The sequence below is a fragment of the Acetobacterium sp. K1/6 genome (assembly GCF_034438075.1).
Classification (GTDB): domain Bacteria; phylum Bacillota; class Clostridia; order Eubacteriales; family Eubacteriaceae; genus Acetobacterium; species Acetobacterium carbinolicum.
Window position 1 is genome coordinate 1 of record NZ_JAXQGA010000006.1, and the last position, 224497, is coordinate 224497.

A 224497-nucleotide genomic window follows, 5' to 3' on the forward strand; every position below is an offset into this window, starting at 1 on the left:
AAACAAATGAAACCAATGAAACCAATAAGTCAGTCGGTTAATTCAAGAAAAACCGCCAACTATCTTGACAACTACCGCATCTTAAATACATATTATTACTTTGAGGGTTTTCGGTTGTGTCAGAAAATTTAAATAGCCAAAATCATTGCAAAATTATAACTTTTGAGTTATAATAAGAACGTAACAGAAAGGTTAATAAGCAAAATGTATAAGATAAACTTTTACACTGATCAAAGTGGGAATGTTCCTGTACGAGATTATTTGGATGAGCTTGCAAGTAAAAATGACAAGGACAGCCGAATAAAATTTAATAAAATACAAGACTATATTCAAATGCTGAGTGAAAATGGAACAAGGGCTGGTGAACCCTATGTTAAACATTTAGAAGGGGATCTTTGGGAATTAAGACCGTTAAGAGACCGTATTTTATTTATTGGTTGGGATGGAAATCGTTTTATTCTACTTCACCATTTCATGAAAAAGACACAAAAAACACCAAAACGTGAGATAGAACAAGCGAAACGGTGTATGAACGATTTTATTGAAAGGAGTAAATAGACATGAGCAACAAAAAAATAAGCCCAATGGGTGAAAGTTGGGAAGACTATCGAAAAAGAACATTCACCCCGGAAGAAATAATGGAATCTGATTTGAGAGTAGCATTAATAAGCGAATTAATTCGTGCCAGAAATGATCAGGGAATCACACAAAAGCAATTGGAAGAAGCAAGTGGCGTTAAACAACCAGTCATTGCCCGAATGGAAAAAGGAACTACTGATCCTCAGTTAATGACTATCTTGAAAATACTAAGACCACTTGGAAAAACCCTGGCCATTGTGCCAATTGAAGAAAAATCCCCCCGGAATATTCGTTTTAAAACATTTAAAAAAGGTAGTGCATTTAAACAAAAACCTTTAGTTTAACGGTGCCTGTCACTTTAGTAACGGTGCCAGATGTACGGTGCCTGTCACTTAACTTATTGAGTTGGTGGTTGAGAAACAGAGAAATAAACAGAGAGACGATTCGGGTTCTACGGGACTCGGGTCGTCTTTTCTTTTTTGTGTGGCACTTTGTATTTAAGCGCTAAATGTAACGGTGCCTGTGAAACCTCCGAAAAACGCAGGCACCTGTAAATCTATACAATAACACGAATAAATATGCTCGCTCTAATCTCACAACAAACTTTATTGATCAACTCCCCCAGAATAGCAACTAAAATGTGTAAGTGATTCAAAAGATGGCGTAGTGAAAAACCGATCCAATTAGTGTAAACTAACCTGAAAAGAGGTTCAGGAGGTTTAGATATAATGGACGAGTCAAAAAGACAGCTATGGGAAGAGCGTTTCGAAGAACAGTCAAACAGTAAAATGACCATTGTGAGTATTCCGCTGATTTACCGCCACCCCGTAATATCCACAGTCCTGGCAGGATTTAGGGGGGTTTGTCGGGACTGTCGCGACTGTCGGCATTTCAGAGAGAAAAAAGATGAGAATCTAGTTGGAATTTTTGTCCAATTCAAATTTAATAGCATTTTAAAGTGAGATCGATTATAATGAAGACAATAGCAAAGAAGGTGAACGAATGAAAGTGACTGAGAAAAAAGTACAGAATCCCCATGATAAGTTTTTTAAGGATACATTTTCAAATCCGTTAGTGGTCAGAGATTTTGTTGAGAATTATCTGCCGGAACCGATTTTAAAACTGGTTGATTTGAACGAACTGGAGATTCAGAATGGCAGCCACGTGGATGAAGAACTCAGTGAGGTCTTTTCAGATATGTTGTTCAGGACAAAAATCAATCAGCGGGATGGCTATCTCTATTTTCTGTTTGAACACAAGAGTTATCCGGATCGAATGGTTGCCTTACAGTTACTGACTTACATGGTTCGTATCTGGAATCAGAAGGTCAACAAGGAAAACCATACGCATATTCCGGTGATTGTCCCAATGGTGATTTGTCATGGGGAAAAGAAATGGAAAATAAGTCCCATGTTCAGTGATCTGATCCTGAATTTTGACTCGTTGCCGGAAGAAGTCAAACAAATGATACCGAATTACCGCTACCAGCTCTATGATTTATCACAGTTTTCGGATGAAGATATCAAGGGGAAGGCAGAACTGATGATTGCATTGTCCGTTGCCAGAGATATTTTCAAAAAAAGCGGTGAGGAATTTCTTGAAACGATTTTTAAGGCTGCCAGAGCTTTAGCAGAACTGGAAGAAAAGGAAACAGGTCTTCAGTATTTTGAAACTTGTATGCGCTACATTCTGACATCCGGCCCAAGGCTTTCAAGGGAGCAATTGAATACCGTGATTAAGCAATTGGAAGTAACCTATAAGAAAGGGAGTGAAGTAACCATGACATTGGCTGAAGTTTTAAGAGAAGAAGGTTTTGAAGAAGGTATTGAAAAAGGTATTGAAAAAGGAAAAAGTGAAATGGCTATTGGTTTTGCAATCAATCGACTGACCAAAAAATTTGGGATCATGTCTTCAGAGTATCGGGAGAAAATCAATACCCTTGATCTGAACTCTCTGGAAATGTTGAATTACCAGATTGATGATTTCACCAGTCTTGATGATGTGCGAAAATATCTGGCACTCTGATTGGATAAACGGATAAACGGTGCCAGAACAAACGGTGCCTGTCACTTAACTTATTCAACTTAACTTATTGAGTTGGCGGTTGAGAAACAGAGAAATAAAACAGAGAGACGATTCGGGTTCTACGGGACTCGGGTCGTCTTTTCTTTTTTGTGTGGTACCTTGTATTTAAGCGCTTACAATCAGATGGTGAGATTCTTTTGGATTAATTGGATTGATCTTGCAAAAAGATAATATCGGTGCTATACTGAAAGTAGGAAAAGTAGGGTTTAAGGAGGTAGCACAATGGATCTTGCAAAAGTAATGTCTAAAGGTCAAGTGACCATTCCCATCAATATTCGGAAGAAACTGAATCTGAAGGAAGGTGACAAAGTGGTCTTCATCGAGAAAGATGGCTACATGGTGATTGCCAACTCAGCAATGCTTGCTCTCGAACAAGTGCAAAATGCCTTTGAAAGTGAAGCGGAACGATTAGATTTGAAATCTAAAGAAGACGTTGTGAATCTGGTGAAGGAAGTCCGGAAAGAACGGTTTGAGGAAAAGAAGGAAAAGAAGCAATGAGAATCATGCTGGACACTAATGTTTTGATTTCTTCAATTATTTTCAAAAGTAAGAACATGAATGACTTGATTGCAGCGATTCTTAAAGATCATCGTCTCGTTCTATCTTCCTTCGTGATTGAAGAGCTAAAAGGTGTGGTTGAGAGAAAATGCGAAGGAAGATCCGCTGACCTGGATCATTTTCTAACCGTTCTTCCCTTTGAATATGTCTACACTCCTGACGAAATGGATGAAAATCTCTTTGAAATTCGGGATGAAATGGACTATCCAGTGCTCTATTGAGCCATAGTCGAAGATGTGAACATTCTCATCACCGGCGATAAAGACTTTGCAGACATTGACATTGAGAAACCGGAAATATTGACACCCAATGAATTTGTTGGGAAATATGTTCATGTGAACGTGCATTGATGATGAGGGGAATAGTCAAACTTCCCCTTTTTCAATTGATCAAATGAATAGTGAAACAGATGCAAGTTGGTTGTTCTTCTGATCTGAAATCATTTCCAAAATTTTTCTCCCATATTTGAGTCAAACGGTGCCAGTGAAACTTCCGAAAAAAGGCCATAAAAAAACACGAGTTCATAAATTGTGAATGAATATTCGCAGATTCAAAACCTAATATTCAATTAGTGAGTTCATTTTATAAATTGGCTCGGAAAATTCTGCGAAATAGGCATAAACAGACACTTTTGTTGCTGCCTATTTCGTCAGATTCTCACACTTTTTATTTGCGTAATAACAAAGAAACCATCCTTACAATATTGCAGGCTAGATTGGCCATGGTAATATGAATTTTTGCCCCACGAAGTCTGACATATCGGCACCGTTGCAAACCGTGATTTCTGACCATTGTAGCAAAACGTCTTTCGATTTTGTAACAATTATGACTGCAGTGCCAGTTGATCTGATGATGAGTGCCACCCAATCCGGATGATGGTGCCACTGGTTCCGGGCTAGGATTTAAAATCATTCCAGCTTTCCCCATAATCAACGGTCCCTGAATCAAACCATCACTTCAAATACCGTATTACTTTGTGGGTTTTGTCAGAAAATTAAAACAGTTAAATCATTGCAATAATATAACTTAAGAGTTATAATAGAAACATATTTGAAAGGTAATTAACGAGTATGTACAAAATAGAATTTTATTGTGACCAAAATGGTAAAGAGCCAGTGTTACAGTATTTAGAAAAATTAGCAAGCAAAAATGACAAGGATAGCCGGATTAAACTAAACAAAATTAGAGATTACATGAAGATACTCGGAGAACATGGCACAAGAGTTGGTGAGCCTTATGTCAAACACATAGAGGGTGAAATTTGGGAATTAAGACCGTTAAGAGATCGGATCTTATTTGTTGGATGGGATGGCAACCGTTTTATTCTTCTACATTATTTCATGAAGAAGACACAGAAAACACCTAAAAGAGAAATTGAACAAGCGAAACGGTATATGAAAGATTTTGTTGAAAGGAGCATTGAAAATGAGTAAGACAAAAGTAAGTCCCATTGGATCAAGCTGGGATGAGTTTGAGAAAAGAACATTCACCCCGGAAGAAATAATGGAATCTGATTTGAGAGTAGCATTAATAAGCGAACTAATCCGTGCTAGAAATGATCAGGGAATCACCCAAAAGCAGTTGGAAGAAGCAAGTGGTGTTAAGCAACCCGTCATTGCCCGAATGGAAAAAGGTACAACTGATCCCCAATTGATGACTATTTTAAAAATACTAAGACCACTTGGCAAGACCTTGGCCATTGTGCCAATTGAAGAAAAACAACCCCGAAACATTCATTTGAGAACATTTAAAAAAGGCAGCACATTCAGGCAAAAGCCCATGAGATAAATTGATCCATTAAAATAGGAGGTCGAATGATGTATTTAGCAGTTATCAATGTAGAACCTTTAAAGGACTATAAGTTACTATTAACTTTTGAAAATGGTGAAAAGAGACGTCGATGTCAGTCCATATTTGGATAAGGGCATTTTTCAAGAATTGAAGGATGAGGAGAAATTCAAGACTGTACGCGTTAGTTTTGACAGCATTGAATGGTGCAATCAAGCGGATCTTGACCCTGAGTTTTTTTTCGAAAAGAGTAAAGCTTGCTAAAAAAATCAGCAAGAATAGATATACGGTGTAGAAACAGAGTACCGAGACGATTCGGGTTCTTCGGGACCCGGATCGTCTTTTTTATTTTTTGAAGTGGCTGAAACCGACAATTTCAAAGATGATTCAGTCATAAGTCTTGTTGTAGATGAAATGACTTAATCGTTAAGATCTGTGTTATTTATTTCAACCTTTAATTGCAAACGCTTCCAGATTTTGGTAGAATATTACTAAAGTGAGGGGTGATTATTTGGGCAGAAAGCCAATGTTGGAGTATAGCGGCGGGGTCTATCATTTGATCCAGCGAGGAAATAACCGGGAATTTATTTTTAACCGCAATGAGGATAAGGAATATTTTCTGGAACTGATCCGCGAGGTTCAGATCATCATGGGGTTTGAGTGCTACGGTTTTGTCATCATGGGCAATCACTATCACTTGATTTTTAAACGACATGAGGTTTCAATCAGAGATATTATGCACCGGATCAACTCACATTTCAGCCGTTACTATAATCAGAAAAACAAACGCACTGGTCATGTTTTTGAAAATCGTTACAAAGGCTACCCTGTCAGTGATGATCGCTACCTGCTGTCACTACTTCGATACGTTCATCAAAATCCGGTGGCTGCAAAAATTTGCGGTCGGGTTTGTGACTATCGCTGGAGCAGCGATCAATACTATCGAAAAAACAATGATCTTAGTCTGGTGAACATCAATTTTGTACTGGGTATTTTTTGCGAAGAACGCAGCAAAGCGATTCCGGCCTATTGTGAGTTTATGGATGCTGACAAACTGGAAATCCCGGTTGATTTTGAAGTACTTCCCAGAAATGAACCAGATAAAAAAACGGCTGAAGCGAACCCTCTGATTAAATCAGTCAATGATCGGGAGGATCATAAAAGCCAGTTAAGTCTGGAGAGGCTCTTAAAGGATGTTGCCAGTGATGAAGAAATATATCAGGCCATCAAATCAGGTTCCCGAAAACGGGTTCTAAGTGTTTTTAAAAAGAATTTTATCAAGCTGGCGATTAAAGAAAACTACACCATGCGAGAAATCGGAGATTTCATTTCAGTGAGTGAAGTGGCAGTCTATAAAATGTCGATAAAAGACTAAAGGGCGGTCAGGAGGCGTTATGGCATCAATTGTAAACAGTTTTGCGATTTCAGGGGTAGAGGCGTATCTCGTCGATGTTGAGGTTAAAACAATTACCGGCCAGCCGCTGATTGCCATTGTTGGTTTGGGTGATACCGCGATCAAAGAAGCCCGAGAGAGAGTTGAAGCGGCCATTAATGACAGTAAATATAAGTTTCCCCAGAAGAAGGTGGTTATCAACCTGGCTCCAAGTGATCTTAAAAAAAGCGGATCACATTTTGATTTAGCGATCGCTATCGGCATTTTGATTGAAACCGGTCAGCTGGTGCGGGTAAAAAAAGAGAAGTTCGGGATCATCGGCGAACTGTCATTAAATTCCCGGCTGCGCGCCTGCTCAGGAATCTTACCAATGGTGATTGCCGCCCGGAATGCCGGTGTTAAAAACATCATTGTTCCCCTGGATAATATCCAAGAGGCATCTCTGGTTACGGGAATACAGGTTTTTGGTTTTGATGCACTAAAAGACGTGGTTGATTTTTTAGAAGATAAAAAAGTCTATCAGCCGAATAAAAAAAATAGCATCGCCGCCGCCCAGGATGACATCGATGGCATCGATTTTTGTGATGTCCAGGGACAGGATGGGTTGATTGAATATATTGTTGTGGCCGCTGCCGGTGGACATAATCTACTGATGATTGGATCGCCTGGCTGCGGGAAGTCGATGATTGCCAAGCGGATACCAACCATTTTACCGAGTATGACCGAAGCAGAAGCTTTGGAAGTGACAAAAATTTATAGCGTTGCGGGTATTTTAAAAGAAAAGAGCGGCTTGATAAAAAAACGACCGTTTCGATCGCCTCATCACAATGCGTCAACCAACTCACTGATTGGCGGTGGTAAGGATGCCACTCCGGGTGAAATTTCTTTGGCTCACAATGGCGTGTTGTTTTTGGATGAAATCGCCGAGTTTGGTAAAAATACCCTGGAATCGCTACGACAACCGATGGAGGATCAGCGGGTGACCATCTCGCGGGTCAAGTATACGAATACCTACCCGGCCAGCTTCATGTTGGTGGCTGCTATGAACCCTTGTTCCTGTGGTTATTATGGCACTGAACGCTGCAAGTGCACGGATTATGAAGTGATGAAATATCGTCAGAAAATTTCCGGGCCGATCATGGATCGGATGGATATTCAAAAATACGTGCGACCAGTTGATTTTATCGATTTGTCCAACGATTATCGGGGGGCTACCTCTGAAAGTCTGAGACAGCGGGTTGAAGCTGCTCGAAAAATACAACAGCAGCGATTTGCTAAAATGAAAGGGATCAACTGTAACGCCCAGATGGGAAATCAGCTGATTAAAGAATACTGTATTTTGGAAGATGACGGGAAGAAGCTGTTGATGATGGCTTATGAACGGTATCAGTACAGTGCCAGAGCTTATCACAAGTATCTCAAGGTGGCCAGAACCTTTGCCGACATGGATGGATCAGTAAAAATTCGCAAAAAGGATGTTGCATTGGCGATAATGGCCAGAGATTTAGAAAAGGATCGGGCCGGGTTGACGGTTCTGTAAGGTGAAAAATGGAATACTGGATCTGGCTAACCGAACTAAAGGGCATCGGCCCCATCACCCAGAAAAAATTACTGGACTATTTTAAAACGCCCGCTCGCATTTATGCGGCAGCTGAAGAAGAACTGCGATCCGTTCCGGGAATTGGTTCTTCTCTGGCGCAGTCAGTTTGTCAAGCCCATTCATTGGATGGGGCTTTTTCAGTTATGGATGAGTTAGCAAAGAAAAAAATGAAGGTGCTTGTATATGATGATCCCTTATATCCGGAACTGGCAAAAGCGTGGCCGGAAGCACCAATCGTTCTTTATTATAGGGGTACGATTCGAAATAATAGCATTGGAGTTGGGATTGTTGGTTCCAGACGCTGCTCGCTTTATGGCAAGCAGGTGGCAGTAGAAGCGGCTGACTACCTGGCGCATCAGGGCATCCCGGTAATCAGTGGCCTGGCTAAAGGCATTGATGGTTATGCCCACACCGCTTGCCTGAAGGCGGGCGGTTACACGATGGCATTTTTAGGAAATGGCCTGGATGTTTTTTACCCCAAAGAACATCGGGAGTTGCAGGCAGCCATTAGTGAAAATGGAGCGGTGATTTCTAAATATCTGCCTGGCACAACACCAAGGCCGGAAAATTTTCTCCAGAGAAATGGGTTGATCAGCAGCTGGAGTCAGAAACTGCTGGTGGTGGAAGCGGGGCGAAACAGCGGTGCCTTGAGCACCGCTTCGTTCGCTAAAGCACTGAATCGGGTTATCTTGGCACCGCCGCATGAAATTTATTGCGTGAGTGGCCAGGGAACGAATCAGTTACTTAAAAATGGTGCTTCGCTGTATCTAAAACCTGAGCAACTAAACTTGCAGGATCTAATGGAGAAGCCGGTTTTGACCCGAACCAATAAAACGAGTGGACAAATCGCAAATGCTACGGTCAATCATTCACAGAATCAGACGGAGAGAAAACTAACGCCCGATGAATCTAAGATCCATGCACTTTTGATCAACTCAGAAAAAACCATCCAACAGCTTGAAGCACTGACGGGAATCAATCAGGTGTTGCTGATTGAGCAGCTGGCGATTATGGAGCTGGAGGGATTAGTGGTATTATCCAGTAATGGGAGCTATTGTTTAATCAATTGATTTAAGGGGAACATTTCAATTAGAACATACGGTGCCGGTCACTTAAATTGATGAGCGGGATGGTTTAGAAACTAAAAATAGATTCTATTTGGCCTTGAAATAGTGTATAATACTAGCAATAGAGTAATTTTGAACGACGATTATTTTTAATAAAAGGCAGGTGAAATCATGACAAATGATGCATTTCAACAGATTGTCCTGGAAAAACTGGGTCAACTCGAAACCGGTTTAAATGGTATGAAGTCGGAACTCGGCGAAGTCAAAAACGATGTAACGGGTATCAAGACTGAGCTAGGCGAAGTCAAAAACGATGTAGCTGGTATCAAGACTGAGCTAAGTGAAGTCAAAAACGATGTAGCGGGTATCAAGACTGAGTTAGGCGAAGTCAAAAACGATGTAGCTGGTATCAAGACTGAGCTAAGTGAAGTCAAAAACGATGTAACGGGTATCAAGACTGAGCTAAGCGAAGTCAAAAACGATGTAACGGGTATCAAATCTGAGCTAAACGAAGTCAAAAACGATGTAACGGGTATCAAGACTGAGCTAAACGAAGTCAAAAATGATGTAGCGGGTATCAAGTTTGAGCTAGGCGAAGTCAAAACAAAACTCGATGCAGTCTGTGAGCAAACAGCGGTTTTAACAGAATTTAAGACCGATACAGCGCAGCACTTTGCCGATATCAAGGAAACCCTTGGGTTTGTGTTACATAAAGAAATCGAAAATGAACGGGAATTATATGTTTTGAAGATGAAGCAAGTAAAATAAAATTTTGTCAGTCCTTGCAAGTCGTCGTGATTCTTTTTTGCCTTGGGTGAAATGAAGGGAATTGTTATAAATATGAAAAAGAAATTATTGAGTTTGATTATTGGCTTATGTATCGTGTCTGCAGCGTTGTCAACCACTGTTTTTGCAGAGGAACCGGAGAAAACAGATGACGGATTTGGGGTTACTTATCGTACTCACATTGAGAACGAAGGCTGGGCTCAGGGGTGGATCAATGACGGCAATCTATCGGGATCAGAAGGCAAGGGACTGCGTCTGGAAGGAATCGAAATTGAATTAAACGGTAGCGTGCCCGATGATTTAGATATTCAATACCAGACCCATATTCAGAACAAGGGCTGGTCTCAGAGTTGGGTGTCAAATGGTGATCTGTCTGGATCAGTGGGCGAAGGTTTAAGATTGGAAGCCATTGAAATCAGATTGATGGGAACCGACGCAGCGGATTATTCCGTTAAATACCGTACCCACATTCAAAATGAAGGTTGGAAACAGGGCTGGGTAGCTGATGGTACCTTATCTGGATCGGAAGGAAAGGGTCTACGTCTGGAAGCCATTGAAATCATGATCGTGGAAACGCCGGTTAAGGTTGCCTATGACAAATATCTTACCGTTCTTGCTCAGGTAAAAGAAGCCGATTATACTACAGTTACTTGGGCGGCCTATAAAAAAGTCGTGGATGCTAATGTGGTAACAAAGTCAGATATTGCCAACAAGATAACTGAAGCAACAAACGCGATTGAAAAAGCCCAGGAAAGCCTGGTCAAAAAGGCTGATCTGGATGTGTATTATGATGTCCTGGACACGGTTAAAGAAGCAGACTATACGCCAGAGTCATGGGCTGATTATCAAGTCATTGTTGACGCCAATGTGGTGACTGTAGAGGATACCCAGGCCAAGGTCGATGCGGCGACGATTGCCATCATCAAAGCTCAGAAAAATCTGGTGAAGTATGCCGAGATGACCGCCTATAATGCCGCAATAGCCGCAATAAAGGAAGAACAGGTGAAGTCTGGCTGGTCAACCTATAAAGCAGTATTGGATGCCAATGTGGTAACACGGACAAACACCCAAACGGAGGTGGATGTGGCTACCGCAAATATTCTGGAAGCGCAGAAAATGCTGGTGCTTTATTCTGATTTAGCAGGTTTTAATGAAGCGATCTCAATTTACGTGCAGTATGGTGCTGATGCGGCGAACGCACCTTATACTTTGGCGACCTGGAATGCCTACACTGCAAAATGCGAAATCTATGGCAGTTTGACAAATGGGGTGTGGGTATATGATGTGATCTCAAAAGATACCCTACAGGCGACTATTGATACAGCCACCGCTGACATAAATGATGATGTTGCAAAGCTCGTAAAAACGGCTGATCTGACCGCGTTTAATGCCGCAAAAAATATTAAAATCTCAGATGGACCCTATACCACGGCCTCGTTTACCGCTTATACAAATGATAACCAGGTTAAGGCCATTACAAGTATACCAGCTGAGACTCTCAAAGGCTATTCACAGAGTGTGGTGGATGGCTACACCGAAACCTTGCTTGCGCTTCAAAATGGCATTCTGGTTTTAGGCGCTGATCTGACCGCCTATAATGCGGCCTTACTGGCGGTTGTGGAAGCCAATTATACGGCGCCTTCATGGTCGACTTATCAGGCTGTAGTGATGGCTAATGTGATGACCGCTGATAATACCCAATCGGCAGTGGACTCCGCAACAGCAAAAATAGTTGCGGCTCAGAAAAATCTGATTTACTCCGGAGCGTATGTTATCTCCAAGGCTAAAATAAACACCTTTAATTTTGGGGTACAAACTGTGGGGGACAATATCCTGACCCGAGCGGGAGAAATGATGACCGCGGCAGGAATTGATAACGCAGATTATACCATCAGTTTTACTCGGATTGATTCGGGAACGGCAGTGATTGATCCAATAACCGGTTTGATAACGGATGTGGGCGACACCGTAGCAACAGTGACCTTTACGATCACCCCGGTTGATGGCGGAGTCGCTGCGACAACAGCTGATACAAATATATTTATTAATCCATAAACAAATTGAATCTAAAAATTAAAGCAGTGAATTCTTAGTGCAATTGTTCGGAGTAGCCGGGCAATTGCACTTTAAATTTATACTAAAATTTACTAAACAAATAGACAAGTAATGTCGATATCCTTATTGCACGATATGCAATAGAATGGATTAATCGATGAAATTCGATAATTAATGTGGTGACTTTACATAAATTGAAATAACGAACCAGAATTTAAGCAAGAAAGTGAGAGGGAAAATGAAGAAAAGTCTCAAACAAAGCGTATGTCTGTTAATCAGTACGATGCTGATTATTGGTAGCTTGCCGATTGGCGTGCTGGCGGAGGAATTAAACCAACCGACCCAACCAACCCGGACAGAAAGCGTGGACAATCTGATTGAAAAGGCTTTTGAGCCAACTGAAACGGAGACGCCGGCGTCCCCCGAAGCAGAAGTGCCGGAGACGGAACCAATCGCTCCCGACACGGATCAGAACGTTCCCGAGGAAGAGCCTGTTCTGACACCCCCTGAAGTTAACCGGAGCATGAATAAATCAGAAAGCCTGGCGGCGTCTGAAACCATGGAAACGATGGCGACCTCTGGTGATTATGACTATGATGTAATTGATGGTGTTGCGACCATCACAAAATACAGTGGCAGTGATCCAACGGTAAGCATCCCCGCTAACTTGGCCACTTATAAAGTGGTGGCGATTGGCGCTGGTGCTTTTAATGGCAACACAGATGTCCAGAAGATCATCGTTCCGATGACCGTCACCACCATCGCGTCTGGCGATGTAACCGCATCCTACACCTTTGGCAGTTGCAGTAGTCTTACCGAGGTAGTGATTCCAACCAGTGTAAAAACCATTGATGCTTACGCCTTTAACGATACAAGTGGGGTTAAAATCTCAGGTTACAAAGATTCCCAGGCCGAAAAATATGCCTTTGAGCATGGAATAACCTTCAACACCTTAAGCTTCGGTGCCACATTAACAGCAAGTTTGCCATCGGGACAAAATATCAATACCGACATCACCCTGACTGCGGCAGCAACGGGTGGAACCGGCAGTCTGAGTTATCGATTCTCATACGATTTAGTCAAACTAGATGGAACACGCGTACCGGGTAATACCATACAAGATTGGTCCACGGTTAGCACAGCTCCGTTTACACTGTCTGAGGCTGGCGTCTATACCTTTTATGTTGAGGTGGAGGATGGCGCGAATGTCACATGCAACACGATTATTGACAGCTATAAGGTAATCAACCAGCCACTTGTTGATTTTAATTCAAGCGTTTCATCCCCCCAGTATATCAACATTCCCATAAAATTTACTGCGACGGTAACCGGCGGAACGGGACCATTTAGCTATGAGTTTTATCATACGATTGGTACCCAAACCATTGTTGATAAAACGGAAGCCAGTACATCTGCTACATCGATGAACTGGGAAACAACGGGCCTAACCGAATCTGGCATTTATACCTTTTATGTAAAGGTAAAAGATGATCAGGGGCTTGAAACCATCAAAAAGATTACCGATTATAAAATTTATGACTATCTCAAAGTTGATGATTTTAAAGTGGATAAGGCTTCACCCCAGGAATTGGGAACAGAACTTAAACTGACTGCCACGGCTTCCGGCGGAAAAACCGAGAGCGAGTATAAGTTTTCTTATACAGTAGATGGAACAACCGAAGTGATCCAGGACTATTCAGATCAGTCCAGTATTACCTTTACGCCACCAAAGACCGGAACCTATACCTTTACAGTGGCGGTCACCAATGCTTATGGGGTGGTAAAATCGCTAGAAGTTACCGGGTATATTATCCAGGATACCCCGGAAATCGGCAACTTTACTGCCGCCAAAGATGATGGATCATTCTTCTATCTCGGCGATTCAGATGGTGTAATTCTTAACGCGGAAGCAGCGTCAGGTGGAACAGGAGCTTACACCTATAAGTATTTTTATCAAATCGGTACAGATGCCAAAACTGAAATTACCGCTGCTGATAGCACCAAGAACAGTTATGCGTTTTTCCCCCTAACCGCAGGGACCTATACTTTTTTTGTGGAAGTGTCAGATGTCAATAATTTAACAGCTAAACGACAGGTCAGCAATTATGTGGTTTATCCTGAATTAGAGGGAACACTGACCTTTGATACCCCGCAAAACCGTGAAGCTACGGTAAAGTTCACCGCTAACGCAAGTGGTGGGAAATCAACCTACAAATACCAGTTTTTTTATAAATTAAAGACAGAAACCGACGATCAATACATTCCGATGTCATCAGAACCAACATCGACTAAAACGATGAGCAAATTTTTCGGTGAACATGGCGATTATGAGATAAAGGTGGAGATTACCGATAGCAACGGCGTGCAAACGACAATAGAAGAAGACTTAACAATCAATAATAACCCCTTGATTAGTGATTTTAAAACGACTGGCGATGTCTTTTATGTTGGCACACCCATAGATATAATAGCTGAAGTCGATCCCGTTATTGCCAGTTCAACTCTTATTTTAACCGGAAAGATCGGGAGTAGTTTAATCACCATTCCCAATTCTGAGATTACCACGGTAGCGACTACCAATACATTTACTTTTACACCAACGACAGCGGGCACCTATACTTTTACCGTCACCCTGAAAAACCCGGATGGGACAATAGCTGATACCAAAACCATGAGTTCCATCAAGGTTCTGGCAGCTCCATCAGCCAAAGCGGTAAAGGTCAGTAAAACCAGTGGCGTACTATTGGGTGATGTGGTTAAACTGACTGCCAGTGGAACCGGTGGGAAAGCCGCGTATCAATATAAGTTTTATGTCAAAAAACCCAGTGATATTAGTCCGATAGCTATCAATACAACTTTTGCGACAGCAAAGACAATCAATTATCCGATGACTGAAGTAGGTGAGCACATCTTCTATGTCGAAATCATGGACGCCAATAATCAACCGAGTGGCAATATCGATGAGTCAGCCAGTGTTCCGGTTAAGGTCACTAATCCGGCGGTGATTTCGGATTTCAACGCAGATAAGGTGAAAACAGACCCCGCCGACACAGCAGTTGTGTACCAAAAGGATTCGGTTCAGTTGAGTGCGAAACTGGAAAATGCCAAAGGCGATGGTGATCTGAGTTGTGTTTTTTCCTACAAACAGGGAAGAAGTTGGGTGAAGATTGGTGACACTGTCAATGTAGCAGGAACAGGAACCAATCGGGTCGCGCTGGCCAGCGCCAAATTTGTGCCACCAATGGCAGGAAGCTATACCCTGATGGTGGAAGTGACCGACCAACAAGGAACCAAGGTGACTAAAAAAATTACCAGTTACAAGGTTTTATCGCTGGGAACCGCCAAAGCGGTTAAGCTTAGTAAAACCACTGGTTTACTACTGGGGAGTACCATCAAACTGACCGTTTCAGCCAGCGGTGGAAAAACCCCTTATACCTATGACTATTATGTAACCGGACCGGATGGGGTTGAAACAGCGATTGTCAGCACTAAGGATAAAACGACATCATACCAATTAAATGAGGTCGGTAACTATACATTTTCCGTAAAAGTAACTGATTTAAACGGTATTGTACTGGCAGATACAGTAGATACAATTAGCCAGACGGCGGCCGTGACCAACCCGCCGGATCTTAAACCCTTAACCGTTGAAAAAGATCAGAGTGTTGGCTCACACACCGCGACACTAGTAGCCTATGAAAATGATACCTTAATTATTACGGCCGAGAAAAATGGATCAACAGGATTTCAGGATATTACCTATGTTTTTGAGGCCAAACAGGGACGCACTATTGTTGATAAACAGGAACAAACGAATAACGGTGTTTTTGAATTTGATAAAACTAAACCAGGAAGCTATACCTTCACGATCACCGCAACTGATAGTATCGGCTCTAAAGATGTAGTAAAAAAATCCAGTTACAAGGTTTTATCGGATGTCACCACCAAATCGATCAAGGCGAACAAAACAACCGATCTGATTGTCGGGGATATCATTAAACTGACAGCTGCTGGTAGTGGTGGGAAAACCCCTTATACCTATGAGTTTTATTATTATCTGGATGGCGGAACAGTCCCACAGGCAGTTCCCAGTAGTAATCCGAAGTCAAAAACCGTAACCTTTGCGATGCCAACCAAGGGCAATTACAAATTCCATGTCATTGTCACTGATGCCAATGGTGTGAAATGTACCAATTATGATAACCAGGATGTCAGTGCCATCGCAACGGTTGGCAATCCGCCGGTGATTGAAAGTTTGACCCCGTCAAAGGCCAAGGGTTCAGCAGTTTATCCGGGTGATGCCGTTATTCTTACAGCAAAAGTAAAGTCGGGAACAGGATTGATTGACCCGGAATTTGATTTTTATTACATGCAGGGGAGTAATCGGGTGACGATTCCAATCACCACCCCAAGTACAACAGCCGACCCTTATACCGCAGCAGCAACCTTTACACCAACGTTAACAGGTTCCTATAATATTTGTGTGGACGTCTTTGATGGAACGAATACGGCTACCTATAAAATCAGCGGCTATAAGGTGTTGCAGGGGCTGGCAGTAAAGAGTTTTAAGACCGATAAGCTTTCTGGTGTCAACATTGGAACAACAGTTAAGCTGACTGCTGCCGCTACTGGTGGCAAAAGCCCATATTCATACGAGTTTTATTATTACTATCAGGACGAAACAACTCCACAGACAATCAAAGCCTATTCAACCAGCAAAACGGTTAACTTCATTCCTCAGCAACCGGGCTTCTATAGCCTTCATGTCCGTGTGAAGGATGCGACTGGTAGAGTGTGTACAGAAGATTACGAAGGCAGTATTCTAGACTTTGAGGTCGTTGATCATCCGGTGGTTAAATCTTTTACAGCAAACCTACCATCCGGACAATATGTAGAAACCCCGATTGAGTTGACAGCAGCGGTTGTTGGCGGGAAAACACCGTACACCTATACCTTTTCTTATCAGTTAAACGGTGGAGCAGTTACCCCGATTGAGTCAACAGATAATAAGGCTGTCTTTACCCCGACACTAAGTGGTACCTATACCTTTATCGTGACCGTACAGGATGATAATGGCAGTCCACAGGCAAAGAGTAAAATTGAAAAATATATGGTTTATGCAGTGCCGAGTCTCAAGACTTTTACGGTTGCTAAGGATACCATCGTTCTAGGCAGTTCGGTATCGTTAAGAGCAACGGCTGAAGGCGGACTGAAGCCCTATAAATACAAGTTTACTTATTCTAAAGACGGCGGAGTCGAACAGACAATTCGGGATTATTCAACCACTAGCGCCATCTATTATGTTCCCAAAGAAACGGGTACTTATACGGTAAAGGTCTATTTACAGGATAAGAATGGCCGAGAAGCTGAACAAGAAGGGGATAAAACCATTACGGTTAGTTAAAACCCCGTAAACACCTGGGATATGTACAGTCGCTTGTGTTCTAAATTAAAACAAAAAAACAGTCCGTTTTAAGCTGATTTTGCAGTCGGGCTGTTTTTTGAGTGTTGTAGAGTTGAAAATGAGACTGAATAGTCATCGATAGTTATGTTGAAATAGAAGGGAGTTAATATGAAAAAAAGGAGTCTGCGAATATTAGAAATTGTGATGATGCTATTATTGGTATTTTCTGGCAATGTTATGGCTGAAAACGAAATGTCGTCTCAGACAGATTTAACCGCAAGCAAAGAGCTTCTTGGGATTACCACCAGCCAGGTAACAGGGATTACATATCGAACCCACATCCAGAATGTCGGCTGGGAAAGTAGCTGGCAGACCAACGGGCTGCGATCTGGAACCGAAGGACAGAGCTTGAGATTGGAGGGAATTGAAATCAAGCTTACCGGTGATGTACCGGATGGCGCAAAGATTGAGTACCTCACCCATGTCCAGAATCAAGGCTGGGAAAAATACTGGTCGAATAATGGCAATTCCGCCGGTAGCCAAGGAATGAGTCTGCGGCTGGAAGGCATTCGGATACGCCTGGTTAATATGCCCGATTATTCAATTGAATATCGCACTCATATTGAGAATGTCGGCTGGGAAACCATTTGGGCTAAAGATGGCGAAAGCTCAGGAACCGAAGGCAGGGGTTTGCGGCTAGAGGGAATCCAGATTCGGATTAGCAAAGAAGATGCCGATTTGACCGACTATAATAAGGTGCTGGCAGTGGCTAAAGAAGCAGCGCGTTCCGATTATACCACCTATTCGTGGTCGAACTTACAAACGGTTATCAATGTCAATGTTATGACGGTTAAAAATAACCAGACTGAAGTCGATGCTGCAACCAATGCCATCAAGACAGCGTACGACGCACTAGAATCATTGACGGCAGCCAGGGTTTATGACAGCGCCGGAACCTATGGTATAACGGGGAGTATGGAAACGGTTAATCAGGATGTGGTCATACAGGCGAGTGGGGTAACTTTGCAGAATATGCGCATCACAGGAAATCTGATCATCTCCGAAGAGGTTGGATTGGGAACCGTAACGCTAAATAATATTGTGGTTAGTGGAGAAACGTACGTTCGTGGTGGCGGGAAAAACAGCATTCATATCAATGGCGGAAGCTATAAACGGATCACCATTCAGGAAACAGCCAGTGGTCAGGTCCGAATTGTTGCAAAAAATGCGGCGGGATTGGATGTGATAATTTCTGAGGCGGCCAGCGGTGAAGAGCTGATCCTGGAGGGTGACTTTGATCAGATTACTGTAAATGCAGCTAAAATGAAGCTGTCAACCCGAAGTGGAACAACCATAGCGGAGATGACCGTGACGCGGGCTGGTGCAGGTAGCCAAATAAGTCTTGACAGTGATAGTCGAGTGGAAAGTATGATTTTTAACGGCAAGGCAGATGTCAAGGGACAAGGGGCAATTGGTGAGTCCCTGGTTAACGCCGATAGCGTAACCTATGAGAAAGCACCGGAAAAACAAACGGTGGGAAAAACAGTCAAGATTCCACCGGTATCACCGCCGATACTGGTTTCAGGCGTTACCTTATCGGCTTCTGACGGAGCCACCAGTCTTGTGAAAGGCAAAACCCTACAGTTAAGCGCAACGGTGAGCCCGACAAATGCAGCCAATAAAAGTGTGACTTGGTCAGTCATAAATGGAACTGGTAGCGCTACGGTTTCAAGTTCCGGTTTGGTGACAGGGGTTACAAATGGAACGGTGACAGTGAAAGCTACAGCAAAAGATGGTACCGGCAAAAATGGCACGTTGAGTCTGATTGTTCTGGATTCGGCTTCCGGCACGATTGAAACGGCGTCGTCGATCATTGCTGGTGCGGTTGATCCGAGTTTTGAGATCAACCTGATAAATGATACCTTTACAACAGCAGCAACCACAGTTAGTAACTGGACGATCGCGATGGGATCAAGCGGTTTATCAGTTGCTTCGATTACCCGAAATAGTGATACCCAGCTCACCATTAATACGACAGGGACAGCAGCGGTTGGATCGATTTCTTTCACGGCTAAAGCTGGGGCCTTATCAAAAAATATGGTAAGTAATGCAGTATCGATTGTGGTCAGTCCCATCAAAGTCGGCAGTATTGTTGTTATTGGGACGGGTTCAGCCACAACCGTCTCCAGTAACAGCAGTCTCCAAATGATGGCCACGGTACTGCCAAGCAATGCCGCAAATAAAAATGTGGCTTGGACGGTAACAGGCGGAACCGGAACAGCGACGATTTCGTCAACCGGGTTGTTGATTCCCGCTCAGGCCGGTACGGTAACAGTGCGGGCAACAGCAACAGATGGTTCGGCTGTCTACGGGACGGCTGTTATCACGATTCAGGCAATTAGTCCCGGAGAAATTACCAGCACCACCAGTATTTCAATTGGGGCAACAAACCCAGCGATCGTAGTGACACTGACCAATGACACTTACTCAACTAATGCTGCTTCAGTGGCATTGTGGGATATTAACGCCGGTACAACCGGGCTGACAATATCAGGGGTAACACGAAACAGTAATACTCAGGTCACCATTTCGACATCAGGTGTAGCCCAGGATGGGATCATATCAATTCAGGCCAAGGCTGCTGCGTTAACAAAAGCGGCAGCCAGTAATCCCATAACCATTACGACCGGGAAAATCACCTTAACCGGGACAACCATTTCCGGCAGCCCGGTTGTCGGAAATGTGCTAAGCTCAAACCTGACACCGACCGGGGCGGCGGCAACCTACCAGTGGCAACGGTCCGACAACGAAAGTGATGGCTATAGTGATATAAGCGGTGCAGATTTGGCAACCTATACGCTGGTCAATGCCGATGAAGGTAAGTACCTTCGGGTTACTGCAACCGGCACCGGAAATTACGCCGGTGTGGTAACAAGTGCGGCGGTTTTAGGTGTCAACCCGGCAACGGTGTCGCCAACGGTAGCAACCTTTAACAAAGCGGCACAGGCTGATATGGTGATTACCCTGACGCCCAACGGAAAAACGGTCACCAGTATCAGCGATGGCACCAATACCCTTGAAAAAGATACCGATTATACCGTCGTTGATAATACCTTTACCATAAAAAAAGAGTATCTTGAAGCCAAAATAAATGGAACTGTGACGTTGACCTTTATTATGAGCAATGGCACAAATCCCAGTGTCGCAATTACGATAACCGGGGTGTTACCGGGTGATGCAGCGGTTACACCAACGATCGCCAGCTTTGATAAGTCATCCCCGGTAGATCTGATATTTACCCTGACTCTTAGCGGACGAACCTTCACAAAGGTCAGCAATGAAGCGACCGATCTTGTTATTAATACAGATTATACGGTGAGTGGAAATGTAGTGACCATTAAAAAAGACTATTTAACTAGCAAAAATGCTGGTGACCTGACGCTAACCTTTGTAATGAGTGGCGGCATAAATCCGACCGCAACCATAACCATTAGTGAGGATTTGACAGCACCAGTCTTCGTTACTGATTATCCGAAAGCAGTGAACATTTTGACAACAAGCCTTGATTTGCAGGTTAAAATGAACGAACCTGGGACCGTCTATTACAAGGTGGTGGCAAATAATAGTACCGCACCATCGGTTGATGAGGTCATATTAGCAAATAATCCGATTACGGTTTCAGGAACCGATGAGGTTAGCCTTACGATAAATAGTGGGCTTATAGCCAACACCGATTATGATATCTACCTGGTTGCTCAGGATGATGAAACAACACCAAATAGACAGGCGAGTGTCACAAAGCTTGAAGTCACAACCGCATCATAACTAAACGGTGAAAGCAATACATTCTTCAAACAAAATGACAGAGCTAAAAACATCGTTTAGGTGGGGATATTTAGCAAAAAAAGTAAGCAATCAATTTATGGTTTTTGCGCAAATAAAAAAGGATATCTTTCGGTATCCTTTTTTGTTAAAGAAAAATAGAGTTTTGTCGATTACATAGGTAAGCGTTTATTCTTGGAGATTTAGAAAGTGCTTTTTGTAAGCAGGAAAAGTGATGCAATCATGTGATGATCTCGATCAGGGATTGCAAATGCGCTTAAAAACGTGTAGAATTGAAGTATAAAACGAGATGAGGAGTCCGCAGATGATAAAAAAAATAAAAGATAAGGATAGAGGAAAAAGCATGAAAAGAATGGGTGTCCCGATTTTATCGACGGCATTGCTGATTTCCATGGCATGTTCGTCAGGGGTTTATGCGGCTGATGCAACCCTTGACACCTCAGCGGCTTACGGCGTACAGTATAAAACGCATATTCAGGATATCGGTTGGGAAGGCTATTGGGTTACGAATGGTGATTTATCCGGGACAATCGGACAGGGCAAACGTTTGGAGAGCTTACGGGTTGAACTAGTCGGTGGCGTTCCGGTAACGGCGAATATACAGACCTATGTTCATGTTCAAAATAAGGGTAATTTAGGTCCCTTTGTCATGGGAAACATGGCCGGGACTGAAGGTCAGGGCCTGCGTCTGGAAAGCATCCGGTTGGTACTAAATAATCTTCCTGGCTATACTCTTCGTTATAATGTTCAGGTACAGAATGAAGGCTGGTTGAAGGATATTAATGACGATGCGACTTGGTTTATAAGCGGCGAAACAGCAGGCACAGCTGGAAAAGGATTGCGATTGGAAGGAATCCGGATCAAACTGGTAGCGGTTGATGAAAACATGCAGGCTTATTATTCGGCCTTGGCTGCTGTTAATGAATACGACTATACCAAGGCGTCCTGGGCGGATTATCAGGATATAGTCAATGAAAATATCGTTGATTCGGAAAATACGGTTGATGAGATTAAAACAGCCACTAGAAATATTAAGGCAGCTCAAGGTAATCTGGTCAAAGGTAAAATCATGTCCGGATATATTACTGCCCTTCAGGCTGTCAATGAAGCTGAATATACCCCTTCATCCTGGTCTGATTATATGATGGTGGTGGAAGACAATGTGGTCGATCAAGACAACACTCAAGCGGAAATCAATATGGCAACCCTTAATATTATGGATGCTCAAAAACAGCTTCAGTTTAAGGTAAACCTGACTGACTACGAAAAGGTACTGGCATCAGTCCGGGAAGAAGACTATACCGAACCATCCTGGTCAGTGTACCAGAATGTCTTGACCGCTAATGTTATGACCGAAGCAAATAGCCAGATTGAAGTGAATACTGCAGTGAATCGGATTAAACTGGCCCAGAATAAAATGGTGCGAAAGTTTGACTTTTCGGCATACAATGCACTTCTTAATGCGGTGAAGGAAGACGATTATATTGAATCATCTTGGTCGGTTTATCAGTTAATCGTTGATGATAATCAGGTTGATGAGGATGATACCCAGACCGATATCGAAACTGCGATTAAAAATATTGAAGCTGCTCAGGCGCGACTGGTAAAAAAGGCCGATCTTAAATATTATCAGGCAGCTCTTGATGCAGTCAATAAAAATGATTATACCACGGCCTCCTGGACGGAATATCAAAAAGCCATCAATACAATCATTGTAAATGTGACCAGTAATCAGGATGTGGTCAAAGCTGCGGTTGAAAATATCCTTGAAAACCAGAAAAAACTGGTACCTGCAGCGGATATGACCTATTATGAAATGGCTCTTGAAGCCGTTGGGCGTGATGACTATACCTCGGCCTCGTGGTTGGCCTATCAAAAAGTCGTCGATGCTAATGTCGTAATTCCGACGGATGGTCAGGAAGCGGTCAACCAGGCGATTCTAAATATCGAAGCAGCGCAGAAAAAGCTGGTGAAGGGTGCCAATCTTGATACTTACAAGGAAGTGCTGGCAGCGGTCAACAGTGATGGCTATACTTCGGCCTCCTGGGATAAATACCAGAAGGTAATTAGTAGAAATGTTATGACGGGAGATAAAACCCAGGCTCAGGTCGATGCGGCAACCGAAAAAATCCGGATCGCCCAGGCCGCACTAATTGAACGCGGTAGTCTGGATTTACCTGGCGGATATAACGAAACGATTGCCTCAAAAAGCGAGATTGATTATACCTCGACTTCCTGGGCAACCTATGACAAGGTGCTTAATTCCAATTATATGGATGCCGATAAATCTCAGGCTCAGATTGATACTGCAGTTCGAAATATTAAAAGAGGCCAGTTGGGTCTTAAAAAAGCGGGAGATCTAACGGAGTACCTGTACTTAGTCGAAAACAATAAGAACCTTGGAATCCCGATGGTACAAGGACAATATACATCGGCTACCTGGAATGTTTATCAGAAGATTCTTGACAAAAATGAAATGAATCGTGACAAAACCCAGACCCAGATTAATTCGGCGGTGGTAGCGATTGAACGGGCCCAGAAAAATTTGAAATTAAAGGGTGACATGACAGAATATAACGCTACCCTGGCTCTAGTGAAGGAAGCGGACTATACCGTTGCCAGCTGGTCGGCTTATCTAAAGGTGGTTATGTCGAAAGACAATTACATGAATGGCGATAATGATGAATCAGCGATAAAAGTAGCAATTGGTAATATTAAGCTGGCACAAACGACTGTGCTTAAGAAAAAAGGCAATGTCGATGATTATAATCGACTGATTGCCAAGTATGTGGGCCAACAGGATAAATTTACAACCAAGGGCTGGAATGCTTATATGGCAGTATTGGCCAAATATGTGATGACAACGGAAAATACCCAGGATCAGATTCAGTCAGCGATTACCTTTATCACTCTGGCGCAGGAAGAACTGCTTAATAACCCATCGGCCTACTTAGGCGAATACACGCGGGTGCTGGGATTGGTAGATGATGAAAGTTCCTATACGCCGGAATCATGGACGGCTTATATGGTAGTTGTCAATAAGTATCGAAGTATTACTAAGGATAGCCTTCAGAGTGATGTGGATAAGGCAACAGCGGCCATTTTAAAAGCGCAGTCAGATACCTTAGTCAGACAGAATGGCACCGAACTAAAAGCTTTCCAAAAGGTATTGGAACTGTATCAGAATAACTATCGTTCCGGTTCCGGTAATTTCTATGAGATCAATAAGAGTATCAGCAACTGGGAAATTTATGAACAGGCAGTGTTGCGCTATGCCAGCTTCTATGAAGATTACACCTGGAAGCCGTCGGCGATTACCACCCTGAGTAAGCCGGAAGAAATTACCGCGGCAACCAATGCGATTGATATAGCGATTCGGGCATTACGACCCAAGACAGAGCTAGGTTTGGATGGGGCGATTGCAAGCTACGAAGCAGTCAAAGCGGCAGCAATCCCCTGGAATAATGCGGCAATTGCAATGGAGTACACAGAAGATAGTTTTGAAGCTTATGCAACCATCTGCAGAGCTAATGATTTACAGAACCTGATCATTGATTCGACGGGAACCCTGATGACCCCAACCCTGATTAACAATGCCGCAGCAAATATTCAAGGGGCAATGGATTATAAAAAGCCGGTTCTACGGGCAAAAGATGGCGATGTTCAAAAGTTCCAGTTTGAAAAGAACTGGTACACTGAATTCAAGAAGGATTACTATACTAAGGCGCTTTGGACAGCTTATGAATCAAAAATTACAACCACGTATTATGATCTGGATCATCCGGAGAATATAGAGCAAACAAAGATTCAAGCCGATACCAACACCATTACGGCATTACGCGAAGCGTTAATCTACAATGCTTCGTACATCATGGAACAGGCGCGAATTACGGCAACCAATTTAGGTTCGTTTAGTAAAGATGGCACTCAGAATAATGTGATTGAAAGAACAAAAGCACTGATGAGCGGTATTAGTGGTTTGGAAAACTTTAATATTGCCAACTACAGCGTGACCTATATGCAAATAACCGGTGATGGAAAGGGAACAGCAACTATTTATCCTGATGGAAAAATCGATTCTATCGGAGATGGCAAGGCGACGGTTAAAATCAGTATTCAGGCCTTAAATGATACTGTTTCAACTGAAATTGTAACAACCGGAGAACTGACACTCACTATTATTCCCTAAGAATTTGATCTTCTTGCAAAATGATGATTCGATGATTAAACAAATTTTTGTAACAGATCTGAAGGTATACCTTCAGATCTGTTTTTTTTACTGGTAATAAGTTGGTGATGCGAAGAGTCATAAACATAAAAAGGGCTTAAAGTCATGACTTTAAGCCCTTTTTATGTTTAATTCATGTAATCACGAAACTCCGTTCACCACAACTTTCATCCCGGCCAGATCAAACCCGTCCTCACAGTAAACCGAATAGCCATAGGTTCCGGCAGTCCAGGTGGCCAGACCGGCTTTTCCGTCGTCATACTGGAATAGAACTGCCGCACTGGCAGTAGTGGTTTTGGTCTGACTGTTACTAAACTGAGTATAAACTCCAGCGATGTTTTCCATCCCGGAGTCAGCCTTTCGAGCCGTGTAGGCCACACCGTCCAGAGTAAAATCAGCCTGAGCAAGGTTGTCAGCAATGGTAAAGTATTTTACATCCGTAATCCCGGTGGGTAAGCTTTCAAAACTAAAGCCGATGGCTTCCTTAATTGCTTCCAGGGACGCCTGTTCCACCATCGGGTTGGGAATTTCAGTTTTGGAATCATCCTCTTTTTCGGCAGCAGGCGTGCAACCGGTAAAAAGAAGGGCAGTAAGGGAAATCAGAATCAAACTAACAAAGATTATTTTCTTTGATTTCATAGGGTACCTCTCTTTATTATATGACAGGGGTATCAAGATAAGGGGACGTTTGTTTGTCATGTGATTGATAATTATTGATGGCGATTGGGAATAACCAAGGGGTCAGACCCTCGCCCCTGTGACCCAGGATTAGCAGAGTAGTAAAAATTTTAACCAGCTTAACGCATTAGTTCGTAGGGGGGGGTAGTACCCGCCCGCACACCGTAACCAATCATATCGGGCAGTCCGTCTTCTGGGCCACATGAGTAAAATGACTTTTGCCACTGGCATAATCAGCCACGCATTGGCCATGGCCCAGTAGCTTAAACTTGTAACTCAGCAGTCCATCAAGCCCCACCGGGCCGCGGGCGTGAAGTTTGCCAGTGCTGATTCCGACCTCGGCGCCAAAGCCAAACCGGAAGCCGTCGCTGAAGCGGGTGGAACAGTTCCAGAATACTCCGGCAGAATCCACCAGCGTCATAAAGGTTTGGGCAGTCGCTTCGGTGGTGGTTAAAATCACATCGGTATGACCGGAGCCATAGGTGTTGATGTGATTAATGGCAGCAGCCAGATCAGGAACAATTTTGATTGAAAGGATATAATCGAGGTATTCGGTTTTCCAGTCCACTTCGGTAGCCGCTTCCACTGGGATAATCGCCTGGGTGGCGGGATCACCCTTGATATGAACACCCTTTGCTTCGAGTGCGGTTTTAAGTGTTGGCAGTAGCGCCGCCGCAATTTTTTCATTAACCAATAGCGTTTCCAAGGTATTGCAGGCGGCTACATATTGCGTTTTGGAATCAACGATAATTGCCACAGCTTGCGCCAGATTGGCGTCCTCATGTGCATAAACATGGCAGATCCCGTCAGCATGTCCCATTACGGGGATGTTGGAATTGTTCATAATATATTGAACAAAGTGATTAGAGCCCCGGGGAATAATCAGATCAATATACTGATCCAGAGCCAGCATGGCCGTGACGTCTTCGCGGGTTTCCAAATTTTGAATCCAATTAGTGGGCAGACCTACTGAGGCAGTGGCCTCATGAATGATTTTGGCGAGAATACGATTGGTTTCCAGAGCTTCGCGGCCACCTTTTAAGAGGACGGCATTGCCGCTTTTAAGACAAAGCGTGGAAATCTGCACAAAGGCATCGGGACGGGATTCAAAAATTACCCCAATAACGCCAATCGGACAGGTGACCTTGTAGAGATCAAGACCTTCATCCAGTTGTGTTGAGAGCTTGGTGGCCCCCAGAGGATCGGTGAGCTCGATCAGGCTGTGAATGCCCTCGATCACGTCATTGATTTTGTCAGCATCAAAGGTCAGGCGTTTAAGCAGTGGGGCGCCCAGCTTTTCCTCTTGAGAGCGTTTCATATCCGCCAGGTTGGCGGCGACAATGGCGTAGGTATTTTCTTCTAGTGCTTTGGCAATGGCAAGTAAACCAGCGTTTCGTGTTTTGGTATCGGTAGCGGCCAGTAAAATGCCGGCTTCCCGGGCAATTTTGCCCAATTGTTCCATTTGCATTGGCGTTTCCTCCTTATTTCGCTAATAAATTATCACGGATCTTTTTAAAATCTTTCTCCCGTAAATCGGTTTTTTCCATTAAATAGGTTTCAACATTTCCAAAATGAGTGTTGACATAATCCATCGAAGTCTTTAGCCAATCCGGCTTGACACCGTAAAATTCCCAGAGGTGATAATTCTCGATGCCTAATTCCTCGGACATGATATTGCCCAGGAGGTTATAGCTTTCGTCGAAGGTCAGGTTGGTAAGGGTGTAATCAGAAAGGATCACATCCTCTTTTACGCCTAAAATGCTTAAAATCAGATAAGTCATAAAACCGGTGCGGTCCTTGCCGTTGGTGCAATGGTAAAGAATGGGGGATTCAGAAGGTTCAGTTAAATACTTAAGCACCTCGGCGAAGCGTTGGGCCCGATCTTCGGTCTGGAGCTTATAGATACGACGCATAAAGGCATCCACCATGCCCGGCTGGGTAAAATCTTTGTGATCCAGTCCCATATCATCGCCGGAGAAAATTGGCAACAGGTGATACTCGGCTGTTTTGGGCAGGCGGTCAACCTGTCGTTCGGCTTTGGATTTGTTTCTAAAATCAAAGACATGTTTGAGTCGCAGCGCGGCAAAATAAGACACATCTTTATCGGACAGATGGGCCAGTTCTTCACTGCGGATAACCTTTCGCCATTTTATCTTTCGGCCGTCCATTCCGGTATAGCCGCCGATATCCCGAATATTAATCGAGTTTTCGAGTTGGATCAGACGTTTGCCGAGCTGGGTTTCGTCACAGAAGATGAGGTTATTTTCATCTTTGAAGTTATATAGGATTCGTCCGTTTGGCGCAATCAGACCCGGATAGGCGTTTTTTTCCTGATCGGCTTTTGGGGCAGGATGAACCTCTGCCGGGAGAATTGTTTTAAGTTGCTCTGGATCGATGCGTGCCGCGGTTTGCTGGTTTGCCGCTTTAGAACCTGCGGCCTTGATCGCTTTAGAGGCAGGCTGAGCGGTAGTGATGGTTTTTGACGACTTCTTTTTGTCAAGCAGTTTTCGTACCAGAAAATAGGCTGGAACGATTGCAGCTGCGCCGGCAATGATGGCAATGGTGGTTACTTTTTTCATTGATGATTTCCTTTCTGTGACTTCGTTTAGTTTCTAATTATAGGTAATGACTATGTTATAATTATAGCATAAATCAAAGAAAAAAAGTCTTTAAAATGCGAGGAGAATGAATGAATACCACAAAAACTAAGGCGTTAGGTAGTCAACCCAAAAATACACTAGGTATTTATTGCCATATCCCTTTTTGCAAAAAAAAATGTGCCTATTGTGATTTTACTTCTCTTTCCGCCCAGAGCGAGGAGCGGATTGGGGAGTATTTTGATGCACTGGAAAAGGAAATAAGACGTCACAAGGAAATCAATGGTGTTTTACCGGCTGTGGACACCATCTATTTGGGGGGCGGTACCCCATCGTCGATTGCACCCGGTTATATTGAAAAAACATTGTCTCTTATAAAGGAAGTCTTTGTAATTGAGGATACGGCGGAAATCACCATTGAAATTAATCCGGGAACCTTAACAGAAGAGAAGGCCAGCCGCTATAAGAAAGCGGGGATCAATCGGATCAGTATGGGTCTGCAGGCCTGGCAGGACTTTCTGCTTCAAATCCTCGGTCGGATTCACAGCCAGTCGGATTTTATTAAATCGATGGAAATTTTAAAAAACGTCGGTTTTTCAAACATCAGCGTCGATGTGATGGTCGGTTTACCGGGTCAGAAACGATCGGATGTGATGGCGACACTGATCGCGCTGATGTCTTTTGCGCCCACCCATCTGTCGTGCTACAGCTTAATTTTAGAGCCGGGTACCCCGATGGCCAATTGGGTCGCAGCGGGGCAGCTAAATTTGCCCGATGAAGATGAAGAGCGGGAAATGCACTGGGCAGTCGATGCGTTTCTAAAAGAGCAGGGTTATGACCATTATGAGATTTCCAGTTACTGTAAGCCCGGCTATCAAAGCCGCCACAACATTAAATATTGGGAACTGGTGCCCTATCTGGGCTTTGGTCTGGGTGCCCATGGTTATTTTAATAGTCGGCGCTATGGTAACACCAATGCACTAAGTCAGTATATCGATGTCATCAAGGCCGGAGAATCCCCAGCAACATTAGAAGCTGAGATGACGCCCCGGGAAATGATGAGTGAGTGGATGTTTTTAGGTTTGCGTAAGCTTTGCGGCATTCGGGATAGTGATTTTTTTGCCCGTTTTGGCCAAAGTTATTGGGATCGATATGGTGAGGTCATAAAGCCGCTGATTGCTGATGGTTTGCTTAATTGGGATGGGTCATTTTTAAAGCTGACACCAAAAGGACAGGATTTTGGAAACCAGGTATTTATGGCTTTTCTATAGATGAAATCAGATCAAAAAAATATCTTAAGAAAACTTTAAAAGGTGAGCAAGCTATTATAGAAACTAGTTGACAATGTAGGGGGTAGGATGTTATATTTAACTCAGATGTTAGCACTCGATTATTGTGAGTGCTAATAACGAGGTGAATCATGGAACTTAACGCACGTAAAAAGAAAATACTTGAAGTGATCATCCGTGATTATATTAATACGGCCGAGCCGGTTGGCTCCCGGACCCTTTCAAAAAGATGTAACCTGGGTATCAGCCCGGCCACCATCCGAAATGAAATGGCAGATCTTGAAGAGTTAGGTTTTTTAGTTCAACCCCATACCTCTTCGGGACGGATTCCGACCCAGCAGGCGTATCGTTATTATGTGGATGAAATCATGGAGATTCAGAAACTTGAGAAGATGATCCGAACGGATATTCATCGGGGTTTTCTGGATCATACCACTGAACTGGGGCTGACGATGTCCCATACGGCGCAGGTTCTGTCTCAGCTAACCAATTACACAGCAGTGGTTCTGGCACCTCGGGTTACAAATTTTAACTGTAAGCATGTTCAGATTGTTTCATTAATTAAAAACAGGGTACTTATGGTAGTAGTGACCCAGGAGGGGATGGCCAAAAATATTGAGGTAACCCTTTCTCAGGAGGTAGACGCGATTCTGGCGCTAAAGCTTTCCAATGTGATTAATGGCTTTCTGAAAAACACCATTCTCAGTGACATGAGTTCGGAGCTTATTGATCAGATCCAGGAATTGTCACCAGCCGAGAGTAAGCTGATTCACGAAATTATCCCCCAACTTAAAAAAGTCTTGATGGAGGATGACTCGGAAGTTCACTCCACGGGGTTAACGAACCTTTTCAATTATCCGGAATTCAGTGATGTGAATAAGATTAAACAACTGATCAATATTGTTCAGGAAAAACAGGTGTTGTCGGAAATGATGACATCGAAAGACGGCAACCAGATCATCCGCATTAAAATAGGCAGTGAAAATGACAATGAAAACCTTAAGGATTTTAGCATCATTACCTCCACCTATGAACTGGATGGCGAGATGATGGGGGCCTTTGGCGTGATTGGGCCGACTCGGATGAACTATGACAATGTCTCATCGGTTCTCAATTACATACGTAATGAGTTAAATTTACATATCTCAAATTTATTAATGAAATAGGTGATTAAATGATAAAAGAAGAGGAAATCCAAACCATCGAAGAAAATGAACAAACGCTAAAAGAAGCTGACGCGGTAACCGACGAGGAATTAACAGATGACATTGACGAAACAGCATCGCCGGAAGAGGTATTAGAGAGTGTAAAGGAGGATGAGGCTGTATTGAATCGCTTGGTTCGACTTCAGGCTGATTTTGAGAACTTCAAAAAGCGAAGTCAAAAAGAAAAAACAGAAATGTATCAGTTCGCATCAGAAAACTTTGCTACCAAGCTGTTGCCAGTAATGGACAATCTGGAGCGGGCGCAAGCCGCCCTAACCGATGCCAGTGAGGAAGCCAAGGGCTATATTGACGGATTGGAAATGGTTTTTAAACAACTTAAGGATGTGCTCAAAGAAGAAGGTCTGGAAGAAATTGTTTGTGAAGGTCCCTTTGATCCAAATCTCCACCACGGTGTGGCGGTCGGTACAGATGAGCAAAAGGAAGACCAGGATATTATTGATGTTTTCCAAAAAGGTTACAAATTCAAGGGTAAGGTGATCCGACCAGCGATGGTTAAGGTTTGTAGCAAATAATATTAATTAAGACATAACCCGTCTAAAGTTGAAAATCTGCTGGTGGAAAGCACCAGTACTGAATTTTCATTTTAATAGAATAAACTTAAAAGCAAAATTACAGGAGGAAATAGATATGAGTAAAGAAAAAATTATCGGGATTGACTTAGGGACCACAAATTCGTGTGTTGCCGTTTTAGAAGGCGGTGAAGCCGTCGTTATCCCTAACGCAGAAGGAAACAGAACGACCCCATCGGTTGTTGCTTTTGCCAAAGATGGCGAACGATTAGTTGGACAGGTTGCCAAACGACAAGCCGTTACGAATCCGGACCGCACTATTTCATCAATTAAACGCGATATGGGCACCGATAAAAAAGTAACAGTTGATGATAAAAGTTATACCCCTCAGGAAATTTCAGCGATGATTCTGCAAAAATTAAAAGCAGATGCTGAAGCTTATCTGGGAGAAACGGTTACAAAAGCAGTTATTACGGTACCAGCGTACTTCAGTGATGCCCAAAGACAAGCGACCAAAGATGCTGGTCGGATTGCCGGGCTGGAAGTTTTAAGAATTATCAATGAACCAACTGCAGCCGCTTTAGCCTATGGCTTAGACAAAGATGCCAATGATAAGATCATGGTTTATGACCTTGGGGGCGGAACCTTTGATGTATCAATTCTGGAACTTGGCGATGGCGTTTTCGAAGTTAAATCAACCAATGGGAATAATCATTTAGGTGGTGATGACTTTGACCAGAAAATCATCGATTGGATGGCAGCAGAGTTTAAGAAAACCCACGGACTGGATCTTAAAAATGATAAAATGGCCCTTCAGAGACTTAAAGAAGCGGCTGAAAAAGCTAAAATCGAATTATCAACGGTTATGAAATCAGACATTAATTTACCATTTATTACGGCAACGGCAGAAGGTCCACAGCATTTGGAATTATCGCTGACCCGCGCTAAATTTGATGAATTAACTTCTGACCTGGTGAAGAGTACCATCGGACCAGTTGAAAAAGCCATGAAGGATGCCGGTCTTTCCAAGAATGAGTTGGACAAGGTAATCCTGGTTGGTGGTTCCACAAGAACACCGGCAGTACAGGATGCAGTTAAAAATATTACCGGTGAAGATGCGTATAAAGGAATTAATCCGGATGAATGTGTTGCGATTGGAGCAGCGATCCAGGCTGGTGTATTAGCTGGTGAAGTCCATGATGTATTACTCCTTGATGTAACGCCATTATCACTGGGGATTGAAACCCTGGGCGGTGTATTTACCCGATTAATCGACCGTAATACCACCATCCCAACCAAGAGAAGTCAGACCTTCTCGACCGCAGCTGATAATCAGACCGCTGTTGATATCCATGTTTTACAAGGTGAACGCGAAATGTCCAAGGATAATAAAACCTTGGGTCGATTCCAATTAACAGGTATTCCATCCGCACGTCGTGGTATTCCACAAATCGAGGTAACCTTTGATATTGATGCCAATGGGATTGTTAATGTATCTGCTAAGGATATGGGAACCGGGAAGTCTCAGAACGTCGTGATTAAATCCACCACGAATATGAGTGATGATGAGATTGATAAAGCCGTTAAAGAGGCAGAACAACATGCTGAAGAAGATAAACGCGTTAAAGCTTTAATCGAAGCGAAAAACGTTGCTGATTCCACCCTTTACCAGACCGAACAGTCATTAAAAGAAATGGAAGGCAAGATTTCAGAAGAAGATAAGGCCAAGGTTGAAGCAGCCATGGCAGAACTAAAAACAGCCAGCGAAGGCGAAGATGTGGAAGCCATTACCAAGGCTACCGAAGCTTTAAATGAAGCCTTCTATCCACTGGCTCAGAAAATGTATGAAGAAGCAGCAGCCCAACAGGCCCCAGACGAGCAAGAATCGTCTGATCAAGGTGATGATGATGATGTTGTCGATGCTGAATATGAGGAAGTAAAAGAGTAAGATTTGCCTGTAACCGGCAATAACCAGTGGCAGCCAAGGCTGCCACTCTTTTTCGTGGAGGCAACGAGCCATGTGGGAGCTTGCTCACATTTGGCGACTGCCCGCGAACGGCTCAAAACGCGGGTGAGCGTTTTGAAAAGTTTCGTGGAGGCAACGAGCCATGTGGGTTTGGTGTGCCGTACCGACAATTGTTACATCATGTTGTACGCATCGGAGCGGACACGGCATCGCCTGTCCGATTCTGCGCGCAGGCAACGAGCCAATCACAAGCTTGCTTGTAGTTGGCGACTGCCCGCGACCAATGCGAAAGGAGCAAAGCGGATTTCGCATGGCGCGGCGAACAACAGATTAACAATTGGTCGGTACTAATATTAAGGTTTGTTTCCAACTTTTGGGAATACCACGCTCTACGAAAAAAGGCTTTGACACGTTGCTTCAAAAAGGTATAATTAGTAGTTGGTTAGTTGGTGTTTAGGATTCAAAAGAGGTGAGAGTATTTATGAGTGAAAAAAGAGATTACTATGAGGTGCTTGGGGTCGGTAAAGATTCCAGCCCGGATGAGATAAAAAAAGCCTATCGAAAAAAGGCCATGGAGTTCCATCCGGATAAGAATCCGGGGGATAGTGTTGCTGAAGAAAAATTCAAAGAAGCGAATGAAGCCTATGAAATTTTAAGCGACGAGGAAAAAAAATCTCGTTATGATCAATATGGTCATGCAGGGGTTGACCCCAGTGCCGGCGGTTACGGCGGCGGTGGTTATAGTGGCGGTGGCTTTGGCGGTTTTGAAGATATCTTTGGCGATATTTTCAGTGCCTTTGGCGGCGGCGGCGGATTTAGTGGCAGTCGGGGCGGTCGTCGTTCCAACCGTGGGTCGGACATGAAGATCAATATCAATCTGTCCTTCCATGAGGCTGTTTTTGGTGTTGAAAAGAAGATTAAAATCAAACGTAACGAAGAATGTGGAACCTGTGGTGGCACCGGGGCTGAAAAAGGTTCAACGTCAAAAACATGTGATCAATGTGGCGGCTCTGGTCAGGTTTATGTACGGCAGCAAACACCTTTTGGAACGGTTCAACAGGTTCACACCTGCGACAAGTGCCATGGTGAGGGAAAAATCATTGATAAACCCTGTCCGACCTGTCATGGATCTGGCCTTGAATCCAAGGAACGCACCATCAGCATCAAGATCCCAGCCGGTGTATACGACGGCTCGATTCTACCACTAAGAGGTCAGGGTAATGCCGGGCCAAACCATGGTAGCACGGGCGATTTGCTTGTTTATATCAGTGTTCGGGAAGATCCGTTGTTTAAACGGAGCGACGATGACATTTACTATGAACTACCAATTACCTATGCCCAGGCGGCTATGGGAGACAGCATTGTAGTGCCTACCATTGACAGCAAGATCAAGCTTAAAATACCAGAAGGCACTCAAAACGGCAAGGTTTTCCGATTAAAAGGAAAAGGGGTCCCCAACGTCAATGGTCGTGGTCGGGGCGATCAGTTTATTACCATCAAGGTGGAAGTGCCACGTAAACTTAGCCGTGAACAGCGCCATGCCTTAAATGAGTATGCCAAGGTTGCGGGAGAAGATGCTCACCCTGAAGGCAAGCGTTTCTGGTCTCGCGTAGAAGCTGAGGCGAAGGAAAGTCATCCTAAAAAAGATGCCTGATCGTTTTAGGTTAGTATAAAGTTTTAAATGCCGGAGAAATCCGGCATTTTTTAGTTGACAAAGAAAAGCATGAGGCATATAATGAACCTACCAAAACATATCGAAATGATATGAATTAAGCAAGCCGTGTTCGGAAATATTAATTGAATTATAATTTTAAGGATAATGTGAGGTAAGAAGATGTCTAAAATTGCAAAAAATCTAACCGATTTAATTGGAAATACACCCTTATTGGAATTGTCGAACTATGAAAAAAGCCTGGAGCTGGAAGCTAAGCTGATCGCCAAGCTGGAATATTTTAATCCGTTATCTTCAGTGAAAGACCGGATTGGGTTTGCGATGATTGAAGCCGGCGAAAAAGCCGGGCTAATTAAAGAAGGTACCGTGATTATTGAACCAACCAGTGGCAACACCGGGGTTGGGCTGGCTTTTGTGGCGGCCGCCAAAGGGTATCGTCTTATTTTGACGATGCCGGAAACCATGAGCGTAGAACGTCGTAATCTGCTTTCGGCACTTGGGGCAGAGTTGGTACTGACACCAGGGGCAACCGGAATGAAAGGCGCCATTGCTAAAGCTACTGAATTGGCAGAAACCATTCCCAACGCTTTTATTCCCCAGCAGTTTGATAATCCCGCCAATCCGGAAATTCACCGTCAAACCACGGCCATTGAAATTTGGAATGATACCGATGGCGAAGTTGATATTTTTGTGGCTGGCATTGGCACCGGCGGAACCATTACCGGAGTCGGAGAAGTATTAAAAGAAAAGAAACCCGGAGTTCAAATTGTTGCGGTTGAACCAGAGGCTTCGCCGGTACTTTCCGGTGGCAGTCCGGGACCTCATAAGATTCAGGGGATTGGGGCTGGTTTCGTGCCCGGGGTTTTAAATACGGCTGTTTATGATGAAATTATTGCGGTCAGCAACGACAATGCTTTTAAAACAGCGAGAAACGTTGCCCAAAATGAAGGGCTGCTGGTCGGAATTTCTTCTGGAGCGGCCTTGTATGCCGCCATAGAACTGGCAAAACGCCCTGAAAACAAGGGAAAAACCATCGTGGTGCTGTTGCCGGATACGGGCGAACGCTATCTGTCAACGGGTTTATACGCGTTATGAAAATATCAACAAAAGGACGATATGCCCTGCGCCTAATGCTGGACCTGGCGATTAACAATACCGGGGAATACATTCCCATCAAACGGATTGCTGAGCGTCAGGAGATTTCAGAGAAATATTTAGAGCAGATTATCACCCAGATTTCAAGAGCGGGCTTTGTGAGAAGTGTCCGGGGATCACAAGGGGGTTACCAACTGGCCAATCCGCCGGCAGAATACACCGTTGGGATGATTTTACGACTGATGGAAGGGGAGTTGTCCCCGGTGGCCTGCTTGGATGAGCCGGGTAGCTGTGATCGCGCGGATCGCTGTGTTACGGTTGATGTCTGGCGGCAAATCAAAGATGCGATTGAAAATGTGGTGGATAATATCACCCTGGCCGACTTGGTAAAGTCTTATCATGAAAAAGGCAATTGCGAGTATTTTATTTAGAAATAACGGGAATAATGTTAAGAGAAAGTGATGGGAGTAGGTGGCACCGGTGGGAAAGGTTACAGCGATTTATCAAAGTATCGAAAAGGGTGAGCAGATTCGCCTGGATCAGCCAGCGCTTTTTATTGCGGGGTTCGGACTCGAAGGCGATAGTCACGGCGGTCGCGATCGACGACAGGTCTGTTTGTTTGGGCTTAGCAGCATTGAACAATTAAAAGAGGCCGACGGGGCTGGTTTATGTACCAGGCGGTTTAAACAAAATATTACAACCGCAGACATCAAGCTGTTTAAATTGCCACTGGGTACTCAGGTTAAGATTGGGGAAACGCTTCAGGAAATAACTCAGATTGGCAAAAAATGTTTTGGCTGTGAAATAGCAGATCAAGACGGAAAATGTATATTGGCCAATGAAGTTGTTTTTACGGCCGTGATCGAAGGTGGCTATATTAAAGAAGGTGACTTTGTTACGGTCATAAAATAATACATGAACACGATTATGGCATTGTGAATTTATGGTCATGGTATATCCGCCTAAAATAGAAAATATATTTACACAAAATACCGCTGATTTCATATATAAAATCAGCGGTATTTCGTGTTGTTAAGCCAGGTTTTTTAGTAACAGGGTATATTCTTTTATGTGGGTATACTTTTTTTGGTTTTGCATCAGCTCTCTGGAAATGTCCAGGCCCAGAAGTGAGGGGACTAAACGGTTTGCTTCAGGAAGCCTGAGCAGGTCATAGCAGATGCCGCGGTTAGCCAGTCGGGATAGGACATTGACCCCCGTGTATGACAAGGCATTTTGCAGCTGATCAATGAGATAAGCATCCACATCCAGATTTTTTAAGCTGTAGCTTTCCTCCCGATGGGCTTCCACCAGCTGGCGGAATTCATTTTGAAAGGTGGTATACAGATCAGTGATGGTGGTCAACAGGTAGGCCTGGAAATCGTTTTTTTCAGCGGTTGTCCGGGACTCATCACCAAACCAGGAAACATAGTTCAGGGTTAAGCTGGCAGTGAGTCGGCCAAAATCCTGGGCCAGCGGACCAAAACCGGCAAATTCTCCATCGATGATGCGGACGTCGTCAAAGCTGATCATGATGTTGGAACTGTGAAGGTCGGTATGAATCAGACATTCCTTATCATTTAGGAATTTGTTTTCCAAACGTTTGAATTCGGCCTGAATTTGAGGATTATCCACCAGTAAGGCTCTTTTTTCATCCGTGCCGGGAATCATCTCCCGTTCCCAGGAAACACCGATGTTTTCCCGAAAAAGAAAGGGGGCCAGGGCTGTGTATTCCGGATTTATAAAAAACCGTTCAACTTCAGATTTTTTATAGTTGGTGAGATGTAAATTGGAGGAGAAAAAAAGATTGCGGGCAAAAAATGCGCCAATCTTAGCAGTAAAATGTCCGTGTTTAACCATCCGGCAGAGCTCAAAACGGAGCAAACTCAAATCCATTAAATCCTCCATAACAATGATCCGGTTGGGTTCGTCAAAGAGATAAATTTCAGGACTGATGCCGGGATAGACCGAGTTCCAAAAAATAAGGGTGGCTATTTCCGAGCGCATCCGACCCAGATCCAGGGTCCAGCCATCGCCATCAGCTTCTTCCACGGTATTATTTTTTTCGTCCTCAATCCGAAACCGGGGCATGGAGAGCATTTGTTTCATGATCACTGATTTTCCCGACTGGTCGTAGACATGATAGATTAAGTTAACAAATCCTTCAATGCTTTCTTTTACGGCGTGTAAATCGACCACGGTAAGGTTGGCATCGGTTGGAAAGATGTTTTTTTCTTTAAGGTAGTTGGCAACGCCTGCCACTGTTAAATTGCCATAGCTGTCATAGGTCATTTTTTCACTTCCTTACTTATTGCGGTGGGGTTCCATATAATGATGGATGGTAGCTTCTAATTCCGGGATTCCTTCGCCACTATAGGCACTGACCACATAGATGTGTTTAGGATTGATACCGGCATAAATAAGAAGATTGCGGCTCCGTTTAATATTGCATTCGGGGAGATCTGTTTTTGTGATCACGCCAATCGAGGGAATGTTATAGGTATGGATAAAATTGGGTGGAAAGGCATTCTGGGAATCCATACAGGAACAAACCAGGATCACCAGTCCGGCGTCCATGGTAATATTTATGGCCTGACGTGAAAAAAACGGGAGTTCGATAAACTCCCCAGGGGTATCAATGAAATCGTCATAGTAACTGACCATTTGGGTCTTGGAATATTTAAGTTCTTCTTCATTTAGCCGTTGCATCAAGGTGGTTTTGCCGCTGCCGATTTTTCCGATTAAGGCCACCCGTTTTCGATTATTGGCCATCTATCAGGAGTAGGTGATTTTAGGAATGTCGAATCCTAAAATATGGTTAAGAGTATTGAGGATTTCAGAAACGGCAGCTTTGACATCACTAACCCGACCGGTGATTACAAGTGAACCACTGAAACGGTCCAGAAAACCGATTTCGACTGGGGCGGCTTTCGTTGCGGCGTCAGCGGCGATAATGGCGGCTTCGCTGGGGGTAATGGTTAAGATACCGATGGCATCGGCGGCTTCATCGTCCAGACCCAGTTTAATATAGATATCTGTTTTAGGCTTGGCAATAATATGTGCCAGGGTTACCTGTTTACCAGGAACGTATTCTTGTATGGAACGATTCTTCTTTTCAGTTTCCATCGTGTCACCTTTTCTTCGTGTATTTTGGTTGTTTGGATTTAATTTTTTCTAATACTGCCGTACCGACCAATTGTTAATCTGTTGTTCGCCGCGCCATGCGAAATCCGCTTTGCTCCTTTCGCATTGGTCGCGGGCAGTCGCCAACTACAAGCAAGCTTGTGATTGGCTCGTTGCCTGCGCGCAGAATCGGACAGGCGATGCCTTGTCCGCTCCGATGCGTACAACATGATGTAACAATTGTCGGTACTGGTTCATTACTTGCTTTAAAGTTTGTATTTATTTAACTGTGATCATTATAGCACTAAACTGGAACCCGTTACATCCATTAACGATATTTTACAGAAAGCCGGCAAAAAATTTCAGTGGTACAAAAGTTAAATTTAGATATTTGTAATAGATCAGTTCGTAGGGGCGGGTAGTACCCGCCCGCAAGCGTGGATCTTATGTCAAACCTATTATAAAATCAACAGCGCTCGGGCGATTAAGAATCGCCCCTACGGATCATTAAATATAATCGCCCACACGAACTGAAAATTGCCAAAGAAGTGAAAAAAAACATATTTCTTTTATAAGCAAGATGGGTTATAATGATCAATTGTTAAGCATGCGGTAAAGTGGTATAATACCACAACGATTAAACCAGGAGGTAAGGGAATGCTTTGGAAAGAAGTTCAAATCACAACAACATTGGAAGCTGAGGAAGCGGTGGTCAATGCTTTTTATGATGCCGGGGCAGATGGTGTGGCGATTCAGACCCTGCAGGATGTGCTATTAATACAACAAGATCCCAAAGTCAATTTTGTGGATGAAGCGCTTCTGGAAATTGATCCCAATGTTTCTATTGTCCGGGGCTATTTCAGCGAGGTGGAAGACACTGAAGAAGCGGTGCATAAACTAATTGCGTCAGTGAAGATGCTGCCATCCTTCGGTCTGGACCCCGGTGCCTGTGAGATGATGATCACAGAAGTGGAAGAAGAAGACTGGGCTAATTCCTGGAAAAAGTTTTACAAACCCACTAAGATGGGCAAAAGCATTGTCGTCAAACCAACCTGGGAAGACTATGTCCCGGATAAGGATGAAATTGTCATTAACATCGATCCCGGCATGGCTTTTGGAACCGGTACTCATGAAACCACCCAGCTCTGTGCCATTAAATTGGAAGAGTACATCAAGCCCGGAGATGTGGTGCTGGATATTGGCTGTGGAACTGGGGTACTCTCGCTGATTGCAGGTAAACTGAAAGCGAAAAAAGTGGTGGCGGTGGATTTTGATACCCTGGCGGTTAAAATTGCCCGGGAAAATGCGGAGCTCAATGATTTAGGCAGTATGGTTGAAATTCGCGAAGGTAACCTGCTCGATGTGATTGACGAGAAGGCCGATGTGATTGTGGCCAATATTCTGGCAGCGGCGATTGTGGAGTTGTCGGGAATTATCAAACCCTACCTTAAAGAAAAGGGTATTTTTATTTCTTCGGGAATCATCATCGATCGGCTGGGGGATGTGCTAAGAGCTCTGGAAGCGGAAAACTTCAAGCTTGTTTTTGTTCAGCAGATGGGTGAATGGGTTGGAGTGGTCGCCCAGAAGAGGGACTAAGATGCACCGATTTTTTGTAAAACCCGAGCAGCGTTTCGAATCAACAATCACTATTTCGGGAGAGGATTTTAAACATATCGCCAAAGTCCTGCGGTTGGGGAAGGGTGACGTTATTGAAGTTTGTGATGGCCAGGGCACCGACTATCTGGTTACTTTAAACACGCCCGGCGAGCAGACTATTTCCGGCAGCATTGCCAGACACTACCCATCTCAGGGAGAAACGCCCGAGATGAGTGTCACCTTGTTTCAAGGACTACCCAAAGGCGCAAAAATGGAAGTGATCATTCAGAAAGCCGTGGAGCTGGGGGTTTATCAGATTATTCCCTTTTCTTCATGCCGGGCAGTTTCTCAAATTAAAGATAAGCAGGATAAAAAGCTCGAGCGCTGGCAGCGAATTGCCTATGAGGCCGCAAAGCAGTCCAAGCGGGGGATTATCCCCAGGATTTTGTGGCCGCTAACCTTTAAAGAAGTATTAAGCGAAGTTGCCCGGTATGACTTAATGATCTTAGCCTATGAAGACGAAAACCGGCAGACTTTGAAGGGCGCCCTGGAAGCGGTCCGAAAAATAAGCAAAACCGACAAACCGCTAAGCATCGGTGTGATCGTTGGTCCCGAAGGGGGCTTTGATCCTCAGGAGGCAGCAGCCTGTCAAGCCGCTGGAGTGATTAGCGTAACCCTGGGCAAGCGGATCTTAAGAACCGAAACTGCTGGTATGGTGGTGCTCAGCCAATTGAATTTCTGGAAGGAAGAATAAGTTAAGGATGAATAATAAAAAAAAAGTTGGGTTTATGACCCTGGGCTGCAAGGTCAATACCTACGACAGCGAAGCCTTGATGGAAATCTTTGAGGCAGACGGTTATACCATTGTCGATTTCGCTGAGCTTGCCGATGTTTATGTGATCAATACCTGCACCGTGACCCACCTGGGCGACCAAAAATCCCGAAAAATGATGCGAAAAGCTAAGCGGATTAATCCCAATGCGATTATCTGTGCGGTCGGCTGTTATGTTCAGGTGGCCCCGGATGAGGTCGCAAAAATCGCGGAAGTGGATCTGATGATCGGTACTAAAAATCGCGCCGATATCCTTACCTATATTGAGGCCCACCGCAAGGATGCCAACCGGCGGGATTTTGTCTCAAATATTATGGATGAAAAAATTTTTGAGCCGCTGATGATTTCGGAGGTCAAGGGTAAGACCCGGGCCTTTATTAAAATTCAGGAGGGCTGCAATCAATTTTGTACCTATTGCATTGTCCCCTTTGCCAGAGGGCCAGTCAGGAGCCGCGATTCGCAACAGATTATTGATGAAGTCAACCGGGTGGTTTTAATCGGCTATCAGGAGGTCATTCTTTCGGGTATTCATATTGCCTCCTATGGAGTGGATCAAGCTGGAAGTGGTGCAGGTAAAGGGGATCTCATTGACCTGATTGAAGCCCTTGATCAAATTCCCAGACTTAAGCGGGTTCGACTGGGATCGATGGAACCCAAATTTATCACCCCGGAGCGGCTTAGGCGGTTGGCGGCCCTTGAAAGCTTTTGCCCGCATTTTCATCTGTCACTGCAAAGCGGCAGTGATACGGTGCTAAAACGCATGGGGCGCCGTTATACCACCGCTGAGTATTTAGAGATTGTCAGTCAGATCCGGGAAGTTTTCCCGTTAGCTGCCATCACCACGGATGTGATGGTCGGTTTCCCCGGCGAAACCGAGGATGAATTCAAAGAGACCCTGGACTTTGCCCGGGCCGTGAGTTTTTATCAAATCCATGTATTTAAATATTCCCGGCGCTCAGGAACTAAAGCGGCTGCCTTTATCGATCAGATTGATGAAACCATAAAAAATTCCCGCAGCCACACCCTTAGTGACCTGTCGAAAAAACTGGAGCTGGAATTTTTAAAGAAAAACGATGGCGTTCTGACAGAGGTTTTGTTTGAAGCAACCCATGACGCGACTGGTTATGAAGGTCATACCAAAAATTATGTTCCGGTTCGGCTCCAGACAGATGAAAAAATTAATGGCAGAATTCTAAAAGTTAGGGTATCATATAATAGTCAGTTTGCTGACAAATTAATCGGAGATTCGATATAACAGGAGGAAGATATGTCAAAGGACTGTATTTTTTGTAAGATTGTTAATAAGGAAATTCCGGCCGATGTAGTTTTTGAAGATGATCAAGTCATCGCATTTAATGATATTGCACCCCAAGCTCCGGTGCATGTGATAATTATTCCCAAAGAACATTTTGAATCGATTCTATCGGTACCAGCTGGAAACGATATTATCAGCCACATGCATACGGTGGCCAATCGGATTGCCCTTAAAACAGGGATTGCCAAAACAGGTTTTCGTCTGGTAAATAATTGCGGCAAGGATGGCAATCAAACGGTGCCCCATCTGCATTATCATTTATTGGGCGGTCGACCATTATTATGGCCTCCCGGTTGAAAAATAATTGACAGCGTAAGAAATAATGCGTATAATATAGTTTGACTCATACCATGTTGATTAACCGTACCGGAAATTAGCAACGGATTAGAGGGGGGGGTTGAAAATGTCTGAAGTAAAAATTAAAGAAAATGAAACACTCGAAAGTGCATTGCGACGTTTCAAAAGAAAAACTGCAATGGCTGGGGTTATGTCTGAAATTCGCAAAAGAGAGCATTATGAAAAGCCAAGCGTAAAGCGAAAAAGAAAATCAGAAGCAGCAAGAAAAAGAAAGATGAAAAAAAGATAGGATGTGACTAATTGGCATTAAAGGATCAATTACAGGCTGACTTAAAAACAGCAATGAAGGAAAAGAATAAGGTTAAGAAATCCACCATTACAATGATTCGGGCGGCTATTTTACAAGTCGAAAAGGATCAGAAAGTGGAACTGGAAGACGATCAGATTCTTGAAATTATTGCAAAACAGCTCAAACAACGTCGGGATGGCCTGGCCGAATTTGAGAAAGCTCAAAGAGACGATTTAATCCAGCAGGCTCGAGAAGAGATAACAATCATCGAGAGCTACCTTCCTACACAATTAACGGTTGATGAAATCAAAGTAATTGTGGCCGAAACGATAAAAGAAACCGGTGCAGTTGACGCAAAAGATATGGGAAAAATAATGAGTGCCCTGATGCCGAAGGTTAAAGGTCGCGCGGATGGAAAGCTTGTCAATCAAGTGGTCAGAGAAAGTCTGGCGTAGCAAAAAAATATTAATACTACACATATAAAGAGGTTTGTCCTGCGGCAGGCTTCTTTTTTTGTCTGGAAAATTTGAAGGGCTGGTGTGTGCTACCGTACCGACCAATTGTTAATCTGTTGTTCGCTGCGCCATGCGAAATCCGCTCCGCTCCTTTCGCATTGGTCGCGGGCAGTCGCCAACTACAAGCAAGCTTGTGAATGGCTCGTTGCCTGCGCGCAGAATCGGACAGGTTTATCAACCTGTCCGCTCCGATGCGTACAACATGATGTAACAATTGTCGGTACTATGTTATTTGTCTGATCTTATCGCAGGTATTCTAAGACTGTTACAGATACAAGGTATTTTAAGATTATGATGTTATAATCCAAACAGTGAATAAATTACTGGGAGGATTCAATGGAGAATAATATCAACCTTGAAATTGGACTGACTCAAGCCCAGGTTGAAGAAAGGATCGCGGACGGAAAAGTTAATGTCCAACCCCAATCCAAAACAAAAACCATCGGCAGAATAATTAAAGACAATAGCTTAACCTTATTTAACATGCTTAACATCATCCTGGCATTGATGATTATTTTTGTGGAATCGTTTCAGAACCTGCTATTTATTAATATTGTTATCATTAATACGTTTATTGGCATCATACAAGAAATAAAGGCAAAAAAAACCATTGATAAGCTCTCACTGATTTCCCAGCCTCATGTTAGTGTGTTACGGGATGGCAAGCTTGAGGAAATCGTCTTTGAAAAAATTGTGATGGATGATATTCTAATCCTGAAAGCGGGCAAACAGATTCCTTCGGATTCCCAGGTGGTAAAAGGGGAAATAGAAGTCAATGAGTCTCTACTGACTGGCGAGTCCGATTCGATTATGAAGTATGAAGGGGATGCTCTGCTTTCCGGCAGCTTTGTGGTGTCCGGGCAAGCGACGGTGCAGGTGACTCAGGTAGGTCTGGAAAACTATGCATCTAAATTGGTTGAAGCCGTTAAGGTCGCAAAAAAACCAAACTCGGAAATTATGAAAGCACTGGGCTTTATTATGAAAAGCATTGGCATTGTGATTGTTCCCCTCGGCCTGTTACTGCTTTATAAACAACTACTTGTCCAGAATTTGCCGCTACAGGTGAGTGTAACCGGGACGGTGGCGGCCCTGATTGGGATGATCCCGGCGGGATTGGTGCTCCTAACCAGTGTGGCTCTGGCGGTTGGGGTCGTTAGACTGGGGCGTCACCAGACTTTGGTGCAGGAACTCTATTGTATTGAGACGCTGGCTCGGGTGGATGTCCTTTGCTTAGATAAAACCGGTACCATCACGGAAGGGAACATGGAAGTCCTGTCAATGGAAACCATTTGTCATGACAAAAATCCCGTTCAGGCGATCAGGGCTTTAATTGCTAATCTAAAAGATGACAATGCCACCTATCGGGCGCTTAGCGAAAGCTGTCAAGGGGAGGCCCCAAAATGGCTTTGCGAGCGGGTCATTCCATTTTCGTCGGAACGGAAGTGGAGCGGCGCTTTTTTTGCGGAACAGGGTACTTTTGTGATCGGCGCGCCGGAGTTTGTTTTAAAAGAGCGTTACGATGAAATTAAGGAAAAGGTTGAGCACTATGCCAGCGAAGGTAACCGGGTTTTAATGCTGGGGTATGCTAAAGAACCCTTTAAAGAAGATGGCAGCCTGCCAGAAAATATCAAAACCATCGCTCTGCTGCCGATGGGGGATAAAATTCGTCATGAAGCCAAGAAAACGTTGGAGTTTTTTAGAAACCAGGGCGTTGATATCAAGGTAATCTCTGGCGATAACCCGATCACCGTATCTCAGGTGGCACATCGGGCGGGACTGCTGGATTGGGATAATTTTGTCGATGCGTCGACGCTCACAGAAGATGAAGATGTTCACAAGGCTGCCCAGATCTATTCGGTTTTTGGCCGGGTAAGCCCAGGACAAAAACGACTTTTGATTGAAGCCCTTAAAAATCAGGGCCATACCGTAGCGATGACCGGGGATGGGGTCAATGATGTTTTGGCCTTACGAGAAGCGGATTGCAGCATTGCTATGGCCGAAGGGAGTGATGCGGTGCGCCAAGTATCCCAACTGGTCTTGTTGGATTCCAACTTTGCTAGCTTTACCCGGGTTTTGATGGAAGGGCGTCGGGTCATTAACAACATTACCCGTGCGGCATCGCTGTTTTTAGTGAAGACGATGTTTTCCCTGATGCTGGCCGTTATTGTGATCATTGCCAATGAGGCCTATCCCTTTGTGCCGATTCAACTGACCTTAATCAGTGCGTTGACTATTGGTGCGCCTTCTGTTTTTCTGGCTTTGGAGCCGAATAAAAACCGGATCACCGGAAATTTTTTAGAAAAGGTTTTAAAAAAATCGTTGCCGGGTGCTTTGACGGTGGTGTTTAATGTTGTCTTAATTATGATTGTTGGTTCCTATCTGGCATTGGATCACCAGCAGATTTCGACGCTGGCAGTGATTTCCACTGGTTTAATTGGACTGGTTATTCTTTTTCGGGTCAGTCAACCTCTGGATAATAAGCGGTGGGCGTTATTTTTTACGATGACCGTTTCATTCCTATGCTGTGTCTTGTTTTTGGAAGACTTCTTTTTCCTGGTGCCGATTCAGGATTTCCTGCCAGCGATGTTGATTGTTTTGGGAATTACGATCCTTGATATCTATCCCTTATTGCGGATTTTTAGCTGGATCGTTGATCAGATTGAAAGGCTTCTCAATCGCCACCAAAAAGAAAAAAGGATGGCTAAAGCGACCGTATTAGAAAAATAGTAAAGCTAAAGCTTTTTTCGCAAAAGGATCAGAAATCTGATTCTTTTGTGAAAAAAAGACTTGCATTCATGTATTTGATCGTGCTATAATAAGCAAGTCGTCAAAGATAAGCTTTATCTGAAAGAACAAAGATAAAATAAAGATTGACAACAGATTGATAAACATCTATAATAGTCAAGTATTGTATCGAGGTGTAGCGCAGTTTGGTAGCGCACATGGTTTGGGACCATGGGGCCGGAGGTTCGAATCCTCTCACCTCGACCATTTTTTTTAAAATTACTTGGGGGCCTTTAGCTCAGTTGGTTAGAGCAACCGGCTCATAACCGGTAGGTCCGGGGTTCGAGCCCCTGAAGGCCCACCATATTTTTTTGCCCAGATAGCTCAGTCGGTAGAGCAGGGGACTGAAAATCCCCGTGTCGGTGGTTCGATTCCGCCTCTGGGCACCACCACTTAAAGAATAACAGCGAAAGCTGTTTTTTTTTGGTTAGAAATAGGTAAACATAAATAAACCTTAATCGCTATTGAGAAAAACGAAGAAATATTATAAAGTATAGAAATGACATCAGTAATATAAAAATACTTTTGTATCCTGAAATAACCTCAGAAACAGTCGGATGTGAAACGTTTTTTAAATGGAGAGCGGCTATTATACGAGTATCGATCGTAGACTTAAGTATTGTTATTAAAATTCAGGAGGATAAAATGATCTTACAAAAAGAACGAGAAGATGTGGTGCGTTATTGTCAAAAGCTGATTGAAGCAGGGTTAACGAAGGGAACCGGTGGCAATATCAGCATTTATAATCGGGAACAAAGGCTGATGGCAATCAGTCCTAGTGGCATTGATTACTTTGAAACAGAGCCGGAGGATGTTGTGGTTATCGATATCGATGGAAAGCATGTGGACGGAAAAAGAAAACCATCAAGCGAGCATGAGCTGCACCGCATTTTCTATGTGAAACGTGATGACATCGATGCAGTTGTTCATACGCACTCCGTTTATTCAACAGTACTGGCCACGCTTGAAGAGGGCTTGCCTGCCTCAAGCTACCTGATTGCGTTAGCGGGGTTGGATGTACGCTGTGCCGACTATGCGACCTTTGGTACTATGGAATTGGCGCAACTTACCTTTAAGGCCATGGTCGATCGTTATGCAGTATTGATGGCTAATCATGGTCTACTGGCTGGTGGCAAAGATATTCTAAATGCCTTTAATATTGCCGAAGAGATTGAACACTGTGCGGAAGTTTATGTCAAGGCCCGATCAATCGGAACGCCGGTGATTCTCAGTGAAGAAGAAATGACAAAAATGATTAGCATCTTCAATAAATCTTACGGACAAAAAATGACAAAAGCTGACTTAGACAAATAAAAAAAAGCTGCGAGTAACTCTTACTCGCAGCTTTTTTTACTGTCCCTGGCGACTAGCGCCGGGAAATCAAAAGGAAGTCGGCGGTAAACTTGCAATCTGACAAACAACAATCGCTAACACAAATGAGTAGAAAGAGGGGAATGTTTGAGAAAAATCTAACCCGTGAGAAAGTTAATTTTCATTATCCGTTCACATAAAAAGCACATTGTAGATATATAATTGTTACAAATGGTGAAGAGGTGCGAAAAAATGAAAATAGTAATGAAAAGATCAAAGAAATCCATAAAGCGCAAACGGAGGCGGACGATGATTGGCCTGGTGCTGATGTCCCTCATGGCAATGGGCGTTGTTTGCGTGGGTGTCATGGCAAATTCATACTCGATCACCACCAGCACAGAAAGCATCTTTGAAGCGAAAAACAAGAGTAGTGATGCTAAAAAAGTAGGCGGCGATATAATAATTCGCGATAGCGATGAAACACTCGATGACGTTATGCTTGAGTCGATTCGCGACTATTTTAAAACTTATTTTAAGGCCCTGGCCAATCTGGAATCAGAAGATATCACCGCGATGTTTGTGGATTCGTTTAGCGAAAACGCCTGGATCAATCAAGCGTCTATGGATTATCTGATTCAATTAAGACAAAGCCAGAGTAATGATCTTAAGATGACGGATTATCAATGTGGGCTGACCGTCACCAGTATCAGTGAAGGATATGGTGAGATTGAAGTGGTTTTAGTAGAAGATCACCATATCAATTTCGCTTTTATTTCCAATGTTGATTCCTATAGTTCCGGGATTGCCCATACCTTTTATCTGAGCGAAACTAAAGATGGTTACGCGATCTCAGAGCATTACAAAGAAGAAGACAGTTTTTTGATGTTGGAAGAAGCCATCGCAGACAGCGATGAAAATCCTCAGGATGTGGCAGATCAACTTCTCGGTGAAGCCTTAGCTGTTATTGAAGAATTATCCCGGGAAAAAGACGACTTTAATATGGAAAACGGCGATAGTTGGACCAACTCCACCGATCACAGCTATGATGCTGAGGCAGCAGTGGATTATGCCATGACCTGGGTTGATCCCATTGAAGTCTTGCGTAACGAGGACTATGGCGTTTATGACAATTATGGTGGCAATTGCAATAACTACATCTCCCAAGCGCTTTTTGCCGGCGGCATCCCCATGGATAGTGACGGCTACAATAATACCCAATGGAAGTGGTATGGTGAAGAAGTGGATGATGAGGATGGCTCAGACTGGGGGCGAAGTCCGGCCTGGACGGGGGTAGCGGAGTTTTACACCTATGCCAGTGAAAATGAAGGGTATGGACTGGCAGCACTGGTGGATGAGAATGTTTTTTCCGGTTCGATGGGTGACGTCTTACAATATGGACATAACGGTGACTGGCTTCATTCGGTTATTATTAGCGATGTAATAAACGATGATGACGGCAACATGGCAGACTATCTCATTAATTCAAACACCACGGATCGCATAAACTATCCGGCCAGTGCCTATGGCTATTCGGAATTACGACTGATTAAAGTTTTGGGTTGGAATGACGGCGATTAGTTGAAACAGATTTTAGTATCTGTATTTTTCTTCCTAATTTATGAATTAAATACGATATGTAGATGCGAGTTGGATTAAAAACGCAAATGACTTGTAAATTATAAAACCATATGGTATCATATTTGTAAATAAATTGTAACATGGAGGAGCGGTATGGATAAAACTCAGAATATCTTTGAAAAAGTTCGCGAAAGATTAAAAAAATACCGATTCAATTGGTCAACCCAAGAAGTTGAACAGGATGAATTCATAGAGATTGAGCATGTCAATCATTGCCAAACATTAAACAGTGACACAAAAAGACGATTTAAACTGCGGGGTTCTGCAGTTGTTGTTTGTACTTTTTTAGTATTGGTTGGAGCCGGAGTAGTTGATGCTCAAACCCGTGCCTATGAGGTAATTTACAAAGGTACAAGTATCGGCTGTGTTGACAGTTTGGATGTCCTGCAATTGGCTGTTAGCGATACGAACGATAGCAAAAGCGGCAGAAGAAACCGAGAAGGCAGCGATTACGAAATACGGATGGCTCGCTCCACCGATTTTTTAACAACTGAAGAAGTTGCTCAGGTTATTAAATCAATACGAGCTCAGGAGAAGACGGTTCAAGTTGCCCGGGCTGAAAGCGTGGCACCAACCGTTGAGGTTGCCCCCCCGGAGACACATTCAGATGAAACAAAACAGCTAGAAACCGTTAGTACAGAGGTATTAGTTGAAGAAGAACCGGTAGTTGAACCCGTTATGAGTACGGCTAATACCCCGGAAATCCAAACGGCAGCGGAGTCGGATCGTTCGGAAACACCAGTTGTTGAAGAAGAACCCGCGGTAGAGCTACCAGAAGTGGAGACCCCTCAAATTGAAACCGTCGTTGAGGGTATTCAGACAGAACAAAATCCGGCGGCAGTACCAGTTGAGGAAAACAAGGTGGTAGAAATTCCGTCGGTTGAACCAAAAGTTCCAGAACTACCGGCAGAAGTGGTGGTTGACAATCCGGTGGTTGAACCCCAAGTTCCAGAAACACCAGTAGAACCGGTGACTGAAGTACCGCCAGTAGAAGCCCCGGCAGAAGGACCACCAGTGGAAAGCCCGGCTGAAGAACCGGAAACGCCTCAGGTACAGTTTATTCTTCCCGCTAGCGGTCGCGTTGGTGAAATCCTCAGAAATTATGATGGTGGTTATTACAGTAACCATTATCGGGCGGCCGCAATTGATATCCTAAACAGTGAAGGAACAGCTATTTATGCAGCAGCATCAGGAACGGTTACCTTATCGAGTTGGTATGGCGGCTATGGAAAATGTGTCATCATTGACCATGGCAATGGCTATTCAACGCTGTACGGACACTTTAGTTCGGTGGATGTATCAGAAGGTGAAACCGTAGCCCAAGGTCAGCGCATTGGCGGTATGGGATCAACAGGGTCTTCTACAGCCAATCATGTGCATTTTGAAGTGCGGGAAAATAATGAGGCCCAGCCGATCAGTCATTATTTCAATGTCAGTTCCGGCGACTACATATAAGTCTGGCGGTACTGCATTATAAATATTCTCTATGTATTATAGACACCTAAAAAGGTGTCTTTTTTTTAAAAGATCTTGCGGAACTTGTATAAATATGGTATCATTATGTAACGAAAAAGTAACAAATAACAACAAGAGGTAAATGTATGGATGAAACTATAAAGAGTGAAAGAGAAAAACGACGAATCCAACGAAAGAGAAAAAGACAGACGCGTAGTATTGTCACTTTTATGATTTTGTTTATTATGGCAACTGTGGGGGTCGTCAGTGCTCAGACCCAGGGTTATGAGGTTTTTTACCGTGGCGAAAGTCTTGGTTATGTGCAGACCTCTGGAGTCTTTCAATCGGCGGTTGATCGGATTGAAAAGAACGTGATGGAATGTTATAATTACGATAATATCCACTTGGGCGATGGATTTGAACTGATCCCGAGCAGGATTGAAAATCCGATGGATTTTGATACCTGCATCCAGGTACTAAACAGTAAGAATATTCCTCTTTATGTGAGTGGAGCAGATATTTTCATGGATGGGCAAAAAATAGGGACCGTAACATCATTAGATAAAGCACAGGCTGTCATTGCAGCGTATCAAAGTGTTAACAACAAAAACCAAAGCGAGCTTGAATGTGTGGAAGTGATGGTGCCCTTGTCCGAAACCAAGGATTTTGCGGCCATGTTATCGGCCTTAAAAGGACGTACAAAATAAAAAATCGATCACCGGCTTTTGGCCGGTGTTTTTTTAAAAGGAGGTATCAGATGGCGGAAATAACGCGGGAAAAAGCGATGGATATGGCGGTAAAATATTTGTCTTTTAAGTCACGAACCAGTAGTGAAATGGTTAAGTATCTGAAAAAAAAGGACACTGATGAGCAAATTATTACCGAGGTGATGCAAAAGCTTAGTGAATACCGCTATATTGATGACCAGGTTTATTTAAAAAATTATGTCGAGAATAATCGGCATTTAAATTACTATGGCTCCCGTCGGATGATTCAGGACTTAAAAAAAAGAGGGATCAGTGATACCTTACTGCTGACCCTGGCAGATCTTCTTCCAAGCGAAGAGGAATATCGATGCGGTGAAATGGTGGCAAAAAAACAGCTGCGCGCATTAACGGGACAAACTTCGGTACAGAAGAAAAAGAAACTATATGATAAACTGGGAAGAATGGGTTACCCCACGGAAATGGTGTTAGAAATTATTAGAACTCTGGTTTTAGAAGAAGAACCCCAGGAATTAACCGAAGATGAGCTGGCAATTAAAGATCAGCAACTAAACGAAAAGCTTGACCGGGACTATCAAAAATATGCCCGCGCCCACCGTAAAAAGGGGGCAGCAGGCAAAGAGCTTAAGTTTAAAATTAAGAAGAGCCTGATAGGCCGGGGTTATCCTTATGAGCTGATCGACCAGAAGATCGCATCAGAACAGGAAGCGATAGAAGAAGACTAGGAGGCGGATTAGGATAAGCCCAACCGCTTAATCAAATAGGGGATAGCCCGTTCAAAACAGACCCCATAGCGTTTTTCCTGCCCCAGTTCCACGGTTTTTAGAATACATTCTCTCGTATAATCCACCGCAATTTGGGTGGATTCTTTTAGATTAAAATCGTTTAGCAGGCCAGCAAGTAGGGTGCTTCCAAAGATATCGCCGGTGCCATGGAAATAATCCGTCACCCGTTCATTAAAAGCATAGTCAAAGGTCCCCGACGCGGTGTCATAGGTGGCGGCGCCCAACTGGTGCGGATCAAAAGAAATGCCGGTAACCACTACTTTTTTAGAACCCAGCTGGGACAGTCGGACCAGTAAGGCCTCCACATAATTTTGATCATAATCCTCTCCCACATAAGGTTCATCCAGCAGGAAGGCTGCTTCGGTGAGGTTGGGTACGATAATATCAGCCTTGGCACAGAGTTTGGTCATGCCTTTGGCCATTTCGGGGGTATAAATAGAATAAAGTTCACCATGGTCGGCCATTACCGGATCGACCAGAATCAAGTTTTTTTCAGACTGAAAGCGATCAAAGAGATTGGCAATCAGATCGATCTGATCAAATGAGCCTAAAAAGCCGCTATAGAGCGCGTCAAATTCCAGATTAAGGGATTGCCAGTGATCAGCGATGGGACGGATATCTTCAGTTAAATCACGGTAGGTGAAATTCTCAAACCCACCGGTATGGGTTGACAGCACGGCGGTGGGCAGAACGCTGGTGTCAATTCCGGCAGCAGAAATAATGGGTAGCGCCACGGTTAGCGAACATCGGCCGACGCAGGAAATATCATGAATAGCGGCAACCCGCTTTTGTTTAGTAATCATTTGAAACTCCTTATTTGAAATGAGCTTATTATATGTTAAAATTGAACCTATAAAAAGCGTCAGTTAATCAAAAAATGATGGGTTCAGGTAAGGAGATATGATGATTACAATACCATTTAAGAATAAGGGTGCCTTTCTTTATGTCGAAATATACGAATATCTCAAGCGGGAAATAACCGATGGTAATTTAAAATTTGGCGAGAAGCTGCCTTCAAAACGTAGCCTGGCCAGCCATTTGTCAGTGAGTGTGAATACGGTGGATGCAGCCTATGGGCAGCTGGTGGCTGAAGGTTACCTTGAGTCCAGTCCCAAAAGAGGATATTTTGTCTGCCAGATTGATACCTATTTACTGAAACAAAATAATCACGTGTCGGAAAAAAAGATAAAAAAACCAGAAACCAGGTCCGTCAAAATTGATTTTTCGCCCAATGCCATCGATCAACGTATTTTTCCTTATGAAGCCTTTCGTAAGATTTTTAAGGTTACCTTTAATGAATATGACAGTTACCTTTTAAATAAACCAGACCTTCAAGGTGAGTTGGAGCTTAGAAAAGCCCTGGTAGAGTTACTGTATCGCTCCCGGGGAGTACGCTGCAACGAAGATCAGATCATTATCGGTTCCGGAACCAGCCATCTGCTGCAAATCTTAGGTCTGCTCTGGGGAAAGAACAAATCGGTGGTGTTGGAGAATCCGGTTTATCTTAAAGCTTATCATATTTTTGAAAAAATGGGGAACCCGGTGATTTCCATCGATATTGATGAAAAGGGGATTCAAATCGAACCGATGAAGAAATTTTCGGATGTGGCCGTTTATGTGACCCCCTCCCACCAGTTTCCGTTGGGGATGAGTATGCCCATTGATCGACGCATCCGCTTACTTAATTTTGCCAATCAGGATCAGGGGAATTATATTATTGAAGATGATTATGACAGTGAATTTCGCTACAATGAAAAGCCGCTGCCCTCACTTCAGAGTATTGATAATAATGGTAAGGTGATTTACATTGGAACCTTTTCTAAATCGATTGCACCATCATTTCGAATTAGCTATATGGTATTGCCAGAAGCCTTGTTGAAGGCCTATCTTGAAATAGCGGATGCCATTAGCTCGCCAGTTTCCAGTTTGGAGCAAAAAATGATTGGTGCTTTTATTTCTGACGGTGTTTTTGAAAAGCATGTCAATAAAATGCGAAAAGTCTATAAGGGTAAAAGGATCGTTCTGATGAATGCATTAAAGCAATGGGGTGATCGGGTCAAAATAACCGGTGAAAACGCCGGGCATCATCTGCTTGTACAGCTTGACAATGGTCTCACCGAAGAAGCTATGTATACCCGGGCCTTGGCTCAGGGCGTGCGAGTCTATCCGGTTTCACCCTATTTTATCCATGGTGCGGAAAATTATAAAAGCATGGTTTTGCTGGGGTATGGTTCGTTAACCGACAAACAGATTTATAACGGGATTGGCATCTTAAAAGAAGCCTGGGATTTATAATCGGCTGACGATGCTGTTGATTAGATTTTAGATGAGGCAAAATATTTACTCTTTTTTTTAATATCCCAGCGTGGTAATATCAAATAAAAAGAGATAGGGGATTGAAAGTGGGAAATAAATGCAAACCCGTCAGAATGCACAGGATCATCCGACAAAATCGTTTTAGCGGCTTTACGTTGATGGAAATAATTGTTGTGATTGCTGTTTTAGGTGCCCTGGCAGCGATGGCGATTCCACAATTTACCGGCGTTCTCGAAAACTCTCAGAAAAAAACGGATGAGGCCAATATTCGGATTATTGAAAGTGCCGTTTTGCTTTATCAGGCGGAAATTGGGGATATTCCAGCAGGGGTAGATACCTTTAATGAACTGGTGACGGAGCTTAATCGTGTTGGCTATTTAAAAAATTCGGAAGTAAAGGCGGTCACGAAGGGTGTCGTTTTCACCTATGATAGCGCTTTAAAAGAAATCAGTTTGACTGCCAGCCCCGGTGTATAGCGCCACTTTAATGAAAACGAGTGCAAAAAAATGAAACGTGCAAATCGTCCATGTCTACGGAAAAAAGAGGGTTATACCTTGCTGGAATTACTGGTGTCACTCTCAATTTTGGCTCTACTCACGGTTACTCTGCTTGGCACAGGATTTAACAGTCGTGATGCGTTTAGCAATAGCGCCTACGATGCCGAGTGTGAAAAAATCCTGTATGCCTTGCTCCAGTATCAAAATGAAGCCATCATGGATGGCTATCGGCGCCAAGTTCGGTTTTTAGATGATGGGATGCGGGTCGTCTGGACAAAAAACGGGGTCAGTCAGACAGAGCAGATTGCAGTAAAAACGCTGCGGTTCACAGGCTCCTATACGGGTGCCACAGCCTTAAATTTGTATGGACATGGAACCGTGTCCCAGGGAGGAACAATAAATTTGACAAGTTTAAGCGGTGATGTCAAAAGAATTGTGGTGCAGGTTGGCAACGGGAGGATTTATTTAGATGAATCGTAGGTTCAAAATCGGACCAATTATAAAGGCGTCTAAAGGTTATACAATAATGGAAGCGATTATCGCCATTGCTGTTTGTGGGGCGGCCCTGGTGATGATTTTGGGTCTGTATGGGATGGCGATAAAAACAGAGATGGTATCAAAGGCGATTTTTTCACGATCGGTGGAAATAAATAGCATTGTCGACGAAATTAATATCAATTTAAAAGAGTCTTCGACAACAAGTCTGAATGATCGGGTTAATTCTATTTTAATGAGCAGGTACCCGAATTATGAGTTAAAAAATGTCGTGCCGGATCATCAACCTAATTTATATACGCTTGAAATCGCACATACGAGTAAAAACAGTCGGGATAAGGTATTCTACATTAAAGTGTTCTGGAGGCAAGATGAGACGCCAGTTATTTAGAAAAGAAATGGGTCCCTCTGGCTTCTCTCTGATTGAGCTGTTAACGTCTTTAATGGTGATGTCTTTGTTACTGGGGTTGCTACTATCGGGCTTGATTTATGCAAATACGATTAATAAAAAAGCCGAAACCAATCAAAAATTATTTTATACACAGCGATACATTGAGTTGTATTTTCAAAAACAGATTTTAAGATCAGAAAAAATAGTTTTTAAAAACAACCGCGTCTATCTTCAGGATCTGGAAAGCCCGGAAAGTTATTACAACTATTATCGTTACAGTAGCGGGTTTTTGAGACGCTATAAGGTTTATAAAAATGGCTTAACTTCGATCGGTTCTGGGGGTAATAGTCAATTTCTAGATGGTATTTCGTCTTTTACGATGACCCTTGGCGCGAATCAGGAAATTGTTATAAAATACAGTTTAGTGGTTGATGGATCAATTTACGATCGCGAAACGACGATTTCCCATGGAAGAATGGTGGAGTTTGTATGAATAAGCTAAGCGAAGATGGATTTGTGCTGCCCCTGGTTTTGGTCGTGATGGCATTATTAACAGCGGGTGCGGGTTATGCTTTAACCCGGGGAATGGCGGAACTGGAAGCCAATCGCTTGAATCAGGATTATCAGTTATGTATCATGACGGCAAAAAATGCCATGGCGATTCTTCAGGCCGAGCTGGAGGAGGATGTCAATTATTCGGGTACTGGCGGGAAGAGTGCGGATGAGAATGGCGGTTATTATGAAATCCAGGTTTTTAAAACAGCAGAAAAATTGCGGTATGTGGAAATAAGTAGTGAATATAAGGCGTATCATATGAATTTCAGTGGTGAAATTGAGCTGGTAACGGATGCGGTGCCGTCAGGTCAGATTGTGAGATTTAACTGGAAAATGGTGGGGGCGGTGTGAAAAAGAGAAAAAAGTTCTGGGCGATTGATCTGGGTGAAGCGTTAACAAAAATAGTCGTTGGTGAGATTGGTGCGTCTGGTTGGGTCCAGATTGAAGGGTTTCGCATTGAAAAAACACCAGAACAGATTAGAAATATCGGCAATTCAGAAGAACAGTCGATGGTTAGGGGGTTTTTGCGTCATCTTTTAAAAGGCGCACGCCGTCATGATGACGTGATGTTGGTCATAAACCATAAAGAGATGCTAGTGGCTTCATTTACCTTTCCGATGATGACAATCAACGAGGTGGAAGAAGCAATCTATTGGCAATTGCAACTGCTTACATCAGAAAATCTGGAATTTTGGCGAATCGATTTTCAAGCGCGGGAGCGGACCCGGTGGTTTGAACATCTTGGTATTGATGAGACAAACTTGGATGTGCTGGGGGTTGCGGTAAAAAAAGATCTTTTGAGTCGGTATACAAAACTATTTGGTAAAACCGGCTGTCGTTTAGCGTCGATTGTTCCACAGTTTTATACCTTTGACAGTCTGATTGATCCCAACGGGGATCAGCCAACACTTATTATTGATATGGGAAAAAGTGAGACCCGTTTCTTTTATTATTACCGCGCCGCATTGGTTGAAAACCATCGGTTGGAGTTGGAAACGGGATGGGATGGAAAAACCTATTTGCGGGAAATTATTAAGGTAACGGAGCAAATTTTTGAATTTCCATTAGGGTATGAAAAAACCGGTATGAACGATATAAATGAAAATATTTATCTGATGGGAGGAGAGAGTCTTCATCGCGGCGTACTGGAGACGCTGTCAAAATGGCTAGATAAAAAAATCCGGCCTGTCGATGAGCTTTTGGATGAGAAAGAGGAACTGATTCTTCCCGGGAAAATGACCAAAGCCCAACGCTGCTTAATGACGCCCTGCGTGTGTGGATTAATCAAACAGGCGCAGTTGCGTGGTGGTTTGTTATGAAGTTAGAGATGAACTTATTACCAGTTGTTTCAGAAAGGAAAAAACAAAAGAAGCATACGCTAACAAAAGTGCAGATGATTTTTATCGGATTATTTATAGCAGTATTTATTATTTACGGAGCGTTGACTTGTTTGGATCTCCATTATCAGAAAGAGATTAAAAAGGTAGAGACACTGATTGAAAATAAATCTGATTATCAGGTGATTTATGCCAATCTTTCCCAGCAAAAAGAGCTGTTAAAACATCGCAGTCTCGTTTTGGAAGCCATCAACAAGGGAAAAGGACTACCGCTGCAAACGGTGGAGGAAATTCACAGGGTCCTACCGGCTGGGATAAAACTCTCCAATTATGAATTTCGGGATGGCCAACTGTCTGTCTCAGGTGAAGCAAAAAAGAAAGAAGAAATCCTGGAATTCAAAGAAAAACTTACGGGTCTGGAAATCTTTTTAGAAATTAACATGGTTAATACCAACACGAAAGAGGCGGTATCCACAATTAAGCCGGACGGGGAAGCCGGGTGGGAATTTACATTAAGTCTTCTAGTGGCGGAGGTTTAAGTGATGAATCAAAAGATGGAAAAACAATTAAGCGATAGAACCCCGAAAGCCCCAGAAGCACACCAAAAAAATAGTAAAACAAAGCTTCAGGAAGGGATTGTCGTAATGGCCCTATTGGTCATCTTCGTTACTTTACTGGTGATTCCTAAATACCAGGCCTACGGCGCAAGCAAGGCTGAACTTGAAAAAAGAGTACGCTATTATCAGGAATTGCCGGACCAAATGACGGAGGAAACCTATCTAAAAAAACTGGGTGAAATGAGTGAAGCGTTAAAGATAACCAACGATAGCCTGCCGGAAAGTTTAGATACGGTCAGTCTTTACGAAGCGGTTGCAAAAACAGCAGACACTGCTGAGGTAGGCCTCACTTCGCTGGAGTTTGGACTGATCAAGCTTCAGATCGATGATCCTCTAGGCGCAAGAATTGCGCCGGAATTTACTGAAAATGAAGAAAAAACGATTCAAGGACCGGATGGAAAGTTTTTAGCGACTTGTGAATTTACGGTGGTTTGTACCGGTAATGATGAAACATTTATGGCATTTCTGGATCGATTAAATCAATCAATTCCAGTTATTCGTGTCATCAGCTATGAAATCAAGAAAGGCTCTGGGTCTGAAAAACAGATGCACCTGAGGCTCGAAAGCTATGGCGTGGTGCAAAATAACCAGGATAATCAGAGGACAGAAAAAACGTATCAGCCACAAGAAATGCTAGCGCCCTAAATACCGTGCGATTCGATAACAGAACCACAATTACCGTGCCGATCAATTGTTAATCTCTTTTTTGCCTTGATGCAAATAATAGGATGTAACAATTGTCGGTACGGTTTTATCAGTTGTTAAAACAAGTAGCTTGTATCAATTGGGGTGTTTAACAATCGTCTCAAGGCTTGCAGTAATGGTTAAGAAAATGCGGTGGAGAGCTTTGATTTCCTGGGGTGAGATGCCATTCAAAGCCGTATTAAGGGGCGCAAATAGTTTGGCATGGACAGTTTCCAGTTGATCAAAAATTGCTTGACCATCGGGGGTCAGGGTGAAGACCACTTCACGCACGTTGACCGCTGATTTTTCTTTTCTTATGAGTTCTTTTTCCAGTAGTTTGGAGCTGCACTTTGAAATAGCGCTTTTTGAAATTCCCAATTTATTAGCCAATTGGGTCAGATTGATGCCTGAAAATCGGCCGATCATTTCAAGGGCTTTCAGTTCAGAAGGATAGAGAGAATAGGAACCATCATTGACTGTAAAGGTTTGCGGTAAAACAAGAATATCCTGATAAAGAGCAGCAGAATCAATCATCAGTTTCTTGAGCGCATCAAGATCTACGGAAGAATCGGATTGTTCAGGTTTTTGAACCGTTGATTTTTCTTTTTTTTGAACCGAACCTTCTTTTTTTTCTTCCGCGGCACTTTTCTTTTTCGTCTCTTTTTTCGAATCTTTTGTTTCTTTGACGTCCAACTTCTTAGCTTTTTTCTCTTTTTTCAAAATGACACTCCTTTCAATACGAAATCTACCATTTAACAGGGTGAAGAATCCGATTCACCACGGTTACATATAATAATACCGAATTAACCAACGCATTGCAATAGAAACATGGCTTAGACGACCGATTTATTCAACTTTTTTAGATTGCATTTTAGATGTTTTTTAGTTAAAATACTAGTGTGGGTAGGACTGTTTATCCGATGGTTCTAAACCAGATTAGAAATAGGAGGAAGAGAATGAAAAAAAGATTGGGAGTATTGATGCTTACACTGGTTTTATTGGTTGTAAGTGTAGCCGGATGCAGTTCAGGAGCGACATCAGGTAAAGCTGAGGTTACAAAGGTTGGTTTTATCTATGTTGGACCAGCAGATGATGGCGGTTGGTCACAAGCTCATGACAATGGCCGGGCAAAAATGGTAGAAAACTTAGACGGTAAGGTTGAAACCATCGTTAAAGAAAATGTACCAGAAGAAAAAAGCGCTGTTATTTCAACCATTAGAGATATGGTTGATCAGGGATGTACCATTATTTTTGGAACCAGCTATGGTTTTATGGATGGAATGGTTGAAGCAGCCGAAGAATTCCCTGATGTTAAATTTGAACACTGTTCAGGTTATATGACGTCTGATAATATGGGGACTTACTTTGGAAAAATTGAAGAACCACGTTACCTTTCCGGAATTGTCGCCGGCTTAACAACTAAGACGAATAAAATTGCTTATGTAGCAGCGATGCCAATTCCCGAAGTAATTCGTGGTATCAATGCCTTTGCATTGGGTGTAAAATCGGTAAATCCGGCAGCCACTGTTAATGTTTCCTGGACCAACACCTGGTATGATCCAACTGTTGAAAAAGCAGCCGCCGAAGCGCTGATCCAACAAGGTTGTGATGTAACCGCTCAGCATCAGGATTCAACAGCAACTATGGAAGCGGCTAAAGAAGCGGGTAAATTATCGATTGGTTATGATTTAAGTGCGGCACAAAGTATGCCAGAAGTCTATATGACGGCTCCACTTTGGGATTTTAGCGGTTATTATACCGATTCGGTTTCATCAGTCATTGACGGAACCTGGAAATCGCAGCAATACTGGGGTGGTATGACTGATGGGATCGTCCTACTGGATGAACTGACAACCTTGGCGCCAGGAACGGCTCAAGGTCAGATTGACACCGCTGAAGCCGCCATTAAATCAGGTGAGCTGGTAATTTTTGCGGGCGAATTAAAAGATCAGAGCGGCACTGTAAAAGTACCGGTTGGAACTACTCTGACAGATGAAGCGCAGTTAAGCATGGACTGGTTTGTTGATAATGTTGTTGGTAGTTTAAAATAATACAAATGGGTTAACGGACAGAGTCTTCTGACTCTGTCCGCTATTTTTAGTAAAGGTGAAAGCATGAATAATGATTATGTGGTTAAAATGGAAAACATCACAAAGGTTTTTGGTAAGGTCAAAGCCCTGGATCATGTGGAATTTTCATTAAAAAAGGGAGAAGTGCATGCCATCTTAGGAGAGAACGGAGCGGGCAAAAGTTCACTGATGAATGTTCTAAATGGCATTTATATGCCGGATGAAGGGCAGATCGAAGTGAAGGGCCAACGTGTTAGTATCAGTTCCCCCAAGATTGCCCTGGACTTGGGAATTGGGATGTTGCCTCAGCACTACAAGTTGGTCGATGCTTTTTCAGCAATGGAAAATGTGGCCGCCGGCAGTCGTAAAACAACCCCTTTTTTAAATAAGAAAAAGATTTTAGATGAGATGGGGAAATTGATTGCCCAATTGGGAATGGACATTAATCCCAATAAAAAGGTCTATGAAATGTCGGTTGCCGAAAAGCAGAGTCTGGAAATCTTCAAAGTCCTGTATCGGGGGGCTGATATTCTAATATTGGATGAACCCACGGCAGTACTAACTCCCCAGGAAATTAAGAATCTCTTTGAAATTGTTAAGAAGATGGTGGCAACAGGCTGTTCAGTGATTATTATTACTCATAAACTAGAAGAGGTTATGGAAATCAGCGATCGGATTACCATTATGCGTAAGGGCACGACCATTCAAACAGTTAATAAAGCAGAAACCACGCCGCAGGAACTGGCCGGGATGATGGTTGGCGATATGATGGAGCTTAATGTTCCCTATGTTGCGGTAAAACGGGGAGAAAAGGCGCTAGAAGTGAAAGATATCACCGCCATCGATCGAAATAAGGTCAATATTCTTGATCACGTCAGTTTTGACCTCTATGCTGGGGAAATTCTCGGCGTCGCCGGCATTGCCGGTAGCGGCCAGAAAGAACTATGTGAGAGTATCGCTGGTCTTTATCATATCAAATCCGGTGAGATTATTTTTGAAGGCGAAAACATCGTCGGCAAGAATCCCGAAAAAATCAGTCAGATGGGAATTAGTCTGAGCTTCGTTCCTGAGGACCGTTTAGGAATGGGTCTGGTTTCTTCGATGGATATTATTGATAATGTTTTATTAAAAGATTACCGCAACAAAAAAGGGCTGGGAATTTCTCGGGTTGTTTCCCGGGACAAGGCCGAAGCCCTGGTTGAACGCCTTAACGTGTCCACCCCCGCGATTGAAAATCATGCCGTCAGTTTGCTCTCTGGCGGGAATATTCAAAAGGTCTTGTTGGGTCGGGAAATTGAACTGGAACCGAAACTGATGGTGACGGCTTACGCCACCAGAGGTCTGGATGTAGGTTCTTCTCAAATTATTTATGAGCTGCTCAATGAGCAAAAAGTTAAAATGAAACCGATCATTTATGTGGGCGAGGATTTGGACGTTCTGATGAGTCTTTGTGATCGCATTTTAGTTATTTGTGAAGGTCGGGTAACAGGGATTGTGGATCCGCGAAAAACCACCAAAGAAGCCATTGGATTAATGATGTCCGGGGTTATTAGTGAAGGAGAACAAGCATGCTCCATATCGTAAAGAAAGATCTTCCCAAAACCCGGGAAAAAATAGTTGTTCGGCTGTCGGCTGTATTAGCAGCGTTGGCCTTGGCCTCAATCCTTGTTCTGGTTGCCGGAGCCAATCCCTTTGAGTTATATCTTGGGATTATTCAGGGCTGTTTTGGCTCGGTGTATCGTTTTGCTGCCACGATCGAGAAAATGGTACCGCTGCTGGTGCTCTCTTTGGGGGTAATGGTTGCCTTTAAAATGCGCTTTTGGAATATCGGTGCTGAAGGTCAGTTTCTGATGGGGGCAGTCGGAACCACATTGGTAGTCCGGCTACTGCCGGATCTGCCGCTACCAATTATGCTGATGTTGATGAGTGTCGTTTCTTTTTTATTTGGCGCCGTTTGGCTGATGGTTCCAGCTTTTTTAAAAGCCCGTTTTGGAACCAATGAAACGCTGTTTACGCTGATGTTAAACTATATCGCGTTAACACTGGTAACTGCATTGCAATACGATTTCTGGAAGGATCCGGCAGCCAGTGGGATGCCTAAAATAGCTAATCTTCCTCCCAATGCTTTACTACCCGGTGTCAGTGGTTTTAATTTAAGTATCTTGATGGCAGTTATTATTGTTCTGGCGATGTATTATTTTATGAACCGATCAAAAATCGGATTTGAAATTGCTGTTTTGGGCGAAAGTGAAAATACCGCCCGATACATCGGTATTAATGTCACTAAAACCATTATGATCGCCGCTCTTGTTAGCGGCGGTTTATGCGGTGTGGTCGGGATGATGCAAACCACGGGTGTCAGCGGGGCGTTATCAACTCAAATCACTGGCGGTTTGGGTTTCACAGCCATTATCGTAGCCTGGCTTTCAGGACTCAAGGTGCCCTTTGTAGTCGTTAATTCCTTTGCCTTTGCGGTATTGTTGCAGGGTGCCTCGTATATTCAAACCGCCTTCCAGATTCCCGGTTCGGTGGCAGAAATGATTCAGGCGATCATTCTGTTTTTTATTTTGGGCAGCGAGTTTATCTTGCAGTACCGCTTTGTTTCCGATAAAAATAAACGTGAGGTGGCATAATGGAATTTGTTTTTTTCTTAACGGCTGCGGTTAAGGCCGGAACCTGTTTGCTTTATGCGACTCTGGGAGAAATTATTTCAGAAAAAGTCGGCCACCTTAATCTTGGGGTGGAAGGGATGATGCAAATGGGGGCGGTGGTTGGTTTTATTGCCGGGTTTACCTTTGGCAATCCCTACATCGCGGTGCTCTGCGCAGCCATTGCCGGGGCCTGCGGGGCTCTGATTTATGGCTTTCTGACGATTAGCTTAAAGGCTAATCAGGTAGTTACCGGGCTGACGCTTAGTATTTTTGGGGTTGGCTTTGCCGCCTTCTTTGGCAAGAACTTTGTCGGGAAAAAAGTGCCGGAAGCGATTACCACATTTTTTGCGCCGATCAAGCTGCCGATTTTTGGGGATATTCCATACGTTGGTCAGATCTTTTTTAACCAAAGTGTTTATGTTTATTTTTCTTATCTACTGGTGATTGCCATTTATGTTTACCTTTATAAAACCAAGTGGGGCTTAAATACCCGGATGGTTGGTGAAAATCCGGTCGCGGCTGACGCCAGCGGAATTCCCGTGGATAAGTATAAATATTTTAATATTGCCCTTTGTGGAGCACTGTGTGGCCTGGGTGGAGCCTTTTTATCCCTGGTTTACATCAGTATTTATCCGGTTAATGTCGTCAGCGGACGAGGGTGGATTGCGGTAGCACTGGTTATCTTTGCGATGTGGAATCCCGGCAAAGCTTTATTGGGGGCCTATTTCTTTGGCGCTTTGGATATTGCCAGTTTTTGGCTCCAGCAATATACCCTGCCAGTTTCAATTTACTTCTTCACGGCCCTGCCTTATTTGGCAACAGTATTTGTTTTGATCTTTACCTCGATGCGAAAGAGCAGCAACAAAAAAGAACCAGCCTGGCTGGGTAAAAACTATTTCAAGGAAGACCGATAAAAAGAAAAGACCGTCTTATATAAGACCGTTGAATAAATTGCCGTACCGATCAATTTTAATCTATTGTTCGCCGCGGGATCGAACAGGCTATGCCGTGTTCGCCCCGATGCGTACAATCAGATTAATAATTGTCGGTACTGCGTTGGTACGATGTTTATAGTTTAACCGTCTTATATAAGACGGTTCTTTTGTAAACAAATCTGTCTTTACAATGGAGACAGGTGTTAACACAACTAAACCATTTAAAAATCCCAGGACAATGCTTTATGGTTTTAAATTGAAAAAACTATGATATAATAGAGGTTAAGATTTTAAAGGAGCCGAGAAAATGAAGGAATTAATTTGCAAAACAGAGAATATGCACCAGTACCCCATTATCATCGAAAAAGGCATTAAAGGGCGGCTGGCCCAAATGAAGGCGCTCTTTTCCCAGTATCACAAGGTGGTGATTATCACCGATAAAAATGTAGCAAAAGAGTATTTAAGCGATGTGGAACGTCAGGTTCGTCAGGCTGGTCCCAAGGTTTACAGCATTGTCATTCCTCCAGGCGAGGCAAGCAAGTGCCTGTCGCAAACCGCCGAAATATATGACGAACTGGTTAAATGTAATATCACCCGCAGTGATGCTATTTTAACCCTGGGCGGTGGCGTCGTTGGGGATTTGGGCGGTTTTTGCGCGGCAACCTATCTCCGCGGCATTGATTTGATCCAGGTACCGACATCATTGTTGGCACAGGTTGACAGCAGTGTCGGCGGAAAAGTCGGGATTGATCTAGATTATGGCAAAAATCTGGTCGGTGCTTTTCATCAGCCTAAAGCCGTTATCATTGACCCCTTATTTTTAGAAACCCTTGAAGATCATTATATGATTGATGGTATGGCCGAGGTCATCAAGTACGGTTGTATCAGTAGTGCCCCGCTTTTTGTCAAACTGATGGGGTATGCCTATTATGAGGATTTGGTTGAAGATATGGAAGAGATCATTGCCAAATGCTGTCAGATTAAACGGGATGTGGTTCAGACTGATGAGCATGAACAGGGACTGCGGCGGATTCTAAATTTTGGCCATACCATCGGCCATGTAGTGGAATCTTATTTTAAATTTAAAAAATATTCCCACGGTGAAGCGGTTGCCATTGGGATGGCACAGATCACGAAGAAAACGGTAGCAGAAGGGATCAGTCAGAAGGACACCTACACGAATATTATCGAAATCCTGGAGAATTACGGGTTGCCCACTGAGCTTCCCAAAATGCCTCTGGACAAGGTTCAGGAAATCTTGTTTACGGACAAAAAGTTTGAGAATGACTCGCTTTACATTTGTGCCCTGGAAAAAATCGGCAAGGCTCAAATTGTCAAAATTCAAAAACCCCAGGCCATCGAACTGTTTCGATAATAACTGAAATAAATAGAGCGATAACCCCGTAGCGATACGGGTTAACCGGTTGTAAAAATAATCGCTACTGAGTTATTGATTGTCTATTTGCCAAGTGAAAAAAGTAAAAATAGAAAATTGTGAGGAAGAAAATGAGAAAGATTGAGATTACACCAAGACAATTAACGGGCAGTTTGGAAATACCGCCTTCGAAAAGTGTCAGCCACCGGGCGATTATTATGGCGGGGCTGGCTAAGGGAGAAAGCGTGATTTCTAATGTGCTGATGTCTCAGGATATGATTGTTACCTGTGAGGCGATGGAAGCATTAGGGACAAGCATTTCTTATCATGAAGAACAAAACGGGCGGTTTACACTAACAATTAAGGGCTGCGATCCGCTGGTACTTGGGAAGGAGACCATCGAGTGCAATGAGTCAGGATCAACGCTGCGATTTATTATCCCGATTTTGCTGCTCCAGCCTAAACGGGTGGTGATTACCGGAAAGGGTCGTCTGGTTACCCGGCCGATGAAGCCCTATTATGATCTATTTGAAGAAAAATCAATTCATTATGAGCATTTAAATAAACAACAGGATCTACCTCTGGCAGTAGAAGGAACTCTGACTCCCGGCAGCTATCAAATTGATGGCGGGGTAAGTTCACAGTTTATTACCGGCTTACTTTTTGCCCTGCCCTTGCTTTCTGGCGATTCGGTTATTGAAGTTACATCAAAACTGGAGTCAAAACCCTATCTTGATATTACCCTGGACATGCTGAAGCACTTTGGGATTGAGATTGTCAATGACAATGACCGGCGGTTTTTGATTAAGGGAAATCAGGCCTATCGACCTTGTAATTACCGGGTCGAAGGTGATTTTTCTCAGGGCGCGTTCTGGCTGGCAGCGGGTGCCATTGGTGAAAAGATGGACTGCAAGGATCTTGATCTTTCTTCTTTTCAGGGGGACAAGGTAATGGTTGATCTGATAAAACAAATGGGTGGTGAAATCAGTGCTAAAGCTGATGGCCTGGTGGTAAAAAAATCAACCACTCATGGAATTGTTATCGATGTCTCTCAGTGTCCGGATCTGGTTCCGATTCTGGCGGTGTTAGGCAGCTTGAGTGTGGGCACCACCACCATAATAAATGGTGAGCGACTGCGCTTTAAGGAGTCGGATCGGTTGATGGCGATTGCTTTAGAGCTTAATAACCTGGGCGGAAATATTGAAGAAACCGCCGATGGACTGATAATTCACGGGGTCGAAGGCTTCACTGGGGGCAAGGTTAAGAGTCATAATGACCATCGAATTGCGATGGCTTTAGCGATCGCTAGCATTCGGGCCTCAGGAAAGATCGTTCTGGACGGTGCCGAAGCAGTCAATAAATCCTACCCACATTTCTGGGAAGACTTTAAAGCGGTAGGAGGTGAGTGGATTGGGCTCGACGTGGGGAAATAAATTTAAGCTTTCGATTTTTGGTGAATCCCATGGTAATGGGATTGGTGCAGTCATTGATGGACTCCCCGCCGGAATTAAAATTGATCTGGAGCGGGTTCAGAGTGAGCTGAACCGCCGGGCCGCCCGGGGAAACCCGCTGGCGACACCCCGAAAAGAGGGGGATCAAATTGAAGTGCTGAGTGGCATTTTTAATGGCAAAACGACCGGCGCACCATTAGCGGGATTGATCCGCAACGAAAATACCCGTTCCGGAGATTATGCAAAAACCAAAGATCTGATGCGTCCAGGTCATGCCGATTATACCGCCGACGCCCGTTATGGTGGCTTCCAGGATTATCGCGGCGGCGGTCACTTTTCCGGCCGGCTGACGGCACCTCTGGTTTTTGCCGGGGCCATTGCCAAAGAGATGTTAAGCGTAATTTGTCCAGAGCTGGGAATCGGAAGCCGGATTGTATCAATTGGTGAGGTAAAAGATACCCCGATTGAGGATTGGAAGGTCTATCAAACCCTAATCAGGGGTTTTAAAAATCCCGCTTTCCCCCTTTATCATGCCAATCTGGAAGAAGCGATGAAACAGGCAATCATTGCAGCAATGGAAGATGAGGATTCGGTGGGTGGTTTGGTGGAAGGCTTTATCACTGGCCTGGAGCCGGGGATTGGCAATCCTTTTTTTGAATCCATTGAAAGTCGTCTATCGGCCTTACTCTTTTCTATTCCCGCCGTAAAAGGCGTAACCTTTGGGGCTGGTTTTGAAATGGTCAGCCTGCGAGGTTCCCAAACTAATGATGGCCTGCGCATCAATAACGGACAAATTGAGACCTTAACCAACCACAACGGGGGTATCAACGGTGGTATTTCCAATGGAATGCCAATTGTTTTTCAGGTCGCCTTTAAACCGACGCCTTCGATTGGCAAAGAACAGCAGACCATTAATCTGGCCAATCGAAACAACGCGACCTTAAAAATTCAGGGGCGTCACGATCCCTGCATTGTGATCAGGGCTTTTCCCGTGGTAGAAGCCGCCACCGCCATCTGTTTGGCAGATTTTTTACTTTAGGAGATAAGATTGAAAACATTAGATGAAATTAGAAATAAAATCGATCAGATCGATGCGCAGATGCGGGTCCTTTTTGAGCAGAGAATGGATTGCATCCAGGCTGTGGCTGAATATAAATACAATAATAATGGTAATATATTCGACCAGAGTCGGGAAGAAAAAATGCTGCAAAAAAATCTGGAGCAGCTGAAAAATAAGAACTACGATAAAGAATATGAACGTTTTTTAGAGGAAATTCTGATCTCCAGTAAGGATTATCAGAAGGATTATATACAAAAAAAAGAAACGCTGAAAAGAGGCGAGTAATCATGGATACCGGAATGCTTATTATTGTTCTGGTTATTGTCATTCCCGGATATGTTATCGTTAAACGTCTGGCTAACACCTTCTATTCAGATAATCCCAAGCTGGAAGAAGAAACAGAAAGGCGCTATGGATTTCAACGTCTGGAAAATGAAATAATCGAAAAGGCGAAAGAAAAAGAAATAAGTGAAACTCAGGTTAAACATAGCGACCATCAGCGAAAAAAAAGAAAACGTGTCCAAATCCCAAAAAAAGTGGATGCGGCAGTCGTAATAAAATATCGCCAAAGGGTTAAGAATGAAAAGTTAACTAAAGAAAACATTAAGCAGAAGTGAGTAAAACGCTTATTTTTAGCCCTATTTGAGTGTGATTGGGTGGTCGCTAAAAATAATTTGATAATCCTCAAAAAATAGCTTTAATAATGGCATACAATTTTATATAATAGTTACAATTATTTTTTTGGAGATGAGAATTGTTGATGCATAAAAATGCGTTCAGAAAGTAGAAGGAAAGATGAAAAAGTTTAATAAAGTATTAATCGCTAATCGAGGAGAAATTGCCATCCGGATCATTCGGGCCTGTCAGGAGCTTGGCATTCATACCGTGGCCATTTACGCGCAGGAAGATAAACTGTCTCTTTTTAGAACCAAGGCCGACGAGGCTTATCTGATTACTGGCACGAATGGTCCGGTGGAAGCTTATCTGGATATGGATAAAATCATCACCCTGGCCAAGAAAAAAGAGGTTGATGCGATTCATCCTGGTTACGGTTTTCTGGCTGAAAACCCGCTTTTTGCTAAACGCTGTGAAGAGGAAGGGATCGTCTTTATCGGACCAACGCACGAAATGATGGAAAAAATGGGTGACAAGATTCAATCGAAAATCGTCGCCAAAAGTGTGAAGGTCCCCACGATTCCCGGTGTTGAAAAACCAATCACCTCCGATTCGGAAGCCCTGGAGTTCGCACAGAAAGCCGGCTATCCGATCATTTTAAAAGCAGCTGCAGGCGGCGGTGGTCGGGGGATGCGAATCGTCCGGGACGAAAAAGATCTCTTAAAAGAGTTCCATTCAGCAACCAGTGAAGCAACCAAAGCCTTTGGTGATGGGACTATTTTTGTCGAAAAATATTTAGAAGAACCGAAACATATTGAAGTGCAGATTCTGGGTGACAACCATGGGAATGTGGTGCATCTTTTTGAACGGGATTGCTCGATTCAAAGACGACACCAGAAAATCGTTGAATTTACCCCCTCCTTAAGTATCAATGAAGAACAACGTCAGGCGATCTGTAAGGACGCCATTAAACTGGCTAAAGAAGTAAACTACCGTAATGCCGGGACCATTGAGTTTCTGGTCGATAAAAAAGGCGACCATTATTTTATCGAAATGAATCCTCGGATTCAGGTCGAACATACCGTTACTGAATTGGTCACCGGAATTGATCTGGTGCAGTCTCAAATTTTAATTGCCCAGGGCTTACCGCTCGACTCCGAAGAAATTGGTATTTCCAGTCAAGCGTCAATAGAGACGAGGGGAACAGCCATCCAATGTCGGATCACGACTGAAGATCCGAACAATCATTTTATGCCGGATACGGGCCGATTGGATGTTTATCGAACCGGTAGTGGTTTTGGGATTCGCCTCGACGGTGGCAATGGCTTTACTGGCGCAGTAATCACGCCCTATTATGACAGTTTGCTGGTCAAGAGTACCTCTTTTTCCAGAAACTTTGAAGATGCCCGTCGTAAAGCGCTGCGCGCGCTGAAAGAAATGACAATTGAAGGGGTTCAAACCAATAAGGATTTTCTCATCAACGTGCTTCAGCACCCCACCTTTATTGAAGGAAACTGTGACACCAAGTTCATTGATGATCACCCAGAACTGTTTGAGATTGAAGATCAGAAAAGTGAAGCGTCCAGTTTGCTCAAATACTTCGGGAATATTATTGTCAATGAAACCTTTGGAAATAAACCGGATTATGATGAGCCCTATATCCCGGCTATTCCGGTCGATACCGAATTTCGGGGTAGTAAACAGATCCTTGATGAGCAGGGGCCAGATGGTCTGGTAAAGTGGATCAAAGACCAGGAGAAACTGCTGCTGGTTGATACCACCTTCCGGGATGCCCATCAGTCTATCGCTGCCACCCGAGTACGAAGCCGGGATATGATCAAAATCGCCCGGGAAACCGCAGCCCTGGCACCGGATCTCTTTGCCCTGGAAATGTGGGGCGGCGCAACCTTTGATGTGGCCTACCGTTTCTTAAAAGAATCGCCCTGGCGACGGCTTGATGAACTGCGCAAGCGAGTTCCCAATATTTTGTTTCAGATGCTTTTGCGGGGTGCCAATGCTGTCGGTTACAAAAATTACCCAGATAACGTGATCCGCGCCTTTGTTCAGGAAGCGGCCAAAAGTGGGATTGACATTTTCCGTATTTTTGATTCACTCAACTGGATGGATGGGATGAAGATTTCCATTGAGGAGGTTTTAAAAACGGATAAGATTGCTGAAGTCAGCATCTGCTACACAGGGGATATTTTAGACACTTCGAGAACCAAATATAATCTCGATTACTATCTGAGAATGGCCCGGGAGATCGAAAAAACCGGAGCCCATATTCTGGCGATTAAAGATATGTCTGGTTTACTAAAACCGGGAGCCGCCTATAAGCTGGTAGAAGCCTTAAAACAGGAGGTTAGCCTACCCATCCATCTTCACACCCATGATACAACGGGTAATGGGGTGGCCACAGTGCTCTTTGGACAGATGGCCGGGGTCGATATTGCCGATGCAGCGCTAAACGGGCTCAGTGGTTTAACTTCTCAGCCGGCCCTGAACTCGATTGTGGCAGCCCTAAAAAATACCCCAAGAGATACGGGACTAAATGAAGATGAGCTCCAGATTTTATCGGATTATTGGGGCAGCACCCGTCAGGTTTATAGTAAGTTTGAATCTGAAATGAAATCCGGCTCCACTGAAATTTATAAGTTGGAAATACCGGGAGGTCAATACTCAAACCTTCGGGCCCAGGTGGAAAGTTTTGGTTTGGGCCATAAATTTCGGGAGGTTAAAGAGAAATACATGGAAGCGAACCTGATGCTGGGTGATATTGTCAAGGTGACACCCTCATCAAAAACGGTTGGTGATTTAGCCATCTTTATGGTTCAGAACAACTTAACCGCTGATAATATTAAAACAAAGGGAAAAGAACTATCTTATCCCGATTCGGTCGTTGATTTTTACAAGGGCATGATCGGACAGCCAGAAGGTGGATTTGATCCTGAGCTTCAAAAAATTGTCTTAAAGGGCATAGAACCGATCACAGTTCGTCCCGGGATTCTGCTTCCTGACGAAAATTTTGGTAAAATAAAAAAAGACTTCCATGAAGAGTTTGGTGTTGAACTGGACGATCGGGAAGTGTTAAGTGTTGCTCTATATCCCAAGGTAATGAAAGAATATATGGAATTCATTCAGGAATACGGTGATTACATGCGAATGGAAAGCCACGCCTTCTTCTACGGTTTAAAGGTCGGAGAAATCGTCGATGTGGAGGTATCCAAAGGAAAACGCTTTGTCATCAAATTAGTCAACATCGGCGTACCTAATGATGAGGGCATGTGCCCAGTACGATTTGAAGTGGATGGGTTCCGTCGTGAAATCTATGTTGAAGATAAGCGCAGCCTCTCGGCCAAGCAAAAGGTCACCATGCTAAAGGCTGATCCTAAAAACACTAAACAGATCGGCTCAGGTATTCCTGGAACTGTTCTAAAAGTATTGGTTAACGAAGGAGAAGACGTCAAAAAGAATCAGGCTCTGGTTATTGTTGAAGCCATGAAAATGGAAACCGAAATGGTCGCCAGCGAAGACGGCAAGGTCAAACGGATCTATGTATCGGATGGACAAAGCGTCGAGTCCGGCGAACTGATCGTCGAAATGGAATAAGAGACTCTATTATAATAGGAAGTTAATTAAAAAAGAAGTGATCACCATTATTTGGATGATCACTTCTTTTTTTAAATTTGCTATATCACGGTGAGTGAAACCGGGAGACTGACGGCGGTTACCGGCAGACAACCGGCTTTGGTATTAGTGATTTCGACATAGTAGTAGGTGGTTCCGGCCGGACTGGCGGTATCGGCCGCAAAGGTCTTATCAGTAGCACCATCAACTGCTTTGCCATCGGCATTGACGGCCACGGAGCTTTCAAACCACTGGTAGGTGAGGACACCGCCATCATTGACAGTGGCAGCTACTCTAAAAGAAGCTGTTGCTATCTCAGACTTAGGTGCGCCGAGGGCAGCCTGAGCAGTGCGGGTAGCCTGAGCCAAACTGGTTGCCACTGCGATGTCACTCAGTTGTGAAATACTGGTTGGTTGTTCCGTGATCGTTGGTATTTCAGCTAATGTTGTTACGATAACCGGTTCTGTTTCACCGGTTTCAGGATCGGCGGGATCAGGTGTTACTGGTAGGACAGCGGGATCGATACTGGTCACGACAGTACCCGCTAAGACGGTGACCGGATCAGCATTTTCAGAAGAGATCACACAGTTATAATAGACAGTACCCGGGGTTGCGGATGCCGGGGGATCATAAATTGGACCTGTAACCTCTGGTAGTGGGGTTTCGACATCACCGATGCGATAAGACCACTGGTAGGTTAAGGTCTTATCATCAGTAACATCAGCTTCCACAAAAACAGGAGCAGGATCTTCATTTAAATAAACACGTTGGGAGGATAGTTCCGAGCTGGCGGTAATTACCGGTTGGGCCAGGACCGTGAGGGTGATTAAGGCCTGGGTGTTATTCAGGTTGACATAGCCAGTAGGCATTACCAAAGTGCCGGTATAGATTGTTTCACCAATTTTTTTCGTGTCCACGGTATTGGGGGACCAGGTTACTGAACAGGGAAAAAGTTCACTGCCATAACCCTGGGCGATGACCACAACCGGCAGGGAGTAACTGCTGTCATAGGCAATGGTTTGTGCAATATTGTTATTGACGGTGTTGATGGTATTAATCATAGTCACAGCGGTGACATTGGTTTTGACTGTAATTTTACAGGTATCAGTTTTATTCCCATCCTGAGTTCGGGCAGTGATGGTGGTTTCGCCATTAGAAACTGGTGTGACCACCCCATTGGTGACGGTGGCAACCGCGTTATTAGACGTTTCCCAAATGATGGTTTGATTGGTCGCATTTTTGGGAAAAATAACGGTGTTCAGTTTTAAAGTATTACCCATAATCACATCTGCTTCAACCGGTGTTACCTGGATTGCTTCCACCGAAATATTTACAGGTGGGCTCGGTGGGGTTGGTGGGGTTGGGCTTGGCGGATTTGGTGGGGTTGGAGGGATAAACGGGGTATCGTGAATCGTATCAATGACCGACCCGGAATCGCTTGAACCGGAATACCAGGTGCCGCTGGACCCGCCAGAGGAACTACTATCGGCGACTCGGTTGGTATTGGTTGATACAGCTAATGAACCATTGGTATCACTGACAACCGGCTTGGTGGTAATATAAACGACCTCCGGGGTAACGGTCCCGGTAATGTACAGTACATCGTTGGTGGTGGCACTGGTAACACTGCCTTCACCGGTTATCTCAACCCGGGTTTCTGTGGCCAGAGAGGCAATTACGGCATTGTTGCCAAGTGTAATGCTGGTTCCTTCACCAGTAGTGGTTAACAACACGGTTCCCACATTGGCATTAAGGGTGAGAATAACCTTCGATTCAGCCACGATTTTATCAACCACCGCATTGGCTACAAGGGTTGATCCACCGGCATTGGTGCCGAATCCAATTAGTTTGGCTGGTGTGTTAAGAATAATGTCGCTGGCGCCCCGGGCCTGAATGTTTTCAATGGTACCATTTTCCTGGGTGGTGATGGATGTCCGGGCAGCGGCTTTCTCAACGTTTAGGGTCTTTACCTTACTTTGATTGTCAACAACGATGTTGGCCGCTGCTCTGGCGGTCAGCGTTTCAACGGTTGCTTCGCCAAGTAAAACAATTTTTACCCCGGGTTTCTCAAGAATGATGTTCTGGTAGGCGCCACCATCCAGGTAAATGGTGTCACCTCCTTTTACCAGTAATTCGCCTTGTACGGCTGCGTTGGTCAGCCGAATTTCGCCATCGGCAACCGCATCAGTAACGGTTAGATTACCGGTAAAGGTGGCATTTTCGATGTTGACATCAGAAACCTTAATCTCTCCGTTTTGATAGGTTGCTGTTTCGTTGTAGGTACCCGCCACGGTATAGTTTTTCATTTCGCTTCCTTCTTGGTTGCAGCTACGAACAAACAAAATGGCGGTCAGAAGAATTAGTAGGATGATAATAATGGAAATAATCGAGTTCTTTTTCATGACATTCCTTCCCTTTTCATTTATTTAATTTAAAATGTAATCATAAGTGCTCAGATTTGTTCTAAGTGTAATAATACTAGCACAAATTATGGTTGTTGTAAATAGCTTGTAACGAAGATGTAAAAGAAAATTGAATTTGTAAATAAAAACAGAACATCTTTCAACGATGCTTAGCAGATTCCCAAATACAGGGCTTTATTGGCTGAGATTATTTTTGAAAAGATCGCCTTTATGGATGCATTTTTTAAAGGATTAAACACGTGAATAACGATAAAGTATGCAATTGATTTGGATATAAATACAACTTTCGTATTTCGACTGGTTTTGTAATTGCGCATGGCAAATTATTGTGGTATGATCAATTAAAATTAAAAATTTGAAGGCATAAATGCCTTTAAAGCTAAACCGTCAAAGCGTTTTAACTGGGTTATGCCAAGAAAAGTCTCCTTTTATCAACAGGGCGACAATTTGGAACAATTCAGAATTATCGTTACAGATGAAAACAACAGATTGTTATAATTTTTAAAGAAGAAAGGGTATACGAATGAAAATTGAAGTAAAGCAAGAAAGTGATATTTTTCTAGTTGAACTAGAAGGCCGAATGGATACCAATACCTCCCCTGAGTTTCAAAAAGAAATGGAGCCGTATTATACTAAACAAGGATTTAAGATGATTCTGAATTTTGATAAGCTGGATTTTGTCAGCAGTGCCGGATTAAGAGTGTTACTGCTGATTCAAAAAAAATCCAAGGCACTTGATGGTAGTCTGGTGATTAAAAACGTCAAGCCGGAAATCCAGGAAGTATTTGATATGACCGGGTTTTCAGATATTTTGACCATCGAATAAGGGTGTGAAAATGGCGGGAAATAGTATGGCGGAAGAGCAGTTTAGGGCCATTTTTGGCGGCAACGATGATAAGAGTATTCCAGAACGTTTAAAGGAAATGCCCAATGAAAAATTAATTAAAAGTTTTTATTTTATCCAAAGTATTCCTGAGGCCACACAAATACGTGTGCTTCAGGATATTTTAAAATCTGCTCAGAATAGTGAGTTTGGCAGAAAAATGGGTTTTTCAGACATTAAAACCGTCGACGACTTTAGAAACAAGGTGCCAATATCGGATTATTCTCAGATTGAAGAAGAGCTGACACCGTTAAAAGCAGGTCAGGGAGACATTTTTTTTGACGGTCCAACAGCCAGTTTTGTTGCTACTAGCGGCTCCACTGGTGTACCTAAACTGATTCCTGAAAGTAAAAATGGGGAATGTGTCAAGGGTTTGGTTTCTCAGATTCGGGCCATCCTTTTATTAATGATGGCCCCGGAAGTAATGGCGCCGGGAAAAAAGGTATTGGCTATTGTTAACCCCTCGGAGTATGGCAAAACCGACGGAGGCATTCCGATTGGCTCCGCTTCTGGCCAGGCGGCCAAGGATATGCCAGTCGAGATGTTAAAAAAAATGGTGCTGCCACCGGCAATGATGATCGCGAAGGGACTGAGTAATGAGACAACCGATTACTTAACGATTCGCTATGCGTTGGCAGAAAAAAATCTGGTTGGTGTTGTTTGTAGCAATATTGCCCACTTTAATGTTTTACTAAAAAAAATGAATGCACAAGCCGACGATTTGCTAGAAGATATCAGAGAGGGTCAGATATCGTCAAAGATTTCCATTGATGCGGTACTGAGGGAAAAATTGGTTTCGGAATTATTGCCAAATCCGGAGCGGGCAGCAGAACTGGAAACAATTCTTAAAAACAAAAAGACCCTGGATGTGGCAATGATCTGGCCCGAGTTTGCGGTTGTGTCCTGCTGGATGTCAGCCAGTGCAGCAAAAATTGTGACCGATATCAAAAAGCACCTCCCTCAGTCGGTCAAATTCCTGGAATGGGGCTACGGCGCCAGTGAAGGAAAGTTTAATATACCAGATAAAGCCCAGGATCCAGCCGGATTACTTGCTCTTTTTGGTTATTTTTTTGAGTTTTTACCAGTCGGAGAAGTAACGAGTCAAACCCTTTTGGCCCACGAATTAAAAAAAGGTGGCTATTACGAACTGATCATTACCTCCTATTCGGGCTTGTACCGCTATAATATGAAAGATATCGTCCGAGTGACGGAGATGAATAATCAGATTCCCAGGCTTGTTTTTGTGTGCAAAGAATCGGAAAAGCTGGAGTTGGATCGCCTGAGTTTAAGGGTCTTTGAAATTGATGGGGCGATTGAGACAATTTCTAATTATTTAAATCAGGAGATCCGTTTTTATCAGATCTTATTGGATCGGGAGAATAAAAAGCTGATCTTTATTCTGGAACCCTATTCAGAGCGGTTTGATAGTGAGGTTTTTAGATTGAACTTGGAGAAACACCTGTTTAAGCTAAAGCCCAGCTATCAGCGATTAAGAGAATCATGCCACTTACGGGGAGTAGAAGTAATAATGGTGAGCGATGGTTACCGTGATTCGTTATTTTCCCGATCAATCATGCCCGGGAAGAATGTAAACCAAACAAAATTAAAAACCATTGTAACGGAATACCCTGATCGTAACAGCATTGCGGGTTGGGCAAAGGAAGGCGAAAAATGATAAAGATGATACCCAAACTGATTTATTCCCTTAATATTAAAAAAGGTTACAAAAAAATTGAGAATTTTGATCGTTTAACCGAAAATGCTCCGGAAATCAATAAACAATTGATGCTTGATATGATCGCTAAAAATGCCGACACCGAGTATGGAAGGCGCTATCACTTTGACCAGATTAAGACCATTGAAGACTATCAGAACACGGTGCCTTTTTCTATTTATGATGATTACGCCCCTTATATCGAACGAATGATAGCCGGAGAAAAGGATCTGTTGACTAAGGATAATATCATCCATTATGCCTTGACTTCCGGTAGTGTTGATAATCCCAAAAAGATCCCGGTTTCGGAACAAACGGTCGATCTTTACCGGGAATATGCCACCCAGTTCAGCTTTGCCATCATTGCCCGGGCATTGGGGAAAAAGTGGAAACGCGGTCGCGGACTAAACCTGATGGAAGTCAAATTTGAAACGCTGTCCAATGGTTTGTTTGCCGGGTCCATTTCAGGGCGGGGTGTTTACAGTATCAAAAACCTTTTGTTTTTGATGTTCACCTCACCTAAAGAAATTGTTTTTCCTACTGAAATAATGGACACCAAGTATGCGCACCTTCGTTTTGCACTGATGGAGCGAAATCTGTCCTATATTGTTTCTGCCTTTATGACTGGTATTTCTGACTTGATGAAATATATGGAAACAAATTGGGAAATGATCGTCGATGACATCGAAAAAGGCACCATCGATCCGGATATAAAAATTCCCGATGAGATCAAAGTTCAGTTATTGACCCAAATAAAGCCGAACCCCAAACGGGCGGCGGAACTGCGAGAAGAATTTAAAAAAGGTTTTGATACCCCCATTATTCCCAGAATCTGGCCCGAACTGGCTTTTGTCCACGCGATTGGTAGTGGAAGTTTTTCAGTCTATACGGATAAAATGCGTCACTATCTGGGGGATATTCCCATTTATTTCAGCGTTTATGCCGCATCAGAGTCAATTATGGCGATTTGTAACGAAATGGAAGCCCAGGAATTTGTCCTGATTCCCGACTCGGCCTTTTATGAATTTATCCCGGTGGATCAGGAAGAAGGGGAACAAACGCTGACTATGGAACAACTGGAAACCGGTAAGGATTATGAGATCGTGTTAACCAACACCTCTGGTTTTTACCGCTATCGGATCAAAGACGTGGTACGCGTGGTGGGCTGGTATAAAAAATGCCCCAAGATCAAATTTGTTTATCGACTCAATCAGATGGTCAGCATAGCTGGCGAAAAGACGACCGAAGAATGCGTTTCCTGGGCAGTTAAGGAATTTGCCAAGGCCACCGACTGCGAGCTGGTGGATTATTCGGTCTATGCCGATGTGGCGGTATCGCCGGGTCGCTATGTTATCTTTATTGAATTAGAAAAACCGCTGGCGAAGGGACAATATGAACAATATCGTCAAATCATGGAAGCGAAGTTAGGGACGGCCAACCCTTCGATTGGCTCCAAGGTCAAAAGTGGAATCTTGAGTCCTTCCGAAATTTCTTTTGTTCAGGAAGAAACCTATGCTCTTTATCGTGATCTGATGATTATGCGGGGGATTTCCGGGAATCAGTTAAAGCCGGTACGGGTGATTGACACGTTGGTCAAAGAGAACTTTTTCTTTGCCTTAGTGGATAAGGAGTAGCCGATGGTCAGTTTACTGTTACGGTATTTAAAAGATTACCGGCTCCAGATGATTCTGGTCTTTGTGTTTGTGCTCAGCCAGGCGGCGGCGCAACTTTATCTGCCTACAATGATGGGGGATATTATTGAAAATGGGGTGGCTCAGGGGGACACGCCTTATATTCTAAAAAGCGGCGCAATGATGCTGGCGGTTTCATTGGTGGCGGCGGTCTGTATGGTGGCATCAAGTTATTATTCAGCCTATGTCACCGCGTCCTTTACCAGTCGAATTCGGGCGGATGTGTTTGACAAGGTCAAGGATTTTTCCCAGACCGACTTCAATCAATTTGGCGCAGCTACTCTGCTGACCCGCTCCACCACCGATGCGACCCAGATGCAAATCGTTGTCATCAATGGGTTACGGTCATTACTACTGGTTCCAATTACCGGTGTTGGCGCTCTGGTGATGGCTTTTCGCGAAAATATTACTCTGACACTGTTGCTATTGGGATCGTTTCTGATCACGACGATTATTATTGGGCTAACTACGGCCCGAAGTATGCCCTTATTTAAGCTGATGCAGCAGAAAGTCGATCGGCTAAATCTTTTGATGAAAGAAAAACTCACCGGAGTCCGGACGATCCGAGCGTTTAACCGTCAGGATTATGAAACCGAGAAATTTGGTCAGGCCAACCAGGAAGGTATGCAAGCGGCTGTTAAAGCAAACTATGCAGTCGCTTTCTTTGCCCCGCTGATGCAACTGATGATGAACCTGACGATGGTGATCATTTTATGGCTAGGAGCCCAGGAGGTTCAGCAGCAAATTGTTACATTGGGTGGTTTGATGGTATTTATTCAATACGTTTTAATGTTTATGTCTGCTCTGGGTCTGGTTTCGGCTTTGCTTATGGCTTATCCCCAGGCGGCTGTTTCGGCGTCACGGGTTAAAGAGGTATTGGATTGCGACTTTTCCATTCAGGATAAAGAAAATCCGGTGATTCTTGAGAACATTGCGGGACGCATTGAATTTAGAGCGGTTTCTTTTGGCTATAGCGGTGCTGAAATAAATGTTCTGGAGCGACTCGATTTTGTTGCTGAACCAGGAAAAATAACCGCAATCGTCGGCGCTACCGGTTCGGGTAAAACCACGCTGGTCAATTTGATTATGCGGCTTTATGAGGTTAGTTCGGGTGCCATTGTAATTGATGGGGTCGATATTAGGGACTTAACCCAGCATGATCTGAGAAGCATTATTGCCTATGCGCCCCAGGAATCGGTGCTTTTTAGTGGAACCGTGTTGGAAAACATCCGGGTCGGCAAGGATCAGGCCACCGAGGCAGAGGTTATCGAAGCCTTATCGATTGCTCAGGCGCTTGACTTTATCAACGAACGGGAAGGCCAAGTGGCCAGCACGATTTCTCAGGGCGGCAAGGATCTCTCCGGAGGGCAGCGACAGCGCCTTAGTATCGCCCGAGCGGCAGTTAAGAAAGCCCCGATCACGATCTTTGATGATTGCTTTTCGGCGTTGGATTTTAAAACTGATTCTTTGGTTCGCAAAGCCATACGCGAAAAATTTGGTGATAAAACGGTGTTAATTGTCGCCCAACGGATCAGCACCATTAAACACGCCGATCAGATTCTGGTGCTGGATAATGGCGCCATTGTCGGTCAGGGTAAACATGAGGACCTGATCCGCGATTGCCGGGTTTATCAGGAAATTCTGAAATCCCAATCCTATAGCGATGGGAAGGAGGAATCACTGTGAAAACCAAAAAAAGAAAATACAGCTTTGGTGCTATTGGTAAGCGGCTGAGTCATTATTTAAAGGATAAAAAACATGTTATCTTTTTTGTGACGGTCGCACTGATTGCCAGTACCATCTTTGCAATTTTCGCACCGGTGGTGACCAAGGATATCACCGATAGCATCGCCGATAGTATTGCTAAAAATACCGATATTGATTTTTTATATATCGGGCAGCAGCTAATCATCCTGGCGGCGCTTTATATCTTAAGCGCCGGGTTTGCCTATTATGCCACCATGCGCACTACCTATTTGTCGCAATTGGCGATTAAGCGATTACGGGCCGATATTCAGGAAAAACTGAATAAACTGACGCTCAATGTCTTGGATCAGAGTGAACGGGGGGATTTGCTTTCCCGGGTCACCAATGATGCGACGACACTTTCGAGTGCACTGCAAAGCAATCTGACCCAGATACTGGTTCAGGCAACCAGTATTATCGGAATTATTGTGATGATGCTGGTGCTGAATGTGTCGTTGAGTCTGATCTTCTTTGTGGCGATTCCACTTTCTTATTTTGTCATGAAACTGATTACCAAAAAAACCCAGGTCCTTTTCAGACGACAGCAAAAAGAACTGGGTGCTTTGAATGGGCTGATTGAAGAGGTCTATGATGGTCATTTAATTGTCAAATCGTTTAATCATGAAGCAAAGTCAGCCGAAAAATTTGATGCGATCAATCAGCGGTTCTTTAAATCTTACCTGAGTTCCCGGTTTTATTCGGGATTGAGTTCACCCTTAATGAAGCTAATCAATAACCTGGCCTACATTGGTATCTGTGTGGTAGGCGGTATTTTTGTTATTACTGGAACGATGACCATTGGGACAATTCAGGCTTTTCTGATCTATGCCAATAATATTGCCAGCCCCACGGCTCTCATCTCTAATAATTTGAACTTTATTCAGGCCGGTGCAGCGGCTGCTGAGCGGATCTTTGAATTTCTGGATCGGGAAGAGGAACAGCTAGATCGAAGTACCGAAGTTCTTGATGTAGCCACTGCAAAAGGTCAAATTGAATTTAAAAATGTCGCGTTTGGCTATGTTCCCGAGCGGATTCTCTTTCATGATGTTTCGCTAACAGCAGAGCCTGGCGAAATTCTCGCAGTAGTGGGCCCCAGTGGTGCTGGTAAGACCACCCTGGTTAATTTGTTGATGCGTTTTTATGAGATTAATCAGGGCAGTATTTTGTTAGAAGGTCTCAATGTTAAGGCTCTTACTCGGCCGAACCTGCGCAGTGCTTTTGGCATGGTGCTCCAGGATACCTGGCTGTTTGATGGTACCATTGAAGAAAATATTGCTTATGGCAAAAGCGGGGCAACCCGGGACGATGTTATCGCGGCGGCAAAAAAAGCGCAGTGTGACGAATTTATTAGAAAACTGCCGCTGGGCTATGAGACCCGAATCGGCGGTGATTTTACCACCCTATCCGAGGGGGAATGCCAGCTTCTGGCCATTGCCCGAACGATTATTGCTGATCCCAAGGTATTAATTCTGGATGAGGCGACCTCGTCAGTGGATACCCGAACAGAAATTTTGATCACCCAGGCCATGGAAGCGATGATGAAGGGACGAACCACCTTTATCATCGCCCATCGGCTCTTTACGATCAAAAACGCCGATAAGATTATTTTTATGAAAGAAGGCGATATTAAAGAGGTCGGCAGTCATACCGAACTGATGAAGATGGGTGGTTTATACGCCAATTTATATTTAAGTGCATCAGATAATTAAAATTTCTGATAGATAAGTGGAATTACATATTTAACAAGGGGCGATCCGTGATGATCAAGGGGTCAGACCTTTGCCCGCACACTGCACAATTGCCAGTTCAATTTGCAAGAGACTTAAATTTAACGTAGATAGATAAAATTAGGAGGTTAGAATGAAAGGTTGGTTATTAAGAAATCCCGGAAAAATGGAAGATCCTTCAATTGTGAAAATTATGAAGGTGGTGGAAGAGTTACATGTTGACCTAACGGTGGTTGATCCGCTACAGATCCATGTGGTCTGTGACCATGACTTTGACGGAAAACTTTATGTCGGGGACGAAATCATGGCGGTACCGGATTATGTGGTGGCAGCCTTCTTTACTGAAAAAAACTACCATACCTCGGCAGCATTGCGAATGCTGGAATCATTGGGCGTACTCTGCATCAATTCGTATGATGCGATCAAAAATGTCGATGATAAGCTGCTGACCTTTCAGTTGGTGGCCGAGTCCATTGAAGCGGTTTGTTTTCCTAAAACCCTGCTGGTTACGGAATATACTGAAGCATCCTTTGTCAGTAAACTGTTTGATTATCCCGTGGTGATGAAGGTCATGCATGGCAGTAAGGGCAAAGGGGTGGTGCTGGTTAACAATGAAAAAGAACTGGATAACCTGATCAGTATGAGTACCGCCAGCGAAATCGGCGATGAAATTATTATTCAGGAGTGTATCAAAGCCTCCTCCGGTCGCGATCTACGGATGATTTTGGCCAACGGTAAGTTTGTCAAATCATTTATCCGTCAGAATGAACAGAGCTTTCGTTCCAATCTCGCCAAGGGCGGTCATATCGTCGAATATACTCCACCGGCTGCGGTGATTGAGGCCGCTGAAAGGGTTGCCCAGCTGCTTAAAATCAATATGGGCAGCGTCGATTTTCTCTTTGGCGAAAATGATACCTTCTATTTATGTGAAGCCAATGCCATGCCGGGAGTGGCCTTTGACATCAAAGTGATGTTTGCGGATTTAATGAAGCAGGTAAAAAACAGACCGGAACCGCTCTGGAAAAAACGCTTGCGAGAAGGTGAAAAAACATGCTAGGTTGGTTATTGGTTAATCATGAAACGCTGGCGGAACCGTCGATCCAGACGATTATTGCGCTGATTGAAAAGATGGGGGTCAATATCAGAACCGTGGATGTCAGTGAGGTTCAGGTGATGTGCGAACCGGGCGACAGTCTGCATTGTTTCATCGGCGGCGAAGCGGTAGAGGTGCCGGACTTTTCGCTGTCAGCCTTTTTCGGCGGCAATAACTATCATAGCAAGGCTGTTGTCAAAATGCTGGAATCCCTTAATGTACTTTGTGTCAATAGCTCTGAAAGTCTGAACAATACCGCTGACAAGCTGTTAACCTTTCAAAAACTGGGCGCCGCTGAGCAGGGCTTTTTATTCCCTAAAACGGTGCTGATGACCCCGAAAACAAAGCCGTCCTTTATTGCCAGTGAGCTGGGATTACCCTGTGTGGTTAAGGTGATGCACGGCAGCAAGGGCAAAGGCGTGGTTCTGATTAAGACCGAAAAAGAACTGGAAAACATTCTGGATCTTTATGCGGCCATGAATTTTGATGATCACATCCTGATTCAGGAGTGTATCGCCGCCTCAAAAGGGCGGGATATGCGGATTATGCTAAGCGGTGGAAAATTCTCAACCGCCTATATCCGCGACAATGGCGACAACTTTAAATCCAACCTTTCTCAGGGCGGTGATCTGCAATTTATTACCCCACCGGCTGAGGTGATTAACATCGCAGAACGAGCTGCCGCTGTGCTGGATATCTACTTTGGCAGTATCGATTTTCTCTTTGGTGAAAACGACACTTATTACATCTGTGAAGCCAACTCGATGACCGGGCTGACCTACTCTAAGGATGCCCTCAGTAATACCAAGAGCAATCCTTTATTGCTGACGCTTAAGAATATTATGGCAGAAGCGCAGAAGCGCAAGCAAAAATGATGTGGAAATAGCGATATAAGTTGCATTAGGTATTATAACAAGAGGTCGATCCGTGATGGTCAAGGGGTCTAGACTCTCGCCCGTACACTGAGCAATTGTCAGTTTAATTTATCTTTATAGAAGTAGTCGGTGGAGCCCTTGGGTTAGTTCTGACAATTTTTCAAAAGAATCATATGATTGATCAGTTTCGTCAAAATCAAATCCACAATAAATTTATAGAGGAGTTATGATTATGAAAACCACAAAGTATTTCAGCCTGGCGTGTTTAAAGATCGCCAATTCTATTTTGGGCGCCTACACAGCAATTTCGGATGGTGTAAAAGAGATGACCATCGAGTCCAATGTGTTAATGTCAGACGAGATAGATAACCCACCGGTAAATGACAAGATTCAAACCATTTTGCTTAAATTTAGCGATGAACTGGATCCATCTACCATCGCTGATGCGGTGAAGCTGTATCGCATCGATAGCACCGGAAATCCGGTGGAAGAAATCTGTGCGGTAAAAATCGATCTCAATGATCCCCAAACCATCCGAATTAATAATAAAGATATTACCCGTTTTGCCCAGGGGGAAGAGTATCAGCTGGTGATAAAAAGCACCCTGGGTTCTAAGACCAAAGCATCGCTGGGGTGCGATTATGTCGGCTATTTCGTCACCAATATTGATTTTGATTTATCCGGCAACCCGGAGTTAAACGAAGAACGAACCCAAATTATTATTGCCAGCGATTTTCATCTGGGTGTTGATTCAGCCTTTGCCGAGCTGGAAAAAAATAAACAGGCGCTGGTGGATTTCTTGGGCCAGGTCAAAAATTCGCCTAATGTCAAAGAACTGGTCATCGGCGGCGACTTACTGGACGAATGGTTTTTACCGATGGATTATCAGATGCCGGATTCCAAAGCAGCTTTCTTTGATCAGGTGGCGGCCAACAATCAGGCCATCGTTGACGGCTTTAATGCCATTATCAAAGCCGGCGAAATCAAGGTGACCTATGTTCCTGGGAACCATGATTTATTGCTGACTGAGGCCGATGTGGCTCGAATCTTTCCGGGCATCAGTCAGGCCCGAGCAGAACTCCAGGGTCTAGGTACCTACGTTACCGGTTCCAATTCAGAAATTGTTATTGAGCATGGCCACAAGTACAATTTTTTCTGTACCCCTGACCCGCTTTCAAACCGAGCGATCACAAACGATAATACCACTATTTTGCCGCCGGGTTATTTCTTTACCCGTATTGCCACCACCTGTGTAGTTGAGGGCCATCCCCAGTCAGACAATGTCTTCCCGGAAATGATTCCCAACAAAGAAGACCCCAGTCAATTTAATGCCTATTTGTACTATGAAACCTGGAAAGCGATTTTATCGGTGTTGCCAGTCAAAGAAAGCTTTGAGGACAAGGTGTTAAAAACTAATATTGATGGATTTACAGAAAATTATTCCATTAATGACTGTATTCCTCAACAAGATAAAGAAACAGGAGTGATTAGCGGCGTGCTTTATCACAACATTCAGGATACCTGGGAGGAGCGTCAGACCATCAATGGAATAAAGGCAAAAATCCCTGTCAGAGATGCGATTACCCAGGCAGCAGTCCCTGCCTTTACCGATTTTCAGGCTCAAACTCAGTTTTTTGATTTAGACTCGTCTAAACGGATTGTGGTGTTCGGCCATACCCATGTGGCCGATGTTATCCCCATGACCAACCGCGACCATCAAAAAAACATTTATGCCAACAGTGGCACCTGGATTGATAATGCTCAGGGTTACCCGACTCGGACCTTTGTGGTGATTACACCGCCCAAAGGCAGTTCAGCCATTGAAACCGTCAATCTGTATCAGTATTCGCCGGATCAGACCATTTCCCAATGGACCGAGGCGCAGGCAATCCGAATTTAAGCATAAAAACTCCCGTGAATCTGCAACAAATTCACGGGAGTTTTATGATGCGGTCTTGATGATGTTATAAGAGATGAAGAGGGATAAAAAATGCCAATAACCCATACTTTTGAACCAGTCTATGATAAAAAATCAAAAATCCTGATCCTTGGGACATTTCCGTCGGTAAAGTCCCGAGCAAGGGATTTTTACTACCAGCACCCCCAAAATAGATTCTGGAAAGTGATCAGTGCTCTGGTGGGCTGGTCAACCCCTGACACCATTGAAGATCAAAAGACCCTGCTGCTAGAAAACCAAATTGCTGTCTGGGATGTGATTTATTCCTGCGATATCATTGGCTCAAGTGACAGCTCCATTAAAAATGTGGTGCCCAATGATATGGGGTTACTATTAAATAAGACTGACATCAAAACTATTTTTGCCAACGGCGGCAAAGCTTATGAATTATACAACCGATACTGTTTTGAGGCGACTAAGAAGGCTATTGTCAAGCTACCATCCACCAGTCCCGCCAATGCCAGCTATTCTTTGGAAAAACTGGTGGATTGCTGGGGTGAAGCATTGAGCTTATAAATTTGCGTGTTAATTGCGCGATGTTTATTCGTTAAAGAAGAATATGGCCGATATTCTCCAAGTCAACCGTTACATCTGCATCGTGAAATTCGATTTCATACAATATGAGATGTTCACCGACTTGTTCAATCGTTATTGCATAGTCGGGTACTTTTTTAATGAATTCTGCACTCAAGTCGTAAAGAGTACGGCTACTTTTTTTGACCCGCCCATGTTTGACCCGCACATGGGCATTCCCCTCATGGGGGATTGTTGTAAATGCGATAGATGTATTCTTAGCAAATTCTTCTACCTTTTGATTATCACCAAAGGTAGAAAAATAGATAATCCCCTTCGAATCATCCTGGCAACAAAAATTTACAATTCTGACATTGGGTGATCCATCAATACAGGTTGCTAAAGCAATTTCCACCTGTTCTGCCATTATCCTGTCATATTCCTTTACAAAATCCATTTCAATACCTCCAATTTTTGATATACTAAGCCTACCACACTAACCTTGACAGCAGTATGTCATAGTTGTAAAATTAGAGCACTAATCTTTTGGGAGTAAATAAACATGAAGATCGATCGTCTTATTTCAATCATAATGGTGCTTTTAAATTGCGAAAAAATGAGTGCCACAAAACTCGCAAATCGATTTGAGGTTTCACCGCGGACGATCTATCGTGACATTGAGGTTATTGAAAAAGCAGGTATTCCTATTTTTACCACAACGGGATCAGAAGGTGGAATTGGTATTTTACCAGAGTTTAAGATTGACAAAAGCTTGTTTACCAGATCTGACATACAAACCATCTTAATGGGATTAAGTAGTGTTTCGACGGCACTACCTTTAAAAGAGTTGACTGGAACGCTTGAAAAAGTTAAAAATCTGCTGCCAGAAAAGCAAATCATAAAAGCGAATCAGATCGCAATTGACCTAACGGCATGGATGGGCAACAAATCGTTGCTCTTATTCATTGAACAAATAAAACAATCACTTAAAGAAAGCCGCCTGCTGCAGTTTTCATATTGCAATAATAACGGCATTATCAGCAATCGACAAGTTGAACCATACCAACTGGTGTTAAAGGAAACGCATTGGTATTTACAGGCTTACTGTCTGGAAAAACAGGATTTCCGTATATTTAAGTTATTTCGGATATCAAATTTGGTTATTGATACAACTTCGTTTATACCGAGAGCGTTTTCTCCCAAACCTTTGGATGGTGGAGACTGGATTAATCATAAGCTGATACCGATACAACTACTAGTTGATGCTTCTCTTTATGAAAAAATGATGGAACTCTGTGGAGAAGAACAGATTAAGCCATTGGGCAAAAATGCGTTTCTGGTTGACTTTATGTTTGTCCCTGACGATTACGGATATAATATTCTACTGGGATTTGGCCCTAAATGTGAATGCGTCGGTCCGATCGAAATCAGAGCCGAACTAGTCAATCGTATCGAAGCACTGGCTTCGCGTTATAAATAAAGTCCCTTTTTGTACACAAACAAAGTTTTTGTACTGGTATCGGTAATGGCGGTTCCCGCTCGAGATATAAACAACAGAAAATGAATTAGTGAGTTATATGATTGATTGTGATGTAAGAGAAAAAATATTAGAATGCTGAGCTATAACGAGTTTTAAGTAAAAAGATACAAGATATAGATTTAATATTGATGACATGTTATAATTACGAAAAGATAAATTGTGAGGTACTGTATTATGGCAATTAAAGGTGTTTCAAAATTACCGGTTTCAGTAAGTGAATCAGATGCTATTAAAATTTTTGAGATTTTAGCTGAGACAAACTTAAAAATGGGACAAATTAAAACAAAATTTGATTGTTCTATTGTTAGTAATCCTCTAGTTCAAGTTTTGACATTAAGTGAATCTGTACAATCTACACGAATTGAAGGTACGCAAGTTACTTTTTCAGATATGATTGAGGAAAAAAACAAGAAACACTCAAGATGGGAAATAATAGAGGTAACTAATTATCAGACAGCCTTAAATCAAGGTGCGGATAGAATTTCTCAGGGATATCCAATATCAACAAGGTTAATAAAAGAACTTCATAAAATTCTTATGGATCGTGGAAGCGGCACAGCTCAAGCTAGTGGAGAGTTCAGGAAGATCCAAAACTTTATTGGACCTACAAACCGCATTGAAGATGCTGTATATTTACCTGTAGAAGCGAATAAAATTGATTCATATATGGAAAATTTAGAATTTTTTATTAATGGAGAAAAGCATTCGAGTTTTGAAAATAAAACGAAAGATAATACTTTTGTTTTTGATTATAAAGCACAACCTTTGATAAAAACAGCAATTATGCATGCCCAATTTGAGTCAATACATCCATTTTTAGATGGCAATGGTCGATTAGGTCGTATATTAGTTGCTCTTAATCTAATAAAGGAAGACTTAATATCAGAACCGATTTTTTTAGTAAGTGAAGAACTTGAAAAAGAGAAAAGCCGTTACTATGATTTATTAAATGGGGTGAGAGGGGATAATCCAGACTGGGCTCCTTGGATAATCTTTTTTTTGAATGCTTGTAAAAGAATGTCTGAAAATTTGCTGAAAAAATTAGGGGAAGTGGATAAGTTGGCTCGGGAGGGACTGAGTAAATGTAATACGAAAACTGAAGAAGAAGTTTGGATTTTTTTATTTTCAGAGCCAGTGACAACTGCACCTGAGGTAGCGAAAAAAGTAGGGATATCTGCAAATACTGGGAGAAAAGCATTAGGTAGTTTATCAGAAGCTGGGTTGATTTATGCCGATAAATATGCGAAAAGAAATAAGCGGTATAGAAATTATGACTTAGTAAGAATACTAAGAGATTAAAAATAGAACTCCTTTACAGGCCAGTAAGAAGAGGATCAATCAAAGACCTCTTCTTTTTTATTTTCTGGATCATGTCGTAAATGTCGCAAATGTCGTAAATTAATTTGTAACCCCTGTTATATATGTTGTAAATGTTATAAACTCATGGAATAAATGGAGACAATGGAATTAATTCACAACCCGTGATTTTATGGGGTTTTCAGAGCCTCTTCTATTTTGTGGAATAATGGAATTAATGGAAAAAATTAAAACAATCAACTATAAAATCAATTGACGCACGTATTAACACGTGTTACAATAGATCATGATAAGGAAGTGGGGTTAAGCCAATGCCAATGACACCAAAACAGATGATAAAGCTCCTAAAAGAAAATGGATTTATTGAGGAACGCCAAAACGGCTCCCATAAATTCTTTGTGAATCCGGATACCGGCAAAAGAACCACCGTACCTTATCACTCAAAAGACCTTAAAAAAGGCACTGAACAGCAAATATTAAAAGATGCCGGGCTGAAATAGCCCGAACCATAAAGGAGGAAATACCCATGAAGAAATTGTTTTATCCAGCGGTTTTTATTCCTGAAGAGGATGGCGGTTTTTCCGTGTTCTTTCCAGACCTTCCCGGCTGCAATACCTGTGGAGATACCATAGATCAATCTTATGAAATGGCCTTTGAGGCGTTGGGCCTTGTTTTGTCCTATATGGAGGATAAGAAAGAACCGATTCCACAGGCTTCTAACCCACAAGCCATCAAGCTGGAAGAGGGACAGTTTTTAGTAGTGATTGAATTTGATATGGCTGCCTATAAAAAAAGAACTGAATCCAGAGCAGTTAAGAAAACACTTACCATTCCTTCCTGGTTAAATGATGCTGCACTTGAAAAGAATGTCAACTTCTCCCAGGTGCTCCAGGACGCACTCATGGAAAAGCTCCATATCGCATAACCCCAAACCCTTATAAGCCAAACAACAGAAGCCCGGGCCAGCGCTTTGCCCTTTTTTGGTGTTTGATTTGTCCGGATGTAATTCAAGCGGTGAGTTTTTCTTAGAAATATGAACCTTAACATTTTTTTCAAATTACTGGTTCCTATATAAATTTCAAGGTTAACATTACAATTTAAAATTTTACTGTGTTTCTCCACGGCATCATTCCACGACGGGGAATATATACGCACATGTTATTAATTCGGCCGATGCAAAGGCCAGTGATGCCCTGGATTATATTCTAGTTATAAAATCCCGTAAAGCTCAGTAACTTCTGTTATTGGGCTAAATTTTTATAAAAATAAACACCAAATAAACATCAGACTAGGGCTTTTCTGATCATATCTGATCTCCGGGCATAATCATCTGAACCACGTGTTATTATCCAAAATCAGTTCCTGGAGGCATAAATAAAGACCACCTGGAAGAGGAGCAAGACCCCCAATAGATCGGCTGAAAATCCAGCACATCTTTATAGGACTGTAAGAAGAGGTTCAATCAAAGACCTCTTCTTTTTTATTTTCTGAATCGTGTCGTAAATGTCGCAAATTAATTTGTAGCCCCTGTTATATATGTTGTAAATGTTATAAACTTATAGAATTAATGGAAATAATTCACATACATCCTATTTATGCGGTTCTTAGAACCTCTTCTATTTTGTGGGATAATGGAATTAATGAAAAAAATTAAAACAGATTGCCGTATTATAACAAATATGTTATAATACAATCAAATAAAGAGGTTGATATGTTTAAAGTAATATTTTATAAAGATTTAAAAGGCAATGAGCCTGTAAGGGAATATCTCACCAGTTTAAAGGCTAAATCCAGCACCAGTAAGCAAGATCGTATCAAATTTACAAAAATCACTACCTATATGCGATCATTACAAGAATATGGTACCCGGATTGGTAACCCAACCGGTTAAGCACATTGATGGTGACATCTGGGAGCTAAGACCTTTAGCAGACCGGATATTTTTCTTTTACTGGAAAGATAATACTTTTGTTTTGCTACACTATTTCCATAAGAAAACGTAGAAAACCCAACAGAAAGAAATTGACAAAGCAATAAAAAACATGAAAGATTTTAATGAAAGGATGTGCTAAAAATGAGTATTAAAATAGGCAATGAAGAATTTACAGAGTTCAGCGACCTTTATAATGACCCTGATTTTATGAGCGATTCAGAAAGGGCAGAGGTCGAATTTGAGGTAGCCCTTATTGGTAAACTAATTGAAGCACGTGAAGCGAGCGGTTTTTCTCAACAAAAACTTGCTGATCTAACAGGATTAAAACAACCGGCCATTGCACGCCTGGAGAATCTTAAATCAATCCCTAAAATTGACACCCTCTTCAAGCTCCTTGATCCGCTGGGTTATACTCTGGCCATTGTCCCAAAAGAAAAGAGACCAGCAAAAAAATGAGCAGATATATTGAAATTAATGGCGTTATTGAATTGCCTGATAACGTGTATCATGACCAGTTTTGGAATGAATTCATTGATTTCCTTGAAAGTAAAGGCTGCTATTTCGGCGGTGGCACTCAAGAAATTGATGAGGAGGGAAACCCTATATAGTGACCAATGGATATAGAAACCCGTAAAGCTCAGTAACTTTTATTATTGGGCTTTAAGGTATTTCAGGGATAGAAAATGAAAACTTGAATATTTACAGTTGGAAAAATCATACAAAGTTTTCTTTAATCAGATAGATTGTATAGAAGTCGAAACTGTGCGGGTGGTCGGGGATAAGGCTATGAGTGGTAAGCTTTTTACAGGTTATGATTTGAGTACTGAATTAATAGTATACGAGCTCAATGAAAATTAAAAGACCACCCGAAGAGGCCTCTCTTTTATTTTGTGGAATAATGGAATTAATGGAAAAAATTAAGCCTTACCTAGTTGATATTATTGACAAGTGTGTATTTAGTGTGTATAATATAAGCGTCAGGAGGATACTATGAAACGTAGAGTCTTGATAAAAAAGCTGAAAAAAATTGGTTTTGAGTTTGATCGTCATGGAGGAAAGCATGATGTTTACCGGAGAGGTAAAGATTTAGAAGAAATCCCACGACACAATGAAATCAATGAACGTCTGGCAAAAGCAATCTTGAGAAAATGGGGCTTATAAAAGCCCTGCTTCCACTTGTATAATAAAGAAACCCAGGAGGATAAACAAATGAAAGCCATCTATCCCGTGATTTTCACACAAACAGATGAAATTGTTCTGGTAGAGGTGCCAGATTTGGGAATTCTGACAGAGGGGGTCGATATGGCCGATGCCATTGATATGGCCCGTGATGCCATTGGATTAAAGGGGATCACGATTCAAGACGATGGTGAAGATGTTCCAGCACCTTCAAAATTCAATGAAATTGATCCTTTAAAGGGCACCTTTGCCACTGATAGAAGAGGCATTGTGTCATTGGTTGATGTGGACTTTACTGAGTACCGCCGCCGACTTGATAATAAAACAGTCAGACGGAATGTAACCTTGCCCAATTGGTTGAATCTTGAAGCAGATAAAGCAAACGTCAATGTTTCCAGGGTATTGCAAGATGCCCTTATGGAAAAACTACACGTTACCAACCGAATGTAAACCGATGAGCCGATACATTGAAGTAAGCGGTGTTGTTGAACTGCCTGATAATGTGGATTATGACTAATTTTTGGATGAATTCATTGATTTCCTTGAAAGTAAAGGACTGGCAAGATCGGCGTAAAATCGCGCCGGTGTTCCTTGCCACAATTGGAAAGCAAGATTGGTTCACGTTTTTTCGGGAGCCAATTACCCTGGTACTTTTGAATATTTTTGAGCAAAAGTCTTTTTTTGATTTTTCAGATAAAGTAATCGCCTAATTTAGTGGCAAAAAACTTTTCCACAATCCGCATAGTTGGAAGAGGTAACCCTATCCAATGACTGATAAATCCAGAACTATTATTTCAAGGGAGGGGGGTCACGCATGCGACCTGCGTGTTATAAGAAAGTTGACCGCCGGTACGTTGTTATAAAAAAATATAAAAAATTAAGATAGGGATTGGAACCCATAAAATATAAGCTGGCTCTTAATCTTCTAATATTCAGTGGTTTACGGCGTGGGGAGATCGGCGGCCTGAAATGGTCGGACATTGATTTCGATGATAAGATTATCACAGTGAAGAGGGCTTTAAAATACATTGCCGGTGTGGGGCTGTTTGAAGGGGAAACCAAAACATTTAAATCCAGAAGAAGTATTAAGCTGCCTGATTTCGTCTTTGATTTATTTAAGGCCTATAAGGTCTGGCAACTGGAAGAGCGCCTTAAGGTGGGGGATCGGTGGCAAGATCATGATTTTATTTTTACCCGGTGGAACGGGGAACCCATGAGCCTGGACACCATCGGGGGTTATTTAAAGAAATTCACAGACAAACATGGGTTAAAGCCGGTACATCTGCACTCACTCAGGCATACCAATGCATCCATTTTGATTGCTAGCGGTGTGGATCTCAAAACGGTATCCTCACGGCTGGGACATTCTAATTTATCCACAACGGGCAATAGCTATGCCCATGTGATTAATTCGGCTGATGCAAAGGCCAGCGATGCCCTGGATCATATTCTAGTTACAAAATCCCGTAAAGCTCAGTAACTTCTGTTATTGGGCTAAATTTTTATAAAAATAAACACCAAATAAACATCAGACTAGGGCTTTTCTGATCATATCTGATCTCCGGGCATAAAAAAAAGAGAACCTCAACGGCTCTCTTGTGCTATTCTTATTGGTGGAGATGAGGGGACTCGAACCCCTGGCCTTCTGACTGCCAGTCAGACGCGATCCCAACTTCGCCACACCCCCAGATGATACTGCTTTCAGGACACTTTTACAGTATAATTGAGGTGTCTTTTTTTTGCAAGTGTTTTTTTAAAAAGTTCAGACAAATTCTCGGTTTTTTAAAAAAATTGAAATAAAATGATTGGAAAAGTACTGATTATTTGGTCGAGAATACAAAAAATCGGATTTGTTACAGGTAACCGATAAAATTCGGAATTGTTCAAATTGTCGCAGTCAAGAAAATACCTGATTTATCTAAAACACCAATAAACTTAAAAATTCGCAGCAATATAATACTGATGCAAAGCAAAATAATATAAAGTGGTAAAAAAAATGCCAAAAAATTCCTGTATGTGTTATAATATTACTCAAATGGGAATCGAAACAAATGAGAATTATGGGATTATTGACTAAAGGGGTTGTTATATGAGAGTCTTACTAAAGATTACTGACATTATTGACGTAGAGGTACTGCAAAGAATCCAGGATTCTTTTTCAGATGCCACTGGGCTTGCTGCGGTTACTGTTGATTACAAAGGCAATCCGATTACGGAATACAGTAATTTTTCAGAATACTGTACCTGCGTCAGAAAAGAAAGTAGCAATCGGGATTGTTGCTTTCAGTCAGATGCCCACGGCGGGATTGAGTCAGCCCGATCTGGGAAACCATCGATTTACATTTGTCATGGGGGATTGGTCGACCTTGCCGTTCCGATCATGGTCAAAGGTAATTATCTTGGCGCCATTATGGCCGGCCAGGTAAAAATTGATGAAGAAGAAATGAAACGGTTGTCTTTTGGTACAAGTCATGAACTGACCGATTTTTCAAAGAATCCTGAAATAATGGATCTATATGACAAAACACTAAAAACAACATTAACACAGGTAAGATCGGCAGCAGATTTGCTTTATACCATTGCCAATTATCTGGTAGAAAAACAGATGATTCATATTATTCAGGAGGAATTGCATAATAAGAACCTGGAATTAATGGAAGAGGTTAAACTGCGAAGTGAAGTCGAGGCTTCGTTAAAAGAAGCTGATTTAAAAGCTTTACAGGCTCAAATTAATCCACACTTTCTGTTTAATGTTTTAAATACCATTGGCCGGTTGGCACTTTTGGAAGGGGCAGATAAAACTCAGGAAATGATTTATGCGTTTTCGGATATGATGCGTTACACCCTGAAAAAAGAAAAGAACAATGTGGTAACGCTAAAAGAAGAAATGGAACATGTGCAAAATTATTTATCGATCCAGAAGATGCGTCTGGGCAATCGATTAAATTATCTGGTGGAAGTGGATGAGATGGCTGAAGATATCTTATGTCCGTTTATGACCATCCAGCCTTTTGTCGAAAATGCCATTATTCATGCCATTGAACCGAATGCAAGAGGTGGCGAAGTCAGAATAACCGCTGATATTTTAAAAGAAATTGCCATTCTCAAAATTGTCGATGATGGCAAGGGTATTCCTGATGATCGCATCCATAAAATTTTGGATGGTACCTATGAAGCGGACGGACGGGAAAAGAATACTGGAATTGGAATTAATAACGCAAACAAGCGGCTTATGTATTACTACGGCGTTGATTATGGGGTTGAAATAAAAAGTGAGCTTGAAAAGGGCACTGAAATTACGATTAAAATACCCCGTAAATCTCTAGCTGGGAGGGGATTATAATCATGTATAAACTGTTTATTGTAGAAGACGAGCACTTAGAGATTGAAGCGATTAAGCTCATTCTCAGTCAGCATGGGGAAAATATTGAAGTTGTGGGCGAAGCATCTTCGGGACTGGTAGCCATTGAAGAAATCCGTCGATTAAATCCGGATATTATCCTGCTGGATATTAATATTCCAGAGATAAACGGAATTGATGTTTTAAAAATGATCAAAAAAGAAGATCATGAAAAAAAAGTCATTTTAATTACGGCATTCAATGAATTTGATTTTGCCCATCAAGCCATTAAAGCCCGGGTGGATGATTTTCTGTTAAAACCGATCCGTCCCCAGCAACTCATGGATTCGATCAATCAGAGTATTGCTTCTTTAAAGAATAATGCGAAAGAACGATTTGATGAAAAAATGAATGAAGTCATTTTTGCAATTATTCAGAAAAAATACAGCGATGCCAGAACAGCACTGATCAACTATCTGGATATGATTTATGATTATCATACCTATGATATTATGTCGGTCCAGTCAGAAATTAAACACTTTATGGAAGAACTTAATATTGTCACTCAGGATATGTGCGGCTATGAGCTGAATAGTCCGCTCTGTTCAAGCAACAACATGCAATTTGTCAGTGGCTATAAGAACCGCTACGATCTAAAAATTGAGATCATGAAAACCATCGACAAGGTTTTTGACCGGATGCTGGATAATAAAGAAACGCGAAAGAATAATATCGAAGATATTTTAAACTATATTGACCGAAACTGCTATAAAGACATTTCTCTCGATCAGGTTGGCGAGTATGCAAATATGAGTTCCTATTATTTAAGCAAGATCTTTAAGAAGGAAACAGGCGTTAATTTCGTAACCTACCTAACGGAACGAAAAATCGAAATTGCGAAAGATATGCTGGCAAATACCGATGTTCCGATTATCAATATTGCCCTGGATCTTTCTTACCATGAACCGAACTATTTCAGTAAGGTTTTTAAAAAGAGCACCGGGATGACACCGACAGAGTATCGGAAAGAGCGCCGTAGTATTGCTTTAGAGGAAGAAAATCATTCGGGAAATACGCATTCCAATGAAGAAAAATATTCAGAAAAGCATCGAGAAGTTTCTTGAATAAAAATTGAGTAAAACAGCAAAAACGAAGAACAGGAAAACCTGATGGTTGACCTGTTCTTTTTAGTGAAAGAATAAGTAAGGCTGGCTTTAAAGTGCAGGGATTCGACAAAATATTGCACTATGTTTTTGTGTACAGATACAAAAAACAGCGATAGTAAAAGGTTTTCAGAGTGATTTTGAGAAACTTAGAATAATTTTATAAGAATAGCACAAGTAATTATCATAGACTTTGAATTAAAATAGAGGTAGTTCAGTAACAAAATCTTGAAATTAAGGAGGATAGAGCTTATGACAAACGAAGCTTTAGGCATGATTGAAACTAAAGGACTGGTTGCAGTAATTGAAGCAGCTGATGCAATGGTAAAATCAGCAAATGTATCATTAGTAGGCTACGAAAAAATCGGTTCTGGATTAGTAACTGTTATGGTTCGTGGTGATGTTGGAGCTGTTAAGGCTGCAGTTGATGCAGGTGCTGCGGCTGCTGACAAAGTAGGACAGGTTGTTTCTGTACACGTAATCCCAAGACCACACGGTGATGTGGAGAAAATTTTACCAAGTCTATAATATTTAATAATTACGGAGGTGTAAATTAATGAAAGATGATTTAATGAACAAGTTGATGGAAGAAGTTATGAAAAAAATGAGTGAAGTTGAAGAAACTGGCTCAGTTGCCGCTGCCACAGGTGTATGCGGATTGACCGAATTTGTAGGAACCGCTGTTGGTAACACAATTGGTTTTGTTATTGCAAACGTGGACAGAACTTTACACGAAGCAATGAAAATTGATCCTAAATACAGATCTATCGGTATTCTTTCTGCTAGAACTGGTGCTGGTCCACAGGTATTTGCTGCTGATGAAGCTGTCAAAGCGACTAATTGCGAAGTTGTTTCTTGTGAATTCGCAAGAGATACTGAAGGTGGCGCAGGTCATGGTTCTTTAATTATCTTTGGTGCAGAAGATGTATCTGATGCAAAACGTGCTGTTGAAGTTGCCCTTAACGACCTAAACAGAACCTTCGGAGATGTATATGCAAACGCTGCAGGTCATTTGGAATTCCAATACACAGCTCGAGCAAGTTTTGCTTGTAATATGGTATTAGGCGCTCCAATTGGAAAAGCTTTCGCAATCATTGTTGGTGCTCCAGCTGGTATCGGCGTATTAATGTCTGATGCTGCTTTGAAAGCTGCTAACGTAGAACTTTGTGGTTATGCTTCACCTGATAATGGTGGTACTAAATTCTCGAATGAATCAATGATCTTCATTTCTGGAGACGCTGGCGCAGTTCGTCAAGCCGTATACGCAGCTAGAGAAGTTGGTAAACAAGCTTTAGAAGCTCTTGGCGGTCCTTGCCCACCTGTAACAACACCTTATATTTAAGCAGCTGTTGTTAGTTTTCTAAGAAAGAAGGAGGAATAATGACTATGAAGTCAAAAAGATTTGAAGCTTTAGCAGCTCGTCCAGTCAAAAAGGATGGTTTTGTTAAAGAATGGCCAGAAGTAGGTCTCATTGCAATGAACAGCCCTCAAGATCCAACACCGAGCCTGGTGGTTGAAAATGGTGTGGTTGTTGAATTAGATGGAAAAAAACGAGCTGAGTTTGATATGCTTGATACCTTCATCGCGAACTATGCTATTCGTTTAGAAAAAGCCCAAGAATATATGGCAATGGATTCTTTAAAAATTGCTAATATGCTTGTTGATATTAATGTGCCGAGAGACATTGTTGTTGATATTACAACATCAATCACGCCTGCTAAAATTACCGAAGTTCTTGGTCACATGACCGTGTTGGAAATGATGATGGCTCAAAGTAAAATGCGAGCTCGTCTAATGCCTTCTAACCAATGTCACGTTACCAACGTAAAAGATAACATGGTTCAAATCGCTGCTGATGCTGCAGAAGCTGCTATCCGTGGATTTGATGAAATGGAAACAACCGTCGGTATCGGTCGTTATGCACCATTTAATGCTCTTGCTATCATGGTCGGCGCAAATGTTGGTCGTCCCGGTATCTTAACACAATGTGCGGTTGAAGAAGCGACCGAACTTGATCTTGGTATGAAAGGTTACACCGCTTACGCTGAAACGATTTCGGTATATGGTACCGAACCCGTTTTCATGGATGGCGATGATACTCCATACTCTAAAGCTTTCTTAGCATCAAGCTACGCTTCCCGTGGTTTGAAAATGCGTTTTACATCTGGTTCTGGATCAGAAGTACAAATGGGTTATGCTGAAGGTAAATCAATGCTTTATCTTGAAGCGCGATGCTTATATATCACTAAGGGTGCCGGCGTACAAGGAAGCCAGAATGGTTCAGTTTCTTGTATCGGTGTTCCAGCTGGTGTACCGGGCGGTATCCGCGAAGTATTGGCTGAAAACTTATTAGCAGCATGCCTCGATTTAGAGTGTGCTTCTTCTAATGACCAGACCTTTACTCACTCTGACTTACGACGCGTTGCGCGTTCATTAATGCAAATGGTACCAGGAACTGATTACATCTGTTCTGGTTACTCTGCTACACCTAACTATGATAATATGTTTGCAGGCTCTAACTGGGATGCCGATGATTATGATGATTGGAATGTAATCCAACGTGACTTAAAAATCGATGCCGGTTTACAACCTGCTGATGAAGATACCGTTGTTGCTGCTCGTGCTAAAGGCGCTCGCGCAATGCAGATCTTATTCAGAGAATTAGGCTTGACCGAAATCACTGATGCTGAAGTTGAAGCTGCAACTTATGCTCGTGGATCACAAGACATGCCTGACCGTGATGTTGTCGCTGACTTAAAATCTGTTGAAGATTTAATGGGTCGTGGCGCAACAGCGGTTGACTTTATTAAAGCTTTAGACCGAGGCGGCATGAGAGATGTTGCTGAATCGATCTTTAACATTCAATTACAGAAATGTGCTGGTGACTACTTACACACTGCTTCTAAATTAAGCTCTACATGGGAATGTATTTCAGCAGTTAACTATCCAAATACCTATCATGGAGTAAAAACTGGTTATGTAATCAGTGACGAAAGATGGGCACAAATCCAAGATATTCCATGGGCTGTTGACCCAGCAAGCATATAGGAAGGGGTGTAATAAAATGGCTATAAACGAACAAATGTTAAAAAGCATTATTGAAGATGTCTTAAAAGAAATGACTGGCGCTGCGCCAGCTTCTGCACCAGCTTCTGCACCAGCAGCTACTGCTGCCGGCGCTGTTAAACTGTCTCCAGTCGGAGAAGCGAAACAAGGAATGGCAAGTGATGAAGTACTAATCGGTTTAGCTCCTGCTTTTGCGGAGGCTCAAACAGTTACCATCACTGGTATTCCACACGATAAGGTTCTTAAAGAAATTATCGCTGGGATTGAAGAAGAAGGCTTAAAAGCCCGAGTTATCAAAATTTACCGAAGTTCTGACGTTGCTGTGTGCGGTCATACCGCTGCTAAGCTTTCTGGATCAGGTATCGGCATTGGCTTACAGTCAAAAGGTACTTCCTTAATTCACCAAAAAGATTTACCACAGTTAAGTAACTTAGAATTATTTTCTCAAGCGCCATTGATCGACTTAGAAACATATCGAATGATTGGGAAAAATGCTGCTAAATATGCTAAAGGCGAAAGCCCAGCACCCGTTCCGGTAAGAAACGACCAGATGGCTCGTCCAGCTTACCAGGCGAAAGCAGCCCTATTACATATTAAAGAAACTGAACATGTTGAAGCCGGTAAAAAAGCCGTCGAACAACAAGTTTCGTTTGTATAAGTGGAGGTGACCAGAATGACACAAGAACAAATGTTGGAACAAATCGTTAAACAAGTTATGAGTTCTATGAGTACCGCTGCAGCTCCTGCTACAGAATCTTGCGGAACTGTTTCAAAAGCTGATTACCCTATCGGTGATAAAAGACCAGAGTTGATTAAATCCGCTACTGGTAAAGCTTACAAAGAATTAACCTTAGATAAATTATTAGCTGGGGAATTAACACCAGAAGATTTACGAATCAGACCAGAAACCCTTGAACTTCAAGCTCAGGTTGCTGAATCTGTAAAACGTGATGCATTTGCCAGAAATCTAAGAAGAGCGGCTGAACTAATTGCTGTTCCAGATGCTCGTTTATTAGAAATCTACAATGCCCTGCGTCCATACAAATCGACTAAAGACGAATTACTGGCGATTGCTGCTGAACTTAAAAACCAGTTCAATGCTCCAATTTCCGCTTCTTTAGTAGCTGAAGCTGCTGAAGTATACTATAACCGAAAACGATCAAAAGAATTCTTATAGAATTAGCATAAATAGGAAGTGTTGGGAGGACTAACATATGATTATTGCAGGAATAGATATTGGAAACGCAAGTACTGAAACAGCTCTTGCCCGATATGTCGATGGAAAGCCTGAATTTCTTTGTAGCGGTATTGTTGATACCACTGGGATGAAGGGAACCCGTCAAAATATTCATGGAGTTTTCGCCTCTCTCAAACAAGCCCTTGAAAAAGCTGGTTTAACCGTAGAAAATGTTGATTTAATCCGGATCAATGAAGCTGCTCCCGTTATTGGGGATGTAGCGATGGAAACAATTACAGAAACAATTATTACGGAATCAACCATGATCGGTCACAATCCCTCGACACCAGGGGGATTGGGGATCGGTGTGGGTGTGACCGTAGACATAAGAGAAGTTAATGATTGTGATAAAGGCGAGTCAGTTATCGTTGTTATCCCAAGAGAAGTGGATTTTGATGATTCCTCTCGAATTATTAACCATGCTGTTAATAACGGCATATTTATTAATGGTGCCATTGTCCAACGTGATGATGGCGTTTTAATTAATAACCGACTTGTCAAAAAAATTCCGATTGTTGATGAAGTTTCGCTGATTGATAAGGTGCCAAGAAACATGCGTGCTGCCATTGAGGTTGCCGCACCAGGTTCGGTAGTTGAACAGCTATCAAACCCATACGGTATTGCAACCGTATTTGATTTAACATCCGACGAGACAAAACAGGTTGTGCCTGTTTCACGAGCCCTCATCGGAAATCGTTCAGCAGTTGTTATCAAAACGCCGGCAGGGGATGTCAAAGAAAGAAAAATCCCGGCTGGCCAAATCATTATTCAGGGCACAAACAAAAAAGCTCAGGTTAATGTGGATGATGGTGCTGAAAAAATTATGGAAGCAATACGTTCTGTAGCTCCGGTAGAAGATATTAAAGGAGAAGCTGGCACCAATGCCGGTGGAATGCTTGAAAAGGTGAGACAGGTCATGTCAAACCTGACAGATCAACTGCCAAGTGCAATTAAAATTCAAGATTTATTAGCCGTCGATACTTTCGTTCCTCAAACAGTCAAAGGTGGGATTGCGGAAGAATTTTCCATGGAGAATGCCGTTGGTATTGCCGCCATGGTTAAGGCTGATAAATTGCAGATGAATATGATTGCCCATGAATTGGAAGCTGAACTGGGTGTAAAAGTTGAAGTGGGCGGAGTTGAAGCCGATATGGCGATCCGTGGTGCGTTAACAACACCTGGTAGTAATAAGCCTTTAGCGATTATCGATATGGGCGCAGGATCGACAGACGCAGCGATTATTAACAGGGCAGGTGAAATTAAGTCCATCCATTTAGCAGGTGCCGGAAACATGGTCACCCTGCTCATCGCATCTGAATTAGGATATGACAACATGGCTCTGGCGGAAGATATTAAAAAATATCCGTTAGCTAAGGTTGAAAGTTTATTCCATATTCGTCATGAAGATGGAACCGTTCAATTTTTTGACAAGCCACTTGATCCCAGAACTTTTGCACGGGTTGTCATTTTGACACCAAATGGAATGATACCCATGCCGGGTAATTATTCACTAGAACGTATTCGAGCAATACGTCGAGAAGCGAAAACAAAAGTATTTGTTGTAAATGCGATTCGTTCATTAGAACGTGTCAGCCCGACCGGAAACTGTCGGGATATTGAATTTGTTACCTTAGTTGGCGGATCAGCCCTCGATTTTGAGATTCCGCAATTAGTAACGGACGCCTTATCCAAGTACAGCATTGTTTCAGGACGGGCCAATATTAGAGGGGTTGAGGGTCCACGTAACGCAGTAGCCACTGGTCTCGTACTTGCTTACGAAGAGGGTGAATAAAGATGCGAATGGATTTTGATGCTCCAAAACCAGAAATAAAAGTTGTCCATGGCAAAAATATAACGTATCAAAAGGTTGTTGATGAAGTATTACACGGAATCGAAGAAGAAGGCATTCCGTTTTCTATCGAAGAACTGGAAGAAACCAATCCGGTGGAACTCGCTTTTCGAGGCGCGGAACTATCCCACCTTGGCGTGGGAATTGGAATTACGGAAAATGAAGTGGTACTCCATTATATAAAATTAAAAGAGGATCATCCAATTTTTAAAATTCCAGCTTACAGCGATGAGGCAACGCTACGAGCAATCGGAAGCAACGCTGCCAGGCTGGTGAAAAGAATGCCCTTTAAGAATCTTGATAATACGGAACTGTCGTAAGGAGGGGTTAATTTGAATAGAAGAGAGGCCGTTGGCCTAATAGAAGCTATTGGGTTGGCCACAGCGATTGAAGCGGCCGATGCGGCAGTCAAGTCAGCAAATGTAAGACTGATTGGTTACGAAGCGTGTAAGGGCGACGGGATGTCGACCATTAAAGTAGCGGGCGATATCGGTGCTGTTAAAGCGGCAGTTGATGCGGCTACGGCTGCTTGTGCTAAAGGTCGGGGCGTTTGGGCAACCAAAGTGATCGCCAGACCCAGTGAAGGAATTGAGAAATTAATTTACAATAACCAAACAGTCGGGTTTACACCACCAGTCGAACCAGAAGCTGAAGTTGTCACGAAAGCCGTCACTATAGAAGAAAATGTAGAAACAGCAGAAGAAAATGTAGAAACAGCAGAAGAAAATGAAGAAACAGCAGAAGAAAATACAGAAGAATAATCACTTAAATCTGTTGAATGATTCAGACAAAAATGATCTTTTGAAGAAAAGGTGTTAACTATGAATGCAGATGAAAAAAAAGTCATTGAACAAATCGTAATCAATACGGTTAAGAAATTGATGGAAGAAAAAGACACTCCGAATCGTGTTGTTTTAGGAATTTCTAACAAACACATTCATCTTTCCCAGGAAGATATTGAAACACTTTTTGGCAAAGGTTATGAACTGACCAATATGAAAGACTTAAAACAGCCCGGACAATATGCCGCAAAAGAGACCGTTAAGGTAATAGGGCCGAAGGGCAGCTTTGACACGGTTCGTATTTTAGGACCTGCCAGACCGGAAAGTCAAATTGAAGTATCTTTAACGGATGCCAGAACCTTAGGCATTAAAGCTCCAGTTTGTGAGTCAGGGAAACTTGAAGGGACACCGGGAATTACACTTGAAGGACCATGCGGTTCGGTTACCCTTAGTCACGGCGTGATTGTTGCACTAAGGCACATTCATATGCCGACTGAGGTCGCTAAAAAACTTGGCATTAAGGATAAAGACTGGGTTTGCGTTGAAACAAGCGGAATTCGGAAAACTGTTTTCTGTAATGTGTTGGCCCGAGTATCCGATAAATTTGATTACGAAATGCATTTAGATACCGATGAAGCAAACGCAGCAGGACTAAGTAACAATGATTATTTAAAAATAATCCCAAACAGGTGAAATAATGGATTGGAAATCTGGTAACGACGCAATATTGGAATTTGCAGAATTAATTCGGGGGAAAAAAGCCAATGCCTACACGGGCGAATTAAAAGTTGGTGTCGATCTCGGTACTGCAAATATTGTCATCGCAGTGGTTGATGAGAACAATCGTCCCATTGCCGGAGCGACTCAAGGCGCGTCAGTGGTTCGCGACGGTATTGTCGTTGACTATCTCGGAGCGAGTCAAATTGTACGAAAACTTAAAGGTGAGGTTGAAGCAATTTTAGGCATTGACTTAACATATGCCAAAGCAGCCACAGCCATTCCTCCTGGTATCTTGGCCGGGAATACTAAAATTATCTCCAACGTGGTCGATTCAGCCGATTTTGTGGTTACAAATGTCGTTGATGAACCAACCGCAGCAGCCACCGTTCTTGGTATCCAAAATGGAGCGGTAGTGGATGTTGGTGGCGGAACCACGGGAATCAGTATTCTCAAAGATGGTGAAGTTATTTTCACAGCCGATGAAGCGACCGGAGGAACACATATGAGTCTGGTACTGGCAGGTTTTCATCACATCAGCTTTGAAGAGGCAGAGGAACTAAAAAAGAACGAATCACAAAACAAAATATTTCCAATTATTAAACCCGTTGTTCAAAAGATGGCGTCGATCGTCAATCGATTTGTGGTCGGGTATGATGTAGATGTTATTTATGTGGTTGGTGGGGCTTGTGTTTTTGATAATTTTGAAAAAATATTTGAAGATGAAACAGGTATCAAAACCATTAAACCAGTAGAACCATTATTGGTAACACCCTTAGGGATCGCCTTTAATTGTCAAAGGTAAGAAATGTGGTGATAGAATTTGGACATGGAGAAAATGCTCGAAAGCGGTTTGTTGGATATACTTATTCAAAAAATTGTTGACGAGGTTGTCAGGCGAATAAAAAATCAACCCAAAAAAGCAGTTGTTTTCTTTACGGGAGCTACGATTGGTTTTGACGAGTCGATGGATTCACTGTTGAAATTACAAAAAGATGGTTGGCAATTAAAAGTTGTTCTTTCTGATGATGGTATGAAGGTGTTAGACCCTTTAGCTATTCAAAAAGAATTAAGTCTTGATGTGATTTATCACAGTGGGAACATCAAAAGCCAAAAAGAGCTTTACGGATCGGCAGATCTATTTGTAATGGCTACCATGAGCGTGAATACAGCAGCCAAACTGGCTGTGGGAATAACCGATACGGTGCTTTTATCCCTTGTAAATCACGGATTTATGGCTGGAACACCGGTCGTTGCAGCGATCAATGCGTGCGATCCGGATGATCCCCAGAGAGCAACTCTCGGAATGGGAAAATCGTCTCCAAAATACCGCGAAATGTTGAATAATAACATCAAAACACTGCGGGATTTTGGAATGAAATTAGTAAGTGGTAAAGACTTGTATGCGACTTGTGTTGGTGGAACCCCCACAGAAGCAAATGATTTAATCGTTGAAAAGACAGCGCGGCCTGTTAGCAAAGAAACGGTGGTTAATCAGATCTTGCTGGGCAAGAGTAGCGAATGCGTGATTGATAAAAATGTCATTTCACGGGTCGATATTTTAAAAGCCAGGGAATCGGATGTGATTAAAATACCATCGGGGTCAATTATAACGGGGTATGCTGCGGATGCCGCAAAGGAATTTGGGCTCCAGATTATCAGGATTTAAGTAAGGGTGGTGAATATATGCAGTTAGCAAAAGTAGTCGGAAACGTAGTATCAACCCAAAAAGATCCAAATCTTGTGGGGTGTAAACTATTGATAATAAAAAAAATTGACGAATATGGTGAATTTGAAAAATATTCAAGTTCTTCTACAGCAATTGCCGTTGATTCAGTGGGTGCAGGTATTGGCGAAACAGTGATCGTGACATCGGGAAGTAATGCCCGTTATGTATATGGTGACAAGATGGCTCCGCTTGATATGACCATTGTTGGCATTGTTGATGAAATTCAGATTGTTTAGCGGGGTGAAGAGATGCCAAATGTGTATACCCGAGGCGGGGACAAAGGTGAGACCGGTCTTTTTGGATCCAGTCGAACACCGAAGGATAATATCCGTGTCGATGCATATGGAACCATGGACGAAGCAAATTCGACTATTGGTTTAGCCTATTCACTTTGTGAAGATAATGATATCAAAGAAATATTACACTATTTGCAAAAACGAATCTTTGTTTTAGGCGCAGAACTTGCCAGCGATGAAAAAGGCAAGGCGATGCTTGCAGACAGAATTTCTCAGGCCGATGTGGATTACATGGAATGTACAATGGAACAATATCTCGCGATTATTGGTCCCCAAAAAGCATTCATTATCCCTGGCGCCAGTCCCGCATCAGCAGCACTTCACGTTGCTCGAACGGTTGTCCGACGAGGTGAACGATTGATTGTAAAATATAATCGTGAAAATGAAGAAAGTCGTCCGGAATTGGTGAAATTTGTTAATCGGCTTTCAGATACCTTGTTTGTTTTAGCCCGTACCGTCGAGTTTAATGGTTTTGTCAAAGAAATTGTCGATCGGGTAAAAGAAAAACTAAACGCGTTAGAACAGACTGATTTGGATAGCGTGAACAGTGGAGCAAGTAATAAAGATTATTCATTACTCACGTTAGCAAAAAAAATGGCGGCAGCAGCCCGAGTTAAGGCAGAAGAAATCAATGTGCCGATTGTTTTTTCAGTTGTGGACAGCGGTGGTAATCTGGCCTACTTTGAACGCATGGAAGATGCGTTAATGGTTAGCATTGATATTTCAGTGAACAAGGCATATACGGCCAATGCACTGAAAATGTCCACCGATAAGGTTGCCGATGTAGTAAAAGAGAATGGCTCCCTATATGGTCTGCAATGGACAAATAATGGTCGCATGGTTGTTTTTGGCGGGGGTTATCCATTAAAACACAATGGTGAAGTGATTGGCGGAATTGGTGTCAGTGGCGGAAGCGTTGACGAAGATATGATTATTGCCAAGAGTGCTTTGGCTATTTTGTAGAATACTAATTAATCAGGAGGAAGAAAAAATGACGACGACTGGAAAATTATTAGATATGGCAAAAAAAATGGCAGAAGCGGCGGCTGCAAAAGCAATCGAAATTGATGTGCCAATGGTGATTGTAGTTTGTGATGCCAGTGGCAACACGGTTTTATTTAACCGCATGGAAGACTCTTTACTCGCTAGTATGGATATTGCAACGAACAAAGCTTATACAGCCGTTGCGCTTAAAATGGGTACTGATCAAGCAGCCGATCTTGCCAAAGAATCAGGACAACTTTTCGGAATCGCGTCCTGTGATAAAGGTAGAATGGTTGTATTTGGCGGTGGTTTCCCTATTTTTGAAGGGGATAAGATCATCGGAGGTATTGGAGTGAGCGGTGGCAGTGTTGCAGAAGACATGACTGTTGCTCAAGCTGGACTAGACGCATTAAAATAAGACAAAAAATAACACGATCCAGGAGGTACCTTGTATGAATATTGATACAACAGGTATAGAATATATTGTAAAAAAAGTAATGGCTGAAATTGATTGTGCAGTTGATGGTGGTAAGCCTTTAAAAGATGGCGAACTTGGTGTTTTTAATAATATGGAAAATGCCATTGACGCTGCTTTTGAAGCGCAAAAGTCATTTATGAGACAATCGATGGCGTTTCGAAGTAAGTTGATTGCGGCGATGCGAGCTGAAATGCTAAAAAAAGAGAATATGGAAATGATTTGTCAAATGGCGGTTGAGGAAACCGGTATGGGCAACTACGAACATAAGCTTTTAAAACATGAACTGGCCGCAGTTAAAACACCTGGGGTAGAAGATCTTGTTGCAGATGCATTTACCGGAGATGATGGTTTAACCCTGATTGAACAATCACCTTTTGGTGTGATCGGTGCGGTTTCGCCATCAACCAATCCCAGTGAAACGGTTATCTGTAACTCAATTGGCATGCTGGCGGCTGGAAATACGGTTGTATTTGCTCCGCATCCCAGTGCTAAAAAAACCAGCGCTTTAACAGTTAAACTGCTTAACAAAGCAATTTTAGAAGCTGGTGGACCAGAAAATCTGATTGTCACAACAGCTGAACCAACCATTGATAGTGCGAACTTAATGTTTGGCAGTCCCCAAATCACCATGCTTTGTGCAACTGGTGGTCCGGGAGTTGTAAAAACGGTTTTGCAAAGTGGTAAAAAAGCAATTGGTGCCGGAGCGGGAAATCCGCCAGCATTAGTTGATGAAACGGCTGATATTGAAAAAGCTGGAAAAGATATTATTGATGGCTGTTGTTTTGACAACAACTTACCTTGTATCGCTGAGAAGGAAGTGGTTGTTGTTGAACAGGTGGCGGATTATCTGATTTTTAACATGAAAAAAAATGGTGCTTACGAACTGAAAGATGCCAAAAAAATTGCCGAATTAGAAGAACTGGTTATTCCCGGTGGTCGTTTAAGTCGCGATTATGTGGGCAGAAGTGCCAAAGTGATTCTAAAAGGAATTGGGATTGAAGTCGATGATTCGGTTCGGGTAATCATTATGGAAACGGCTAAAGATCATATCTTTGCAGTTGAAGAATTGATGATGCCAATCCTACCAATTGTTCGCGTTAAAAATATTGCCGAAGGAATTGATTTGGCAGTAACCCTTGAGCATGGCAACCGACATACCGCGATTATGCATTCAACAAATATCAATAACTTAACTGAAATGGCAAAAAGAGTGCAAACCACTATTTTTGTTAAAAATGGTCCTTCATACGCTGGTATCGGCGTTGGCGGAGAAGGTTATACAACCTTTACCATTGCCGGCCCTACTGGTGAAGGCCTGACATCTGCTAAGACATTTACTCGTAAAAGAAGATGTGTATTAGTAGGAGGATTTACGATTAAATAATAGAGGTGTTGTTCATGAGCGCAAATTTAGTAGAATTGGTACAAAACGCCGGCATCGTTGGTGCTGGCGGGGCAGGGTTTCCAACCCAGGTCAAATTAAATTGCACCGTTGACACAGTCGTTGTTAACGGCGCAGAATGCGAACCATTATTGCGCGTTGATCAACAACTGATGGCACTGGAGGCTGTTAAAATGTTAACAGCTCTTCAGGCTGTTATGGATCAAACACAAGCAAAGGAAGGCATTATTGGCCTCAAAAAGAAATATACACCTGCTATTGAAGCGATAAACAAAGAATTAATTGCATTTCCGAAGATTAGAATGCACTTGTTGAAAAATTTTTACCCGGCTGGGGATGAACAGGTTCTTGTTTATGAAACAACCGGACGAATTGTTCCTGAAGCCGGAATTCCGTTAAATGTCGGTACATTAGTGATAAATGTGGAGACACTTATAAACATTTATGATATAATGGTAGACAATAAACCGGTTATGGATACATATTTGACATTAACAGGTGAGGTTAAGAACAAACTAACAACAAAGGTACCTTTGGGTATCACCGTTCGTGAAGCTTTGGAATTAGCTGGCGGAACGACCATCGCGGATTTTGTCGTAATTAACGGCGGACCAATGATGGGAAAAATTGTCGATTTAGAGTCAACGATTACAAAAACAACCAAAGGACTGATTGTCTTAGCAAAAGATCATTCGCTGATTATTTCTAAAACAAAGTCCATCAAGGAAACCATGAAAATGGCAGGAATGGCTTGTATGCAATGTAACTATTGTACGGAGCTATGTCCAAGATACGCGTTGGGTCATAACCTGGAACCCCATAAACTGATGCGAATCGCTGCTTATGGTTCAACCTGCGACACGTCCACTCAAGCTACAAACGCTTTTCTATGCTGTGAATGTGGCTTATGTCAATATGCATGCGTAATGGACCTACAACCTTGGAAGTTCAATGCCATGCTCAAGCGAGAATTTGGAAGCAAAGGGATCAAAAATCCTCATCACAATGAACCAACAGCAGCTGTGCCCTTCAGAGAAGGCAAACAGTTTAACGTTTACCGTTTAGTATCACGATTGGGACTGACGAAGTATGATCTTCCGGCCCCGATGGTAAAAACGGAGAAGACGTTTTCGAAAGTCAACCTATTATTGTCACAACATATAGGTGCTCCTGCAGTGGCCGTTGTAAACGTTGGAGATCATGTGGAACGAGGACAACTCATCGGGGATATCCCTGAGGGAAAACTGAGCTCAAAAATTTTTGCTAGTATTAGCGGTAGGATTTCAGCCGCGGATAGTGAGAAAATCACTATCGAGTCCTAAATCATATTTTAAGGGGGATAATTATGGACTTTACAATGTTAATCGCCGCATTTGGCGGTGGCGTATTAGCCACATTTATGGGCGGGATCACAGCCTTTGTTTTCACCGGTTTAACCGTTTTAGCGGCAATCATGGGTGGAGAATTTGGGGCTCCTGCAATTGGTATTATTAGTTTCGGTTCCTGGTTTGGTCCTCATGTTGCCTTCGGTGGTGCTGTAGCAGGTGCTGCGTTTGCAATGACCAGAAATCACATTGAAAATGGTCAAGATATCGTAACACCACTTGTAAAATTTGGTGATCCGATGGTATTGATCGTAGGTGGTATCTTCGGTATGGTTGGTTTCCTGATCCAATACATTGTTGGACCAGTGATTGGACCAGTCGTCTTTGGTGGACTTCTTGGTGAAGGCGCTGCTGGCTGGACTGACACCGTTGCTTTCACTGTTATGCTTTCTGGTATTATTGTTCGTTTAGTATTTGGTAAAACTGGTCTAACGGGAAAAACACCAGCCGGAGAAAAACGCGAATGGATTGCGACCGGAAGCCGTTTAGGTTTTGTACTTACTTATGGCGCTGGTATCGGTATCTTAATTGGTGGTGTTGCTGCTGCCTTAGGAACACTAGGATTAGTTGATGGCGTTGCTGAAGCAGCTTATCTGTTCTCAATGACACCCGTTATTGGTTTTGCAATTGCGGCATTCTCACTGATCTTAATCATGTGTGGTGTTTACTTTGAAGGATGGCATCATATTGTTTTACCTTCAGGTACAACCGCAGTATTAGTGTTCACAGCTACCTTAAATCCTTTTGCTGCAATTATCGGCGGCGCGATTACAGGTATGTTTACAGCTTTCGTAGGCGAATGGGCAGCAAAAACGCTTAACAGTCATTGCGACACCCACATCGACCCTCCAGCCGTAACAATCTTTATAACACAGCTTATCAATACCGTAATTATTGGTGGATTAATCTTAGTTTAATCTTTAGTTGAAGTATTTGGTAAAAATTAAAAAAAATTAAACATTCACAGTATAGAAAGAAGTGGTATTTTGAAAAAAGCAGTTGGTTTTATGGAATTTAAGAGCATTCCAGTTGGTATAGAATCCACTGATGAAATGCTGAAATCCGCAAATGTTGAGCTGCTGATGGCGTCACCTTTATGTCCTGGAAAATACGTCAGTATTATTGCTGGAGATGTGGGAGCCGTCGAAGCATCAATAAAGAATGGGGCACATGTGGGTGGTATCCACATGTTAGAATCTCACGTTATACCGAATATTCACCCCGATGTTCTACCGGCCATGTTAGGCGCCGGTGAAATCGGTGATGTGAAATCGCTAGGTATTGTTGAAACGATTAATGCAATTTCTTCAATTTTGATCGGAGATATTTGTGCGAAAGCATCAAACGTAGAACTCCTTGAAATTCGAATTGCTAGAGGCTTGGGTGGAAAAGGCTTTGTATTAATCACTGGTGAAATTTCTTCTGTTAAGATGGCTATTCAAACAGCACAGACAGAGATGGCTGAATCAAACCTCATTACGAGTTATTCAGTTATCGCTTCACCACATAAGGATATTGCGAAAATCCTGTTTTAGCACAAGAATAAAAACTGAAATGTATAAAAGACAAATGGCTTCGGTCATTTGTCTTTTTATACACTAGATTTCTATTTTTTATAAATGCTCCAAGGCCATTTATAAAAAATAGAACCACACTATGTCATTAAAAAGGAGAGTGTCATGGCTCGAAAAAGTAAACCTAAATCACAATTAATAAAAGAGACTGCGATTCAAAATAATTTGAATACATCGAATTCAAGTGAAGCGGGGAATGAAGAAGTGGGAAAATTGGATGATTTTATAAAAAAAGTTGGCAGAGTGATCACTGGTAAAGAGGAAAGCGCCGAAGATTTGAGTGACAATAATCCCCCGGAAATGAATGAAATAAAAATTGCAGCAGAAGCCAAAGCCAAGGCGGAGGCAGACGCCAAAGCCAAGAAGGAAGCAGAAGCTAAAGCCAAGGCGGAGGCAGAAGCCAAAGCTAAGGCGGAGGCAGAAGCCAAAGCCAAGGCGGCGGCAGACGCCAAAGCTAAGGCGGAGGCAGAAGCCAAAGCCAAGGCGGAGGCAGAAGCCAAAGCTAAGGCAGAGGCAGACGCCGTAGCCAAGAAGGAAGCAGAAGCTAAAGCCAAGGCGGAGGCAGAAGCCAAAGCTAAGAAGGAGGCAGAAGCTAAAGCCAGGGCAGAAGCTAAGGCGGAAGCCGAAGCAAAAGCCAAAAAGGAAGCCGAAGCCAAAGCCAAAAAGGAAGCAGAAGCCAAAGCCAAGGCGGTAGCGGAAGAAAAAGAAAAACAGGAAGCCGAAGAAAAAATTAAGGCAGAATTGGAAGCGGCCGAGGCAAAAGCAAGGGAGCTGGCTAAAAAAGCAGCAGCAGCTAAAGTTGCTGCTGAGGTAAAAGCAAAAGCAGCAGCTGCAAAATCAAAGGATTTACTTGAAAAAGTCCATCAAAAAGCTCAGGATGAAGCAGCGGCACTTAAAAAAGTAGCTGAAGATAAGCGCGTAGCAGAAATAGCTAGAAAAGAACAGGAAGCAAAAAAACGAGCTGAAATTAAAGCGAAAAAAGCGGCCGAAGAAGCAGCGAAATTAAAAGCTGAACAAGACGAGGCAAAAAGAATTGAACGGGCCCGTCAAAAAGCGGTTGAAGATGAAGCTAAAAATAAAATTGAGCAAGAAGAGCGGCTTCGTAAAGAAATTATAAAAAAAGCCAAAGAACTTCAAGAATTGACGGCAAAGGCAGCAGAACGTGCAATTTCAAAAGAACGTAAAGTTCGCGCGGAAATTGCGAAAAAGAAACAGAAAGCTCAAGCACAAAAAGAACAGGCAAAAAAGGCGAAGCGAGAAAAAGATCTGCCATTCCACCTTTTGTAGAAATTAGGGAGTTCCTTTTAAAGGGAACTTCTTTTTTTGTACACTCTGAATGGTTGTATGCTTTGGACTATACAATTAATTCAGATTGTAATATAATAAAATAAAAGTTCAGAATAAAGAGGGAACAATGTCATATTTAGCACTCTATCGGAAATATCGGCCGCAAACCTTTGATGAGATGGTGGGCCAGGATAGTATCACCCGAATACTAAAAAATCAAATTAAATTTAGTCGAATTGGGCACGCCTACCTTTTTTCAGGGATTCGAGGAACGGGAAAAACATCATTGGCAAAGATATTCACTAAAGCCATCAATTGTCCCAATGGGATTGACGGAAATCCATGTAATCAATGTGATGTTTGTCTAAAAATTGATCGACCGGGCGTTATGGATATCATCGAAATTGATGGTGCATCAAACCGCGGAGTCGATGAAATACGTGAAATTCGGGAACGAATAAAGTACCCTCCAACCGTTGGTCGGTATAAAGTTTATATTATTGATGAAGTTCATATGCTCACTAAGGAAGCGTTTAATGCGCTCCTAAAAACGCTCGAAGAGCCTCCGGAACATGCTGTTTTCATACTGGCCACAACAGAACCGAATAAATGTCCGGTGACAATTTTGTCCCGATGTCAGCGTTATGAAATTCGGCCAATTCCCAAAGCGCTGATTATAAAACAGATGAAAAAGATCTGTCAGGATATTCAGGTGACGATGTCGGAAGAAAGCTATGATTTTATTGCAACTCGGGGTGAAAACTCAATGCGCGATTCGCTTAGTTTATTAGATCAGGTCATCGATTTAAAAGACGATGCCGGAGAAGTAGCATTTTCTGATCTGCTGGCATTTACGGGCATGGCTGATAAACAAAGTATTGGTAATTTAGTAAAGCAAATTATTAATCATGACAGCACTGGAGTTTTAATCGGATTAAGAGGGCTAATCAGCAATGGAAAAGATAATATTTTACTAATGGATCAGCTAATTGAATTTTTGCGGGGGATTTTGATAACGAAAACCGCAAAAGAGACGGCTAAGGAAATTCTACTCTGTACAACTGAGGATTTTGCAGCCTATCAAGAATTTAGTGAACAGCTGAGCTTTAATCAATTATATCAAATGATCAGCCAACTGATTGACGAGAAAAATAAACTAAAATACAGCAGCCTTCAGGGAATTATTGTGGAGATGGCTCTGTTAAAACTATGTTTGGAAGAACAAAAATTGACCCCAAAAGCAGAAATGGTCGCGCAAAAAATAGAGCGCCAGCTATTGCCGCCAATTGCACCTCAAAGCAGACCGGTCACTAAAGCGTCGTTACCTGAAAAAAAGCCGGAAGCAGAACAGCTGCCATCAAAAAGCAGCCTACCTGAGACTGAGTATGATGATCAGGAAGAGGATCGATTTGCTCCCGGTGTAGCTAATTTTGAAGCGGTTCCTGAACATATTGATAAGGAAGGCTTGTCCGGACAAGAAGAAACAGTTTCTCAACCTAAGCCAGATAATAAGAACACGACTGGCGGGAATCGTCATGATGAGATGCGTTTTTTTAAAATTCTCTGTGAGGAAATAGGAAAAACGAACTCCGGGCAGGCGATGTTTTTAAAACGTGGCGAACCGGCTCTGAAAGATGAAGGACATCTAGTGATTATTTATTCGGTGGAGAATAAAAATTTTTATCAGTTTGTTAATAAACCGGAGCTGATTAAAGGTTTTGAAGCAGTGCTGCTTCAAAAAACAGGAAAATCCATTATGGTTTCAATCCAGTTGGAAGAAGAAAATTTTAATCAGCTCGATCTACTTGAAAAAACCCTGCGAATCGTTAACAATGAAGCTGTAAAAATAATCAAAACCGAGGATGAACAATAAAATTAGGTTAAAAAGATAGTGATATCCATGGACTATTAGTGTTATAATAATGAAGTTATTAAGAATAGAGAACTATAGGAGGATAGAATGGCAAAAAGAAAAATGCCGGCCGGAATGGGCGGCGGTAATATGAATAACATGATGAAACAAGTGCAGAAAATGCAACAAGATATGGCAAAATTACAAGAAGAACTGGAAGAACGCGAAGTTGAGGCGACAGCCGGTGGTGGTGCGGTTAAAGTTGTAGCGACTGGTAAAAAAAATATTTTATCGATTAAGATTGATCCTGAAGTAATTGACGAAGACGATATTGAAATGCTTGAAGACCTGGTGTTGGCAGCGGTTAATGAAGCCATTGTTAAAGCAGAGGAGATGGTAAATAGCGAAATGGGAAAAATTACCGGTGGCATGAATATTCCGGGTTTAATGTAGGCGATCGATGGGATACTACCCGAAAACCCTTGAGCGGTTAGTTCAGGAGTTGGGAAAACTACCCGGCATCGGAGAAAAATCGGCCCAACGGTTAGCGTTTCACATAATCAATCTCTCAGATGAAGAAATATCAAGCCTATCTGAGGCCTTAGTTTTGGCGAAAACAAAAATCGTATTATGTCAGAAATGTTTTACCATCACGGATAAAGAGATCTGTGATATTTGTGAGAACCCAAAGCGGGATCAGCAAACCATCTGTGTGGTTCAAAATAGTCGTGATATTTTTGCCATTGAGAAAACGCGGGAATACCATGGCCTGTACCATGTTTTGCACGGCGCCATTTCACCACTGGACGGCATTGGACCTGCGGACATCAAAGCCCGGGAACTCTTACTGCGCATTGGTGAAAGCGATATAAAAGAGGTTATCATGGCAACCAATGCGACGGTCGAAGGCGAGGCAACTGCTATGTATCTCGGAAACCTGATTAGTCCTCTCGGGGTGAAGGTTACCCGTTTGGCTAAGGGCATCCCCATTGGTGCTGACCTTGAATATACAGATGAAATAACATTAATTAAAGCCTTTGAAGGAAGAAATGAGATCTAAACCTTTAAGAAAAGGAGAATGAAGATGTTTGTTAAAGAAGGAATTATTGCATCGCCTGGTATTGTTATTGCCAAGGCACTCGTTTATGAAAAAATTCAGGTGGAAGTTAACAAAAGTAAAATTGAAGACGCCGAGGCTGAAATTGTCAAATTCCAGAATGCGCTAAAGAAAAGTCATGAGCAATTAGAAACCATTCGAGCAAAAGCCGTCAGTGAACTTGGTGCAGAAGAAGGTGCAATTTTTGAAGCCCATGCGATGGTTTTGGATGACCCGGAATTTGTAGAAGGGGTTGAATTAGAAATCAATGACAATCACCTGAGTGCGGATCATGCGGTTAAAATCGTCACGGACCGGTTCTATGAAATATTTGATCAGATGGATGACCCTTATTTCAGTGCCCGGGCTGCTGATATTAAAGATGTAGGGACCCGGGTTCTCCATAATATTCTGGGAATTGTCCAGGCAGATTTGTCCCAACTCGATGACGATGTCATTATCATTGCCGATGATCTGACACCTTCGGATACGGCACAAATGGATAAGAAACGGGTGATGGGTTTTGCGACTAACATCGGTAGCCGAACATCTCACACCGCTATTATGGCCCGTAGTCTCGAAATTCCCGCGGTACTTGGTTTAGGTGACATCACTGAGACCGTTAAAAGCGGGGATTTAATGGTGGTAGATGGTTTGACGGGTAAGGTATGCGTTAATCCAACTAAAGAACAACTAAAATCATATGAAAACGAGAAACTGAAATACCAGAATTATCTAAAAGAATTGGAAGAACTAAAAGACCTGGACGCGGTCACCTTAGACGGTAGAAAAGTTGAACTGGTTGGGAATATTGGTGAACCCAATGACGTGGCTGGCGTTCTGAAGAATGGTGGAGTCGGGGTTGGACTCTATCGAACTGAGTTTTTATACATGAACAGCGAAGTAATGCCCAGTGAAGAAAAACAGTTTGCAGCTTACCGGTCCGTTTTAGAAGCGTTTCCTGATGGGCCGGTAATTATTCGGACGCTGGATATTGGTGGTGACAAAAAATTGCCGTATTTACCAATGGATGAAGAATTAAATCCCTTTTTAGGCTTGCGGGCAATCCGGCTATGTTTCAAAGAAATTGGATTATTCAAAATCCAGCTCCGGGCCATTTTGCGCGCCAGCGTTTATGGACATGCCCATATCATGTTTCCGATGATTTCATCCATTACCGAGGTAAGACAGGCAAAAACGATCCTTTTAGATTGTATGAAAGAGCTCGATGAGGAGCAGCTACCCTATGATAAGGCGGTCAAGGTAGGTGTAATGATTGAAATTCCATCGGCTGCCATTGCCGCCGATATTATTTCAAAAGAGGTCGATTTCTTCAGCATTGGCACCAATGATCTCTGCCAGTATACGCTGGCGGTAGACAGAATGAATCAGGACGTGTCCTATCTGTACGATCCGTTTAATCCGGCTATTCTGCGTCTGATTAAACAGGTTACGGCAACATCAAAAGATAACTTTTTCACCGGCATGTGTGGTGAAATGGCCGGCGATCCGTTAGCGGCGATCCTGCTTTTGGGACTGGGCCTTTATGAATTTAGTATGAGTGCACTGTCAATTCCTCAGATAAAAAAAATCATTCGCAGCGTTCGTTATGAAGATGCAAAAAAAATTGCACAAGCTGCACTTGATATGGAAACCGGTGAGGAAATAATGGATTTTGTTAAAGACTCAATGAAAAAATTGAACTTAAATATTTAAAAAAAGAATCATTAGGAGGAATTACAATGGTAAAAAAAGAAGTGACTGTATTAAATGCAACAGGTTTGCATGCCCGCCCAGCGTCGATGTTTGTTCAAACAGCGGGTAAATTTAAATCAAAGATATTCGTAATTAAAGAGGGAAACTCAATAAATGCCAAAAGTATCATGGGTATTATGGCAGGCGGGATTTCTCAGGGGACAACGGTCGAAATTCAGGCCGAAGGTGATGATGAAGCCGAAGCAGTGGATGCCTTGGTACAATTAATCAACGATAAGTTTGGCGAGTAAGTTTCTTTGAATTAAAAAATAAAATAAAAAACTGTTAATTAAGGGTGTTTTGAGGTAAAATGTAGTAAATATCACAATGAAAGTGGAGGAATTTAAAATGAGCAGTAACAAATTATATTTTGTTGGTGGGCTTTTTCTAGGAACCATCATCGGCGGAACCTTGGGTGTATTATTAGCACCAGCAGCAGGCGATGAAACGCGAAAAAAATTGGCTGATGGTACTGAAGAAGTCCTGGGAAATGCCTATGATCAAGCCGTGGAATATGGTGAAAATCTCAAAGAACAATTCCAGGACATGCAAGAACAATTTACAGAACGCGTTAATGAATACAAAAACCAGATCGAAAGCAAAATTCAGGAAATTCAGGACGAAGTTGAACAGGATATTGCTGATTTAAGCGACGAGCTGGAAGCCCTTGAAAAAGAAGAAGCTGAATTGTCAGAAGAAGTTGCTGATAAAGAAGAAGCGTAAGGGTTGGACATTATAAATGATAACGTTAAATTTTAGCTTGTGGGAATTAGCTCTGTTATTAGTCGGAGTTGCCTTTGTGGTCGGAACGGTATATTTAGTCAAACTTTTTAAAAGTCTGGCAGCAACCTTTGACACAACCACCAAGCTGATGGAAGATAATCGTCTGGCGCTTCGTAGTATTATGGAAAATGCCGATGAAATAAGTAAATCCACAGCGCACGTGGTAGAGAAGTCCAGTGTGATGGTGGATGAGGTTGAAGTTGCGCTAAATACCATTAAACATGATGTCATTGATCCGGTGGTAAAGGCCGCATCGGTATTAAAAAGAGGCTTGGGAATTTTTCAAACCAGAAATAGAAAAGATAAGGTATAGGCCGTGGATTACAACCCTAGGCCCAATGACGGTAAGTGCCTCATTGGGTCTAGTTTTGGATTCATCAGAAGGCCGGCAATTGGCGACCGCCTCTAATAAAGCGGCGGACAAAAAAAGAGCTTTCTTTTCGAACAGATTAATTGTGAAATGGAGTTTATATGAATAGCAATAACATAACACAAATGGGAAAAACAAGTATGGTCAGTATTAAAGGCGAAATCGACATTTATTCCATCGAGAAATTTAGAGAATCAATTGAAAGAGAAATTAAAACAAAGGCAACCGAAATTATTCTGGATTGTTCCGAGTTGTCCTATATGGACAGTACCGGCATGGGCGTTTTAATCGAACTGAGAAACAAGTCCAAAGAAATGGGACAACGGATTATTATGATGAACCCGCGACCCAATATTAAAAAGTTATTATCCCTTACAGGGGTTGATAAAATAATTGAAATTGTGGACAATCCTGCTAACTAAGCAAATTGAGAAGGGGAAAAAGAATGGATAGTATAAAACTGACACTGCCAACCAAACCCGAATATGTCAGCTTGGCACGTCTTACAATTGCATCAGTGGCAAACACGATGGGCTTTTCCATTGGCGATGTGGAAGATCTGAAAGTTGCAGTGTCTGAGGCCTGTACTAATGCACTAACCCACAGCAATAATCCAGACCCAAGCTATGACTTGACCTATGTTGTGGAGCATCAGAAGTTGGTCTTTACGGTAACCGATCGAGGTGTTGGATTTGAACCAGAAACTGTGGAAATGCCAGATCTTAATGGCAAACAATTGGGCGGCTTTGGTTTATTTATCATCAAATCACTAATGGATAGGGTGGAAATTATTAGTGAGCGAGGGTCAGGAACTTCAATTACCATGATTAAGAACCTATCGACGGCCCATGAAGTATGAGCGAAAAATCAGTAAAGAAGATGTCAAAAAGTTATTTATCGAGTACGAACAAACAAAAGACCGTGAATTAAGAGACTTGCTTATAGAAAATTATCTCTACATCCCTAAAATTCTTTCCCGCAAATATGGGCATCGAAATGGTGATAATGAAGATATTTTTCAGGTTGCCTGTCTCGGTTTAATGTACGCGGTGGAGCGGTTTGATGTCAGCAGAGGTTATGAATTTGATACCTTTGCCACGCCGACGATTATTGGTGAAATAAAGCGTTATTATCGGGATCGGGAATGGCTGATTCGAATTCCAAGGAAGGTTCAGGATCTTAATCGGGAGATTAATCAAACTCGGACAACCCTGGAGCATAAGTTGATGCGTTCACCAACCATTTCTGAAATTGCTGTTTATCTGGAGATCACTGAGGAAAGCATTATCAAAGCGATGGAAAGTAGTAATGCCTATTATCCTAAATCACTATCGATGGAATACGAAAGCAACCAGGATGGGCAGGAGGTCAGCTTGATGGATCTTTTGGGAAACAGGGATAGCAACATGGAAAATGTGGAAAATATTGATCTTCTAAAGCAGAAGATTGAAGCGCTTAATCCGGTTGAACGGATTATAGTAGAACAGCGTTTTTTCCGGGGCAAAACACAAAAAGAAGTGGCAGAATTCATTAATAAGTCTCAGATGACCGTATCGCGAATTGAAAAAAAAGTGATGAAAAAGATAAAAGAGGATCTATGAGCAAATTTTTGTAGATTATTTTTCTAAAATATTATAAAATAGCCCTATACCAAAAAAACAATTAAATCATTGGCAAAATAAGCGAGGGGGAAACAGCATGAAAACGTATCCAACAAAGAACATCCGTAACATTCTTATACTAGGTCACGGTGGGAGCGGAAAGACAACCTTGACTGAAGCATTGGCATTTAATGCAGGTGCCGTTGATCGTATGGGAAAAATTGACGAGGGAAACACCCTATCGGACTTTGATCCAGAAGAAAAGAGACGAAAGTTTTCAATTTCTTCATCGATTATTCCTTTAGAATTTGGTGGACATAAGATCAATCTTATTGATGTGCCAGGTTATTTTGATTTTATTGGGGACGCCTATGCAGCACTTCGGGTAGCTGATGCCGTAATTATCGTCGTGGATGCATTGTCAGGTGTTCAGGTAGGAACTGAAAAAGCCATTGAGCTATTAGAAAAAGCAAATGTACCAGCATTTATTGTTGTTAATAAAATGGATCGCGAAAATGCGACCTTTGCAAAGGTCATGGACGAATTAAAAGAAACCTTTGGCAATAAGATTGTGCCCTTTGAATTACCAATGGGTGAAGGCGAAGCCATGAATGGTGTTGTTAATATTGTTGACATGACCGGTAGCCAGAGAAAAGAGAATCGCTGTTTTGACGTGGTCATCACAGACGAAATGAAAGCAGAATTAGAACCTTATCGGGATATGATTATGGAATCAGTGGCTCAGACGAGCGAAGCACTGATGGATAAATATTTTGAAGGCGAAGAATTAACCCGGGATGAAATTCATAGTGGTATTCGCAAAGGGGTTATCGATGGTGAGTTGATGCCGGTGTTATGTACCTCAGCAACCCTGAATATCGGGGTTGAAACCCTGGAAAATATGCTCATCGAGTATCTTCCATCACCGGGCGAAGGAAAATTTGAAGTGGGCAAGGACCCCCGGAATAAAAAAGAAATTGAACGGAAATGCAGTAACAATGAACCCTTTTCAGCACTGGTATTCAAAACCATTGCGGACCCATACGTTGGCAAATTGTCAATTTTTAAGGTAATGTCAGGGATTCTCGACCATTCCGTAGAAATATATAATGCTACCCAGGAAATAAAAGAAAAAGCCAATCATATTTACGTACTCAGAGGAAACAAGCAGATTGAGGTTGAGAAACTCGAAGCTGGGGATATCGGCGCCTTTTCTAAATTAAGTGATACGGTTACTGGGGATACCTTAACCAGTGTCAAATCACCGATTGTTTATGATAAAATTGAATTGCCCAAACCAATTATCGCCATGGCCATTGAGCCCAAAACCAAGGCCGATATTGATAAACTGGCCACCGGACTCCATCGACTGGTGGAAGAAGATCCAACGATGACGGTGAGCCGTAATAAAGAAACCAAACAAACGCTGGTCTCTGGTTTGGGAGAAATGCATCTGGAAATTATTTCTCAAAAACTAAAACAGAAGTTTGGCGTTGATGTTAATCTGGTTGATATGAAGGTTCCCTACCGGGAAACCATTAAGAAAAAAGCAACCGCTGAAGGAAAACACAAAAAACAATCCGGTGGCAGCGGCCAGTTTGGTCATGTCTGGATTGATTTTGAGCCAGGAAGCGACCCCAATGCTCCATTCCAGTTTGTTGACAAGGTTGTTGGTGGAGCCGTTCCCAGAAACTTCATCCCAGCCGTTGAAAAGGGTCTGGAATTATGTATGATTGAAGGTGTACTGGCCGGCTATCCGGTCACCGGCGTTAAGGCAACACTCTATGATGGTTCCTACCACGCGGTTGACTCTGATGAGATGTCCTTTAAAATGGCAGCCACAGCAGCTTACCGAAAAGGTATGAAGGACGCGGCACCGGTTATTCTAGAACCCATTTATCATGTTGATATTACCGTACCGGAAGAGTACATGGGCGATATCATGGGTGATTTAAACAAAAAGCGCGGTCGAATTATGGGAATGGATTCAGCTTCAGGTGGAAAACAACGGATTATGGCTGAGGCCCCGCTGGCAGAAATGTTTAAGTATGCCACCGAGCTACGCTCTATGACCCAAGCCAGAGGCGAATTCTCGATGGAGTTTGTCCGCTATGAAGAAGCACCAATGATCATTTCCGAAAAAGTGATTGTCGCAGCTCAAAAAGAAAAAGAATAATCAAAGTGAATTAGTAGGTAACCTTGCAGGAAAAAAATCCTGAGAGGTTGCGAAAAAACGTCCGTAGACCAATTGTTAATCAGTTGTGTGTCGCAAATCGTATCGACTAGCACCGTGTTCGCTTTGATGCACACAATACGCGATAACAATTGTCGGTACTACTTTATCTATTTGCTTTAAAGAGAAACGCGCGGGAAGAAATTCCCGCGCGTTTTGCGTGTGTTCAAATTTATAAGAGTATGTTATAATAGTTCGATTAGGATACGAAGGAGCAGTCAATGGAATTATTAGAACAAAAAATTAGACAAGAAGGTCGTGTCAAAGGCCAGGGAATCCTTAAGGTGGATTCATTTTTAAATCACCAGTTGGATGTAGCGTTATTTGATGAAATGGGAAAGGCTTTTGCCAAACGCTTTGCCGGAGAGGGAGTCAACAAAATCCTGACCATCGAGACATCGGGGATTGCCATTGCAACTTGCACGGCCAGATATTTTGACTATTGTCCGGTGGTTTTTGGAAAAAAATATGTGTCACTCAATTTAGATCAGGAAATTTATTCCAGTGATGTATACTCCTATACCAAACAGCAGGCCTATAAAATTATGGTCTCAAAAAAGTATTTAAGGCCGACCGATCGTATTTTAATTATCGACGATTTTTTGGCCAATGGCAAGGCGGCAGAAGCCTTAATTGATTTGATCAATCAAGCCGGTGCTACCTTAGTTGGGGTGGGCATTGCTATCGAAAAAGGATTTCAGGATGGCGGGGCATTGATTCGTCAGCAGGGAATTGTTCTGGAGTCATTGGCAATCATTGATGGTATGAGTGAGGACGAAGGAATCGTATTTCGTGATCAATCGGGAAAGAAGTGAAAGAATGGACAACAATGGACCGATTGGGGTTGTTGATTCGGGCATTGGTGGTTTTACAGTATTAAAAGCACTTCAAGACCGACTGCCCAATGAAAATTATCTCTATTTTGGCGATTCAATGCGAATGCCTTATGGTGAGCGGGAAAATGATGAATTAATCATGCTGGCCAATACCATTATCAGTGAGTTGGAAAATAGAGGGGTTAAAGCTGTGGTTTTAGCCTGTAATACGCTTTCTTCTCTGATTGTCGAACTGAGCGCCCGAGTGCCTTTATTCAGTGTCATTGAGGCTGGCGTCCAGGAAACCCTGAACTGGCGGGACCGGGGTTTGGTAGGACTGATTGCCACCACGGCAACGGTTAAAAACCGGGGCTATGAAAAGGAACTGGAGTTGTGGACGCGCGATGTGGAGTACATTGCCCAGGGAACGCATACCTTAGCCAAGGTCATTAACGATGGCCAGGGAGATCTGAAAATATTAAAAAACAATATCCGGGAAGCCGTGGAACCAATTTTACTTAAGGGCATCAAACAAGGAATCGTCATTGAAGAACTGTTGCTGGGGTGCACCCATTTTCCGATTGTGGCGGTGACCATCCGGCAGATGTATCCGGAGCTGGAACTAATTAATCCAGCCAATGGTCTGGTTCGCCAGCTTACCAAGCACCTGACTGAGTTTAACTATTTCAACTCCCGGGACGACATTGGCAGCACCCAAATTCTCACCACTGCCGATTATGATATTTTTGTGCGGATGATTAAAGAGTTGGAGATCGATTGTGATTCTCTGGAAATGACAGAACTACACTTACCATCAACCAGCACATCAGTAAGTTTTTAAAACGCTAACCTGGCGGTTTTTTCTTTTATTAACGAAAGAACAGCCATTAAATAAGGAGTAAAACATGACAATAGAAGCACCCGTAAAAAAAATTGTATACAGTGGCATCCAACCATCGGGGACCTTTACCATCGGAAATTATTTTGGTGCCATGAAAAACTGGGTAACGATGCAGGAAGATTATCGTAGTCTTTTTTGTGTGGTGGATCTTCACGCCATCACCATGCCCCAAAACCCGGCCGATTTGCGCAGGCGGACCTACGAATCGATTGCGCTGCTGTTAGCCCTGGGTATTGATCCTGAAAAATCGATTCTTTATGTGCAGTCGATGGTGCCGGAGCATTCAGAATTGGCCTGGATTTTAAATTGTTCAACCTATATGGGCGAACTCAGCCGGATGACCCAGTTTAAAGATAAATCCCAAAAACAGGGGGAAAACATCCGGGTCGGTCTTTTTGACTATCCGGTGTTGATGGCTGCGGATATTCTTCTTTATCAAACCGATTTAGTCCCGGTCGGCAATGATCAGCGCCAACATGTCGAACTGGCCCGGGATATTGCCATACGTTTTAATCAGAATTTTGGCAATGTGTTTAAGGTGCCGGAAGCTTATTTTGGCGATTCTGGGGCGCGTATTATGAGTCTTCAGGAGCCGGGACGAAAGATGTCCAAATCAGATGAAAACAGCAATGCGTTTATCTCATTGCTGGATGACTCTAAAACGATTGTGAAAAAGTTTAAACGAGCAGTCACCGATTCGGATATGGCTGTTTATCATAATCGCGAAGAAAAACCCGGTGTTTCTAATTTAATGGAAATCTATTCTTGTGCCACCGGAAAAAACCTAGAAGAGATCACCCGTGAATTTGACGGCAAGGGTTATGGCGATTTCAAGCTGGCTGTCGGCGAAACCGTTGCCGATACCTTGCTGCCGGTTCAAAATGAGTATCATCGGCTACTGGGGGAAAAGGCGTATCTGGAGCAGATCATGCATGTTCACGCCGAAAAGGCGTCCCAGATTGCCTGGAGAACCCTGTCAAAGGTGCGTAAAAAAGTTGGCTTTGTGACCGTATAATAAGGGTTTGGCGTGATGTTGCCGTACCGACCAATTGTTAATCTGTTGTTTGCTGCACCATGCGAAATCCGCTACGCTCCTTTCGCATTGGTCGCGGGCAGTCGCCAACTACAAGCAAGCTTGTGATTGGCTCCTTGCCTTCGCGCAGAATCGGACAGGCTCTGCCGTGTCCGCTCTGATGCAAACAACATGATGTAACAATTGTCGGTACTACTTTATTCTCTATCGACAGTTTTGATCACCATCTTTAAATAAGGATGGTGATTTTTTAAAATAGTGGCGAATCAGTGATGTAAAAAGGCAGAAAGGAAAAACGGATGGGAATTACAATGATCGTTGGCCGGCAATCTCAGGTGTTGAGTGAGACGGTCTATCACCAGATTGGTGCGGCCCTGGATGCAGGCAAAGAAAAACTCTATTTAATGGTTCCGGAACAGTTTACCCTGGGGGCTGAAGAAGCGCTGATGAAGTCCAATCGCTTAGTAGGGCTACTTGATGTCGAGGTGTTGAGCCCTAAGCGGCTGGGAAATCGGGTGCTCCAGGAAACCGGCGGGCTTGCCAAGACCTATATGGACAGTCATGGGAAAAATATGCTGCTGCAAAAAACCATGGGGGATATTCAGGAACAATTGACCATTTATCGTTCCAGCATTAAAAAACCTGGTTTTCTTGCGAGTATTTCAGATTTGATTGGTGAACTCAAACAAAATGAGATTGCTCCAAAAAATTTGGAAGAAACCAGAAAGACGCTAGGTCACGGCATCATGCCCCAAAAATTAGGCGATGTAATAAAGATTTACACCCATTTTCAGGAATTACTGGGAACTGACCGTAAAGATGAAGAAGACTTTCGTAATTTCGTCAATGAAAAGATCGCTTCGGCAGAATTTCTCAAGAACAGTGAAATCTGGATGGATGGGTTTCAGAATTTTTCAGCCCAGGATTATCGCATGATTGCAAATCTGGTCGATACGGTTAAGGAAATCCATATTGCCCTACCGTGGGACCCGAACCCATCAGCACGGGACCAGGAAGTTTTTTTATTAACAGCCAATACCATGGCGTCCATCAAAGAAATTGGAGCCAGAGCGCAGGTGTCATTTAAACTGGAAAAAATCACCAATCAAAATCAGCAAAATCAAAAAAGTCCGGAGCTTGCTCATCTGGAGACCAATCTCTTTGCTTATCCCAAGGTGGAATATCAACACGCAGTCAATCAGATCAGCCTGACGCAATGTCAGAATACCTGGGAAGAGGTTGAAATGGGCGCGCGCAAGATTCTGACCCTGGTTCGAGAAGAAGGGTTGTCCTTTCGGGATATGGTGGTGCTAGCCGGAAATCTGGATGAATACGGGAGCATCATTAAGCGTATATTCTCCCAGTATAAAATCCCTTATTTTATGGATGATCTGCGTGCCATTGGGGATAACCATCTGGTTGAAGCAGTGGTAACCGCTTTGGAAGCGATCCAGAATCATTATCGGCTTGATGATGTTTTTGGTTTTGTTAAGACCGGCTTTTCACCGATTACCTTGTCTGAATGCGAAGATCTGGAAAACTATGCCCTGGAGTTTGGCATCCGGGGTAAACAATGGGAAAAGGAATTCACCAAGCTCAGCCAGAACCCGGCCCTGGAGCTGGGTCGTCTTAATGCCCTGCGCCTTAAACTGATCACGCCGCTGATTCAGCTAAAAGCTGTGATGAAGGCGGGTAGAACCTGTCAGGATTATACCAAAGCCCTCTATGAATTTCTGGTGGCCATCGAAACCCCGGAAAAAATTGAGGATCTGGTGGAACAGTTGTCAGAATCCGGCAATTATGAAGCGATGGAACTCTACCACCAGATCTGGAACATTTTAATGGAAGTTTTTGATCAGATTGTTGAAACGATGGGAAATGATGAAGCCACGACCGAAGAATATTTGCGGATTCTAAAAAGTGGTTTTCAGGGCTATCGGCTGGGAATCATCCCGCCTTATCGGGATTATGTCAGTATTACCGATTTACGCAGGAGCCGCAGCTCAGCCTTTGAGGTACTGATTGTTTTTGGCTTAAACGAAGGGAAAATCCCGGGAACCGGCACCGAGCCCAACCTTTTCTCAGATTTGGAACGGCAGATACTGGGCGCTCACCAGATCAGGCTGCAAAACAATCGCAGCTTTCAAATGGATCAGGAACGGTTTCTGGTTTATGATCTCTTATCGAAGCCCAAATCCCGGTTGGCCCTTTATTGGGCGTTAGCCGATATGGAAGGCAACAGTCAGCAGCCCAGCATTCTACTGAGCCAGATGCTTATGATCTTCCCGTCACTAAAGATTTTGTCAACTCTTAACGATGGGGTGGCAGCATTCTGGAATACCCTCAGTACGCCTGATGCGACCCTCTGGCATCTGATTAGCCACCTGCGTAACAGTCGATCTGAAGCCGATTCGGCGCAGCAGCAGGAAGAGGCGCTATGGGCCGAAGTGCAGCACTGGTATCAAAACAACCCGGACTACCAGCAAATCATCGGCAATCTGACGGAGGCCCTAAACTATGCCGGGGTTTCGCAGGCCATGACCGGTGCGGAGGCTACCGTTCTTTACGGCAAAAACTTGCGCACCAGTATTACCCGGTTGGAAACCCACCGCCAATGCCCTTTTTCCCACTATGTCAGATATGGCTTAAAACCTGAGAGTCGGCCCATTTATACTATTGCCGCGCCCGAAATCGGAACCTTGCTCCATGAACTGATCGACGGCTTTTTCCGGGAAGTTCATGACCAAAAACTGGACCTGCGGACCCTGCCTAAAGAGCGACGGGATACACTGCTAGAAGGGGTCATGGAAAGCTGTCTGCCGCAGATAAAAACCAATGTCTTTAACAGCACCGGACAAAACCAGTACCTGGGGAAAAAACTGGAACGGGTTGGCAAAAAGTCTGTTGATATCCTGGTTGCCCAACTGTGTGCCGGGGATTTTGAACCCCAGGCCACTGAGTTCTGCTTTGAACAGGAATTAAGTCTGCCGGATGCGAAACTGGGAGAAGTGAAGATCTATGGGAAAATTGACCGGCTGGACCTCTATGAAAAAGATGGTCAAACCTGGGTTAAGGTCATCGACTATAAAACCGGGAGTAAAAAGTTGGGTTATGATGATATTTATTATGGCCTTTCGCTCCAATTGCTGGTCTATCTGGATGGGGCCATGACAGTTATTGATGCCGAGGATATTCTGCCGGGTGGAACCTTCTACTTTTATGTTGATGATCCGATGCCGCGATTGGATTTTGGCGAGAATGTTCAGGCGGCGATCAATAAGTCCTTTAAACTCAATGGTCTGCTTCTCGATGACGAAATGGTCATCGCTGCCATGGATCATGATGCCGATTCCAAAACGTCGGACATTTTGCCGGTTTATCGATCGGAATTTAAGCTAAGTCGGGAGGAATTTGAAGGCATCATCGACTATGTCCGAAAAACCGTGGTTCGTCAGATCAAAAGCATTTACGAGGGTGATATTAAAGTCCGGCCTTATAAAAAAGGCCATGACTATGCCTGCCAGTATTGTGATTATAAGGGCATCTGTCAGTTTGATGACGCAATCACCCGGGGTGGTTATGAGGTACTGAAAGCAGCAATGAAGAAAGATCAGTTTTTTACGTTAATCGAGGAAGGAGAAACCGATGAAATGGACCAGTGATCAGTTAAAAGCGATAAAAAACCGTGAAACCAACATGCTCGTATCGGCCGCCGCCGGATCCGGTAAAACAGCCCTGCTGATTGAGCGAATTATTCGCATTATCCGGGAAGAAAAGGTGGGCGTCGATGAGCTGCTGATTCTGACCTTTACCCGGGGAGCAGCCGGAGAAATGAAGAATCGCCTCAGTCAGGCGCTGGCCAAAGAACTGGAAAACCCGGAAAATGATCGCAGCTTTTTAATGAAGCAATTAAATATTTTAGGGGGGGCCTCCATTTCCACCCTTCATTCTTTTTGCCTTGGTATTTTACGCCAGTATTTTCATAAGGGTGACATTGATCCTGGCTTTGCCATTGGCAACGATACTGAAATCGCGCTGATGCTTAAAGAAACGCTGGAAGAGGTTTTTGAAGACGAATACCAGCAGGCCATCACGAATGAAAATAGTGCGAATAAAAATATGGCGCAAAATAGTGAGGAAGAGTCCGAACAGAGTCGGAATAAAAACGAACAGTCCCTCGATTTTCTGGATCTAATTGAAAAATATAGTGGTAATAAAAATGATCAGGCCTTAAAAGACACCGTTGAAACCTTATATCGCTTTCTGGCCACCCAGCCAAACCCGGAAAATTGGAGCAATCAGGCCTTGTTGCTGTTTGATTGCGATGTCAAAAGCCTGGAAGATTCAGTGTGGGGATGTGCCTTAAAAAAAATAATTGAGACTGAGCTTCAGGGAGCCATCGATGCAGCCATCGAAGCCAGGAACTTAAGCACTGCTGTTGGTTTTGAGAAAACCCATGAGCAGAGCAAAAGCGAAGTGCAGATGCTTAAAGCGCTGGAAAAAACGATCAGCACCGATCTGGTGCAGGGATTGGAAGCCTTGAAATCGCTAAGTTACGAGCGCTTTAAAGGAGCGGCCAAGCAAGATAAAGAGCTGAATGAGCTGATCAAAAAATATCGTGATGAAGCCAAAACCAGTATGGTCAAACTACAAAAACGATTTGCCATCAATATCGATGAGATGGTCCAGGAGCTTAATAGCCTAAAAAAACCGATGGCCGATCTGGTTTTACTGACTCAGAAATTCTGGACTGCCTTTCAGGCGAAAAAAGCTCAGAAAAATCTGGTTGATTACAATGACCTGGAACAGCTGACACTAAAAATTTTAGGAGATCCGGAGGTGGCCGATGAGGTTCGCGCCCGGTATCGCTATATTTTTCTGGATGAGTATCAGGACACCAACGAAATGCAGGAAACCATCCTAAAGCGGATTGTTCGGGATAATAATTATTTTATGGTCGGGGATGTTAAGCAAAGCATTTACCGCTTTCGGCTGGCCGACCCGACCATCTTTATTAGTAAGTATGAAAGCTTTGGCAAAGATGAAAACCTCAATAACAGCCTGGTGACCCTCAATCAGAATTTCCGTTCCGCCCAGGGGGTGGTTAACAGTGTTAATGCTATCTTTGAGAAAATCATGAGTGTCGGGCTGGGGGAAATCAATTATGACGAACAGGCTCGGCTTAACAAGGGTCTGCCCCATGACGGACCCTATCAAAAAACTGAGATCCATATCATTGAAGAGCAAAAACAGGAAGCGGGAGAGCTTCAGGCGTTTGAGGAACAGGAAGATCTAACCGCAGTTGAAATTGAAGCCCGGTTTGTGGCTGAAAAAATTCAGTCTCTGGTGGGAACAACTTTTTTTGATACCCGAAACAATCAGGAGCGGGCGATCAACTATGGTGATTTTGGGGTGTTGATGCGCAGTGTGGCCGGACGCGGAGATGTTTATCTCAAGGTGTTTAGTGAAATGGGGATTCCTACCTATTTTGATGGTGGCACCAATTACTATGAGTCGCTAGAAATTACCATGATCCTAAACCTGCTTAACCTGATGGATAACCAGCATCAGGACCTGCCGCTGTTAAGTATTATGACCTCGCCGATTGGCAATTTTTCCACTACTGAATGCACCCGGTTGCGAATTGCTCACCCGCAGGGATTTTTTTATCAGGCGGTGGAAAGCTATTGCCAGCTCGAGTGTGATGAACTGTCTAAAAAACTGGGCCGTTTTTATCAAAAACTGACGGCTTGGCGAAATCAATCCAAGCTCATGCCAGTGGAAGATTTTCTCTGGAAAATCTATCTGGAATCCGGCTATTATGCCTTTGTGGGAGCTCTACCTGGCGGCGAACAGCGACAGTGCAATTTGCGAATCCTGCTTAAGCGGGCCGGGGACTATAAAAAATCCACCCTTAAAGGGCTGTATCAATTTATTCGCTTTGTCGAAAACATGAAAAAGCACAAGCAGGATATTTCGCCCCCGGCGATGGTCAGTAATCAAGAGACGGTGGTGCGACTGATGACTATCCATAAAAGCAAGGGGCTCGAATTTCCGATTGTCATTCTTTCTGGTACCGGTAAGGGTTTTAATAAGCGCAGCAATTACGCCCAGGTGTTATTCCATAAGGATCTGGGAATTTGTCCGGACTATGTCAATCTGGAAAAACGGTATAAGCATAATTCATTGGCTAAAGAGGTCTGCAAGGCCCAGAGCAATCAAGAAATGCTTTCCGAAGAAATGCGCCTGCTTTATGTCGGGATGACCCGGGCCGAAGAAAAGCTGGTGATTGTCGGGACCGTAAAAAATCATGACAAAGCCAGGCAAAAATGGCATAACGAACCGGACGAGTATCACCTCCTTAATGCCGCCAGCTTACTTGACTGGGTGATGATGGGGGTATTGGCTGGGCGGGACCCCAGTGAGACGAATCCGGAGTTAGCAGATTTTACGATTGCTTATCATCAGGGGACTCAATTCACGGAAAAACAGGCGCTGGAAAGAGAAGATCGGAAGGACCCGGCGAATGAGTTACAGGCAATTGATCCGGAGATGGAAACACCTGCCGCAGTACCGGAAAAGTTGACAACCAGTATTTCTCAGGCTGATCGGGAGGCGATTTTCCAGCGGCTTAATTTTCTATATCCAGTCAAAGCAGAGAATGAACTCCCCAGTAAGATGAGTGTGACCGAAATTAAAGATTATCAAAAAGCTGATTTGACGCGTCAGCAGGAAAAAATCAGAAAGCTTTCTAAGAAGCAGGAGAAGCCCAAGTTTTTAGAACAAAAACAGACCGACTTCACCGCCGCTCAACGGGGCTCGGCCCTTCATCTTTTAATGGAAGTGGTCAATTTAAAACCGATCCGGGAGGAACTGTTTAGTAGTGGACAAGCCGCTTTGCCGTTGTTTCTTAAAAAGTATCTGGTCAATCAGATTGAGACCCTGATTCACAAAGAATTTTTGCCGGCAGCCTTGGCCAGAACCATTAGCGTCGATAAACTGATCAGCTTTTATACCTCCGCTCTGGGGATTAGGTTATTATCGGCCGAAAAAATCAGGCGCGAGATTCCCTTTAACTATGCTTACGATCCGGCTGAAATCCGGTTAGAATGGACGGACATCCGCGAAAAGATCATCGTTCAAGGGATCATTGATTGTGCCTTTATGGAAGACCAAAAATGGGTCATTATCGACTATAAGACAGATTATTTTAAAGACCCCCTTCAGCGGGAGCAAGTACTTAGAGGTTACGAAATTCAGATCAATCTGTATGCAAAGGCCCTGACCGAATTAACTGGCGTCCCGGTTAAGGAAAAGATAATCGGATTGATTACCTTAAACGAAGCGATCAGCATAGTGTGAGAGATTTCGTGACAGACTGAATTATTTAACCGGGAATGGGTGTTTTATTAATAAAAGCATGATAAAATATAAAAAACCTTGTTTTAGGCATGGCCGGGAAAACAGCTCTCTGGTCATTACCGCGCGGTTATTGGCAATCAATGACCAGCAAACAATTTTATTTAAAAGGATACATTAATGAAAGCATTGCAAAAAGACACATTCAGAGAAATCAAAAAATCAAAAAACCGTTTTTTATCCATCGTTGCGATCATTGCTCTGGGCATCTGCTTTTTTGTAGGGGTTAAAACAACCGGCCCCAGCATGAAATATACAGTCAGTCAGTACTATCAAAACCAGCAACTGATGGACATGCGTCTGGTCTCGACCTATGGTTTTTTGCCGGCGGATGTGGACGCGATTAAAAATTCTCCAGGCGTGGCGACGGTGATGCCCGGCTATTCGGCGGATGTCATTATTGAGCGGGGCGATAAACGCCCTGTGATCAAATTGATGGCCTATAAGGAAGACCAGGCCCTGAATCAACCACTGCTGGTGGCAGGGCGCCTGCCGGAAAATGAAGACGAACTGTTGTTGGAACAGCCTCAGGAAGCTAAGGGCATGGGTGCTTCCAGTTATACTTACCAACTGGGTGAAACGATCAAGCTATCCTCGGAGGTTGGCGATAAAGCCCTATCTGATTCGATCAAACGGGATACCTTCACCATTGTCGGTTTTGTTAGATCGCCCCAGTATGTGTCGATTGAGCGCGGCAGCACCTCGGTTGGCCGGGGCGAAGTCGATTATTATAGCTTTATTCCCGCAGAAAACTTTGTCTTTGAACGGTATACTGAGGTTTATCTCTTATCACAGGCCACTGCCGACCATGTTGATCCCTTTTCAACTGAATACGAAGAAGCCATTGGGTTCCTGGAGAAACAATTGGAAGCCCTGGGTATTTTGCAGCTGGAAATCAATCACGATGATATTTTGGCTAAAGCTCAGGTAGAACTGGATAAGGGCCGGGCCAAGTACAACGATGGGGTGACCCAGTTTAATGACGGGATGGCTCAGGGAGAGGCCAGTTTGAATGATGCCAAAAACCAGTTAATTAACGGCGAGGCCGCCCTCAGGGCTGGCTGGAACGAGTATAACACCATGATTGCCCAGACTCAGGCCCAACTTGCCGACGCCAAGAATCAGATCATTCAAGGTGAGGCAGATCTGACTCGTGGGGCTGATACCTTAAAACAGGAACTGGCAAATGGTGAGGCAAAGCTGGAAACCCTGCGCCAGGGCATCACCGACTTAAGACACGGAATTGCTAAAATGGAAACTCAGGACCCCTCCGGTCAGTTACCGGAGCTGGAAGCCCAGTTGGCGGAGCTGGAAAACCAGATTGCCCAGGGTGAGTCAGCACGGGCAGATCTGGAGGTCCAAAGCGCGGCAGTCGAAGCCCAGATTCAGAGTCTGGATCCGACTGACCCGGATTATCCGGCCCAACTGGCGGAACTGGAAGCTCAGTTGAATGAAATCAACAGCCGGATTATTGAGGTTGAAGCAGGTTTAGCCCAGGTTTACGCCGCAAAAGAGCAGATCAACCAGGGGATTGAAGCGATTTATGATTTTTCTGCCCAACTGACCGGAATGAAAAATCAACTGGCTGAGTTGGAAACAACCCTGCCCCAGGCCGAAGCCGCTCTGGCCCAAGCTGCTATTGACGGCGAGAATCAGTTATCAGCAGGATGGGCTCGCCTGGCTGATAGTAAAAACCAATTAAGCGCTGGAGTTGCGGCCTTTGAAGCCGGCCGGGAAGAAGGACGCAGTACCCTGATTGCGTCCCAGAATCAATTGGATGAAGGATGGGTGAAACTCCGCGATGGGGAAGCCCAGTTGGCAATGAAACGGGCAGAGGGCGAAGCCGAACTGGCCAACGCCGCTAATGATTTAGCAAAGGCCGAAGCTAAAATTAATGATTTGGAGTTTGGAAAATGGTATCTGTATAACCGTGACGACAATCCCGGTTATACCAGTTACGGTGAAGACGCAAAGCGGATTGATAATATTTCCGGCGTGTTTCCACTGATTTTTCTACTGGTAGCTGCCCTGGTTTCCTTTACCACGATGACCCGGATGGTGGAAGAGCAGCGCACCCAGATTGGTACGCTTAAAGCATTGGGTTACCGCCATGATCAGATCGGTTCGAAGTTTTTTGTCTATGCCTTATTAGCTGGCAGTATCGGCTCGGTGATTGGACTGATTGTCGGCATCAATACATTGCCGTATTTAATCGCCGGAGCCTATGGTTTGCTTTATCAGGTGCCGGATTTAATTATTGCACCGCCATGGATACCGCTTTTAATTTCTTGCTTGATTGCGATTTCCGGTACTGTGGTGGCAGCTGTGATCGTTACCTATTACGAGCTCAAAGAACAGCCTTCAGAGCTGATGCGGCCCAAGGCACCAAAGATTGGAAAACGGATTTTCCTTGAGAGTATTCCCTTTATCTGGAAACGGCTGGGCTTTATTGAGAAGGTCACTGCCCGTAACCTACTGCGTTATAAGGGTCGGTTTTTTATGACCGTGATTGGGATCGCCGGATGTACCGCTCTGATTCTGGCTGGCTTCGGGCTTCAGGATGCGATTTTCGCGATGATTCCCCGACAGTTTGAGAACATTACGGTTTTTGATGGTTACATGGCGTTAAAAAATGAAGAAACCCTAGTTGAAAAGGCGGACTTCAAAAAAATATTAGAGAATGATCCCCGCTTTAGTGAAAATATGTTGGCCCATCAAGCCAAGATGACCGTTGAAAAAACCGGAACGGGTAACGGCAAAGCGGCCTATCTGTTTGTGCCGGAAACAGCGGAGCAGATTAATACGTTTATTCATTTGCAAAACAGAAAATCAGCAGAAGCGATAAATTTAGAAGAGGCGGGTGCCGTTTTATCAGAAAAAGTTGCCGGCAGTCTGGGACTGAAGGTGGGCGATACCATCCGGGTCTACAATGAGGACGAAAGCCATGAAGTGGTATTAGGAGCGATTACTGAAAACTATCTCGAAAATTATCTTTATTTATCGCCAGCAGTTTATGAAGAAGCCTTTGGAAAAGAGCTGATGGTTAATATGGCTTATGTTAATATTCCCGATGCCAACACCGATCTGGAAGATGCCATTGCCAGTGACTGGCTGGCCAGAGATGGGGTGGTAGCAGTAAACTTTACTGGAAATATTGTTAAATCATCTGCTGACAGCATCAGCAGCTTGAGCATTGTCGTCGTCGTGATGCTGCTTTCGGCCGGAGCCCTGGCAGCGGTGGTGCTTTATAACCTGACCAACATCAATATTTCCGAACGGGTTCGAGAAATTGCCACCATTCGGGTTCTGGGGTTTTATGATATGGAGGTGTATAAGTACATTTTCAGGGAGAATGTTGTTTTATCGGTGATCGGAATCATCGTGGGTCTGTTTTTAGGCGTTTTACTTAATGGCTTTATTATTAACACCGTCGAAACAGATATTGCCATGTTTGCCCGGGGCATTGAGCCCACCAGCTTTATTTACTCGGTGGTCTTTACGCTGGCCTTTACCTTTATCGTCAATATTCTGATGACGCCAATTATTAAACGGATCAGCATGGTGGAATCACTTAAATCAATCGAATAAAATCGAATCAAAAAAGCCGACTGGAAATAGACATTTCCTGTCGGCTTTAAATTTATTAACTCAATTAGAGATTAAGGGGGGGGGAGCGCTTAAAATCAGGTCGGGTTGACGATAAACGCGTCACCGGAGGTATTAAAGGTGCTCCCTTTGGGTAAGGTCATAATTTCAATGCTTTCGAGCCGGTAGCCGTAGCCGGAGCTACCGGATTGTTCGCCATTAGCCGCCCAACTCAACCAGCCCAAATTTTCAACATGGGTACGGTAATAAATATCAAATTGATCAGCATCGGGACCGGTTAGATTAATCTCTATCGCTTCCAGGCGAAGACCAGCTCCAGAAGTGCCACTGAGATCACCGTTATTGCGCCATTCCTGCCAGCCCACATCCTGGATATGGGTTCGATAGGTTACGCCGACGTCATAACCGGGATTATCCAAGGCAATCTGAATCGCCTCCAAACGGTAACCTAAACCCGAGGTGCCGCTGAGTTCACCGTTTCGTTTAAACACGTCTTCCCAACCAAGGTTTTGAATATGGGTTTTATATAAGGCGGTTAATGATTTATCAGCTATTACCGTTGCAAGAGCGCGATCCAATTGGATCAAGCCATAGCCAAAATAATCATCTTTCCCCGGAGCACCAAGATCGAGAGCAGTGGAAGTCAGTGCGGCTTCCACCTGGTCGGCATTTAAGCTCCCATTGGCGGCCAGTAAGACCCCACAGGCACCGGCAACGATGGGAGAAGCGAAAGAGGTGCCACTATCATTTATATAGTCGCCATCAATAGAAGTCGTGTAAACATCTTCTCCGGGAGCAGCCAGATCGACCATCGTGTTATACTGAGAAAAGGCGGCCCGGTCATTGAAACGGGTGGTTGCCGCCACCGAAATGACGCCGTCGTAAGAAGCGGGGTAAGATGACAATCCGGTTTTGGGATCATTTGCTTCGCCCTCATTTCCTGAGGAGGCCACCAGCACCTTACCTCTGTCTTTGGCATATTGAATAGCAGCCGCTTCGCTGTTGTTGTAATCATAACCACCATAGCTCATGTTAATGACTTTGATGTCGGAACGATCAGCAGCATCCATCAGGGCAGCGCAGATATTGGCAACCGAGAGGCCTTTGGCACCGACCCGATAGGGGGCAATTTTTACATTGGCCGTTCCGGCCACACCAGAGAGTCCAATGCCATTATTAGCAGTAGCGGCAATAAAACCGCTAACCAGGGTTCCGTGACCGTCCTGATCTAAAACAGTGCTACTTTTGGTGACATAGTCATAACCGGCAATAATGCGGCCAGTCAGATCGGGGTGATTGGTATTGAGTCCGGTGTCTAAAACCGCGACGCCAACGGTTTTGGCATTTGAGACTTGGTCCCAGGTTTTATCGGTGCCGATGCTTTGAAACTGCCACGCTTTGCAATCGGTAACATAAGGATCATTGGGGAGCGAATAGGTTTTTAGCGTATCATTGCGATCAACTGCTAAAACATTGGGGTTCTCACTGATCGTTTTAATCAATGCATCAACATCGACATCGCTTTTTACCTCCAGAATATCGACCCGATCAGATACGGTTTCTCCTTTAGCGACCGCATTAGTGGATAATGACAGGCTCTTAACATTAAGGGGACTTGAATCTCTGTAAATAATAACGATCTGCTGACTTGTATTGTCGTCACTTTCCAGATCAGGAAGTTCGGACAAGGTGTTAATGTTCATTTGATTGTTCACACTCATTTCACTGGAATTAGAAAGAGTATCAGTTTGAATGGATTCATTTGCCAGGGTAGGTACCGACAAAGAAAGCATCAACATCACGATACTAAAAATAATCAGGTAGGGTTTCATTTTTCGTTTCATGGAATCTCCTCGGATATTTAATAGGTCTAAAAACAGGTTCTCAGACGCGCAAGTTTCTAACCTGAATTATATCATAATTAGCCAGTGATTACCTTAGATGTAACTTGAAATAATCGTTTAAAAGAGGATGATTCGGGAATAAAAAAGCATGGCTTGCGAATAGGTTTATTAAGACGAGCAGTCGTTTCATCAAATGAAAAAGATGGCGATACTTCGCGAAGCGCTTAACGACAAAGTCGAATATTTCCACCTTGTTCTTCTTTCAAATAAACTATTTGCGTGTTAGAATGATTACGATTGAAACGAATACCGCTTACCAGACAGAAAAATTATTTCTGGCTGGAATCAAATGAAAAGGAAGAAAAGATGAAAAGAGAAAACAAGATGAAAAAATTAGTGATCCTGATGGGTTTAATCATGGTGATGATTTTTAGCTTTACCGCTTGCCAGGCAAAACCGGCAGAACCGCAAACCGTGAAAGTTGGCACCTTGGCTGGACCAACCGGTATGGGCATGGCAGAAATGATTGTTAATGGTGTGGATCTGGGCGAAAATGTCACCACCGAATTCACGGTGGCCAGTGCTCCGGATCAGTTGACAGCCAGTGTCATCAGTGGCGAATACCAAATTGCCGCACTGCCCAGTAATTTAGCCGCCGTGCTGTTTAATAAAACTGAAGGTCAGGTCGTTCTGGGATCAGTCAATACCCTGGGAGTGCTTTATATTGTGGCCGATGAAACCGCTGGCGTTACCAGCATCGCCGACTTAAAAGGAAAGACCATTGTGGCCAGTGGCCAGGGATCGACACCGGAATATGTGCTCAACTATTTACTGGAGAAAAATGGATTGACCCCAGGTGTAGACATCACGATTAATTATGTGGCTGAGCACAGTGAAGCAGTGGCTCAATTAGTTGCCGGACAGGCTACGATTGCCATGCTGCCGGAACCATTTGTGACCACCGTTACAGCAAAGAAACCGACAATCAAAATAGCAGTGGATCTATCAAAAGCCTGGGCAGAAGCCAGTAACGGTTCGCAATTGCAAATGACAGCCGTCGTTGTTAATAAGGAATGGGCAGAAACCAATCCCCAGGTGCTAAAGCAGTTTATGGAAGCCTATGAAGCATCCGTCAAGACAGTGAATGACGATCCCGCTGAGGGGGCAAAAAATATTGTGGCCGCAGGGATTATGGCCGACGCAGCATTGGCAGAAAAAGCGATTCCAAATTGTAATATCGTCTTCATTCCGGTTAAAGAGGCACAGCAATCTTTAAATGAGTACTATACCATATTAGCCGGATTTGAACCAAAGGCTGTGGGAGGAAAAGTTCCTGGTGAAGATTTCTACGTTCTTGGAAAATAACCAAAATAAAACGAAATGGATCAGCAAGATTGGAGTGGCCTTTTTCTGGGTGCTCCTCTGGGCCTTGGCAGCCCGGTGGGTAGACAGCCCACTGGTGCTGCCATCGCCGCTTAAAACCCTGAAAGGTGTGATAACCCTGGCTGGGGATTTTGAGTTTTTTGTGAGCATCGGGGTCACCTTGCTCCGAGTATTTGGCGGGGTTTTTATTTCAGTGGTACTGGGTCTGGTGCTGGGTTTGGCTGGGGGGCTCAACAAACCCTTTTATGGAATCATGAATCCCTTTGTCAGTACCATCAAGTCGCTACCGGTGGTTTCGGTGATTATTCTAATCAACTTATGGATCGCCTCTGGTTTGGTACCGCTGGTGGTTACCTTTCTGGTCTGCTTCCCGGTGACCTGGACAAATGTGGTGCAAGGGGTGAGAAGCACCGATCACAAGTTGCTGCAGATGGCAAAAATTTATAATGTGGAGCAATCTAAAATAATCCGCGATATTTATGTGCCATCGATAAAACCCTATGCAGTATCCGCGCTGATGAGCGCCATCGGTTTGGGGTGGAAGGTTACCGTCACCGCCGAGGTTTTGGCCAATGCCTTGCCGTCTATCGGGATGAATCTGTATTACGCAAAAATTTATCTGGAAACCGATTTGCTTTTTTCCTGGACCCTGGTGATTGTGATCTGCAGCCTTGCCATTGAAAAGATGACGCTCTATGTGATCGGAAATCGTCAAAAGGGAGGCAGTCAATGTCCATTATCATAAAAGACCTCGGTAAAAAATATGGGCAAGAGACTATTTTTAAAGACTTTAATCTGGTATTTGAAAAAAATAAAATCACGGGCATTCTGGGACCTTCCGGAGCCGGAAAAACGACCTTGCTTAATCTTTGCGGTGGCTTGGAGCAGCCCGATCGGGGAACCATTGAAGGCATTAATCCCCAGGCAATCTCCTATATTTTTCAGGAACCACGGCTGCTGCCCTGGCGAACGGTCCGGGAGAATCTGCGCTTTGTTTTTAAAGCAAGGGCGATTAAAAAACCTGGCTCCCATGAACGTGAGATTGATGCCATGCTGGAACGCGTTGGTTTGACTACCGTTGGGGACTATTATCCCCACGAGCTCAGCGGTGGCATGCGTCAGCGGGTATCCATTGCCCGGGCCTTTCTATATCCTTCCGAATTACTATTGATGGATGAACCATTTAGCAGTCTCGACAGTTCACTAAAAAACCGGCTGATGGATGACTTTTTAAAAATTTGGGAGCAGAACAAACGAACGGTGATCTTTGTCAGTCATCAAGAAGATGAGATCAGGCACTTAGCCGATATTATCCTGACCTTTTCGGATAAACCAGTTCAAGTTTTAAAAAAAGAAAGATTAACGTAATGGTGCAAAACAAACAATTTAAAAAACTGTAAAGGCTTACCTGATGAAAAACTGATGTTCTTATGTTAAACTATCCTTATGTTAAACGAATGAGTCACATCGAGTTAAAAAATATGAAGAATAAGAAATGGGGTAAACCATGGATATAAAACTAATCGCACTGGATATGGACGGGACTACGCTACAAAAGGATTATATGTCAATTTCAGAAAGAACCCGAATTGTTCTGGCTAAGGCCATTGCCAAAGGCATTCATGTGGTTCCATCGACAGGACGGATCTTGGGTCAATTGCCGGAATCGGTGGTGAGTATTCCGGGAATTAATTATGCCGTGACCTCGAATGGGGCGGCGGTAACCAATTTAAGTACCAAAGAAGTGATCAGCAGCAACTATCTGGGGTCTGGCAGCGTCAAAAAGATTATGAAGACACTGACCCGCCGAAACTTATTTTGTGAGGTTTATTATCAGGGCCAATCCTACGGTGAGCGCCGTTATTTTGATATGATTGGTGATCGGAATGAATTGTCAAAGGATCTGATTGCCTTTATTCGCAGCAATGCCAGAGCCGTTGATAATGTGTTGGATTTTACTACGGAACATGCTTCCGAAATCGAAAAAATTAATATTCCTTTGCTCAGTGACAATAACCTGCGGGTGCTCTGGCAGAAGTTTTCTCAAATTCATGGTGTGACGCTGACCAAAGCGATTTCAAACAACATTGAGGTCAATCATCGTTCGGCCAATAAGGGCGATGGGTTAAAACAGCTTTGTCGGATCTTAAAATTAGCACCGGGAAATGTAATGGCAATCGGAGACAGCGACAACGATCTGCGGATGTTGGAGTTTGCCGGCCTCAGTGTTGCCATGGGGAATGCGTCAGAGGAAATTAAAGCCTTGGCCAACCATGTTACGCTACCCTTCTATGAGGATGGGGTTGCCCATGCCATTGAGAAGTTTGTATTGGCTTAGTAAATAATTAAGGAGATCATTATGAATAAAAAAGCTATCATCGCCGACAAGGCACCGGCTGCAGTGGGACCTTATTCCCATGCGTACTTAGTTGGAGAGACCCTGTATACCTCAGGTCAGTTAGGACTGATCCCTGAAACTGGTGAGTTGGAGAATGGCGTCGCAAAGCAGGCCCAAAGAGGTTTGGACAATTTAAACGCTGTTTTAGAAGAAGCTGGGTTTAGTCGACAGGATATCGTTAAAACGACGATATTTTTGGCTGATATGGCAGACTTTGCCATGGTTAATGATATTTACGCCGCTTTTTTTGAAGGTCAGGCTGAGTATCCGGCTCGATCCTGTGTGCAGGTAGCTGCTTTACCCAAGGCTGCCCGCTTTGAAATTGAAGCGATTGCAGCTAAATAAAACGCCAGGACTTAAAAAAATAGTGATAATAAGGAACCCATGGCCATCTTGTTACGACAGATGACCATGGGTATCTTTCTGGCCAATCAAATAAAGAGAGGGATATTGTGAATAAAAAACTGGAGAACTATGTGACCCTGGTGGATTTTTTAGCAGAATTTATGGGAGAAAATACGGAAGTTGTTCTCCATGATATGACCGACTGGCATCATTCGGTGGTCGCCATACGCAATGGGCAGATCAGCGGACGAAAGGTTGGCGATCCGATTACGGAAACAAACTTAAGAATTCTTCGCAGTGAGGTGCATAAAAAAGTACCCTATATGAATAATGATCCCAAAAAATTCAAGAAAAAAGAATCGATCAAATCGGCGTCCTGGTTTATCAAGGACGAAAATGACGTTCTGATTGGCATGATCTGTATCAATTCGGATAGTCATGAACTCATTGCCGCCCGGGATCTTTTAGACAAGATGATCCGTCCGCCACTGGTTGAAAATGAACAAAAGGAAAAAGGACCCGAAAAAATAAATATTGATGTAAAAGAACTGGTGGATAATAATCTCAATCATATTTCCCAGGATTTGCTTAAAAAACTAAAACTCTTATCCAAGGATGAAAAAGTCGAGCTGGTGGGGAAACTGGATGAAATGGGAACATTTTCGGTTAAGGGAACCATCTGGTATCTGGCCAAGTGCATGGGCGTTTCGGTCCCCACCCTTTACCGCTATCTTTCACTTACTAAAAAATAATTTTAGGGACAGGATGCATGCTTAATTTAAGTAAGTAACAGACATTGGTCTACACGGAACGTTAAAATGATTAAAGCTAACCTTAACCAAAATAAAAATAAATTAATTTTTGTTTAATCGTTTACTTTTTGATAGAAAGATGTTATATTGATAACAATAATTCTCATTTTCACAATAATTTCCAGGGGGACCTCAGGCTATGCCTGAGGTTTTTCCTTTTTTGGCGTGTTTGGCTGGACACGATTTGCAGTTCGGATAAATTGAGTCTTAAATAAAGCTTGTTTCAAGGTATCCCCTGGTGATAGAATTTACAAATCTTAAAAAATAGCATATAATATTGAAAGAAGAAAAGAGTGAAAAAAATGCGCAAATACAATAGAGAGTGGGGTGCAATATGACAAGTCAGTTAGATAAAGATAATCTGCCTGAGCATATAGCCATAATCATGGATGGAAACGGCCGTTGGGCAAAAGCAAAAAATCGACCCCGTTTATTTGGCCATAATGCCGGCATGAAGACATTGAAAAAAATTGTCCGGGCATCCTCAGATGTCGGCATAAAGATAATTACGATGTATGCTTTTTCCACTGAAAATTGGAAACGGAGTCCCGAAGAAGTCACGGGGTTGATGAATATTGCGGTTGAGTATTTCCATAAAGAAGTTGGGGAATTACATGAAAACAATGTCAAAATCAACGTCATTGGAGACATGAACGGGTTAACAAAAAAAGTTCGGGAAGCCGCTGTGAAAGCCATGGACACCACCGCTAAAAACACTGGCCTGGTACTTAATATTGCCCTGAACTACGGGAGCAGAGACGAAATTGTCCAAGCCGTGAAGGGCCTTATGGCCCTGGGGATAAGCCCGGAAGCGGTGAGCGAAGCCCAGATCAGCGCGCATCTTTATACCAAAGGTCAGCCTGATCCGGATCTGCTGATTCGAACCGGTGGGGAAAGTCGGCTGAGCAATTTTATGCTATGGCAGATGGCCTACTGCGAATTTATGTTTACCGACATTTATTGGCCAGACTTTGAAGTCGCAAATTATTATGAAATGATCGCAAATTATCAGAGAAGGAATCGTCGTTATGGATCGGCCGAGTAGCAGTTTGGAGAGCCGCCGGGCGGAACGATTAAGAGGTGCGAGCAGACGGGCTGAAAAGAGTTCCATGAAAACCCGAATCTGGACCGGGGTTATTGGTCTGCCGCTGCTCATTATTATTTTGTATACAGGGGGATTTATCCTGGTCATTGGTGTGTCCTTTCTGGCTTTTGTCGGGACGATGGAGTATACCCGAGCTGTCAACAAAATGATTCACCCTAGAATTAATGTCTTTCTGATGATTATTTTGTCGATTATGCTAATGGTGACCATCAAATTGGATTATTATTTTCTGATGCCGGTTTTGCTGGTAGCCTTTATTATTATTTTCTGTTACGAAATTTTATCGGGAAATGTTGAGATTTCGCGCGGTAGTGCCACTTTGATGGGGCTCATATATGTACCGATTATGTTTGGTCATCTGTTTCTTTTTGAAACTGTCAACAAAGGCGCCTACTATATGTGGCTGATTTTTGTGATCGCGTTCACAACCGATACGGCAGCCTATTTTATTGGGAAATCCATCGGCAACAGAAAGATTGCGCCCCTGATCAGCCCCAAAAAAACCATCGCCGGATCGGTTGGCGGAGTCATTGTTGCGGCACTGAGTACCATCCTTTATGGAACCATTTTAAGTTCTTACTTTAGTTTTGTTTTGCCCTGGTATTTATACCTGATTGTTGGCGTTTTTGGAAGCATTGCCGGACAATGCGGGGATTTGACAGCATCGATGATCAAGCGCAAAGCCAAAATAAAAGATTTTGGCACCATTTTGCCCGGTCATGGTGGAATTTTGGATCGCTTTGACAGCATCCTCTTTATCATTCCTCTTATTTATATTTTTGCCAAATTAACCATTGGCATCGCGTAGGTGAAAATTTGAATTTATATACGATCCTTATTACATTGCTTATTTTGTGTGTCTTAGTGATTGTTCATGAGCTGGGACATTTTATGGTGGCAAAAAAAACTGGCATCTTCGTCGAAGAATTTGCTATCGGCATGGGACCAAAATTATTTAGTAAACAAGGTAAAGAAACACTATTTACCGTTCGAGCCTTTCCAGTCGGGGGATTTTGCAAAATGCGGGGCGAAGAGCCAGCATTTGATGAAGAAGGCAACCTGCTTCCTAAAGATCCCAATATCCCCATCGATCCCCGCAGCTTTGAAGCAAAAAGCCGGGGTGAAAAGCTGCTGGTGTTAGTGGCCGGTTCGGCCATGAACATTATCTTTGCCCTTGTCTGTCTGATTGTGGTGGCCTTATTTACCGGTCACACCAACATCTTTGACGCCATAGGTACCGCCTTTTTAAATACCTGGCGGTTTTCCGGTCTGATTTTTCAGAGCTTCGGGATGTTGTTTACGGGTCAGGTGGGCTTGGATCAGCTGGCTGGGCCGATTGGAATGGTATCGATGGTCGATACCTTTTTGCAAAGCGGGTTGGTTATTTTGCTGGCCTTTACCGCCATGTTAAGTGTCAATTTGGGGATTATCAACCTGTTTCCACTGCCAGCCCTGGATGGTGGTCGAATTTTTATCCTCCTGATTGAAATGGTGGTGCGTCGGAAACTCAGTCCGGAATGGGAATTAAAAATTAACTACTTTGGATTTATTGCCCTGATTGCCCTGGCGGTCCTGATTGCTGTGAATGATATTATGCGGCTGGCAGCATAGGAGAACGATGTGAAAAAACGAAAAGAAACCCGGGTGGTGAGGATTGGAGCAACTGCCATTGGCGGAGAAAATCCCATTGCCATCCAGTCAATGACCAATACCGATACCCGAAACAGTGTTGCAACAATTGCTCAGATTACGGCTCTGGAAGCCGCCGGGTGTGAGATTGTCCGGGTCGCAGTTCCTGATGAAGCGGCGGCCCAGGCTATTACTGAGATAAAAAAAGGAATTCATATTCCGCTGGTGGCTGATATTCACTTTGACTATCAACTAGCCCTGACCGCTATGGAAAATGGGGTTGATAAGTTGCGCATTAATCCGGGTAATATTGGTTCGGAAAAAGGCATTCGGGAAATTGTTGCGATGGCGACCGAACGCGGTATTCCGATTCGAATTGGGGTGAATGCCGGCTCCCTGGAAAAAGAAATTCTAGCCAAAAATAAGGGTCGAGCTACCCCGGCCGGGATGGTCGAATCAGCGGTACGGCACATCCGAATTTTAGAAGATGCCGGCTTTGATAACATCGTGGTTTCAATGAAGGCTTCAGATGTCCGGTTTACCATCGCGTCTTATGAACAATTTTCACAAAAGTATGATTACCCCTTGCATCTGGGGATCACCGAGGCTGGAATCCTGCGAAGCTCAGCCGTTAAATCGGCGATGGGCATCGGCTATCTGCTACTAGATGGGTTAGGGGATACGCTGCGCGTGTCGATAACTGGCGATCCGCTCGAAGAAATTGATGTGGCTCGCGATATTCTTAGCGGCATCGGTCTTTACAGTGGTCGACGACCCCGGGTGGAAGTTATCTCCTGTCCCACCTGTGGTCGTACCGAAATTGATTTAATCGGCATTGCTAAAGAAATCGACCGGCAGCTGAGAACGGTTGAAAAAGACCTCCGGGTGGCTGTGATGGGGTGTATTGTGAATGGTCCCGGCGAAGGCAAGGCGGCTGATATTGGCATTGCCGGGGGAAAAAATAAGGCGGTGCTATTTAAAAAGGGTGAAATTATAAAAAGCATTGCCGAGGATGAAATCATCTCGGTATTATTAGAAGAAATAGAAAAAATGTGAGGCGAGATCTTTGAGTATTTTAACCCGACGACAAGAACGATTTAAGAAAATAATAGCAGACTATCATCTGATCACCGATAGTATAAAAATCAATTCCGCTAAAGAGGAATTGATTTTTAAATTTTCAAGTCCTAAAAAACAAACCGATACCGAATTTATAAAAACCGCAATGCAGGAAATTTTTGATTATGCAAAAGCCTTGCAAGTTGAGGTTGCACCCCTTAAATATCAGGATGGTAAGCATCTGTTGGCCACCGATAGCAAAGGGGTCTGTCAGCTACTGGTGGGGATCAATCAAAAGATTACCAACATCCTACTTATTAATACCTTGATTGCCGAAGGCAATACCTTTTATGTCAGGGGACGATCCACTGGTGAACTGGATGGCGAAGCACTGGCGATTTTTTCCAGTCGTTTCAAGCGATTAATCGCCGAACACTATGGTCTGGAAGCCGAATTGGTGGTGCGTTTCACCGATGATGATTCAGTGGCCCAAAAAAGTCAGCAGGATCTGGAAAAACGATTGGCTGCCATTAAGCCGGTTAGTCCCAGTTCAAGTGGATCAGCGAATGGCTCCAACCAGGCCAAGCTTCCCAAGGCTGAAAAACCGGGGGATGTGGTCACCGGAAAAAAGATAACCCATACCTGGGAATGGCTTAAAAATGTCGATTTTAATATCAATGGCGAATCCGAAGGTAAAAGTCTGGTTATTAAGGGCTGGGTTTTTGGGGTCAATACGCGGCCGCTAAAAAACAATAAGACCCTGCTGACCTTTAATATTACCGACAATACCAACAGTATCACCTGTAAAATCTTTACCGACAAAGAAGAAGTCATTGCCGGCATTAAAGAAGGCGGTTGGTATCTGGTTGAAGGTAAGATTAATTATGACGAATATTCTCAGGAAATGATGTTTTATCCCCGCAATATCAACCTTTCCAAAGAAACCATTAAAACCGATGATGCCCCGGTCAAGCGGGTGGAGCTTCATCTACATAGTCAATTCAGTGCCATGGATGCGGTCAGTAAGGTCGAGCAGATTATGAAGCAGGCTTCTAATTTTGGACATGACATCATTGGCATTACTGATCACGGAGTGCTACAGGCTTATCCGGAAATGATGGAACTGGGACGAAAGAAAAAAATCAAGGTGCTCTATGGGGTCGAAGGTTATCTGGTTGAAGATCAGCTAAACATGGTTTATGGCGATCAGGATCAGGATTTCTGCGGCGAATTTACTTTTTTTGATTTAGAAACGACCGGTCTGGTGCCGGGAAACCACAAGATTATTGAAATTGCTGCGGTGCGGATTAAGAATAAACAAATTGTCAATAGCTTTTCGACGTTGGTGAATCCCCATTGTGAAATACCGGCATTCATTACTAATCTGACCAATATTACCAATCAAATGGTGGCTGATGGGATGGAAGAGCGGGAGGCGTTGGAGCAGTTTCTGGAGTTTGCTGGCGAGACCATTCTGGTGGCCCACAATGCTGCTTTTGATATGAGCTTTTTAAACAAAGCTTTAGCCGACCACGGCATCAACCGCGAAAATACGGCCGTTGATACCCTGGCGATGTCCCGGTGTCTGCTAACCCAGATTACCCGGCATAACTTAAAAAAACTTTGCTCTTATTTTAAAATTGCGATTCAAAATCATCACCGGGCCCTTGATGACGCCGCCGCCTCGGCCAAGGTGTTTGTCAAGCTTCTGGATCTGGCTGAGAAAAAAGGTTGTACCTCGATCCAGACCCTTAACACCCTGTCCAGTCGGGAACGAAGTATTCGCCTTAATGCCACAAATCATATTATTATTTATGCCAAAAATCAGGCAGGAATCAAGGATTTGTATCGCCTCGTTTCCGAATCACATCTGAATTATTTTTATAAAAAACCGCGTATTCCTAAGTCTTTACTGGCGGAAAACCGCGAAAACCTCTTGTTGGGCTCGGCCTGCGAAGCGGGAGAATTGTATTCAGCCCTGGTTCATAACAAGTCGCAGGATGAAATTCAGCAGATCGCCAGCTTTTATGACTATCTGGAAATCCAACCGCTGGGAAACAATCAGTACCTGATTGACAATAACAGTGTGCCGGATTCGGAGGCTTTAAAAAAAATTAATCTGCGGATTATTGAGCTTGGCAAAAGTTTGAATAAGCCGGTAGTGGCGACGGGCGACGTCCATTTTGTCAATCAGGAAGATTCCCTTTACCGGGAAATTTTGATGACCGGTCAAGGTTTCAAGGATGCCAGCAAACAGCCGCCGCTTTATTATCGGACCACCCAGGAAATGCTTAATGAATTTGACTACCTGGATGAGAAAACCGCCCGCGAAGTAGTGATTGATAATCCCCGCATAATTGGTACGATGATTGAAGAAGTACTGCCGATTCCTGATGGCACCTATCCGCCAGTCATTGAAGGGTCCGACGAAGAAATCCGTGAAATGGTGGAAGGTCGGGCCAGAGAGCTTTTTGGTCAACCGCTGCCTGAACTGGTCGAAAAACGGATTAAAAAAGAATTGGATTCGATCATCGGAAACGGCTACTCGGTTCTTTATCTGATTGCCCAGAAGCTGGTTTACCATTCCATGGAAGACGGCTATCTGGTGGGCTCCCGGGGTTCGGTGGGGTCTTCTTTTGTGGCCACCCTGTGCGGAATTACGGAGGTGAATCCGCTAGCCCCTCACTACCGTTGCCCCAGTTGTAAACATTCCGAGTTTTTCAACAGCACCGAGGTTGGGGTGGGACCGGATTTAAAAGACGCCAATTGTCCCCATTGTGGTGCCAAGCTTGATAAAGATGGCTTCGATATTCCCTTTGAAACCTTCTTGGGCTTTGAAGGTGATAAAGAACCCGATATCGACCTTAATTTTTCCGGCGAGAACCAGGCTGAAGCGCATCGCTATACTGAGGTACTCTTTGGCAAGGGCAAGGTTTTTCGGGCCGGAACGATTTCCACCATTGCTGAAAAGACCGCCTTTGGGTTTGTCAAAAACTACTATGACGAAAAAGAAATCAAAGCGACCCGAGCTGAACTGGAACGGGTGATTTCGTGCTGTGCGGGAGTCAAAAAAACCACGGGTCAACACCCCGGGGGGATTATGGTCGTGCCAACCTATAAGGATATCTATGATTTCTGCCCAGTACAGCGTCCGGCAGATGATACCGAAAGCGATACCGTCACCACCCATTTTGCCTACGAGTCGATCAGTGGCCGTTTGCTAAAGCTAGATATTCTGGGTCATGATGATCCCACCATGCTCAAAATGCTTAAGGATTTTACCGGCATCGATCCGGTTGGGATTCCTCTGGACGACGAAAGAACGATGAGCTTATTCACCTCCACCAAAGCTCTGGATTTAAAAGATAATGATTTTGAGTCACCATTGGGGGTTTGTGGGATTCCTGAATTTGGGACCAGTTTTGTTCGGGAAATGCTTTTAGACACCAAACCGACAGCCTTTTCTGATCTGATCCGGATTTCCGGATTATCCCATGGAACCGATGTGTGGTTAAATAACGCTCAGGACTTGATAAGGGATAAGAAGGCTACCATCAAAGAGGCCATTTGTACCCGCGATGATATTATGATTTATCTGATTTATGCCGGGTTAGAAGCCAAAACCGCCTTTACGATTATGGAAGCGGTGCGTAAAGGGAAGGGACTAAAGCCAGAATGGGAAGATGACATGAAAAAGAACAAGGTGCCGGGGTGGTATATTGATTCTTGTAAAAAAATCAAGTACATGTTTCCCAAGGCTCATGCAGCCGCTTATGTTACAATGGCTTTTCGGATTGCCTGGTACAAGGTTTATTACCCGCTGGCCTATTATGCCACCTACTTTTCAGTCCGGGCCAGTGAGTTTGATGCTCAGCTCACCAGTCAGGGAAAAGGTGTGATTGTGGATCGGATGAATCAGATTAAAGAACTGGGGACGAAGGCCTCCAACAAAGAAAAGTCACTCTTAACGGTGCTGGAGATTGCCCATGAAATGATGTGCCGCGGCTACAGCTTTAAAAATGTCGATGTCTACGAGTCCCATTTTAGCCAGTTTCGGATCATTGGCGATACGTTGCTGCCACCACTCAACGCCCTGGAAGGGATTGGCGACAAGGCCGCCCAGCGCATTTATGAAGAAGCTCAACTTCGCCCCTACATGTCCCGGGAAGACTTGCAGAACCGCACCAAGATCAGCAAATCGGTCATTGAAACGCTGGAAAAACAGGGGTGCTTAAATCAGTTGCCGGCGTCAAATCAGATTGCTTTTTTCTAGTAAAGCGATATTGTCGGGCTTAAGAAATAATAAAAAAATAAAGATAGCAGTTTTGCTGGAATCAGGGTTGGGCAAAATCTGTTTTTATGCTAAAATAAGTTAACAATTGGAGAGCGAGGAAAAAGATTTGGCTAACTACAAGACTGGGCTGGAAACTAAGCATAAAATTTATGTAACAGCAAAACAATTATTCTATGAGTATGGGTTTGTTAAAACAACTTTAGCAGATATTGCCAAAGCGTCGGGAACAAATAAGGCGATGGTGGCCTATTATTTTAATAACAAAAATAATCTGGCACTTGAGGTTTATAATGAATACATGGTGGCGAATAAAGTCAAAACGCAAAAAGCCATCGATGAAAAGTATCCCGGTTGTAATGCGGTGATAAAAACGGCAATCGAATATCGGGTTCAGAATCGTAACTGTCGCTTAAATCGCCATTTGAATCAATTTTATCATGAATTGTGCGATACTAATATATTGATGAAAACAGAAAGTGCCTCGGTTGGATTTGTCGAAAACATCAACCGGTCTTACAAACTGGGACTTGATCGGCTGGAAGTGAAGGCATTAGCCCTTGCAAACTTGGCCGTGGTTCATGGGCTCCACGTCTCCTGGGGGGGTGGGTATCTGGATTGCAGCAGCGAATATCTGGCCGAGTTGGAAATTCGTTTGCTGTTTCAGAGCCTGCGATTTGATAATGATTTCATTGACCAGTGTATAAAAGAGTCGCGGGGAATGATCGGTGCAATTAACCTTAGGGTTGAAAAAAACTTTACAGTGGTAGTTGCAGCATAATAGCTTCAATACCGTAATTAAATAGGGAATGATGGTAAAAAGATCAGTTTGATTGCTAAAAACGGCAATTGTATTGATCTTTTTTTAATGTCAAAATCAGAAATGCTCAGATCGCACTACGTGTGTCAGTTTCTTTGTCGGCGCGTATGAACGGACAACAATAAATATGATTAATAATAGTTTAAACAAGGATAATCTCTTTGTTATGCTAACGTTTAAAAAGATAATAGATAAAAAAATACGATAATAATGGATTACATCAAGCGAATAAAGTCTTAATTATAGTAAAACAAAATAAATAACAAAAATTGTGAATAAAATGAGTGACAAATAAATCAGATGATGGTAATATAATCTCAACAAACCAAACGCGATTAATATTTGAAAGGCGGTCCAAATCGTATTGTACAACCAGTCAAAAAACTATTTTTAAAGGAGTGAAAAAATGAGTGAACAAATGAGCGAACAAAAAAACAGTAGTGTGTGGGTTCAGATAGCGGCCTTGTCGGTTGCCTTGTTGATGTACACAACCAGCATGACGACTCCAGCCCTGGGTGAAATCGCAAAAGCGTTTCCAGATGCGGCCCCAGAGACCATTAAGTTATTATCCACAATTCCTTCTCTGATGATGGTGGTCTTCGCATTGGTCGCTGGTAAACTAACCCAGTACATCAGCATCAAAAAGATTATCTCTATTGCTATGATCCTGATGTTCGTCGGTGGGATTCCATCTGCCTTTGTTGGCGATCTACAATTTATGATCGTGATGCGATTTGTCTTCGGTGCTGGATATGGATTAGTCTTCCCGATGGCATCGGCAGTTGTCGCAGACCTCTTTACTGGACAGCAGCAGAACAAACTGATGGGCTTCAGAAGTGCCGTTGGGGCGGCGGCAGGTGTCGTGTTCCAGATGATGGGCGGAATCCTGGCAGCCTATAACTGGCGCTATTCTTTTCTGGGTTTTCTACTCATCATCCCGATTGCCCTACTAATCTGGTTTAAATTACCGGATACGGGTGTTAAGAAACCAGAAAAAACGCCTGAATCCGGCATAAAAGAAAAGAAAGTGACATCAATTTCGTTTATTTTGGCGCTCGTCTGTTTATTGGTAAATATTGTTCAATTCAGTTTTATGACCAATATTGCCATGGTTATCCAGGCTGATGGGCTTGGTAACGCAGCCCAAGCGGCCACCGTCTTAACGGTCTTTACGGGTGCTGCCTTTGTATTGGGACTTTTGTTTGGAAATACCGCAAAACTACTAAAACAATTCACGGTTCCATTTGCTGTCTTAACAGTGGGTCTGGCATTTGTCGTGTTAATATTTGCAAACAGTATGACAATGCTGATTGTTGGCGCAGTCATTTTTGGGATGGGTTTTGGTACCTTTAATCCGGCCATTACAATTGCGGTTGCAAAAAGCGCGGCAAAGCCGAAATACGCAGCGGTTGCGATCTCTATTTATGTCAGTGCAACCGGGATTGGACAATTTATCTCACCTTATGTACTGAAATTCACACGTGAAACCCTGAATTTAACGGCGACCCGGGCGGACTGGCAAATTGCCGCGGCAACCTTAATTGTTGGTAGTGTGGTTTCAATGGTACTGGTTGGGATGTATAGTAAAAAAAGCGATGAAGTCAAGCAGACGGTGTAACATCGCTATGTAAAAAAAGACAACCGTAAAACGCGGCGCGAGATACGGTTGTCTTTTTTTGATTATGAGAAGAATAAAAAACAGTAACGCATTAAAGCCTGACTTCGTTAGATTCGTTTTGCCACTGCTCGGGCCCAGGCATCCACAGCCAGCACATCATCAAGGTCTGGATTTGAAATGACCGAATGTTTTTCCATCACCAGTCGGTTAATCCGGGGAATATCTAAAAAAGCAATCTCCTGATTTAAAAATCGGGCCACCGATATCTCATTGGCTGCATTGAGGGCGCAAGCCATGGTTCCGCCAATATCAAGGGCGTCGTAGGCCAGTTGTAAACAGGGGAAAGTAATCAGATCCGGCGCTTCAAAACTAAGTTCCCTAACCTTTCCAAAATCCAGAGCCTGGCGGTTATTAGCGATCCGATCCGGATAGAAAAAGGCGATTTGAATCGGCAGCGCCATGTCCGGCATTCCCAATTGGGCGATGGTGGAATGGTCGATGAACTCCACCATCGAATGAATGATACTCTGGGGATGCACCACCACATCAATTTGATCATTTTTCAGATTAAATAGCCATTTGGCTTCAATGACTTCCAAACCCTTATTCATCAGGGTCGCTGAATCAATGGTAATTTTTTTGCCCATCGACCAGTTAGGGTGTTTCAGAGCCTGGGCTAAGGTAACGGATCGCAGTTGTTCCTGTGTTTGGCCCCGGAAAGGCCCACCGGAAGCCGTGATGATGACCCGGTTTATTTCTTCATGCTTGTTTCCCATCAGACATTGAAAGATGGCACTGTGTTCACTGTCTACCGGTAGTAGTGAAACCCCTGCTGCTGCCACTGCATCGATGACGATCTGACCACCAGCCACCAGGGTTTCCTTATTGGCCAGGGCAATATCAATGCCGGCACTGATAGCGGCCAGAGTCGGCTTAAGCCCAATCATTCCTGAAACCGCAGTGAGGAGCAGAGCGTTTTCTGATGCCGTTGAAACCGCGATGAGCCCCTCTAAACCGGTGACCACTTCCACCTCCGAGCCCTTTTGCTTCATCCGTTTTTCCAGCACCAGTGCGGCATCTCCATCCATCACACAAACCAGGCGGGGAGCATAGCTATCAATTTGTTTTTCCAGCAGATCAATGCGGGTGTTGGTGGTTAAACCGACAATATTTAAAGTGTCACTGTTTTGTGAAACGACTTCCAGAGCCTGGGTTCCAATTGAACCAGTCGACCCAAGGATACTGATATTTTTCATAATTACCTCTTTCACACGCTTAATTCTACAAATAATTACTAAAATCATATAATATAATTCTTAAAAATAAAAGACAAATTAAGCAGATTAATAATTGATCGGTACGGGCGCTTCAAATTGCTTGAAAGCCGTTTATTATTAGTTGTGTTTGGTTTATTCCATGTCACTTACCAGTCATTTCAATAATGTATCTCAAACAAGAGAAAATTTCCATTTATTCAGCCATTTCTATGGCATATAATCATGTAAACGAATAAAATTTGGAGGTATTCTTATGGCAAAAACCTATTATTTTCCACCAGTCGTCATTATGGGACCCGGTGCAATTGAACTGATTACACCTGAGATCAAACGGCTGAACGTGAAAAAAGCTTTAGTTGTAACCGATAAAGTACTTGTAGAAGCCGGTATTGTAAAAGACGTACTTGATGTATTAGATGGAGCAAAAGTTCCTTATACTGTTTTTTCAGAAGTTAGACCCAATCCAACGGTTGCCAATGTAAACGCCGGTCTTTTAGCACTACAAGACAACGAATGTGATTTTGTAGTGAGCGTTGGTGGCGGATCACCTCAGGATACCGCCAAGGGGATTGCTATTCTGGCAACCAACCCCGGGGACCTCAGAGATTACGAAGGCGTTGGCAAAACAGCTAATAAATCATTGCCGATTGTGGCGATTAACACCACCGCCGGCACCGCCAGTGAAGCGACGATTAACTATGTCATCACCGACGAAGCGCGTAAACTGAAAATGGTTATTGTTGATCCTAACTGTTTGGCTACTGTCGCGGTCAATGACCCGGTTTTAATGCTGAAAATGCCAAAATCATTAACTGCAGCAACTGGTATGGATGCCTTAACCCATGCGATCGAAGGCTACACCACTGCCGGCGCCTCCCGATTTACTGATCTCTTTAATTTAGAAGCCATCAAAGCCATTTCCGGCAGCTTAAGACAAGCGGTTGAAGACGGCGACGATCTGGATGCCCGTGATGTCATGGCCTATGGTCAGTTTGTCACCGGTTTGGGCTTTTCCAACGCGGGGTTGGGAATCGTTCACTCCATGGCGCACCAGTTAGGCGGCTTCTATGATCTGCCTCATGGTGTTTGCAATGCCATTTTGCTTCCTTATGTAACGGCGTTTAATGCCGATGCCGTCGGTGATCGGTTAAAAGACGTGGCTCAGGCGATGGGTGTCGACACCAGCCGTCGGGAGCCAAAAGAAATTAATATCATGGCCATTGATGCCATCAAAAAACTGTCCAAAGATATCGGTATACCGACGGGACTCAAAGAAATCGGTGTTAAAGAAGAGGACTTTGGCGAATTGGCAGATCTGGCCCTGGCCGATATCTGTACCGGTGGAAATCCCAAATGCCCAACCAAAGAAGATGTAATATCTATTTATAAAGCGGCTTTTTAAGGTCTCTATTTTTAGGGTAGTATAAGGCTTATACGCGTCAATGCGAATAATTCGTCTCAAACAGCCATAAAAAAGGCATTAAAAAAGACACTCCTAATTTTTGGAATGTCTTTTTTCTTTGGAATACTAAAATACGTCGCAGTTATCTTCCTTTTATACAAAATATTTTCAAGTTATTTTATTATTTTTGTTTTAATTGAAACATGAATATGGTATAATACAACCGTTACAAAAACAATAAAAATTTAAAGCAAACGTAACAACAAATAGACAGGGTCACAATTTTAGATTGTGGGAAAGGGGAAAAATGAAAAAACATCGAATTATAGCAGGAATCGTAACGGGTTCCATGGTTTTGGCATTTTTAACAGCACCCGTCAATGCGGCTTCATTAACCGAGCAGTTAGCAGAAAGCAATGCTCGACAGGCAGCGGCAAGATATCAGGTTGACATGACTCAAAACACCATTAATGGGATTGAAGAAGAAATTACTAAGGTTAATGAAGAGGTTGATCGAATCAGTGGGGTGATTAGCACAATCAATGCCGAAATCGCAGCCATTGAAGTCAATATTGCTAAAAAGCAGGAAGAGCTGAAAATAGCTGAGGCCAAAAAGCTGGAGCAGGAAGAATCGATGAGCGATCGGGTTCGGGCGATGTACATGTACGGTAACGGCAGCGTCATGGAATTTATTTTCTCAGCTTCAGATTTCTCGGATTTTGTTACGAAATTAGATATGTCCCGCTACATCATGAGTGCGGACAAGGGTTCCCTGAATGCTCTGGATGAAACGAAAAAAGTGATCGATGAGAAAAAACTCGGTATTGAGGCAGATCGATTAAAAACCGTTGAGAAGAAAACGGAACAGGAAGTGGTTTTGACACAGCAGGAAGAGATATTGGCTCAAAAAGATCAATTATTGGCCCAAAATCAAGCTGCCCTCAACGAGTATAAAGCCATTGAAGAGGCTGAAGCAGCAACCTCTGCTGATATTGAAGGTCAATTACAAGCCTATTATGAACAACAGCGGGCTGCTGCCGAACAAGCCGCGGCCCAGGCGGCCCAAGCCCAAAGCAGTGGAGACGCTGAAAGCTCCGAAGGTTCCACTGGCGGAGATAGCTCGGGTGGTGGTTCAACCGCACCCCCGGTTTATTCCAGCTCTTATGTCTGGCCGTGTTATGGAGAGATCACCAGTCCATTTGGCTGGAGAACCCATCCCATTTGGGGCGATACTCGTTTTCATGCCGGTATTGATATTGGTGCGTCTTCAGGTACTCCGGTAGCTGTTGCTGGTAACGGTACGGTGATCTCGGCTGGTTGGAACGGCGGTTACGGAAACTGTGTCATCGTGGATATCGGTAATGGCTTATCGGCGGTCTATGCCCATTTAAGTGCAATTTATGTCTCATCAGGTGAAACCGTCAGTGCCGGTCAGACCGTTGGTGCCGTTGGCAGTACCGGAGATTCAACCGGAGCGCATCTTCATTATGAAGTACGATTGTATGGGTCGCCAATCGACCCCCATATCTAAAGAAATCTTAATCAATTAAAATAAAAGGAGAAAAGATTTGTGAATTAACAGTCTTTTCTCTTTTATTTTGCAAAAAAAAATGAATGGTCGATTGGAAGACGGGATAACATCATAAAAAAGACGAAAACAGATAAATTTAGATACATTTGTTACAAAAAATTTATTTTTTTAATGAAATTATTTGAAAAGTATGCTAAAATAAATTCAGTGATACACGAAGACTCCTCAGAAGGTCAAAAAAGCTCAAAACTTGACTGATATCCAGACGTCTCGGACATTCTCTAGTTAATTAATTATCTTAACTTATCAATAAACACTTAAGAAGAAAATAGGACCATGCATGTTAAAATGGCCCGTCAAAGCGATTAAAATGATAAGTAATTTAGGAGTGGCTTAAAATATGATAGAATTTAAAAATGTAACCAAGGGTTATGATAAAAATAAGAGCGACGCCCTTAAAAATGTGAGTCTCTTTATTGATAAGGGTGAGTTCGTCTTTCTTGTGGGTAGAAGTGGTGCGGGGAAATCCACATTCATTAAACTTCTCTTAAGAGAGATTGAAGCGACCGAAGGATCGGTCTATATTAATAACTTTAATGTGTCAAAATTATCAAAAAAGGAAATTCCCTTTTTAAGACGAAAAATGGGAATTGTATTTCAGGACTTTCGTCTATTGGAAAACAAAAGTGTCTACGAAAATGTGGCCTATGCCATGGAAATCATTGGAAAATCTGAGAAGCAGATCCAAAAACGGGTGCCCCTGGCTCTGGATATGGTGGGCTTATCCCATCGAATGAACCATTATCCCCATGAGTTATCCGGGGGTGAGCAACAAAGAGTGGTCATCGCCCGGGCCATCATTAATAATCCATCTATTTTGATTTGCGATGAGCCCACCGGGAACCTTGACCCGGAAACATCGTATGAAATTATCAGTATTTTAGAAGAAATCAACCGCAGAGGGACGACCATTCTGGTTGTAACCCATGACCGGGAAATTGTGGATACCATGAAAAAACGGGTTTTGACATTGGAAGATGGTGTCCTTAAGGTAGATGATGCGACAGGCAGGTATGGATATGAAGTTTAGTAGCATCAAAACAATGCCTAAAAATGTTGTTCGAGACACGGTTAAAAGTATCGAGCGAAACAACCTGATGAGTGCCGCTTCGGTGCTTTCGGTGATCGCTGCTTTAATTATTCTGGGTATTTTTCTGATTTTAACCATCAATGTTCAGGAAGTGACCAAGGATGTGGAATCAAAACTGGAACTCAAGATATTTCTACAGTCAGACTTTACCGACACTCAGGGAAAAACGATTCAACAGGCCCTTGAAAAAAGTGATCTGATTGAAAGTGTTACCTATGAAAGCGCTGAGGAAGCGTTGGAAAAATTTACGGTTAGTTTGGAAGATTATGCGCCACTGCTCAGTGGCTATAATTCTGAAAACAACCCGATGCCGGCCTCCTTTGTTGTTCGGGTAACCGACCCGGAGGATATGGACGAGGTTCAAAAACTGGCGATGTCGTTTAGCGGCAACGGCGTTGAATATGTCCGCTATGGACAGGAATATGTAGAAGCACTAGTAAGTTTTAACAAATTTACCAACACCTTGAGTCTTGTCGTGCTGGTGGTACTGTCGATGATTTCTATTTTTATTATCTACAATACCATTAAATTAACGGTGTTTGCAAGACGTCGGGAAATTGGAATTATGAAATATGTGGGGGCTACCAATGCCTATATACGGGCACCCTTTATTCTGGAAGGAACCCTGCTTGGTTTAATGGGAGCCATTGTGGCATTCCTGATTATCCGAATTACCTACTATTATATATTAGGTTTAGTTGGCGGGAATCTTTTTCTACCGGTTGATGCCACCCTGGCGCCTCCGGACGCCGTGATGGGACAGCTGATGTTTTTCTTCCTGATTTATGGAGGATTTATTGGTGCAGTGGGCAGTATATTTGCGATTCGCAAATTCTTGGATGTATAAATGATTAGACTGGGTCAAAAACAGGAGGATTGTCGGATGACAAAAAAACAAATTATTTCAGGCATTGTGGGTGTAGTTGTCACACTGGGGATTCTAATATCACCGGTTAATGCAGCATCCCTGACCGAACAACTGGCGGAAAGCAATGAAAAACAGGCAGCAGCTCAATATCAAATCGATATGACACAAAATACCATTGCCGGAATTGAGACTGAAATTGGCAAAGCTAACGACGAAATGAGTCGAATTAACGGTGTCATTGATACAATCAATGCTGAAATTGCGACATTGGAAGCGAATATCGCCAAAACACAGCAGGAATTGGATATTGCCGAAGCCAAACGAAAAGAGCAGGAAGAGTCCATGAATGAGCGTGTGCGTACCATGTACATGTACGGAAATGGCAGTATGCTTGAATTTTTATTTACTTCCAATGACTTTGCCGATTTTGTTACCAAGGTTGACATGTCCCGTTACATTATTGAATCGGATAAGGGATCACTAAACGCTTTGGCAGAAACAAAAAAAGTTATCGATGAGAAAAAAGCAAAAATTGAAGCAGATCGTCTGTTGACAATTTCTAAAAAGGCCGAGCAGGAAGCGGCACTAGCGCAACAAGAAGAAATTAAGGCTCAAAAAGATAGTTTACTCGCTCAAAACCAGGCCATTGTAGCTGAATACCAGGCCATTGTAGCTGCCGAGGCTGCCAATGCAGCGAGTATCGAAGCTCAGGTACGGGAAATGATGGCCGCTCAGGCGGCCGCCTCCGGCGGTTCAACCACGGGAGGAAGCTCAAGCTTTGTGCCATCAAACGGAACCTATCAATGGCCCTGCCCGGGTTATTACCCGATCTATGATGATGATTACTTCGGTACCCGACTCCATCCAATCTGGGGCGATTATCGAACCCATTATGGGGTTGATATGGGTGCGCCATCGGGAACACCAATTATGGCCATGGGTAACGGATCGGTTATCTCAGCAGGCTGGAATGGCGGTTATGGAAACTGTGTGATTGTGGATTTAGGTAATGGCCTACAAGCCATGTATGCCCATATGAGTGACTTTGCTGTATCATCAGGGCAAACGGTCAATAAAGGGGATGTGGTTGGTTACGTCGGCTCAACCGGGGATTCTACCGGTGCCCATTTACACTTTGGCGTTCTTTCCGGAGGATCATTTGTCGATCCTTTAGGATATTTTTAAGCGAACCGTTGTAGAATAGAACAAAAGAACAGGAGAAAAGAATCATGATTCTTTTCTCCTGTTCTTTTTGCAGTCAAAAAAATTTAGAATACAGGTGAAGACAATGGAAAATAAACAAAATAAAACAAAGCTTGTCGTGATAATAGTGGTGCTGATCATCACAAACATGATCACCTTTGCAGTAGCAACAACCAGTAATGTACTCTTGGGGAATAAGATGATTATAACTGTCGACAGCAACGAAACAGCGGCCGGTATTAAAAAACTTCTGGTGCTTAAGGAACAGATCGCCTCAGAATATTATCAGGACGTGAATAACACCACCCTGATTGATGGCGCCATTAAAGGGATGTTCGAGAGTTTGGGTGATCCCTATAGCACTTATTATACCTCTGAGGAATTCAGTAAATACATGGAAATGGCCACTGGCTCCTATGAAGGCATTGGGGTGGTGGTAGCAGAGGACGAACAGGGCTATACCTATGTGATTGCACCTCAGAAAGGTACCCCGGCAGATGCCGCTGGGATTAAAACCGGTGACAAGATTATTAAGGTAGATGGTGAGGATGTCAGCACCATTGGAGCAGATGCGGTTGTCGCAAAGGTGAAGGGTCCGGCGGATAGTATGGTGAACATTACCATTGCCAGAGGTGAGGAAATCATTGAAATGGAATTGGTGCGAAAAACCATTGAAGCAGTAACCGTGAGATCCCGGGTGATCGGCGATAAAGGTTATATTCAAATCAGCGAGTTTACCGATAAAACAGCAGACGATTTCGAAACCCAGATTAATGAGCTGATGGCCCAAAACATTACCGGCCTGGTCATTGATTTACGTAGTAATCCCGGTGGCGGGGTAAAAGAAGCGGTGGAAATCGCTGACCGTATTCTGGGGCAAACCGTGGTTGTTTATACGGTTGACAAAAAAGGCAATAAGACAGATTACACCTCCGATGGGGAAGAACAGCTTAGTTTACCAATGGTGGCCCTGGTCGATGGAGGAACCGCCAGCTCGGCAGAAATATTAGCTGGTGCTCTGCAGGATACGGGAGCGGCGCAATTAGTGGGAACCAAGACATTCGGCAAAGGAATTGTGCAGGAAGTCATCAGTCTCACTGATGGTGGCGGGTTTAAGGTAACAAATTCTGAATACTTCACGCCTAACGGCAATAATATTCACGAAAAAGGACTGGAACCGAATATTGTCATTGAGGCGACTGATTTTATGATGAATAATATTTTCACGGACGAAGAAGATGTCCAACTTCAAAAAGCCCTGGAAGTACTAGGCGTAACCAATTAATTTTTCAAGCATGCCATGATGGTATGCTTTTTCAATGCGATAAAAAATTTAAGATTTTATTAAATCAGAAGGATTATTGATTGCCATTAAAAAAAAGCTATGGTAAAATAATAGAACGAATGTTCATCATAATGATTGGAGAGTGCTGATGAAAGAAATGAAGCATGCTTTTAAGGTTGTCTCGGAATACGAACCCAAGGGCGATCAGGGACCGGCTATAAAAAAAATAGTGCAGGGGATCCAGGATGGTTTGCGATATCAGACCTTATTGGGGGTAACCGGGTCAGGAAAAACCTATACCATGGCCAAGGTTATCGAGGCGGTCCAAAAACCAACGCTTGTGATTGCCCATAATAAGACCCTGGCGGCCCAACTGACCAATGAATTCCGGAGTTTTTTTCCGGATAATGCAGTGGAGTATTTTGTTAGTTATTATGATTATTATCAGCCCGAAGCCTATGTACCTCATTCGGATCTGTTTATTGAAAAAGATTCATCGATTAATGATGAAATAGATAAATTACGTCACTCCGCCACGGCCGCCCTGTTTGAACGAAGGGATGTGATTGTGGTTGCCAGTGTATCCTGTATTTATGGACTGGGAAGTCCCTTTGATTATGAAAACATGATGCTTTCTTTGCGTCCGGGGATGGAAAAAGATCGGGATACGATCATCCGAAAACTGGTGGAAATCCAGTTCACCCGCAACGATATCGCCTTTGAGCGGAACAATTTTCGGGTCAGAGGGGATATTCTGGAGATCTTTCCATCGGCCTCATCAAACAAAGCCATCCGCCTGGAATTCTTCGGTGACGAAATTGAGCGCATTACGGAGATTGATACCTTAACCGGTGAGATATATGGGGAGCTCAACCATGTCTCGATTTTCCCGGCCTCTCACCACACGACCACCCCAGAAAATCTGGAACGGGCGATTTCGGGGATACAGAAAGAACTGCGGCTGCGCTATGACGAATATACACGTAACAATCGTTTAGTAGAAGCCCAGCGAATTCTTCAGCGGACGAATTACGATATTGAAATGCTCCGGGAAATGGGGTATTGCAACGGCATTGAAAATTACACCCGTTACATTAACGGATTGCCCCCGGGATCACCGCCTTATACCCTGATTGACTATTTTCCCAAGGACTTTCTAATCGTTGCCGATGAATCGCACGTATCCATTCCCCAGATTGGCGGGATGTACGCCGGGGATAAGGCCCGAAAAAGCAATCTGGTCGACTATGGTTTTCGTCTGCCTTCGGCCTATGATAACCGGCCGCTGAATTTTTCTGAATTCGAGAGTAAGATTAATCAGATCGTTTTCACCACCGCCACGCCCAGCAAATATGAAAAAGAACACAGTCAGAATACGGTTGAACTAATCATTCGACCCACTGGTCTGATTGATCCCGAGATAACGGTTCGCCCGGTTGCCGGTCAGATTGACGACCTGTTGGGAGAAATAAAACTAACAACCGACAAGGGGAATCGGGTATTGGTCACCACCTTAACGAAGAAAATGGCCGAGGATCTTACTGATTACCTGAAAGAAAATGGGATTCTGGTGAATTATCTGCATTCAGATGTGGATACGATTGAGCGGATGAAAATTCTCAGGGATTTACGCTTAGGCACCTTTGACGTGCTGGTGGGGATCAATCTGCTCCGGGAAGGGCTTGATTTACCGGAAGTTGGTCTGGTCGCGATTTTGGATGCCGATAAAGAAGGCTTCCTCAGATCAGAGACCTCCCTGATTCAAACCGTTGGTCGGGCCGCCCGTAACTTAGAAGGTCATGTCATTATGTATGCCGATAAGATCACCCCCTCCATGGATCGGGCGATTAGCGAAACGAATCGTCGCCGGGCCATTCAAACGGCCCATAATGAAGCCCATCACATTACCCCCAGCTCCGTTAAAAAAGATATCCATTCAATCATTGAGGCAACCAAGGTGGCTGAAGCGTCGGATACCTATGTAATTGGTGATGAAGCAGTGGATATTGATGTTAAAATTAAAGAGTTGGAACTGGAGATGCTGACCGCTGCGGAAGCCCTAGAATTTGAACGGGCTGCCAAACTAAGAGACGAAATCCACCATCTTAAAAATTATCGAAGATAAGTGACAAAAATAAGGAGAAACATGAAGTACATCGAAATAAAAGGTGCTAAGGAGCACAATTTAAAAAACATAAACCTAAAAATCCCCCGGGATCAGCTCGTCGTCTTTACTGGGCTCAGCGGATCGGGGAAGTCGTCGCTGGCCTTTGATACGATTTACGCCGAAGGACAGCGCCGTTACATGGAGTCCCTCTCCTCCTATGCCCGGCAGTTTTTGGGCCAGTCTCAAAAACCCAATGTGGAGAGCATTGACGGTTTGTCTCCGGCGATATCGATTGACCAGAAAACGACCAATCGTAATCCCCGCTCCACCGTTGGCACAGTTACCGAGATTTATGATTATCTGCGGTTGCTCTACGCCCGGATTGGGATTCCCCATTGCCCCAAATGCGGAAAAGTGGTGGAATCCCAGTCCGTCGATCAGATTGTTGATCGGATCATGACCCTTCCGGAAAAAACAAAATTCCAGATCCTGGCACCAGTTGTTAGGCGGGAAAAGGGGCAGCACAAAAAAACCATTGATCACATCAAAAAAGAAGGGTTCGTTCGGATCATTGTCGATGGCGAGCCGATGGAAGTCACCGACGAAATCAATCTGGATAAAAATAAGAAGCATACCATCGAAGTGGTGGTGGATCGTCTGGTCGCCAAGGATAACCTCGGAAAACGGCTCTCCGATTCATTAGAAATTGCCCTGAAACTTTCCGGTGGACTGGTCATTTGTGATGTGATCGGCGGTGAACAGGAGCTTTTCAGTGAAAAACTGGCCTGTGCCGATTGTGGCATTGCCATGGATGCCTTGGAACCGCGCACCTTTTCCTTTAATAATCCTTTTGGCATGTGTCCGGATTGCCATGGCCTGGGCTTTCATCAGGAAGTCGATCCGGATTTACTGATCCCCGATAAAAGCTTGTCTATTTCGAGTGGGGCGATCAAATTTTTTGGATTAAAAAGTGATTCCAAATACTATTATAATTTAATCAAGGCACTGGCCGAAAAGCATCGGTTTTCGATTGAGACACCGCTGGAAGAGGCCAGTGAGGCATTTTTGCATGCCCTCTTATACGGCAGTGATGAGGTGTTAGAAATTGCCTATGAAGGCAAGTTTTCGGGAACCTATAGCTCAACCTTTGAGGGGCTCATTAAAAATATGGAACGGCGCTATCTGGAAACCACCTCCGAACGGATGCGGTCGCTAATTGAGCGCTATATGTCAGAAACACCTTGTCCTACCTGTCACGGGAAGCGGCTAAACCCTGGCAGTCTGGCCGTAACCATTCATGACCGCAACATTATTGAAATCACCGATATGTCGATTGGCCTGTTGATTGATTTTTTCAAAAATCTGAAAATGACCGAGCGGGAAATGCTAATTGGTGAGTCGATTTTTAGAGAAATAAATGCCCGGCTGAATTTTCTAAAAAATGTCGGGCTGGAATATTTAACCCTATCCCGGAACGCTGGCACCTTGTCTGGCGGTGAGTCCCAACGGATCCGCTTGGCCACCCAGATTGGCTCGGGTCTGGTGGGGGTTCTCTATGTCCTGGACGAACCCAGTATCGGACTGCATCAACGGGATAATCAGAGACTCTTAGAAACATTGCGGCGGTTAACCGATTTGGGAAATTCGCTGATTGTGGTCGAACATGACGAAGAAACCATGGAAGCCGCTGATTATATTGTCGATATTGGCCCCGGTCCCGGGGTTCACGGCGGCGAAATCGTTGCTCAGGGCAGTTTGGAAGAAATCATGGCAGTTCCCGAGTCTGTTACCGGTCAGTATTTCAGTGGTCGGCGGTTTATCCCAATCCCGGAAAAGCGACGGGAAGGCACTGGCGACACGATTAAAATTATTGGTGCCCGGGAAAATAATTTAAAAAATCTGGATGTTGATTTCCCACTGGGGAAATTTATCTGTGTGACCGGTGTTTCCGGATCGGGGAAAAGTACCCTGATCAATGAAATTTTATACAAAGGGATTTCTCAAAAGCTCTACCGCAGTTTGAGAAAACCGGGGAAATATACTCATATCCAGGGTGTCGAATTCATTGACAAGGTCATTGATATCGATCAGTCTCCAATTGGCCGAACCCCTCGCTCCAATCCGGCCACCTACACCGGCGTGTTTGATCTGGTGCGAGATCTTTTTGCCAAAACCCCGGAAGCCAAAGCCAGAGGTTATCAGAAGGGGCGGTTTAGTTTTAATGTCAAGGGTGGTCGCTGCGAAAAATGCAGCGGCGACGGGATCATCAAAATTGAAATGCACTTTCTGCCAGATGTCTATGTTCCCTGTGAGGTCTGTGGAGGCAAGCGCTATAATCGGGAAACACTGGAAGTCAAATACAAGGGCAAAAATATTGCCGATGTACTGGAGATGACCGTGGAAGAAGCCCTGGAATTTTTTAACAATATTCCCAAAATCAAAGATAAGCTCCAAACCTTATACGACGTGGGTCTCAGTTATGTGCGCCTGGGCCAGCCCTCAACTCAGCTATCGGGGGGAGAAGCCCAACGGGTTAAACTGGCGACGGAATTAAGCAAACGCAATACCGGGAAAACCCTCTATGTACTGGACGAGCCGACCACCGGTTTGCATATTGCCGATGTCCATCAACTGATTACCGTGATCCAGCGATTGGCTGACAGTGGCAGCACGGTAGTTGTTATCGAGCACCAGTTGGATATGATCAAGGTGGCCGACCACATTATCGATCTGGGTCCGGAAGGCGGCGACGGCGGCGGCACCATCATCGCCATTGGAACCCCGGAAGAAATCGCCCAGGTCCCTGAATCTTACACCGGCCAGTATCTCAAAAAAATACTACCGTGATCGAATAAAAGATACCCCGTACCGACCATTGTTACATCATGTTGTACGCATCAAGGCAGACCTGGCGATAGCCTGTCCGAGCTTGTGGCGAACAACAGATTAACAATTGGTCGGTACAGTATTTTCCGCCGATATTAAGTAGGGACGATCCGTGATCGCCCGCACACTGCACAATTATAGTCAATTTGAAAAATCCTTTAAGCCAAAACGTATATCTCAAGAAAGCAGATTTCAGCTTTCTTTTTTGATGTGTTTAAATAAAACTTAAAGCCATAAAAAGTTTTAGTCTCTAATTGACAATGAGTTTCAATTAGAGTATAATAAAACTAACAAAAAAGAAAGTCATCATTAACAATTGGTTGGCACGGGAGTTTTTCAACAACCGCAGTCATCATTAGCTAATTTTGGCAGATTCCATTTATGAATTTAAACCATATGAATAGAAGGTGTGCTTATGTTTACTTTGAAAGATTTAAGACCAGGCCAAAAAGCCTGCGTTGGCTCGATCGCCGTTGAAGGATTAATGCGACGTAAACTTATGGATATGGGTGTAACACCAGGTGTAGAGATAGAAGTTAACAAAACGGCGCCATTTGGGGATCCCATCGAAGTTCGTTTAAGGGGATATTCCCTCAGCCTCCGAAAAAAAGATGCTGAAAATATTTTAATGGTTCAGTAATAAACCAGAAACCACCTGTATAGGTGGTTTCGTTGTTTATAATATTCATCAGGACAGTCTGACATCTATGGAAATGAGGAGTAAAAATGAAATATAAGATCGCATTGGTGGGCAACCCTAACTCAGGGAAGACCACACTTTTTAATTGTCTCACGGGCAGTAATCTCTATGTCGGAAATTGGCCCGGTGTAACGGTTGAAAAAAAAGAAGGAGACTTAAGAGACACCGATAAGGAGATCACCTTAGTGGATTTGCCGGGTATTTATTCGCTGGCGCCTTATTCCATGGATGAGATTGTGTCCCGTAATTTTTTGTTGGAAGAACAGCCGGATCTGATCATCAATATAATTGACGCCTCCAATATCGAGCGAAATCTTTATTTAAGCACCCAACTGATGGAGCTGAATTGTCCCATGGTCGGCGCTTTAAACATGATGGATGTGGTTAAAAAGACCGGGGTGGAAATTGACGTCCGAGAGATGGAAAAGATCTTTGGCTATCCTTTTATTGAAATATCGGCCCAAAAAGAAACGGGCATTGACGAATTGATCAAACTGGTTGAAAAAACGGTTGGTATTAAAAAATTAAAAGACTTTCCCGAGATTTTTCCCGCGGAGATAAGGGACTTATTCAATGAATTTGATAATTTGATTGGAAGTAAGTATCCAGACGTTTTGTCAGATTATCCCCACCTTTTTCGGGCGATCAAACTCATTGAAAAAGATGAAGAAGTGTTGCTAAAGATCCATGAAAACATCGATTTGTTAAAAGATATTGATGATATCAGAAAGAAAATAGAGACCGTGTCTCATCATGATGTTGATAGTGCGATTGCTGATTATCGATATCGCTTTATTACCGAAGGGATCACCAGGGCCACTAAAAAGACGAAAGATAATGCCATTCAATTTCAGGAGAAACTGGATAAAGTCTTGATGAATCGGTATGCAGCGCTACCGATATTCTTTTTCTTTATGTTTGTTATCTATTATGTCTCAATCACTCTGGTAGGGGAGATTACCATCGGTGGCATCGAGTGGTTTATCAATGATGTGTTGATGGTTGCGGTTGAAAGAGGTTTGGGTAGTCTTGGTGCTGCGGGCTGGATCATCGCCCTTATTAATGATGGCATTATTACCGGAGTTGGTGCGGTACTGACCTTTATTCCCCAACTGGTGGTGCTCTTTGTTTTTATTTCGATTCTGGAAGACAGTGGCTATATGGCAAGGGTTGCCTTTATTATGGACCGGATTTTCAGACATTTTGGGTTATCGGGAAAATCATTTATCCCCATGGTAGTGGGGTTGGGATGTTCGGTTCCCGGAATTATGGCGACCCGGACCCTGGAAAATGAACGGGAACGCAAGCTAACGGCGGTATTGACGCCATTCATTTCCTGCGGTGCCAAAATGCCAATTTATGTCTTGATGGCTTCGGTGTTTTTCGCGCAGTATCAGACAGTGCTGGTTTTTTCACTCTATCTGGTCAGCTTAACCGTGGTTTTCACCTCAGGATTTGTGCTTTCAAAAACCTGGTTTAAGGGTGCTGATTCCGGTTACCTACTGGAAATTCCGCCATTACGATTGCCAAAGCTCAAAAATACAGCGACTCAGGTTTGGCAACGGACGAAAGAATTTATCGTTCGGGCCGGTACCATTATCTTTGCAGCATCGGTGGTACTGTGGTTTTTACAAAGCTTTGATCTAAGCTTTCAGATGACCCAAACGCCAGACGAAAGTATTTTAGCGATGTTTGGCAAAATCATCGCTCCGATTTTTGTGCCCTTGGGTTTTGGCAATTGGGTAGCTTCCGTGGCTTTACTGACGGGTGTTACAGCCAAAGAAATGATTATCAGCACCATGAGTGTTCTTTTATCGGGACAGGATGGCAGTTTCACTGTTGCCATCAGTCAGGTTTTTACCCCGGTATCTGCCTATAGTTTTGTCGTCTTTATTTTATTGGCATCACCTTGTATGGCAGCCATTGCCACGATGAAAAAGGAATTGGGAAACTGGCGGGATTTTATTTTCGCCCTGGTTTATCAAATTGGTTTGGCTTATGGGGTTGCCTTTGTGATTTATCAAGTTGGCAGTCGGATTGTGGGTTGAAATTAAACCGATTATATTCAATGCATTATAGATAGAAGAAAGAAGGAAAAAAGATGATTACCTGGATTCTGGCAGCATTAATTTTAGGTGCGGCAGGCTATGTTATATTTAAGAAAGTAAGAAAAATGAAATCAGGCGATTTTTCCTGTGAAGGCTGCAAAGGCGGCGACAACTGCCCGGGCTGCCATGTCAGCAATAAAGCGCCAGTGGAAGATCATAAAAAAAACAATTGATAGTAGATAATTGTCGGTACGGTAGTCAAAAACCAAAAAGCCCCACCAGCAAAGCTGGTGGGGCTTTAAAAAAGACTTAATTATGCAATAAAAACGTTTGTCGCCTGTAAGCCACGGTCCGTTTTTTCGGTATCAAAAGTTACGCGTTGTCCTTCAACAAGGTTTTTACGACCATCAGCAATAATTGCTGAGAAGTGTACAAATACATCTTCGCCGCCATCGACTGAAATAAAACCAAATCCTTTTTCCTCGTTAAACCATTTTACTGTACCATTATTCATTTTAGGTACCTCCTAGATATTATTATAAATCGTGATGCAAAAACAAAAAACACATATTTTTGCAAATCATCTAAACGTAAAAATGACTTGCAAAAATATGTGAAATCAATAAATACACTTTAATTCCATTTCATTATACACCCAGCAAGGGTAGATGTCAAATTATTTAAAAAACACTTTAAATAGTTAAAGAAAAGATCGGCATTATTACGACCGCTTAGGAATAACAGGCTAAACACAAAGCCAAAATAGATCCATCTCAGGGATCGGGGTTGAGATGGATCAAAAAAAGCTGAACTCAAGGTTTATGTGGTACAATAATTGTTGAAATCAATGGACTCATATTTTCGTTTTAATAGCTCTTTAGCTTCCTTTAAGACTTCCTTCTCCGAAAGCGGAAGTCTTATCTCACGTATTTCGATGATTTTAAAGGGGTTGTCTTTAATTGATTTTGTCAGAGTAAATCCACCATAAATTTTCGGAACAATCTTCACTTCAAAATTGCCGAAAGAAATCAGGGTGTTATGACCATCTGTAGTTATTTTTTCAAACATGGTAACACTTCCTTTCTGTATAATAATCTGATGTTTAAAAAAGTATTATTATTATACCAAAATTAGGTGGCGAATAAACAAAAAATTCCAAAAAAATATTTATTTAAGGTTGACCAGTATGTATGATAAAGAAAAATTAAAAGATCTGCCCCAAAACCCCGGGGTCTATATCATGAGAAACAAAAATAGCGAGATTATTTATGTGGGTAAAGCCATTAATCTGCGCAATCGGGTACGGCAGTATTTTCATAGTGCCAGTCAGTTAACCGCTAAAACGGTGGTTTTGGTATCTCATATCGAAACGATTGAGACGATTGTAACCGATTCGGAAATGGAAGCGCTGATTTTAGAATGTAATCTGATTAAGACGCATCATCCGCGCTATAATATTTTACTAAAAGATGATAAAAGCTATCCCTGGATACGGCTGACCGTCCAGGAAGAATATCCGCGGCTACTGATGACCCGGGAATACAAAAAAGACGGCGCCAAATACTTTGGTCCGTTTACCAGCTCCTATGCAGTAAAAAATACCATTGAAGCAATTTTAAAGATTTACCCGCTAAAAACCTGCAACCGTCAGGTTGCTTATGGAAAAAAGACCGGTCGGCCTTGTCTTAACTATCATATTGGTCAGTGTCAGGCACCCTGCCAGGGAAATGTGTCCAAAGAAAAGTATGCTAAAGATATTGCGTCAGTTTTGGATATTTTAAACGGCCGCCATCCCGATCTACTTAAAAATATCAATGATAAAATGACTGTTGCCGCCATGAATCAGAATTATGAAGAAGCGGCTAAATACCGCGATCAGATTTCCGGCATTGCGCATATCGTTGAAAAGCAGAAAATCAGCTCCAGTGCTAAACAGGATCAGGACTTTATCGGTTTTGCCAAAAGTGATGGATTGGGATGTGTCCAGGTTTTTCATGTACGAGAAGGCAAGCTGATGGGGCGGGATCATTTCTTTCTTGAAGAAGTTGAGGGTGTGAGTTCAAGAGAAGTACAAGAAAGTTTTGTTAAACAGTATTATGCCAGCTGCGGGTTTATTCCCCGGGAGATTATTTTAAAAGAGCCATTGGAAGATAAAAAAGTTATTGAAGAATGGCTGGGGGATCTGGCTGGTAAAAAAATTGAGGTTCACGCACCAAAGCGGGGACAAAAAATAAAAATGCTGGAAATGGTGACCGACAACGCTGACCTGGCACTTAAACAGAAATTACTGGAAAAGCGAGAAAAAGAGATCCGCTCCAAAAGCCGTTTGGATGGATTACAGGATTTATTGGGATTGGCGCAGCGTCCCGTTCGGATTGAGGCTTATGATATTTCTAATATCAGCGGCACCAATAACGTTGGCGGAATGGTGGTTTTTGACGAGGGTAAACTAAATCGGAAAGCCTGTCGTCGCTTTAAAATTAAATCGGTGGAAGGTCAGAACGATTATGCCAGCATGCAAGAAATGATCTTCAGACGGATGGAACGGGCCATGAAAGCCCCGGAAGGCAATAATTTCTTGCCATTACCGGAAGTGATGATGATCGATGGCGGTGTCGGTCACGTGAATGCGGCACAGAGTATTGTTTCTTTATATCCAACCGTTGCGATTGAGGTGTGTGGATTGGTCAAAGATGATCACCATCGGCTGCGGGGGATTTTTCATCAAGGTACCGAATATCCGATCAAAAAAGCGACCCCACTCGGGGTTTTTCTATCCGAAATTTCGGAAGAGGTCCATCGCTATACCCTGGGCTATCATCAGATTTTAAGAAAAAAAGAAATGCTGGTCTCCCAGCTTGAGGAAATCCCCGGCGTCGGAAAAAAACGTCGCGAAGCCTTAATGGCTTACTTTGGCCAAGTGGATAAAATCAAAAAAGCTACCATCGAAGAACTACAGTCAGTCCCCGGGATGCAGATTAAAACGGCCCAGGCCGTATTTGAACATTTTCGCAACAAGTCGTGAAAAAAACTTTTAACAACGGAAACTTTGAGGTAGAATAACTTGAGTAAACTAATTAGTAGTAAATCAATGAAAAGAGATAACAAAAGAATGAATGGGAAAGTAAATTTAGACGATTTTTGTAAAGATATCAAACTTGAAAAAATTTATTATCAGTCAGCGGATTTGAACCTGGTCAACAGTGGGATCAATCGTCCGGGATTACAGCTTCATGGGTACTATGAGCATTTTGATTCGAATCGGGTGCAGGTGATTGGTAAGGTGGAAGTTTCCTATCTGCTGGATCTGGATCCTGAGGTTCGCGAGAAAAAGATCGACGATTTTTTTTCCTATGAATTTCCCTGCTTTATTGTATGTTGGGATTTGGAGGAGACTCATCTGTTTGAAGATGCGGCCAGGAAATACGGACGGACCCTGTTAAAAAGTAAGGAAAATACGACCACATTGTTTTATGATCTGGTTAACTATATTGATCAGTTGTCAGCACCACGGATCAGTTTGCACGGGGTATTAGTCGAGGTTTTTGGAGTCGGTGTGTTGATTACCGGGCCCAGTGGCATTGGCAAAAGTGAAACGGCATTAGAAATTGTCAAGCGTGGTCATTGTCTCATCGCGGATGATGTGGTTGAGGTGAAACGGATCCGAGACGGTCATTTAATGGGAACAGCCCCGGTACTGCTCGAACATTTTATGGAAATTCGGGGAATTGGTATCATAGACGTTAAAACCCTTTATGGTGCCAGAGCCGTTAAAAGAGATGTTGAAATTGACATGGTCATCCGTCTGGAAAATTGGGATGAACGATCACCCTATGATCGCCTGGGTCTGGATGAACAAACGCTGGATATCTTGGGGGTCGAAATTCCGGAAGTGATGATCCCCGTTTCAGGCGGCAGAAATTTGGCCTGCATCATCGAAACGGCGGCGATCAACAATCGTACCAAACAGTATGGTTATCACTCAGCCCAGGTCTTTTGCGACCGTGTCGCTCACCAGAATGATCTCGACACACAAAAACGGGAGCTACAGAAAAAACAGGATTAATCAAATCGGCTAGATGTTTGAGCGTTGACGAACCGTCAATTGAGAAGGAGAAAATAACATGAGAAATTACGTTTTAGATGCCCACACCCATACCATTGCCTGCGGACATGCCTACAATACTATCCTGGAGTTAGTTGATGCCGCCGCAAAAAAGAATTTGGAGATGATCTGCATCACCGAACATGGTCCGGCTTTACCGGGAGCACCAACGCCTTTGTTCTTTGCCAATTATCGGGTGATTCCCGGAAAAATAAACAATGTCAGAGTCCTCAAAGGAATCGAGAGCAACATCATGGACGCCGACGGAAATACCGATATCCCGATGGATTTTATTAAATCTCTGGAAATCATTTCGGCATCGCTCCACACTCCGACCTTTAAACCGCAGACAAAATCTGTCAATACCAGCGCCGTCCTGGGGGCTATTGCCAATCCCGATATTGACTTTATCTGTCATTTGGGGAATCCCACCTATGAGCTGGATTATGAAGCCATCCTTCAGGAGGCCAAAAAAAACAACACCCTGATTGAAATAAATAACGGTTCTTTCTTTATCAGAAGAGGTTCAAAACCCAACTGCGAATGGATTGCCAATCGCTGTAAAGAACTGGAAATACCGATTATCATTGGCAGTGATACCCACTTTGCGACCGATATTGGAGATTTCCCCTACGTTGATCAGGTTTTGGATGCGATTGATTTCCCCGACGAATTGATTATCAACCTGGATTACAATCGGTTAATTAATTATCTCGAAAGCAAGGGAAAGGTGTTGTTTGCTGATCCTCGCGATTATGCCCAAGAATTGTTTTTGAAAAATGACTAAACTGTGATAAAATGAGTTTCTTAAAATCAAGTAGGAAAGGACAGAAAAATGACGATAAAGATCATAACCGATTCTGCCTGTGATATAGAAAAAACGGATCAGCAAGAATTTAATATTGAAATCATGCCAGTTTATGTAGTCGAAAATGAAAAAACCTATCGTGACGGTATTGATATATCATCTGAAGAAGTTTGTGAGAATATGCGACAGGGTACACGTTATAAAACGTCTCAGATTCCTTACGGGGATTTTTATAAACGGTTTGAAGACTTAATCTTAGAAAATAAACCTTTTATTTATCTGGCTTTTTCCAGTGGACTGTCGGGAACCTATCAGGCTGCCGCGCTGGCGAAACGGGATTTAAGAGAAAAATATCCCGATGCGGTCTTTGAAGTCGTTGATACCAAAGCTGTCTGCTATGGACTGGGGCACATTGTCTATGGTGCCGCCAGAGTCGCTGCAGCAGGCTGTGACATGGAGACGCTGATCAAACAAATCAGCTACTATATTGATCATATCAAACATGTTTTCACGGTGACTGACCTTCAATACCTGTATCGGGGTGGCCGATTAAATAAGGGGACCGCCATCATCGGAAATATGCTGCATATCAATCCGTTGCTTGACGTAAACAAAAGTGGTGAACTTCAACAGATTGATAAGGTCAGAGGCGAAAAAAAACTGGTTAAGAAAATGGTGGATTACCTGGAAACAAACGGTGATCAGCTTGAGAAGCAAGTGATTGGTATTAGCCATGCCGATAATCCGGAGCTGGTGGAGCTATTTGTAAAAATGGCGGGTAAGCGATTAAATATCAAGCGGTTTAAAATCGTGCCATTAGGGCCAACTGTTTTAACCCACTCCGGACCCGGAACGCTGGCTGTTTTTTTCTTTGACGAATGGAAAGAAGCGTATCAGTTTTAATCATCGCAAGGCTGATATAAACAAATTCGAATTACTAATTAAAAAAATTAAGGAGTATTATGTTAGATAAGTTAGATTTTTTAGCCCAAAAATATGCTGATTTAAACGAAAAGATCAGCGACCCCGAGATCATTGGGGATCAAAATCAGTGGCGAAAGCTGATGAAAGAACAGTCCCACATTGAACCGATCATTCAAAAATACAATCAGTTCTCAGAGACCTTATCAGCCATTGACGATACCAAAGAAATGCTGGCCGATAAAGAATTGGAAAAAGATTTTAAAGAAATGGCTGAGGCGGAACTGGAGGAATTAACAAAAAAGAAGATCGAACAGGAAGAAGAATTAAGAATTTTACTGTTGCCCAAAGATGTTAATGATGACAAAAATGTTATTGTCGAAATTCGGGCTGGTGCCGGCGGCAGTGAGGCGGCCTTATTCGCTGGCGATCTCTTTCGAATGTTGACCCGTTATGCCGAACGTCAGGGTTGGAAAAGTGAAATTATGAGTTCCAGTATACCCGATATCGGGGGGATTAAGGAAATCATTTTTTCGATTGAAGGCAACGGGGTTTACAGTCGTCTGAAATATGAAAGCGGCGTTCATCGGGTGCAGCGAATCCCCAGTACTGAATCAGGCGGACGGATCCATACCTCAACCGCCACGGTAGCGGTCTTGCCGGAAGCCGAGGATGTTGAAATTGAAATTGGTGCGAATGACCTGAGGGTTGACGTGTACCGATCATCCGGTAATGGTGGCCAAAGTGTTAACACCACCGATTCCGCGGTTCGAATTACCCATATCCCCACCGGGATGGTGGTGACCTGTCAGGATGAGAAGTCGCAGCTTAAAAATAAAGACAAGGCGTTAAAAATATTAAAGGCCAGGCTTTACGAAATCGAACAGCAAAAACAGCAAAGTGAAATTGCCGAAAACCGCAAAAGTCAGGTTGGCACCGGGGACCGCAGTGAGCGCATCCGGACCTACAATTTCCCTCAGGGGCGAATTTCTGATCACCGCATCAACATGACTGTTTATCAACTGGAAGCTTTCCTGGATGGTGACATCGATGAAATGATCAATGCCCTGGTCACCAGTGACCAGGCCGAAAAACTTAAACAACATTCTTAAACGCGAATGAGCTTTCCAATTCTGGAGAGCTTTTTTAATGTCAGGAAATAATGGATAAAAATTTAACCGTATTTAGAAAGAATGCCAGCAGAGTACTAAGAAATAGTATCAGGGTTGGCTTTATTGTGGGGGCTGGGTGAGAAGTAGCTGTAAAAATTCCGTATTATGTTGACAATCATCGGCTTTAAAAGTAGAATAAAAATCAGTTGTTAAAATTTAAACAAAAATTTGATCATCTGATCAAATTGTCCTTAAGGAGGAGTAACAATGAAAAAAGTAATCGTAGCAGATCAGGCCGCATGTGTTAACTGTTTGACATGTGAACTAGCATGTTCAACCGCATTTTACAAGGAACCTGTTTCAGAATTGTCATGTGTTAAAATTACCACAAAAGATGATGGCAGTTTAAAAACATTGGTATGTGTACAATGTGGTAAATGTGCAAAAGTATGTGAAGCCGGTGCAATCACAAAAAATGCCAAAGGCGTCTTTATGATTAGTAAAAAACTATGTGTAAACTGCGGTAAATGTGTCGAAGCATGTCCATTCGGAGTGCTGGTTAAATCAGAAGACCGGGATGTTCCATCAAAATGTATTTCATGTGGAATCTGTGTTGAAGCATGTCCACAAAACGTATTGGCGATCAAAGAAGCCTAAGTCGTCTTTAAAAATTTATCACTTAAAAACCGCCCCTGTTCGAACGGGGGCGGTTTTTTTGTTATGATAATGAATTTTGGATAGGCGTACTGGAAACTCCGTACCGATCAATTATTAATCTGTTGTTTGCTGCGGAATCGGACACTGATAAGAAATTAAAAATTTCTTATCAGTCGTGGGCAGTCGCCAACTACAAGCCTGCTTGTGATTGGCTCGTTGCCTCCACGCAGGCTATCGCCATGTCCGCTCCGATGCAAACAACATGATGTAATAATTGTCGGTACTACTTAATTAGCAAATTAAAAATCAATCCGCTTAGCAATATAATCAACCACCTCAGCAATAGGAACCCGAACCTGATCCATAGTATCGCGGTCTCTTAGGGTGACACATTCGTCTTCCAGGGTGTCAAAATCTACAGTGACGCAGAACGGTGTGCCGATTTCGTCCTGGCGGCGGTAACGCTTGCCAATGCTACCCGCTTCATCATATTCAATCATAAAGTGTTTAGACAACAGGGTGAAAAGTTCTCCAGCCTTGTCGCTTAACTTTTTAGACAGTGGTAAAACTGCGGCCTTGTATGCCGAAAGGAAGGGATGAATCCGCATCACATTTCGTTCTTCAACTTTGTCACCATTGGTAATGGTTTCTTTTTCCATGGCATTGCAAAGGAAGGCCAGAAAAACCCGGTCGGCACCCAGGGAGGGCTCGATGCAATACGGGATATATTTATCGTTGGTAACCGGGTCGGTATATTTCATGTCTTTCCCGGAGTGATTCTGGTGCTGGGTTAAGTCGAAATCGGTACGGTCAGCAATCCCCCAAAGCTCGCCCCAGCCAAAAGGAAAGCGGAATTCCACATCGGTGGTGGCATTACTGTAATGGGATAGTTCTTCCTGATCATGATCCCGGAAACGGATATTTTCGTCCTTCATACCCAGGTCGAACAGCCATTTTTTACAGAAAGCTTTCCAGTAGTCAAACCATTCCAAATCCGTGCCAGGGGCACAGAAAAATTCCAGTTCCATTTGTTCAAATTCCCGGATTCGGAAAATGAAGTTCCCCGGCGTAATCTCATTACGGAAGGATTTACCGACCTGGGCAATCCCAAATGGTATTTTTTTACGGGTGGTGCGCTGAACATTTTTAAAATTGACAAAAATACCCTGGGCAGTTTCTGGCCGCAGGAAGATTTCGCTGGCGGTATCTTCATTGACACCCTGAAAGGTCTTAAACATCAGATTGAACTGGCGGATATCGGTAAAATCCATTTTTCCACATTCGGGACAGGCAATCTGATGTTCCTCAATAAAAGCCTTCATCTCGTCATTGGACCAGGCATCGACAATCACATCTTCGCCTTTTTCAAAGTAGTAATCGGCAATCAGCTTATCGGCACGGAAGCGCGACTGACAGGCTTTGCAATCCATCAACGGATCGTTAAAGCCACCCACGTGTCCGGAGGCGACCCAGGTTTTAGGGTTCATCAGGATAGCGGCATCCAGACCCACATTAAAAGGTGATTCCTGAACGAATTTTTTCCACCAGGCCTTTTTAACATTATTTTTCATTTCAACGCCGAGTGGGCCGTAATCCCAACTGTTGGCAAGACCATCATAAATTTCTGAACCGGGGAAGACAATTCCCCTCATTTTTGCGAGACTGACAATTTCAGCCATTGTAAATTCTGACATTTTTTCCTCCTGCTTAATTAAATTTTTAGTATCTAAACTAAAAAAACCGCCCCTTGCATTAAAACAAGGGACGGTATAACCGCGGTTCCACCCAAGTTGCTTGCCACTGCTGGCAAACCACCTTACTCTTATAACGATTTTCACGTCAACCACTTAATCGAAAGCAGTGGTTGCAGCTCAAAAAGTGCCACTCATAGGGTTTGATTACAGATCTTACACCATCATCTGCTCGCTTTTAAACCATTGGCCCTCTGATTATTCTTTTCTCAATGCCTTTGCTATTAAGTTAAGTACTTCTTAATAAATCCTAAACTAAGATGAAGAATATCAAAAAGACAAGCTGCTGTCAAGTTTAATTTTTAGCGGTCAAGTTTTAATTTCGATTCGGACAACATTGAAATGGGTTACAACGATAAACCAGGGTAACGATAATGTGCGTTTTGCCTCGATTTAAATAAATAATTCATAAAAAAAATGAAAAAAAAGATTCTCATTATGTAAACTTAGTGTTAAAATGTCGTTAACAAATGATTAAGGAAAAAGAAAAGCAAGAAAAGATAGTTATCCTGGTGAATCAAGAAAACGAAAAGATTAGGCCCACTATGGTCTAATCTTTAATTATGAAGGGCGACAATTTGGTTAATCCCAATTTTTTGAGGGTCGTCTAGTTTCTTCCTTGGCTGGAGTACTATCTTAATTTTTGATGTTTTTTGGAGGAAAAAATGACGTTAGAAATGCTGATTGGTCTCTTTGGAGGCTTGGGGTTATTCGTTTTTGGAATGCACATGATGAGCGACGGATTAAAAACGGTTGCTGGCACAAAGATGAAAAAACTTCTGGAAGTATTAACCAACAATAAGATTAAAGCCATCCTGGTTGGGACGGTTGTAACGATGATTGTCCAAAGTTCCAGTACCACCACGGTGATGGTGGTCGGCTTTGTTAACGCCGCCCTGATGACCTTGACCCAGGCAGCAGGAGTTATTTTAGGAGCTAATATTGGAACCACCGTCACGGCCCAGTTGATCGCGTTTAATGTCACTGAGTTGGCACCGATTTTTATTGGTATTGGTGCAATGATGGCTCTGTTTAGCACCAAGAAAAAGAATAAAGATCTGGGGAGTATTATTCTTGGTTTTGGGATTCTTTTCTATGGGATTGCGGCCATGTCAACGGCCATGAAACCGCTTAGAGAAAGTGAAGAATTTATTTACCTGCTCTCAACCTATGGAACAAATCCACTGCTTGGTGTGCTGATTGGAACCCTGATTACCGCTGTGATTCAAAGCAGTAGTGCTTCTATCGGTTTGCTCCAGGCGCTGGCCCTTTCTGGGGTTTTTGTCAGTATCGGGGGAACTGGAGCAATCCAGATTTGTTTACCGATTCTTATTGGTACTAATATTGGTACCTGCGTCACAGCATTGCTTTCCTGTATCGGAACCTCCACAGCAGCAAAAAAAGCAGCTTTTATCCATCTTTTTGTCAATATTTTCGGTGCTGTTTGGGTGATGATCTTATTAACCATCATGAATAATTTAGTGGCTGTCAATCCGGTTTATGAATTCATCGTTACTATTTCAGGCTCATTGATTAACGGTGGCGGTGATATGGTACCCAATGTGGCCCGTCAAATCGCGATGGCGCACACCCTTTTTAATGTTGCAAATACGATTGTATTACTCCCGATCATCGGCTATTTTGTTAGCTTTCTGGACCGCGTCTACCCGGAGAAAGAGGAAGACAAGGGGTTGCAGTTGGATGACCGGTTGTTTAATAATCCTTCCATTGCTTTGGGACAGGTGGTCAGAGAAACGAATCGACTGGCAAAAATGAGTTTTAAAAATTTCAGAGTCGCCTGCGAATCGATCATGGATGGCAATGAAAAACTGGTTGAAAAAATTGTTAAGCGGGAAGAACGTATTGATGAATTTCAACAGGGAATTGTCGAATATTCCGTTAAATTGTCCAATGAAAACATGTCAGAAGAAGAGAATGAACGCCTGGCTTTCATCCTTAAAGGAAGTCATGATTTAGAAAGAATTGGTGATCATGCCATGAATATTGGTGAATTGGCAGAAATGCGGGCCACCAATAAAATCGTCTTTAGTGATATTGCCAATCAAGAAGTGTTAAATTTAATCAGTTTAACTACCAATACGCTTCGGGATATGGTAGAATTAATGGAAACAGAAGAGACAGACCTGTGTTATAAGATTCTTGATGAAGAAGAAGAAATAGATGAAATGACTGAAAAATTAAAAGATGATCATATTCGCCGTCTTAATGAAGGAATCTGTAATCCTTATGCTGGTGTTATATTTCTGGACTTGTTAACAAACATTGAACGGGTTGGCGATCATGCCTCAAATATAGCCCATGGGATACTGGGATTGAAGCTTCATCAGGGGCTCATTTCCCAGCGCGAGTTTGACAGTGAAACAAAGGTTGAACACGCTTAGAATTAAAACGGATAAAGGGTGGACTTGACACCTGTAAGCACAGCTAAACCGCGGTTATTACAAGTTTTAAAGCTTTAAGGAAAGGATAATTTTTATTGACAGTTGGTCGTAGATGGAGTAATGTTATAACAACATAATATTGGCATACTTATTGAAAAGTAAGGGCGCAAAACTATAGGGTCTAAATACAGTGTTATATGACAGCCAGTTGCAAAAAAGTAATCACAAAATGTGATGACATTTAAAAGCAACGGCAGAGTCGTTGCTTTTTTGTTTGAATGGTTTAGGCATATCGTTTTGTGAGTACTTTGTTTTGAGATCAGTAGTTGAGATTACCCGGAAATTAAAAACACTTAAATGAGTTGCGTCGCATTAAAGTAGTGATATATAATAAAAAATAAATACGGTTATACCAGTCCGTTGGATTGTGATATAATACTCGAACACTTTATTGTGCTCGAGTTAGCTCCAAGACAATTATGTTTTGGTGAAGAATTAATTTAACGAAGGGAGGTAGACAATGAATTTAGAGTTTCAATCGGCAACAAAGCCGACACTCAATGGGGTTCGGGGGATTAGTAAAAATGCTGAGAACGCGTCAACCCAACACACAAAAGGCCAGGAAAGAAGCGCCCAGTTTAGAGATCTGCTTAATCAGTCAAAACAGGAAATCAAGCAGGCGGATCGTCAATTGGAGAAAACACGGGAAAATCGCAAAGCATCAGAGTCAACGGCACAAAGTAATCAACAGGAAAAAGAACAGTCGTTGTCAGATGTTAGTGAAGTTCGATCTGACGAGAGCCCATCTGGAAAAGTAGAGGAACTCAAGGATGAGGGAAGTCAGGTAAACGATTTGATACCAACACTTGATCCGTCTTTACTGATTGGCGTACAAAATGTTCAAGGTGACAAAAAGACAGCCGTAACGGGTCTTGGCCTGAACTTAGGGCAAGAAGAAACGACGCCAGCAGATCTTATCAGTCAAGAACAAGTGATTCCGTTAATCGACAGCAGTAAGAAAGCGCAAGATGTATCCGTTTTAAAAGGTGTTGCTGAGTTTGAGCAAATGGAAAATGTTAAGGTTTTGTCACAAAACCCCGACAAAGTAGAAAATCAGGAAACCGAAGACCTTTTAGAGGTATTAAGCGGGACCAAACCGGAGGTGGAAGTAACAAAAGAAGTGAGTAGTAAAGTTGATTTTTCACAACAACTCGTAGGTAAAACAAACCTAAACGATGACACAAAACAGCAGACTGCTCAAGGTATTGAACCAATGGAAGAGAATCAAATTGCGACAGAAAAAGCAGCTACCGTTATCAACGGAAAGGCCGATTCTGAACAGCAGACTGCTCAAGGTATTGAACCTAAGGAAGAGAATCAAATTGCGACAGAAAAAGCAGCTACCGTTGTCAACGGAAAGGCCGATTCTGATTTAGCAAAAGAGACGGGTTTGGAACAAACAAAAACAGTGGATGTTCAGAAAAGCGCAATCAACCAGACCGAAAACCAGAATCCCGGTGAACGCGGCGTTCAGGATCTTAGTTCAATGGGCGTCAGCTCAAATAAAGGACCTGAAGTTGGGCATAGTGCCAAGGTAGAGGTCGCGCAACAGGTCGAGCAGAAGATTATCCAGAATTTCGAACCAGCTAAACCAATGACATTACAGATGACACTGTCTCCGGATAACTTGGGTGATATTGATATTAAGCTGAGTTATAATCAGGGAAAACTCATTATTGACATTATGGCAGCAAGCAGCGAAACCCAAAAACTGTTGGGAAATCAAATCAATCAATTGGTGCGTGGCTTAGCTCTGCAAAATGTCCAGGTGGAAACGGTCCACTTGAATACACCAGTGGAAGCGACAGAAAATGGTGAAAGCATGGGTTCTCTTTTAAATGATGGCTCACAGTTTTCACAGCAGCAAAACAATGCACCCTTAAAAGAACAATTTTTAAGCAAAGGAACCATTCAAAATAATGCTTTTAGTAATGGTGCTCAAGACAGCAATGATGAACTGATTAGTCTAGCCCAGAATCTTCAGTACAATGGACAGCGAAGGATTAATTACTTAGTATAAAATGAGTATAAGGAGGAAAAAATCATGGCAATCGATGGAATTAACAATTATTTAAGTACGTCAGCAACAGCAGCAACAACGACAGCTGCGCAAACTAAAAAAGCGGGCACATCTCTGGATATGGATGACTTTTTAAAACTGATGGTCGCTCAGCTTCAGAATCAGGATATGAACAACACCGCCGATACATCCCAATATACCGCCCAGATGGCACAGTTTTCGATGGTTCAGGCATTAACGGAGCTTAATGAGATGACCAAAACGACGTATTCGATGAGTTTGATTGACAAAGATGTTATACTGGCGGAAAATGCTGCGGACGGTTCACTTCATGTTGTTGCAGGGACGGTACAAGGCGTTAATTTATATGATGGTGAAGCACAAGTTATTGTCAATGGTGTTTCATATCCAGTCAGCAGCATCATGGAAGTTGCTCAGGCAAAATAGAAGATTTAACAGCTTGATTTAACGGCCTGTTAATAAAGAGGTGATAAAATGGCAGACACAATCACTGGCAATTATTATCGCTTAAATGACGCAATAATTCGCCAGGCAGAAAAAATAAAAGATACCAGTCAGCAACAAGTGGTCAATGATTCGCAAAAAAGCGAAACCAGTTTCAAGGATCTGCTCGATTTGCAGATTAAAAACACCGTCACATTTACCAAACATGCCAGTATCAGAAAAGAACAGCGCAACATTGCAGTGACACAAACTGATCTGGAAAAATTGGGTGATGCCTGTGACAAAGCCCAGGAAAAAGGGATTGAGAATGCGCTAATTATGATGGATAACTCAGCATTTATTGTAAATGCAGCAGACAAACGGGTGATCACCGTCATGGACAAAAACGAAATGAAAAATAAACTATTCAATGATATTGATGGTGCCGTATTTATATAGTTGGACCTCGATGAGGAAACGATGAAGCTTTGACCGACAGATAAGCTTCAAACGGCACAGAAAGGATTACAAATGATCAGATCTTTATACTCAGGAATTTCAGGGATGGCTGCCCATCAAACCAAGCTAAACGTTATTGGTAATAATATTGCCAATGTAAATACTTATGGTTTCAAAGCCAGCCGCGTCGTCTTTAGCGATGTATTATATCAAAATTTATCAACCGCTACCGAAGCAACTGCCACCACTGGGGGTACAAATGCCAGTCAGTTGGGTTATGGCGCGAAGGTTGGTAGTATTGACATGCTTAATAGCATTTCATCCGGGGCATCTACTGGCCGAGCATTGGATGTCTATATTGCCGGCGAAGGTTATTTGGTTGTGCAGCCGACGGTTGGCGCCAACCGTTATACTCGGGTTGGTAATTTAAAATTTGATGCCGAAGGTAATCTGACCGATGGCTCTGGAAGCAAAGTTATGGGAATCGGCCTGGATGCTGATGGTAACCCTGTTTTAAACCCCAATGGTACATTAGGGATTGAAGAACTGAAGGCAATTAATGTTGACCCGGCAGAACTGGAAAAATACACTGGTATTACCATTGGTAAGTCCGGTGAGATCACTGGGATTAAAGCCGGCGATCCGGAATTCACAAAAGCGGCAGGAATTAGCTGGTTAAACGGGATAGTGCTTCCGGCGGATTCTAATTATACTGGCAATGTTCAACTGGCAGTTGGTGAAATGGTGTTTATTGATCCAGATCCGGCAACGACGCCTGAAATTGCCGCACTTACACTAGCGCCAACGGCAAATATTTTAAGCACGTTGACATTGACAAAAACTGGAGATGTCTATTCATTGGCGGGTGGTCTTACTGACAAAGAAGGTGTTGAACTTGATAATCCAGCCGGATCTGGGAATTATGGAGCAGCAACAGTATCTTCATCAGGCATCCTGACATTTGAGAATCTACCGGGACTTAAGATCGACACAACGAAGTTAATTGGTGATCCGACCGATCCGGCAGGGCTGGAACTAGGCACGATCGATCTAGATGGGTATACGTCGGTGGTGGCTACCGTAAAGAATCAGGGTGGAGTAACAGAATACCTAAGAACGCCACAAGGTACTGATATTGATTTTGATCCTACCACAGATAGCAGTGTACTCCTTACAAGTACAACTGGTGGTACACTTACCCTTAACGTAGAGCCAACTGCTTTCGACGCAATTGTCCAGGATTTAGCTACAAATCCGATCGAAGATAGTATAATTGGTAAAGTGGAAACTGGCAGTGACAAACCCGTTACCTTAGGTTACCTGGCCCTTGCAAAATTTGCCAACACTGACGGATTACTTCAAGATGGCAACGGCTATTTCATGGAATCCGCCAACTCCGGCGAACCGATTGCTGCAAAAGCCGGCACCAACGGCACTGGCGGGACTGAGTCAGCGAACTTGGAAATGTCAAATGTCGATTTGTCTCAGGAATTTACCGACATGATTGTCGCCCAACGTGGTTTCCAGGCAAACTCCAGAATTATCACGGTTTCTGATTCTATTCTGGAAGAATTGATTAATTTAAAACGATAGTTTAAATACTAATTGTTCACCCGAAGGAGAAAACTCCTTCGGGTAGAACTTTTTATCCTGGTCAGTCACCAAATGGGTGTTCCACCCATTTGGTGACTGACTGCTGACTGACAGAATAAATTTAAAAAGTTCTGATCAGTTGAAAACCAATTAATAAAAACTATATTTTAAGGTGGAAATATGATAGAATTGACAAGATTGAACAAACAAAAGAATGAAAAATTTCTGCTGAATTGTGAGATCATTGAAATCATTGAAGAAAAACCGGATACAACCATTCGATTGATGAACGGTAAACACTACGTGGTTACAGAGAGTTCAGCGCAAGTCCTTTCAAAGATCATTGCCTATAAACGAAGTATTTTTAGTCGTTAACCACTAAATTCTGACAGGAAGTATATATTTATGGAAATTACAACAATCATTGCCTATGTCTTAGTCGTCTTCACCATGTTTTTTGGGATGACATTTGGAGCATCTGGGTTTAATATTGGTGCACTTGGCAACTTTATTAACGTTCAGAGTATTTTCATCACGGTTGGTGGAACATTCTTTGTTTTGCTGGCCGCATTTCCCATCAAATCTTTTACGCATATCCCAAAACATTTAAAGATGATTCTTTTTAAAAACAAACAAGACCCAGCCGAATACGTCGAAATTTTGACGGAGCTTTCTAAAGAGGCCAGGCGGAAAGGATTGTTGGCACTCGAAGCCAAAGCCGCTGATATTCAGGACGAGTTTTTAAAGGAAAGTGTCTTGCGGATTGTTGATGCCATTGAGCCGGACAAGTTACGGTCCTGGTTCGACCAGAAATTGGATTATATTTCGGCGAGAAACGATGAAGAACGAAAACTTTATGATATGGGCGCTGCCCTGGGACCGGCCTTTGGGATGATTGGTACGCTGATCGGTTTGATTAATATGTTAAAAAATATGAGTTTTGAAGGCGGCGCCAGTACCTTGGGCTCCGATATGTCGGTGGCACTGATTACCACCCTCTATGGCTCAATTCTTGCCAATACCTTGTTTATGCCGATATCGAATAAGCTTGAAATAGCCCAGGAACGTGACCTGCTTATTAAAGAACTGGTGATTGAAGGGGTGGTCGCGATAAAAGAAGGCGAGAATCCTAAATATATTCAGGATAAACTGATGAACTTCTTAACCGAGGCCGAGATCAAAAAAGCAAATGGAGAAGAACCAACAAAGGGCGGAAAAGCAAAAGGTGGAAAAGCAAAAGCTAAAAAAGGAAAAGATGTTGAAAGCTAAAAATAGGGGTATATAATATGGCAAAGCGTAGTAAAAATAAAAAACCGGTCAATAAAGACGCCTGGCTGAATACCTATGCAGATATGATCACCCTGATTTTAGTTTTTTTCATTCTGCTTTTTTCCATGTCAACAATCGATGTCGAAAAGTACAAAAAACTGGTTGAAATCTTCAATCCGGCGGCCGTTTTTGAAACAACCGGAAGTGCCGCCGAGTCAGATGCGGCGACGTCACCCAATGAAGATATTACCGTGGAAGAGATTGTTGATCTGGAAGATCTGTACCAATATTTGAGTCAATATACCAAAGAAAATGGCTTAGAAGATGCCGTCAGCATCGAAAAGCATGACAAAGCGGTTGCAATTAAGTTTATGTCATCGATCTTCTTTGAGCCGGATAGTGCCCGGATAAAAGCGGGCGGCCAGCAAATTTTAGCGGATATCGGTCTGGCTTTTAGGGCCGTGGAACCGACTGTTAGGTCGATTCGGATTGATGGTCACACAGCCCAGGCCGATTCGCCGGTGGATGATCGCGATTTATCCAGTGATCGTGCCAATGAGGTTCTTCGTTTTTTTCAAAATGGTTATATCAGTGATCCCTCAAAATTGTTGTCAGTAGGATTTGGCCAGTATCGGCCAGTCGCACCAAATGATACAGAAGAAAACAGAGCTAAGAATCGTCGGGTTGAAATTATTATTTCTGAAACTGATGATTTCTTCAGTGATATTGCGGAAGGAAACGATACCGCAGTAGTTGTACAATAAAAGAGTAATAAAAGACAATAACGAGGAGAACAAACATGGCAGAAATTCTTTCGCAAAGTCAAATTGATAGCCTTTTAAGCAGCCTAATCAGCGGTAAAGACGAACCGGAAGCGCCAAGCACCAGTTCGGGTAAAAAGGTTAAAGACTATGATTTTAGAAGACCCAAGCTTTTCACAAGAGAGCAGCTTAAACATCTTTTTGGTATCTATGAAAATTATGCCAGGCTGGTGTCTTCTCATATAACAGGAGTTCTGCAAACTTATAGTTTAGTAGAAATTATTGAAGTGGAAGAACAGCAGTACTATGAATTTAATAATGCGCTTCCTGATTCGGTATTGATGGGCCTCATCGATTTTGATATAAAAGACAGTGAAGATGAAGAAGATCTGGTCATTATGGACCTTTCCAAGGACGTCGGTTTTAGTTGTTTTGACCGACTATTGGGTGGCTTGGGAAAGCCGCTAAAGGAAGACCGCGAATTTACTGAAATAGAAATCGGCGTAATGGAATATTTTTATCGCGGGATGATTAACCTGATGAAAAATGTCTGGTTTGATTATCTGGAGATTGCTCCAAGACTGATGAAAATTGAAACCAATTCGCGGATTTTACAGGGCGTTGGGGCTGATGAGAATGTGGTTATCATTGTCATGAGCATCAAGGTAAATGAAACACAGGGGAAAATAAATATTTGTATTCCGGCAACGACCTTGGATATGCTCTTCAAAAAGAAGATGTCTCAGACCAAGAAAAATATAAAAAGAGGAGATCATCTGGCAGAGGAAAAAAGACGACTAAATATTATCAATGAAATTAGAAAAACTGAATTGGAAATTAAAGGTGTATTAGGTGATACCGAAGTTATCTCCCAGGATATTTACGAACTGGAAGTGGGCGATATAATTAAGCTAAACAAACCGGCAAATTCCCTGGTGGATGTTGTTGTCAATGACGAGGTCTGGTTTAGAGGCGAAATGGGCGATTACAAGAAAAAAAGAGCAATACAGATAAAAGAGCTTAATGAGAGAGGAAGTGAACTATTCATATGACAGACGTAGTAGAGAATCCAGAAGCACTGTCCAGCATGGAAATTGATGTCATCGGTGAAGTGATGAACATTAGTATGGGGACAGCGGCAACTGCGATGTCCACCATATTAAATACTAAAGTAAACATTACCACCCCAAGAATTGAAACAATCGGCGTAGACGCCTTTGAGTTCGCTTACCTTGAACCGGTAATTGGTGTATTAATCAATTATGTCGAAGGCATTGAGGGTGCCAATGTCCTGTTGCTCCAAGAGTCAGACATGAAAAAGATCTTGTCGCAGCTATTTGACATGGAAACCAGCGATGATATCGAGTTTGATGAGATCAGCAAGAGTGCGATTGGCGAAATCATGAACCAGATGATGGGGGCAGCGGCTGGGGCCCTGGCATCATTTTTGGGAAAGGTGGTCAACATTTCACCACCAATCCTTCTGGATACTACCAATAAGTCCAGTATTCGCGAGTTGTTTTCGCTCAAGGGTGAAAACCTGGTCAGCATAAAGTTTAACTTAAGCATTGAAGGACTGGTTGAGAGTGAATTTATTAGCGCCATGGAACCGAATCTTGCCCGGGAGATTGTATCCATGTCCATGGGTGCAAGCGGTATGGGTGATGAGGAAGAAGAAGCACCTCCACCTCCACCGGTTCAGCCCCCACCCGTTCAGCAGGCGCCGGTTCAACCGGAAGCGGCATATCAGCCACCGCCCCAAGCACCCCAAGCACCCCAAGCAGAACCAACCCGGGTGGTTAGAAATGACCCGCCACCGGCAGCCTATGCGCCGCCGCAGCAACCGGTACAGGTAAACCCTTACGAGTATCGTCAGTTAGGGGTCGATCATAACGTCAACATACCCGGAGATAATTTGGATTTGCTGATGTCTGTCCCCATCCAGATTACGGTTGAACTCGGTAAAACCAGAAAAAAAATAAAAGACATTGCCGAATTAACCCTGGGAAACATCGTTGAGCTGGATCGACAGGCCGGAGATCAGGTGGATGTTATCGCCAACGGACGATTAATCGCCCGAGGGGATGTGGTGGTTGTGGATGACAACTATAGTGTTAAAATAACCGAGATCATAAAAGTCAGAGAAAATCCAGACCCCCAAAATAGCTAAGAATTATAAAGACAAAAATAAATGAGAAGAATGGATAAAAGGAGAACAAAATGAGTAAAATTTTAATTGTAGACGATGCGGCCTTTATGCGGATGATGATCAAGGACAGTTTAAAAAAAGGTGGCTTTAGTGATTTTATTGAAGCAGAAAATGGCGAAATCGCACTGGCGGAGTATAAGGAAAACCGTCCCGATCTGGTGCTTTTAGATATCACCATGCCAGTGATGGATGGAATCCAGGCGCTCCAGGCCATTAAGGGTTATGAACCACAATCAAAAGTGATTATGTGTTCAGCCATGGGTCAGGAAGGAATGGTTGTTGAAGCGATTAAAAATGGCGCCCTTGATTTCATTGTTAAGCCATTTAAGGCAGACCGTCTGATCCAAACCGTTAAAAGCGCCCTTGGCGAGTAATAAAAAGCAGGTCCAAGGTGTTTACCAGTGATGCATTTTCGATTTTTCTGGCACTATTGGGGACCGTGGGTGTCATTGTTTTAACCTATTATGGCAGTCGATGGTATGTTGAGCGCTTTATCAAAAGACCGGGATCATTGTCCGGCGGCCACCATATTCAGGTAATTGAAAGACTGATTGTCGGGAAAAGCGGTTCAATTATCATCATTGACGTGCAGGGCGTCCAGTACCTGGTTGGGGTAACTGAACAACAGATCCAAATTTTATCACAACTGGATCAACCAATTTCATTTCAAAAAAAGCAGGAACTATCGAAAGAGAGCTTTTTGAGTATGGTCAAATCATTTTCTCAAAAGGAAAAACAGAATGAATAAAAAAGTTATGACACATAATAAAAACAGCAACAGCATTTTAAAAAAAGCATCGATCATCATGCCGATGCTGGTCATTTTGTTTTTTCTGACGGCGGCAACAGCCCATGGCGCAGAACTGACGGTAGAAGGTTTTTTAGCCGGAGAAAGTTCGGATACGGTAAAAATTATCGTCTTAATGACCTTGATTGCGATTGTACCGACCCTGCTACTAATGATGACATGCTTTGGCAGAATTATTATTGTCTTATCATTTTTGAGAAATGCCCTAGGTACCCAGCAAACACCACCCAATCAGATCCTGGTGGGATTAGCTTTGGCAATTACATTTTTTGTGATGTCACCGGTATTAACTGAAATTAACACGGTTGCATTGCAGCCCTATAATGCCGGAACCATCGACTCCCAGCAATTCCTCGATCAAGCAGTTGATCCCATTAAAGAATGGATGCTAAAGCAAACCACCGCAATGGATGTCGATTTGTTTAAAAGTTTATCGGTTCAGGCGGGTCAGCAGGGCATTGAAAATCTGGCACCCCAGGAACTACCGCTGACCATTGTCATTCCAGCCTTTATCATCAGTGAGCTGAAGCGGGCTTTTCTGATTGGTTTTTTAATCTTTATTCCATTCTTACTCATCGATATGATTGTTTCAAGTGTGCTGATGTCGATGGGGATGATGATGCTCCCGCCGGTTATGATTTCCCTGCCATTTAAGATCATGTTATTTGTAGTGGTGGATGGATGGGGTCTATTGGTAAAAACCTTGATCATGACCTATAATTAAGTAGAAGGGAACAGCATATGGGTATTGGCGATTTAATTGGAGTTTTTAGAGATGCAGTATTTACCGGGATGAAGGTCGCAGGGCCAATCCTTTTAATTAGTATGTTAGTGGGGCTGGTGATCTCAATTATTCAAGCCGCCACCTCAATCAACGAACAAACCATGACCTTTGTGCCCAAACTGATCATCACAGCCCTGCTGATGGTTATTACAGGGGGATGGATGTTGCAGCAGATGATGGATCTGTTCTTTCGGATATTTGAACTCATTGCGACAAAGATCTAATGCGTAGATCAAAATTCATGGATCAAATGGATGAATCTAAACGATGGTGCTAAAATATCCGGAGATAGTAGAAAAAATAAGCATGGGTGATAAAGATGACCTTTGACATGAATCAGTATCTGATTTTTCTTTTAGCCAGCTGCCGGACAGCGGGAGTTATTTTTTTTAATCCCATCTTTGGCAGACGAGGGGTTCCCACTATTCTGAAGGTGGGATTATCGCTGGCGCTTGCCCTATTTGCCGTTTTTGAGTTTAGTGCCGTCCAAGTGATCAACTATTCCGCGATCGAATTTATCGGGGCGATGCTTCAGGGATTTATCATTGGGATGGTCATAGGCTTTATCATGCAGATGTTTCTATCAGTATTCCAGATGGGTGGAGAGCACATCGATATGCAAATGGGTTTGAGTATGGCTTCGATGTATGATCCCTCCACCCAGGCAAACGTCACCGTCACCGGAAATTTATTGACAGCCATGTATGTCCTGATCTTTTTTGTCTCAAACGCTCACCTGGCATTATTTTCGGTGGTGATCCAATCATTTCAGGTGATTCCGCTAGGCTTAGGCAATATCAGTGACCGGGTCGGCGTCTATATCATTGAGCTGATGTATTATATTTTTATCTACGCCATCCAGGTAGCTATTCCGATTATTGTCACCGAGCTCATTTCTGAATTTGCTGTCGGCATTTTAATGCGACTGGTACCCAATATCAATGTCTTCGTTATCAATATTCAAATTAAGGTGATGATTGGTTTAATTGTAATTTTTACCTTGATACCGGCGTTAGCAAATTTTATGACCCGAATGAATTTGCTGATGATGGAAAAGATCACTCAGGTATTAACTTTTTTTATTTGATTTATAACTTTCTCATAACGTAATTATAGTGTTCTTAGATCGTCTTTTATACGATTTTTGGATAATCTACCGATGCATAATCAAAACCTAATCGGAGAAAAAAATGGCAGGATCAGAAAAAACAGAAAAGGCGACCCCAAAAAAAAGAAAAGACGAACGAAAAAAGGGTAATACCTTTCAAAGCATAGACGTTGTCAGTGTGGTGTTGCTGTTTATGGCATTTTTTATGCTTAACCTGATGGTGCCGTTCATTTACCAACAGCTGAAAAAGAACTATCACGGGCAAATGGATAAGGTAGCAAGCATGGATACCCTAACCGTAACCAGTGTCGGCCAGCTTTTTAGGGAGGCAGCCTTGGTATATTTTGTTTCGGTACTACCGGTAGCGGTTGTAATTATGATCATCGCCATTATTATGTCAGGAGTGCAGACTGGCTTTCTGGTAGCTGCTGATGGATTAAAACCTAAATTTAATCGGATCAATCCCTTATCCGGTATCAAAAGAATGGTATCAATACGATCAGTCGTTGAACTGCTTAAATCGATGGCCAAGGTGGCCTTAATCATTGGGGTTATTTACACCACGATTTTAAGCATTATTCCGATGACACCCGATATGTTGGCTACAAAATTGGACGCGAATCTGATATTTATGAACGATCAGATTATCTCGATGGTGCAAACCGTCTGTCTGATTTTTTCAGTGGTGGCAATTCTCGACTACGCCTACCAGCGCTATGATTATGAAAAAAAATTAAAAATGACCAAACAGGAAGTTAAGGACGAGTATAAGCAAACCGAAGGAAATCCTGAAATTAAAGGCAAGATCAGACAAAAACAACGTGAAATGAGTATGAGCCGGATGATGCAAATGGTGCCTCAGGCCGATGTGATCGTCAGAAACCCGACCCATTACGCAGTCGCTTTAAAATATGATATGGATCATGATGTCGCCCCGTTAGTACTCGCCAAGGGCAAAGACCATATCGCGATGAGAATTGTCAGCGTCGCAGCAGAAAACAAGATCCTGATTAAGGAGAACAAGGCACTAGCTAGAGGTCTGTATGAGTCTGTCGAGATCAATGACTATATACCCGCTGAACTGTATAAAGCCGTGGCCGAATTAATGGCCTGGGTTTACAGCAATAAAAAGAAGGAAACTGTCAAATGAAAATCATTCAAAACCTTGTCGTCGTCTTTGTCATTCTGACAATTGCCCTTATTATTATACCCTTACCACCTTTTATTTTGGACTTCATGTTTATTTTAAACATTGCCATATCACTCATTATTCTCTTAACAACAATGTATATCAAGGGGCCGCTGGATTTTTCAATCTTTCCATCAATGCTCTTAATTACCACCCTATTAAGGCTGGCCTTGAATATTTCTTCAACCCGTCTGATTCTTTCAAATGGTGGGAAAGCCGGGGCCGTCATTGAAACCTTTGGTTCCTTTGTTCTGGGTGGTAATGCTGTCGTTGGGTTTGTTGTCTTTATTATCATCGTTATTGTACAGTTTATTGTTATCACTAAGGGCGCCGAACGAATTTCAGAAGTTTCCGCCCGATTCACCCTGGATGCGATGCCGGGAAAGCAAATGTCCATTGATGCCGATCTGAGTTCCGGTGCAATTACCGATATTGAGGCCAAGGAAAGACGGCTAAAAATTCAAACCGAAGCTGAGTTCTATGGTTCCATGGATGGGGCCACCAAGTTGGTAAAAGGTGATGCGGTCGCATCAATGATCATTGCCGTTATTAATCTTGTCGGCGGAATGATAATTGGGATGCTGCAGGGCGGCATGGCCCTTGCAGAGGTCGTTTCAGTCTATACGATTGCTACCGTCGGGGATGGTCTGGTCAGTCAGGTACCGGGATTGATGATTTCTGTTGCCACCGCGATGATTGTTACACGGGCAGCGTCCGAAAACAACCTGAATGTGGATGTCAAAAACCAGTTTTTATCGCAACCCCAGGTTTTAGTCATTGCCGGTATTGTTATCGCTTCAATGGCACTTATTCCCGGAGCGCCGGCATTCCAGATTTTGTCTTTGGCAGTACTGCTCAGCGGGTTTGGCTTATTACTGATTCGTCGCTCCAACGTCAAAGTGGTAGTGGATGAAGCCGAACAAATGACCCAATTGGTCCAGGAAGAAAGCAGTGAAGTTGACTTCTACCGAAACATCGACAACGTTTACAATGTTATTGGCGTTGAGCCAATTGAAATGGAATTTGGTTATTCGCTATTGCCGATGGTCGATGAAGGCAGCTCTGGTAATTTTATCGACCGTATTGTTATTTTTAGAAAACAATTTGCTGTTGACATGGGGGTGGTAATTCCGACTGTTCGGTTAAGAGATAATGGACTTATCAACCCCAATCAGTATATAATAAAAATTAAAGGGGAAGAGATTGCCAAAGGTGAAGTACTGGTAGGCTATTATCTGGCCCTTGACCCGTCAAACACCAGTGAGCCCATTGACGGGATCGAAACCATTGAGCCGGCCTATGGCATCAAGGGGAAATGGATCACCGAGAATGAAAAGGAATTGGCTGAAGTTTATGGCTATACGGTTATTGATGCCCTGTCTGTTATTGTGACCCATATGTCAGAAGTGATTAAAAAGCACATGCATGAGCTGTTAAGTCGGCAGGATATCAACACCTTGCTGGAAAATGTATCAAAGTCAAATCCGGCCATTGTTGACGATGTTATCCCAAATATTATTTCGATTGCCGACTTCCAAAAGATACTCATAAATCTCTTAAATGAAGGGATTCCCATCAGAGACTTGGAAAGTATCTTAGAAACCCTGGGTGATCATGGCATGAATATTAAAGACACCGACATGCTCACTGAGTATGTCAGGCAGAAGCTCAAACGAACCATTACCAGAAAATACACCGATGGCAATAGCATCAAGGTCATTGCTCTGGATCAGGAAATAGAGAACATTATCCTTAATTCGGCTAAGAAAAATGAACACGGCACCTACCTTGCTATTGATCCCCAGGTGGTGCAGACCATTGTCGAGAAGGTAACCGAGCAAATCGAAAAGCTAAAAGAAATTATTGACCATTCGATTATTCTCACCTCCCCCATCGTGCGTATTTATTTTAAGCGATTAATAGAACAATTTCTGGCAGATTTAACCGTCCTTTCTTTTAATGAAATAGATACAAATATTCAGATTCAAGTGATCGGAATGATAAAGCTGGAAAATTAATCTACGCAAATCCTTTGAAGTATAAGGAGTGTCAAAATGAATGTTGCAGAAAAAAATAACGAAGATAAGAGCTTAGAAACGAAGCCAGACAAACAACCAAGAGAAAAAACGCTGGAGGAAAAGAAGACTGAAGAAAAGATCATGGTGCTCTGGCAATTATATAAAGAACAGCGGACAACCGAGGTTCGTAATGAAATTGTGCTGCAATATACTGGTCTGGTCAAGAAAATTGTGTTACGGTTTAAGGGAAGTTACAATAATTTTGGACAACTGGACGATATGGTCAATCAGGGGATGATTGTGTTAATTGACGCGGTAGAGAAGTTCAATCCGGATTTGGGCAATAAATTTGAAACCTTTGCGACGCTAAAGATAAGAGGTTCAGTTGTCGATTTTATGCGAAAACAGGACTGGGTGCCGCGGAGCCAACGGAGTCTTTCCAAGGTGCTAGAAGAAACCTACGGTGAATTATATGCTTCACTGGAAAGAGAGCCTTCAGAAGCAGAAATTGCCGCAAAAATGGGAATCTCCGAGGCAAACCTGCAAAAGATCTTACAGCAGCGGCACAACGCCATTGTCCTTTCCTATGAAGAGGCGATTAATGAAAAAATGATGGAGGTATCCCCGCTGATAACGGAAGAGAAATCCGACGATTCACCAGAATCACGAATGCTCTATAATGAACTAAAAGAAAAGCTGGGGGAAGCGGTCGATCAGTTAAAAGAAAAAGAGCGGCTGGTGGTATCGCTTTACTACTATGAAAACCTAAAATTAAAAGAAATTGCTGAGGTGCTGGGGGTGACCGAGTCAAGGGTGTCGCAGATCCATTCCCAGGCCATGATTAAAATGAGAAATCGCTTAAAAAACTATTAACAGGAGGTGTTACCATGGATAGAGGATCATACGCAGCAGCAGCTGGCATGTTCTCCGGACAAAAAGCAATCAATGTATTGGCTAACAATGTGGCAAATGTCACCACGGCAGGCTATAAAAGTCAATCCACAGTCCAGTCAACCTTTGCCGAATATATGATTTCACGAATGAGTACAAACCCAAGAATCGCTGAGGCCGAAATTGGAGCGGGCGCTTACATTACGGTTAATGATGGGCAATTCACCGATTTTACCCAGGGTATTTTTGAAACAACCAATCGCACCGTGGATATGGCCATTCAGGGACAGGGCTTCTATGTGATTCAAAACGCTAATTTTGGCCAGGTGCTCACCCGTAATGGCCAGTTTGAACTGGATGCGCAAGGCTTTTTAACCTTGCCGGGGGTGGGCCAGGTGCTCAACAATGGTGGGCAACCGATTCAACTGACGGGTAGCGAATTTACCGTCAATCCCAACGGTACTATCATTCAAAATGGCGCTCAGGTAGCCGTTCTGAATATTTCAACAGTCGCAAATGGGGATGAACTCACCCAGGTTGGTGAGGGTTACTTTCAAGCCGAAAACGGCTTTCAGCCAGCGCAAGCAGGAAGTTTCAGTCTACTGCAGGGAATTCTTGAAAAATCCAACGTTAATATGACCGATCAAATGAGTGACATGATTGCCAGGCAAAACAATTTTACCTCATGTACCCAGATGCTTAAGATCTTTGATAAAATCAGTGAAATTGCGTCGAATACCATCGGTAGAGTCGGATAATTAAAAAAGAAGGAGTACGATTATGATAAGAGGATTTTACGCTTCAAAACTTGGTATGATCGCGCAACAGAATAATCTTAATACCATTGCTAACAATGTGGCTAATATTAATACCGTTGGATTTAAACCTCAGAATACGGCATTCTCGGCATTATTATACGAAAATATTGATGGTGGCGGCGGCGTTGAAATCAGCACCGGTCATGGTGTTAAGGTTCAAAAAATCGGTATCGATTTTACCCAGGGGTTTCTTAAACCAACCGGACGAACCCTGGATTGTGCCATTGAAGGGCCGGGATTTTTTGCCATACAAAACAGAGAAACCAATACCACAACATACACCAGAGATGGGGTATTTCACATCAGTGTTGAAGGTGAACAAAATTTTTTAGTTGATGCCAGAGGAAACTACGTCCTGGGACAGGACGGAAACACCATCAATATTACCGATGGCTTTGATGCCACGACCCTGGGGGTTTTTGCTTTTGATAATCCCTATGGTCTGACCTTATTAGGAAACAATCAATTCGCAGTATCGGATTTATCGGGTCAGCCTGAGGCGGATGCGCAAAGTACCATAAGAACCGGCTATCTGGAATCATCAGCTACCGATTCGGCCACGGAAATGGTTAAAATGCTGGAATCAAACCGGGCTTTTTCGTTTAATTCCAGAATTGTTCAATCTACCGATGAAATGGAAAAGACAGTCAACCAGTTAAGATAGACATTGTTTAGAGTGGACGTGTGAGTTAAGAAAATGTTTATGGAAAAGGGGATGGATTATGAGTGAGGAGAATGCAAAAACAGAAAATGTAAACTTGATTGAGGTCAGTATCAGTGACGATAAAAGACAAGGCTTCATCAAGCTGGAAAAGCAGGAAGAAGGTAACACCGTTTTTACAAAAGAAGCGTTACTTACGGCCCTGGCGGAAAAACAAATTGAGCATGGCATCATCGACAGTGCGGTACAAAAACTGGCTCAACGGCCAATTTTTAATATTCGCATTAAAGTAGCAGAAGCGACGGCTCCTGTTGATGGCAAAGATGGCGTCGTTAAGCTGTTCGTGAAAAAAGATGCCGATTATAAACCGGAATACAGTGAAGACGAAACGGTTGATTATAAGAATCTTGACTATTTCCAGATGGCCCAAAAAGGTCAGGTTCTTTGCGAGATCGAAAAAGAAACAGCGGGAATAGCGGGGAAGGATCTTTATGGACAGCCAATTCCTGCCTACAAAGGCCGAAAGCCGCAGGTGCCAGCCGGAAAGAACACCAGTTTGAACGAAGATGAATCAAAGCTGATGGCCGACTGTGATGGCATTATAAAATTTGTTAGCACAATCAATATTGATGAAATGATGCATATCCGCAGCAATATCGATTTTTCAACCGGAAATATCAATTTTCCTGGCGACGTTACCATTGATGGCGATGTCAGCAGCGGGTTTAGCGTTAAAGCCGGGGGAAACCTGATTATAAAAGGTGTGGTAGAAGATGCGGTCATCGAATCAGCCGGAAATCTGGTAATCGCCAAAGGGATTTATGGTGGAACGGCTGGCGAAGTGACGGCCGGAAAAGACCTCCGTTGTAATTACATTGAAAATGCCAGTTTAAATGTAAAAGGTGATATCACCGTGGACTACATCATCGACGGAAAAATAACCTGCGATGGTAATATTCACCTGTCCGGATCAAAGGAACTCGTAATCGGGGGAGAAATAAAGCTTCGGGGAGAGCTTGTGGCCAGAAACATTGGAAACGAACGGGAATATCCCACGGTGATTCGTATCCTGGGGGAAAAAGCCGTTGATCAGGCTGAACTCGACCGATTAGAACTAAAAAAAGAAGAAGCAAAACTGCAACTTGAAGAAAATAAAGCAAAAGAAGCACAGATCAATGGATTGCTATTGACGCAGGAAAAGAACAGTATTTTAAACCGCAATCATAAAAGTTCTGGAATGGAGCAAGTCAAAACCCTGAAAAAACAAATTGACAGACAGTTTATGCTACTTAAAAAAGAACTCGAAGAAATTGATAACGCCATTGGCTATGTGAAGAATCAGGGGATTGTCAATTATTTTGGTTCCGTTTCAGTAAAACGAAAACTGTACCAGGGAACTCGGATCTACTTTGGTGATATGCTCTTTTCATTTGAAGTTGACAGTTTGGAACATTGCAAAATTTATTGGGATCAGGATGATATTGTCAACGGGATGATGTGATGATAAGAAACTAGATTAGTTAGAAAGAGGTAAAAATTTGTTCGAGAACTACGATGAACTAAATGAAATGCAAATTGATATGCTCCGGGAAATTGGGAATATCGGAGCTGGGAATGCAGCGACCGCCTTAGCCACCATCTTAGATGAAAAAGTAGATATGAGTGTTCCCAGTGTACGCATCACCGGTTTTGATGAAGCCGTTGAAAACTTGGGTGGGGCAGAAACCATGACGGTGGCGGTGCTGGTCAATTTTAGCGGTGATGCCCACGGCATGATCATGTTTTTACTGAATGTGGAAGACGCTAAGAGCATCATGGATATTCTGGTTGGTGAAGATGAAAGTGATGAAGAACTGAGTGAAATGAAAATTTCAGGGATCAAAGAAATCGGTAATATTTTGGCATCATCCTATGTCAATGCTATTTCAGCATTAACCGGACTAACCATTGAAGTCTCCGTTCCTTATGTCGCCATCGATATGGTTGGTGCTCTGATGAGTGTGCCAATTATTGAGTTTGGGGCAATTGGTGACAAACTAATGTTTATTGAAGAAAATTTCCTGGGTGAAACCAACGATTTAAAAAGTAATATGATCATGTTTGCCGAAATCAATACCTTAAAAACGATTATGCAAAAACTTGGACTCGAAATATGAGCAAGTCGATTGTAATTGGAATATCAGATTATAAATTAGCGAAGGGCCCGGAGGTACTCGTCACCTACGCTTTGGGTTCCTGTGTGGGAGTATGCTTATACGACAAGGTTTCAAAAGTTGGGGGATTGTCGCATATTATGCTGCCGGACAGCACTAATTTTTCAAATAAAGATATAAATCGCAAAAAATTTGCGGATACCGCTATTGTTGATCTGGTTGATGAAATGAAGCGAGCCGGATGCGGCAATAACCGCATTGTAGCAAAAATTGCTGGCGGCGCCCAGATGTTTGCGGTTCAGCCGGGCAGTAAGCTGGGTGCCATCGGTGAACGCAATATAATCTGCGTCAAGCAGGTGTTAAACCAGCTGCGGATTCCCATTCTGGCAGAAGATACCGGATTGAATTTTGGACGAACCCAATATTTTGATCTGGCAACCGGCATCATGAAAATCCAGTCACTCAATCGGAAAATTGAAGAGTTCTGATCTTTAAACCGTGTCCGTTGCTGAGCATTTCATGCCCAGCTTTTTTATTAAATTGAATTAAGGTTTAAAAGTCGTTTATTCGGGTAGAAAAAGAACAAGAATTTTACTAATGAGATGAATAAATTAGGGTGTACCTTTTTAAACGTTTCAAGTATAATGGTAACAACGAAAACTTTAAAAAAATATTTAAAGAGGAGATTTATAATGGCAGAGAATGTTGTAGATAATTACAATCTGGAAGAAGATACCCAGCACGGTAGATTTCTAACCTTTTCATTAGAGGAAGAAGTATTTGGCATTGAAATAAAATATGTTACTGAAATCATTGGGATGCAGTCGATTACAAAAGTCCCGGAAGTGCCAACCTATATCAAGGGGATTATCAATCTGCGTGGAAAGATTATTCCGGTTCTTGACGTAAGACTACAGTTTGGTAAAGAACCCGTGGATTATAACGACCGAACCTGTATTGTGGTCATTGACATTGAAGCAGTCTCTGTGGGACTGATTGTCGACAACGTAGAGGAAGTCTTAACCATCGACGATGAAGAAATTGCACCACCACCATCAAACAAAACTGGTTTTGAAAATCGTTTTATGAAAGGGATTGGTAAGGCCGGCGGTAAGGTTCAATTGCTTTTGGACTGCGAACGGTTGTTAAAAAATGAAGAAATAGAAGTGATTGAAGAATTACTTGAAGAAAAATAGTAAGGGGAGCCGTGATGAGACTTAAGCAGAGAATTAAGGTGCTGATCGTAGACGATTCCCTGGTCTTTCGTGAGTCTCTATCAAGGGAAATATCGAAAGATCCCGACATTGAAGTCGTTGGAACAGCAACTGACCCCTATATGGCCAGAGATTTGATTATCAAATTAAAGCCTGACGTATTGACCCTGGATGTTGAAATGCCGAAGATGAATGGCATCGAATTTTTAAAAAAACTGATGCCCCAATACCCTTTGCCGGTTATTGTAGTCAGTTCGGTTTCTAAGAATGTCCTGGACGCCCTTGATGCCGGTGCCGTAGAATTTGTTACCAAGCCCAATGTTTCAAGGCCGGGTGGCATGGCTTCGTTTGTCAATGAGTTAATCATTAAAATTAAAATTGCCTCCACGGCTAAGGTTGGCAACCGTAAAAGTGATTATACCCCCAGCCATCCCATTGCCAATCAGGGGATTGACACCCAAAGCAAGATCATAGCTATCGGTGCCTCAACCGGCGGAACCGACGCGATTCATACTGTTATCTCCGGCTTGCCCAGGGATATGCCCCCGATTATTATTGTTCAGCATATGCCGCCGGTGTTTACCAAGCTCTATGCCGAACGGTTAAATAATACCTGCGAGCTGGAAGTTAAAGAAGCAGCGGACGGAGATGATTTAAGACCAGGTCGGGTTTTAATTGCCCCCGGCAGCTACCAGATGCGGCTGGCCAAAAGAGGACCCGGTTATATTGTTAAGTGTACCCAGGAAGAAAAGGTTAGCGGCCATTGCCCATCGGTTGATGTTCTTTTCGATTCTGTGGCCGATGTGGCTGGAAAACAGTCGCTTGGCGTCATTCTTACCGGCATGGGCCGGGATGGTGCTAACGGTCTGCTTAAGATGCATAAAAAGGGTGCCTACACCATTGGCCAGGATGAAAAATCCTCGATTGTTTATGGCATGCCAATGGTTGCCTACAACATCGGCGCCGTGGACAAACAATTGTCCCTGGAGCGCATCGCCGACGAAATCATCCGGTTCTTATCAAAATAGTTTTATCACTAGACACGGGCGGGTACTACCCGCCTCTACGAATAGAAACAAACCAACGCAATAAACACCAACGTAACGCATTGTCCCGGGCGGGTACTACCCGCCCCTACGAACAAAAATAAACCAACGCAATAAAAACACTAACGTAATGCATTAACCCGTAGGGGCGATTATCAATCGCCCGCATGCGAAATGCAACAAAATAATTTATAGGAACCTAACGAATTAACCCGTAGGGACAAGGGTCTGACCCCTAGGTCATTATCAATCGCTTGGAAAATCGCCAGTCCCCCAATAATCCAGACATCACCACAGATGATGCCTGGATTATTTATATATCTTCCCCCCTCCCCCCCCAATTATTTTCTATCTTTTTCTAAAGTATTCTTTTATAATGACGATATGTATAACAAGAGATAAAATAAAGATTAATCAGCAAAAATAAATAAACGTATTGTATAATAAAGAAGGAGGTTTAGTCATGAAAATTTTATCAAGCAATAATCCCGTAGTTCAATCCAAAACAGGTCAGGATACAGCAGCAGAATCGAGCCGTCGTCTGGATTCGCAGAAAAAAGACATCGGCAAGAATAAACAAGACAGCAGCAGTATTTCAAACAGCCGTAGTGCGTCCTTTGAAGACAATCGCGTATCTACCGCCAAATCAGCGATCCTATACGATGTTACCGTCAAAGAATCAAGTCGTTTGGGTGAATTAAAAGAAGCCGTTAAAAACGGAACCTATCACGTACCAACCGATGCGTTGGTCGATGCGCTTCTAAAATAAGAAAATATAAAATTCTCGAGGAGGCTTAACTATGCCTGAAACAATAAAATATAAACAAACTTTAGATAGTTTTTATGACTATCTTTTCGGGGTTATTAAGCTTCATCGTGATACCATACCCAAGCTTAAAGATGAGCTGATGCTGATTCAGAGTAACAGCATCGATGAGCTAAGTGATAACCTCAATCACCAGCAGATCTTTCTGTATCAGATTAAGAACTTTGATCAGGATGTTGGCGATTATATGGAAAAATTGGGCGTTAGTGGTAAAAACATTAGTGAAGTAATCGGTCAGTTTCCCAAAGACGAGCAAGAACGATTTGCAAAACTGCTGACAGAATTTAAAGAAGTCGCTAAAGAAATAGAGTTTTATAAAGATAAATGTCAGACTCTTCTGCAAACAAAATTGTATATGGTCAACAAGAATATTGCGCAATTTGAAGCAAAACAGGAAAAAACGACCTATGGAGAAGATGGCAAAGAAGAGGGCGGTGTCAAACTTCCCAGTGCTTTTGAAAAGAGCGTTTAGTATACGTGCTCGGGGGTCAGATCCTCCTAAATCGTATAATGTAGGGGCGATTATCAATCACCCGGGGGTCAGACCCTCGCCCACAAACAGGGATCAGAGTAAAAGGAGAAAATAATGGCTGCAACATTTGTATCATATAATATCGCCAGCAGAGCCATGGAGGCCAGTCAGGCAAGTATCAATATCGTTGGGAATAATATTTCCAACATTAATACCGAAGGTTATACTAGACAACGGGTGGATGTTGTCTCCGTAACAAATAGCGGTATGGTTCAAAAATACGCTAATCCACAAATATCTTCCGGTCTCGGTGTAAAAGCCACTGGAACAACCCAACTCAGAGATCCGTACATCGATGCCCGGTACCGTAACCAGAATTCAGAAAATAGTCGCTACGAAACCATGGTCAAAGGGCTTACCAATTTAGAAGATGTCTTTGATGAAGCGTCAGCACAAGCTCTGATGGGAGAGTTTTCCAGCTTTGTTCTAGATCTTAATAGTTTGGCACAAACGCCAGGCACCTCGGATATTGCTCAGGTTGTGCGTTCGGCAGCAGAAAAAATAACTCAAATGATGAACATGTATGCCAATCAGCTTGACGAGATTCGAACCGAGCAGACTGAAAACCTTGAAGTAACGGTCGACAGCGAATTTAATACCTTTGTTAAAAATATCGCGGCGTTAAATGAACAGATTCAACGGGAAGAAATTTATGGCAACACCCCCAACGAGCTCTACGATCACCGTAACCTGCTTATTGATAAATTATCGGGAATTGCGAATATCAAAGTCAGCATGACGCCAGCCGATGTGATCTCGGAAAATCTTTCCATTCCCCATTATCGCATTACCATGGAAAATCCTGGTGGCGGCGAACCGATTACGATTGTGGACAATGGTAAATATGCAGAGATGAGTCTTGACGCAAAAACGGACCCCCTCAATGTTAAATTATCAGTGGTGGATACAACCGGAAACTTAAGGGATGATGCCAACGATCTGATTAGTGATGGTAAGCTGCATGGCTATTTAAGTATCATCAACGGCAAAGGAACCTTTGCAAGTGCGACTGAAAATAATGCCAAAGGCATTTATTATTATAACGAAAAAATAAACATTATGGCAAACAAATTTGCCGAAGAGTTTAATAAGATAAACAGTGATATTTTTGTCGAAGACACGACGGATCCTATAAATGGTTATAAACAAAATGACTTTGCGACCAATCCGTTAAATCTATTTACCGATGATTCAGGAACATCAACAGCGAATTTAACAGCCCGAAATATCCAGGTATCAACGGAATGGCTAAAAAACCCGTCCTACATTAACACGACCAAAAAACCATTTATTGAGGGTCTGCCTGCGACGACTGATTATAAGGCAACACCATCAGAACCGGATAATGTCCTGCGAATGATTGAGCGAATGAGTGATCAGATTGATTTTAAAGATAGTATGGGAAGTACTATCTTGTCAGGAACTTTTAACGAATATATGACCAGCGTGGTTAGCGAAGTGGGAACCGACGTAGAGCTGTATACCAACTTCTCTAAAACGGCCACGAATGTATTCCAGACCATCTCAGACTCCAGGGATTCGGTTTCAGGGGTGTCTTTAAATGAAGAGGGGATTAACCTCTCGGCTTTCCAGAAGGTCTATAATGCCGCCATGCGCTATTTTAACGTGCTGGATGAAAACCTTGATAACGTCATTAACAAGATGGGCGTATAAACGTCCGGTTGGATTTACCATATATACCGTATATAACGGAAGGGAAGTGAAGAAATGAGAATTACCTATCGCATGATGACCTCAAGATATTCAAATAATTTAAATAATTTATCGGTAGATTTGGACAAACTGAATACCCAGGTGGCCACTGGCAGAAAATATGCCAGAACATCTGAGGATGTATCCTCGGCCGTTCGGGGCTATCAAATAAGGCGGAACCTATCCAAGGTAGAAGGTTATCAGGATAACATAAAGCATGCTGATGCCTTTTTAACGAACTCGGAGAGTACTGTAGGTCAGATTGAGTCTTCGCTCGCTGAAGCGACAGATAAGATTTTGCAGGGGATGAACGGGACCCAAAGCGAAGATACGCGAAAGATTATTGCTACCGAACTTCGTTCCATTCAAAGTCAGTTATTGGAAACTCTTAATACTAATACATCGGGAGTGTATCTTTTCGGCGGAAGTAATAACGAAAAACCGTTTGTAGTTGTAAATGATAAACTTCAATATAATGGCACAAATTTGGATGATTTGAATGAAGGAACGCCTGCAGAGATTGAATTGTTAGAATCATTAAAGAAAGACTCTTTGTATGTGGATATTGGCTTAGGTGTATCATTCGACCAAACTTCGGGAGAAGTGGAACGAAATAGCGTGTTTAATTATTCTGTCCCTGGAGTTAATTTTGTTGGAAATGGAATAAATTCGACTACGGTTTCGGGAGAAGATGTTTCAAACAATCTTTATGATTTACTAGGCAGGATTGCCACAGAGTTTGAAAAAGCGGAAGGCGATTATTCACACGATACTGTAGATAGTCTTTATGGTTTATACCAGTCAAATAGTCAAAGAACCTATCAAACGACGACGGAAATTGGTGCAAAAACTCAGTATCTGGAGTTTATGACCAACCGTTATGAAACGCAGAATTTTAATCTGGAAAAACGACAGACTCAAGTTGAAGGGGTTGATGCAGCCTATACCTACATTGCTTTCCAAAGCCAGAAGGTAGCTTACCAGGCAGCCCTTCAAATGGGGCAAAGTGTGGTTCAACAGTCTGTATTTGACTATATGAGATAATATTATCAATGATGTAATAAATAAAATCAAAGCATTTTGGAATGTGTTAGTCATCAGAATAGCTTTAGTAAGGAGGAAAAATGGAACCGTTAATCACCATCGAAACAGTACCCATTAAACTGGAATTTGTTGAAAAAGAAACGCTGGCACTTTCATCGGTTCAGGCTGTTAATGCAAGTAATAATGTTAGTCAGCAGCAAGTCGTCAAACGTGAACCAATCAAAATTGCGGTGGGCGATTCATTTGTCCCAAGTTCAACCTATAACTGGGATAATCCAACCTATACAGCGACTGCAAAAATAGGCGATGATGGAAAGTTAAAACTAAACATCCAAATGGAGGATGGAGATTCAAGAGCGATCCGATTTACTCAGGCGAACCGAAGCATTGACTCCATGGCAAACAAGGTTAATAATAATGATAGTGCTGATTCAGGTAGTATGCAATTAAGCATTCCGATAAGTGCCCTTCCTGGTGGCATGCCGACGGCAGATAATTTAAAAACTGAGTTTTTACCGCCGGATCTTGAGATGGTTGTAACCCAACGCGCTGAGGTCATTATTAAATATGTTGGTGGCCCAATCTATGTTCCACCCAGTGCTGATCCAAGCTACAGCCCGCCGATTGGTTTTGAACAAAAGGCTGAGCCATCAACAGGCATACAGTTGAACCAAAAAGCATGAATATAAAATTAAGTTCTCTGAATTGTCTTGATATTAAATAAGATGATTGAGAGAACTTTTTATTTAGCAAAAAAGTTAAAATAATGCTAAAGAAAAGAAGATGAAGGACGATATTAATAACAAGAGATTAAAATGAGTATTAATCTTAATCTCTTGGTGATACGGCTATTGATATCAGATTATGTAGGGTTTAGAATAGGGAAAAATTAGTAGAAGAAATAAAAAAAATACTAAAAAAACCTAAAGTAAAATCAGGATAAGACGATATTAATAACAAGAGCGAACAAGCTTTAATAATTTGGCAGGCCTTGCGTACGAAGGAAAGCCTAACAAAATTCCCGGGTCGAGGGTTTCGATCAATAAAAAACGGAGGAAAATACAATGAGAATCAACCATAACATCGCAGCACTTAACACTTATAACAAGTTATCTGCAAACAATGCGGCCACTTCAAAGTCATTAGAAAAATTATCTTCAGGTTTAAAAATTAACCGAGCAGGCGATAATGCTGCTGGCTTGGCAATTTCAGAAAAAATGCGTGGTCAGATTTCTGGACTGAACACAGCTTCAACAAATGCAAGTGATGGTATTTCATTAATTCAGACCGCTGAAGGCGCGTTAAGTGAAACACACTCTATTCTTCAAAGAATGAGAGAACTGGCTGTACAATCATCCAATGATACCAACACATCAACAGATCGTGGAGAAATGCAGAAAGAAATTGATCAGTTAACAACTGAAATTGATCGAATTGCGAATACAACTGAATTTAACACTCAAAAATTATTAGATGGTTCAAAAGAAGGTCTTCGAGCGGCTGCAAATGGAGACGTTAAAATGTCAGCAAATACCAGTGCTACTACTGTTGCATTAGGAGCAGGGTTAGCTTCCATTGAGGGCGTAGCTGCTTCTTCAGGATCAGCAATAAAGGATTTTACAGTTACCATCACGAAAACGGCTGACACGGGAACAACAGCAGGATTCTCTGTAGACAGTCCAGTACATTCGGGAGCGTCATTAGCTAGTGTAACTGCAGGTGGTTCTGCGACTCTTGACCTCAGTACAAATTTAGTCTCAGCATCAGCTGGAACGCTTGTAATTACCGACCTTGATAAAATGAAGGTTGGCGATAGCATAACATTAACATTCAAAAAAGCAGATGCCGGTAATAATGATGTAAGTAAAGCAGTAAATATGCAAATCGGAGCCAATACCGGACAAAATATGTATGTGGGAATTGATGATATGCGTGCAGACGCTTTAGGCATAAGAGATGTTAACGGAGATGCTGTTAATATTGAAACTGCCGGAAAAGCATCGGCAGCTGTCACGACAATTGATAACGCTATCGAAAAGGTCTCTGCCCAACGTTCGCAGCTTGGGGCTTTCCAGAACAGATTAGAACATACCATCAATAATTTGGGTACGTCGTCTGAAAACCTAACTTCTTCTGAATCCCGAATCCGTGACGTTGATATGGCCAAAGAAATGATGGAATTTACCAAGAATAATATTCTTTCACAAGCTGCTCAGTCAATGCTTGCTCAGGCAAATCAGCAACCACAGAGTGTCCTTCAGTTATTACAATAATTAAAAAATATTAATATTGCAGCTTGAATCAAATTAGAGGGTCATGAGAATATTTTCTCTGACCCTTTTTAAAATGAGTATAGATTCTTATATTTAATAGTGTTTAAGCTGCTTTTATGGTAATGTCGATAAAATAGTTTTCATTAAATAAAAGAATATTCTTTTATTTAATGAAAACTATTTTAAGCAAGAAAGGGATATAAAGTGAAATTAAGTATCGGAATGATTGTTAAAAATGAATCAAAATACTTAAAAACGTGCCTGGAAGCATTGAAACCAATTCTTAAGAATGTGGATGCAGAATTAGTGATAGTCGATACGGGTTCAACAGATAATACGGTCGAAATTGCAAAACTATATACGGATAAAGTCTTTTTCCACCAATGGAACAATGATTTTGCTGAGGCGAGAAATATTACAATTGAAAAATCCCAAGGAGAATGGTATTTCTATATTGATGCAGATGAAATACTTGAGAAACCGGATAGTATCATTGATTTTTTTAATAAGAGCACCTATAGAAATTATAAAGGTTTAGCAATAAAAATAGATAATTTAATTAAGGAAGACCGAAGTCAAAGCGGTTCAACTTTTCATAGTCGGAGAATTGTAAAAAGAGAAAATAATCTAAAATTTACAAGTAAAATTCACGAATATCTTCCTAAGAAGGAACCTGTTTATCTCTCAGAGGCAGTGCTGGTTCACTACGGCTATATCCAAGCCGATCAAGATTTCGTTGATGAAAAATCCAAAAGAAACTTAGTGATCATAAAAGAAGAACTGAAGGCTGATCCGAATAATATTTTCTTGCTTTATCATTTGGGCCAAACGCAAGTCTTTAATGGTAATTTTATAGAAGCCCTGGATCCTTTGAGTAGCGCACTTAATATTGCTAGAGAATCTAAGATATATCCGATGCATATTTACAATCTAATGTTGGACGTTTATATAAAGAATCAACTTTTTTCAGAGGCTGAAACAACTGCAAAAGAAGTAATAAGTGCCAAACAAGAAGAAAACAGTGGATATATTAATATCTATTTCTATTTAGCGCAAGCTCAAGGTATACTAAAAAAAAATCAAGAAGCAATCATAAATTATAAAAAATGTTTAGAATTACTTAAACAATATGAAAAAAATAAATTAGCGATTGATTTAGTTGCCATAGTCTCTGATTTTGGTGGTGAAAAGTATGCTTATTCTCAAATAGCGGCACTATATGATGCCCTTTTAGATTATGAGAAATCGGTGGAATATTCAAAAAAAATATTGGCACTGACTAAAAATCGCACGAACAGTGTAGAACAGGATTATTATTATCTAGCAGTCAACCAAATTGTGAGATTAAGTATTAAATACAAGCGATACGATGAATTAGTTGCTTTTTATGAAGAAATTTTAGTAGATAAAGATGAGTTGAAATTTAATGTGACTGATCGCTTTGAGAATACTCTCGAAGATATGATTAGTAATAATAAGAAACATAAGATCGAAGTAATAAATCGCTTTGCGGAATTAGAAATTAACACTGATTATGTCTTTTTGAACAAAATCAGAAAGAATAAGGAAATGAATCGATCGCTGACAGAAGACGACGTGGATAAAATATATTCCTATGATTTCAATGATAAGAATGATATTTATGGTGAATTAGTATATTATCTAATGGCGGACGATTTGCAGATCGATTCGGTTTTTTCTAAACTGGAGGAAAAAGAGATTAACCGTTACAATGAGTATATGGCTCGCACCTTTAGTGATTTTTCCGAGGTGGTAGTAAAATATTTTAAGAAGTATGGCGACCAACAGGACATCTATTTTTCAATCTTTTCTAAAGCGCTCAAACGAGTCGTGTTGATAAAAGAAGAAATAGACAATGATGACTACCTGGATTTATTTAAAAGATATGTTGAAGAAGGTGTTTTTTATCTTGAAAACGTGTATAATGAAACTATCTTGGATACCGAGAATATCTATGTTCTGAAAAACCATGAAGAGATCTTTTTTATGTTTATGCGAAAAGCGCTAATGAATAGAGATCGTGACCAATCCAAATATTTGCAGTATATGAGAAAAGCACTAAGTGCATATGATTATATGAAAAAGGGTGTAGAGCTTCTTCTTGAAGAATTGAAAAATGAAGAAAAGAAACAAGTGGAAACAGATAATCTTACCAACAATGAATTCGAAGAGTACAAGATGCTAGTAAAAAACAACATTTCTGCGTTAGTAGAAGATAATAAAATAGCAGAAGCAAAGCATTTAATTGATGAGTATCTAAAAATTGTACCCGTAGACGTTGAAATGCTTGCTTTAAAATCAGAGGTACAATTAAAATTAATGTAAGAGTAAGAATTGCGGAGGTCATCAACTAAATGTCGCTGCTGTATTGCAATGTTGAATTAAGGGTGGAAAACAAGTGAATCAGGAAAATTTTGATCATAAACAAAAACTTAAAGAAAATATTGGCATTCTGATAGAAAATGAAAAACTGGACGAAGCGAAAGAACTGTTGGAATTGTATGAACAGGTTGAACATGATGATATAGAGATTTACTCCATGAAAGGTGTGATCGCCATGATGGAAGGCGATTTGGATGAAGCGGAGCAGATTCTTCAAGAAGGGTTAAAAAACGATGCATATAATTGTGACCTCATGTATAATCTTGCTTATATATATGAGACAACTAGATTAGAGTGCAAAACTTTGGCTATTTATTATTTTAATAGATGTATTGAAGTGACAAATGACAATAATTTAAGATTACAGCTAGAGAAAAGAATACAGAATCTAAAAGAAAACCTATATATTTACAATAAAGCATATGATAAAAAGCCTTTTGTGAGTATAGTTATATTAGCTTACAATAAACTAGAATATACAAAAATGTGTGTTGAAAGTTTGCTTAAATATACTAGGCATATAGATTACGAATTAATAACTGTGAATAATGGTTCGTCAGATGGTACAGAAGAATATTTTAATAGTATTCCAAGTCGAAAGAAAGTCAACATAAGGAATAATGTTGGTGGTGTTTTAGGCTTTAATGCAGGCCTACTTTGGGGCGAAGGAAAATATCTTGTGTTTGTAGGAAATGACTTGATATTAACTAAGAACTGGCTAGACAATCTATTAAACTGTATACAATCAGATGATAAAATAGGTTTTGTAGCGCCTGGATCTAATATTCTGAGTAATCACCAAGCTATACCAGTTAGTTATTCCAGCATTGAAGAAATGCATATTTTTGCAGCAAAGTATAATGTATCAGATCCGCGCAAGTGGGAAGAAAGACTAAGAAACATGCCACTAACTATGGTAATTAAAAAGGAACTTTTCGATCAAACGGGAGGCTTTGATCATAGATATTATTTAGGAGAATTCGCTGATGATGATTTCAGTTTTACTATCAGGCGCTTAGGTTATAAGTTAATCTATGCGGGTGATACATTTATACATCATTTTGGTTCTATTACAGGTAGTGAGGCGCAGCAAAATAATAACTCTCTTGGGAGTGGATCTGAGATTTTTAAAAAAAAGTTTAATATAGATCCATGGACAGAAGCGAGTTTTGATAGTACTATCGTTGAAAGTGTAAATGTTTTTAAAGGTGTAAAAAAAATAAAAATCTTAGGAATTAATTGCTTTTGCGGAGCAACCCCTTTGCAAATTAAGAATGTTTTACTAAGAAAAGGTATAAAAAATACAGAGATCATTAATTATACATCTAGTGGTAAATATGAAGAAGATTTGAAAACAGTGTCAAAATTAGCAGTTATGGATAGACTGACAAGAATAAGTGATTATAAGATGATTAGGGATGTAAACTACGTTATTATTGAGAGCAAATTCGATGAAGTTGAAGATATAGATGCATTTATTGAAGATATAAAAGTAGTAGTTTCATGCAAATACCAAATTATTATTAAGCTAGTTAACCCTAATTACTATGTTAATATATATAACACTTTTAATAACTTAAGTGAATTGAAACAAACCTACGTTAATCTACATAAATTGTTAGAGAAGTTTCAAGAACATCAATTAGGACAAATAGAAACAATGAGCATATGCGAAAAGGAAAATAATGAGAATCGGATTTTAAAAAGCATTAGAATTAATGGAAGCCTTCTCAGTAGTGAGCAAGAAGCACAACTGTTAACGAGATACTATATAATTAGTATTATTAAAAGTTAGAAGTACTTGGGAATACAATAAAAAAGTTGGATATTTCCTATCATGAATGGTGGTTGTGATAGTTGAAGTGCTTATAAATGCTAAACGAAATCCATCATGAAGAAGGTTAAATCTTTCAGTATACATTTTTGCTAGAATAATAAGTAATGATCAAAAAGAAGTCAAACGATAATTCAAAAACATAATAATTAAGAGGTAGGTTATTCAGATGGCACTATGTAGATTTTGTGGTAAACAGCTAAAAAATACTTTTGTAGACTTAGGAATGTCACCGCTTGCTAATAAATATCTTAAACTTGAGGATATTCAAAATGGGGAAGTATATTTTCCACTACACGCATATGTGTGCTCCGAATGCTTTTTGGTTCAACTAGAAGAATTTGAAACGCCGCAAAATATTTTTGATGACTACGCATATTTTAGTTCGTTTTCAAATACTTGGTTAAAACATATAGAGAGATACGTTAGCATGATGAAGAAACGATTTGATATTGATTATAATTCTATGGTTATTGAGATAGCAAGCAATGATGGTTATTTGCTTCAATATTTTAAAGAAGATGGAATACCAGTACTTGGAATTGAACCAGCTCAAAACGTTGCTTTTGAAGCAAGGAAAAGAGGAATACCGACTAAAACAGAGTACTTTGGAGAATCTCTAGCAAATAAATTAGTTAAGGAAAATATATATGCAGATTTATTAATTGGAAATAATGTGCTCGCACATGTACCTAATATAAATGATTTTATAATTGGAATGAAAAAGCTGTTAAAACCTGGCAGCGTAATAACAATGGAATTTCCACATCTACTTAGATTAATCGAGGGAAATCAATTTGATACCATATACCATGAGCATTTTTCCTATCTCTCGTTAATGACAGTTAAGCGAATTTTTGAACAAAATGGTCTTTCAATATTTGATGTTGAAGAAATTCCAACACATGGTGGTTCACTAAGAATATATGGAAAGCATACAGAAGATAGAATCCAATGTATTTCTAAAAATGTGAATGAAGTTATTTATAAAGAAACTAAAGCAAAATTGAACAGAATTGAAACGTATAAACAGTTTTCAGAACATGTTGAAAAAACTAAACGAAATATCTTAATTAAATTAATTGAGTTAAAAAATGAGGGCAAGCAAATTGTTGGTTATGGTGCACCAGCAAAAGGAAATACGCTATTAAATTACTGTGGAATAAGCAAAGACTTTCTTGATTATACTGTGGATATAAGTCCTTATAAACAAGGTTTGTTTTTGCCGGGAACACACATTCCTATATTTACACCGGATAAAATAAAAGAAACTAGACCGGATTATGTTGTTATATTCCCTTGGAATATCAAAGAAGAAATTATAGAAAAAATGAGTTTCATTTTCGATTGGGGAGGCAAGTTTATCACATTGATCCCTGTCATTGAGGAATATTATTTAGGGAGGTAACATTAAATGGTATTTAATGAAATGCCACTAAAAGGTGCATATGTGATTGAACTTGAAAAAATTGAGGACGAGAGAGGCTTCTTTGCTCGTTCATGGTGTATGGAAGAATTTAAAAAATATGGATTAAGTTCTCAGTTAGTTCAGCTTAGTATATCATATAATAAAAGAAAAGGTACTTTGAGGGGGATGCATTATCAGATAAGACCTTATGAAGAAGATAAATTGGTACGTTGCACTCAAGGAGCTATCTATGATGTTATTGCTGATTTAAGACCGAATTCGGTTACTTATAAACAATGGATTTCTATAGAGCTTACAAGTGAAAATAGAAAAACGATTTATATACCAAAAGGGTTTGCCCATGGATACCAAACTTTAGTCGATAACACAGAAGTTCTTTATCAGATGACTGAGTTTTTTCATCCAGAATGCGCGCGTGGGTTTAGATGGGACGATCCTATATATAATATAATATGGCCGATAGAAGAAAGAATAACTTCTGATAAAGATAGAAATTTTTAAAGAGGTGGTTAAAATGACAAATCTAAAAAAAATAAAATCATACTGGGAAGAGCAAGCAAAAATATACGGAAGTGATCCTAGTGCAACAACTCAAGATGTTTTTTTAAGAAAAATTGAAATAAATTATATTTGCGATTTTTTATCGGGATTTGATACACCTTTAAAAGTGTTGGACATTGGATGCGGGAATGGTTACAGTACACTTCAATATAAAAAGAGGGTAAACATACATAGCTACGTTGGTGCAGATTATTCAGAAAAAATGATTCAAAATGCGAAAAGAGAATTAAAAAAGGAAGAGTTATCAGGAGTGGTGTTTAAAGTCATGGATGTCATGAAATTGTCAGAGTACAAAGAAAAGTTTGACATCATTATATCAGACAGGTGCTTGATAAATCTTGGAGGAAGTGAAAATAGAAGAAAAGCTGTTTCAGAAATCTTTAAATGCTTATACAAATCAGGTAAATATTTGTTGATTGAAAATTTTATTGAAGGTCAAATAGAATTTAATAAATTAAGAGAACAACAGGGGCTTGATGAAATCCAAGTAAGGTGGCATAATTCGTTTTTTTCAAAAGATGAATTAGAGCGCGTAATAAAAAATTATTTTATTATGGATCGATTTGAAAATATAAGCAGTTTATATTATTTAGCCACTAGAGTAATATATTCAAAAATTTGCATGATTGAAGAAAGAGAGCCTGATTATGAAAATAAAATATATGAAGTTGCAAGTGAGCTACCTTTTATCGGTAATTTTGGCCCGGTTTGTGCTTGTGTATTAGAGAGGAAGTCGTAGATAGATGCAAAATGATAAATTTAGAAAAGAAGTTAGAACGAGTATAGCTAAATTAGGAAATAATAAAGAACTAAAAGATTTATCGAATAAGTGGGTTATAGAAACAGCAAAACATCGATATTCTTATAACTTCACATGGATGGGAAGGCCTATTATTCAATATCCTCAAGACATGATTGCAATGCAAGAGATTATATGGGAAGTAAAACCTGATTTGATAATAGAAACTGGAATTGCACACGGTGGTTCGTTGATTTTTTATGCTTCTCTGTTGGAACTTATAGGAAATGGTGAAGTTCTAGGGATTGATATTGACATTAGAAAGCACAACAGAAAAGAGATTGAAAATCACCTTATGTATAAAAGAATTTCTATGATCGAGGGTTCATCTATAGATAAAAATATAGTCAACAAAGTTAAAGAGTTTGTAAGAGATAAGAATAAGATTATTGTAGTCTTAGATTCGAACCATACACATGAACACGTTCAAAAGGAATTAGATGCTTATTCTGAATTTGTGACAAAAGGATCATATTTAGTTGTTTTTGATACATGTGTTGAAGACATGCCAGAGGAATTATTTGAAGACAGACCTTGGGGCTGTGGCAATAATCCCAAAACTGCTGTTTTAGAATTTCTAAAAAATTCGGATAGATTTCAAATTGATAAGACTATTGAAGATAAATTGCTAATTACAGTGGCACCAAGTGGTTATTTAAAATGTGTTAAAGATGTTAATGAACGATGGTAACAATTTGTAGTACTATCTTATTAGGTAAGCAAGCAAGCAATCAGTCACGCGGCTAATGTAAAACCGTAGCTTGAAGAGGTAATCGGTGAATTTCGTGCTTTAAAAAGCAATTGACACATTGTGCAATTGCTGTTGATCTGTAAGTAAGTAGCTCACTCAAACGTGTTTTATAGTTTGCCTTAATCCCGATGTCAATTAAATAATTCGAAAGCACTTAAAAGTAAGATGTTCCAAGAAGTTTTATGCTTTGAGTGAAACGAAAGGAATGAATATAACTATGAACAAATGCGGTGATAGAATATTTGTGTCAGGACCAAGTATAACTTCGAAAGAAGTGGAATATGTAACAGAAGCAGTAAAAAATGCGTGGTATGATAATTCGAATTATTATAATAAGAAATTTGAAGATGCGTTTAAAAAATACATTGGTGGAAACTATGCCATTTCACTACCTTCTTGTACCTCTGCAATACATCTAGCAATACTTGCATTAGGGATAGGACAAGGTGATGAAATAATCGTACCAGATATAACTTGGATTGCTACATCAGCACCTATTAGTTATGTAGGTGCTATTCCAAAATTTGCAGATATAGATAAGGAAACCTGGTGTATAACTGCAGAGAGTATAGAGAGATGTATAACGCCTAATACTAAAGCAGTCATACCAGTAGATCTATATGGAAACGTACCAGAGATGGATGAAATACAAAAGATATGTAAAAAATATAATATAGCGATCATTGAAGATGCAGCAGAAGCCGTAGGGAGCATTTATAATGGCAGAAAGGCGGGTTCATTAGGGGATATTGGTGTTTTTAGTTTTCATGGTTCAAAAATTATGACTACTGGAGAAGGTGGAATGCTCCTAACAGATAATGAAAAAATCTATAATAGGTGCTTAAAACTGAGAGATCACGGGCGAGCAGAGAGTGATAAAATGTTTTGGAACGATGAAGTAGGATACAAATATAAAATGTCAAGCATGCAAGCGGCACTTGGAATTGCCCAACTAGAAAGAATAGAAGAGTTGGTTGAGAATAAAAGAAACATTTTTAATTGGTATAAAAAAGAATTAAAGAATATTAAAGGTATAAAATTAAATATAGAACCAAAAAACACAAGAAGCAATTACTGGATGGTAACAATTGTTTATGATAACAGAACATATGATATATCAAAAGAGAAATTAATAAATGAACTAAATAAATATAATATTGATAGTCGACCATTTTTTTATCCTCTAAGTATGGAACCGGCTTATAAAGAAATACCTGGGATTGATCAATATAGTAAATTAAATAAGATAGCCTATGAGATTTCTCCTTATGCCATTAATTTACCTTGTGGTATGATGATGACCCAAGAAATTGTTGAGTACGTATGTAAAAAACTTGTTTATATTTTAAACAATAGCAGTAAAAAAAAGTAAGTTAGCAAAATTTAGGCGATAGCAAATATGAAGTGCTATTGTCGCTCCTTTTTAAAAGTTAAACTGTGCTTGGCGCTTCCACCACTTAATTAGGTATATAGATTTTGATTGCATTTAAAAGAATATTTTTCAAGGTTGAACATGTTCATTGCTTGAGAGACAAAGTTTGTAAATGAGTGTTGTTTTCAGGTGCATTAAAAAATAATTATGATTTGAAGGGTTGAGAAGCTAGAATTCAAGAAATTGGATTTCACAACATTTAATTTATACAGATTTAGTTACAAATTATTCTTCAAGTTTTGGAGGCTATCCAGAACTAAGTGCTGAAAGTTGATTTAGATGATTTAACGAAAAAACTTAAGTGGAATAAATTAATGAGGAAATTTGATATGAAAATAGTAATACTCTGTGGTGGTTATGGTACGCGAATTAGTGAAGAGTCCCACCTAAAACCAAAACCGATGATAGGAATTGGAGAGAGACCAATCTTGTGGCATATAATGAAAAGTTACTCATACTATGGCTTTAATGATTTTGTGCTTTGTTTGGGTTATAAAGGACATTTAATTAAAGAATATTTTTCCAACTATTTTTTATATGGTTCAGATGTAACATTTGATTTATCAAGTAATAACAGCATGCAAATTCATTCGTGCGAATCCGTTGAACCGTGGAAAGTTACGCTTGCCAATACGGGACTCGAAACCATGACAGGCGGACGAATTAAAAGGATAAAAAAATATATCGGAAACGAAACCTTTTTATTAACCTATGGAGACGGCTTATCGGATGTTAATATTGAAGAGCTCTATCACTTTCATAAAGCACATGGCAAACTTGCCACTGTTACAGCCGTACAGCCGAGTGGTAGATACGGAGTATTAGGTCTAAGCGAAGATTCCACCGTGCTTGAATTTGTTGAAAAGCCCCAAAATTTAGACGCCTGGATCAATGGGGGTTTTTTTGTTCTCGAACCAGAAGTGCTGGATTACATTGAAGGGGATATGACGAGTTTTGAGAGTGGGCCGCTAGATAAATTGGCAGAGGATGGTCAAATTGTGGCATACAAACACAACGGGTTCTGGCAGTGTATGGATACGCAGAGAGATAAACATACACTTGAAACGATTTGGGAAAGCGGTAAAGCGCCTTGGAAGGTGTGGTAATTTGTTTGTAAATTATTATAAAGGAAAAAATGTTTTTATAACAGGACACACAGGTTTTAAAGGCTCCTGGCTGTCGATCTGGTTAACGAAACTAGGCGCAAATGTCACGGGGTATGCCCTGAAACCGCCAACTAATCCTTCGATGTTTGAGCGCTGTAAAATCGATGACAGCGTTAATTCCATTATTGGCGATATCCGTAATCGGGATAACCTGAACAAGGCAATTGCTCAGTCCCAACCGGAAATAATCTTTCACTTGGCAGCGCAGCCGCTCGTACGTCTGTCTTATGAGAAACCGGTTGAAACGTTTGAAACGAACATGATGGGAACGGTTAATCTACTGGAATCGGTTCGAAGTTGTCCATCGGTTAGAGTACTAGTAAATGTAACGACGGATAAATGTTACCAAAACCAAGAGTCGTTTTGGGGATATAGAGAAACGGATCGACTTGGGGGGTATGAACCCTATTCCAGCAGTAAGGCGTGTTCAGAAATAATTACAGAAGCATATCGGAATTCCTATTTCCATCCAGATCAATACGAGGCGCACAAAGTGGCAATTGCTACCGCAAGAGCTGGAAATGTGATTGGTGGAGGAGACTTTGCACTTGATCGATTAATACCGGACTGCATAAGAGGGCTGATGGAAAATGAGGATGTACTGGTTCGTAATCCTCATGCAATTCGGCCCTGGCAGCACGTATTGGAGCCGTTAGCTGGTTACTTACAACTGGCAAAAAGTTTGGATTTAGAAGGCACTAAGTATAATGGTGCATGGAATTTTGGTCCTGAAAATGACAACGAAAAAAATGTTGAATATATCGTCAGTCAGATTTGCGATCTTTGGAATGGCAGTACCAGCTATAGAATTGATACGAGGCAGCAACCTCATGAGACATCCTATTTGAAGTTGGATTCCTATAAAGCCAGAAAGCTATTAGGATACGAATCCAAGCTGAGTATTGACAAAGCATTAGAAATGGTGGTTGCTTGGATGAAAGAGTATCTTGAAAACAAAGAAAATTTATATGACTTTACAGTTTCTCAGATTACTGAATATGAAAATTTGTCTAATAAACTTAAATAGTGGTGAATTTATGAAGAAATTACTTATTACCGGAGGAACGGGATTTGTCGGCTTAAATTTAGTAAGAAAGCTCAATAATCAGGGATATGAGATTCATGTAATTGTCAGAGAAAGCTCTAATCTCATGGAATTAAAGGCTTTAGAAGAAAACATCTACATTCATACGTACGATCAAAGTATTCAAGGCATGATTGAGATTTTCAAGATTGCTTCGCTGATATCGTTGTACGTTTAGCTTCTTTATTCGTATCCGAGCATAATGCGAGTGATGTTGATAAATTATTTATGAGCAATGTCGTGTTTGGTGCGCATTTATTAGAAGCTATGAAAACATTAGAAGTAAACTACTTAATAAATACTGGAACAAACTGGCAGAATTATTGTGGCAGTGAATATAATCCTGTGAATTTATATGCTGCAACTAAAGAAGCCTTTGAAGACATTGCCAAGTTCTATACTCAAACGACATCGCTTAGAATGATAACTTTAAGGCTATATGATACCTATGGTATTGATTTATACTTAAAACTGACCCACCATTAACGGTTAAAATTGACCCACCCTGAGGGGAAAGGAGCGAATAATT

At 42.5% G+C, this 224497-nt stretch carries 201 protein-coding genes, 4 tRNA genes, 1 riboswitch and 1 other annotated feature; of the genes, 188 read left to right on the forward strand and 17 right to left on the reverse strand.

All coding sequences use genetic code 11. From position 1 onward, the window contains the following. Positions 1-204: 204 nt before the first annotated feature. The 6 genes from U2P91_RS06665 to U2P91_RS06690 all read left to right on the forward strand — a co-directional run bounded on the left by U2P91_RS06665 (position 205) and on the right by U2P91_RS06690 (position 3443). Positions 205-558: a type II toxin-antitoxin system RelE/ParE family toxin gene (locus tag U2P91_RS06665; protein ID WP_322519274.1), complete on the forward strand. Its 354-nt coding sequence runs from the start codon at positions 205-207 to the stop codon at positions 556-558. 2 nt (positions 559-560) lie between these two features. Further along, positions 561-923: a helix-turn-helix domain-containing protein gene (locus tag U2P91_RS06670; RefSeq protein ID WP_414151287.1), complete on the forward strand. Its 363-nt coding sequence runs from the start codon at positions 561-563 to the stop codon at positions 921-923. 384 nt (positions 924-1307) lie between these two features. Continuing rightward, positions 1308-1541, forward strand: coding sequence for a hypothetical protein (locus U2P91_RS06675; RefSeq protein WP_322519275.1), 234 nt, complete (start codon positions 1308-1310; stop codon positions 1539-1541). Between the two features lie 40 nt (positions 1542-1581). Next, positions 1582-2604, forward strand: a complete 1023-nt coding sequence (locus U2P91_RS06680; RefSeq protein WP_322519276.1) for an Rpn family recombination-promoting nuclease/putative transposase — start codon at positions 1582-1584, stop codon at positions 2602-2604. A gap of 282 nt (positions 2605-2886) precedes the next feature. Beyond that, on the forward strand, positions 2887-3162 hold the full coding sequence (locus tag U2P91_RS06685) for an AbrB/MazE/SpoVT family DNA-binding domain-containing protein (protein WP_322519277.1): 276 nt from the start codon (positions 2887-2889) through the stop codon (positions 3160-3162). After that, positions 3159-3443 (forward strand): PIN domain-containing protein, encoded by a 285-nt coding sequence (locus U2P91_RS06690; protein ID WP_322519278.1) that lies wholly within the window; start codon positions 3159-3161, stop codon positions 3441-3443. Before U2P91_RS06685 ends, U2P91_RS06690 begins: the two co-directional genes overlap by 4 nt. A 445-nt stretch (positions 3444-3888) precedes the next feature. Here the strand turns inward: U2P91_RS06690 and U2P91_RS06695 are convergent, their stop codons facing one another. Then, a complete protein-coding gene (locus U2P91_RS06695) occupies positions 3889-4149 on the reverse strand; it encodes a transposase (protein WP_322519279.1) in 261 nt (86 codons plus the stop codon). Between the two features lie 143 nt (positions 4150-4292). On the opposite strand from U2P91_RS06695, the gene U2P91_RS06700 reads away from it, so the two are divergent. From U2P91_RS06700 to U2P91_RS06750, 10 genes are all read left to right on the forward strand, one after another. Then, positions 4293-4655 carry a type II toxin-antitoxin system RelE/ParE family toxin gene (locus tag U2P91_RS06700; protein WP_322519280.1) on the forward strand — a complete coding sequence of 121 codons (363 nt, stop codon included), beginning with the start codon at positions 4293-4295 and terminating at the stop codon, positions 4653-4655. Beyond that, the gene (locus tag U2P91_RS06705) at positions 4648-5010 is read left to right on the forward strand and encodes a helix-turn-helix domain-containing protein (protein ID WP_414733480.1); all 363 of its coding nucleotides are present in this window, start codon (positions 4648-4650) and stop codon (positions 5008-5010) included. Before U2P91_RS06700 ends, U2P91_RS06705 begins: the two co-directional genes overlap by 8 nt. Positions 5011-5536: 526 nt before the next feature. Next, complete coding sequence (locus U2P91_RS06715; protein WP_322519281.1) at positions 5537-6385, forward strand: transposase; 849 nt, start codon at positions 5537-5539, stop codon at positions 6383-6385. A gap of 19 nt (positions 6386-6404) precedes the next feature. Then, entirely contained in the window at positions 6405-7943 is a 1539-nt protein-coding gene (locus U2P91_RS06720) for a YifB family Mg chelatase-like AAA ATPase (protein ID WP_111887793.1), read from the forward strand. Between the two features lie 8 nt (positions 7944-7951). After that, positions 7952-9073, forward strand: a complete 1122-nt coding sequence (gene dprA, locus U2P91_RS06725) for a DNA-processing protein DprA (protein ID WP_111887792.1) — start codon at positions 7952-7954, stop codon at positions 9071-9073. Between the two features lie 168 nt (positions 9074-9241). Beyond that, positions 9242-9838, forward strand: a complete 597-nt coding sequence (locus tag U2P91_RS06730; RefSeq protein ID WP_111887791.1) for a polyhedral envelope protein — start codon at positions 9242-9244, stop codon at positions 9836-9838. A 72-nt stretch (positions 9839-9910) separates the two neighbouring features. Next, positions 9911-11911 carry a hypothetical protein gene (locus tag U2P91_RS06735; RefSeq protein ID WP_322519282.1) on the forward strand — a complete coding sequence of 667 codons (2001 nt, stop codon included), beginning with the start codon at positions 9911-9913 and terminating at the stop codon, positions 11909-11911. Positions 11912-12149: 238 nt separating this feature from the next. Then, positions 12150-17315 (forward strand): leucine-rich repeat protein, encoded by a 5166-nt coding sequence (locus U2P91_RS06740; RefSeq protein WP_322519283.1) that lies wholly within the window; start codon positions 12150-12152, stop codon positions 17313-17315. A 168-nt stretch (positions 17316-17483) separates the two neighbouring features. Then, on the forward strand, positions 17484-21140 hold the full coding sequence (locus U2P91_RS06745) for a X2-like carbohydrate binding domain-containing protein (protein WP_322519284.1): 3657 nt from the start codon (positions 17484-17486) through the stop codon (positions 21138-21140). 322 nt (positions 21141-21462) lie between these two features. Then, positions 21463-25347, forward strand: coding sequence for a hypothetical protein (locus U2P91_RS06750; RefSeq protein WP_322519285.1), 3885 nt, complete (start codon positions 21463-21465; stop codon positions 25345-25347). 180 nt (positions 25348-25527) lie between these two features. Here the strand turns inward: U2P91_RS06750 and U2P91_RS06755 are convergent, their stop codons facing one another. The 3 genes from U2P91_RS06755 to U2P91_RS06765 all read right to left on the reverse strand — a co-directional run bounded on the left by U2P91_RS06755 (position 25528) and on the right by U2P91_RS06765 (position 28643). Next, a complete protein-coding gene (locus tag U2P91_RS06755) occupies positions 25528-26025 on the reverse strand; it encodes a hypothetical protein (protein WP_322519286.1) in 498 nt (165 codons plus the stop codon). Between the two features lie 211 nt (positions 26026-26236). Then, positions 26237-27532 (reverse strand): glutamate-5-semialdehyde dehydrogenase, encoded by a 1296-nt coding sequence (locus tag U2P91_RS06760; protein ID WP_111887785.1) that lies wholly within the window; start codon positions 27530-27532, stop codon positions 26237-26239. Between the two features lie 13 nt (positions 27533-27545). Then, positions 27546-28643: a tyrosine-protein phosphatase gene (locus U2P91_RS06765; protein ID WP_111887784.1), complete on the reverse strand. Its 1098-nt coding sequence runs from the start codon at positions 28641-28643 to the stop codon at positions 27546-27548. Between the two features lie 110 nt (positions 28644-28753). On the opposite strand from U2P91_RS06765, the gene hemW reads away from it, so the two are divergent. The 8 genes from hemW (at position 28754) to U2P91_RS06805 (ending at position 37330) form a co-directional block, all read left to right on the forward strand. Then, positions 28754-29932, forward strand: coding sequence for a radical SAM family heme chaperone HemW (gene hemW / locus U2P91_RS06770; RefSeq protein WP_111887783.1), 1179 nt, complete (start codon positions 28754-28756; stop codon positions 29930-29932). A 149-nt stretch (positions 29933-30081) separates the two neighbouring features. Beyond that, positions 30082-31116, forward strand: coding sequence for a heat-inducible transcriptional repressor HrcA (gene hrcA, locus U2P91_RS06775; RefSeq protein WP_111887782.1), 1035 nt, complete (start codon positions 30082-30084; stop codon positions 31114-31116). Positions 31117-31124: 8 nt separating this feature from the next. Continuing rightward, the gene (grpE, locus tag U2P91_RS06780) at positions 31125-31688 is read left to right on the forward strand and encodes a nucleotide exchange factor GrpE (RefSeq protein WP_322519287.1); all 564 of its coding nucleotides are present in this window, start codon (positions 31125-31127) and stop codon (positions 31686-31688) included. Between the two features lie 115 nt (positions 31689-31803). Continuing rightward, the gene (gene dnaK, locus U2P91_RS06785) at positions 31804-33633 is read left to right on the forward strand and encodes a molecular chaperone DnaK (RefSeq protein ID WP_322519288.1); all 1830 of its coding nucleotides are present in this window, start codon (positions 31804-31806) and stop codon (positions 33631-33633) included. Positions 33634-34132: 499 nt separating this feature from the next. Further along, complete coding sequence (dnaJ, locus tag U2P91_RS06790) at positions 34133-35305, forward strand: molecular chaperone DnaJ (protein ID WP_111887779.1); 1173 nt, start codon at positions 34133-34135, stop codon at positions 35303-35305. Positions 35306-35485: 180 nt separating this feature from the next. After that, entirely contained in the window at positions 35486-36418 is a 933-nt protein-coding gene (gene cysK, locus U2P91_RS06795; protein ID WP_322519289.1) for a cysteine synthase A, read from the forward strand. Continuing rightward, positions 36415-36849 carry an RrF2 family transcriptional regulator gene (locus U2P91_RS06800; protein ID WP_111887777.1) on the forward strand — a complete coding sequence of 145 codons (435 nt, stop codon included), beginning with the start codon at positions 36415-36417 and terminating at the stop codon, positions 36847-36849. Before cysK ends, U2P91_RS06800 begins: the two co-directional genes overlap by 4 nt. 49 nt (positions 36850-36898) lie before the next feature. Beyond that, the gene (locus U2P91_RS06805; RefSeq protein ID WP_111887776.1) at positions 36899-37330 is read left to right on the forward strand and encodes an MOSC domain-containing protein; all 432 of its coding nucleotides are present in this window, start codon (positions 36899-36901) and stop codon (positions 37328-37330) included. A gap of 120 nt (positions 37331-37450) precedes the next feature. On the opposite strand, the gene U2P91_RS06810 is transcribed toward U2P91_RS06805, so the two are convergent. Genes U2P91_RS06810 through U2P91_RS06820 form a run of 3 tightly spaced genes read right to left on the reverse strand, consistent with a single transcriptional unit; the run spans position 37451 to position 39541 of the window. After that, positions 37451-38707: a phosphotransferase gene (locus tag U2P91_RS06810; protein WP_111887775.1), complete on the reverse strand. Its 1257-nt coding sequence runs from the start codon at positions 38705-38707 to the stop codon at positions 37451-37453. Positions 38708-38719: 12 nt separating this feature from the next. Continuing rightward, a complete protein-coding gene (locus U2P91_RS06815) occupies positions 38720-39187 on the reverse strand; it encodes a EutP/PduV family microcompartment system protein (protein WP_111887774.1) in 468 nt (155 codons plus the stop codon). Positions 39188-39190: 3 nt separating this feature from the next. Next, positions 39191-39541 (reverse strand): BMC domain-containing protein, encoded by a 351-nt coding sequence (locus U2P91_RS06820; protein ID WP_111887773.1) that lies wholly within the window; start codon positions 39539-39541, stop codon positions 39191-39193. A gap of 654 nt (positions 39542-40195) precedes the next feature. On the opposite strand from U2P91_RS06820, the gene prmA reads away from it, so the two are divergent. The 15 genes from prmA (at position 40196) to U2P91_RS06895 (ending at position 53020) form a co-directional block, all read left to right on the forward strand. Further along, entirely contained in the window at positions 40196-41134 is a 939-nt protein-coding gene (gene prmA / locus U2P91_RS06825) for a 50S ribosomal protein L11 methyltransferase (protein ID WP_111887772.1), read from the forward strand. A gap of 1 nt (position 41135) precedes the next feature. Next, positions 41136-41888, forward strand: a complete 753-nt coding sequence (locus U2P91_RS06830; RefSeq protein ID WP_111887771.1) for a 16S rRNA (uracil(1498)-N(3))-methyltransferase — start codon at positions 41136-41138, stop codon at positions 41886-41888. Positions 41889-41895: 7 nt separating this feature from the next. Further along, complete coding sequence (mtaB, locus tag U2P91_RS06835) at positions 41896-43221, forward strand: tRNA (N(6)-L-threonylcarbamoyladenosine(37)-C(2))-methylthiotransferase MtaB (protein WP_322519290.1); 1326 nt, start codon at positions 41896-41898, stop codon at positions 43219-43221. A gap of 12 nt (positions 43222-43233) precedes the next feature. After that, entirely contained in the window at positions 43234-43578 is a 345-nt protein-coding gene (locus U2P91_RS06840) for a histidine triad nucleotide-binding protein (RefSeq protein WP_111887769.1), read from the forward strand. 106 nt (positions 43579-43684) lie between these two features. Beyond that, entirely contained in the window at positions 43685-43867 is a 183-nt protein-coding gene (gene rpsU, locus U2P91_RS06845; RefSeq protein ID WP_013379247.1) for a 30S ribosomal protein S21, read from the forward strand. An 11-nt stretch (positions 43868-43878) separates the two neighbouring features. Continuing rightward, entirely contained in the window at positions 43879-44322 is a 444-nt protein-coding gene (locus tag U2P91_RS06850) for a GatB/YqeY domain-containing protein (RefSeq protein ID WP_111887768.1), read from the forward strand. A gap of 396 nt (positions 44323-44718) precedes the next feature. Beyond that, positions 44719-47109 carry a cation-translocating P-type ATPase gene (locus U2P91_RS06855; protein ID WP_322519291.1) on the forward strand — a complete coding sequence of 797 codons (2391 nt, stop codon included), beginning with the start codon at positions 44719-44721 and terminating at the stop codon, positions 47107-47109. A gap of 187 nt (positions 47110-47296) precedes the next feature. Beyond that, positions 47297-47373, forward strand: a tRNA-Pro gene (locus U2P91_RS06860). A gap of 20 nt (positions 47374-47393) precedes the next feature. Then, positions 47394-47470, forward strand: a tRNA-Ile gene (locus U2P91_RS06865). A 9-nt stretch (positions 47471-47479) separates the two neighbouring features. Further along, a tRNA-Phe gene (locus tag U2P91_RS06870) sits at positions 47480-47555 on the forward strand. 256 nt (positions 47556-47811) lie between these two features. Then, positions 47812-48480, forward strand: coding sequence for an L-fuculose-phosphate aldolase (locus tag U2P91_RS06875; RefSeq protein WP_322519292.1), 669 nt, complete (start codon positions 47812-47814; stop codon positions 48478-48480). Positions 48481-48729: 249 nt separating this feature from the next. Then, on the forward strand, positions 48730-50055 hold the full coding sequence (locus tag U2P91_RS06880) for an amidase domain-containing protein (RefSeq protein ID WP_322519293.1): 1326 nt from the start codon (positions 48730-48732) through the stop codon (positions 50053-50055). 153 nt (positions 50056-50208) lie between these two features. Then, positions 50209-51570: a M23 family metallopeptidase gene (locus tag U2P91_RS06885; RefSeq protein ID WP_242988634.1), complete on the forward strand. Its 1362-nt coding sequence runs from the start codon at positions 50209-50211 to the stop codon at positions 51568-51570. Between the two features lie 146 nt (positions 51571-51716). Continuing rightward, a complete protein-coding gene (locus U2P91_RS06890; protein ID WP_111887765.1) occupies positions 51717-52277 on the forward strand; it encodes a hypothetical protein in 561 nt (186 codons plus the stop codon). A 50-nt stretch (positions 52278-52327) separates the two neighbouring features. After that, positions 52328-53020 (forward strand): RecX family transcriptional regulator, encoded by a 693-nt coding sequence (locus U2P91_RS06895; protein WP_162624470.1) that lies wholly within the window; start codon positions 52328-52330, stop codon positions 53018-53020. 8 nt (positions 53021-53028) lie between these two features. On the opposite strand, the gene U2P91_RS06900 is transcribed toward U2P91_RS06895, so the two are convergent. Beyond that, complete coding sequence (locus tag U2P91_RS06900; RefSeq protein ID WP_111889707.1) at positions 53029-53880, reverse strand: pyridoxamine kinase; 852 nt, start codon at positions 53878-53880, stop codon at positions 53029-53031. Between the two features lie 103 nt (positions 53881-53983). Between U2P91_RS06900 and U2P91_RS06905 the strand changes: the two genes are divergently transcribed. The 9 genes from U2P91_RS06905 to U2P91_RS06945 all read left to right on the forward strand — a co-directional run bounded on the left by U2P91_RS06905 (position 53984) and on the right by U2P91_RS06945 (position 59933). After that, a complete protein-coding gene (locus U2P91_RS06905) occupies positions 53984-55375 on the forward strand; it encodes a PLP-dependent aminotransferase family protein (protein WP_322519294.1) in 1392 nt (463 codons plus the stop codon). A 107-nt stretch (positions 55376-55482) separates the two neighbouring features. After that, complete coding sequence (locus tag U2P91_RS06910; protein WP_322519295.1) at positions 55483-55872, forward strand: competence type IV pilus major pilin ComGC; 390 nt, start codon at positions 55483-55485, stop codon at positions 55870-55872. Positions 55873-55902: 30 nt separating this feature from the next. Next, a complete protein-coding gene (locus U2P91_RS06915) occupies positions 55903-56373 on the forward strand; it encodes a prepilin-type N-terminal cleavage/methylation domain-containing protein (protein ID WP_322519296.1) in 471 nt (156 codons plus the stop codon). Further along, entirely contained in the window at positions 56363-56779 is a 417-nt protein-coding gene (locus tag U2P91_RS06920; RefSeq protein ID WP_322519297.1) for a hypothetical protein, read from the forward strand. The genes U2P91_RS06915 and U2P91_RS06920 overlap by 11 nt, the downstream gene beginning before the upstream one ends. Next, complete coding sequence (locus U2P91_RS06925) at positions 56760-57272, forward strand: prepilin-type N-terminal cleavage/methylation domain-containing protein (protein ID WP_322519298.1); 513 nt, start codon at positions 56760-56762, stop codon at positions 57270-57272. Before U2P91_RS06920 ends, U2P91_RS06925 begins: the two co-directional genes overlap by 20 nt. After that, positions 57269-57685 (forward strand): hypothetical protein, encoded by a 417-nt coding sequence (locus U2P91_RS06930; protein WP_322519299.1) that lies wholly within the window; start codon positions 57269-57271, stop codon positions 57683-57685. Before U2P91_RS06925 ends, U2P91_RS06930 begins: the two co-directional genes overlap by 4 nt. Beyond that, entirely contained in the window at positions 57682-58653 is a 972-nt protein-coding gene (gene pilM / locus U2P91_RS06935; RefSeq protein ID WP_322519300.1) for a hypothetical protein, read from the forward strand. The genes U2P91_RS06930 and pilM overlap by 4 nt, the downstream gene beginning before the upstream one ends. Then, complete coding sequence (locus tag U2P91_RS06940; protein ID WP_111887758.1) at positions 58650-59210, forward strand: PilN domain-containing protein; 561 nt, start codon at positions 58650-58652, stop codon at positions 59208-59210. The genes pilM and U2P91_RS06940 overlap by 4 nt, the downstream gene beginning before the upstream one ends. Before the next feature lie 3 nt (positions 59211-59213). Next, positions 59214-59933: a hypothetical protein gene (locus U2P91_RS06945; protein ID WP_111887757.1), complete on the forward strand. Its 720-nt coding sequence runs from the start codon at positions 59214-59216 to the stop codon at positions 59931-59933. Positions 59934-60068: 135 nt separating this feature from the next. Here the strand turns inward: U2P91_RS06945 and U2P91_RS06950 are convergent, their stop codons facing one another. Next, a complete protein-coding gene (locus U2P91_RS06950; RefSeq protein ID WP_162624466.1) occupies positions 60069-60692 on the reverse strand; it encodes a MarR family winged helix-turn-helix transcriptional regulator in 624 nt (207 codons plus the stop codon). Positions 60693-60928: 236 nt separating this feature from the next. On the opposite strand from U2P91_RS06950, the gene U2P91_RS06955 reads away from it, so the two are divergent. From U2P91_RS06955 to U2P91_RS07000, 10 genes are all read left to right on the forward strand, one after another. Beyond that, positions 60929-62023, forward strand: coding sequence for a BMP family ABC transporter substrate-binding protein (locus U2P91_RS06955; RefSeq protein WP_111887755.1), 1095 nt, complete (start codon positions 60929-60931; stop codon positions 62021-62023). A gap of 63 nt (positions 62024-62086) precedes the next feature. Continuing rightward, entirely contained in the window at positions 62087-63625 is a 1539-nt protein-coding gene (locus tag U2P91_RS06960; RefSeq protein WP_111887754.1) for an ABC transporter ATP-binding protein, read from the forward strand. Beyond that, on the forward strand, positions 63610-64674 hold the full coding sequence (locus U2P91_RS06965) for an ABC transporter permease (RefSeq protein ID WP_322519301.1): 1065 nt from the start codon (positions 63610-63612) through the stop codon (positions 64672-64674). Before U2P91_RS06960 ends, U2P91_RS06965 begins: the two co-directional genes overlap by 16 nt. Continuing rightward, complete coding sequence (locus tag U2P91_RS06970; RefSeq protein WP_111887752.1) at positions 64674-65606, forward strand: ABC transporter permease; 933 nt, start codon at positions 64674-64676, stop codon at positions 65604-65606. The genes U2P91_RS06965 and U2P91_RS06970 overlap by 1 nt, the downstream gene beginning before the upstream one ends. Positions 65607-65934: 328 nt before the next feature. Continuing rightward, entirely contained in the window at positions 65935-67002 is a 1068-nt protein-coding gene (aroB, locus tag U2P91_RS06975; RefSeq protein WP_111887751.1) for a 3-dehydroquinate synthase, read from the forward strand. A gap of 131 nt (positions 67003-67133) precedes the next feature. Further along, entirely contained in the window at positions 67134-68435 is a 1302-nt protein-coding gene (aroA, locus tag U2P91_RS06980; RefSeq protein WP_322519302.1) for a 3-phosphoshikimate 1-carboxyvinyltransferase, read from the forward strand. Beyond that, entirely contained in the window at positions 68413-69492 is a 1080-nt protein-coding gene (gene aroC, locus U2P91_RS06985; protein WP_111887749.1) for a chorismate synthase, read from the forward strand. The genes aroA and aroC overlap by 23 nt, the downstream gene beginning before the upstream one ends. A 9-nt stretch (positions 69493-69501) precedes the next feature. Then, positions 69502-69798, forward strand: coding sequence for a chorismate mutase (locus tag U2P91_RS06990; RefSeq protein ID WP_111887748.1), 297 nt, complete (start codon positions 69502-69504; stop codon positions 69796-69798). Positions 69799-69800: 2 nt separating this feature from the next. Continuing rightward, complete coding sequence (locus tag U2P91_RS06995; RefSeq protein WP_111887747.1) at positions 69801-70130, forward strand: hypothetical protein; 330 nt, start codon at positions 69801-69803, stop codon at positions 70128-70130. A gap of 178 nt (positions 70131-70308) precedes the next feature. Continuing rightward, positions 70309-73737, forward strand: a complete 3429-nt coding sequence (locus U2P91_RS07000) for a pyruvate carboxylase (RefSeq protein WP_111887746.1) — start codon at positions 70309-70311, stop codon at positions 73735-73737. Between the two features lie 80 nt (positions 73738-73817). Here the strand turns inward: U2P91_RS07000 and U2P91_RS07005 are convergent, their stop codons facing one another. Continuing rightward, positions 73818-76157 (reverse strand): Ig-like domain-containing protein, encoded by a 2340-nt coding sequence (locus U2P91_RS07005; protein ID WP_322519303.1) that lies wholly within the window; start codon positions 76155-76157, stop codon positions 73818-73820. Positions 76158-76701: 544 nt separating this feature from the next. Here U2P91_RS07005 and U2P91_RS07010 point away from each other — a divergent pair. The 9 genes from U2P91_RS07010 (at position 76702) to U2P91_RS07050 (ending at position 88380) form a co-directional block, all read left to right on the forward strand. Beyond that, positions 76702-77004 (forward strand): STAS domain-containing protein, encoded by a 303-nt coding sequence (locus tag U2P91_RS07010; protein ID WP_111887744.1) that lies wholly within the window; start codon positions 76702-76704, stop codon positions 77002-77004. Between the two features lie 10 nt (positions 77005-77014). After that, on the forward strand, positions 77015-78736 hold the full coding sequence (locus U2P91_RS07015; RefSeq protein ID WP_111887743.1) for a GH3 auxin-responsive promoter family protein: 1722 nt from the start codon (positions 77015-77017) through the stop codon (positions 78734-78736). Beyond that, complete coding sequence (locus U2P91_RS07020) at positions 78733-80409, forward strand: GH3 auxin-responsive promoter family protein (protein ID WP_111887742.1); 1677 nt, start codon at positions 78733-78735, stop codon at positions 80407-80409. Before U2P91_RS07015 ends, U2P91_RS07020 begins: the two co-directional genes overlap by 4 nt. 3 nt (positions 80410-80412) lie before the next feature. After that, positions 80413-82152, forward strand: coding sequence for an ABC transporter ATP-binding protein (locus U2P91_RS07025; protein WP_111887741.1), 1740 nt, complete (start codon positions 80413-80415; stop codon positions 82150-82152). Continuing rightward, complete coding sequence (locus tag U2P91_RS07030) at positions 82149-83921, forward strand: ABC transporter ATP-binding protein (RefSeq protein WP_111887740.1); 1773 nt, start codon at positions 82149-82151, stop codon at positions 83919-83921. Before U2P91_RS07025 ends, U2P91_RS07030 begins: the two co-directional genes overlap by 4 nt. 151 nt (positions 83922-84072) lie before the next feature. Then, positions 84073-84996: an ATP-grasp domain-containing protein gene (locus U2P91_RS07035; RefSeq protein WP_111887739.1), complete on the forward strand. Its 924-nt coding sequence runs from the start codon at positions 84073-84075 to the stop codon at positions 84994-84996. Further along, positions 84990-85907 carry an ATP-grasp domain-containing protein gene (locus U2P91_RS07040; protein WP_111887738.1) on the forward strand — a complete coding sequence of 306 codons (918 nt, stop codon included), beginning with the start codon at positions 84990-84992 and terminating at the stop codon, positions 85905-85907. The genes U2P91_RS07035 and U2P91_RS07040 overlap by 7 nt, the downstream gene beginning before the upstream one ends. Positions 85908-86139: 232 nt before the next feature. Further along, complete coding sequence (locus U2P91_RS07045) at positions 86140-87807, forward strand: metallophosphoesterase (RefSeq protein WP_162624465.1); 1668 nt, start codon at positions 86140-86142, stop codon at positions 87805-87807. 90 nt (positions 87808-87897) lie between these two features. Next, positions 87898-88380, forward strand: a complete 483-nt coding sequence (locus tag U2P91_RS07050; RefSeq protein ID WP_322519304.1) for a DNA-deoxyinosine glycosylase — start codon at positions 87898-87900, stop codon at positions 88378-88380. 31 nt (positions 88381-88411) lie between these two features. On the opposite strand, the gene U2P91_RS07055 is transcribed toward U2P91_RS07050, so the two are convergent. Further along, on the reverse strand, positions 88412-88834 hold the full coding sequence (locus U2P91_RS07055) for a pyridoxamine 5'-phosphate oxidase family protein (protein WP_322519305.1): 423 nt from the start codon (positions 88832-88834) through the stop codon (positions 88412-88414). Between the two features lie 105 nt (positions 88835-88939). Here U2P91_RS07055 and U2P91_RS07060 point away from each other — a divergent pair, with 105 nt between their 5' ends. From U2P91_RS07060 to U2P91_RS07110, 11 genes are all read left to right on the forward strand, one after another. Next, positions 88940-89857 carry a YafY family protein gene (locus U2P91_RS07060; RefSeq protein ID WP_322519306.1) on the forward strand — a complete coding sequence of 306 codons (918 nt, stop codon included), beginning with the start codon at positions 88940-88942 and terminating at the stop codon, positions 89855-89857. Between the two features lie 234 nt (positions 89858-90091). Further along, the gene (locus U2P91_RS07065; protein WP_322519307.1) at positions 90092-91216 is read left to right on the forward strand and encodes a Fic family protein; all 1125 of its coding nucleotides are present in this window, start codon (positions 90092-90094) and stop codon (positions 91214-91216) included. A gap of 329 nt (positions 91217-91545) precedes the next feature. Then, a complete protein-coding gene (locus U2P91_RS07070; RefSeq protein WP_050740687.1) occupies positions 91546-91734 on the forward strand; it encodes a type II toxin-antitoxin system HicA family toxin in 189 nt (62 codons plus the stop codon). Between the two features lie 26 nt (positions 91735-91760). Further along, positions 91761-92159, forward strand: coding sequence for a type II toxin-antitoxin system HicB family antitoxin (locus U2P91_RS07075; RefSeq protein ID WP_322519308.1), 399 nt, complete (start codon positions 91761-91763; stop codon positions 92157-92159). Positions 92160-92945: 786 nt separating this feature from the next. After that, entirely contained in the window at positions 92946-93125 is a 180-nt protein-coding gene (locus U2P91_RS07080; protein WP_322519374.1) for a hypothetical protein, read from the forward strand. Beyond that, entirely contained in the window at positions 93094-93237 is a 144-nt protein-coding gene (locus tag U2P91_RS07085) for a type II toxin-antitoxin system RelE/ParE family toxin (RefSeq protein ID WP_322519309.1), read from the forward strand. The genes U2P91_RS07080 and U2P91_RS07085 overlap by 32 nt, the downstream gene beginning before the upstream one ends. A gap of 71 nt (positions 93238-93308) precedes the next feature. Beyond that, positions 93309-93623: a helix-turn-helix transcriptional regulator gene (locus U2P91_RS07090; protein ID WP_322519310.1), complete on the forward strand. Its 315-nt coding sequence runs from the start codon at positions 93309-93311 to the stop codon at positions 93621-93623. Then, a complete protein-coding gene (locus U2P91_RS07095) occupies positions 93620-93775 on the forward strand; it encodes a hypothetical protein (RefSeq protein WP_322519311.1) in 156 nt (51 codons plus the stop codon). Before U2P91_RS07090 ends, U2P91_RS07095 begins: the two co-directional genes overlap by 4 nt. 382 nt (positions 93776-94157) lie before the next feature. Beyond that, positions 94158-94328, forward strand: coding sequence for a type II toxin-antitoxin system HicA family toxin (locus U2P91_RS07100; protein WP_322519312.1), 171 nt, complete (start codon positions 94158-94160; stop codon positions 94326-94328). Positions 94329-94376: 48 nt separating this feature from the next. After that, positions 94377-94796: a type II toxin-antitoxin system HicB family antitoxin gene (locus U2P91_RS07105; RefSeq protein ID WP_322519313.1), complete on the forward strand. Its 420-nt coding sequence runs from the start codon at positions 94377-94379 to the stop codon at positions 94794-94796. A gap of 439 nt (positions 94797-95235) precedes the next feature. Then, positions 95236-95826: a site-specific integrase gene (locus U2P91_RS07110; RefSeq protein ID WP_322519314.1), complete on the forward strand. Its 591-nt coding sequence runs from the start codon at positions 95236-95238 to the stop codon at positions 95824-95826. A 131-nt stretch (positions 95827-95957) separates the two neighbouring features. On the opposite strand, the gene U2P91_RS07115 is transcribed toward U2P91_RS07110, so the two are convergent. Further along, a tRNA-Ala gene (locus tag U2P91_RS07115) sits at positions 95958-96033 on the reverse strand. Between the two features lie 402 nt (positions 96034-96435). Here U2P91_RS07115 and U2P91_RS07120 point away from each other — a divergent pair. The 38 genes from U2P91_RS07120 to U2P91_RS07305 all read left to right on the forward strand — a co-directional run bounded on the left by U2P91_RS07120 (position 96436) and on the right by U2P91_RS07305 (position 139081). Next, on the forward strand, positions 96436-97689 hold the full coding sequence (locus U2P91_RS07120; protein WP_322519315.1) for a PocR ligand-binding domain-containing protein: 1254 nt from the start codon (positions 96436-96438) through the stop codon (positions 97687-97689). A gap of 2 nt (positions 97690-97691) precedes the next feature. Further along, positions 97692-98810 (forward strand): response regulator transcription factor, encoded by a 1119-nt coding sequence (locus U2P91_RS07125; protein ID WP_111887726.1) that lies wholly within the window; start codon positions 97692-97694, stop codon positions 98808-98810. A 291-nt stretch (positions 98811-99101) separates the two neighbouring features. Continuing rightward, a complete protein-coding gene (eutM, locus tag U2P91_RS07130) occupies positions 99102-99377 on the forward strand; it encodes an ethanolamine utilization microcompartment protein EutM (protein ID WP_070371827.1) in 276 nt (91 codons plus the stop codon). A 28-nt stretch (positions 99378-99405) separates the two neighbouring features. Then, on the forward strand, positions 99406-100191 hold the full coding sequence (pduB, locus tag U2P91_RS07135) for a propanediol utilization microcompartment protein PduB (RefSeq protein ID WP_111887725.1): 786 nt from the start codon (positions 99406-99408) through the stop codon (positions 100189-100191). A gap of 44 nt (positions 100192-100235) precedes the next feature. Continuing rightward, positions 100236-101897 carry a propanediol/glycerol family dehydratase large subunit gene (locus U2P91_RS07140; RefSeq protein WP_026396057.1) on the forward strand — a complete coding sequence of 554 codons (1662 nt, stop codon included), beginning with the start codon at positions 100236-100238 and terminating at the stop codon, positions 101895-101897. Positions 101898-101913: 16 nt separating this feature from the next. Continuing rightward, positions 101914-102573 (forward strand): propanediol/glycerol family dehydratase medium subunit, encoded by a 660-nt coding sequence (locus U2P91_RS07145; protein WP_322519316.1) that lies wholly within the window; start codon positions 101914-101916, stop codon positions 102571-102573. A gap of 15 nt (positions 102574-102588) precedes the next feature. Beyond that, positions 102589-103092: a diol dehydratase small subunit gene (locus U2P91_RS07150; protein WP_322519317.1), complete on the forward strand. Its 504-nt coding sequence runs from the start codon at positions 102589-102591 to the stop codon at positions 103090-103092. Positions 103093-103129: 37 nt separating this feature from the next. Further along, positions 103130-104944 (forward strand): diol dehydratase reactivase subunit alpha, encoded by a 1815-nt coding sequence (locus U2P91_RS07155; RefSeq protein WP_111887722.1) that lies wholly within the window; start codon positions 103130-103132, stop codon positions 104942-104944. Positions 104945-104946: 2 nt separating this feature from the next. Beyond that, on the forward strand, positions 104947-105321 hold the full coding sequence (locus U2P91_RS07160; RefSeq protein ID WP_111887721.1) for a glycerol dehydratase reactivase beta/small subunit family protein: 375 nt from the start codon (positions 104947-104949) through the stop codon (positions 105319-105321). Between the two features lie 12 nt (positions 105322-105333). Then, positions 105334-105762, forward strand: a complete 429-nt coding sequence (locus U2P91_RS07165) for a BMC domain-containing protein (RefSeq protein ID WP_322519318.1) — start codon at positions 105334-105336, stop codon at positions 105760-105762. A gap of 60 nt (positions 105763-105822) precedes the next feature. After that, the gene (pduL, locus tag U2P91_RS07170; RefSeq protein WP_111887719.1) at positions 105823-106476 is read left to right on the forward strand and encodes a phosphate propanoyltransferase; all 654 of its coding nucleotides are present in this window, start codon (positions 105823-105825) and stop codon (positions 106474-106476) included. 4 nt (positions 106477-106480) lie between these two features. After that, complete coding sequence (gene eutJ, locus U2P91_RS07175; protein ID WP_111887718.1) at positions 106481-107305, forward strand: ethanolamine utilization protein EutJ; 825 nt, start codon at positions 106481-106483, stop codon at positions 107303-107305. A 24-nt stretch (positions 107306-107329) separates the two neighbouring features. Continuing rightward, entirely contained in the window at positions 107330-108169 is an 840-nt protein-coding gene (locus U2P91_RS07180) for a flavoprotein (RefSeq protein WP_242988669.1), read from the forward strand. A gap of 17 nt (positions 108170-108186) precedes the next feature. Further along, complete coding sequence (locus U2P91_RS07185) at positions 108187-108465, forward strand: EutN/CcmL family microcompartment protein (protein ID WP_014356937.1); 279 nt, start codon at positions 108187-108189, stop codon at positions 108463-108465. Positions 108466-108477: 12 nt separating this feature from the next. Continuing rightward, a complete protein-coding gene (locus U2P91_RS07190) occupies positions 108478-109488 on the forward strand; it encodes a cob(I)yrinic acid a,c-diamide adenosyltransferase (RefSeq protein ID WP_111887716.1) in 1011 nt (336 codons plus the stop codon). Between the two features lie 28 nt (positions 109489-109516). Continuing rightward, on the forward strand, positions 109517-109927 hold the full coding sequence (locus tag U2P91_RS07195) for a GlcG/HbpS family heme-binding protein (RefSeq protein WP_111887715.1): 411 nt from the start codon (positions 109517-109519) through the stop codon (positions 109925-109927). A 34-nt stretch (positions 109928-109961) separates the two neighbouring features. Next, positions 109962-111371, forward strand: a complete 1410-nt coding sequence (locus U2P91_RS07200; RefSeq protein WP_111887714.1) for an aldehyde dehydrogenase family protein — start codon at positions 109962-109964, stop codon at positions 111369-111371. 14 nt (positions 111372-111385) lie between these two features. After that, the gene (locus U2P91_RS07205; protein ID WP_322519319.1) at positions 111386-112711 is read left to right on the forward strand and encodes a 4Fe-4S dicluster domain-containing protein; all 1326 of its coding nucleotides are present in this window, start codon (positions 111386-111388) and stop codon (positions 112709-112711) included. A gap of 23 nt (positions 112712-112734) precedes the next feature. Continuing rightward, on the forward strand, positions 112735-113691 hold the full coding sequence (locus U2P91_RS07210; RefSeq protein ID WP_111887712.1) for a hypothetical protein: 957 nt from the start codon (positions 112735-112737) through the stop codon (positions 113689-113691). 69 nt (positions 113692-113760) lie between these two features. Beyond that, on the forward strand, positions 113761-114309 hold the full coding sequence (locus tag U2P91_RS07215) for a BMC domain-containing protein (protein ID WP_026396043.1): 549 nt from the start codon (positions 113761-113763) through the stop codon (positions 114307-114309). A gap of 144 nt (positions 114310-114453) precedes the next feature. Continuing rightward, entirely contained in the window at positions 114454-115635 is a 1182-nt protein-coding gene (locus U2P91_RS07220) for a hypothetical protein (protein ID WP_322519320.1), read from the forward strand. A 127-nt stretch (positions 115636-115762) separates the two neighbouring features. Further along, positions 115763-117508 (forward strand): DNA polymerase III subunit gamma/tau, encoded by a 1746-nt coding sequence (dnaX, locus tag U2P91_RS07225; protein ID WP_322519321.1) that lies wholly within the window; start codon positions 115763-115765, stop codon positions 117506-117508. A gap of 87 nt (positions 117509-117595) precedes the next feature. After that, on the forward strand, positions 117596-117940 hold the full coding sequence (locus U2P91_RS07230) for a YbaB/EbfC family nucleoid-associated protein (RefSeq protein ID WP_111887710.1): 345 nt from the start codon (positions 117596-117598) through the stop codon (positions 117938-117940). 7 nt (positions 117941-117947) lie between these two features. Next, positions 117948-118547, forward strand: a complete 600-nt coding sequence (recR, locus tag U2P91_RS07235) for a recombination mediator RecR (RefSeq protein ID WP_111887709.1) — start codon at positions 117948-117950, stop codon at positions 118545-118547. Between the two features lie 24 nt (positions 118548-118571). Further along, on the forward strand, positions 118572-120299 hold the full coding sequence (gene ptsP, locus U2P91_RS07240) for a phosphoenolpyruvate--protein phosphotransferase (protein ID WP_322519322.1): 1728 nt from the start codon (positions 118572-118574) through the stop codon (positions 120297-120299). Between the two features lie 26 nt (positions 120300-120325). Further along, the gene (locus U2P91_RS07245) at positions 120326-120589 is read left to right on the forward strand and encodes an HPr family phosphocarrier protein (RefSeq protein WP_111887707.1); all 264 of its coding nucleotides are present in this window, start codon (positions 120326-120328) and stop codon (positions 120587-120589) included. A gap of 97 nt (positions 120590-120686) precedes the next feature. Then, positions 120687-121061, forward strand: a complete 375-nt coding sequence (locus U2P91_RS07250; RefSeq protein WP_111887706.1) for a YtxH domain-containing protein — start codon at positions 120687-120689, stop codon at positions 121059-121061. Positions 121062-121077: 16 nt separating this feature from the next. Beyond that, the gene (locus U2P91_RS07255; RefSeq protein ID WP_322519323.1) at positions 121078-121434 is read left to right on the forward strand and encodes a DUF948 domain-containing protein; all 357 of its coding nucleotides are present in this window, start codon (positions 121078-121080) and stop codon (positions 121432-121434) included. Between the two features lie 158 nt (positions 121435-121592). After that, positions 121593-121913, forward strand: a complete 321-nt coding sequence (locus U2P91_RS07260; protein ID WP_322519324.1) for an STAS domain-containing protein — start codon at positions 121593-121595, stop codon at positions 121911-121913. A gap of 23 nt (positions 121914-121936) precedes the next feature. Next, complete coding sequence (locus tag U2P91_RS07265) at positions 121937-122350, forward strand: ATP-binding protein (RefSeq protein WP_111887703.1); 414 nt, start codon at positions 121937-121939, stop codon at positions 122348-122350. Continuing rightward, a complete protein-coding gene (locus tag U2P91_RS07270) occupies positions 122340-123092 on the forward strand; it encodes a SigB/SigF/SigG family RNA polymerase sigma factor (RefSeq protein ID WP_111887702.1) in 753 nt (250 codons plus the stop codon). The genes U2P91_RS07265 and U2P91_RS07270 overlap by 11 nt, the downstream gene beginning before the upstream one ends. A 97-nt stretch (positions 123093-123189) precedes the next feature. Beyond that, on the forward strand, positions 123190-125268 hold the full coding sequence (gene fusA / locus U2P91_RS07275) for an elongation factor G (protein ID WP_111887701.1): 2079 nt from the start codon (positions 123190-123192) through the stop codon (positions 125266-125268). Positions 125269-125546: 278 nt separating this feature from the next. Next, positions 125547-126140, forward strand: a complete 594-nt coding sequence (locus tag U2P91_RS07280; protein WP_111887700.1) for a xanthine phosphoribosyltransferase — start codon at positions 125547-125549, stop codon at positions 126138-126140. A gap of 4 nt (positions 126141-126144) precedes the next feature. Continuing rightward, entirely contained in the window at positions 126145-126981 is an 837-nt protein-coding gene (locus U2P91_RS07285; RefSeq protein WP_242988632.1) for a glutamate racemase, read from the forward strand. A 64-nt stretch (positions 126982-127045) separates the two neighbouring features. After that, positions 127046-128056 carry a tryptophan--tRNA ligase gene (trpS, locus tag U2P91_RS07290; RefSeq protein ID WP_111887698.1) on the forward strand — a complete coding sequence of 337 codons (1011 nt, stop codon included), beginning with the start codon at positions 127046-127048 and terminating at the stop codon, positions 128054-128056. 317 nt (positions 128057-128373) lie between these two features. Then, the gene (locus U2P91_RS07295) at positions 128374-131736 is read left to right on the forward strand and encodes a PD-(D/E)XK nuclease family protein (protein ID WP_322519325.1); all 3363 of its coding nucleotides are present in this window, start codon (positions 128374-128376) and stop codon (positions 131734-131736) included. Continuing rightward, positions 131720-135436 (forward strand): helicase-exonuclease AddAB subunit AddA, encoded by a 3717-nt coding sequence (gene addA / locus U2P91_RS07300; protein ID WP_322519326.1) that lies wholly within the window; start codon positions 131720-131722, stop codon positions 135434-135436. The genes U2P91_RS07295 and addA overlap by 17 nt, the downstream gene beginning before the upstream one ends. Positions 135437-135613: 177 nt before the next feature. Further along, positions 135614-139081 carry an FtsX-like permease family protein gene (locus U2P91_RS07305; RefSeq protein WP_322519327.1) on the forward strand — a complete coding sequence of 1156 codons (3468 nt, stop codon included), beginning with the start codon at positions 135614-135616 and terminating at the stop codon, positions 139079-139081. Between the two features lie 95 nt (positions 139082-139176). Here U2P91_RS07305 and U2P91_RS07310 read toward each other — a convergent pair whose 3' ends face one another. Next, positions 139177-140943 (reverse strand): S8 family serine peptidase, encoded by a 1767-nt coding sequence (locus U2P91_RS07310; protein WP_322519328.1) that lies wholly within the window; start codon positions 140941-140943, stop codon positions 139177-139179. A gap of 366 nt (positions 140944-141309) precedes the next feature. Here U2P91_RS07310 and U2P91_RS07315 point away from each other — a divergent pair, with 366 nt between their 5' ends. The 13 genes from U2P91_RS07315 (at position 141310) to U2P91_RS07375 (ending at position 156403) form a co-directional block, all read left to right on the forward strand. Continuing rightward, positions 141310-142308, forward strand: a complete 999-nt coding sequence (locus tag U2P91_RS07315) for an ABC transporter substrate-binding protein (RefSeq protein ID WP_322519329.1) — start codon at positions 141310-141312, stop codon at positions 142306-142308. After that, the gene (locus U2P91_RS07320) at positions 142280-143071 is read left to right on the forward strand and encodes an ABC transporter permease (protein ID WP_111887692.1); all 792 of its coding nucleotides are present in this window, start codon (positions 142280-142282) and stop codon (positions 143069-143071) included. Before U2P91_RS07315 ends, U2P91_RS07320 begins: the two co-directional genes overlap by 29 nt. Beyond that, positions 143056-143694, forward strand: a complete 639-nt coding sequence (locus U2P91_RS07325; RefSeq protein WP_111887691.1) for an ABC transporter ATP-binding protein — start codon at positions 143056-143058, stop codon at positions 143692-143694. Before U2P91_RS07320 ends, U2P91_RS07325 begins: the two co-directional genes overlap by 16 nt. 139 nt (positions 143695-143833) lie before the next feature. Continuing rightward, the gene (locus tag U2P91_RS07330; RefSeq protein ID WP_322519330.1) at positions 143834-144664 is read left to right on the forward strand and encodes a Cof-type HAD-IIB family hydrolase; all 831 of its coding nucleotides are present in this window, start codon (positions 143834-143836) and stop codon (positions 144662-144664) included. A gap of 21 nt (positions 144665-144685) precedes the next feature. Next, complete coding sequence (locus U2P91_RS07335; RefSeq protein ID WP_111887689.1) at positions 144686-145069, forward strand: Rid family detoxifying hydrolase; 384 nt, start codon at positions 144686-144688, stop codon at positions 145067-145069. Between the two features lie 107 nt (positions 145070-145176). Continuing rightward, the gene (locus U2P91_RS07340) at positions 145177-145821 is read left to right on the forward strand and encodes a helix-turn-helix transcriptional regulator (protein WP_111887688.1); all 645 of its coding nucleotides are present in this window, start codon (positions 145177-145179) and stop codon (positions 145819-145821) included. Positions 145822-146215: 394 nt separating this feature from the next. After that, complete coding sequence (locus U2P91_RS07345) at positions 146216-146926, forward strand: isoprenyl transferase (protein WP_111887687.1); 711 nt, start codon at positions 146216-146218, stop codon at positions 146924-146926. Beyond that, entirely contained in the window at positions 146910-147794 is an 885-nt protein-coding gene (locus U2P91_RS07350) for a phosphatidate cytidylyltransferase (protein ID WP_111887686.1), read from the forward strand. The genes U2P91_RS07345 and U2P91_RS07350 overlap by 17 nt, the downstream gene beginning before the upstream one ends. A gap of 8 nt (positions 147795-147802) precedes the next feature. After that, the gene (locus U2P91_RS07355; protein WP_111887685.1) at positions 147803-148597 is read left to right on the forward strand and encodes a M50 family metallopeptidase; all 795 of its coding nucleotides are present in this window, start codon (positions 147803-147805) and stop codon (positions 148595-148597) included. A gap of 9 nt (positions 148598-148606) precedes the next feature. Beyond that, entirely contained in the window at positions 148607-149671 is a 1065-nt protein-coding gene (gene ispG, locus U2P91_RS07360; RefSeq protein ID WP_111887684.1) for a flavodoxin-dependent (E)-4-hydroxy-3-methylbut-2-enyl-diphosphate synthase, read from the forward strand. Between the two features lie 10 nt (positions 149672-149681). Continuing rightward, the gene (locus U2P91_RS07365) at positions 149682-153947 is read left to right on the forward strand and encodes a PolC-type DNA polymerase III (protein WP_322519331.1); all 4266 of its coding nucleotides are present in this window, start codon (positions 149682-149684) and stop codon (positions 153945-153947) included. A gap of 127 nt (positions 153948-154074) precedes the next feature. Continuing rightward, positions 154075-154746 (forward strand): TetR/AcrR family transcriptional regulator, encoded by a 672-nt coding sequence (locus U2P91_RS07370; protein ID WP_111887682.1) that lies wholly within the window; start codon positions 154075-154077, stop codon positions 154744-154746. Between the two features lie 445 nt (positions 154747-155191). Next, entirely contained in the window at positions 155192-156403 is a 1212-nt protein-coding gene (locus U2P91_RS07375) for an MFS transporter (protein ID WP_322519332.1), read from the forward strand. Positions 156404-156510: 107 nt separating this feature from the next. On the opposite strand, the gene U2P91_RS07380 is transcribed toward U2P91_RS07375, so the two are convergent. Beyond that, positions 156511-157662 carry a 1-deoxy-D-xylulose-5-phosphate reductoisomerase gene (locus U2P91_RS07380; RefSeq protein ID WP_322519371.1) on the reverse strand — a complete coding sequence of 384 codons (1152 nt, stop codon included), beginning with the start codon at positions 157660-157662 and terminating at the stop codon, positions 156511-156513. Between the two features lie 271 nt (positions 157663-157933). On the opposite strand from U2P91_RS07380, the gene U2P91_RS07385 reads away from it, so the two are divergent. From U2P91_RS07385 to U2P91_RS07435, 11 genes are all read left to right on the forward strand, one after another. Further along, positions 157934-159082, forward strand: a complete 1149-nt coding sequence (locus U2P91_RS07385) for an iron-containing alcohol dehydrogenase (protein WP_322519333.1) — start codon at positions 157934-157936, stop codon at positions 159080-159082. A 307-nt stretch (positions 159083-159389) separates the two neighbouring features. Beyond that, positions 159390-160613 carry a murein hydrolase activator EnvC family protein gene (locus tag U2P91_RS07390; protein ID WP_322519334.1) on the forward strand — a complete coding sequence of 408 codons (1224 nt, stop codon included), beginning with the start codon at positions 159390-159392 and terminating at the stop codon, positions 160611-160613. 400 nt (positions 160614-161013) lie between these two features. Then, positions 161014-161703, forward strand: coding sequence for a cell division ATP-binding protein FtsE (gene ftsE, locus U2P91_RS07395; protein WP_111887678.1), 690 nt, complete (start codon positions 161014-161016; stop codon positions 161701-161703). Next, a complete protein-coding gene (gene ftsX, locus U2P91_RS07400; protein ID WP_111887677.1) occupies positions 161693-162610 on the forward strand; it encodes a permease-like cell division protein FtsX in 918 nt (305 codons plus the stop codon). The genes ftsE and ftsX overlap by 11 nt, the downstream gene beginning before the upstream one ends. Positions 162611-162646: 36 nt before the next feature. Then, entirely contained in the window at positions 162647-163816 is a 1170-nt protein-coding gene (locus U2P91_RS07405; protein ID WP_322519335.1) for a murein hydrolase activator EnvC family protein, read from the forward strand. A gap of 103 nt (positions 163817-163919) precedes the next feature. Next, positions 163920-165119 (forward strand): S41 family peptidase, encoded by a 1200-nt coding sequence (locus U2P91_RS07410; RefSeq protein ID WP_322519336.1) that lies wholly within the window; start codon positions 163920-163922, stop codon positions 165117-165119. 148 nt (positions 165120-165267) lie between these two features. Beyond that, positions 165268-167244 carry an excinuclease ABC subunit UvrB gene (gene uvrB, locus U2P91_RS07415; RefSeq protein WP_305781830.1) on the forward strand — a complete coding sequence of 659 codons (1977 nt, stop codon included), beginning with the start codon at positions 165268-165270 and terminating at the stop codon, positions 167242-167244. A gap of 21 nt (positions 167245-167265) precedes the next feature. Then, a complete protein-coding gene (gene uvrA, locus U2P91_RS07420) occupies positions 167266-170073 on the forward strand; it encodes an excinuclease ABC subunit UvrA (RefSeq protein WP_322519337.1) in 2808 nt (935 codons plus the stop codon). Positions 170074-170527: 454 nt separating this feature from the next. After that, complete coding sequence (locus tag U2P91_RS07425) at positions 170528-170752, forward strand: FeoA family protein (protein WP_111887673.1); 225 nt, start codon at positions 170528-170530, stop codon at positions 170750-170752. A gap of 86 nt (positions 170753-170838) precedes the next feature. Beyond that, entirely contained in the window at positions 170839-172860 is a 2022-nt protein-coding gene (feoB, locus tag U2P91_RS07430) for a ferrous iron transport protein B (protein ID WP_322519338.1), read from the forward strand. A 53-nt stretch (positions 172861-172913) separates the two neighbouring features. Beyond that, positions 172914-173093, forward strand: a complete 180-nt coding sequence (locus U2P91_RS07435; RefSeq protein WP_111887671.1) for a FeoB-associated Cys-rich membrane protein — start codon at positions 172914-172916, stop codon at positions 173091-173093. A gap of 80 nt (positions 173094-173173) precedes the next feature. Here the strand turns inward: U2P91_RS07435 and U2P91_RS07440 are convergent, their stop codons facing one another. Beyond that, complete coding sequence (locus tag U2P91_RS07440) at positions 173174-173374, reverse strand: cold-shock protein (RefSeq protein WP_014356887.1); 201 nt, start codon at positions 173372-173374, stop codon at positions 173174-173176. A 305-nt stretch (positions 173375-173679) separates the two neighbouring features. Further along, on the reverse strand, positions 173680-173928 hold the full coding sequence (locus U2P91_RS07445; RefSeq protein WP_111887670.1) for a hypothetical protein: 249 nt from the start codon (positions 173926-173928) through the stop codon (positions 173680-173682). 118 nt (positions 173929-174046) lie between these two features. Here U2P91_RS07445 and uvrC point away from each other — a divergent pair, with 118 nt between their 5' ends. The 6 genes from uvrC to U2P91_RS07475 all read left to right on the forward strand — a co-directional run bounded on the left by uvrC (position 174047) and on the right by U2P91_RS07475 (position 180463). Beyond that, on the forward strand, positions 174047-175885 hold the full coding sequence (uvrC, locus tag U2P91_RS07450) for an excinuclease ABC subunit UvrC (protein ID WP_322519339.1): 1839 nt from the start codon (positions 174047-174049) through the stop codon (positions 175883-175885). A gap of 87 nt (positions 175886-175972) precedes the next feature. After that, positions 175973-176926 carry an HPr(Ser) kinase/phosphatase gene (hprK, locus tag U2P91_RS07455; protein ID WP_242988629.1) on the forward strand — a complete coding sequence of 318 codons (954 nt, stop codon included), beginning with the start codon at positions 175973-175975 and terminating at the stop codon, positions 176924-176926. A gap of 58 nt (positions 176927-176984) precedes the next feature. Next, positions 176985-177752, forward strand: a complete 768-nt coding sequence (locus U2P91_RS07460; RefSeq protein ID WP_322519340.1) for a phosphatase — start codon at positions 176985-176987, stop codon at positions 177750-177752. 48 nt (positions 177753-177800) lie between these two features. Beyond that, complete coding sequence (locus U2P91_RS07465) at positions 177801-178676, forward strand: DegV family protein (RefSeq protein WP_322519341.1); 876 nt, start codon at positions 177801-177803, stop codon at positions 178674-178676. Positions 178677-178735: 59 nt separating this feature from the next. Beyond that, the gene (gene prfA, locus U2P91_RS07470; RefSeq protein ID WP_111887665.1) at positions 178736-179806 is read left to right on the forward strand and encodes a peptide chain release factor 1; all 1071 of its coding nucleotides are present in this window, start codon (positions 178736-178738) and stop codon (positions 179804-179806) included. 267 nt (positions 179807-180073) lie between these two features. Continuing rightward, positions 180074-180463 carry a 4Fe-4S binding protein gene (locus tag U2P91_RS07475; protein WP_111887664.1) on the forward strand — a complete coding sequence of 130 codons (390 nt, stop codon included), beginning with the start codon at positions 180074-180076 and terminating at the stop codon, positions 180461-180463. 299 nt (positions 180464-180762) lie between these two features. On the opposite strand, the gene U2P91_RS07480 is transcribed toward U2P91_RS07475, so the two are convergent. Then, positions 180763-182157: a glycine--tRNA ligase gene (locus U2P91_RS07480; RefSeq protein ID WP_322519342.1), complete on the reverse strand. Its 1395-nt coding sequence runs from the start codon at positions 182155-182157 to the stop codon at positions 180763-180765. A gap of 63 nt (positions 182158-182220) precedes the next feature. Further along, positions 182221-182436 (reverse strand) — a binding site (T-box leader). A gap of 443 nt (positions 182437-182879) precedes the next feature. Here U2P91_RS07480 and U2P91_RS07485 point away from each other — a divergent pair. From U2P91_RS07485 to U2P91_RS07690, 42 genes are all read left to right on the forward strand, one after another. After that, positions 182880-184616, forward strand: coding sequence for a Na/Pi cotransporter family protein (locus U2P91_RS07485; protein ID WP_111887662.1), 1737 nt, complete (start codon positions 182880-182882; stop codon positions 184614-184616). A 131-nt stretch (positions 184617-184747) separates the two neighbouring features. Next, positions 184748-184832, forward strand: a riboswitch (cyclic di-GMP riboswitch). A 304-nt stretch (positions 184833-185136) separates the two neighbouring features. After that, the gene (locus tag U2P91_RS07490; RefSeq protein WP_322519343.1) at positions 185137-186696 is read left to right on the forward strand and encodes a flagellar hook-length control protein FliK; all 1560 of its coding nucleotides are present in this window, start codon (positions 185137-185139) and stop codon (positions 186694-186696) included. Positions 186697-186720: 24 nt separating this feature from the next. Next, positions 186721-187143, forward strand: a complete 423-nt coding sequence (locus U2P91_RS07495) for a flagellar hook capping FlgD N-terminal domain-containing protein (RefSeq protein ID WP_322519344.1) — start codon at positions 186721-186723, stop codon at positions 187141-187143. A gap of 48 nt (positions 187144-187191) precedes the next feature. Beyond that, positions 187192-187599, forward strand: a complete 408-nt coding sequence (locus U2P91_RS07500; protein WP_322519345.1) for a TIGR02530 family flagellar biosynthesis protein — start codon at positions 187192-187194, stop codon at positions 187597-187599. A gap of 72 nt (positions 187600-187671) precedes the next feature. Next, on the forward strand, positions 187672-189192 hold the full coding sequence (locus U2P91_RS07505; protein ID WP_322519346.1) for a flagellar hook-basal body complex protein: 1521 nt from the start codon (positions 187672-187674) through the stop codon (positions 189190-189192). Positions 189193-189372: 180 nt separating this feature from the next. Further along, positions 189373-189567 (forward strand): flagellar FlbD family protein, encoded by a 195-nt coding sequence (locus U2P91_RS07510; RefSeq protein ID WP_026395967.1) that lies wholly within the window; start codon positions 189373-189375, stop codon positions 189565-189567. A gap of 30 nt (positions 189568-189597) precedes the next feature. Beyond that, positions 189598-190461 carry a motility protein A gene (locus U2P91_RS07515; protein ID WP_322519347.1) on the forward strand — a complete coding sequence of 288 codons (864 nt, stop codon included), beginning with the start codon at positions 189598-189600 and terminating at the stop codon, positions 190459-190461. A 17-nt stretch (positions 190462-190478) separates the two neighbouring features. Beyond that, positions 190479-191225, forward strand: coding sequence for an OmpA/MotB family protein (locus U2P91_RS07520; protein ID WP_111887657.1), 747 nt, complete (start codon positions 190479-190481; stop codon positions 191223-191225). 35 nt (positions 191226-191260) lie between these two features. Continuing rightward, a complete protein-coding gene (locus U2P91_RS07525) occupies positions 191261-192274 on the forward strand; it encodes a flagellar motor switch protein FliM (RefSeq protein ID WP_322519348.1) in 1014 nt (337 codons plus the stop codon). Then, positions 192271-193392 carry a flagellar motor switch phosphatase FliY gene (fliY, locus tag U2P91_RS07530; protein ID WP_322519349.1) on the forward strand — a complete coding sequence of 374 codons (1122 nt, stop codon included), beginning with the start codon at positions 192271-192273 and terminating at the stop codon, positions 193390-193392. Before U2P91_RS07525 ends, fliY begins: the two co-directional genes overlap by 4 nt. A 50-nt stretch (positions 193393-193442) precedes the next feature. Then, positions 193443-193805: a response regulator gene (locus tag U2P91_RS07535; RefSeq protein WP_111887654.1), complete on the forward strand. Its 363-nt coding sequence runs from the start codon at positions 193443-193445 to the stop codon at positions 193803-193805. A 17-nt stretch (positions 193806-193822) separates the two neighbouring features. Beyond that, on the forward strand, positions 193823-194179 hold the full coding sequence (locus U2P91_RS07540; RefSeq protein WP_162624462.1) for a FliO/MopB family protein: 357 nt from the start codon (positions 193823-193825) through the stop codon (positions 194177-194179). Next, positions 194172-194963 (forward strand): flagellar type III secretion system pore protein FliP, encoded by a 792-nt coding sequence (fliP, locus tag U2P91_RS07545; protein ID WP_242988627.1) that lies wholly within the window; start codon positions 194172-194174, stop codon positions 194961-194963. The genes U2P91_RS07540 and fliP overlap by 8 nt, the downstream gene beginning before the upstream one ends. Before the next feature lie 17 nt (positions 194964-194980). After that, positions 194981-195247: a flagellar biosynthesis protein FliQ gene (fliQ, locus tag U2P91_RS07550; protein WP_111887652.1), complete on the forward strand. Its 267-nt coding sequence runs from the start codon at positions 194981-194983 to the stop codon at positions 195245-195247. Between the two features lie 95 nt (positions 195248-195342). Beyond that, positions 195343-196110, forward strand: a complete 768-nt coding sequence (gene fliR, locus U2P91_RS07555; protein ID WP_111887651.1) for a flagellar biosynthetic protein FliR — start codon at positions 195343-195345, stop codon at positions 196108-196110. Between the two features lie 103 nt (positions 196111-196213). Beyond that, positions 196214-197281, forward strand: a complete 1068-nt coding sequence (flhB, locus tag U2P91_RS07560; RefSeq protein WP_322519350.1) for a flagellar biosynthesis protein FlhB — start codon at positions 196214-196216, stop codon at positions 197279-197281. After that, complete coding sequence (gene flhA / locus U2P91_RS07565; RefSeq protein WP_111887649.1) at positions 197278-199338, forward strand: flagellar biosynthesis protein FlhA; 2061 nt, start codon at positions 197278-197280, stop codon at positions 199336-199338. The genes flhB and flhA overlap by 4 nt, the downstream gene beginning before the upstream one ends. Positions 199339-199374: 36 nt before the next feature. Further along, complete coding sequence (locus U2P91_RS07570) at positions 199375-200211, forward strand: sigma-70 family RNA polymerase sigma factor (protein WP_111887648.1); 837 nt, start codon at positions 199375-199377, stop codon at positions 200209-200211. Between the two features lie 14 nt (positions 200212-200225). Then, positions 200226-200987, forward strand: coding sequence for a flagellar hook-basal body protein (locus U2P91_RS07575; RefSeq protein ID WP_111887647.1), 762 nt, complete (start codon positions 200226-200228; stop codon positions 200985-200987). Between the two features lie 22 nt (positions 200988-201009). Further along, complete coding sequence (locus U2P91_RS07580; RefSeq protein ID WP_111887646.1) at positions 201010-201711, forward strand: flagellar hook-basal body protein; 702 nt, start codon at positions 201010-201012, stop codon at positions 201709-201711. A gap of 58 nt (positions 201712-201769) precedes the next feature. Beyond that, a complete protein-coding gene (locus U2P91_RS07585) occupies positions 201770-203209 on the forward strand; it encodes a FapA family protein (protein WP_322519351.1) in 1440 nt (479 codons plus the stop codon). 37 nt (positions 203210-203246) lie between these two features. Next, the gene (locus U2P91_RS07590; RefSeq protein WP_111887644.1) at positions 203247-203864 is read left to right on the forward strand and encodes a chemotaxis protein CheC; all 618 of its coding nucleotides are present in this window, start codon (positions 203247-203249) and stop codon (positions 203862-203864) included. Continuing rightward, complete coding sequence (locus tag U2P91_RS07595) at positions 203861-204349, forward strand: chemotaxis protein CheD (RefSeq protein ID WP_111887643.1); 489 nt, start codon at positions 203861-203863, stop codon at positions 204347-204349. Before U2P91_RS07590 ends, U2P91_RS07595 begins: the two co-directional genes overlap by 4 nt. A 204-nt stretch (positions 204350-204553) precedes the next feature. Beyond that, positions 204554-205057, forward strand: a complete 504-nt coding sequence (locus U2P91_RS07600) for a chemotaxis protein CheW (RefSeq protein ID WP_111887642.1) — start codon at positions 204554-204556, stop codon at positions 205055-205057. 14 nt (positions 205058-205071) lie between these two features. Beyond that, positions 205072-206103 carry a chemotaxis response regulator protein-glutamate methylesterase gene (locus tag U2P91_RS07605; RefSeq protein WP_322519352.1) on the forward strand — a complete coding sequence of 344 codons (1032 nt, stop codon included), beginning with the start codon at positions 205072-205074 and terminating at the stop codon, positions 206101-206103. A gap of 481 nt (positions 206104-206584) precedes the next feature. Further along, positions 206585-206890: a hypothetical protein gene (locus U2P91_RS07610; protein ID WP_322519353.1), complete on the forward strand. Its 306-nt coding sequence runs from the start codon at positions 206585-206587 to the stop codon at positions 206888-206890. A 31-nt stretch (positions 206891-206921) separates the two neighbouring features. After that, the gene (gene flgN, locus U2P91_RS07615; RefSeq protein ID WP_322519354.1) at positions 206922-207419 is read left to right on the forward strand and encodes a flagellar export chaperone FlgN; all 498 of its coding nucleotides are present in this window, start codon (positions 206922-206924) and stop codon (positions 207417-207419) included. 114 nt (positions 207420-207533) lie between these two features. After that, entirely contained in the window at positions 207534-209153 is a 1620-nt protein-coding gene (gene flgK / locus U2P91_RS07620; protein ID WP_322519355.1) for a flagellar hook-associated protein FlgK, read from the forward strand. 54 nt (positions 209154-209207) lie between these two features. Continuing rightward, positions 209208-210236 carry a hypothetical protein gene (locus U2P91_RS07625; protein ID WP_322519356.1) on the forward strand — a complete coding sequence of 343 codons (1029 nt, stop codon included), beginning with the start codon at positions 209208-209210 and terminating at the stop codon, positions 210234-210236. A gap of 80 nt (positions 210237-210316) precedes the next feature. Beyond that, positions 210317-210919, forward strand: coding sequence for a hypothetical protein (locus U2P91_RS07630; protein WP_322519357.1), 603 nt, complete (start codon positions 210317-210319; stop codon positions 210917-210919). Positions 210920-211300: 381 nt separating this feature from the next. Further along, complete coding sequence (locus U2P91_RS07635) at positions 211301-212509, forward strand: flagellin (RefSeq protein WP_322519358.1); 1209 nt, start codon at positions 211301-211303, stop codon at positions 212507-212509. A 204-nt stretch (positions 212510-212713) separates the two neighbouring features. Further along, the gene (locus U2P91_RS07640; protein WP_322519359.1) at positions 212714-214855 is read left to right on the forward strand and encodes a glycosyltransferase; all 2142 of its coding nucleotides are present in this window, start codon (positions 212714-212716) and stop codon (positions 214853-214855) included. 73 nt (positions 214856-214928) lie between these two features. Beyond that, positions 214929-216707: a glycosyltransferase gene (locus U2P91_RS07645; protein ID WP_322519360.1), complete on the forward strand. Its 1779-nt coding sequence runs from the start codon at positions 214929-214931 to the stop codon at positions 216705-216707. Between the two features lie 208 nt (positions 216708-216915). Next, entirely contained in the window at positions 216916-218154 is a 1239-nt protein-coding gene (locus U2P91_RS07650; protein ID WP_322519361.1) for a class I SAM-dependent methyltransferase, read from the forward strand. A 6-nt stretch (positions 218155-218160) separates the two neighbouring features. Further along, positions 218161-218676 (forward strand): dTDP-4-dehydrorhamnose 3,5-epimerase, encoded by a 516-nt coding sequence (rfbC, locus tag U2P91_RS07655; protein WP_322519362.1) that lies wholly within the window; start codon positions 218161-218163, stop codon positions 218674-218676. Between the two features lie 13 nt (positions 218677-218689). Next, positions 218690-219475 carry a class I SAM-dependent methyltransferase gene (locus U2P91_RS07660; RefSeq protein WP_322519363.1) on the forward strand — a complete coding sequence of 262 codons (786 nt, stop codon included), beginning with the start codon at positions 218690-218692 and terminating at the stop codon, positions 219473-219475. Between the two features lie 4 nt (positions 219476-219479). After that, positions 219480-220226 carry a cephalosporin hydroxylase family protein gene (locus tag U2P91_RS07665; protein ID WP_322519364.1) on the forward strand — a complete coding sequence of 249 codons (747 nt, stop codon included), beginning with the start codon at positions 219480-219482 and terminating at the stop codon, positions 220224-220226. A gap of 247 nt (positions 220227-220473) precedes the next feature. Beyond that, entirely contained in the window at positions 220474-221658 is a 1185-nt protein-coding gene (locus U2P91_RS07670; protein ID WP_322519365.1) for a DegT/DnrJ/EryC1/StrS family aminotransferase, read from the forward strand. A 389-nt stretch (positions 221659-222047) separates the two neighbouring features. Beyond that, positions 222048-222824 (forward strand): glucose-1-phosphate cytidylyltransferase, encoded by a 777-nt coding sequence (gene rfbF, locus U2P91_RS07675; RefSeq protein WP_322519372.1) that lies wholly within the window; start codon positions 222048-222050, stop codon positions 222822-222824. Between the two features lies 1 nt (position 222825). Then, positions 222826-223911, forward strand: coding sequence for a CDP-glucose 4,6-dehydratase (gene rfbG, locus U2P91_RS07680; RefSeq protein WP_322519366.1), 1086 nt, complete (start codon positions 222826-222828; stop codon positions 223909-223911). A gap of 10 nt (positions 223912-223921) precedes the next feature. Further along, positions 223922-224146, forward strand: coding sequence for a GDP-mannose 4,6-dehydratase (locus U2P91_RS07685; RefSeq protein ID WP_322519367.1), 225 nt, complete (start codon positions 223922-223924; stop codon positions 224144-224146). Then, the gene (locus U2P91_RS07690) at positions 224131-224454 is read left to right on the forward strand and encodes an NAD-dependent epimerase/dehydratase family protein (protein ID WP_322519373.1); all 324 of its coding nucleotides are present in this window, start codon (positions 224131-224133) and stop codon (positions 224452-224454) included. Before U2P91_RS07685 ends, U2P91_RS07690 begins: the two co-directional genes overlap by 16 nt. Positions 224455-224497: the final 43 nt, after the last annotated feature.

What these genes read in the sequence shown, in the direction of transcription:
- fliY (WP_322519349.1), top strand. Translation starts at nt 192,271, where the DNA reads ATGACAGACGTAGTAGAGAATCCAGAAGCACTGTCCAGCATGGAAATT.
- U2P91_RS07685 (WP_322519367.1), top strand. Translation starts at nt 223,922, where the DNA reads ATGAAGAAATTACTTATTACCGGAGGAACGGGATTTGTCGGCTTAAAT.
- recR (WP_111887709.1), top strand. Translation starts at nt 117,948, where the DNA reads ATGGGATACTACCCGAAAACCCTTGAGCGGTTAGTTCAGGAGTTGGGA.
- rfbC (WP_322519362.1), top strand. Translation starts at nt 218,161, where the DNA reads ATGGTATTTAATGAAATGCCACTAAAAGGTGCATATGTGATTGAACTT.
- U2P91_RS07040 (WP_111887738.1), top strand. Translation starts at nt 84,990, where the DNA reads ATGCTAGGTTGGTTATTGGTTAATCATGAAACGCTGGCGGAACCGTCG.
- U2P91_RS06735 (WP_322519282.1), top strand. Translation starts at nt 9,911, where the DNA reads ATGAAAAAGAAATTATTGAGTTTGATTATTGGCTTATGTATCGTGTCT.
- U2P91_RS07280 (WP_111887700.1), top strand. Translation starts at nt 125,547, where the DNA reads ATGGAATTATTAGAACAAAAAATTAGACAAGAAGGTCGTGTCAAAGGC.
- U2P91_RS07490 (WP_322519343.1), top strand. Translation starts at nt 185,137, where the DNA reads ATGAATTTAGAGTTTCAATCGGCAACAAAGCCGACACTCAATGGGGTT.
- U2P91_RS06840 (WP_111887769.1), top strand. Translation starts at nt 43,234, where the DNA reads ATGTCAAAGGACTGTATTTTTTGTAAGATTGTTAATAAGGAAATTCCG.
- U2P91_RS07255 (WP_322519323.1), top strand. Translation starts at nt 121,078, where the DNA reads ATGATAACGTTAAATTTTAGCTTGTGGGAATTAGCTCTGTTATTAGTC.
- U2P91_RS07445 (WP_111887670.1), bottom strand. Translation starts at nt 173,928, where the DNA reads ATGTTTGAAAAAATAACTACAGATGGTCATAACACCCTGATTTCTTTC.
- U2P91_RS07660 (WP_322519363.1), top strand. Translation starts at nt 218,690, where the DNA reads ATGACAAATCTAAAAAAAATAAAATCATACTGGGAAGAGCAAGCAAAA.
- U2P91_RS07100 (WP_322519312.1), top strand. Translation starts at nt 94,158, where the DNA reads ATGAAACGTAGAGTCTTGATAAAAAAGCTGAAAAAAATTGGTTTTGAG.
- U2P91_RS07330 (WP_322519330.1), top strand. Translation starts at nt 143,834, where the DNA reads ATGGATATAAAACTAATCGCACTGGATATGGACGGGACTACGCTACAA.
- U2P91_RS07295 (WP_322519325.1), top strand. Translation starts at nt 128,374, where the DNA reads ATGGGAATTACAATGATCGTTGGCCGGCAATCTCAGGTGTTGAGTGAG.
- U2P91_RS07575 (WP_111887647.1), top strand. Translation starts at nt 200,226, where the DNA reads ATGGATAGAGGATCATACGCAGCAGCAGCTGGCATGTTCTCCGGACAA.
- U2P91_RS07260 (WP_322519324.1), top strand. Translation starts at nt 121,593, where the DNA reads ATGAATAGCAATAACATAACACAAATGGGAAAAACAAGTATGGTCAGT.
- U2P91_RS07090 (WP_322519310.1), top strand. Translation starts at nt 93,309, where the DNA reads ATGAGTATTAAAATAGGCAATGAAGAATTTACAGAGTTCAGCGACCTT.
- U2P91_RS07625 (WP_322519356.1), top strand. Translation starts at nt 209,208, where the DNA reads ATGAGAATTACCTATCGCATGATGACCTCAAGATATTCAAATAATTTA.
- U2P91_RS07265 (WP_111887703.1), top strand. Translation starts at nt 121,937, where the DNA reads ATGGATAGTATAAAACTGACACTGCCAACCAAACCCGAATATGTCAGC.
- U2P91_RS07185 (WP_014356937.1), top strand. Translation starts at nt 108,187, where the DNA reads ATGCAGTTAGCAAAAGTAGTCGGAAACGTAGTATCAACCCAAAAAGAT.
- flgN (WP_322519354.1), top strand. Translation starts at nt 206,922, where the DNA reads ATGCCTGAAACAATAAAATATAAACAAACTTTAGATAGTTTTTATGAC.
- U2P91_RS07220 (WP_322519320.1), top strand. Translation starts at nt 114,454, where the DNA reads ATGGCTCGAAAAAGTAAACCTAAATCACAATTAATAAAAGAGACTGCG.
- U2P91_RS07405 (WP_322519335.1), top strand. Translation starts at nt 162,647, where the DNA reads ATGACAAAAAAACAAATTATTTCAGGCATTGTGGGTGTAGTTGTCACA.
- U2P91_RS06895 (WP_162624470.1), top strand. Translation starts at nt 52,328, where the DNA reads ATGGCGGAAATAACGCGGGAAAAAGCGATGGATATGGCGGTAAAATAT.
- cysK (WP_322519289.1), top strand. Translation starts at nt 35,486, where the DNA reads ATGTCTAAAATTGCAAAAAATCTAACCGATTTAATTGGAAATACACCC.
- U2P91_RS06965 (WP_322519301.1), top strand. Translation starts at nt 63,610, where the DNA reads ATGCTCCATATCGTAAAGAAAGATCTTCCCAAAACCCGGGAAAAAATA.
- U2P91_RS07520 (WP_111887657.1), top strand. Translation starts at nt 190,479, where the DNA reads ATGGCAAAGCGTAGTAAAAATAAAAAACCGGTCAATAAAGACGCCTGG.
- U2P91_RS06670 (WP_414151287.1), top strand. Translation starts at nt 561, where the DNA reads ATGAGCAACAAAAAAATAAGCCCAATGGGTGAAAGTTGGGAAGACTAT.
- U2P91_RS07010 (WP_111887744.1), top strand. Translation starts at nt 76,702, where the DNA reads ATGAAAATTGAAGTAAAGCAAGAAAGTGATATTTTTCTAGTTGAACTA.
- U2P91_RS06730 (WP_111887791.1), top strand. Translation starts at nt 9,242, where the DNA reads ATGACAAATGATGCATTTCAACAGATTGTCCTGGAAAAACTGGGTCAA.
- U2P91_RS07630 (WP_322519357.1), top strand. Translation starts at nt 210,317, where the DNA reads ATGGAACCGTTAATCACCATCGAAACAGTACCCATTAAACTGGAATTT.
- U2P91_RS06930 (WP_322519299.1), top strand. Translation starts at nt 57,269, where the DNA reads ATGAATAAGCTAAGCGAAGATGGATTTGTGCTGCCCCTGGTTTTGGTC.
- grpE (WP_322519287.1), top strand. Translation starts at nt 31,125, where the DNA reads ATGATAAAAGAAGAGGAAATCCAAACCATCGAAGAAAATGAACAAACG.
- U2P91_RS07000 (WP_111887746.1), top strand. Translation starts at nt 70,309, where the DNA reads ATGAAAAAGTTTAATAAAGTATTAATCGCTAATCGAGGAGAAATTGCC.
- U2P91_RS07570 (WP_111887648.1), top strand. Translation starts at nt 199,375, where the DNA reads ATGAATGTTGCAGAAAAAAATAACGAAGATAAGAGCTTAGAAACGAAG.
- pduL (WP_111887719.1), top strand. Translation starts at nt 105,823, where the DNA reads ATGAATGCAGATGAAAAAAAAGTCATTGAACAAATCGTAATCAATACG.
- U2P91_RS06755 (WP_322519286.1), bottom strand. Translation starts at nt 26,025, where the DNA reads ATGAAATCAAAGAAAATAATCTTTGTTAGTTTGATTCTGATTTCCCTT.
- dprA (WP_111887792.1), top strand. Translation starts at nt 7,952, where the DNA reads ATGGAATACTGGATCTGGCTAACCGAACTAAAGGGCATCGGCCCCATC.
- U2P91_RS07425 (WP_111887673.1), top strand. Translation starts at nt 170,528, where the DNA reads ATGTTTACTTTGAAAGATTTAAGACCAGGCCAAAAAGCCTGCGTTGGC.
- U2P91_RS07585 (WP_322519351.1), top strand. Translation starts at nt 201,770, where the DNA reads ATGAGTGAGGAGAATGCAAAAACAGAAAATGTAAACTTGATTGAGGTC.
- U2P91_RS07005 (WP_322519303.1), bottom strand. Translation starts at nt 76,157, where the DNA reads ATGAAAAAGAACTCGATTATTTCCATTATTATCATCCTACTAATTCTT.
- U2P91_RS07485 (WP_111887662.1), top strand. Translation starts at nt 182,880, where the DNA reads ATGACGTTAGAAATGCTGATTGGTCTCTTTGGAGGCTTGGGGTTATTC.
- hprK (WP_242988629.1), top strand. Translation starts at nt 175,973, where the DNA reads ATGAATGGGAAAGTAAATTTAGACGATTTTTGTAAAGATATCAAACTT.
- U2P91_RS06925 (WP_322519298.1), top strand. Translation starts at nt 56,760, where the DNA reads ATGAGACGCCAGTTATTTAGAAAAGAAATGGGTCCCTCTGGCTTCTCT.
- eutJ (WP_111887718.1), top strand. Translation starts at nt 106,481, where the DNA reads ATGGATTGGAAATCTGGTAACGACGCAATATTGGAATTTGCAGAATTA.
- fusA (WP_111887701.1), top strand. Translation starts at nt 123,190, where the DNA reads ATGAAAACGTATCCAACAAAGAACATCCGTAACATTCTTATACTAGGT.
- U2P91_RS07085 (WP_322519309.1), top strand. Translation starts at nt 93,094, where the DNA reads ATGGTACCCGGATTGGTAACCCAACCGGTTAAGCACATTGATGGTGAC.
- U2P91_RS06940 (WP_111887758.1), top strand. Translation starts at nt 58,650, where the DNA reads ATGAAGTTAGAGATGAACTTATTACCAGTTGTTTCAGAAAGGAAAAAA.
- U2P91_RS07315 (WP_322519329.1), top strand. Translation starts at nt 141,310, where the DNA reads ATGAAAAGAGAAAACAAGATGAAAAAATTAGTGATCCTGATGGGTTTA.
- U2P91_RS07095 (WP_322519311.1), top strand. Translation starts at nt 93,620, where the DNA reads ATGAGCAGATATATTGAAATTAATGGCGTTATTGAATTGCCTGATAAC.
- flhB (WP_322519350.1), top strand. Translation starts at nt 196,214, where the DNA reads ATGGCAGGATCAGAAAAAACAGAAAAGGCGACCCCAAAAAAAAGAAAA.
- U2P91_RS07060 (WP_322519306.1), top strand. Translation starts at nt 88,940, where the DNA reads ATGAAGATCGATCGTCTTATTTCAATCATAATGGTGCTTTTAAATTGC.
- U2P91_RS07510 (WP_026395967.1), top strand. Translation starts at nt 189,373, where the DNA reads ATGATAGAATTGACAAGATTGAACAAACAAAAGAATGAAAAATTTCTG.
- U2P91_RS06675 (WP_322519275.1), top strand. Translation starts at nt 1,308, where the DNA reads ATGGACGAGTCAAAAAGACAGCTATGGGAAGAGCGTTTCGAAGAACAG.
- U2P91_RS07505 (WP_322519346.1), top strand. Translation starts at nt 187,672, where the DNA reads ATGATCAGATCTTTATACTCAGGAATTTCAGGGATGGCTGCCCATCAA.
- dnaX (WP_322519321.1), top strand. Translation starts at nt 115,763, where the DNA reads ATGTCATATTTAGCACTCTATCGGAAATATCGGCCGCAAACCTTTGAT.
- U2P91_RS06665 (WP_322519274.1), top strand. Translation starts at nt 205, where the DNA reads ATGTATAAGATAAACTTTTACACTGATCAAAGTGGGAATGTTCCTGTA.
- U2P91_RS07105 (WP_322519313.1), top strand. Translation starts at nt 94,377, where the DNA reads ATGAAAGCCATCTATCCCGTGATTTTCACACAAACAGATGAAATTGTT.
- U2P91_RS07610 (WP_322519353.1), top strand. Translation starts at nt 206,585, where the DNA reads ATGAAAATTTTATCAAGCAATAATCCCGTAGTTCAATCCAAAACAGGT.
- U2P91_RS07375 (WP_322519332.1), top strand. Translation starts at nt 155,192, where the DNA reads ATGAGTGAACAAATGAGCGAACAAAAAAACAGTAGTGTGTGGGTTCAG.
- U2P91_RS06970 (WP_111887752.1), top strand. Translation starts at nt 64,674, where the DNA reads ATGGAATTTGTTTTTTTCTTAACGGCTGCGGTTAAGGCCGGAACCTGT.
- U2P91_RS07065 (WP_322519307.1), top strand. Translation starts at nt 90,092, where the DNA reads ATGGCAATTAAAGGTGTTTCAAAATTACCGGTTTCAGTAAGTGAATCA.
- U2P91_RS06890 (WP_111887765.1), top strand. Translation starts at nt 51,717, where the DNA reads ATGGATGAAACTATAAAGAGTGAAAGAGAAAAACGACGAATCCAACGA.
- prfA (WP_111887665.1), top strand. Translation starts at nt 178,736, where the DNA reads ATGTTAGATAAGTTAGATTTTTTAGCCCAAAAATATGCTGATTTAAAC.
- U2P91_RS07080 (WP_322519374.1), top strand. Translation starts at nt 92,946, where the DNA reads ATGTTTAAAGTAATATTTTATAAAGATTTAAAAGGCAATGAGCCTGTA.
- U2P91_RS07015 (WP_111887743.1), top strand. Translation starts at nt 77,015, where the DNA reads ATGGCGGGAAATAGTATGGCGGAAGAGCAGTTTAGGGCCATTTTTGGC.
- fliP (WP_242988627.1), top strand. Translation starts at nt 194,172, where the DNA reads ATGAATAAAAAAGTTATGACACATAATAAAAACAGCAACAGCATTTTA.
- rpsU (WP_013379247.1), top strand. Translation starts at nt 43,685, where the DNA reads ATGTCTGAAGTAAAAATTAAAGAAAATGAAACACTCGAAAGTGCATTG.
- U2P91_RS06880 (WP_322519293.1), top strand. Translation starts at nt 48,730, where the DNA reads ATGAAAATAGTAATGAAAAGATCAAAGAAATCCATAAAGCGCAAACGG.
- U2P91_RS06995 (WP_111887747.1), top strand. Translation starts at nt 69,801, where the DNA reads ATGGATACCGGAATGCTTATTATTGTTCTGGTTATTGTCATTCCCGGA.
- feoB (WP_322519338.1), top strand. Translation starts at nt 170,839, where the DNA reads ATGAAATATAAGATCGCATTGGTGGGCAACCCTAACTCAGGGAAGACC.
- U2P91_RS07325 (WP_111887691.1), top strand. Translation starts at nt 143,056, where the DNA reads ATGTCCATTATCATAAAAGACCTCGGTAAAAAATATGGGCAAGAGACT.
- ftsX (WP_111887677.1), top strand. Translation starts at nt 161,693, where the DNA reads ATGAAGTTTAGTAGCATCAAAACAATGCCTAAAAATGTTGTTCGAGAC.
- prmA (WP_111887772.1), top strand. Translation starts at nt 40,196, where the DNA reads ATGCTTTGGAAAGAAGTTCAAATCACAACAACATTGGAAGCTGAGGAA.
- U2P91_RS07435 (WP_111887671.1), top strand. Translation starts at nt 172,914, where the DNA reads ATGATTACCTGGATTCTGGCAGCATTAATTTTAGGTGCGGCAGGCTAT.
- U2P91_RS07495 (WP_322519344.1), top strand. Translation starts at nt 186,721, where the DNA reads ATGGCAATCGATGGAATTAACAATTATTTAAGTACGTCAGCAACAGCA.
- U2P91_RS06705 (WP_414733480.1), top strand. Translation starts at nt 4,648, where the DNA reads ATGAGTAAGACAAAAGTAAGTCCCATTGGATCAAGCTGGGATGAGTTT.
- U2P91_RS06765 (WP_111887784.1), bottom strand. Translation starts at nt 28,643, where the DNA reads ATGAAAAAAGTAACCACCATTGCCATCATTGCCGGCGCAGCTGCAATC.
- U2P91_RS07020 (WP_111887742.1), top strand. Translation starts at nt 78,733, where the DNA reads ATGATAAAGATGATACCCAAACTGATTTATTCCCTTAATATTAAAAAA.
- U2P91_RS07145 (WP_322519316.1), top strand. Translation starts at nt 101,914, where the DNA reads ATGGCTATAAACGAACAAATGTTAAAAAGCATTATTGAAGATGTCTTA.
- U2P91_RS07270 (WP_111887702.1), top strand. Translation starts at nt 122,340, where the DNA reads ATGAAGTATGAGCGAAAAATCAGTAAAGAAGATGTCAAAAAGTTATTT.
- pduB (WP_111887725.1), top strand. Translation starts at nt 99,406, where the DNA reads ATGAAAGATGATTTAATGAACAAGTTGATGGAAGAAGTTATGAAAAAA.
- fliR (WP_111887651.1), top strand. Translation starts at nt 195,343, where the DNA reads ATGACCTTTGACATGAATCAGTATCTGATTTTTCTTTTAGCCAGCTGC.
- U2P91_RS07070 (WP_050740687.1), top strand. Translation starts at nt 91,546, where the DNA reads ATGCCAATGACACCAAAACAGATGATAAAGCTCCTAAAAGAAAATGGA.
- U2P91_RS07305 (WP_322519327.1), top strand. Translation starts at nt 135,614, where the DNA reads ATGAAAGCATTGCAAAAAGACACATTCAGAGAAATCAAAAAATCAAAA.
- aroA (WP_322519302.1), top strand. Translation starts at nt 67,134, where the DNA reads ATGAGAAAGATTGAGATTACACCAAGACAATTAACGGGCAGTTTGGAA.
- U2P91_RS07390 (WP_322519334.1), top strand. Translation starts at nt 159,390, where the DNA reads ATGAAAAAACATCGAATTATAGCAGGAATCGTAACGGGTTCCATGGTT.
- U2P91_RS07190 (WP_111887716.1), top strand. Translation starts at nt 108,478, where the DNA reads ATGCCAAATGTGTATACCCGAGGCGGGGACAAAGGTGAGACCGGTCTT.
- U2P91_RS07345 (WP_111887687.1), top strand. Translation starts at nt 146,216, where the DNA reads ATGACAAGTCAGTTAGATAAAGATAATCTGCCTGAGCATATAGCCATA.
- U2P91_RS07180 (WP_242988669.1), top strand. Translation starts at nt 107,330, where the DNA reads ATGGAGAAAATGCTCGAAAGCGGTTTGTTGGATATACTTATTCAAAAA.
- trpS (WP_111887698.1), top strand. Translation starts at nt 127,046, where the DNA reads ATGACAATAGAAGCACCCGTAAAAAAAATTGTATACAGTGGCATCCAA.
- uvrC (WP_322519339.1), top strand. Translation starts at nt 174,047, where the DNA reads ATGTATGATAAAGAAAAATTAAAAGATCTGCCCCAAAACCCCGGGGTC.
- flgK (WP_322519355.1), top strand. Translation starts at nt 207,534, where the DNA reads ATGGCTGCAACATTTGTATCATATAATATCGCCAGCAGAGCCATGGAG.
- U2P91_RS06955 (WP_111887755.1), top strand. Translation starts at nt 60,929, where the DNA reads ATGAAAAAAAGATTGGGAGTATTGATGCTTACACTGGTTTTATTGGTT.
- U2P91_RS07515 (WP_322519347.1), top strand. Translation starts at nt 189,598, where the DNA reads ATGGAAATTACAACAATCATTGCCTATGTCTTAGTCGTCTTCACCATG.
- eutM (WP_070371827.1), top strand. Translation starts at nt 99,102, where the DNA reads ATGACAAACGAAGCTTTAGGCATGATTGAAACTAAAGGACTGGTTGCA.
- U2P91_RS06745 (WP_322519284.1), top strand. Translation starts at nt 17,484, where the DNA reads ATGAAAAAAAGGAGTCTGCGAATATTAGAAATTGTGATGATGCTATTA.
- U2P91_RS07600 (WP_111887642.1), top strand. Translation starts at nt 204,554, where the DNA reads ATGGCAGAGAATGTTGTAGATAATTACAATCTGGAAGAAGATACCCAG.
- dnaJ (WP_111887779.1), top strand. Translation starts at nt 34,133, where the DNA reads ATGAGTGAAAAAAGAGATTACTATGAGGTGCTTGGGGTCGGTAAAGAT.
- addA (WP_322519326.1), top strand. Translation starts at nt 131,720, where the DNA reads ATGAAATGGACCAGTGATCAGTTAAAAGCGATAAAAAACCGTGAAACC.
- U2P91_RS07440 (WP_014356887.1), bottom strand. Translation starts at nt 173,374, where the DNA reads ATGAATAATGGTACAGTAAAATGGTTTAACGAGGAAAAAGGATTTGGT.
- fliQ (WP_111887652.1), top strand. Translation starts at nt 194,981, where the DNA reads ATGGGTATTGGCGATTTAATTGGAGTTTTTAGAGATGCAGTATTTACC.
- U2P91_RS07140 (WP_026396057.1), top strand. Translation starts at nt 100,236, where the DNA reads ATGAAGTCAAAAAGATTTGAAGCTTTAGCAGCTCGTCCAGTCAAAAAG.
- U2P91_RS07055 (WP_322519305.1), bottom strand. Translation starts at nt 88,834, where the DNA reads ATGGATTTTGTAAAGGAATATGACAGGATAATGGCAGAACAGGTGGAA.
- ptsP (WP_322519322.1), top strand. Translation starts at nt 118,572, where the DNA reads ATGTTTGTTAAAGAAGGAATTATTGCATCGCCTGGTATTGTTATTGCC.
- U2P91_RS06960 (WP_111887754.1), top strand. Translation starts at nt 62,087, where the DNA reads ATGAATAATGATTATGTGGTTAAAATGGAAAACATCACAAAGGTTTTT.
- U2P91_RS07335 (WP_111887689.1), top strand. Translation starts at nt 144,686, where the DNA reads ATGAATAAAAAAGCTATCATCGCCGACAAGGCACCGGCTGCAGTGGGA.
- U2P91_RS06920 (WP_322519297.1), top strand. Translation starts at nt 56,363, where the DNA reads ATGAATCGTAGGTTCAAAATCGGACCAATTATAAAGGCGTCTAAAGGT.
- flhA (WP_111887649.1), top strand. Translation starts at nt 197,278, where the DNA reads ATGAAAATCATTCAAAACCTTGTCGTCGTCTTTGTCATTCTGACAATT.
- U2P91_RS07580 (WP_111887646.1), top strand. Translation starts at nt 201,010, where the DNA reads ATGATAAGAGGATTTTACGCTTCAAAACTTGGTATGATCGCGCAACAG.
- mtaB (WP_322519290.1), top strand. Translation starts at nt 41,896, where the DNA reads ATGAATAATAAAAAAAAAGTTGGGTTTATGACCCTGGGCTGCAAGGTC.
- U2P91_RS07245 (WP_111887707.1), top strand. Translation starts at nt 120,326, where the DNA reads ATGGTAAAAAAAGAAGTGACTGTATTAAATGCAACAGGTTTGCATGCC.
- U2P91_RS06800 (WP_111887777.1), top strand. Translation starts at nt 36,415, where the DNA reads ATGAAAATATCAACAAAAGGACGATATGCCCTGCGCCTAATGCTGGAC.
- U2P91_RS07210 (WP_111887712.1), top strand. Translation starts at nt 112,735, where the DNA reads ATGGACTTTACAATGTTAATCGCCGCATTTGGCGGTGGCGTATTAGCC.
- U2P91_RS07025 (WP_111887741.1), top strand. Translation starts at nt 80,413, where the DNA reads ATGGTCAGTTTACTGTTACGGTATTTAAAAGATTACCGGCTCCAGATG.
- U2P91_RS06700 (WP_322519280.1), top strand. Translation starts at nt 4,293, where the DNA reads ATGTACAAAATAGAATTTTATTGTGACCAAAATGGTAAAGAGCCAGTG.
- ftsE (WP_111887678.1), top strand. Translation starts at nt 161,014, where the DNA reads ATGATAGAATTTAAAAATGTAACCAAGGGTTATGATAAAAATAAGAGC.
- U2P91_RS07250 (WP_111887706.1), top strand. Translation starts at nt 120,687, where the DNA reads ATGAGCAGTAACAAATTATATTTTGTTGGTGGGCTTTTTCTAGGAACC.
- U2P91_RS06945 (WP_111887757.1), top strand. Translation starts at nt 59,214, where the DNA reads ATGAATCAAAAGATGGAAAAACAATTAAGCGATAGAACCCCGAAAGCC.
- U2P91_RS07160 (WP_111887721.1), top strand. Translation starts at nt 104,947, where the DNA reads ATGCGAATGGATTTTGATGCTCCAAAACCAGAAATAAAAGTTGTCCAT.
- U2P91_RS06720 (WP_111887793.1), top strand. Translation starts at nt 6,405, where the DNA reads ATGGCATCAATTGTAAACAGTTTTGCGATTTCAGGGGTAGAGGCGTAT.
- U2P91_RS06740 (WP_322519283.1), top strand. Translation starts at nt 12,150, where the DNA reads ATGAAGAAAAGTCTCAAACAAAGCGTATGTCTGTTAATCAGTACGATG.
- U2P91_RS07480 (WP_322519342.1), bottom strand. Translation starts at nt 182,157, where the DNA reads ATGTCAGAATTTACAATGGCTGAAATTGTCAGTCTCGCAAAAATGAGG.
- U2P91_RS07650 (WP_322519361.1), top strand. Translation starts at nt 216,916, where the DNA reads ATGGCACTATGTAGATTTTGTGGTAAACAGCTAAAAAATACTTTTGTA.
- U2P91_RS07200 (WP_111887714.1), top strand. Translation starts at nt 109,962, where the DNA reads ATGAATATTGATACAACAGGTATAGAATATATTGTAAAAAAAGTAATG.
- uvrA (WP_322519337.1), top strand. Translation starts at nt 167,266, where the DNA reads ATGAAGTACATCGAAATAAAAGGTGCTAAGGAGCACAATTTAAAAAAC.
- U2P91_RS06915 (WP_322519296.1), top strand. Translation starts at nt 55,903, where the DNA reads ATGAAACGTGCAAATCGTCCATGTCTACGGAAAAAAGAGGGTTATACC.
- U2P91_RS07475 (WP_111887664.1), top strand. Translation starts at nt 180,074, where the DNA reads ATGAAAAAAGTAATCGTAGCAGATCAGGCCGCATGTGTTAACTGTTTG.
- U2P91_RS07230 (WP_111887710.1), top strand. Translation starts at nt 117,596, where the DNA reads ATGGCAAAAAGAAAAATGCCGGCCGGAATGGGCGGCGGTAATATGAAT.
- aroB (WP_111887751.1), top strand. Translation starts at nt 65,935, where the DNA reads ATGAAGGAATTAATTTGCAAAACAGAGAATATGCACCAGTACCCCATT.
- U2P91_RS06685 (WP_322519277.1), top strand. Translation starts at nt 2,887, where the DNA reads ATGGATCTTGCAAAAGTAATGTCTAAAGGTCAAGTGACCATTCCCATC.
- U2P91_RS07075 (WP_322519308.1), top strand. Translation starts at nt 91,761, where the DNA reads ATGAAGAAATTGTTTTATCCAGCGGTTTTTATTCCTGAAGAGGATGGC.
- U2P91_RS06875 (WP_322519292.1), top strand. Translation starts at nt 47,812, where the DNA reads ATGATCTTACAAAAAGAACGAGAAGATGTGGTGCGTTATTGTCAAAAG.
- U2P91_RS07525 (WP_322519348.1), top strand. Translation starts at nt 191,261, where the DNA reads ATGGCAGAAATTCTTTCGCAAAGTCAAATTGATAGCCTTTTAAGCAGC.
- U2P91_RS06750 (WP_322519285.1), top strand. Translation starts at nt 21,463, where the DNA reads ATGATAAAAAAAATAAAAGATAAGGATAGAGGAAAAAGCATGAAAAGA.
- U2P91_RS07595 (WP_111887643.1), top strand. Translation starts at nt 203,861, where the DNA reads ATGAGCAAGTCGATTGTAATTGGAATATCAGATTATAAATTAGCGAAG.
- U2P91_RS07205 (WP_322519319.1), top strand. Translation starts at nt 111,386, where the DNA reads ATGAGCGCAAATTTAGTAGAATTGGTACAAAACGCCGGCATCGTTGGT.
- U2P91_RS07635 (WP_322519358.1), top strand. Translation starts at nt 211,301, where the DNA reads ATGAGAATCAACCATAACATCGCAGCACTTAACACTTATAACAAGTTA.
- U2P91_RS06820 (WP_111887773.1), bottom strand. Translation starts at nt 39,541, where the DNA reads ATGGAAACTGAAAAGAAGAATCGTTCCATACAAGAATACGTTCCTGGT.
- U2P91_RS07665 (WP_322519364.1), top strand. Translation starts at nt 219,480, where the DNA reads ATGCAAAATGATAAATTTAGAAAAGAAGTTAGAACGAGTATAGCTAAA.
- U2P91_RS06855 (WP_322519291.1), top strand. Translation starts at nt 44,719, where the DNA reads ATGGAGAATAATATCAACCTTGAAATTGGACTGACTCAAGCCCAGGTT.
- U2P91_RS06715 (WP_322519281.1), top strand. Translation starts at nt 5,537, where the DNA reads ATGTTGGAGTATAGCGGCGGGGTCTATCATTTGATCCAGCGAGGAAAT.
- U2P91_RS07460 (WP_322519340.1), top strand. Translation starts at nt 176,985, where the DNA reads ATGAGAAATTACGTTTTAGATGCCCACACCCATACCATTGCCTGCGGA.
- U2P91_RS07465 (WP_322519341.1), top strand. Translation starts at nt 177,801, where the DNA reads ATGACGATAAAGATCATAACCGATTCTGCCTGTGATATAGAAAAAACG.
- U2P91_RS07050 (WP_322519304.1), top strand. Translation starts at nt 87,898, where the DNA reads ATGCCAATAACCCATACTTTTGAACCAGTCTATGATAAAAAATCAAAA.
- U2P91_RS07120 (WP_322519315.1), top strand. Translation starts at nt 96,436, where the DNA reads ATGAGAGTCTTACTAAAGATTACTGACATTATTGACGTAGAGGTACTG.
- U2P91_RS06760 (WP_111887785.1), bottom strand. Translation starts at nt 27,532, where the DNA reads ATGCAAATGGAACAATTGGGCAAAATTGCCCGGGAAGCCGGCATTTTA.
- U2P91_RS06690 (WP_322519278.1), top strand. Translation starts at nt 3,159, where the DNA reads ATGAGAATCATGCTGGACACTAATGTTTTGATTTCTTCAATTATTTTC.
- U2P91_RS07500 (WP_322519345.1), top strand. Translation starts at nt 187,192, where the DNA reads ATGGCAGACACAATCACTGGCAATTATTATCGCTTAAATGACGCAATA.
- U2P91_RS06885 (WP_242988634.1), top strand. Translation starts at nt 50,209, where the DNA reads ATGGATAAAACTCAGAATATCTTTGAAAAAGTTCGCGAAAGATTAAAA.
- U2P91_RS07045 (WP_162624465.1), top strand. Translation starts at nt 86,140, where the DNA reads ATGAAAACCACAAAGTATTTCAGCCTGGCGTGTTTAAAGATCGCCAAT.
- U2P91_RS06830 (WP_111887771.1), top strand. Translation starts at nt 41,136, where the DNA reads ATGCACCGATTTTTTGTAAAACCCGAGCAGCGTTTCGAATCAACAATC.
- U2P91_RS06810 (WP_111887775.1), bottom strand. Translation starts at nt 38,707, where the DNA reads ATGACCTATGACAGCTATGGCAATTTAACAGTGGCAGGCGTTGCCAAC.
- U2P91_RS07605 (WP_322519352.1), top strand. Translation starts at nt 205,072, where the DNA reads ATGAGACTTAAGCAGAGAATTAAGGTGCTGATCGTAGACGATTCCCTG.
- dnaK (WP_322519288.1), top strand. Translation starts at nt 31,804, where the DNA reads ATGAGTAAAGAAAAAATTATCGGGATTGACTTAGGGACCACAAATTCG.
- U2P91_RS06905 (WP_322519294.1), top strand. Translation starts at nt 53,984, where the DNA reads ATGATTACAATACCATTTAAGAATAAGGGTGCCTTTCTTTATGTCGAA.
- U2P91_RS07125 (WP_111887726.1), top strand. Translation starts at nt 97,692, where the DNA reads ATGTATAAACTGTTTATTGTAGAAGACGAGCACTTAGAGATTGAAGCG.
- uvrB (WP_305781830.1), top strand. Translation starts at nt 165,268, where the DNA reads ATGAAAGAAATGAAGCATGCTTTTAAGGTTGTCTCGGAATACGAACCC.
- hrcA (WP_111887782.1), top strand. Translation starts at nt 30,082, where the DNA reads ATGGAACTTAACGCACGTAAAAAGAAAATACTTGAAGTGATCATCCGT.
- U2P91_RS06680 (WP_322519276.1), top strand. Translation starts at nt 1,582, where the DNA reads ATGAAAGTGACTGAGAAAAAAGTACAGAATCCCCATGATAAGTTTTTT.
- U2P91_RS07285 (WP_242988632.1), top strand. Translation starts at nt 126,145, where the DNA reads ATGGACAACAATGGACCGATTGGGGTTGTTGATTCGGGCATTGGTGGT.
- U2P91_RS07385 (WP_322519333.1), top strand. Translation starts at nt 157,934, where the DNA reads ATGGCAAAAACCTATTATTTTCCACCAGTCGTCATTATGGGACCCGGT.
- U2P91_RS07350 (WP_111887686.1), top strand. Translation starts at nt 146,910, where the DNA reads ATGGATCGGCCGAGTAGCAGTTTGGAGAGCCGCCGGGCGGAACGATTA.
- U2P91_RS06695 (WP_322519279.1), bottom strand. Translation starts at nt 4,149, where the DNA reads ATGGGGAAAGCTGGAATGATTTTAAATCCTAGCCCGGAACCAGTGGCA.
- U2P91_RS07535 (WP_111887654.1), top strand. Translation starts at nt 193,443, where the DNA reads ATGAGTAAAATTTTAATTGTAGACGATGCGGCCTTTATGCGGATGATG.
- hemW (WP_111887783.1), top strand. Translation starts at nt 28,754, where the DNA reads ATGAATACCACAAAAACTAAGGCGTTAGGTAGTCAACCCAAAAATACA.
- U2P91_RS07150 (WP_322519317.1), top strand. Translation starts at nt 102,589, where the DNA reads ATGACACAAGAACAAATGTTGGAACAAATCGTTAAACAAGTTATGAGT.
- U2P91_RS07410 (WP_322519336.1), top strand. Translation starts at nt 163,920, where the DNA reads ATGGAAAATAAACAAAATAAAACAAAGCTTGTCGTGATAATAGTGGTG.
- U2P91_RS07035 (WP_111887739.1), top strand. Translation starts at nt 84,073, where the DNA reads ATGAAAGGTTGGTTATTAAGAAATCCCGGAAAAATGGAAGATCCTTCA.
- rfbF (WP_322519372.1), top strand. Translation starts at nt 222,048, where the DNA reads ATGAAAATAGTAATACTCTGTGGTGGTTATGGTACGCGAATTAGTGAA.
- U2P91_RS07195 (WP_111887715.1), top strand. Translation starts at nt 109,517, where the DNA reads ATGACGACGACTGGAAAATTATTAGATATGGCAAAAAAAATGGCAGAA.
- U2P91_RS07310 (WP_322519328.1), bottom strand. Translation starts at nt 140,943, where the DNA reads ATGAAACGAAAAATGAAACCCTACCTGATTATTTTTAGTATCGTGATG.
- U2P91_RS07155 (WP_111887722.1), top strand. Translation starts at nt 103,130, where the DNA reads ATGATTATTGCAGGAATAGATATTGGAAACGCAAGTACTGAAACAGCT.
- U2P91_RS06815 (WP_111887774.1), bottom strand. Translation starts at nt 39,187, where the DNA reads ATGGCCAATAATCGAAAACGGGTGGCCTTAATCGGAAAAATCGGCAGC.